This is a genomic window from Tsukamurella asaccharolytica (assembly GCF_007858435.1).
GTDB classification, from domain to species: Bacteria; Actinomycetota; Actinomycetes; order Mycobacteriales; family Mycobacteriaceae; genus Tsukamurella; species Tsukamurella asaccharolytica.
This window is the reverse complement of record NZ_VIGW01000005.1, coordinates 53,295-258,123: the sequence shown is the minus strand read 5'-3', so window position 1 is coordinate 258,123 and position 204,829 is coordinate 53,295. Positions and strand designations below refer to the sequence as shown.

General features: G+C 71.7%; 201 protein-coding genes, 1 pseudogene and 1 riboswitch (1 of these 203 running past the window's edge). Of the genes and pseudogenes, 83 read left to right on the top strand and 119 right to left on the bottom strand.

Features of this window, described 5'->3' with window-relative positions; all coding sequences use genetic code 11:
- Window positions 1–463 (bottom strand): annotated as a pseudogene (locus FK529_RS12465) (hypothetical protein); the annotation flags it as partial.
- On the opposite strand from FK529_RS12465, the gene FK529_RS12460 reads away from it, so the two are divergent.
- From FK529_RS12460 to FK529_RS20035, 3 genes are read left to right on the top strand one after another with little or no spacing between them, the layout of a single operon-like run.
- Window positions 420–1,556 carry an Mrp/NBP35 family ATP-binding protein gene (locus tag FK529_RS12460; RefSeq protein ID WP_146561558.1) on the top strand — a complete coding sequence of 379 codons (1,137 nt, stop codon included), beginning with the start codon at window positions 420–422 and terminating at the stop codon, window positions 1,554–1,556. The pseudogene FK529_RS12465 and the gene FK529_RS12460 overlap by 44 nt on opposite strands.
- A complete protein-coding gene (locus FK529_RS12455) occupies window positions 1,553–1,957 on the top strand; it encodes a GNAT family N-acetyltransferase (RefSeq protein ID WP_146561556.1) in 405 nt (134 codons plus the stop codon). Before FK529_RS12460 ends, FK529_RS12455 begins: the two co-directional genes overlap by 4 nt.
- A complete protein-coding gene (locus FK529_RS20035; protein ID WP_158635111.1) occupies window positions 1,942–2,082 on the top strand; it encodes a hypothetical protein in 141 nt (46 codons plus the stop codon). Before FK529_RS12455 ends, FK529_RS20035 begins: the two co-directional genes overlap by 16 nt.
- Before the next feature lie 241 nt (window positions 2,083–2,323).
- On the opposite strand, the gene tatB is transcribed toward FK529_RS20035, so the two are convergent.
- The 4 genes from tatB to sigE all read right to left on the bottom strand — a co-directional run bounded on the left by tatB (window position 2,324) and on the right by sigE (window position 5,533).
- The gene (tatB, locus tag FK529_RS12450; RefSeq protein ID WP_146561554.1) at window positions 2,324–2,824 is read right to left on the bottom strand and encodes a Sec-independent protein translocase protein TatB; all 501 of its coding nucleotides are present in this window, start codon (window positions 2,822–2,824) and stop codon (window positions 2,324–2,326) included.
- 72 nt (window positions 2,825–2,896) lie between these two features.
- On the bottom strand, window positions 2,897–4,306 hold the full coding sequence (locus FK529_RS12445; protein ID WP_231703055.1) for a S1C family serine protease: 1,410 nt from the start codon (window positions 4,304–4,306) through the stop codon (window positions 2,897–2,899).
- Window positions 4,307–4,379: 73 nt separating this feature from the next.
- On the bottom strand, window positions 4,380–4,760 hold the full coding sequence (locus tag FK529_RS20280; protein WP_193559695.1) for a hypothetical protein: 381 nt from the start codon (window positions 4,758–4,760) through the stop codon (window positions 4,380–4,382).
- Window positions 4,761–4,879: 119 nt separating this feature from the next.
- Complete coding sequence (sigE, locus tag FK529_RS12435) at window positions 4,880–5,533, bottom strand: RNA polymerase sigma factor SigE (protein WP_146561550.1); 654 nt, start codon at window positions 5,531–5,533, stop codon at window positions 4,880–4,882.
- Between the two features lie 242 nt (window positions 5,534–5,775).
- Between sigE and FK529_RS12430 the strand changes: the two genes are divergently transcribed.
- The gene (locus FK529_RS12430; protein WP_146561548.1) at window positions 5,776–6,426 is read left to right on the top strand and encodes an O-methyltransferase; all 651 of its coding nucleotides are present in this window, start codon (window positions 5,776–5,778) and stop codon (window positions 6,424–6,426) included.
- Window positions 6,427–6,635: 209 nt separating this feature from the next.
- On the opposite strand, the gene FK529_RS12425 is transcribed toward FK529_RS12430, so the two are convergent.
- The 6 genes from FK529_RS12425 to rfbD all read right to left on the bottom strand — a co-directional run bounded on the left by FK529_RS12425 (window position 6,636) and on the right by rfbD (window position 13,799).
- A complete protein-coding gene (locus FK529_RS12425) occupies window positions 6,636–6,854 on the bottom strand; it encodes a hypothetical protein (RefSeq protein WP_146561546.1) in 219 nt (72 codons plus the stop codon).
- Window positions 6,855–7,514: 660 nt separating this feature from the next.
- On the bottom strand, window positions 7,515–9,236 hold the full coding sequence (locus FK529_RS12420) for an MFS transporter (protein WP_158635110.1): 1,722 nt from the start codon (window positions 9,234–9,236) through the stop codon (window positions 7,515–7,517).
- Between the two features lie 824 nt (window positions 9,237–10,060).
- The gene (locus tag FK529_RS12415) at window positions 10,061–10,861 is read right to left on the bottom strand and encodes an SGNH/GDSL hydrolase family protein (protein ID WP_146561541.1); all 801 of its coding nucleotides are present in this window, start codon (window positions 10,859–10,861) and stop codon (window positions 10,061–10,063) included.
- Between the two features lie 11 nt (window positions 10,862–10,872).
- Entirely contained in the window at window positions 10,873–11,976 is a 1,104-nt protein-coding gene (manB, locus tag FK529_RS12410) for a mannose-1-phosphate guanylyltransferase (protein WP_146561539.1), read from the bottom strand.
- Window positions 11,973–12,869 (bottom strand): glycosyltransferase family 2 protein, encoded by an 897-nt coding sequence (locus FK529_RS12405; RefSeq protein ID WP_146561537.1) that lies wholly within the window; start codon window positions 12,867–12,869, stop codon window positions 11,973–11,975. Before FK529_RS12405 ends, manB begins: the two co-directional genes overlap by 4 nt.
- 9 nt (window positions 12,870–12,878) lie before the next feature.
- Window positions 12,879–13,799, bottom strand: a complete 921-nt coding sequence (rfbD, locus tag FK529_RS12400) for a dTDP-4-dehydrorhamnose reductase (protein WP_166436410.1) — start codon at window positions 13,797–13,799, stop codon at window positions 12,879–12,881.
- 124 nt (window positions 13,800–13,923) lie between these two features.
- Here rfbD and FK529_RS12395 point away from each other — a divergent pair, with 124 nt between their 5' ends.
- Window positions 13,924–15,723 (top strand): LCP family protein, encoded by a 1,800-nt coding sequence (locus FK529_RS12395; RefSeq protein WP_146561533.1) that lies wholly within the window; start codon window positions 13,924–13,926, stop codon window positions 15,721–15,723.
- Window positions 15,711–16,424 (top strand): TIGR03089 family protein, encoded by a 714-nt coding sequence (locus FK529_RS12390; protein WP_146561531.1) that lies wholly within the window; start codon window positions 15,711–15,713, stop codon window positions 16,422–16,424. The genes FK529_RS12395 and FK529_RS12390 overlap by 13 nt, the downstream gene beginning before the upstream one ends.
- Window positions 16,425–16,472: 48 nt before the next feature.
- On the opposite strand, the gene FK529_RS12385 is transcribed toward FK529_RS12390, so the two are convergent.
- From FK529_RS12385 to FK529_RS12375, 3 genes are all read right to left on the bottom strand, one after another.
- On the bottom strand, window positions 16,473–17,633 hold the full coding sequence (locus tag FK529_RS12385) for an acyl-CoA dehydrogenase (RefSeq protein ID WP_146561529.1): 1,161 nt from the start codon (window positions 17,631–17,633) through the stop codon (window positions 16,473–16,475).
- A gap of 230 nt (window positions 17,634–17,863) precedes the next feature.
- Window positions 17,864–18,376 carry a 5-(carboxyamino)imidazole ribonucleotide mutase gene (gene purE, locus FK529_RS12380; protein WP_146561526.1) on the bottom strand — a complete coding sequence of 171 codons (513 nt, stop codon included), beginning with the start codon at window positions 18,374–18,376 and terminating at the stop codon, window positions 17,864–17,866.
- The gene (locus FK529_RS12375; RefSeq protein WP_438947193.1) at window positions 18,369–19,595 is read right to left on the bottom strand and encodes a 5-(carboxyamino)imidazole ribonucleotide synthase; all 1,227 of its coding nucleotides are present in this window, start codon (window positions 19,593–19,595) and stop codon (window positions 18,369–18,371) included. Before FK529_RS12375 ends, purE begins: the two co-directional genes overlap by 8 nt.
- Window positions 19,596–19,711: 116 nt before the next feature.
- On the opposite strand from FK529_RS12375, the gene FK529_RS12370 reads away from it, so the two are divergent.
- Together FK529_RS12370 and FK529_RS12365 are read left to right on the top strand one after the other, a co-directional pair.
- On the top strand, window positions 19,712–20,254 hold the full coding sequence (locus tag FK529_RS12370) for a GtrA family protein (RefSeq protein ID WP_146561522.1): 543 nt from the start codon (window positions 19,712–19,714) through the stop codon (window positions 20,252–20,254).
- Between the two features lie 11 nt (window positions 20,255–20,265).
- Window positions 20,266–21,570 carry a sensor histidine kinase gene (locus FK529_RS12365; protein ID WP_146561520.1) on the top strand — a complete coding sequence of 435 codons (1,305 nt, stop codon included), beginning with the start codon at window positions 20,266–20,268 and terminating at the stop codon, window positions 21,568–21,570.
- 3 nt (window positions 21,571–21,573) lie between these two features.
- Here FK529_RS12365 and FK529_RS12360 read toward each other — a convergent pair whose 3' ends face one another.
- The 3 genes from FK529_RS12360 to FK529_RS12350 are packed head-to-tail and all read right to left on the bottom strand — an operon-like array spanning window position 21,574 to window position 23,612.
- The gene (locus FK529_RS12360; protein ID WP_146561518.1) at window positions 21,574–22,260 is read right to left on the bottom strand and encodes a response regulator transcription factor; all 687 of its coding nucleotides are present in this window, start codon (window positions 22,258–22,260) and stop codon (window positions 21,574–21,576) included.
- Window positions 22,257–22,802 carry a PH domain-containing protein gene (locus tag FK529_RS12355; RefSeq protein ID WP_146561516.1) on the bottom strand — a complete coding sequence of 182 codons (546 nt, stop codon included), beginning with the start codon at window positions 22,800–22,802 and terminating at the stop codon, window positions 22,257–22,259. The genes FK529_RS12360 and FK529_RS12355 overlap by 4 nt, the downstream gene beginning before the upstream one ends.
- 3 nt (window positions 22,803–22,805) lie before the next feature.
- Complete coding sequence (locus tag FK529_RS12350) at window positions 22,806–23,612, bottom strand: biotin--[acetyl-CoA-carboxylase] ligase (RefSeq protein WP_231703054.1); 807 nt, start codon at window positions 23,610–23,612, stop codon at window positions 22,806–22,808.
- A gap of 61 nt (window positions 23,613–23,673) precedes the next feature.
- Between FK529_RS12350 and FK529_RS12345 the strand changes: the two genes are divergently transcribed.
- The 14 genes from FK529_RS12345 to FK529_RS12280 all read left to right on the top strand — a co-directional run bounded on the left by FK529_RS12345 (window position 23,674) and on the right by FK529_RS12280 (window position 38,762).
- Window positions 23,674–25,326, top strand: a complete 1,653-nt coding sequence (locus tag FK529_RS12345) for an acyl-CoA carboxylase subunit beta (RefSeq protein WP_146561512.1) — start codon at window positions 23,674–23,676, stop codon at window positions 25,324–25,326.
- Window positions 25,323–25,604 (top strand): acyl-CoA carboxylase epsilon subunit, encoded by a 282-nt coding sequence (locus FK529_RS12340; protein WP_146561510.1) that lies wholly within the window; start codon window positions 25,323–25,325, stop codon window positions 25,602–25,604. Before FK529_RS12345 ends, FK529_RS12340 begins: the two co-directional genes overlap by 4 nt.
- Window positions 25,605–25,624: 20 nt before the next feature.
- The gene (locus FK529_RS12335; protein ID WP_205124387.1) at window positions 25,625–26,254 is read left to right on the top strand and encodes a Maf family protein; all 630 of its coding nucleotides are present in this window, start codon (window positions 25,625–25,627) and stop codon (window positions 26,252–26,254) included.
- A 262-nt stretch (window positions 26,255–26,516) separates the two neighbouring features.
- Window positions 26,517–27,758: a phthiocerol/phthiodiolone dimycocerosyl transferase family protein gene (locus FK529_RS12330; protein WP_146561506.1), complete on the top strand. Its 1,242-nt coding sequence runs from the start codon at window positions 26,517–26,519 to the stop codon at window positions 27,756–27,758.
- Window positions 27,759–27,800: 42 nt separating this feature from the next.
- Entirely contained in the window at window positions 27,801–29,087 is a 1,287-nt protein-coding gene (locus FK529_RS12325) for a phthiocerol/phthiodiolone dimycocerosyl transferase family protein (protein ID WP_146561504.1), read from the top strand.
- Entirely contained in the window at window positions 29,084–29,791 is a 708-nt protein-coding gene (locus FK529_RS12320; protein WP_231703053.1) for a VC0807 family protein, read from the top strand. Before FK529_RS12325 ends, FK529_RS12320 begins: the two co-directional genes overlap by 4 nt.
- A gap of 1 nt (window position 29,792) precedes the next feature.
- Window positions 29,793–31,175 carry a glycosyltransferase gene (locus FK529_RS12315; RefSeq protein WP_146561501.1) on the top strand — a complete coding sequence of 461 codons (1,383 nt, stop codon included), beginning with the start codon at window positions 29,793–29,795 and terminating at the stop codon, window positions 31,173–31,175.
- Window position 31,176: 1 nt separating this feature from the next.
- Entirely contained in the window at window positions 31,177–32,424 is a 1,248-nt protein-coding gene (locus FK529_RS12310) for a phthiocerol/phthiodiolone dimycocerosyl transferase family protein (RefSeq protein WP_146561499.1), read from the top strand.
- Complete coding sequence (locus FK529_RS12305) at window positions 32,421–33,710, top strand: hypothetical protein (protein WP_146561497.1); 1,290 nt, start codon at window positions 32,421–32,423, stop codon at window positions 33,708–33,710. Before FK529_RS12310 ends, FK529_RS12305 begins: the two co-directional genes overlap by 4 nt.
- Window positions 33,711–33,779: 69 nt before the next feature.
- Window positions 33,780–34,673 (top strand): sulfurtransferase, encoded by an 894-nt coding sequence (locus FK529_RS12300; RefSeq protein ID WP_146561495.1) that lies wholly within the window; start codon window positions 33,780–33,782, stop codon window positions 34,671–34,673.
- A complete protein-coding gene (locus FK529_RS12295) occupies window positions 34,670–35,089 on the top strand; it encodes a SufE family protein (protein ID WP_146561493.1) in 420 nt (139 codons plus the stop codon). The genes FK529_RS12300 and FK529_RS12295 overlap by 4 nt, the downstream gene beginning before the upstream one ends.
- Window positions 35,090–35,114: 25 nt before the next feature.
- Entirely contained in the window at window positions 35,115–36,575 is a 1,461-nt protein-coding gene (locus tag FK529_RS12290) for a condensation domain-containing protein (protein ID WP_158635109.1), read from the top strand.
- 125 nt (window positions 36,576–36,700) lie between these two features.
- Window positions 36,701–38,518 (top strand): acetyl/propionyl/methylcrotonyl-CoA carboxylase subunit alpha, encoded by a 1,818-nt coding sequence (locus FK529_RS12285; protein ID WP_146561489.1) that lies wholly within the window; start codon window positions 36,701–36,703, stop codon window positions 38,516–38,518.
- 16 nt (window positions 38,519–38,534) lie between these two features.
- Entirely contained in the window at window positions 38,535–38,762 is a 228-nt protein-coding gene (locus FK529_RS12280; protein ID WP_146561487.1) for a hypothetical protein, read from the top strand.
- Here FK529_RS12280 and FK529_RS12275 read toward each other — a convergent pair.
- Window positions 38,759–39,991 carry an HNH endonuclease gene (locus FK529_RS12275; RefSeq protein ID WP_146561485.1) on the bottom strand — a complete coding sequence of 411 codons (1,233 nt, stop codon included), beginning with the start codon at window positions 39,989–39,991 and terminating at the stop codon, window positions 38,759–38,761. The two genes, FK529_RS12280 and FK529_RS12275, sit on opposite strands and share 4 nt — an antisense overlap.
- Before the next feature lie 141 nt (window positions 39,992–40,132).
- Between FK529_RS12275 and FK529_RS12270 the strand changes: the two genes are divergently transcribed.
- Entirely contained in the window at window positions 40,133–40,537 is a 405-nt protein-coding gene (locus tag FK529_RS12270; RefSeq protein ID WP_146561483.1) for a hypothetical protein, read from the top strand.
- Window positions 40,538–40,541: 4 nt separating this feature from the next.
- On the opposite strand, the gene FK529_RS12265 is transcribed toward FK529_RS12270, so the two are convergent.
- Window positions 40,542–41,114, bottom strand: a complete 573-nt coding sequence (locus FK529_RS12265) for a helix-turn-helix domain-containing protein (RefSeq protein ID WP_146561482.1) — start codon at window positions 41,112–41,114, stop codon at window positions 40,542–40,544.
- Window positions 41,115–41,297: 183 nt separating this feature from the next.
- On the opposite strand from FK529_RS12265, the gene FK529_RS12260 reads away from it, so the two are divergent.
- Window positions 41,298–41,858 (top strand): NADPH-dependent FMN reductase, encoded by a 561-nt coding sequence (locus FK529_RS12260; RefSeq protein ID WP_146561479.1) that lies wholly within the window; start codon window positions 41,298–41,300, stop codon window positions 41,856–41,858.
- Between the two features lie 16 nt (window positions 41,859–41,874).
- Here FK529_RS12260 and FK529_RS12255 read toward each other — a convergent pair whose 3' ends face one another.
- Window positions 41,875–42,492 (bottom strand): LGFP repeat-containing protein, encoded by a 618-nt coding sequence (locus FK529_RS12255; protein ID WP_146561477.1) that lies wholly within the window; start codon window positions 42,490–42,492, stop codon window positions 41,875–41,877.
- A 150-nt stretch (window positions 42,493–42,642) separates the two neighbouring features.
- On the opposite strand from FK529_RS12255, the gene FK529_RS12250 reads away from it, so the two are divergent.
- From FK529_RS12250 to FK529_RS12240, 3 genes are read left to right on the top strand one after another with little or no spacing between them, the layout of a single operon-like run.
- On the top strand, window positions 42,643–47,112 hold the full coding sequence (locus FK529_RS12250; protein WP_146561475.1) for an ATP-dependent helicase: 4,470 nt from the start codon (window positions 42,643–42,645) through the stop codon (window positions 47,110–47,112).
- A gap of 24 nt (window positions 47,113–47,136) precedes the next feature.
- A complete protein-coding gene (locus FK529_RS12245; protein ID WP_146561473.1) occupies window positions 47,137–47,523 on the top strand; it encodes a PaaI family thioesterase in 387 nt (128 codons plus the stop codon).
- A 52-nt stretch (window positions 47,524–47,575) separates the two neighbouring features.
- Window positions 47,576–47,791: a dodecin gene (locus FK529_RS12240; protein ID WP_146561471.1), complete on the top strand. Its 216-nt coding sequence runs from the start codon at window positions 47,576–47,578 to the stop codon at window positions 47,789–47,791.
- Between the two features lie 13 nt (window positions 47,792–47,804).
- Here the strand turns inward: FK529_RS12240 and FK529_RS12235 are convergent, their stop codons facing one another.
- Window positions 47,805–48,248 carry an SRPBCC domain-containing protein gene (locus tag FK529_RS12235; protein WP_146561469.1) on the bottom strand — a complete coding sequence of 148 codons (444 nt, stop codon included), beginning with the start codon at window positions 48,246–48,248 and terminating at the stop codon, window positions 47,805–47,807.
- 128 nt (window positions 48,249–48,376) lie between these two features.
- Here FK529_RS12235 and FK529_RS12230 point away from each other — a divergent pair, with 128 nt between their 5' ends.
- Together FK529_RS12230 and FK529_RS12225 are read left to right on the top strand one after the other, a co-directional pair.
- Window positions 48,377–49,936, top strand: a complete 1,560-nt coding sequence (locus FK529_RS12230; RefSeq protein WP_231703052.1) for an MDR family MFS transporter — start codon at window positions 48,377–48,379, stop codon at window positions 49,934–49,936.
- 50 nt (window positions 49,937–49,986) lie between these two features.
- The gene (locus tag FK529_RS12225; protein WP_146561467.1) at window positions 49,987–50,526 is read left to right on the top strand and encodes an META domain-containing protein; all 540 of its coding nucleotides are present in this window, start codon (window positions 49,987–49,989) and stop codon (window positions 50,524–50,526) included.
- A 4-nt stretch (window positions 50,527–50,530) separates the two neighbouring features.
- Here FK529_RS12225 and FK529_RS12220 read toward each other — a convergent pair whose 3' ends face one another.
- From FK529_RS12220 to FK529_RS12210, 3 genes are all read right to left on the bottom strand, one after another.
- The gene (locus FK529_RS12220) at window positions 50,531–51,175 is read right to left on the bottom strand and encodes a response regulator (protein WP_146561465.1); all 645 of its coding nucleotides are present in this window, start codon (window positions 51,173–51,175) and stop codon (window positions 50,531–50,533) included.
- A gap of 1 nt (window position 51,176) precedes the next feature.
- The gene (locus FK529_RS12215) at window positions 51,177–52,319 is read right to left on the bottom strand and encodes a sensor histidine kinase (protein ID WP_158635108.1); all 1,143 of its coding nucleotides are present in this window, start codon (window positions 52,317–52,319) and stop codon (window positions 51,177–51,179) included.
- A 115-nt stretch (window positions 52,320–52,434) separates the two neighbouring features.
- Window positions 52,435–54,249, bottom strand: a complete 1,815-nt coding sequence (locus FK529_RS12210; protein WP_146561461.1) for a glycerol-3-phosphate dehydrogenase/oxidase — start codon at window positions 54,247–54,249, stop codon at window positions 52,435–52,437.
- Window positions 54,250–54,276: 27 nt separating this feature from the next.
- Between FK529_RS12210 and glpK the strand changes: the two genes are divergently transcribed.
- The gene (gene glpK / locus FK529_RS12205) at window positions 54,277–55,836 is read left to right on the top strand and encodes a glycerol kinase GlpK (RefSeq protein ID WP_146561459.1); all 1,560 of its coding nucleotides are present in this window, start codon (window positions 54,277–54,279) and stop codon (window positions 55,834–55,836) included.
- 205 nt (window positions 55,837–56,041) lie between these two features.
- Window positions 56,042–57,214 (top strand): aminotransferase-like domain-containing protein, encoded by a 1,173-nt coding sequence (locus tag FK529_RS12200; RefSeq protein ID WP_146561457.1) that lies wholly within the window; start codon window positions 56,042–56,044, stop codon window positions 57,212–57,214.
- Between the two features lie 35 nt (window positions 57,215–57,249).
- Here the strand turns inward: FK529_RS12200 and gap are convergent, their stop codons facing one another.
- On the bottom strand, window positions 57,250–58,269 hold the full coding sequence (gene gap, locus FK529_RS12195; RefSeq protein ID WP_146561455.1) for a type I glyceraldehyde-3-phosphate dehydrogenase: 1,020 nt from the start codon (window positions 58,267–58,269) through the stop codon (window positions 57,250–57,252).
- 113 nt (window positions 58,270–58,382) lie between these two features.
- A complete protein-coding gene (locus tag FK529_RS12190; protein WP_146561453.1) occupies window positions 58,383–59,345 on the bottom strand; it encodes a sugar-binding transcriptional regulator in 963 nt (320 codons plus the stop codon).
- Window positions 59,346–59,522: 177 nt separating this feature from the next.
- On the opposite strand from FK529_RS12190, the gene FK529_RS12185 reads away from it, so the two are divergent.
- A complete protein-coding gene (locus FK529_RS12185) occupies window positions 59,523–60,554 on the top strand; it encodes an ATP-dependent 6-phosphofructokinase (protein ID WP_146561451.1) in 1,032 nt (343 codons plus the stop codon).
- 48 nt (window positions 60,555–60,602) lie between these two features.
- Here the strand turns inward: FK529_RS12185 and FK529_RS12180 are convergent, their stop codons facing one another.
- Entirely contained in the window at window positions 60,603–62,006 is a 1,404-nt protein-coding gene (locus FK529_RS12180; RefSeq protein ID WP_146561449.1) for an NAD(P)H-quinone dehydrogenase, read from the bottom strand.
- 87 nt (window positions 62,007–62,093) lie between these two features.
- Here FK529_RS12180 and FK529_RS12175 point away from each other — a divergent pair, with 87 nt between their 5' ends.
- From FK529_RS12175 to FK529_RS12165, 3 genes are all read left to right on the top strand, one after another.
- Window positions 62,094–62,588 carry a gamma-glutamylcyclotransferase family protein gene (locus tag FK529_RS12175; protein ID WP_068522379.1) on the top strand — a complete coding sequence of 165 codons (495 nt, stop codon included), beginning with the start codon at window positions 62,094–62,096 and terminating at the stop codon, window positions 62,586–62,588.
- Window positions 62,589–62,884: 296 nt separating this feature from the next.
- The gene (locus FK529_RS12170) at window positions 62,885–63,895 is read left to right on the top strand and encodes an ArsR family transcriptional regulator (protein WP_146561447.1); all 1,011 of its coding nucleotides are present in this window, start codon (window positions 62,885–62,887) and stop codon (window positions 63,893–63,895) included.
- Window positions 63,885–64,664: an SDR family oxidoreductase gene (locus FK529_RS12165; protein WP_146561445.1), complete on the top strand. Its 780-nt coding sequence runs from the start codon at window positions 63,885–63,887 to the stop codon at window positions 64,662–64,664. Before FK529_RS12170 ends, FK529_RS12165 begins: the two co-directional genes overlap by 11 nt.
- 415 nt (window positions 64,665–65,079) lie before the next feature.
- Here FK529_RS12165 and FK529_RS12155 read toward each other — a convergent pair whose 3' ends face one another.
- Genes FK529_RS12155 through FK529_RS12145 form a run of 3 tightly spaced genes read right to left on the bottom strand, consistent with a single transcriptional unit; the run spans window position 65,080 to window position 68,197 of the window.
- Window positions 65,080–66,288 (bottom strand): amidohydrolase, encoded by a 1,209-nt coding sequence (locus tag FK529_RS12155; RefSeq protein ID WP_146561443.1) that lies wholly within the window; start codon window positions 66,286–66,288, stop codon window positions 65,080–65,082.
- Complete coding sequence (locus FK529_RS12150; RefSeq protein WP_438947192.1) at window positions 66,285–67,484, bottom strand: amidohydrolase; 1,200 nt, start codon at window positions 67,482–67,484, stop codon at window positions 66,285–66,287. Before FK529_RS12150 ends, FK529_RS12155 begins: the two co-directional genes overlap by 4 nt.
- Before the next feature lie 2 nt (window positions 67,485–67,486).
- Window positions 67,487–68,197, bottom strand: coding sequence for an enoyl-CoA hydratase/isomerase family protein (locus FK529_RS12145; RefSeq protein WP_146561441.1), 711 nt, complete (start codon window positions 68,195–68,197; stop codon window positions 67,487–67,489).
- A 32-nt stretch (window positions 68,198–68,229) separates the two neighbouring features.
- Between FK529_RS12145 and FK529_RS12140 the strand changes: the two genes are divergently transcribed.
- From FK529_RS12140 to FK529_RS12130, 3 genes are read left to right on the top strand one after another with little or no spacing between them, the layout of a single operon-like run.
- The gene (locus tag FK529_RS12140; protein ID WP_193559694.1) at window positions 68,230–69,066 is read left to right on the top strand and encodes a purine-nucleoside phosphorylase; all 837 of its coding nucleotides are present in this window, start codon (window positions 68,230–68,232) and stop codon (window positions 69,064–69,066) included.
- Window positions 69,063–70,688 (top strand): phospho-sugar mutase, encoded by a 1,626-nt coding sequence (locus FK529_RS12135; RefSeq protein WP_146561439.1) that lies wholly within the window; start codon window positions 69,063–69,065, stop codon window positions 70,686–70,688. The genes FK529_RS12140 and FK529_RS12135 overlap by 4 nt, the downstream gene beginning before the upstream one ends.
- On the top strand, window positions 70,685–71,236 hold the full coding sequence (locus tag FK529_RS12130; protein WP_146561437.1) for a hypothetical protein: 552 nt from the start codon (window positions 70,685–70,687) through the stop codon (window positions 71,234–71,236). The genes FK529_RS12135 and FK529_RS12130 overlap by 4 nt, the downstream gene beginning before the upstream one ends.
- Window positions 71,237–71,258: 22 nt before the next feature.
- Here the strand turns inward: FK529_RS12130 and upp are convergent, their stop codons facing one another.
- Complete coding sequence (gene upp, locus FK529_RS12125) at window positions 71,259–71,888, bottom strand: uracil phosphoribosyltransferase (RefSeq protein ID WP_146561435.1); 630 nt, start codon at window positions 71,886–71,888, stop codon at window positions 71,259–71,261.
- A 63-nt stretch (window positions 71,889–71,951) separates the two neighbouring features.
- On the opposite strand from upp, the gene FK529_RS12120 reads away from it, so the two are divergent.
- The 3 genes from FK529_RS12120 to FK529_RS12110 all read left to right on the top strand — a co-directional run bounded on the left by FK529_RS12120 (window position 71,952) and on the right by FK529_RS12110 (window position 74,836).
- Complete coding sequence (locus FK529_RS12120) at window positions 71,952–72,266, top strand: hypothetical protein (protein WP_146561433.1); 315 nt, start codon at window positions 71,952–71,954, stop codon at window positions 72,264–72,266.
- Window positions 72,263–73,453 (top strand): C40 family peptidase, encoded by a 1,191-nt coding sequence (locus FK529_RS12115; RefSeq protein ID WP_146561431.1) that lies wholly within the window; start codon window positions 72,263–72,265, stop codon window positions 73,451–73,453. The genes FK529_RS12120 and FK529_RS12115 overlap by 4 nt, the downstream gene beginning before the upstream one ends.
- A gap of 63 nt (window positions 73,454–73,516) precedes the next feature.
- Entirely contained in the window at window positions 73,517–74,836 is a 1,320-nt protein-coding gene (locus FK529_RS12110) for a SatS C-terminal domain-containing protein (RefSeq protein WP_146561428.1), read from the top strand.
- Between the two features lie 34 nt (window positions 74,837–74,870).
- Here FK529_RS12110 and FK529_RS12105 read toward each other — a convergent pair whose 3' ends face one another.
- Genes FK529_RS12105 through FK529_RS12095 form a run of 3 tightly spaced genes read right to left on the bottom strand, consistent with a single transcriptional unit; the run spans window position 74,871 to window position 77,958 of the window.
- Window positions 74,871–75,989: an adenosine deaminase gene (locus FK529_RS12105; protein ID WP_146561426.1), complete on the bottom strand. Its 1,119-nt coding sequence runs from the start codon at window positions 75,987–75,989 to the stop codon at window positions 74,871–74,873.
- A 43-nt stretch (window positions 75,990–76,032) separates the two neighbouring features.
- Window positions 76,033–76,659 (bottom strand): response regulator, encoded by a 627-nt coding sequence (locus tag FK529_RS12100; RefSeq protein ID WP_146561424.1) that lies wholly within the window; start codon window positions 76,657–76,659, stop codon window positions 76,033–76,035.
- 39 nt (window positions 76,660–76,698) lie between these two features.
- Window positions 76,699–77,958: a sensor histidine kinase gene (locus FK529_RS12095; RefSeq protein WP_146561422.1), complete on the bottom strand. Its 1,260-nt coding sequence runs from the start codon at window positions 77,956–77,958 to the stop codon at window positions 76,699–76,701.
- A 98-nt stretch (window positions 77,959–78,056) separates the two neighbouring features.
- Between FK529_RS12095 and FK529_RS12090 the strand changes: the two genes are divergently transcribed.
- On the top strand, window positions 78,057–78,983 hold the full coding sequence (locus FK529_RS12090) for a D-2-hydroxyacid dehydrogenase family protein (RefSeq protein WP_146561420.1): 927 nt from the start codon (window positions 78,057–78,059) through the stop codon (window positions 78,981–78,983).
- A 12-nt stretch (window positions 78,984–78,995) separates the two neighbouring features.
- On the opposite strand, the gene FK529_RS12085 is transcribed toward FK529_RS12090, so the two are convergent.
- Both FK529_RS12085 and FK529_RS12080 read right to left on the bottom strand, forming a co-directional pair.
- Window positions 78,996–80,294 carry a thymidine phosphorylase gene (locus FK529_RS12085; RefSeq protein ID WP_146561418.1) on the bottom strand — a complete coding sequence of 433 codons (1,299 nt, stop codon included), beginning with the start codon at window positions 80,292–80,294 and terminating at the stop codon, window positions 78,996–78,998.
- Entirely contained in the window at window positions 80,291–80,692 is a 402-nt protein-coding gene (locus FK529_RS12080) for a cytidine deaminase (RefSeq protein WP_146561416.1), read from the bottom strand. The genes FK529_RS12085 and FK529_RS12080 overlap by 4 nt, the downstream gene beginning before the upstream one ends.
- A 241-nt stretch (window positions 80,693–80,933) precedes the next feature.
- On the opposite strand from FK529_RS12080, the gene sdhC reads away from it, so the two are divergent.
- The 6 genes from sdhC (at window position 80,934) to FK529_RS12050 (ending at window position 85,973) form a co-directional block, all read left to right on the top strand.
- A complete protein-coding gene (sdhC, locus tag FK529_RS12075; RefSeq protein ID WP_146561414.1) occupies window positions 80,934–81,341 on the top strand; it encodes a succinate dehydrogenase, cytochrome b556 subunit in 408 nt (135 codons plus the stop codon).
- A 14-nt stretch (window positions 81,342–81,355) separates the two neighbouring features.
- The gene (locus FK529_RS12070; protein WP_068522412.1) at window positions 81,356–81,823 is read left to right on the top strand and encodes a succinate dehydrogenase hydrophobic membrane anchor subunit; all 468 of its coding nucleotides are present in this window, start codon (window positions 81,356–81,358) and stop codon (window positions 81,821–81,823) included.
- Between the two features lie 25 nt (window positions 81,824–81,848).
- Window positions 81,849–83,600 (top strand): succinate dehydrogenase flavoprotein subunit, encoded by a 1,752-nt coding sequence (sdhA, locus tag FK529_RS12065; RefSeq protein ID WP_146561412.1) that lies wholly within the window; start codon window positions 81,849–81,851, stop codon window positions 83,598–83,600.
- A complete protein-coding gene (locus FK529_RS12060; protein WP_146561410.1) occupies window positions 83,600–84,367 on the top strand; it encodes a succinate dehydrogenase iron-sulfur subunit in 768 nt (255 codons plus the stop codon). Before sdhA ends, FK529_RS12060 begins: the two co-directional genes overlap by 1 nt.
- A gap of 146 nt (window positions 84,368–84,513) precedes the next feature.
- Window positions 84,514–85,026: a toxin-antitoxin system HicB family antitoxin gene (locus tag FK529_RS12055; RefSeq protein WP_146561408.1), complete on the top strand. Its 513-nt coding sequence runs from the start codon at window positions 84,514–84,516 to the stop codon at window positions 85,024–85,026.
- 92 nt (window positions 85,027–85,118) lie between these two features.
- Window positions 85,119–85,973 carry a DUF4097 family beta strand repeat-containing protein gene (locus tag FK529_RS12050; protein WP_146561406.1) on the top strand — a complete coding sequence of 285 codons (855 nt, stop codon included), beginning with the start codon at window positions 85,119–85,121 and terminating at the stop codon, window positions 85,971–85,973.
- A 42-nt stretch (window positions 85,974–86,015) separates the two neighbouring features.
- On the opposite strand, the gene FK529_RS12045 is transcribed toward FK529_RS12050, so the two are convergent.
- From FK529_RS12045 to FK529_RS12030, 4 genes are all read right to left on the bottom strand, one after another.
- On the bottom strand, window positions 86,016–87,533 hold the full coding sequence (locus tag FK529_RS12045) for an MFS transporter (RefSeq protein ID WP_146561404.1): 1,518 nt from the start codon (window positions 87,531–87,533) through the stop codon (window positions 86,016–86,018).
- The gene (locus FK529_RS12040; RefSeq protein WP_146561401.1) at window positions 87,523–88,104 is read right to left on the bottom strand and encodes a PadR family transcriptional regulator; all 582 of its coding nucleotides are present in this window, start codon (window positions 88,102–88,104) and stop codon (window positions 87,523–87,525) included. Before FK529_RS12040 ends, FK529_RS12045 begins: the two co-directional genes overlap by 11 nt.
- Window positions 88,105–88,236: 132 nt before the next feature.
- Window positions 88,237–88,710 carry a nitroreductase/quinone reductase family protein gene (locus FK529_RS12035; RefSeq protein ID WP_146561399.1) on the bottom strand — a complete coding sequence of 158 codons (474 nt, stop codon included), beginning with the start codon at window positions 88,708–88,710 and terminating at the stop codon, window positions 88,237–88,239.
- A 26-nt stretch (window positions 88,711–88,736) separates the two neighbouring features.
- Complete coding sequence (locus tag FK529_RS12030; protein WP_146561397.1) at window positions 88,737–89,594, bottom strand: ferredoxin family protein; 858 nt, start codon at window positions 89,592–89,594, stop codon at window positions 88,737–88,739.
- Between the two features lie 32 nt (window positions 89,595–89,626).
- Here FK529_RS12030 and FK529_RS12025 point away from each other — a divergent pair, with 32 nt between their 5' ends.
- Window positions 89,627–90,919: a D-alanyl-D-alanine carboxypeptidase family protein gene (locus tag FK529_RS12025; protein ID WP_146561394.1), complete on the top strand. Its 1,293-nt coding sequence runs from the start codon at window positions 89,627–89,629 to the stop codon at window positions 90,917–90,919.
- A gap of 1 nt (window position 90,920) precedes the next feature.
- The gene (locus FK529_RS12020; RefSeq protein ID WP_231703051.1) at window positions 90,921–92,417 is read left to right on the top strand and encodes an APC family permease; all 1,497 of its coding nucleotides are present in this window, start codon (window positions 90,921–90,923) and stop codon (window positions 92,415–92,417) included.
- Between the two features lie 3 nt (window positions 92,418–92,420).
- Here the strand turns inward: FK529_RS12020 and FK529_RS12015 are convergent, their stop codons facing one another.
- Both FK529_RS12015 and trpS read right to left on the bottom strand, forming a co-directional pair.
- A complete protein-coding gene (locus FK529_RS12015; protein ID WP_146561392.1) occupies window positions 92,421–93,419 on the bottom strand; it encodes a YhjD/YihY/BrkB family envelope integrity protein in 999 nt (332 codons plus the stop codon).
- Between the two features lie 32 nt (window positions 93,420–93,451).
- Window positions 93,452–94,477, bottom strand: a complete 1,026-nt coding sequence (gene trpS, locus FK529_RS12010) for a tryptophan--tRNA ligase (RefSeq protein WP_146561390.1) — start codon at window positions 94,475–94,477, stop codon at window positions 93,452–93,454.
- Window positions 94,478–94,834: 357 nt separating this feature from the next.
- On the opposite strand from trpS, the gene FK529_RS12005 reads away from it, so the two are divergent.
- The gene (locus FK529_RS12005; protein ID WP_146561389.1) at window positions 94,835–95,638 is read left to right on the top strand and encodes a hypothetical protein; all 804 of its coding nucleotides are present in this window, start codon (window positions 94,835–94,837) and stop codon (window positions 95,636–95,638) included.
- Here FK529_RS12005 and FK529_RS12000 read toward each other — a convergent pair.
- From FK529_RS12000 to FK529_RS11985, 4 genes are read right to left on the bottom strand one after another with little or no spacing between them, the layout of a single operon-like run.
- Window positions 95,616–96,425: an exodeoxyribonuclease III gene (locus FK529_RS12000; protein WP_146561387.1), complete on the bottom strand. Its 810-nt coding sequence runs from the start codon at window positions 96,423–96,425 to the stop codon at window positions 95,616–95,618. The two genes, FK529_RS12005 and FK529_RS12000, sit on opposite strands and share 23 nt — an antisense overlap.
- Window positions 96,422–96,853, bottom strand: coding sequence for a barstar family protein (locus tag FK529_RS11995; RefSeq protein WP_146561385.1), 432 nt, complete (start codon window positions 96,851–96,853; stop codon window positions 96,422–96,424). The genes FK529_RS12000 and FK529_RS11995 overlap by 4 nt, the downstream gene beginning before the upstream one ends.
- Window positions 96,850–97,290: a guanyl-specific ribonuclease gene (locus FK529_RS11990; RefSeq protein WP_146561383.1), complete on the bottom strand. Its 441-nt coding sequence runs from the start codon at window positions 97,288–97,290 to the stop codon at window positions 96,850–96,852. Before FK529_RS11990 ends, FK529_RS11995 begins: the two co-directional genes overlap by 4 nt.
- 11 nt (window positions 97,291–97,301) lie before the next feature.
- Window positions 97,302–98,402 (bottom strand): MFS transporter, encoded by a 1,101-nt coding sequence (locus tag FK529_RS11985; RefSeq protein WP_438947195.1) that lies wholly within the window; start codon window positions 98,400–98,402, stop codon window positions 97,302–97,304.
- Window positions 98,403–98,578: 176 nt separating this feature from the next.
- Window positions 98,579–98,696, top strand: a riboswitch (SAM riboswitch).
- Window positions 98,697–98,704: 8 nt separating this feature from the next.
- Between FK529_RS11985 and metX the strand changes: the two genes are divergently transcribed.
- On the top strand, window positions 98,705–99,850 hold the full coding sequence (gene metX / locus FK529_RS11980; RefSeq protein WP_146561379.1) for a homoserine O-acetyltransferase MetX: 1,146 nt from the start codon (window positions 98,705–98,707) through the stop codon (window positions 99,848–99,850).
- Between the two features lie 21 nt (window positions 99,851–99,871).
- Here metX and FK529_RS11975 read toward each other — a convergent pair whose 3' ends face one another.
- The 3 genes from FK529_RS11975 to FK529_RS11965 all read right to left on the bottom strand — a co-directional run bounded on the left by FK529_RS11975 (window position 99,872) and on the right by FK529_RS11965 (window position 102,606).
- A complete protein-coding gene (locus FK529_RS11975) occupies window positions 99,872–101,320 on the bottom strand; it encodes a ribonuclease E domain-containing protein (RefSeq protein WP_146561377.1) in 1,449 nt (482 codons plus the stop codon).
- Window positions 101,321–101,425: 105 nt separating this feature from the next.
- On the bottom strand, window positions 101,426–101,740 hold the full coding sequence (locus FK529_RS11970) for a DUF3017 domain-containing protein (protein ID WP_231703049.1): 315 nt from the start codon (window positions 101,738–101,740) through the stop codon (window positions 101,426–101,428).
- Window positions 101,740–102,606 (bottom strand): bifunctional methylenetetrahydrofolate dehydrogenase/methenyltetrahydrofolate cyclohydrolase, encoded by an 867-nt coding sequence (locus tag FK529_RS11965; RefSeq protein WP_193559693.1) that lies wholly within the window; start codon window positions 102,604–102,606, stop codon window positions 101,740–101,742. The genes FK529_RS11970 and FK529_RS11965 overlap by 1 nt, the downstream gene beginning before the upstream one ends.
- Before the next feature lie 86 nt (window positions 102,607–102,692).
- Here FK529_RS11965 and FK529_RS11960 point away from each other — a divergent pair, with 86 nt between their 5' ends.
- Window positions 102,693–103,295: an HdeD family acid-resistance protein gene (locus FK529_RS11960; RefSeq protein WP_146561373.1), complete on the top strand. Its 603-nt coding sequence runs from the start codon at window positions 102,693–102,695 to the stop codon at window positions 103,293–103,295.
- Window positions 103,296–103,344: 49 nt separating this feature from the next.
- A complete protein-coding gene (locus FK529_RS11955; protein ID WP_146561371.1) occupies window positions 103,345–103,809 on the top strand; it encodes a tRNA (cytidine(34)-2'-O)-methyltransferase in 465 nt (154 codons plus the stop codon).
- A gap of 33 nt (window positions 103,810–103,842) precedes the next feature.
- Here FK529_RS11955 and FK529_RS11950 read toward each other — a convergent pair whose 3' ends face one another.
- Window positions 103,843–105,579: an alpha/beta hydrolase gene (locus FK529_RS11950; RefSeq protein ID WP_146561369.1), complete on the bottom strand. Its 1,737-nt coding sequence runs from the start codon at window positions 105,577–105,579 to the stop codon at window positions 103,843–103,845.
- A gap of 203 nt (window positions 105,580–105,782) precedes the next feature.
- Here FK529_RS11950 and FK529_RS11945 point away from each other — a divergent pair, with 203 nt between their 5' ends.
- A complete protein-coding gene (locus FK529_RS11945; RefSeq protein ID WP_146561367.1) occupies window positions 105,783–109,169 on the top strand; it encodes a pyruvate carboxylase in 3,387 nt (1,128 codons plus the stop codon).
- A 70-nt stretch (window positions 109,170–109,239) separates the two neighbouring features.
- Here FK529_RS11945 and FK529_RS11940 read toward each other — a convergent pair whose 3' ends face one another.
- Both FK529_RS11940 and FK529_RS11935 read right to left on the bottom strand, forming a co-directional pair.
- Entirely contained in the window at window positions 109,240–109,644 is a 405-nt protein-coding gene (locus tag FK529_RS11940) for a nuclear transport factor 2 family protein (RefSeq protein ID WP_146561365.1), read from the bottom strand.
- A 16-nt stretch (window positions 109,645–109,660) separates the two neighbouring features.
- A complete protein-coding gene (locus FK529_RS11935) occupies window positions 109,661–112,945 on the bottom strand; it encodes an error-prone DNA polymerase (protein WP_146561363.1) in 3,285 nt (1,094 codons plus the stop codon).
- Between the two features lie 78 nt (window positions 112,946–113,023).
- Between FK529_RS11935 and FK529_RS11930 the strand changes: the two genes are divergently transcribed.
- Window positions 113,024–113,848, top strand: coding sequence for a CPBP family intramembrane glutamic endopeptidase (locus FK529_RS11930; RefSeq protein WP_146561361.1), 825 nt, complete (start codon window positions 113,024–113,026; stop codon window positions 113,846–113,848).
- Here FK529_RS11930 and FK529_RS11925 read toward each other — a convergent pair.
- Window positions 113,733–114,296, bottom strand: coding sequence for a TetR/AcrR family transcriptional regulator (locus tag FK529_RS11925; RefSeq protein ID WP_146561359.1), 564 nt, complete (start codon window positions 114,294–114,296; stop codon window positions 113,733–113,735). The genes FK529_RS11930 and FK529_RS11925 overlap by 116 nt on opposite strands.
- Before the next feature lie 45 nt (window positions 114,297–114,341).
- Between FK529_RS11925 and FK529_RS11920 the strand changes: the two genes are divergently transcribed.
- Window positions 114,342–115,385, top strand: a complete 1,044-nt coding sequence (locus FK529_RS11920; RefSeq protein WP_146561357.1) for an FAD-dependent monooxygenase — start codon at window positions 114,342–114,344, stop codon at window positions 115,383–115,385.
- Window positions 115,386–115,405: 20 nt separating this feature from the next.
- On the opposite strand, the gene FK529_RS11915 is transcribed toward FK529_RS11920, so the two are convergent.
- Window positions 115,406–115,867 carry a MarR family winged helix-turn-helix transcriptional regulator gene (locus tag FK529_RS11915; RefSeq protein ID WP_146561355.1) on the bottom strand — a complete coding sequence of 154 codons (462 nt, stop codon included), beginning with the start codon at window positions 115,865–115,867 and terminating at the stop codon, window positions 115,406–115,408.
- A 91-nt stretch (window positions 115,868–115,958) separates the two neighbouring features.
- On the opposite strand from FK529_RS11915, the gene FK529_RS11910 reads away from it, so the two are divergent.
- The 3 genes from FK529_RS11910 (at window position 115,959) to FK529_RS11900 (ending at window position 119,590) form a co-directional block, all read left to right on the top strand.
- The gene (locus FK529_RS11910; RefSeq protein WP_146561353.1) at window positions 115,959–116,867 is read left to right on the top strand and encodes an amidohydrolase family protein; all 909 of its coding nucleotides are present in this window, start codon (window positions 115,959–115,961) and stop codon (window positions 116,865–116,867) included.
- 23 nt (window positions 116,868–116,890) lie between these two features.
- Window positions 116,891–118,162 carry a serpin family protein gene (locus FK529_RS11905; RefSeq protein ID WP_158635107.1) on the top strand — a complete coding sequence of 424 codons (1,272 nt, stop codon included), beginning with the start codon at window positions 116,891–116,893 and terminating at the stop codon, window positions 118,160–118,162.
- A 90-nt stretch (window positions 118,163–118,252) separates the two neighbouring features.
- Window positions 118,253–119,590 carry a hypothetical protein gene (locus FK529_RS11900; protein ID WP_146561348.1) on the top strand — a complete coding sequence of 446 codons (1,338 nt, stop codon included), beginning with the start codon at window positions 118,253–118,255 and terminating at the stop codon, window positions 119,588–119,590.
- A gap of 18 nt (window positions 119,591–119,608) precedes the next feature.
- On the opposite strand, the gene FK529_RS11895 is transcribed toward FK529_RS11900, so the two are convergent.
- The 3 genes from FK529_RS11895 to FK529_RS11885 form a co-directional block, all read right to left on the bottom strand.
- A complete protein-coding gene (locus FK529_RS11895) occupies window positions 119,609–121,201 on the bottom strand; it encodes a DNA polymerase Y family protein (RefSeq protein ID WP_146561346.1) in 1,593 nt (530 codons plus the stop codon).
- Window positions 121,198–121,920 (bottom strand): DnaE2-dependent mutagenesis accessory factor ImuA', encoded by a 723-nt coding sequence (gene imuA' / locus FK529_RS11890; protein WP_146561344.1) that lies wholly within the window; start codon window positions 121,918–121,920, stop codon window positions 121,198–121,200. The genes FK529_RS11895 and imuA' overlap by 4 nt, the downstream gene beginning before the upstream one ends.
- 225 nt (window positions 121,921–122,145) lie before the next feature.
- The gene (locus tag FK529_RS11885) at window positions 122,146–123,651 is read right to left on the bottom strand and encodes an amino acid permease (RefSeq protein WP_146561342.1); all 1,506 of its coding nucleotides are present in this window, start codon (window positions 123,649–123,651) and stop codon (window positions 122,146–122,148) included.
- Between the two features lie 49 nt (window positions 123,652–123,700).
- Here FK529_RS11885 and FK529_RS11880 point away from each other — a divergent pair, with 49 nt between their 5' ends.
- The gene (locus FK529_RS11880) at window positions 123,701–124,249 is read left to right on the top strand and encodes a CGNR zinc finger domain-containing protein (RefSeq protein WP_146561340.1); all 549 of its coding nucleotides are present in this window, start codon (window positions 123,701–123,703) and stop codon (window positions 124,247–124,249) included.
- A gap of 17 nt (window positions 124,250–124,266) precedes the next feature.
- Window positions 124,267–125,451 carry a serine/threonine-protein kinase gene (locus tag FK529_RS11875; RefSeq protein ID WP_146561338.1) on the top strand — a complete coding sequence of 395 codons (1,185 nt, stop codon included), beginning with the start codon at window positions 124,267–124,269 and terminating at the stop codon, window positions 125,449–125,451.
- Window positions 125,452–125,463: 12 nt separating this feature from the next.
- Here the strand turns inward: FK529_RS11875 and FK529_RS11870 are convergent, their stop codons facing one another.
- Both FK529_RS11870 and FK529_RS11865 read right to left on the bottom strand, forming a co-directional pair.
- Window positions 125,464–126,135, bottom strand: a complete 672-nt coding sequence (locus FK529_RS11870; RefSeq protein WP_146561336.1) for a LuxR C-terminal-related transcriptional regulator — start codon at window positions 126,133–126,135, stop codon at window positions 125,464–125,466.
- Window positions 126,132–127,334: an ATP-binding protein gene (locus FK529_RS11865; protein WP_146561571.1), complete on the bottom strand. Its 1,203-nt coding sequence runs from the start codon at window positions 127,332–127,334 to the stop codon at window positions 126,132–126,134. Before FK529_RS11865 ends, FK529_RS11870 begins: the two co-directional genes overlap by 4 nt.
- 355 nt (window positions 127,335–127,689) lie before the next feature.
- On the opposite strand from FK529_RS11865, the gene FK529_RS11860 reads away from it, so the two are divergent.
- Window positions 127,690–129,054, top strand: a complete 1,365-nt coding sequence (locus FK529_RS11860; RefSeq protein WP_146561334.1) for a PspC domain-containing protein — start codon at window positions 127,690–127,692, stop codon at window positions 129,052–129,054.
- On the top strand, window positions 129,044–129,292 hold the full coding sequence (locus FK529_RS11855) for a hypothetical protein (RefSeq protein ID WP_193559692.1): 249 nt from the start codon (window positions 129,044–129,046) through the stop codon (window positions 129,290–129,292). Before FK529_RS11860 ends, FK529_RS11855 begins: the two co-directional genes overlap by 11 nt.
- On the opposite strand, the gene FK529_RS11850 is transcribed toward FK529_RS11855, so the two are convergent.
- The 6 genes from FK529_RS11850 to guaB form a co-directional block, all read right to left on the bottom strand.
- Window positions 129,225–130,043 (bottom strand): SDR family oxidoreductase, encoded by an 819-nt coding sequence (locus tag FK529_RS11850; protein WP_146561332.1) that lies wholly within the window; start codon window positions 130,041–130,043, stop codon window positions 129,225–129,227. The genes FK529_RS11855 and FK529_RS11850 overlap by 68 nt on opposite strands.
- A gap of 40 nt (window positions 130,044–130,083) precedes the next feature.
- Window positions 130,084–131,655 (bottom strand): glutamine-hydrolyzing GMP synthase, encoded by a 1,572-nt coding sequence (gene guaA, locus FK529_RS11845; protein WP_193559691.1) that lies wholly within the window; start codon window positions 131,653–131,655, stop codon window positions 130,084–130,086.
- 39 nt (window positions 131,656–131,694) lie between these two features.
- Window positions 131,695–132,375 (bottom strand): DNA alkylation repair protein, encoded by a 681-nt coding sequence (locus FK529_RS11840; protein WP_146561327.1) that lies wholly within the window; start codon window positions 132,373–132,375, stop codon window positions 131,695–131,697.
- A 104-nt stretch (window positions 132,376–132,479) separates the two neighbouring features.
- A complete protein-coding gene (locus FK529_RS11835; protein WP_146561325.1) occupies window positions 132,480–134,228 on the bottom strand; it encodes a GMC family oxidoreductase in 1,749 nt (582 codons plus the stop codon).
- A gap of 112 nt (window positions 134,229–134,340) precedes the next feature.
- The gene (locus FK529_RS11830) at window positions 134,341–135,519 is read right to left on the bottom strand and encodes a GuaB3 family IMP dehydrogenase-related protein (protein WP_146561323.1); all 1,179 of its coding nucleotides are present in this window, start codon (window positions 135,517–135,519) and stop codon (window positions 134,341–134,343) included.
- Window positions 135,520–135,578: 59 nt separating this feature from the next.
- Window positions 135,579–137,120 carry an IMP dehydrogenase gene (gene guaB, locus FK529_RS11825; RefSeq protein WP_146561321.1) on the bottom strand — a complete coding sequence of 514 codons (1,542 nt, stop codon included), beginning with the start codon at window positions 137,118–137,120 and terminating at the stop codon, window positions 135,579–135,581.
- An 84-nt stretch (window positions 137,121–137,204) separates the two neighbouring features.
- On the opposite strand from guaB, the gene FK529_RS11820 reads away from it, so the two are divergent.
- On the top strand, window positions 137,205–137,594 hold the full coding sequence (locus FK529_RS11820; protein ID WP_146561319.1) for a DUF5319 domain-containing protein: 390 nt from the start codon (window positions 137,205–137,207) through the stop codon (window positions 137,592–137,594).
- A 78-nt stretch (window positions 137,595–137,672) separates the two neighbouring features.
- On the opposite strand, the gene FK529_RS11815 is transcribed toward FK529_RS11820, so the two are convergent.
- The 3 genes from FK529_RS11815 to FK529_RS11805 are packed head-to-tail and all read right to left on the bottom strand — an operon-like array spanning window position 137,673 to window position 140,333.
- On the bottom strand, window positions 137,673–138,860 hold the full coding sequence (locus FK529_RS11815; RefSeq protein ID WP_146561317.1) for an anti-sigma-D factor RsdA: 1,188 nt from the start codon (window positions 138,858–138,860) through the stop codon (window positions 137,673–137,675).
- A 1-nt stretch (window position 138,861) separates the two neighbouring features.
- Window positions 138,862–139,434, bottom strand: coding sequence for a sigma-70 family RNA polymerase sigma factor (locus tag FK529_RS11810; RefSeq protein ID WP_146561315.1), 573 nt, complete (start codon window positions 139,432–139,434; stop codon window positions 138,862–138,864).
- A gap of 20 nt (window positions 139,435–139,454) precedes the next feature.
- Window positions 139,455–140,333 (bottom strand): hypothetical protein, encoded by an 879-nt coding sequence (locus FK529_RS11805; RefSeq protein WP_146561313.1) that lies wholly within the window; start codon window positions 140,331–140,333, stop codon window positions 139,455–139,457.
- Window positions 140,334–140,709: 376 nt separating this feature from the next.
- On the opposite strand from FK529_RS11805, the gene FK529_RS11800 reads away from it, so the two are divergent.
- Complete coding sequence (locus FK529_RS11800) at window positions 140,710–141,012, top strand: WhiB family transcriptional regulator (RefSeq protein WP_146561311.1); 303 nt, start codon at window positions 140,710–140,712, stop codon at window positions 141,010–141,012.
- A 94-nt stretch (window positions 141,013–141,106) separates the two neighbouring features.
- Here FK529_RS11800 and groL read toward each other — a convergent pair whose 3' ends face one another.
- The 4 genes from groL to FK529_RS11780 form a co-directional block, all read right to left on the bottom strand.
- Window positions 141,107–142,714, bottom strand: a complete 1,608-nt coding sequence (gene groL, locus FK529_RS11795) for a chaperonin GroEL (protein WP_146561309.1) — start codon at window positions 142,712–142,714, stop codon at window positions 141,107–141,109.
- Between the two features lie 97 nt (window positions 142,715–142,811).
- A complete protein-coding gene (groES, locus tag FK529_RS11790; protein WP_068522534.1) occupies window positions 142,812–143,111 on the bottom strand; it encodes a co-chaperone GroES in 300 nt (99 codons plus the stop codon).
- Window positions 143,112–143,363: 252 nt separating this feature from the next.
- A complete protein-coding gene (locus FK529_RS11785) occupies window positions 143,364–145,112 on the bottom strand; it encodes a DUF2339 domain-containing protein (RefSeq protein ID WP_146561307.1) in 1,749 nt (582 codons plus the stop codon).
- Between the two features lie 47 nt (window positions 145,113–145,159).
- The gene (locus FK529_RS11780; RefSeq protein ID WP_146561305.1) at window positions 145,160–146,725 is read right to left on the bottom strand and encodes an MFS transporter; all 1,566 of its coding nucleotides are present in this window, start codon (window positions 146,723–146,725) and stop codon (window positions 145,160–145,162) included.
- 61 nt (window positions 146,726–146,786) lie between these two features.
- Here FK529_RS11780 and FK529_RS11775 point away from each other — a divergent pair, with 61 nt between their 5' ends.
- The 4 genes from FK529_RS11775 (at window position 146,787) to FK529_RS20720 (ending at window position 151,808) form a co-directional block, all read left to right on the top strand.
- A complete protein-coding gene (locus tag FK529_RS11775; protein WP_146561303.1) occupies window positions 146,787–147,254 on the top strand; it encodes a MarR family winged helix-turn-helix transcriptional regulator in 468 nt (155 codons plus the stop codon).
- A gap of 195 nt (window positions 147,255–147,449) precedes the next feature.
- The gene (locus tag FK529_RS11770; RefSeq protein ID WP_205124385.1) at window positions 147,450–148,781 is read left to right on the top strand and encodes a type III PLP-dependent enzyme domain-containing protein; all 1,332 of its coding nucleotides are present in this window, start codon (window positions 147,450–147,452) and stop codon (window positions 148,779–148,781) included.
- Window positions 148,778–150,199: an APC family permease gene (locus FK529_RS11765; protein WP_205124384.1), complete on the top strand. Its 1,422-nt coding sequence runs from the start codon at window positions 148,778–148,780 to the stop codon at window positions 150,197–150,199. Before FK529_RS11770 ends, FK529_RS11765 begins: the two co-directional genes overlap by 4 nt.
- A 4-nt stretch (window positions 150,200–150,203) precedes the next feature.
- Window positions 150,204–151,808, top strand: a complete 1,605-nt coding sequence (locus FK529_RS20720) for a PucR family transcriptional regulator (protein ID WP_146561299.1) — start codon at window positions 150,204–150,206, stop codon at window positions 151,806–151,808.
- 128 nt (window positions 151,809–151,936) lie between these two features.
- Here the strand turns inward: FK529_RS20720 and tsaD are convergent, their stop codons facing one another.
- The 4 genes from tsaD to FK529_RS11740 form a co-directional block, all read right to left on the bottom strand.
- A complete protein-coding gene (gene tsaD / locus FK529_RS11755) occupies window positions 151,937–152,971 on the bottom strand; it encodes a tRNA (adenosine(37)-N6)-threonylcarbamoyltransferase complex transferase subunit TsaD (protein WP_146561297.1) in 1,035 nt (344 codons plus the stop codon).
- Window positions 152,968–153,432 (bottom strand): ribosomal protein S18-alanine N-acetyltransferase, encoded by a 465-nt coding sequence (rimI, locus tag FK529_RS11750; RefSeq protein WP_146561295.1) that lies wholly within the window; start codon window positions 153,430–153,432, stop codon window positions 152,968–152,970. The genes tsaD and rimI overlap by 4 nt, the downstream gene beginning before the upstream one ends.
- Window positions 153,425–154,000 carry a tRNA (adenosine(37)-N6)-threonylcarbamoyltransferase complex dimerization subunit type 1 TsaB gene (gene tsaB, locus FK529_RS11745; RefSeq protein WP_146561293.1) on the bottom strand — a complete coding sequence of 192 codons (576 nt, stop codon included), beginning with the start codon at window positions 153,998–154,000 and terminating at the stop codon, window positions 153,425–153,427. Before tsaB ends, rimI begins: the two co-directional genes overlap by 8 nt.
- 63 nt (window positions 154,001–154,063) lie before the next feature.
- Window positions 154,064–156,193, bottom strand: coding sequence for an HNH endonuclease signature motif containing protein (locus tag FK529_RS11740; RefSeq protein WP_158635106.1), 2,130 nt, complete (start codon window positions 156,191–156,193; stop codon window positions 154,064–154,066).
- A 90-nt stretch (window positions 156,194–156,283) separates the two neighbouring features.
- Here FK529_RS11740 and FK529_RS11735 point away from each other — a divergent pair, with 90 nt between their 5' ends.
- Window positions 156,284–156,916, top strand: coding sequence for a 4a-hydroxytetrahydrobiopterin dehydratase (locus FK529_RS11735; RefSeq protein WP_146561289.1), 633 nt, complete (start codon window positions 156,284–156,286; stop codon window positions 156,914–156,916).
- A gap of 9 nt (window positions 156,917–156,925) precedes the next feature.
- Here the strand turns inward: FK529_RS11735 and tsaE are convergent, their stop codons facing one another.
- From tsaE to FK529_RS11715, 4 genes are read right to left on the bottom strand one after another with little or no spacing between them, the layout of a single operon-like run.
- A complete protein-coding gene (gene tsaE / locus FK529_RS11730; protein WP_146561287.1) occupies window positions 156,926–157,366 on the bottom strand; it encodes a tRNA (adenosine(37)-N6)-threonylcarbamoyltransferase complex ATPase subunit type 1 TsaE in 441 nt (146 codons plus the stop codon).
- Complete coding sequence (locus tag FK529_RS11725) at window positions 157,363–158,433, bottom strand: alpha/beta fold hydrolase (RefSeq protein ID WP_146561284.1); 1,071 nt, start codon at window positions 158,431–158,433, stop codon at window positions 157,363–157,365. The genes tsaE and FK529_RS11725 overlap by 4 nt, the downstream gene beginning before the upstream one ends.
- Entirely contained in the window at window positions 158,430–159,569 is a 1,140-nt protein-coding gene (gene alr / locus FK529_RS11720; RefSeq protein WP_146561282.1) for an alanine racemase, read from the bottom strand. Before alr ends, FK529_RS11725 begins: the two co-directional genes overlap by 4 nt.
- Before the next feature lie 13 nt (window positions 159,570–159,582).
- Complete coding sequence (locus tag FK529_RS11715) at window positions 159,583–161,001, bottom strand: NAD(P)H-hydrate dehydratase (protein ID WP_146561280.1); 1,419 nt, start codon at window positions 160,999–161,001, stop codon at window positions 159,583–159,585.
- A gap of 37 nt (window positions 161,002–161,038) precedes the next feature.
- Here FK529_RS11715 and FK529_RS11710 point away from each other — a divergent pair, with 37 nt between their 5' ends.
- On the top strand, window positions 161,039–161,884 hold the full coding sequence (locus FK529_RS11710; RefSeq protein WP_331456327.1) for a dienelactone hydrolase family protein: 846 nt from the start codon (window positions 161,039–161,041) through the stop codon (window positions 161,882–161,884).
- 21 nt (window positions 161,885–161,905) lie between these two features.
- Here the strand turns inward: FK529_RS11710 and FK529_RS11705 are convergent, their stop codons facing one another.
- The 7 genes from FK529_RS11705 to rplM form a co-directional block, all read right to left on the bottom strand.
- Complete coding sequence (locus tag FK529_RS11705; RefSeq protein ID WP_146561276.1) at window positions 161,906–162,088, bottom strand: hypothetical protein; 183 nt, start codon at window positions 162,086–162,088, stop codon at window positions 161,906–161,908.
- A gap of 22 nt (window positions 162,089–162,110) precedes the next feature.
- Window positions 162,111–163,868 carry a hypothetical protein gene (locus tag FK529_RS11700; RefSeq protein ID WP_146561273.1) on the bottom strand — a complete coding sequence of 586 codons (1,758 nt, stop codon included), beginning with the start codon at window positions 163,866–163,868 and terminating at the stop codon, window positions 162,111–162,113.
- Between the two features lie 3 nt (window positions 163,869–163,871).
- Complete coding sequence (locus tag FK529_RS11695; protein WP_146561271.1) at window positions 163,872–164,168, bottom strand: hypothetical protein; 297 nt, start codon at window positions 164,166–164,168, stop codon at window positions 163,872–163,874.
- Between the two features lie 72 nt (window positions 164,169–164,240).
- Window positions 164,241–164,930: an HAD family hydrolase gene (locus FK529_RS11690; RefSeq protein ID WP_146561268.1), complete on the bottom strand. Its 690-nt coding sequence runs from the start codon at window positions 164,928–164,930 to the stop codon at window positions 164,241–164,243.
- Window positions 164,931–164,984: 54 nt separating this feature from the next.
- Complete coding sequence (glmM, locus tag FK529_RS11685) at window positions 164,985–166,319, bottom strand: phosphoglucosamine mutase (protein ID WP_146561266.1); 1,335 nt, start codon at window positions 166,317–166,319, stop codon at window positions 164,985–164,987.
- 95 nt (window positions 166,320–166,414) lie between these two features.
- Window positions 166,415–166,918, bottom strand: a complete 504-nt coding sequence (rpsI, locus tag FK529_RS11680; RefSeq protein ID WP_146561264.1) for a 30S ribosomal protein S9 — start codon at window positions 166,916–166,918, stop codon at window positions 166,415–166,417.
- Window positions 166,915–167,364 carry a 50S ribosomal protein L13 gene (gene rplM / locus FK529_RS11675; protein ID WP_068528568.1) on the bottom strand — a complete coding sequence of 150 codons (450 nt, stop codon included), beginning with the start codon at window positions 167,362–167,364 and terminating at the stop codon, window positions 166,915–166,917. Before rplM ends, rpsI begins: the two co-directional genes overlap by 4 nt.
- 290 nt (window positions 167,365–167,654) lie before the next feature.
- Between rplM and FK529_RS11670 the strand changes: the two genes are divergently transcribed.
- Genes FK529_RS11670 through FK529_RS11660 form a run of 3 tightly spaced genes read left to right on the top strand, consistent with a single transcriptional unit; the run spans window position 167,655 to window position 171,247 of the window.
- Window positions 167,655–168,989 (top strand): hypothetical protein, encoded by a 1,335-nt coding sequence (locus FK529_RS11670; RefSeq protein WP_146561262.1) that lies wholly within the window; start codon window positions 167,655–167,657, stop codon window positions 168,987–168,989.
- 55 nt (window positions 168,990–169,044) lie between these two features.
- A complete protein-coding gene (locus FK529_RS11665) occupies window positions 169,045–170,445 on the top strand; it encodes a hypothetical protein (RefSeq protein WP_231703047.1) in 1,401 nt (466 codons plus the stop codon).
- Between the two features lies 1 nt (window position 170,446).
- Window positions 170,447–171,247 carry an LLM class flavin-dependent oxidoreductase gene (locus tag FK529_RS11660; protein WP_146561261.1) on the top strand — a complete coding sequence of 267 codons (801 nt, stop codon included), beginning with the start codon at window positions 170,447–170,449 and terminating at the stop codon, window positions 171,245–171,247.
- A gap of 38 nt (window positions 171,248–171,285) precedes the next feature.
- Here FK529_RS11660 and eccCa read toward each other — a convergent pair whose 3' ends face one another.
- Window positions 171,286–175,332, bottom strand: coding sequence for a type VII secretion protein EccCa (gene eccCa / locus FK529_RS11655; protein ID WP_146561259.1), 4,047 nt, complete (start codon window positions 175,330–175,332; stop codon window positions 171,286–171,288).
- A gap of 187 nt (window positions 175,333–175,519) precedes the next feature.
- On the opposite strand from eccCa, the gene eccD reads away from it, so the two are divergent.
- Together eccD and mycP are read left to right on the top strand one after the other, a co-directional pair.
- Complete coding sequence (gene eccD, locus FK529_RS11650; protein ID WP_158635105.1) at window positions 175,520–177,022, top strand: type VII secretion integral membrane protein EccD; 1,503 nt, start codon at window positions 175,520–175,522, stop codon at window positions 177,020–177,022.
- The gene (gene mycP / locus FK529_RS11645; RefSeq protein WP_146561254.1) at window positions 177,022–178,275 is read left to right on the top strand and encodes a type VII secretion-associated serine protease mycosin; all 1,254 of its coding nucleotides are present in this window, start codon (window positions 177,022–177,024) and stop codon (window positions 178,273–178,275) included. The genes eccD and mycP overlap by 1 nt, the downstream gene beginning before the upstream one ends.
- A 20-nt stretch (window positions 178,276–178,295) precedes the next feature.
- Here mycP and eccB read toward each other — a convergent pair whose 3' ends face one another.
- Window positions 178,296–179,714: a type VII secretion protein EccB gene (gene eccB, locus FK529_RS11640; protein ID WP_158635104.1), complete on the bottom strand. Its 1,419-nt coding sequence runs from the start codon at window positions 179,712–179,714 to the stop codon at window positions 178,296–178,298.
- A gap of 130 nt (window positions 179,715–179,844) precedes the next feature.
- Here eccB and FK529_RS11635 point away from each other — a divergent pair, with 130 nt between their 5' ends.
- Window positions 179,845–181,296 (top strand): type VII secretion protein EccE, encoded by a 1,452-nt coding sequence (locus FK529_RS11635; RefSeq protein WP_158635103.1) that lies wholly within the window; start codon window positions 179,845–179,847, stop codon window positions 181,294–181,296.
- Window positions 181,297–181,375: 79 nt separating this feature from the next.
- Here the strand turns inward: FK529_RS11635 and FK529_RS11630 are convergent, their stop codons facing one another.
- The 12 genes from FK529_RS11630 to truA form a co-directional block, all read right to left on the bottom strand.
- The gene (locus FK529_RS11630; protein WP_146561248.1) at window positions 181,376–181,669 is read right to left on the bottom strand and encodes a WXG100 family type VII secretion target; all 294 of its coding nucleotides are present in this window, start codon (window positions 181,667–181,669) and stop codon (window positions 181,376–181,378) included.
- 30 nt (window positions 181,670–181,699) lie between these two features.
- Complete coding sequence (locus tag FK529_RS11625) at window positions 181,700–182,002, bottom strand: WXG100 family type VII secretion target (RefSeq protein ID WP_146561246.1); 303 nt, start codon at window positions 182,000–182,002, stop codon at window positions 181,700–181,702.
- Between the two features lie 67 nt (window positions 182,003–182,069).
- Window positions 182,070–182,786 carry an ESX secretion-associated protein EspG gene (locus tag FK529_RS11620; RefSeq protein WP_146561244.1) on the bottom strand — a complete coding sequence of 239 codons (717 nt, stop codon included), beginning with the start codon at window positions 182,784–182,786 and terminating at the stop codon, window positions 182,070–182,072.
- Window positions 182,783–183,757: a PPE domain-containing protein gene (locus FK529_RS11615; RefSeq protein ID WP_146561242.1), complete on the bottom strand. Its 975-nt coding sequence runs from the start codon at window positions 183,755–183,757 to the stop codon at window positions 182,783–182,785. The genes FK529_RS11620 and FK529_RS11615 overlap by 4 nt, the downstream gene beginning before the upstream one ends.
- Before the next feature lie 2 nt (window positions 183,758–183,759).
- Window positions 183,760–184,071 (bottom strand): PE family protein, encoded by a 312-nt coding sequence (locus FK529_RS11610; RefSeq protein WP_146561240.1) that lies wholly within the window; start codon window positions 184,069–184,071, stop codon window positions 183,760–183,762.
- A gap of 67 nt (window positions 184,072–184,138) precedes the next feature.
- Window positions 184,139–185,539, bottom strand: a complete 1,401-nt coding sequence (locus FK529_RS20030) for a hypothetical protein (protein ID WP_158635102.1) — start codon at window positions 185,537–185,539, stop codon at window positions 184,139–184,141.
- 2 nt (window positions 185,540–185,541) lie between these two features.
- Entirely contained in the window at window positions 185,542–185,835 is a 294-nt protein-coding gene (locus FK529_RS11600; RefSeq protein ID WP_331456326.1) for a hypothetical protein, read from the bottom strand.
- Window positions 185,836–185,956: 121 nt separating this feature from the next.
- Entirely contained in the window at window positions 185,957–186,259 is a 303-nt protein-coding gene (locus FK529_RS11595; RefSeq protein ID WP_146561236.1) for a YbaB/EbfC family nucleoid-associated protein, read from the bottom strand.
- The gene (locus FK529_RS11590; RefSeq protein ID WP_146561233.1) at window positions 186,259–186,555 is read right to left on the bottom strand and encodes a hypothetical protein; all 297 of its coding nucleotides are present in this window, start codon (window positions 186,553–186,555) and stop codon (window positions 186,259–186,261) included. Before FK529_RS11590 ends, FK529_RS11595 begins: the two co-directional genes overlap by 1 nt.
- Before the next feature lie 17 nt (window positions 186,556–186,572).
- Window positions 186,573–187,784: a type VII secretion-associated protein gene (locus FK529_RS11585; protein WP_146561231.1), complete on the bottom strand. Its 1,212-nt coding sequence runs from the start codon at window positions 187,782–187,784 to the stop codon at window positions 186,573–186,575.
- Window positions 187,785–187,793: 9 nt separating this feature from the next.
- Window positions 187,794–188,438 (bottom strand): DedA family protein, encoded by a 645-nt coding sequence (locus FK529_RS11580; RefSeq protein ID WP_146561229.1) that lies wholly within the window; start codon window positions 188,436–188,438, stop codon window positions 187,794–187,796.
- Window positions 188,439–188,506: 68 nt separating this feature from the next.
- Window positions 188,507–189,340: a tRNA pseudouridine(38-40) synthase TruA gene (gene truA, locus FK529_RS11575; protein WP_146561226.1), complete on the bottom strand. Its 834-nt coding sequence runs from the start codon at window positions 189,338–189,340 to the stop codon at window positions 188,507–188,509.
- A gap of 42 nt (window positions 189,341–189,382) precedes the next feature.
- Here truA and FK529_RS11570 point away from each other — a divergent pair, with 42 nt between their 5' ends.
- A complete protein-coding gene (locus tag FK529_RS11570) occupies window positions 189,383–189,844 on the top strand; it encodes an SRPBCC domain-containing protein (protein ID WP_146561224.1) in 462 nt (153 codons plus the stop codon).
- A 140-nt stretch (window positions 189,845–189,984) separates the two neighbouring features.
- Here the strand turns inward: FK529_RS11570 and rplQ are convergent, their stop codons facing one another.
- From rplQ to rpmJ, 6 genes are all read right to left on the bottom strand, one after another.
- Entirely contained in the window at window positions 189,985–190,692 is a 708-nt protein-coding gene (gene rplQ / locus FK529_RS11565; protein ID WP_146561222.1) for a 50S ribosomal protein L17, sunset domain variant, read from the bottom strand.
- Window positions 190,693–190,726: 34 nt separating this feature from the next.
- A complete protein-coding gene (locus FK529_RS11560; protein ID WP_146561220.1) occupies window positions 190,727–191,785 on the bottom strand; it encodes a DNA-directed RNA polymerase subunit alpha in 1,059 nt (352 codons plus the stop codon).
- A 79-nt stretch (window positions 191,786–191,864) separates the two neighbouring features.
- Window positions 191,865–192,470, bottom strand: coding sequence for a 30S ribosomal protein S4 (gene rpsD / locus FK529_RS11555; protein WP_146561218.1), 606 nt, complete (start codon window positions 192,468–192,470; stop codon window positions 191,865–191,867).
- 21 nt (window positions 192,471–192,491) lie between these two features.
- Entirely contained in the window at window positions 192,492–192,902 is a 411-nt protein-coding gene (gene rpsK, locus FK529_RS11550) for a 30S ribosomal protein S11 (protein WP_068522638.1), read from the bottom strand.
- Window positions 192,902–193,273: a 30S ribosomal protein S13 gene (rpsM, locus tag FK529_RS11545; RefSeq protein WP_068522639.1), complete on the bottom strand. Its 372-nt coding sequence runs from the start codon at window positions 193,271–193,273 to the stop codon at window positions 192,902–192,904. The genes rpsK and rpsM overlap by 1 nt, the downstream gene beginning before the upstream one ends.
- A gap of 183 nt (window positions 193,274–193,456) precedes the next feature.
- Window positions 193,457–193,570: a 50S ribosomal protein L36 gene (rpmJ, locus tag FK529_RS11540; RefSeq protein ID WP_013127970.1), complete on the bottom strand. Its 114-nt coding sequence runs from the start codon at window positions 193,568–193,570 to the stop codon at window positions 193,457–193,459.
- Between the two features lie 264 nt (window positions 193,571–193,834).
- On the opposite strand from rpmJ, the gene FK529_RS11535 reads away from it, so the two are divergent.
- The gene (locus FK529_RS11535) at window positions 193,835–194,566 is read left to right on the top strand and encodes a chymotrypsin family serine protease (protein WP_146561216.1); all 732 of its coding nucleotides are present in this window, start codon (window positions 193,835–193,837) and stop codon (window positions 194,564–194,566) included.
- Between the two features lie 120 nt (window positions 194,567–194,686).
- Here the strand turns inward: FK529_RS11535 and infA are convergent, their stop codons facing one another.
- Window positions 194,687–194,908 carry a translation initiation factor IF-1 gene (infA, locus tag FK529_RS11530; protein ID WP_005140011.1) on the bottom strand — a complete coding sequence of 74 codons (222 nt, stop codon included), beginning with the start codon at window positions 194,906–194,908 and terminating at the stop codon, window positions 194,687–194,689.
- Window positions 194,909–195,016: 108 nt separating this feature from the next.
- A complete protein-coding gene (locus FK529_RS11525) occupies window positions 195,017–195,547 on the bottom strand; it encodes an NUDIX hydrolase (RefSeq protein ID WP_231703046.1) in 531 nt (176 codons plus the stop codon).
- Window positions 195,548–195,621: 74 nt separating this feature from the next.
- Between FK529_RS11525 and FK529_RS11520 the strand changes: the two genes are divergently transcribed.
- Window positions 195,622–196,923, top strand: a complete 1,302-nt coding sequence (locus FK529_RS11520) for a bifunctional o-acetylhomoserine/o-acetylserine sulfhydrylase (RefSeq protein WP_146561211.1) — start codon at window positions 195,622–195,624, stop codon at window positions 196,921–196,923.
- 190 nt (window positions 196,924–197,113) lie between these two features.
- Entirely contained in the window at window positions 197,114–197,257 is a 144-nt protein-coding gene (locus FK529_RS20380; protein WP_205124383.1) for an AbrB/MazE/SpoVT family DNA-binding domain-containing protein, read from the top strand.
- A 6-nt stretch (window positions 197,258–197,263) separates the two neighbouring features.
- Here the strand turns inward: FK529_RS20380 and FK529_RS11510 are convergent, their stop codons facing one another.
- On the bottom strand, window positions 197,264–197,935 hold the full coding sequence (locus tag FK529_RS11510) for a hypothetical protein (RefSeq protein ID WP_146561209.1): 672 nt from the start codon (window positions 197,933–197,935) through the stop codon (window positions 197,264–197,266).
- A gap of 66 nt (window positions 197,936–198,001) precedes the next feature.
- The gene (locus FK529_RS11505; RefSeq protein ID WP_146561207.1) at window positions 198,002–198,775 is read right to left on the bottom strand and encodes a MerR family transcriptional regulator; all 774 of its coding nucleotides are present in this window, start codon (window positions 198,773–198,775) and stop codon (window positions 198,002–198,004) included.
- A 106-nt stretch (window positions 198,776–198,881) separates the two neighbouring features.
- Between FK529_RS11505 and FK529_RS11500 the strand changes: the two genes are divergently transcribed.
- On the top strand, window positions 198,882–199,829 hold the full coding sequence (locus FK529_RS11500) for a tetratricopeptide repeat protein (RefSeq protein ID WP_146561205.1): 948 nt from the start codon (window positions 198,882–198,884) through the stop codon (window positions 199,827–199,829).
- Here the strand turns inward: FK529_RS11500 and map are convergent.
- The 8 genes from map to rplF all read right to left on the bottom strand — a co-directional run.
- On the bottom strand, window positions 199,813–200,547 hold the full coding sequence (gene map / locus FK529_RS11495) for a type I methionyl aminopeptidase (protein WP_231703057.1): 735 nt from the start codon (window positions 200,545–200,547) through the stop codon (window positions 199,813–199,815). The two genes, FK529_RS11500 and map, sit on opposite strands and share 17 nt — an antisense overlap.
- 56 nt (window positions 200,548–200,603) lie before the next feature.
- Window positions 200,604–201,149 (bottom strand): adenylate kinase, encoded by a 546-nt coding sequence (locus tag FK529_RS11490; RefSeq protein ID WP_146561201.1) that lies wholly within the window; start codon window positions 201,147–201,149, stop codon window positions 200,604–200,606.
- Window positions 201,146–202,459: a preprotein translocase subunit SecY gene (secY, locus tag FK529_RS11485; RefSeq protein WP_146561199.1), complete on the bottom strand. Its 1,314-nt coding sequence runs from the start codon at window positions 202,457–202,459 to the stop codon at window positions 201,146–201,148. The genes FK529_RS11490 and secY overlap by 4 nt, the downstream gene beginning before the upstream one ends.
- Window positions 202,460–202,715: 256 nt before the next feature.
- Entirely contained in the window at window positions 202,716–203,174 is a 459-nt protein-coding gene (gene rplO / locus FK529_RS11480) for a 50S ribosomal protein L15 (RefSeq protein ID WP_146561197.1), read from the bottom strand.
- A gap of 3 nt (window positions 203,175–203,177) precedes the next feature.
- A complete protein-coding gene (gene rpmD / locus FK529_RS11475; protein ID WP_068522648.1) occupies window positions 203,178–203,357 on the bottom strand; it encodes a 50S ribosomal protein L30 in 180 nt (59 codons plus the stop codon).
- Window positions 203,358–203,360: 3 nt separating this feature from the next.
- Window positions 203,361–204,005 carry a 30S ribosomal protein S5 gene (gene rpsE / locus FK529_RS11470; protein ID WP_146561194.1) on the bottom strand — a complete coding sequence of 215 codons (645 nt, stop codon included), beginning with the start codon at window positions 204,003–204,005 and terminating at the stop codon, window positions 203,361–203,363.
- Window positions 204,006–204,048: 43 nt separating this feature from the next.
- A complete protein-coding gene (gene rplR, locus FK529_RS11465) occupies window positions 204,049–204,462 on the bottom strand; it encodes a 50S ribosomal protein L18 (RefSeq protein ID WP_146561192.1) in 414 nt (137 codons plus the stop codon).
- Window positions 204,463–204,465: 3 nt separating this feature from the next.
- Window positions 204,466–204,829, bottom strand: the 3' portion of a protein-coding gene (gene rplF, locus FK529_RS11460; RefSeq protein ID WP_146561190.1) for a 50S ribosomal protein L6. 176 nt of this gene lie beyond the right edge of the window; the window shows 364 of its 540 coding nt (coding positions 177–540); its start codon lies beyond the right edge, outside the window; it ends in the stop codon at window positions 204,466–204,468.

Sequence of the window (204,829 nt, the reverse complement as noted above, 5' to 3'; positions counted from 1 at the left end):
CCGGACAAGCGCAGCCGTCGCCGGCCGGTCCGGCCGCGGGGGCGACGACCTCCCAGCGGCCCGCGGTGGCCCCGTCGGCGGCGAGCGCGGCACGCGGTCCCGGGGGCACGCCGCTGCCCACCACGGTGAGCGACTGCGCGCCCCCGACCAGCGAACCGGGCGCGCCCGGCGCACCGTCGAGCCCGACGCGGCCGGTGCCGCCCGGCCCGGCGCCCGCGGGCGACCCCGGTCCCGGCGGGGCGCTCGCGATCCCGTCGAGCGTGCGCCCGGCCCCGCCGTCCGAAGTCCGGCCCGCGCCACCCTCGGTGCGCCCGGCGCCGTCGAGCAGGCCCGTTCCGTCCTCCTCGCCGACGGTGCCCCGCCCCCCGCGGTAAGGCGGATTCCTCGCTCCCGGGCCTGCCGATACGATGGAGGGCGTTATGAGTGTGGTGACGGAAGACGCGATCCGGTCGGCCCTGGCCACCGTGAACGACCCCGAGATCGGCAAGCCGATCACCGATCTGGGGATGGTGAAGTCGGTCGCGGTGCAGGCCGATTCGTCGATCGACGTCGAGGTGTACCTCACCACCTCCGCGTGCCCCATGCGCACCCAGATCGTGGACCGTGTGCGGGCGGCCGTCGCCGACGTGCCCGGCACCGGCGAGGTGCGCGTCGAGCTGGACGTGATGAACGACGAGCAGCGCGCCGAGCTGCGTAAGACGGTGCGCGGCGACCGGGCCGAGCCCGTGATCCCGTTCGCCCAGCCCGGGTCCCTGACCCGCGTGTACGCGGTCGCGTCGGGCAAGGGCGGCGTCGGCAAGAGCTCCGTCACCGTCAATCTCGCGGCGTCGATGGCCGCGCGCGGCCTCTCCGTGGGCGTGCTCGACGCCGACATCTACGGTCACTCCGTGCCGCGCATGATGGGTACCGACGCCCGTCCCACGCAGGTCGACTCGATGATCATGCCGCCGCAGGCGCACGGCGTGAAGGTCATCTCGGTGGCCATGTTCACCACCGGCAACACCCCCGTCGTGTGGCGCGGGCCGATGCTGCACCGCGCGCTGCAGCAGTTCCTCGCCGACGTCTTCTGGGGCGATCTCGACGTGCTCCTGCTCGACCTGCCGCCCGGCACCGGCGACGTCGCGATCTCCATCGCGCAGCTCATCCCGGGCGCCGAGATCCTCGTGGTCACGACGCCGCAGACCGCGGCCGCCGAGGTCGCCGAGCGGGCCGGCGCCATCGCGCTGCAGACCCGCCAGCGGGTGGCGGGGGTCATCGAGAACATGTCGGGCCTGACGCTGCCCGACGGGACCGTCCTCGACGTCTTCGGCTCCGGCGGCGGCGAGCAGGTCGCGGCGCGGCTCACCCGCGCCGTGGGCGCCGACGTGCCCCTGCTCGGCCAGATCCCGCTGGACCCGCAGCTCCGCGAGGCCGGCGACTCCGGGACCCCGGTGGTGCTCTCCGCCCCCGACTCCCCCACCGGCTCCGCCCTGCGCGCCATCGCCGACAAGCTCGCCGTCCGCAAGCGCGGCCTGGCCGGTATGTCACTGGGCATCGACACCACCCGCCACCTGTGAGTTTCCGCCTCGTCGCCGAGCCCCCGCCGATCGCGGACTACGTGCGCCTGCGTGCGGACTCGGGCCTGGCGCCGAGGACCGAGGCGCAGGCCGCCGGTGCGCTGGCCAACAGCTGGCGGTGGTGCCACGTGGTGGTCGGCGACGAGGTCGTGGCGATGGGGCGCGTGCTCGGCGACGGGGGCTGGTACTTCCACATCGCCGATATGGCCACCCTGCCCGCGCACCAGGGCCGCGGCATCGGGCGGGCGGTCCTGGACTGGCTCATCGCCGAGATCCGGGCCGCCGCACCCGCGGACCCGTACATCACGCTCATGGCCGACGCCCCCGGACGCCCGCTGTACCGCAAGGTCGGCTTCGTGGAGACCGCGCCCCGCAGTCTCGGCATGTGGCTTCCCACCTGACCACGGCACTCCCGGAGCAGGCGGACGAACGTCGCCGGCGGCACTCCTCGCTGATCGCTGATGCGGTGGTGGGCGCACCCGATCTGACCGGCAGAACCGCCCTCACACCCGATCTGCCCGCCTAGGACCTCTGCCACACCCGGATTGCGCCGTCACACCCGTAATACCTGGCACCGCGTGGCTCCACACCCGAAATGTGCTCGCAGGTGCGCCCGCGGCGTGATCTCCCCCCTGCGAGCAGTGAACCGCATCGTCGACCGTCGGCGCCGCCGCAACGGTGCCTTATCCACAGGCCGCGCACCGGAGTCCACAAGTTTTTCGGCGGTCTGCGCCGGCCGCCGGACCAGGCCTTCAGACGGTCGGCGGTTACGTCGCGTCGACGTCGAACGGGGCCCGCTCCTCGGGTGCCAGCGGTGTGTGGATCCGCGGCATCGTGGGCATTGCGCCCGCGGGCGCGTCGGGCGCCGACTTCTCCAGCGACGGCCCCTTCTCCAGCGAGGTGACCGGGGCGACCGGCGCGGCGGCGTCGACGGCCTTGCGGAGGTTCAGCGCGTCGGCGGTGGAGCGCACCTGCTCGCTCATCTCGCGGATCACGGTGTCGTCGCCGTTGAGGAGGTGCTTGGTGACGATGGCGGTGGGCGTCATGCCGCGCAGGTTCTGGATCTGCTGCAGGGGCTCGCGGATGGCGTCGAAATCGCCGCCCATGTCGTCCTTGAGCTGCTGCGTCGCGCCGGTGGCGTAATCGCGCACCTGCCGCAGCGTCGTGAAGAACCAGTTGACCGCGCCCGGGAGCCGTTCCGGCCCCAGGATCACCAGACCCACGACGACCAGCATGAGGATTTCTCCCATGCCGAGATTCGAGAACACCCCGTCATGCTACGGGAGGCTCAGTACCGCGCGCACCTCGCGGCTGCTCAGCGGGCGACTCGGCCCGGAGGCTCAGGTCAGCGGCTCGGGCGTGACCTTGATCGGGACCTGGCGGCCGTCGCGGGCGACCGTCACCGTCGTCTCCTTGCCCACGCCGACGGCGCGGACGGCGACGATCACGTCGGCCGCCTCGGCCACCTCGACGTCGCCGACCTTGGTGATCACGTCGCCCTCGCGGATGCCCGCCTTCTCGGCGGCTCCGCCCCTCTTCACGTTCTCGACGCGCACGCCGGACGCGGCCTCGTTGCTGACCTCGCGGCCGTTGATGCCGAGGTCGGCGTGGACCACCTTCTGACCGCGGATGATCGACTCGGCGATCGGCCACGCGACGTTGGCGGCGATGGCGAAGTTCAGGCCGATCGAGCCGCCGCCGCCGGGCGAGAGCCCGAGGGTGTTGATGCCGATCTGCCGGCCCTGCAGATCCAGCAGCGGGCCGCCGGAATTACCGGGGTTGATCGCGGCGTCGGTCTGCACCGAATCGAAGGTCGCGGGCGGATTCGGGCCGTCCGCGGGGCCCTGGACCGGGCGGTGCGTCGCGGACACGACGCCGGAGGTGACGGTGCGGCGCAGCCCCAGCGGGGAGCCGATCGCCACGACCGGCTGCCCCGCGACGAGCTCGCCGGAGTCGCCGCGGGCGATCTGCTGCAGCCCGTCGACCGAGACCTTCACGACGGCCACGTCGGTGTACGGATCCGTCCCGACGAGCTGCGCCGGGGTGCGGGTGCCGTTGAAGAAGACGACCTCGATCTTGGCGTCCTTGTTCGTGGAGGCGGTCGCGACGACGTGGTTGTTGGTCATGATGTAGCCGCGCCCGGCGTCGATCACGGAGCCGGAGCCGGTCTCGCCGGACGTCTTGGTGCGCACCTCGATCGTGACCACACTCGCACCGACTTTCCCGACCATGGAGGCGACGGCGCCGGCCTCGGCGGGAGTGCCCTCCGCCGCGGGCAGCGACACCCGCGAGTCGGTGAGCTTCTCGATCGTGGTCCCGGTGATCCGTCCGATCGCGCCACCGAGCAGGCCGATGACCAGCGCGAGCACGCCGAGGACGGCGAGGGCGCGCACGGAGACCCGGCGACCGAAGAGGACGTCGCGGACGCCGAGCTGCTCGGGATCCGGTTGCCGCACGGCCCGCGGCGGCGGCTCGATCGCGGGCTCGCCGAGGCCCGCGAGGGATTCGGTGTCCCGCCACGGGTCCTCCGTTTCGGGCTCGGGCTCCGGCTGGAGCGGGCCGGCGTAGGGATCGCGCTGCAGCGCCTCGACGGTGCCGGGAGGTCGCGAGAAGGCCTCGGCGAGTACGGGGTCGGGCGCGGCGGCCTGCGGCTGCGGCCCGCGTCCCGTGGCCTTGCGGACGGACTCGGGAGCAAAGGCACCGTCGACCCCGTCCGGCCTGCCGAAGACGACCTGTTCGCCTTCAGACACCGAGGGACGGTACGTGGGGCGCGGCTCCAAGCGGGGACGCCGGCTGTCGGGATCGGAGGTCACGGGGTCGAATCTACCGAGCGTTCCGCCGCCGGCCGCGCTTGTCACGCTCGTCGCGTCGCGAGGACCCGGGCGTGAAGGTCGGGAAGCCGTCGAACGGCGCCCGGCCGTTGTGGCAGTCCGTGGGGATCTGCGCGAGCTGACCGAGCAGGCGGTGCGGCACGGTGATCTCGCCCGACTCGCGCAGCGCGGTGCGGACCTGGCGCTGCGCTTCGACCTCGGCGGCGCACACGGCGCACTCGGCGATGTGGGTGCCGGCGCGCAGGTGGGCGTTCATCCGCAGCTCACCGTCGACGAAGGCGACGACCGCCTCGTACGCGAGGTGCTCGGTGGACGAGAACTCGCCCGGGCGGCGCGAAAATGCGCGCTTGATGCTGCCACTGAGATGATCCACGCCGCTCCCTCCTCTGCTCGGGCCGATGGGCGTACCGCCGTTACACCGCCACAGTACCTGCACTCGTCAGTACAACGACGGGTGTCGCCCGGGAGTTCCCGACGGTGCCGGGCGCGCGCTCAGTAGGCGAGCGCGGAGCTGCTGGTCAGGCCCTGATTCGCCAGTGCCTCGCGGATGGACTTGCGGCCGCGGTGGATGCGCGAGCGGACGGTGCCCAGCTTCACGCCCAGGGTGGCCGCGACCTCCTCGTACGAGAGGCCCTCGATGTCGGCGAGGACGACGGCGGCGCGGAACTCCGGCGCCAGTGCGTCGAGCGCGTTCTGCAGTTGCGGGCCGAGGTTGGCGTCCGCGTAGATCTGGCCGGGATCCGGGTCGGACGACGGTACGCGCTCGTAATCCTCCGGCAGCGCCTCCATGCGGATGCGGTTGCGGCGGCGGACCATGTCGAGGAACAGGTTGGTGGTGATGCGGTGCAACCAGCCCTCGAACGTGCCGGGTTCGTAGCTCTGCAGGCTGCGGAAGACGCGGATGAAGGTCTCCTGCGTGAGGTCCTCGGCGTCCTGCGCGTTGCCGGACAGGCGGTAGGCGAGGCGGTAGACACGGTCGGCGTGCTCGCGGACGAGCTCGTCCCAGGAGGGCATGTCGGCGCAGTCGCCCGACGCGTCGAAAGCGGCGGTACCTGCGGGTTCAACCGCACGGTCGTCGTCGAACGTCGCGTACGCAGCCTGCGGCTGCGGCTCCTGCCGGGGTCCGGCCTTGCGGGCCAGGGCCATGCGCTCCTCCTCGTGCCACCGCCGGACGGCGGGGCGCTCCTCTACTCAAGAACTCCCGGGCCGCCCGAATTGTTCCCGGAATCGGCAATTCCACGGCGGGGGTCCTTCGCTGACCGATACCTTTCCCTGCCGCGGTGTGGGAGCGCTGATTCCTCCCTGAGGGTTGCCTGTGCATGCATCGTCGTGGCGCGACTTCTCCGTCACGGCGGGGTGGCCGTCGGGCGACGGGCTACCATTGCGGCGTGTCCAACTCCGCCGCATCCTCCCTCGTCACGTACGCCGAGAACGCCATCGTCGAGGACGAGGCGATGTCCTCCGCGCGCGAGCGTGCCGCCGACCTGGGCGTCGACGCGGTCTCGCCGTCGGTGGGCGCCCTGCTGTCGGTGTTCGCCGCCGCGGGCGGCGCGAAATCCGTCGTCGAGGTCGGGACGGGCGCCGGCATCAGCGGCCTGTGGCTGCTCTCCGGCATGCGACCGGACTCGGTGCTCACCACGATCGACTCCGAGCAGGAGTTCCAGGCCGCCGCGAAGATCGGCTTCCAGCAGGCCGGGGTCGCGGCGAACCGGACGCGCCTGATCAACGGCCACGCCCTCGACGTGCTCCCCCGCCTCGCCGACGCGGCCTACGACCTCATCTTCCTCGACGGTGAGCCCGTCGACCACCCGCGCTACGTCATCGACGCGGTGCGCCTGCTCCGCCCCGGCGGGGTCGTGGTCGTGAATCTCGGCGACGCGGGCTATCGGATCCCCGATCCGGAGGCCCATGACGACGAGGCCTTCGCCGCCCGCGAGGCCACCCGCATCATCGCCGCCGACGAGAACCTGCTCCCCGTGATCCTGCCGCTGGGCGGCGGCCTCGTCGCCGCCGCGAAGGCCTTCGTCCCGGAGGCGTAGGTCCGCCCGGTTTCCCATGTCCGACGGTCCGCGGTGGGCGGTCAGGCCGGGCCGCGGAACCAGGCCCGCGCGCCGTCCGGTAGCCACAGCAGGGCCGGAACGACGAGCACCGCGACCAGGCCCGGCAACCAGCACAGCATCAGCATGAGCGCGAGCACCGTCGCGAGGACGCGGGTGCTGTTCTGCCGACTGCGGAGCAGTGCGATGCCCTACACCACCGCCAGCGCGCACACGCCGAGCGTGAAGAACTCGAGCACGTACCAGGGCGACAGCGAGTCCCAGTACATGTAGTCGAGCTGCCGCGATCCGAGGTCCCAGAACGTCTCCTCGTACTCCGGCGCGATCCCCTCGACCGCCGCGATCGCCGAGCCCGCGACGACCGCGCACATCACCGCGATCACGAGCAGCACGACGCCCGCCGCCGTCACGCTCCCCGGCCTCCCCGCCGGGGCCTGCGCGCGGCAGCGGCGCGTACGGCCTCGCGGCCGGCACCGGCTCCAGCCTCGGTGCCGGCCCACGCCCGCGGCGGGGGTCCGCCGGCCTGCGCGGGGCCGATGTCGCCGGCCGTGGCCGGGCCGCGGGCGGCGGTGGGGCGACGCGACGCTGCTCGGTCCGGCGCGCGGGTGGCACCGGGGCGCCGGCCGACGGTGCGCGGCCGGGCGGGTCGGGTCGGGCACGCGGCGCAGGTTGCGCGGGCGACGAGGGCTGCGGGGGCTGCGGGGCCTGCACCGGCGGCCCGGACTTCGCCAGCTGCGGCGGCGTCGGTCGAGGCACGGTAGGCCGGGTCGCCGTCGGACGCGGCGCCGTCGGGGACGCCTGCGCGCGAACCCGCGAAGGCTGCGGCGTTCGCCGAGCCGGTGACGGCGCCGGCGCTGACGGCGATGACGTCGGCTGGGATTGCAGGCGCTCCGTCATCGGCTCCCGCGGCGCTGCGGGCAGCGACAGCGCCTGGGGGTGCGGGGTCGCCGCATCGGGTGCCGGAGCACGATCGGGCACGTACTCCCCGCGCGCCGGATCGAAGCGCATCGTCATCGGCTCGTCATCGCTCACGTCTTATCCTCGTCCCTGCCGTGATCCACTACCTCGGATCACCTGACGCTGCCGATGATCACGAGGAACGTGATCAGTCCCACGATCAGGCCGACCAGCGATACGTATCCGAGTACGAGCCCCGCGATCGCCATCCCGCGACCAGACTCGCCCGTCCTACGTATCTGGCTGAGCGCGATGTGCCCAATCGGGATCGCCCACACCCCGCCGATGATGCCCAGCACCAGCGCGGCGATCGCCATGCCGTTCGTCGCAGAAGATCCAGGACCTGTGATCGGCTCCCCCGATTGGGTGTATCCCACTACCTGCCGACTCGGGACGCGGTTCGCCACCTGGCGCTCTCGATCGTGCGCATCCACGTCGGCAAGATCGATCCCGCGCGTCTCGGGAGCGAGAAGCACTGCGACACCTGACACGGCAAGAGCGAGCACAATGGACGCTGAGAGCAGCCAGAACTGATTCGAATAGGTCCAGGCACCCCAGTCCGGCTCGACCCACTCCATGACGAACGGAACGAGTGATCCCGCGACGACGGGTACGACGTTCACGACCAGCGAGGTCCCCGAGAATCGGGATCTCGACGGGAAATACTCGCCGATGAATGCAGCGGCCGGCCCCCACATCATGGCGTGTCCGAGCGATCCAACGACAATCACCAGCGTAAACGCGGTGAGGCTACCTGACAGCAGCACAGGGAAGGCGACGAGCGCCCAGACGACCGACAGTCCGATTCCTGCCGCCAGAACAGGCCGCCGCCCAATCCTGTCCGAGGCCGCCCCCGCACCGATGATGAACCCGCAGTGCAGCACCGCCGCGAACAGCAGGACCCATCTGGTTTCCGACCATCCAGGACCTGCGAAAACCAAGGCGAAGCCGAGCAGGAAGAACAGGAACACCGATTCACCGAATCGCAGACCCGCTCCGTACAGAACACCACGCCAGCCGGAATCGAAGATGCCCGCGAATCCCGCTCCGAAATCCGCTCGATCGGCAATGCTGCGACGATCTCGGAAGACTGGCGACTCATCAACGATCCTCGGCAGCACGAGTGCGAGAACGACGGAAAGACCAGCGCCGAGCAGTACTACCGCACGCCAGACCCACTCGGCGAAGATGCCCTCCGGGAGGATCACGGTAGGAACCAACACAGCGGCGCTCGCCGCCGCGCTGCCCGCGGCCAGACCAGACTGAGAGAGGGCTGACCACATGCCTCGAAACCGTGCGGGTGCTCGTTCCGCAGCGTTCACCGACGCCCCGACCGAAAGCCCACCTATGGCAGCCATCTGCACCATGCGCAACAGCAGCACGATCACCGGTGCAGCGATTCCAATCGTGGAGTACGAGGGAACCAACGCCATCAGCATCGTGGCGACTGCGAGGATCGCCAATGCCAGCGCGGTCGCATATCGGCGCCCGCGCACGTCACCGATGTGCCCGAAGAACAGCCCGCCGACGGGCCGCACCAGGAACGGCACGAGATAGGTCATCGCCGTGGCGAGCACCAAGTCCTCCGCAAAAGGGAAGAACACGCTGGGGAACACGAGCGCGGTTAGCGTGCCGTACAGGAAGAGGTCGAACCATCCGAACGTGCTCGCCAGGAACTCAGGCCACGGGCCGCCTTCGCGCGGCGCGCGCGCCGATCCGCCGTCCCTTCCCGAGCGCGCGGCACTCGGGGAACCCGCCCCGCCCGCGGATGCCGGCGCGTAGGCGGGCAGTGGGGGACGCGGCGCCGGCAGTCTCTGCACCTGCGGTTGCTGCACGAAGGGACGCCCTACCGGAGGCATCGGACGAGTCCCCCTCGACGGCGCCGGTCCGGTTCTCGGCGGTACTGGCAGACGCTCGGGTGGGGCTGCCCGCACCGGCGGGGACGGCCGCACAGGACGCTGCTGCATCGCCGGTCCCGCCTGAATACGCTGCGTCCGAGGCTCACCGGGCTGAGAGCGAGCCTCGGGCTCTGCCTGCGGATACACACTCCCGTGGGATTGCGCCGGCCCGTTAGGCACGTACGCCCCGGCGGCCGGATCGAACCGCATCAACTTGGGCTCATCACCGCTCACGGGCACTCCCCATCACAGAGGCCATCCACACACACTTCACCGGACCAGCCTCATCGATCCTGCACAACCGAACAATCGTCTGATCGGATGACAGAACGCGGTCTGTAACCACCACCCGCGCACCACGCGCGAAACCCATCGACGAAACTCTGTCGCCGCCGCGCTAGACGACGTCAGCGCCAAGTACTGCAGCAGCAGGCGCCCGGACTATCCGCGCAGGCCAATTTCAGAATTCCAGCCCTCATCCACAACGCGGATACGGAAGGGCACTCGGCCCTCTCCACGGCCTCCCAGCGAGAATCAGTCAGTTAATCAATATTTCATAGCTCCAGCGGAAATGGCCCGCAAAATAACAGCTCCGATGCGACGGCTGCGACGTACAGACAGAGACAAATTCACGTGATCAGTGTTGTTGACTACAACGAATCGATCAACCATCTGAATGGATGACAGGGCGCAACCCTCTGGCATCCGTGTATTGCTTGGCCACGACCAGCAACGACCAGCCCTGACTACTCCGGCGTAGATCAGGACCCGTCGCCTACGGCCTCCGACACGTCCACCCCCGCCGGTCGCATCAGCGTCGGGTACTTCGGCGGCAGGCCGTCGCCGGTGGAGATGCCGCGCAGGCGGCGCGAGACCCACGGGTAGGCGAATTCGCGCCGCCACTTCCTCTTGATCTCGCGATCCTCCGCCGGCGTGATCACCGGCTCGGGCCCGAGATCGTCCGCCACGAGTGAATGCGGAACGCCCAGCACGTCGAGCACCTCGATCGCCATCCGCAGGTGTCCGGGCTGCGACATGTGGATGCGGTCGAACTCCCACATCCGCAGGTCGCGGTACTCCTTGAGCCGCCAGTAGTCGAGTAGCACGAGCCCCCGGTCGGACGCGATCTCGCGGACCAGTTCGTTGTAGATCGCGAAGCGTCCGCGGAGCGCGCCGAAGATCCCGCTGCCGTGCGTGTCGGCGGCCGTCCACACCACGACGGTCGCGCCGGAGTCGACGAGCCGACCCAGCATCGCGTCATAGGCCTCGACCACGGCGTCGACGTCGACCGACGGCCGGATGAGGTCGTTGGCGCCCGCGTACACGGTGACCAGATCCGGGGCCAGCTCCAGGCACGGCTCCACCTGCTCGGCGACGATCTGGTCCATCTTCTTGCCGCGGATCGCCAGGTTCGCGTAGCCGAACTCGGGCGAGCGCGCAGCCAGCACCTCGGCCACGCGGTCGGACCAGCCCCGGTACTCGTGCGTCCCCGTCGGATCGGGATCGCCGACGCCTTCCGTGAAGGAGTCCCCGAGCGCCACGTACCGCAGGAAGTCAGCCACCGCAGAAACTCCTATACGTCCGTCGAGAACCGCACGCCGCCGTCGGGCAGCTCGACGCCGGGCCAGACGCGCGCGCCGTGCAGCAGTTCGCACCGGGCGCCGACGGACGCACCGTCGCCGATGACTGCCTCCCGGATGCGCGCCCGCGGCCCGATGTGCGCGCCGAAGCCGACGATCGAGCGCTCGACGATCGCGCCGGCCTCGATCCGCACCCCGTCGAAGACGACCGCCCCGTCGAGCCGGGCTCCCGCCCCGATCTCCGCGCCCCGCCCCACGACGGACCCGCCGATCACCAGCGCGCCGGGCGCGACGGAGGCGCCGGGGTGGATGAGGCACTCGCCGCGCCCGCCGTCGAGGGCGGCCGACGGGGCGATCCCCCGCACCAGGTCCGAGCTGCCCGCGACGAAGTCGTCGGGCGTGCCCATATCGCGCCAGTAGCCGTAGTCGACGTGGCCGTAGAGGCGTCGGCCGCCGTTGAGGAGCGCCGGGAAGACCTCGCGCTCGACGGACACCGGGCGGCCCACGGGGATCTCCTCGATCACCGAGCGCTTGAAGACGTAGCAGCCGGCGTTGATCTGGTCCGTCGGCGGGTCCTGGGTCTTCTCGAGAAAAGCGGTGACCCGGCCCGAGGCGTCGGTGGGCACGCAGCCGAAGGCACGGGGATCCGGCACGCGCACCAGGTGCATCGTGACGTCGGCGTCCTTCTCCCGGTGCGTGTTCACGACGGCGCGGATGTCCGATCCGCCGAGCACGTCGCCGTTGAAGACCAGCACGGTGTCGGCCGTGAGCGCCGACAGCACGTTGCGGATGCCGCCCCCGGTGCCCAGCGGCTCCGTCTCGACGACGTACGAGAGCTCGAGCCCCAGCTCGGAGCCGTCGCCGAAGTACTCCTCGAAGACCTCGGCCTTGAACGACGTGCCGAGCACCACGCGGCGGATGCCCGCGTCGCGGATCCGCGAGAGCAGGTGGGTGAGGAAGGGCTTGCCCGCCGTGGGCAGCATCGGCTTGGGTACCGACAGGGTGAGCGGGCGCAGGCGCGTGCCCTTGCCGCCCACCAGGATCACGGCCTCCACGTCGCTGAGGTCCACACCGGCGTCCTGATCCACCGAGGTCATCTTTCCCCTTCTCGTCTCCGCGTCGCCGCGAGAACACTGACCCGCGAGCGCGCGGCCAGCCCCACCTTCATCGCCGCACGCAGGGGCGCGGCAGCCGGACCGGGGTGCCGGTCGGCGAAGAACCGGTACGCGGAGTCGTGGTGCGCAGGGAGCATGAGCTCCGGCACCTTCCCGGCCGCGTGCCCCTTGGCGTGCACGATCTCCGCCGTCGGGACGTAGACATTGCTCCAGCCGGCCCGCGCCAGACGGTCGCCGAAGTCGACGTCCTCCATGTACATGAAGTAGCGGTCGTCGAAGCCGCCGATCTCCGCGAACGCCTCGGTCCGCACGAGTAGGCAGGAGCCGCTCAGCCAGCCGGCCGCCCGCTCGGCGACCTCGGCCTGCGACTGCTGGTACGCGCGGGTCCACGGGTTCGACTTCCAGACGGTGCCGAGCAGCGCGTGCCCGATCCCGAAGCGCATGCTGGGCACGTTCCGCGCCGACGGGTAGACGGAGCCGTCGGGGTCGCGGATCAGGGGGCCGAGGGACCCGGCCTCGGGGTGCCGGGCGGCCGCCGCGATGAGGGCGTCGATCGAGCCGGGCCCGAAGACCACGTCGGGGTTGCTGATGAGCAGGAAGTCGAGCGCATCGAGGTCCAGGCGCGTGGTGGCGAAGTTGATCGCGCCGCCGTAGCCGAGGTTGGCGCCGGTGCGCAGCAACTCGACTCCCGGGTGGGCGGCCTCGGCGGCCTCGGGCGCCCCGTCGACGGAGCCGTTGTCGGCCATGAGCACGCGGGGCGCGGGGCCGGAGTAGGCGCCGCCCAGGCTGGTCAGGAAGTTCTCGAGGTGCTCGCCCGGCGAGTAGGTGACGGTGACCACGGCGATCGCGGGGGTCGTTGTGTCGGTTCCGGGCACCCGGCCAGGTTACCGGGCGGGGTGCGACGGTAACGACAGGCCGGTCCCCGGCGGCGCGCCCAGCGCCCGGTCCAGGGCGTCGCGCCAGTCCGGCAGCGGCGCCAGTCCCCAGGCGCTCCAGGCGGCGGCGGAGAGCACCGAGTAGGCGGGCCGCGGCGCGGGCCGCGGGAATTCCGCGGTGGTGCAGGGCGACACCCGCGCGGCGTCCGCGCCGGCGCGCGCGAAGACACGGCGGGCCACGTCGAACCAGGTGGCGGCCCCACCGCCCGCGGCATGCAGCACCGCGCCGGGGCGCTCCGGCTCCCGGGCGAGGAGGAGGGCGAGGTCCAGCAGACCCACCGCGAGATCGGGGGCATAGGTGGGCGAACCGGTCTGGTCGTCGACGACCTTCGGATCGACGCCGCCGTCGGCCAGGCGCCCCATCGTTCCGACGAAGTCCGGTGCCCACGCGCCGTCCGCTCCGCGCCCGGTGTAGACCCACGCGGTCCGCACCACGACGGTCCGCGGGTCGGCGGCGCGGGCGGCCTCCTCGCCGGCCAGTTTGGTGCGCCCGTACACGCTCGACGGTCCCGTCCGGTCGCCCGGCTCCCAGGGGCGCGGCGGCTCCGGGGCGGGACCGAAGACATAGTCCGTCGAGACGTGCACCAGTCGCGCGCCGGCATCGGCGCACCGGGCCGCGAGCAGCCCGGGCGCGACGCCGTTAAGGGCCTGCGCGGCGTCCGGTTCGGACTCCGCCGCGTCGACGGCGGTGTGCGCCGCGCAGTTGATCAGCACCGTCGACGGTCCCAGCGCGAGCTCGGCCACGGACCGTGCCGATGTCACGTCGAGTTCCCCGCGGCCCAGGGCGCGGGCTGCGATTCCCCGCGCCGCGGCGCCCGCTACCAGCGCCGAGCCCACCTGCCCGGCCGCGCCGGTGATCACCAGTTCCACCCCGCGAACGGTACGTGACGGCCGCGTCTGCGGAGCCTTCACATGTCGAGTCGGTACCGTTATGGAGATGTGACTCTGCGGACCGAAGCAGTCGGCCCGCCCTTTCGACGTTGAGGAGTGGTGGGTGTCCGACAGCCCCAGCCGACGCGGCGCGCGCCATTCCCGGAGCGCCGACGCCAAGCGCACGGCCGCCAAGCGCGCCGCCGACGAACGCGCGGCCGACAAACGCGCTGGTGCAGGACGCTCTGGCGCCGATCGCGCGGATGCGCGGGCCGACGGCGACCGCGCGACGACGCGACGCCGGAGCGTCCGCGCCGAGAACGAGGGCGACGGTGCGCAGCCCCCGCGGGCCCGGCCCATCCCCCGCCCCGGCGATCTCTCGGTCGACACCCGCGAACGGCTGCAGCGCAGCGGCAAGGCTCTCATCGCGCTGATCACGGCGATCGTGCTCGTGGTCACCGGCGTCGCCTGGTTCTGGTGGTCCCGCTTCGCCGGCGACATCGCCCGCGGCCCCAGCATCGCGGCCAAGCCCGACGGTGCCACCGACATCCTCCTGGTCGGCACGGACTCGCGCACCGACGCCAAGGGCAATCCGCTGACGAGACAGGAGCTGGCGCGGCTGAACGCGGGCGTCGACGACGGCACCCTGAACACCGACACCATCATCCTCATCCGCATCCCCAACGACGGGAAGTCGGCCACCGCCATCTCGATCCCCCGTGATGCCTATGTGGCGATTCCCGACCAGGGCAAGGGAAAGATCAATTCCGCCTTCGCCGGCGCGGCCAACGTCACTCGGGACAAGGAGCTGGCACAGGGCGTCGACGAGAAGACCGCGGTGCAGAAGGGTAACGAGGAGGGCCGCAAAGCGCTCATCGAGACTGTCGCGGACCTCACCGGTGTGTCGGTCGATCGATACGCGGAGATCGGCCTCTACGGATTCTCGCGCCTCACCGACGCGGTCGGCGGAGTCGACGTCTGCCTGAAGAAGCCGGTGAACGACCCGTTCTCGGGCGCCCGGTTCAGGTCCGGCAAGCAGACCCTCCGGGGACCGCAGGCGCTGAGCTTCGTACGCCAACGCCACGGGCTGCCCCGCGGCGACCTCGACCGGGTCACCCGGCAGCAGGTCTTCATGGCCTCGCTCGCGAGCAAGATCCTCTCCACCGGCACCCTGACCAGCCCCGGCAAGCTCAGCCAGTTGCAGAACGCGATGACCACCTCGGTCACCCTCGACCAGGAGTGGGACGTGATGGGCTTCGCGAAGGAACTGGCGAACCTCTCCGCCGGCAACATCAAGTTCTCGACCATTCCGGTGGTCCGCGACGACGGGTGGAGCGACGACGGGCAGCAGTCCGTGGTCGTCGTCGACCCGAAGCAGGTCCATGCGTACGTGGCCGGTCTGCTCGGCGATTCGAAGCCGGAGAAGCCGAAGGCGACCTCCGCCAGCTCATCACCGGCGGTGCCGTCGGTGAATCGCGCCTCCTACACGGTGGACGTGGTGAACGGGGGCACGACCTCGGGCCTCGCGAGCAGTGTCTCGACGTTCCTCGGCGGCAAGGGCTTCGCGCAGGGGTCCACCGGCAACGCCTCGACGGCCGAGTCGTCGTCCAGCGCGCAGAGCGCGGTCCTGGCGAGCTCGGCGAACGACCAGGGAGCGAAGGCCGTGGCCGCGCTGCTCGGCGGCCTCCCCGTGGTCGCGAGCGGGGCGGTGCAGTCCGGGCGCGTCAAGGTCCTGATCCAGAACGGTTACACCGGGCCCGGATCGTCGAGCGACTCCGGCTCGGGCTCCGCGGCGACGACCACGTCGATCCCGCCGGGCATGACCGAGGCGCTCGACCCCAGCGAGGCGGCGCGCATCAGCTCGCTGCTCAACCGCCCGGGCTTCACCGCCCAGCAGGACGGGGGCGTGCCGTGCGTGGACTGACCGTCACCGACCGGCTGCTCGTGCCGATCGTCCAGGCCGACGGGGCCGCGCCCCGGTTCACCTGGTACGACGATGCCACCCACGCCCGGATGGGCCTCTCGGCGATCACGCTGGGCAACTGGGCCGCCAAGTGCGGCAATCTGCTGCGCGACCAGTACGGCCTCGGACCGGGCGACCCCGTCGGGGTACTGCTGCCGGCGCACTGGCAGACCGCGGGGATCCTGTTCGGCGCCTGGTGGGCGGGCTGCGAGGTCCGCTTCGGCGAGCCCGGCGACGTGACCTTCTGCGCGCCGGACCGGATCGACGAGGCCGGCGACTCCGACGAGATCCTCGCCGTGGGCCTCGACGCCTTCGGACTGGCTGTGCCGGACCTGCCGCCGGGCATCGACGACTACACCACCGAGGTGCGCGTGCACCCCGATGCCTTCACACCGGGCGGCGCAGCCGCGGACGTCCCGGTGCTCGCCGGCGACCCGGCGGAGATCGTGCTGGCCCGCTCGACGGCCCTGGCCGCGTCCGCCGGCTACGCCGCGGGCGACCGCGTGCTCTCCACGCGGGAGTGGCGCACCGTCGACGATCTGTACGACGGCCTGCTCGCGCCCCTCGCCGCCCCGGCCTCGGTCATCCACGTCGCCCACCCGGATCCGGCGACGCTGGCGGACAAGTTCGCGACCGAGAAGGCCACCGCCCGCGTCGCCTGATCCGCGCGACGTGCGCGGATCAGGCGGCGGGCGTGGGTGCGAGCGGTGTCAGCGCAGCAGCTGGCGGCTCATGACGAGGCGCTGCACCTGGTTGGTGCCCTCGTAGATCTGGGTGATCTTGGCGTCGCGCATCATCCGCTCGACCGGGAAGTCGCGGGTGTAGCCGGCGCCGCCGAGGAGCTGCACGGCGTCGGTGGTGACGTCCATCGCGACGTCGGAGGCGAAGCACTTCGACGCGGAGCTGATGAAGCCGAGGTTCTTCTCGCCACGCTCGGCGCGGGCGGCGGCGGTGTAGACCATGAGGCGGGCGGCCTCGAGGCGCATCGCCATGTCGGCGACCATGAACTGGATGCCCTGGAACTCGGAGATGGACTTGCCGAACTGCTTGCGGTCCTTGATGTAGTCGATCGCGACGTCGAGGGCGCCCTGCGCGATGCCGACGGCCTGCGCGCCGATGGTGGGGCGGGTGTGATCGAGGGTCTGCAGCGCGGTCTTGAAGCCGGTGCCCTCCTCGCCGATCATGCGCATCGCGGGGACGCGGCACTCCTCGAAGGCCAGCTCGGCGGTCGGGCTGCCCTTGATGCCGAGCTTGTGCTCGTAGCCGGTGACCGAGAAGCCGGGGTCGTCCTTGTGCACGATGAAGGAGCTGATGCCGTTGGCGCCCTTCTCGGGGTCGGTGACGGCCATGACGGTGTACCAGGTGGACTTGCCGCCGTTGGTGATCCAGCACTTGGAGCCGTTGAGGACCCACTCGTCGCCGTCCTTGCGCGCGCGGGTGCGCATCGACGCCGCGTCGGAGCCGGCCTCGCGCTCGGAGAGGGCGTAGGAGGCCATGGCCTCGCCGTTGGCGAGCGACGGCAGCACGTGCTGCTTGAGCTCCTCGGAGCCGTTGAGGATCAGGCCCATGGTGCCGAGCTTGTTCACGGCGGGGATCAGCGAGGAGCTGCCGCAGGCGCGGGCCACCTCCTCGATGACGATGCAGGTGGCGACCGAGTCGGCGCCCTGGCCCTCGTACTCCTCGGGCACGTGGATGGCGTTGAAGCCGCTGGCGACCAGCGCGTCGAGCGCCTCCTGCGGGAACCGCTCCTTCTCGTCGACGTCCTTGGCGTGCGGCGCGATGTCGCGCTCGGCGAGCGCCCGGATGGCGGCGCGCAGTTCCTCGTGCTCCTCGGGGAGCTGGAACAGGTCGAAGTCGGGGTTGCCAGCCATGGGGGCCTCCATCAGCGTCTACGTGTTTGGTCCGCGCTGATTGTATCCATGCCCCTCCCGCGGTCAGTTAGTCGCACGTAACCAGCATTTCGACGGTCCGCTTGTCCCCGGGGACACCGCGCACCTCCGCCGAGCCCCGCGCCACGCCCGCCGCCGCCTCCCCCCGACTTAACAGCGTTAGCCCAGAACGCTTCCTGGGACTTCGTGTGCATCGCGTGCTACCTACCCCGTCAGCCCTCCAGGAGCTTGCGCCGCAGCGCCTCGTCCTTGTCGAGCACCATCTTCTCCAGGTCGGCCTGGAAGGCCGCCATGCGAGCGCGCAGCGCGGGGTCGGCGGCGCCGAGGATGCGGACGGCCAGGAGCCCGGCGTTGCGGGCACCGCCCACGGACACCGTCGCCACGGGGATGCCCGCGGGCATCTGCACGATCGACAGCAGCGAATCCATGCCGTCGAGGTGCTTGAGCGGAACGGGCACGCCGATCACGGGCAGCGGCGTCGCGGAGGCCACCATGCCGGGCAGGTGCGCGGCGCCGCCGGCGCCCGCGATGATCACCTCGATGCCCCGGTCCGCGGCGCCCTTCGCGTAATCGAGCATCCGCTGCGGCGTGCGGTGCGCCGAGACGACGCCCACCTCGAACCGGATCCCGAACTCGGCGAGCGCCTCGGCGGCGGCCTCCATCGTCGGCCAGTCCGAGTCGCTGCCCATGATCAGGCCCACCCGGGGGCCGGAAGACTCAGCCATGCACGCTCCATCCATCGGTCCACTCCGCGGTCGCCATCCAGTGCGCCGCGCGTTCCGCCCGCTCCCGCAACTCCGCCACGTAGGCGGGGTCGTCCCGGTCACCGTCGGGCGCGCCGACGAGGTTGACGTGCCCCACCTTGCGGTCCGGGCGGCCCTCCTTGCCGTACAGGTGCACGTGCGCCTCGGGCATCCGGGCCATGAGGTGGTGCAGTCGCTCGTCGACGCCCATCGCGGGCTCCGACGGTGCGCCGAGCACGTTCGCCATGACGGTGAGCGGCGCGGTCGCGGCCGTGTCGCCCAGCGGATAGTCGAGCACGGCCCGCAGGTGCTGCTCGAACTGACTGGTCACGCAGCCGTTCATCGACCAGTGACCCGAGTTGTGCGGGCGCATCGCGAGCTCGTTGACCAGCATCTCGCCCGACGGCGTCTGGAACAGCTCGACGGCCATCACGCCGACGACGCCCAGCTCGTTCGCGAGCCGCAGCGCGAGCGACTCGGCGAAGGAGGCCTCCTCGTCGGAGAGGTTCGGGGCGGGCGCGAGCACCACGGCGCACTGCCCGTTCCGCTGCACCGTCTCCACGACGGGCCAGGTGGCGCCCTGCCCGAACGGCGACCGCGCGACCATCGCCGACAGCTCGCGCACCATCTCGACCCGCTGCTCGGCGAGCAGCTGCACCCCACCGGCGAGCTGCTCGTCGGCCACCGCGACCGCCTCGGACAGGGTGTCGGGCAGCCACACGCCGCGCCCGTCGTAGCCGCCCCGCACGGCCTTGAGCACGACGGCACCGTCGAACCGCTCCCAGAAGGCCTCGACATCGGCGGCGCCGGCGATCTCCGCGAAGCCCGGCACGGGCGCGCCGAGTTCGGCCAGACGGTGCCGCATCGCCAGCTTGTCCTGCGCGTACAACAGCGCCTGCGGCGGCGGATTGACCGTGACGCCCTCGGCCTGCAGCTGCAGCAGGTGCTCGGTGGGCACACCCTCGTGGTCGAAGGTCAGCGCGTGCGCCCCGGTCGCAACGCGGCGCAGGTCCTCGATGCGGTCGTGATCGCCGAGGACCACGTCGGCGCACACCTGCGCCGCGGGCTCGTCGGGCGCGGCGGCCAGGACGCGCAGCGACTGGCCCAGCGCGATCGCGGCCTGATGGGTCATACGGGCCAGCTGGCCTCCACCGACCATCGCCACCACGGGCCGCGCCCGGCGCGATTGAACATCACTCACCCCTCCATAATCGCAGGTCCACGACGCTGCGGACGCGCCCGGCACGGGCGAAGCCCCCGGTTCGACCACGTCACACTCGCCGCGGTACTATTCACGGTTCCGTTAGAGTGGCGCACGTGGCTTTCATCGAGGCGATTCTGGATCGCACCCCGGCACCGCTCCGCGGTCTCGTCATGCAGCACCACGAGCTGATCAAGTTCGCCATCGTGGGCAGCACGACCGCGGTGTTCGACCTCGCCATCTTCTACGGCCTGGTCCTCACGGTGCTGGACGAGAAGCCGACGGTCGCGAAGATCTTCTCCGGCGTCTGCGCCGTGATCCTGTCGTACATCCTCAACAGCGAGTGGAGCTTCAAGCACCGCGGCGGCCGGGAGAAGCACCACGAGGCGCTGCTCTTCTTCGCGATCTCGGGCATCGGCGTGCTCATCATGGCCGCCCCCATCTTCATCGCGAACAACTTCTTCCACCTGCGCGACGTCGACTCGAAGACCACGCTGATCATCGTTGACTTCGTGCTCAACTACATCGTGGGCAACCTGCTGCAGATGACCTTCCGGTTCTGGGCGCTGCGCCGCTACGCCTTCCCCGAGGACATGCGCGAGGCGCCGGTCGCGGAGTCGATCCCCGACGACGAGACCAGCGCGTCCGCCGACCGCTGAGTCCCCCGGGCGTGCGGTACCGGATCCTCCGCTCGACCATCGCGGTCGTGGCGGTCACCGGCCTGTTCCTGGGCCTGCCGCTCATGTTCTACACCTGGCGCTGGCTCGACGACACGGCCCGCACCGACCTCCAGCACCGGCTGCAGCAGGCCTCCTCGGAGATCCTCCTCCAGGCGCAGCGCACCGGCGTCGCCGACGAGCCCCCGGTCGAGGCGCTGCGCCTCCTGGTCCCCGCGGACGGCCGCCTCGTGCTCAACTACACCGACCGGACCGGCGCCGCACGGGAGCTGGCCGTCGGCCGGGACCCGCTCGAGCGCGCCATGGTCGAGGGCACCTCACTCGGAGACGCCGGGATGCTGCGGATCGAGCAGGATTACGCCGGGGTCCGCGACGACCAGATCCGGGCGCTGAGCATCGAGCTCATCGTCATGGTGCTGTCGCTCACCGCGGGCGTCGTGGTCGCCGCCGTCACCGCCAGCCGCGTCGCCGACCCCGTGCAGGAGGTCGCCGGCCGCGCGCAGCGCCTCGCAGACGGCGACTTCCGGCCCGATCCGCACCGGCACGGCATCGAGGAGCTCGACCGCGTGCTCGACGTGCTGGACACCGCGACGGTCGAGATCGCCGACCGGCTGCAGCGCGAGCGGCAGATCGTCGGCGACGTCTCGCATCAGCTGCGGAGCCGCCTCACCGCGATCCACATCCGGCTCGACGAGCTGACCCTGCACCCCGATCCCGACGTGGTCTCGGAGGCGCGCGCCGCCCTCGACCAGGTCGACCGGCTCACCTCGTCGGTCAGCGACATGGTGCTGATGTCCCGCGCCGAACGGTCGCCGCAGGGTCCGGTCGACGTCCGGGCCGAGATCACTCCCCTACTGGCCGATCTCGCCCCGTCGTTCGACCGGGCGGGCAGGCGCCTCACGGTGCTTCCGCCCGACGGTCCGCCGCTCCCCGCCCGGGCCACGGCGACGCGGGTGCGGGAGGCGGCGGCCGTGCTGGTCGACAACGCGCTGGAGCACGGCCGCGGGGAGGTGACGGTGCGGCTCGGCTCGGTCGGCAAGCACACCGTGCTGGTCACAGTCACCGACGAGGGCTCCGGCATCTCCGACGGGGACGCGCAGCGCATCTTCCAGCGCGGCTTTTCCGCGGGCGACGGCACCGGGGTCGGCCTGGCACTGGCCCGTGCCTTCATCGAGGGCGATGGCGGCCGCCTGCAGTTGCAGAGCCGCAGGCCGACGACCTTCGCGATGTTCCTGCCCGCGGCCGCGCCCGGGGCCGAGCCGGAGGTGCCGGTCGTGCGCGAACCGGAGCCCCGCTGAGCGCTACTCGGCGTCGAACCGGAAGCCGACCCCGCGGACGGTGACGATCCGCCGGGTGGTTCCGGTGTCGTCGCCGATCTTCCGGCGCAGCCAGGAGATGTGCATGTCGAGGGTCTTGGACCCGCGCAGGTCGGAGTCACCCCAGACCTCGGCGAGGATCTCCTCGCGCGAGAGCAGCCGCCCGGCGTGCTCCATGAGGAAGCGCAGTAGCTCGAACTCCTTGTTGGCCAGGGCCACGTCGGCACCGTCGACGGTCACCCGCCGCGCCGTGGAGTCGAGGCGGATGCCGCCGGCCTCCACGACCTCGGGGGCGTCCGGGGCCGGGTTGCTGCGGCGCAGCAGCGCGCGCGTGCGGGCCATGAGCTCGAACATGCGGAAGGGTTTGCCCACGTAGTCGTCGGCGCCCGCGTCGAGACCCACCACGAAGTCCATCTCGTCAGTCCGGGCGGTCAACATGAGCACCGCCAGCTCGGGCCGCACGGCGCGCACCTCGCGGCACACCTCCAGGCCGTCCAGCTCCGGGAGCCCGAGATCGAGGATGAGCAGCGCGTACTCCTCGTCGATCGCGCGCCGGAGCGCGTCGGTCCCCGTGTCGGCGACGGTCACCTCGTAGCCCTCGCGCGAGAGCGCCCGGGCCAGGGGGGTGGCGATCGCCTCGTCGTCCTCGGCCAGGAGCACCCGCGTCGTCATGACCGCCGAGGATACTCCGCCGAGCGGGCGTCGCGGCTGCGGTAGTCGTCGGCGTCGTCGAGCGCGTCGACGATGAGCGCGTGCGTCGCGGCGATCCGGGGCACGTCGGGGAAGTCGAGCGGGTCCTCGCCGGCCGATTCCACGGTGAGCACGCCGCTGCGCAGGGCCCGGTCGAGGAGCCGCTGGTGGTACTGCACCGAGTTGATCCGGCGCAGCGGGATGTCGATGCCGCGGCGCCGCACGATGCCGGAGCGGAACATGATCCGCAGATCGGTGACCACGAGGTGGGTGGCGCGCCAGATCGCCCACGGCCGCGCCGTCCACCAGCCGACCACCAGGACCCACACCACGACGATCGCGAGCAGCAGCCAGTCCGGGAGCGCGCCGTCGAGCTTGGCGCGGGTGAGCAGGCCGAGCGCGACGCCCGCGGCGGTGCACGCCGCGAACAGTACGAGGACCGGCACGATCATCCGCGTGGCCTGCGGGCGGGTGTGCAGGAGGATCCGCTCGTCGTCGACGAGGGCCTTCGCCGGGAAGCCCACGTCTCAGGCCGGCCGCAGGTGGGTCACGTCGCCGGCGGAGAGCACGTGCCGCGTCCCGGCGGCGTCCCGCACCACGATGCGCCCCTCGGCGTCCACGTCGACGGCGGTCCCGCGCACCACCTCGTCGGCGGGGAGCGTGACCGTGACCTCCTGCCCGACGGTGACGCACGCGGCCAGGTAGTCGGCGCGGACGGCGGCGGGGTCGTCGGTCCAGGCGGTCAGCCCCGCGTCGAGGTGCCGCAGGTAGGCGATGGCCAGCGCGGTGCGGTCGGGGTCCTCGGCGCCCGCGAGCTGCAGCGAGGTGGCCGTGTCCACCGGCACGTCAGCCGCGGCGAGGGTGGTGTTCAGGCCCGTCCCGATCACGGCGACGAGGTTCCCGCCGGGAGCGGTGGCCAGCTCGGAGAGGATGCCGGCCGTCTTGCCGCCCCGCTTGCCCTCCGAGGCCTCGACGAGCACGTCGTTCGGCCACTTGAGGCCCGCGCTCAGGCCCGTCACCTCGCGCACCGCGGCCACGGCGGCGACGCCGGTGACCAGCGAGAGCCAGCCGGCGCGGGGCGTGGCGCCCGGGGGCACGGCCACGGTCACGGAGATGGACAACTGCGTGCCGGACGGCGCCGACCACGAGCGCTGGTGCCGGCCTCGGCCCGCGGTCTGCACGTCCGCGATGAGCACGCGGCCGGGCTCGTCGCCCGCGCGGACGCCGTCGGCGAGGTCGGCGTTGGTCGAGCCGGTAGTGGGCACCACCGACACCTGGTGCCAGCGCGTGCCGCGCACGGCTGCGGCGATCGCCGTCTGATCGGGAAGCACCACGACCTCCTCCTTCGATGGGCTGTGCGGTTCGGAATCGACTCTATTGGTTAGAGTCGGGTTCATGACGAGTGCCTCCACCACCGACGGCGCCTCCGGCGGCAACACCGCTGACGCCGAGCCCAGCATCCACACCACGGCCGGCAAGCTGGCCGCCTTCCGCAAGAAGGACGCCGAGGCGCTGGTCCCGATGGGCCAGGGCGCCATCGACAAGGTGCACGAGAAGGGGCGGCTCACGGCCCGCGAGCGCGTGCTCGCGCTGCTCGACGAGGGCTCGTTCGTGGAGCTGGACAAGCTGGCCCAGCACCGCTCGACGAACTTCGGCATGGCCGCGCGCCGCCCCGTCGGCGACGGCGTGGTGGCCGGCTACGGCACCATCGACGGCCGCGAGGTGTGCGTCTTCAGCCAGGACTCGACCGTCTTCGGCGGCTCGCTCGGCGAGGTCTACGGCGAGAAGATCGTCAAGGTCATGGACCTGGCCACCAAGTCGGGACGCCCGCTGGTCGGCATCATCGACGGCGCCGGCGCCCGCATTCAGGAGGGCGTCGTCTCGCTCGCCCTCTATTCGCAGATCTTCTTCCGCAACACGCAGGCCTCGGGAGTCATCCCGCAGATCTCGGTGGTGATGGGCGCGGCCGCCGGCGGCCACGTCTACTCCCCCGCGCTGACCGACTTCGTGGTCATGGTGGACCACGAGAGCCAGATGTTCATCACCGGCCCCGACGTGATCAAGTCGGTGACCGGCGAGGAGGTCACCAAGGAGGAGCTGGGCGGCGCCCAGACCCACATGACCAAGTCGGGCACGGCGCACTACGTCGCCTCGGGCGAACAGGACGCGCTGGACTACGTCCGCGAGCTGCTGACCTACCTGCCGTCGAACAACCGCGCCGAGGCCCCGCGCTTCGTCCCGACGGACCCGCTCACGGGCTCGATCGAGGAGTCGGTCAACGACGAGGACCGCGAGCTGGACACGCTGATCCCGGACTCCCCGAACCAGCCGTACGACATGCGCGAGGTCATCCGCCGCCTGCTCGACGACGACGACTTCCTCGAGATCCAGCCGCAGCGCGCGATGAACATCCTCGTCGGCTTCGGCCGCATCGACGGCCGCAGCGTCGGCATCGTCGGCAACCAGCCGACGCAGCTGGCCGGCTGCCTCGACATCGACGCCTCGGAGAAGGCCGCCCGCTTCGTGCGCTTCTGCGACGCCTTCAACATCCCCATCGTCACGCTGGTCGACGTGCCCGGCTTCCTGCCCGGCACCGGCCAGGAGTACGACGGCATCATCCGCCGCGGCGCGAAGCTGCTCTACGCCTACGGCGAGGCCACCGTCCCGAAGATCACGGTGGTCACCCGCAAGGCCTACGGCGGCGCGTACTGCGTGATGGGCAGCAAGGACATGGGCGCCGACATCAACCTCGCGTGGCCCACCGCCCAGTTCGCCGTGATGGGCGCGGGCGGCGCTGTCGGCTTCGTCTACCGCAAGGAGCTCGCCGAGGCCGCCGACAAGGGCGAGGACGTCGAGGCACTGCGCCTGAAGCTGCAGGCGGAGTACGAGGACACCCTGGTCAACCCGTACGTGGCGGCCGAGCGGGGCTACGTCGACGCGGTGATCCCGCCGTCGCACACCCGCGGCCAGATCGTCACGGCGCTGAACATGCTCGAGCGCAAGGTGGTCGCCACCCTGCCCAAGAAGCACGGGAACATCCCGCTGTGAGCGCAGCAGGGAAGGACGGAGAGGCCGTGACTCCGAACCCCGCCGACGTCGAGAAGCTCAGGGCGACCATCCGGTTCGAGCGGGGCAACCCGTCGGACACGGACGTCGCCGCCGTCGTCGCGGTGCTCGCCGCGGCCACCGGCTCGGCGCCGCAGACCGGGCCGGAGGGCCCGACGTCGCTGTGGGGCGATGTCCGCGACCGGATGCGTCCGCTGTACTTCAACGGCCCCAACGCCTTCACCAGCCAGACGCCGCTCTTCTGGACCAAGGGGACCTGATTCCCGCTCCCGTGCGGCTCGTGCTCGCGTCGGCGTCGCCGGCGCGGCTCTCGGTGCTGCGCGCCGCGGGCACGTCGCCGCTGGTCTCGGTCTCGCAGGTCGACGAGGACGCGATCCTCGCCGAGCTGGGGCCCGATGTCGCGCATGAGGACGCCGTCGCGGCGCTGGCGCGGGCGAAGGCGCGTGACGTGGTCGAGCGGATCCGCGCGGAGGAGCCGCTGCCGGGCCGGGCCGTGGTGATCGGCTGCGATTCGATGCTGTCCATCGACGGCGAGCTCGTCGGCAAACCGCACACCCCCGAGGTCGCGGCGGCGCGCTGGCGGGCGATGCGCGGCCGCACGGGCCGCCTCCTGACAGGGCACTGCGCGATCCTCCTCGACGACGGTGCCGTGGCCGGCGAGTCCGGCGGCACCGGGTCGACGACGCTGCGCTTCGGCGCACCCTCGGAGGAGGAGATCGACGCCTACGTCGCGACGGGCGAGCCCCTGCAGGTGGCCGGCGCCTTCACTCTCGACGGCCTCGGCGGCTGGTTCGTCGAGGGCATCGACGGCGACCCCAGCTCGGTCATCGGTATCTCCCTCCCGCTGACCCGGCACCTGCTGGGCGAGCTCGGCGTCTCCCCCGTCGCGCTGTGGCCGGATCGGGTCTGACCCCCGTCTCGGACGTGGTGGACCTCACAGGACCGGGGGACGAACTTTCGTAAGCATCGCGTTAAATCCGCGCGATCTGCACGTTTCCCCAGCTGAGAACCGCAATCGAGGCTTTCCTCGCATATGCCGTTCACGCTGCAAGAACATCGGACCATCCGTCCTTCGCGCCCTTCGCCAACCCTGGTCAAGAGTCCGGGAGCGTGACGAGCAACACCGCTCGTTCGTCTCGCGAAGGGAATGCACGCCGTCTTAGCGTCATCCCATGACCACGACGCTCCGCCCCCTCGCCTCCTCCGAGATCGGCTTCGTGGGCCCGTACCCCACCACGTGCGCCTTCGAACTGACCGTGCGCGGCCCGCTGGACACCGATGCCCTGGACGACGCCTTCGCCGCGCTGCGTGCCGAGCACCCCGCGCTCGACGCCGCCGTCGCGTCCACCGGCGACGGCTACGCCTTCGTCGCGCCCGCCGGCGGCGCCACCGTCACCGCCGGTCCGGGGGCACCGCTGGTCGATCCCGCGGCGGCGCTCGCCCGCCTGCAGGTCGTCCCGCTCGGCGACCGGCACCGCGTCGCGCTCGCGGTCAACCACGCGCTCGCCGACGGCACCCACCTGTACGCCCTCCTGCGCCGGCTCTGGTCGCACTACGGCGCACTGGTCGCCACCGGCTCGACGGAGCTCGCGGCGCCGCAGCCCTTTCCCCGCTCGGCGCAGCGGATCCTCGCCGACCTCGACGTCCCCAAGGTCAGCACCGGCCGGGCCCGGCTCGACGGCGCGCGGTGGTACGGCAGCGCGCCCACCTCGGGCCCGCGCGGCGCGGACGCGACGCTTCCCGAGACGACCTCGCTGCGCTTCTCGGCCGACACCACCGCGGGGCTGCTCGCCGCCGCCGAGGGCGTCGGCCTGAACGCCCTGCTCTCCGGGATCCTGCTCACCGCCGAACGAGCCGGCTTCGTCGACGAGGATCCGGCGGCGCCCGTCCGGATCGGCGCGATGACGCTCGTCGACCTGCGGCGCCGGGTGCGCCCGCTGCTCGACCCCACCGAGGTGACCAACTTCGTCGGTGCCTCGTACGCGGCCCCCGAGCTCACCTCCGACTCCGACCCTGCGACCGTCGGCGACGAGCTCGCCCGGACGGTCCGCCGCGACGTCCGGGGCGGTCGAGCGCTCACGGCCCTCGCCGTCGCCGCCGCGCCGGGTGAGGCATCCGAGCCGCCCGTGGTGCTCAGCAACCTCGGACCGCTCGCCGTGGAGCTGCCCGACGGCCTCGTCGCGGAGGACCTGCGGCCCGTGCTGTCCATGGACTCCGTGGGGCTCCACGTGCCCGCCGGGCCGCGGCGCCCCGCTCCGTCGGCCACGATCCACCAGGTCTCGACCTTCCGCGGCCGGCTCGGCATCGAGGCGATCACGCTGGGCGGCACGGCCTCCGCACAGGCCCGCGCCGCCGTCGCCGACCGCATCGACACCCTCGTCCACGCCGCGGCCCGCCGGGCACCCGCGGCCTGACGCCCGCCCGCCGCCGCCACCCGTCCAGAACAGGAGCCGCACATGCAGTACCACCGCGCACTCACCTTCTCCGAGGCCTCGTTCGTGCGGCCGACCTCGCGCGAGGTGATCGGCACGTCGTTCGAGCTGCGGGGCGTCGTCGACGGCACCGCGCTCCGGTCGGCCTTCACCGCCCTGCTGGAGGAGTACCCCGTGCTCGCGGCGCGGATCGTGGAGATCGCCGGCCGCCCCCACTTCGCGCCGGGCGACGCCGCCGTGGCCTCGGCGATCGGCTTCCACGAGAGCACCGCCCCGTGGACCGGGTACGAGCAGGCGCCGCCGTGGTTCGTCGGCTCCGAGCAGTTGGCGGCACTCTCGCTCATCGGGATCGGCGAGCGGCACCGGCTCACCCTGTGGGCCAGTCACGCCGCGACGGACGGCTCCGGCATCGTCGCGATCGCCGCCCGGCTGTTCGAGCTGTACACCGCACTGGCGAGCGGCGCGACTCCGATCATCCGGCGCGCCAAGGATTTCCCGGCCGAGCCGCACCTGGTGATGGCGGCGCGCGGGCACCTCCCGGAGGAGCTCGACTACGAGGAGCGGCTGGCAGGCACCGTCTGGCACGGCGCGGTACCGGCGGAGTTCCCGGACGATCCCGGCCCCGACGTCGACGACGTGCTGCGGGCCCGGTTCACGGCCGGCGAGACCACGGCGCTGGAGGCCGCCGCCCGCGGCCACGACGTCTCCTCGCACGCGCTGGTCAGCGGCCTCATCGCCCGCGCCGAGCTCGCCGAGTGCGCCGAGAACGCGACGGTGGCCCTGCTGACTCCGGTCGACTTCCGCGCCCGGATCACGCCGCCGATCCCGCTGCGATCGGTGACCGCGCTCTGCGGCTTCTCCTACGTCGCCGTCGGCGACGCCCCCACCCCCGAGATCGCCCGGACGGTGGCCGAGAGGATCCGCGCGGACGTGCGCGACGGCACCGTCCTGCGGACCGCCGTGAGCCCGATGCCCGACCCGCGGACCCGCCGCCACGGCCCGCCCGTCCTCATCAGCAACCTCGGCCCCGTCGCGGAGCCCGACGTGCCCGCCGGGCTCGAGGTCCTCGACTTCCACGCGCAGATCATCCGCAGCGCCGGCGGTCTTCGCGAGTACGCCGCCGGCCACACCGGGCCCGGCGCCCCGGCCGCGCCGATCGGCACCTCCTATCTCGTCTCCACCTTCGGCGGGCGCCTCTCGATCGAGCTGCGCGCCCTGCCCGGCACGCTCGATGCGGAGACTCGCCTGCGACTCCTCGACCGCATCACCGACGGTGCGCACGCGCTGCTCGAGATCGGCGCCGCCGCATGACGGTCCCTCTCGCCGATACCGAGTCGCCGCCCGCCCCGCCGGTGGCGCTGCTCGTCGACGTCGGGCTGCAGCTGGGCGTGTACTTCGCGCTGCGCTACCTGTTCGGTGTGGGTCAGCTGATCGCCCTCGTCACCGGTACCACCCTGGTCGCGCTCCGGATCCTGACCCGCTCGCTGGTGCGCCGCGCGGTCGACCCGCTCGAGCTGTTCACCCTCACCCTCCTCGCGTCGTCGATCACCGCGGCCGCGATCACGGGCAGCCCCCGCGTGATCCTCCTGGTGGAGACGGCGATCGGCGCGCTCATGGCCGTCGCCATCGCCGCCGGGCTGGTGCTGCGCCGGCGGGCCGTCGCGACGCTGATGATGCGGCTGACCGTGCGCGGCGACGCCGCGCGGGCCCAGCGGTGGAACCACAGCGTCCGCACCGAACGCCGGTGCGTCCGGGCGATCGGCGTCGTCGATCCCCTCTGGCTCGCCGCCGTCGCCGTCAGCACCGCCGCCTCGCTCACGGCGGCGGTGAGCCTGCCGATCGACTACGCGGTCGTCGCGTGCCAGGTCATCCCCCTGCTGGTCGCCGTCCCGGTGCTGCCGCTCACCCTGCTGCTCCTGCGCCCCGTCCGGGCCGCACTCGCCGGCAGCGCCGACGAGGCGCCCGACCGGGCGTCCCGGACCGAGCTCCTCCCGACCGTCGAAAGGACGAATTGACATGAAGGTCTGCATCCTCGCCATGGGGAGCCGCGGCGATGTCCAGCCGACGATCGCGATCGGGCTGGCGCTCCGCGCCCGTGGGCACGACGTGACCATCGCCGCGATGGGCGATCCGCTGGTGCGCCTCATCCGTTCGGCGGGCCTGGCGGCGCACCGGCTCAACGACTTCGTGCCCGACTACGACGACGACTACCGCGACGTCATCCACCGGCCGGTCGAGCGGATGCGGGCCTACGGTCGCTGGCTGGTGCGCAACATCGCGACCATCTCCCGCGAGACCGAGGTCGCGTGCCGCGACGCCGACGTGGTGCTGACGCACTCGGACGCCGTGGATTTCGCGCTGCCCATCACCCGTCGCAGCGGCGCGACGATCATCAGCTACCGGTTCTTCCCCGGCACCACCAACAGCGTCTACCCGATGACGCAGTACACCCCCGCAGGTCTGACCAGCGATGTCCTGTCCCGGTCGCCGCGGATGGTCAAGCGCGCGACGTGGGCCCTCGGCGATTCCTTCACCTGGACCCACGTGCGGGCGGCGGTGAACTTCCACCGGATGTCGGTCGGCGAGGCGCCGTACCGGTCGCGGCGCGCGAAGAACCGCGACGCCGACGAGATCGTCGACCTGCAGCTCTACGATCCCGCCCTGACCCCGGACCTGGTCCCCGAGTTCAGCCGCACCCGGCCGATGCTCGGCTTCCTCGAGGTGCCCGCGGACGCCTGGCTGCGCCAGGGCGAGCAGAAGCGCACGGACGCCGATCTCATGGCGTGGCTCGCGGACGGCGACGCCCCGATCTACTGGGGCTTCGGCAGCATGCGCATCGCCGACCCGGACGGTATGGCGCGCACGTTCGCCCGGGTCTGCGCGGAGCGGGGACGCCGCGGCCTGATCGTCGCCGGCTGGAGCGATCTGGTGGGAGCCGACCTCGGCGACCACGTCCGGGTCGTCGACGAGGTGGTGCACGCCGAGGTGCTGCCGCACTGCGCCGCCGCCGTCCACCACGGCGGGGCCGGCACCACCGCCGCGTCGCTGCGCGCCGGCCTGCCCACGCTCATCTGCCCCGTGCTCGCGGACCAGCCCTTCTGGGGGGCGCGGGTCACCGACCTCGGGATCGGGGCCTGCCTGCCGATGCGCAGTGTCACGGCCGAGCGCCTGCACACGGCGTTCGACCTACTGCTCGATCCGGCCACCCGCCGCCGCGCGCAGCGCATCGCGTCGCTGATCGACCTCGGCGACATCCCCGCCCGCCGCGCGGCGACGATCATCGAATCGATCGCCGAGGACGACGGCGTGAACGTGCGGACCGTCGCGGCGGTGCGGGCGCCGGACACCGTCGACTTCGACGCCGCCGACGTGGCCTCCCTCGCCGGACTGGAGGTGTGAGATGTCCCGACGCGCCCTGACCCCGCTCGAGATCCCCTACGTGCTCACGGGGACCACCTCGAGCGGCAGCTTCACCGTCCGCGGCCCGATGGACGCGGGCCGCCTGGCCCGCGCGTACGCCGACCTCCGCCGCGAACACCCCGTGCTCGCGGGCCGGATCGAGGCGCACGACCACGGCTTCGACCTGATCGCGCCCGACGCCGGGCCCGACGAGGCCACCGCGCCGATCCAGGTCGAGCTGCGCGCCTTCGCGCCCGGCGACGTGCGGCTCGGCGTCGACGCCGACGCGGCGATCGCGGCGGTGCAGCTCGTCTCCGACGGGGACCTGCACCGCGTCACGCTCGGGGTGAGCCACGCCGTCGCCGACGGGGCCCACGCCCTGTTCCTGAATCTGCGCCTGTGGGAGCTGTACTCCGGCGCGGAGGCCGCCGCGCCGGCCGGGCTCCCCGCCGCCCCGACCGAGCTGGCGGACCGCCTCGCGGCGGGAGCGCCGCCCGCGCCGTCCGTCGTCGACGTCGTTTCCACCGCGACGGTGCCCTCCCCGGCCGACGTCGACGCCGGCGACTTCGCCTTCGACCGGATCCGGCTCGATGCCGGGGCGACCGAGGCGGTGCGCCGGCGCGCCAAGGAGGCGGGCCTGAGCGTGCACGGGCTCCTCGCCGGGATCATCGTCGCCGCCGAGCGCGCCGAGCTCGACCGTCCCGCGGACGAGCCCGTGCCGCTCGCGGTCTTCAGCCCCGTCGACCTGCGGGCCCGCGCCGAGCCCGCCGTCCCGGCGGCCGCGGTCACCAACTTCGCGGGGTCGTCGACGGTGCCGGTCGCCGTGCGCGGCGACACGCCCCCCGAGGACATCGGCCGCGCGGTCCTCGCGGGGCTGCGCGCCGACCTCGCCGACGGCACCGTCGCCGCGGCGCTGGCGGGCGCCGCCCCGGTGACCGTCACCGGCGGGGTCCCCGTGCGGCTGAGCAACATCGGGGCGATCCCGGCCCCGTCGACCCCGGACGGTGTCACGGCGCTCGACTTCCACACGAGCTCCGAGGTCGACATCGAGCGGGTCCGGGCCCTGGTGCGGCACGCGCCGCCCGAGGCGCTGGCGCCGCTGGTCGGCCTGCACCATCACGCGCTCACCTTCGACGGCCGGTTGTCGATCGAGCTGCGGCACGCGCCGGGCACCCTCGCGCCCGACGCCGCCCGCCGCATCCGGGACCGGATCGCCTCCGGCCTCATCGGGGCGGGAGCCGCCGCGTGACGCCCGATCTGCTGGCCTTCGTCGACCAGGGCGCGGCCTCGGGCACCCGCGCGACCGGCCGTAACTCGCTCATCCAGGTGACCTGGATCTACGACGACGGCGTCGCGCTCGCCGGTCTCGACCGCTTCCGCGACGCGCTCACCAGCGGCCTGCTGGGCCGCCGGATCGCCCACTCGCCGCTGCCCTTCGGCCGGGATCGCTGGGTGGCCACCACCGCGGCGCCGCGGGTCGCCGTCGAGGCCGCACCGCGGCCCCGCACGGCGATCGACGACTGGCTCGACGAACGCGCCGCCGCGCCGATCGATCCCTGGTCGGGGCCGGGGTGGCACCTCGGGGTGCTGCCCCTGACCGACGGGGGGTCCGCGGTGACCCTGGTGGTCTCGCACGTCCTCGCCGACGGGGTGGGCACCGCGACCGCCGTCGCGGAGGCCGCGCTGGGCGTTACCCGCGACCTGCCCTATCCGCGCGAGGCGGCGGCCCCCCTCCGCGCCGCCCGTCGCGACGCCGCCCGGGCCGCCCGGGAGCTGCCGGCCGCGGTGCGGGCCGCGGCGACGGCCACCCGCCTCGCGCGGGGACGCCTCGAGCACGACGGCGGCGGGTCGACGGGCCCCGCGCCGGCGCACCCCGTCGGGCCCGACCGCTGGGCCGTCGCGCACCTCGACCGCACGGCGCTCGGGGCGCGGGCGGCCGCGGCCGGCGGCACCGAGTCGACCCTGCTGGTCCAGGCCGCCGCACGGATCGCCGCCGGCCTCGGCTGGGTGCGGCCCGACGGGCGGGCCGTCCTCGGCCTGTCCGTGAACCGGCGCGAGGACGGCGACCTGCGGGGCAATGCGATCGTCGACGCCGAGCTCCCCGTCGATCCGGCGCCGGGCCCCGAGGGCGTGGCGGCCCTGCGCGCGGACGTCAAGGCCGTGCTGGGCGCACTCCCGGACGCCGGGCGCTACGACGCCTTCGGCCCGCTGCTGACCCTGCTGCCGCGCCGTACCCTGGCCGCGCTCATCGACGCGCCGCCGGATCCGGCGCACCCGGTCACCACCTGCGCCGGCGTCGGTGCCCTGCCCGCGCCGGTGCGCGCGCCCGACGGCACCCCCGCGGACCGCACCTGGTTCCGCCTGGCATGGTCCGCGCTGCCCGGCCGGATCGCGCCGCCGCGGCCGCCGTACCTCTACGTCGGGTGGACGGGCACCGAGGCCGAGACCTCGCTGTTCGTCGCGAGCAACCTCGCGTCGGCCGCGGACCTGCGCGGCGTGATCGACCGGTCGGTCCCCGAGCACGCCCACCACTGAGCGCCCGAACCCGCGCCGACCGGGGTCGCCGCGACGCGGCCGGGCGGCGCGGCGGCTAGGCTGGCGGACGTGGCTATCGAGACCGATCCGAGCGCGGAACTGCAGGACTACGCACACCCCGAGCGCCTCGTCACCGCGGACTGGCTGAGCGGGCACCTGGGGGTCCCCGGCCTGAAGGTGATCGAGTCCGACGAGGACGTGCTCCTCTACGACATCGGGCACATCCCGACGGCGCAGAAGGTGGACTGGCACCTGCACCTGAACGATCCGGTGACGCGCGACTACATCACCGGCGAGCAGTTCGCGGAACTGATGCGCGCCAAGGGCATCAGCCGGGACGACACCGTCGTGATCTACGGCGACAAGTCGAACTGGTGGGCCGCCTACGCGCTGTGGGTCTTCACCCTCTTCGGGCACCCGGACGTGCGGCTGCTCGACGGCGGCCGCGACAAGTGGATCAGCGACGCGCGCGACGTCTCCCTGGAACAGCCGGAGTACCCGCGCAGCGACTACCCCGTGGTCGAGCGCGATGACTCGGTGATCCGTGCCTTCGCCGACGAGGTCCGCGCCGACATCGGCACGCGCGCCCTCGTCGACGTGCGGTCGCCGCAGGAGTACACCGGCGAGCGCACCCACATGCCCGACTACCCGGACGAGGGCGCCCTGCGCGGCGGCCACATCCCCACGGCGGTGTCCATCCCGTGGGCGAAGGCGGCCCGGCAGGACGGCCGGTTCCTCCCCCATGCAGACCTCCTCGAGGTGTACGGCGGCCTGGACCCGAAGGCGCCCGTGACGGCGTACTGCCGCATCGGCGAGCGGTCGAGCCACACCTGGTTCGTGCTCACCCACCTTCTCGGCTTCGCGGACGTGCGCAATTACGACGGCTCCTGGACGGAGTGGGGCAACACCGTGCGCGCCCCCATCGTCCGCGGCGAGGAGCCGGGCACGGTTCCGGGCGCATGACGGCCGGCCTTCCCGCGCCGCTCCAGGAGATCGTCGACGACTTCGCCGGGGTCGGTGAGCAGGACCGGCTCGAACTGCTGCTGGAGTTCTCGCGGGAGCTCCCCGCGTTGCCCGATCACCTGACGGCGGCGGCGATGGAGCCGGTGCCGGAGTGCCAATCCCCGCTGTTCCTCGACGTCGATGCCGCCGACCCCGAGGCGGTCCTGCTGTACTTCAGCGCCCCGCCCGAGGCGCCGACCACCCGCGGCTTCGCGTCGATCCTCGCGCAGGGGCTCGACGGGCAGCCGGCCGCGGCGATCCTCGCCGTGCCCGAGGACTTCCACCACGCCCTCGGCCTCGATGCCGTGGTCAGCCCGCTGCGCCTGCGCGGCATGTCGGCGATGCTCGCCCGCATCAAGCGCCGGCTCGCCGCGTAGCCGGGTCCCTTCCAGCGAGCCCGCCGTGCACTTCACCGAACTCGATGCGTACCCGCTGCGCCCGGGTGAACTGCGCAACTGGATCCCGACCACGGGCCCGGCCGCCCGCTGGCACGACGACCCGCGGGACACCTCGCACGTGCACGAGGCGCACCTGCGGGGCGCGCAGGCGGTGCTCCGCCGCCGGCACATCGACGGCGGCCGCGAGTCCTGGCTCGGCCTCGCCGTCGAATTCGACGAGCCGCTGTCCATCCCGGGCCTGCGCAGCGCTCTGCGCGCGTGGATCGACCGGCACGAGGTGCTGCGCACGCACGTCTTCCTCGAGGACGACCGCCCGCGGCGGCGCAGCGCGCAGACCGCCACCGTCGACCTGAGGATCAAGGCGATCGGCACGTACCGGTCCACCGGCCCCCTCGCCGAACAGCTGCTGGGTGAATTCGACCGATCGACGGCCCCGCTGACCTGGCCCGCGTACCTGTTCTCGACGGTCTCGCGGGACGATTCGTTCACCCTGTTCTTCGCCGCGGACCACTCGCTGCTCGACGGCTACTCCCTCATCCTCAGCCCCTACGAGCTGCGCGCCTTCTACCGCGAGGCCGTGCACGGCGAGCCGCCGAAGCTGCTGCCCGCGGGCAGCTACGTCAACTACTCGGACACCGATCGGCAGTCGGCGGACCGGGCCGATGCCAGCCACCCGGCCGCGCGCATGTGGGACGAGTACCTGAGCGAGACCGGCTTCAAGCCCGACCCGTTCCCCCTACCGCTGCTGCCGGTCAGCGCGAAGATGCTCGCCGACGAGACGCGGGCGGCCCTGAGCCCCGACCCCGACGGGGTGCCCCGCCTGGTGCAGGGCGCCCTGAACTTCCACCTGCTCGACGACGACCGGTGCAACAACTTCACCCGCGTGTGCTCGGAATCGGGGGCATCGCTGGTGACGGGCGTGCTCGCGTGCATGGCGAAGATCAACACCGACCTGGGCTTCGGCCCGGTCTTCCGGTGCGCCGTCACCCGACACACCCGCGACGCCGAGCAGTGGATCGCGGCGCTGGGCTGGTTCGTCGGCGTCGCGCCCTTCCGCCTGGACACCACGGGCACCCGCACGTTCGGCGAGCTGGCGCAACGCTCGCAGGCGGCGTGGAAGCACTCGAAGGTCGGCAGCACCCTGCCCTACCTGCGCATCGGCGAGGTGCTCGCCGATGAGCCGGGCCGCTCGCAGGCGCCGCCGCCGCGGTTCGTGGTGTCCTTCATGGACACGCGGTCCGCCCCCGGGTCCGACGTCAACGACGCGGGCGGTGCCGGGGCGCTGCGCTCGCGCGACTACTCGATCGACGACGTCTACCTCTGGATGCTGCGCACGCCGTCCGGATTGCACGTGGCGGCGCGCTTCCCCGGCTTCGACACGGCACGCCGGAGTGTCACTCTGTACCTCGGCGCGCTACGTTCGTTGTTGACCGAAATCGGCGACGCGACGGTTACTCGTGGGTAACCGAACCGGCGAGGGGACTGTCAGCTCCGCCACAAGTGAGTAGGCATACACTCGTCAGGAGTTCGTGCCCGGACGGGACGGTAAGGGCGCCGCCATGCGCGCCGCAACGGAACGAGGAGACTTGAGTGGCAGCCCACGCTGACAAGAAGATCGAGAAGGTACTCATCGCCAACCGCGGCGAGATCGCCGTCCGCGTCATCCGCGCCGCCCGGGACGCCGGCCTGACCAGCGTCGCCGTGTACGCCGAGCCCGACGCCGAGGCGAAGTTCGTCCGCCTCGCCGCCGAGGCCTTCGCCCTCGGCGGCCAGACCTCGGCCGAGTCCTACCTCGTCTTCGACAAGATCCTCGACGCCGCCCGCAAGTCCGGCGCCGATGCGATCCACCCCGGCTACGGCTTCCTGTCCGAGAATGCCGACTTCGCGCAGGCCGTCATCGACGCGGGCCTGACCTGGATCGGCCCGTCCCCCGCATCGATCCGCGACCTGGGCGACAAGGTCACGGCGCGGCACATCGCCGAGCGCGCCGAGGCCCCGATGGCGCCCGGCACCAAGGATCCGGTCAAGGACGCCGACGAGGTCGTCGCGTTCGCGCAGGAGTACGGCGTGCCCGTCGCCATCAAGGCGGCGTTCGGCGGCGGCGGCCGCGGAATGAAGGTCGCGTACACCATCGAGGAGATCCCCGAGCTGTTCGAGTCGGCGACCCGTGAGGCCGTCGCCGCCTTCGGTCGCGGTGAGTGCTTCGTCGAGCGCTACCTGGACAAGGCCCGCCACGTCGAGGCGCAGGTCATCGCCGACCAGCACGGCAACGTCGTGGTCGCCGGCACGCGTGACTGCTCGCTGCAGCGCCGCTTCCAGAAGCTCGTCGAGGAGGCGCCCGCGCCGTTCCTCACCGAGGAGCAGCGCACCGCCATCCACGAGTCCGCCAAGCGCATCTGCCGTGAGGCGGGCTACTACGGCGCCGGCACCGTCGAGTTCCTCGTCGCCGCCGACGGCCTCGTCAGCTTCCTCGAGGTCAACACCCGCCTGCAGGTCGAGCACCCGGTCACCGAGGAGACCGCGGGTATCGACCTCGTGCGCCAGCAGTTCCGCATCGCCGAGGGCAAGAAGCTGACGATCACGGAGGATCCCACTCCCCGTGGCCACAGCTTCGAGTTCCGCATCAACGGCGAGGACGCCGGCCGCGGCTTCCTGCCCGCCCCCGGCCCGATCAGCGTGTACCGCGAGCCCACGGGCCCCGGCGTGCGCGTCGACTCCGGCGTGGACCAGGGTGACGTCATCGGCGGCCAGTTCGACTCGATGCTCGCCAAGCTCATCGTGACCGGCGCGACGCGCCAGGAGGCGCTGGAGCGCTCGCGGCGCGCGCTCGCCGAGTTCGAGGTCGAGGGCCTGGCGACCGTCATCCCGTTCCATCGTCACATCGTCGAGAACCCCGCCTTCGTGGGCGACGAGAACGGCTTCGAGGTCTACACCAAGTGGATCGAGACCGACTGGGAGAACCCGATCGAGCCGTACACCGGTGGCCAGGCCATCGAGGAGGACGATTCGCTGCCGCGCCAGAACGTCGTGGTCGTCGTCGACGGTCGCCGCGTCGAGGTGTCGCTGCCCGGTGAGCTCTCGCTCGGCGGTGGCGGCGGGGCCGGCGCGGCCGGCGGCGCGGGCGTGATCCGCCGCAAGCCGAAGCCGCGCACCCGCGACCGCGGGGCCGGGGTGGCCGCCACGGGCGACTCCGTGACCGCGCCCATGCAGGGCACCGTCGTCAAGGTGGCCGTCGAGGACGGCCAGCAGGTCAGCGCCGGCGACCTCGTCGTCGTGCTCGAGGCCATGAAGATGGAGAACCCGGTCGCCGCGCACAAGGACGGCGTCGTCACCGGCGTGGCCGTCGAGCCCGGCACCGCCGTCACGCAGGGAACCGTGCTGCTCGAGATCAAGTCCGACGAGGCCTGATCGGGGCGAATCCGGAATGGATCCCGTCGGCCTGAATGTCGGGGCGTGGTACCTCACGGAGCTGCGCCCCGACGCCTGGCACGCCGACGAGGCCTACACCTGGGCCGTGCGCGTGAACACCACCGGCGACTCGATCGGCGAGGTGACCCTCCTTCCGTCCGGGGAGATCACCGTCGACGGGCCGGATAGCGAGGGGCTGCGCACCGCGCGTGCCGCTGTCGAGCGGTTCGGCGCGTCTCTCTAGGCCGCCTGTCCCGGAGCTGTGGACCGGTGGACATGCCCGCTCGGGGTTCGGGTGTCGACGGTGTGGCGTCCGCTCGGGTCGTCGATGACTGTGCTGTGCCAGCCGGTGGCTTCCTTGGCGTAGTTGCATGCCGCGCACAGCCCCTGACCGTTCTCGTAGCTGGTGGGGCCGCCCGCCGCGTGCGGAACCACGTGATCGGTGTGCGCGATCGGCGCATCGCAGTACGGGGTGCGGCAGTACCGATCCGGCGCTCGGATCATCTCCGCCAGCCCGTCGGGGAAGAACCGCGCCCGCGAGTCCATCCCGACCACCGCACCCGACTCGGGTGCGAGGTAGAGCCGCTTGACCCAGGCGACGCCTGCGGCGGTGGCTTTGCCGATGAGGTTGCGGGCGATCTCCGCCGGCACCGTCCCGCCACCGTCCAGGTGCGCCGTCCCGGGCCGGTCACCGAGGAGCACCGTCGCGGGCATCGTCAGGTTCACCAGCACCGGCTGGCCCTCGGCGGAGTCGCGGCCGGTGAGGCGGGCGAAGGCGGTGTCGGCCATGACCTGCCCGCGGGTGCGCAGGTCCCCGGCGACCCCGACCACGGTGTCGGCGTGCCTGCGCAGCGCGGCGTAGACGCCGACGCCCTGCGCGACCGGCAGTAGCAGCGACACCCGCGCCATCCCCTCGGGTAGCGGGCGGATGGTGACCGTCCGATCCTTCTCCGCGGAGGCGTCCCGATCGACCGTGGCCCGCCCGTCCAGCGCGTACGCGACTTGCTTCACCCGGGCGGCGAGCTGCTTGAGCCCCATGCCCGCGAGCGTCGCCGGGTCGGAGCACAGCTGCTCGTCGGCCCGACGCCGATCCGACACGTCCAGGTGCGACAGGCCGGCGACGATCACCGGGACAGCCTCCGGAGACAGGTCACCCTCGCGCAGCCGGGCAAGGGTGTGCGGCAGGTTCTTCTCCAACTCCACCGCCCGCGCCAGGAACTTCGCGCCCGTGTGCGGCGACAGGTGCAACGCCAACCCGACCTCCGCGGCGACGCCCTGCTGCCAGCGGTCCTGCGGCAACCCGGCCGCGATCCGCTCGCACACCCGCTCCCGCAGCAACGCCACCGCTAACCGGTACTGTTCGAACACCGTCCGACAGCGTTGCCGTTCCATCGAACGCAACCGCTCGGCCGCGCCGTCGGCGGATCCCGGATCGGGTGGTCGATCGTCGTCTACACCTGCGTCTTCGTCCATACCCTGACGCTACGCCGACCCACCGACAAGTTTTCGAGATGTTATCGTTCATCGAACATTCTCTGCGCGAGCCGGATACCGAGCGGAGCGTACGGCGCGAAAAGCCCACGGCAGGACGCCGTGACGGGCGATGATCGACACATGGCGAAGAAGCCGGAGCCCCCGAAGGCCCCACCCAGCATCAGCGAATCGGTCAACGACCTCGTCGACTCGGTGCGGTCCGCCGCCGGCAAGGCCATGGACAACACCGGCCGCACGGTCACCAGTGTCGGCAAGCTCAGCACGATCCCGCCCGACACCATCGAGCTGATCGCGGAGCTCCCGAAGGTGATGCTCGCGATGGCGGACATGATCGAGCGCGCCAACAACGTCATCGACCGGGTCGAGCGGCTGACGGCCGTCGCCGACCCGGCCCTGAACACGCTGGACGCCGTGCTTCCGCCGTTGGTCGACGTGACCAACAAACTCAGCGACGTGCAGCGCGGCGTGAACAAGCTCCCCGGCGTGAGTCACCTCCGCAAAGCCACCGGCCTGAACAGCGACTGACGCGCTACTCCCCCAGTACGTGGTGGGCACGCTCGCCCTGCGGGCCGTAGATGCCCAGATACTCGACGGGCCGCCCGTCGGCGCTGCCGAACCAGTGCGGGAGCCGGGTGTCGAACTCGATCACCTCGCCCGGCGTGACCACCATCTCCCTCTCGCCCAGGATCAGACGCAACCTCCCGTCGAGGACGTACACCCAGTGATAGCCGGGGTGCGAGACGGGCGTGGGCGCGACACCGTCGCCCGGGCGAGGCCGGATGACCTCCTTGAAGGTGCGCAGCCCGCCGGCTCGCCGGGTGAGCGGCACGATGGTGCGGTCGCCGTGCCGCACCGGCTTGAGCCGCACGCGCGGATCGCCGGTCTCGGGCGCGTCGACGAGCTCGTCGAGCGGCAGCCCGTAGGTGCGCGCGAGCGGCAGCAACAATTCGAGCGTCGGCTTGCGGGTGCCGCCCTCCAACCGCGAGAGCGTGCTCACCGAGATGCCCGTGGCCTCCGCGACCGCGGTCAGGGTGATGTCGCGCTCCTGCCGGATCGCGCGGAGCCGCGGACCGACCTGCTCGAGAACCGGATCGTCTGCCATGGGACCGATTGTGCCCGCCATCAGGCGAACGGGTTCAGGGTCCGGACGTCGAGGCCGTCGAAGTCCCCCATCGCGTCGCCGCGGGGATGTCCAGACCGACCGCACGCCTAGCGGACCGCGGTCCGCTCGACTACGGTGGGGGCCACGCCCGAGCGGGCGCGAACCCACCCCGAAAGGACTCGCATGAAGATCGGCATCATCCTCGGCTCCATCCGCGACGGCCGCAAGGCCGAGCAGGTCGGCCAGTGGGTCGCCGCGGCGGCCGCGGAGCGCGCGGGCGTCGAGGCCAGCGTGATCGACCTCAAGGATTTCGAGGTCCCGCTGCTCACCTCCGCCACCGTGCCGGGCGCGGCGAACCGTCAGTACGACAACGCCGCGGTCACCGCGTGGGGCCAGGCCATCGACGCGCAGGACGGCTTCGTCTTCGTCACCCCCGAGTACAACCACTCGATCCCCGGCGCCTTCAAGAACGCCTTCGACTCGATCGGCCCGGAGTGGGCCGGCAAGACGGTGGGCTTCGTCGCCTACGGTGCCGACGGCGGCGTCCGCGCCGTGGAGCACTGGCGCCAGATCACCGCCAACTTCTCCATGGTCGACGTCCGCGCGCAGGTCAGCCTGGGCCTGTTCACCGACTTCGACGGCGCCGGAGCCTTCGCCCCGATCGACCGCCGCTCCGCCGAGCTGACCGCCCTGCTCGACGAGCTGACCGCGGCCACCGAACGGCACCTCGCGGCCCGTCACTGACGGGCCGCACTGGCCGTCACGGCCAGGTGATCACGCCGCGCTGGAAGGTCTGGGAGAACGTGCTGCCGGTGCGGATCTCGGGCCCGGTGGGATAGCCGTAGCGGCCGGACTCGCGCTTGTCCGCACTCCACTTCACCAGGATCTCGCCCCACACCGGCCAGGCGCCGGACGCGGGCGACCAGTAGATCACGCCGCCCTGGAAGGCGTTCATCGCGCCGGTGACGGCGTTGAACGGGCCGCGCGCCCGCAGCTCGTCGGTGATGGGATAGCCGAGCGGTCCGTTCTCCCAGCGGTTCTCGCCCCACTTCGCGCGGATGGCGCCGCCCACCTGGTGGGCATTGCCGGCGTCGGCACCAGGATGCCAGTAGAAGGACGCCTGGTTCGCGAAGGTCTGGAACTTGCCACCCCGACCGGCGTTGGACTCGGGAATCAAGGGCACGCCCCAGGTGGGAGCCCCGCCGGTCGCGAAGTAGGACACCTCGATCTGCCCCTTGACGAGGAAACGACCCACCTGCTGGTCGGCCTTGGCGACGGCGGTCACGGCGCCGCTGATGCCGACGGCGATGGCCGCCGCGGCGACGACACCTCGGAACCAGGCGCGACGGTGGCTGTTCGACGAGTCGTACGTAGTCATTCCTGCTCCTTAGTCCGTGCCTCCTGAACATCATGAATCACATGAGTCACACAGACAACAACGGAGCGGGGCGTGTCGCCGGTACGTGACCCCGGACGGGCCCGCCGCTCGGTCCCGCGACCTGTCGGACGGCTGCGTCATGATGGACCCATGCCGGACGCCCTCCGGGCGTTCACGCCCGCCACCGCCGAATGGTTCGCCGCGTCCTTCGCCGCCCCCACCGCGGCGCAGACCGGGGCCTGGCGCTCGATCGCACAGGGGAACAACACGCTGGTCGTGGCCCCCACGGGCTCGGGCAAGACCCTCTCGGCGTTCCTCTGGGCCCTGGACCGGCTCGCGGACCGCCCGGCACCGCAGGAGTCCGACGGTCCGCGCGGCACCTCCGTCCTCTACGTCTCCCCGCTCAAGGCGCTCGCGGTGGACGTGGAGCGCAACCTGCGCGCGCCGCTCGCCGGGATCGCCCGGGTCCGCGAACGGCGCGGCGAGCCCGCGCCCGCGGTCACCGTCGGCGTGCGATCCGGGGACACGCCCGCCCAGCAGCGGCGGCAGCTCGTCCGGACGCCGCCGGACATCCTCATCACCACACCCGAGTCGCTGTTCCTCATGCTCACCTCGCAGGCCCGCGAAACACTCGCGCAGGTGAGCACGGTCATCGTCGACGAGGTGCACGCCGTCGCCGGTTCCAAGCGCGGCACGCACCTCGCACTCTCACTCGAGCGGCTCGACGAGCTGCTGGACGAGCCGGCCCAGCGGATAGGGCTGTCCGCCACCGTCGAGCCCGCGCACGAGGTCGCGGCCTTCCTCGGCGGGTCGCGCCCCGCTACGGTGGTGCGCCCGCCCGCGCAGAAGGAGTTCGAGCTCACCGTCACCGTGCCGGTCCCGGACATGACTGAGCTCGACGTGGTCTCGGACGACCCGGACGAGCCGGCACAGCAGGGTTCGCTGTGGCCGCACGTGGAGTCGTCCATCGTGGAGCTCATCGAGCAGCACCGCTCCACGATCGTCTTCGCCAACTCACGCCGCCTCGCGGAGCGGCTGACGGCACGGATCAACGAGCTCGCCGCGGGCTCCCACGGCGGGCCGCCGAACCCTGCCGTCCCCGGCGGCTCTCCCGCGCAGGTGCTGGCCAGCGGCCAGACGCACGGGGCCGAAGCGGTCCTCGCACGGGCGCACCACGGCTCGGTGAGCAAGGAGCAACGCGCGATCATTGAGGACGACCTGAAATCCGGCCGGCTCCGCTGCGTGGTCGCCACGTCCAGCCTGGAGCTCGGGATCGACATGGGCGCGGTCGACCTGGTGATCCAGGTGGAGGCCCCGCCCTCGGTGGCCGCCGGCTTGCAGCGCGTGGGCCGCGCCGGGCACCAGGTGGGCGAGCCCAGCCGCGGCGCTTTCTTCCCCAAGCATCGCACCGACCTGCTGCACAGCACCGTCACCGTGCAGCGCATGCGCGAGGGCGCGATCGAGAAGCTCGTCGTACCCCGCAACCCGCTCGACGTGCTGGCACAGCAGACCGTCGCCGCCGCGGCGATGGACGTACTCGACGTGCACGACTGGCTGTCCCTGGTGCGGCGGGCGCACCCCTATGCCGCGCTCCCGGATTCGGCGTACGAGGCGGTACTCGACCTGATCTCCGGCCGGTATCCCGCGGAGGACTTCGGCGAGCTGCGCCCGCGCGTCGTCTGGGACCGCGACGCCGGAACACTGACCGGTCGCCCCGGCGCCGGGCGACTGGCCGTCACCTCCGGCGGCGCCATCCCGGACCGCGGCCTGTTCGGCGTCTTCATGGTGGGCGAGAAGGCCTCCCGCGTGGGCGAGCTGGATGAGGAGATGGTCTACGAGTCCCGCGTGGGCGATGTCTTCGCGCTCGGCGCCACCAGCTGGCGGATCGAGGAGATCACGCACGACCGCGTGCTGGTCTCCCCCGCCTTCGGCCAGCCCGGCCGGCTGCCCTTCTGGATCGGCGACACCGTCGGCCGCCCCGCCGAGTTGGGTCGCGCCATCGGGAGGTTCACCCGCGAGTTCACCGCGCTGGCCGAGCCCGAGCAGCGCGCGCGGGCGCAGGCAGTGGGCCTCGGCGACTGGGCCACCGACAACCTCATCGCGCTGCTCGACGAGCAGCAGCAGGCCACGGGCGTGCTCCCCACCGACCGCACCCTCGTGGTGGAGCGCTTCCGCGACGAACTCGGCGACTGGCGCGTCGCGCTGCACTCGCCGCTGGGAATGAAGGTGCACGCGCCGTGGGCCCTCGCCGTCGGGTCGCGCCTGAACGCCACCCTGGGGCTCTCCGGCGCGGTGACCGCCACCGACGACGGGATCCTCGTCCGCCTGCCCGACACCGACGACACCCCGCCCGGCGCCGAGCTCTTCCGGTTCGAGCCGGACGACATCGAGGCGCTGGTCACCGACGCCGTCGGCTCCAGCGCGCTGTTCGCGTCCCGGTTCCGCGAGTGCGCCGCCCGCGCCCTCCTGCTTCCTCGCCGCGTTCCCGGTAAGCGGGCCCCGCTGTGGCAGCAGCGCCAGCGCGCGAGCCAGCTGCTCGAGGTGGCTCGCGGCTACCCGCAGTTCCCCATCGTGCTCGAGGCCGTCCGCGAGTGCCTGCAGGACGTCTACGACGTGCCCGAACTCATCGCCGTGCACCGCGCGCTCGAGTCCCGCACCGTCCGGCTGGCGGAGGTGGAGACGGTCGCGCCGTCGCCCTTCGCGGCCTCGCTGCTGTTCAGCTACGTCGGGGCGTTCATGTACGAGGGGGACGCGCCGCTCGCGGAGCGCCGCGCAGCGGTCCTCAGCCTGGACCCGGCGGTGCTCTCCCAGTTGCTGGGCCGGGTCGAGCTCACCGAGTTGCTCGATGCGGAGATCCTGCGGGAGATCGCGGCGCAGCTCCAGCGCACCGCGCCCGGCTACCGCGCACGCACCGTCGAGCAGGTGGCCGACCTGATCCGCGAGCTGGGCCCGCTGACCCGGGCGGAGATCGGCGAGCGGTCGGAGGGCGCGCCGTCCGCCGTCGACGAGTTGCTCGCGGCCGGCCGCGTCTTCGCGTACGGCGACGGGTGGATCGCCGCCGTCGAGGACGCGGCACGGCTGCGCGACGGACTGGGGGTGCCGCTGCAGCCGGGGATCGCGTCGGCCTTCACGGACGCGGTGCCGGACCCCGTGGGCGACCTGGTCGCGCGGTACGCCCGCCGGCACGGCCCGTTCACCGCGGCCGACGTCGCGGCGCGGTACGGCCTGGGTGTCGCGGTGGTGCAGCGCCCGCTCACCGAGTCGGTCTCGGCGCGGCGGGTGATCGAGGGCCGCTTCGTGCCGGACGGCGCGGACGCGGGCGTCGACGGGGTCCCGCAGTTCTGCGATGCCGAGGTGCTGCGACGCATCCGGCAGCGCAGCCTCGCGCGGCTCCGGCAGGACGTGGACCCGGTGCCCGGGCGCGCCTACGCCCACTTCCTCGCCGGCTGGCACCACCTCGCGGCTCCGCTGCGCGGCATCGACGGCGTCGCCGCCGTGATCGATCAGCTCGCGGGGGTGCCGATCCCCGCCTCGGCGTGGGAGTCCGTGGTGCTGCCGCAGCGCGTCGCCGACTACTCGCCCGCCATGCTCGACGAGCTCACCGGCACCGGAGAGGTGGTGTGGACCGGGCACGGCGCGATCGGCGCGCAGGACGGCTGGATCGCCTTCCATCCCGCGGATCTCGCGCCGCTCACCCTGCCGCCGCCCGGCGCGCTCGAGACCGCGGACGCGCACGAAGCGATCGAGGACGCGGTCCGCGGTGGCGGCGCGTTCTTCTACCGCCAACTCACCGGTGCCACCCCGGAGGCGCTGTGGGACCTGGTGTGGGCGGGCCGGCTCACCGGCGACACCTTCGCGCCGGTGCGGGCGCGGCTCGCGGGCGGCCGTCGCGCGACCGCGCACCGCACCCCCCGTCGTGCGCCGCGGGCCCGCTACCGCGTCGCGGCGGACCAGGCCCCGCCGATGGTTGCCGGGCGGTGGTCGCTGCCGCCCGCACCGGCGGAGGCGAGCGCGACGGAGCAGTCCGCCGCGCTCGCCGAACAACTCTTGGAACGGTACGGAGTGGTGACCCGCGGCGCGGTGATGGCCGAGCACATCGAGGGCGGCTTCGCCCGGATCTATCGCACCCTGGCGGCGTTCGAGGAGGCCGGCAAGGCGCGCCGCGGCTACTTCATCGAGCGGCTGGGCGCGGCCCAGTTCGCCCGTGGCGGCACCGTCGACGCGCTGCGCGACGCGGCGTCCGCTCTCGAGCGCACGGAGCAGCGAGGCGAGACCTCCGGCCTGGTTCTGGCCGCCACCGATCCCGCGAATCCGTACGGCGCGGCGCTCCCCTGGCCCGACCGCGGCGACGAGGGCGCGCGCCCGGGCCGCAAGGCGGGCGCCCTGGTGGTGCTGGTCGACGGTGCGCTGGCCCTCTTCGTCGAGCGCGGCGGCCGCACGCTGCTCACCTTCACCGATGCGCCGGACGTCGCTCTCACCGCCCTGGCGAACGCCGCGCCGGGTCTCGGTGGCCTCACCGTCGAGAAGGTCGACGGTGCCCCCGCCCTCACCTCGCCCCTCGCCGGCGCGCTCGCGACCGCCGGTTTCGCGCGGACGCCGAAGGGCCTGCGCGCGCGGTGATACGCGATCGGCGATGATGGAACGATGAGCACCCCGCAGCCCGTGGATCGGTACGCGCAGTTTCTCGGGATCGAGGTGACCGGACACGGCGGCGGCCGCGCGGTATCGACGGCGACGGTCCGCGAGGACCACCTGAACCCGCACGAGACCACCCACGGCGCCTTCGTCTTCGCGCTCGTCGGAACCGCGGTCGCGGCTGCGGCGAACGACGACGAGCACACCGGGGTCGCCAGCGCGATCCACATCGACTACCTGCGCCCCACCCGGCTCGGCGACGCCCTCCGCGCGGAGGCGAGCATCGGCGACCGGCTCCCCAAGGAGGACATCTTCGTCATCCGGGTCACCGACTCCGACGACCAGGTGGTCGCCCGTGCCACGGCGCGGTTCACCCGCCGCGTCCGCGCGCGCTAGCGACCTCGCCGTTCCGCCGCCCCGGGCGCTCGGGAAGCGGAGTATGGAACCTATGACGAACAACGTGTACCGAGTGATCGAAGTCGTCGGCACCTCCCCCGAGGGGTACGACGCAGCCGTCGCGAACGCGGTCGACCGCGCCGCGCAGACGATGCGGAACCTGGAGTGGTTCGAGGTGGTCTCCACCCGCGGCTACATCGAGGACGGCGCAGTCGCGCACACCCAGGTGACGCTGAAGATCGGCTTCCGGATGGACGGCGCCGGCTGACCCGCGCGGCGGCTCAGCCGGCGAGCTTCTCCGCCTGCCGGACGAGCCCGTCGACGTTGCCGTCGAAGCCGCGGCGCAAGTGACCGCCGAGAAGCGCGCCGACGACGGGCGAGAGCGGGCCGTCGAGCTGGAAGTGCGACGTGTAGCGCGATCTGCCGCTCCCGAGGTCGACGATGTCCTGCTCGCGGATGCTGCGCAGCAGCCCCGCGGGTGCGGGCTTCATGGCGTACGCGAACCCGCGGCCCTCGTCGACGGAGACGATGTACTCCTTCTGCGTCATCACCGTCGGCGGGAGCAGGGCCACCCGCATCGTGATCGCGCCGCCGGGCCTCAGGTCACAGGTCGCCTCGACGGCGAAGGGGTTCCACTGCCCGTAGGCGGCGAAGTCGGTGAGCGCCTGCCAGACGAGCGCGGGCGGGGCTGCGATCTCGCGGGTGTGATCGATGGTGAACGCCATACCACCCAATCTAGAACATGTTCCACCTATGCGAGCCGGGTCACAGGACAATCGGGTGGCGGAATATCTTCGCAGAAGTTACAGTTGCACCCTGCACGTTATTGCTTAGATCTTGGAAAGAAGGTCCGATGTCCGAGACCACGGTGGAGACACCACCACAGTCCGCAGCCCCCATGACCCACCGGGAGATCCTCGAGGTCATGGCGGGGCTGCTCGCCGCCCTGTTCACCGCCCTCCTCAGCACCACCGTGGTGTCCACCGCGCTCCCACGGATCATCTCCGACCTCGGCGCCTCCACCACGGTGTTCTCCTGGGTGATCACCACCGCCCTGCTGGCGAACGCCGCCTCCACCCCGATCTGGGGCAAGCTCGCCGACCTGTTCAACAAGAAGGTCCTCGTCCAGTCCGCGATCGTCATCTTCGTGGCCGGCTCCATCCTCGCCGGCGCCACGCCGAACGTCGAGGTCCTGCTCGTCGCCCGGGTGATCCAGGGCATCGGCATGGGCGGCCTCACCGCCCTCGTCGTCGCCATCATCGGCAGCATCGTCCCACCGCGCGAACGCGGCAGGTACTCCGGCTACATGGGTGCCGTCATGGGTGTCTCGATGGCGGGCGGCCCGATCCTGGGCGGTGTCATCACCGACCACATCGGTTGGCGCTGGTGCTTCTACGTCAGCGTCCCCCTCGCCGTCGGCGCACTGATCCTCATCCAGCGCACGCTGCACCTGCCGTCCACCCGCAAGGACGACGTCTCCATCGACTGGCTCGGCGCGATGCTGCTGACCGCGGGCGTGTCCGTGCTGCTCATCTGGGTGTCCTTCGCCGGCAAGAACTACAGCTGGGTCTCCACCTCGTCGGCGGTGTACCTGATCGTCGGCATCGCGCTGCTCGTCGCGACGGTCCTGGTCGAGTTGCGCGCGAAGGATCCGATCATCCCGATCGGCATCATCACCGAACGCACCACGGCGCTCGCGATCATCGCCTCGATCGCCGTCGGCGTCGGCATGTTCGGCGCCATGTCCTTCCTGGGCCTCTACTTCCAGAACTCGCGCGGCTACAGCCCGACGATGGCGGGCGTCCTCACGATTCCGATGGTCGCCGGCATGCTGATCTCCTCCATCGCGTCCGGCCAGCTGATCACCCGGTTCGGCAAGTGGAAGCAGTTCGTCGTCGGCGGCGCGATCATCATGGTCGGCGGCTTCGCCCTGCTCAGCACGATCGATCACCTCACGCCGATCTGGCAGGTGCAGGTGTACATCGCGATCATGGGCTTCGGCCTCGGCGCGCTGATGCAGAACCTGGTGCTCGCCGTGCAGAACACCGTCAGCGTGCAGAACATCGGTGCGGCGTCGAGCTCGGTCGCCTTCTTCCGCACCTTCGGCGGCGCGATCGGCGTCTCCGCGCTCGGCGCGATCCTCACCGCGCGCGTCACCGAGTTGGTGAAGGCCGGGGCGATCGAGCACCGCGTGCTGCCCGACCCGCACAACCCGCTGTTCGTGGAGATCACCAATGCCGCGTTCGGCGATGCGACCGGCCGGATCTTCCTGGTGGCGACGGCCTGCGCGATCATCACGCTGATCGCGGTCGCCCTGCTGCCGAACAAGCCGCTGCGCACCACGCTCGACCTGGGATCCGACGCCGCGGACGGGGCCACTGAGGGCACGGTCAGCCTCACCAAGACCAACTGAGGTGTAACTGAAGGTGCGCAAGGGGCGGGTGAGGCGGCATAATCGCGTACATGACGCGTAACGCCGCCTCTCTCGCCCTTCCGCTGCTCGCGGGTGCCGCGCTCCTCACGGCCGGGTGCGCCGCCTCCGCCGGGGCGAATCCCGCCACCTCCGCGAGCGGCGCCCCGTCCGCTTCGTCGGCGTCGGCGAAGCCCGCCCTCGTGGGCTCGCAGTGGCGCCTGAAGTCGGATCCGAAGGCCTGGTTCTGGGTGCAGGGCTCGAACATCTCGGGCAACGACTCCTGCAACTCGCTCACCGGCAGCGCCACCGCGCTGAACACCGCCGACCGGGTCGACTTCGGTGCCGGCCTCGCGGCCACCCAGCGCTACTGCCCGGACCCCAAGGGCACGCAGACCGCGATCAGCGAGGCGCTCAAGGGCGAGCGCATCTGGTCGCGCAACGGCACCGAGCTGGTGCTCACCGACCCCGACAACAACCGTGCGTGGACCTTCGTCCTCACACCCGCGGGCAGCTCGTCGAGTGCCGCACCCACCCCGATCGCGCCCCGCTCTGCGAGCGCCGCGCCGTCCGGCGCGCCGACCGCCCGCTGAGCCTTCAGTCCATCTCTCCCGCGGCCCACATCGCCGCGGCGACCTCGACCCGGTTGCGCGCCCCCAATCGGCGGGTGATCGCCCCGAGGTGCGTCTTGACCGTGCCCAGGCTGATCACCAGTTCGTCGGCGATCTCGGCGTTCGTGCGTCCGCGGGCCACGCACTGCGCCACCTCCCGCTCGCGTGCCGTCAACTCCGCGAGAGCCACCGCGGCCGCGGCGTCGCGGCGTCCGGACGCCCGGCTCCGCGCCAGCAGGTCGACGGTCAGTTCCGGGCTGATCAGGGCGTCCCCCGTCGCGGCGGCGCGGACCGCGGCGATCAGCAGGTCCGGGCCGGCGTCCTTGAGCAGGAAGCCCGAGGCGCCCGCCCCGAGCGCCGCGTCGACGTAGTCGGGCTCGCCGAACGTCGTGACGATCACGATCCGCGTCGGCGAGTCGATGACGCGCCGGCACACTTCGATGCCATCGAGCAGCGGCATCCGGATGTCGAGCAGAGCCACGTCGGGGCGGGTCTCGGCGATCACCGAGACCGCCTCCACACCGTCGGACGCCTGTCCCACCACCGCCATGTCGGGCGCCGCGCCGAGGATCATCGCGAACCCGATCCGGACCATCTCCTGATCGTCCGCGAGCACCACCCTGATCGTCACCTCAGCGCACCCCGTGCATCGGCAGGGTCGCGGTGAGACGCCAGCCGTTCCCGTCGGGTCCGTACGCGACCTCGCCCCCGACGGTGGCCGCGCGCTCCGTCAGGCCCACCAGACCCGTGCCTCCCCCCGGCCCGGGGCCCGGCACGCCTCCGTCGGCCGGGCCGTCGTCGGCCACGTCGACCCGGATGTCCCGCGCGCTCCGCCCGACGGTGATCCGCAGGCTCCCGCCCGGCGCGTGCCGGCGGGCGTTGGTCACGCCCTCGCTGACCACGCGGTGCGCGACCAGGCGGACGAGGTCGGGGACGTCCTCGCCGTCGGCCGCAGGATCGACCGTCACCGTGATCCGCTCCCCGGGGCCGTTCCGGGCGAGCTCCGCCAGTGCGGCCCGCAAGCCGAAGGAGGCGGACGCCGACGGGGCGAGCGGCGCCGGAGCGTCCGTCGGCTCCCGCAGGGTCCCGACCATGGCGCGGATGTCCGCGAGGGCACGGGCGCCACTGCGCTCGATCCGCGCGAGCGTGCCGCTGGAATCCGCGCCCGCGGCGATCCCCGCCTGGGCCAGCACCACGATCCCCGTCACCTCGTGCGCGATCACGTCGTGCAGTTCGCGCGCCATCGCCCTGCGCTCCGTCAGCTGGACCTCCAAGCGGGTCTCCTCGAGTCGTCGTTCCGCCGTCCGGTGCCGGTGCCCGAACATGATGGCCGCGTTCACGGCTCCGGTCAGGAGGAACGCCAGCACCAGCAGCCTGGGATCGTCGATCGCCAGCGGGATGATGGGGAGCACCGCGAGCGCGCCCGCCGCCAGTTCCAGGACCCCGTCGAGCGCGGTGTCCGCGTACGAGGCGGTGATCCCCGCGACGATCACGAAGATCCAGCTCGCCCCGGCGAGCCAGAGCGGGGTTCCCCAGGGACCTGCGGCCGCCGCCGTGAACGCCACGGCGGCGACCGCTGCCCCACCCCATGACCATGCCGCGTTCGCTCCGCGGATCTCCGCCCACACGGTGACGGCGCCCCCCAGGGACGCCACCGCGTTCAGGACCAGGGACGGCAGGGACGAATCGACGATGAGGGAGATCGTCGTTCCGATCGCCCACCCTCCAGCGAGGACCAGGGCGAGCATGACCCGATCCGCGCGCGTCATGATCATGACGCGACTCTGCCGCACGCCGGGCGCCACCGGATCCGCCGAAGGGCCGAAACGCTGCGCGACGGCTGAGCCGTTTGGCCGAGGCGGGACGGACGGACGGACGGACGGCCCACGGCTAACGCCGGAACGCCCCGTGCTCGACGCCCGGCACCGGCACGGGTTCGAGGATCTCGCCCCGCGCCTCGGGTGCCGCGGCGCGCAGCGCATCGGCCGTCTCGTCGTCGGGCATGTTCTGCGATTCGATCTCCGCGGCCACGCGGGCGCCGTAGTTCTCGAGTTCCCGCGCGATGTCGGCGGCCGACCAGCCGAGCACGGGCGCGATGAGGTCCGCGACCTCGGCGGCCGCCTCGAGCCCGCGGTCCGGGTACTCGATGGCGATGCGGGTGCGGCGGGCCAGCACGTCCTCGAGATGCAGCGCACCCTCGGCCGCCGCGGCGTACAACGCCTCCACCCGCAGGTACTGCGGGGCGCCGGCCAGCGGCTCCAGCAGGCCGCGGTCGGTCCCGGCGAGCGCGAGCACGTCGCCGATGAGCGAGCCGTACCGGTCGAGCAGGTGGGTCACGCGGTGCGGGTGGACGTCGTGCTCGCGCGCGATCGACGTGGTCTGGTTGGCCAGCGCGTAGTACCCGTCGGCGCCGAGCAGCGGAACCTTCTCGGTGCAGGACGCCGGGATCTTGTGCGGCAGGTACGCCTCCGCGGCGTCGACGGCGTCCGACCCCATCACCCGGTAGGTGGTGTACTTGCCGCCCGCGATCGTCACCAGTCCGGGCGCGATCGCCGCCACGGCGTGCTCGCGCGACAGCTTGGACGTCTCGTCCGACTCGCCCGCCAGCAGGGGGCGCAGGCCCGCGTAGACGCCGGTGATGTCTTCGCGCGTCAGCTCGGTGATGAGCACCTTGTTGACGTGGTCGAGGATGTAGTCGATGTCCGTCGCCGTCGCCGCGGGGTGCGCCAGGTCCAGGTTCCAGTCGGTATCGGTGGTGCCGATGATCCAGTGGGTTCCCCACGGGATCACGAACAGGACGCTCTTCTCCGTCCGCAGGATCAGCGCCACGTCGCTGACGATGCGGTCGCGCGGCACGAGGATGTGCACGCCCTTGCTCGCGCGCACCCGGAAGCGGCCCTTCTGGTGCGAGAGGGCCTGCAGTTCGTCGGTCCACACGCCGGTGGCGTTGATGACCACCGTGGAGCGGACCTCGGTGGTGGCACCGGTCTCGCTGTCGCGGATCACGACGCCGCAAACCCGGTCGGCCTCCCGCAGGAAGTCGACGACCTGCGTCGACGTGCGGACGACGGCGCCGTAGTGCGCGGCGGTCCGGGCCACCGTCATGGTGTGCCGGGCGTCGTCGACGACGGTGTCGAAGTAGCGGATACCGCCGACCAGCGCGCTGCGCTTGAGGCCCGGCGCGAGGCGCAGCGCCCCGGCACGGGTGAGGTGCTTCTGCGCGGGGACCGACTTGGCACCGCCCATGGTGTCGTAGAGGAACATTCCGGCCGCCATGTACGGCCGCTCGAAGACGCGCTTGGTGAGCGGCGCGAGGAAGGGCAGCGGCTTGACCAGGTGCGGAGCCAGCGTCGAGAGCGAGAGCTCGCGCTCGTGCAGTGCCTCGCGGACCAGGCCGAACTCCAGCTGCTCCAGGTAGCGGAGGCCGCCGTGGAACATCTTCGAGCTGCGCGAGCTGGTGCCCGAGGCGAAATCGCGGGCCTCGACCAGCGCCACCTTCAGGCCGCGGGTGGCCGCGTCGAGGGCCGAGCCCACGCCGACGACGCCACCACCGATCACGACGACGTCGAACTCCTCCGCGCCGAGGCGGTCCCAGGCCTGCGACCGGTACTCCGGCGAGAGCAGTGATGCGGCGGTCGCGACACCTGCGGACGCCGCCCCGGAAGTCCCCGGAGTCGTGGCGGTTTCAGGGTTGGCAGCGTTCATCAGTGATCACCATGTCAGTATTCGGTCGTGGCTCTTTCCTCGCGCGACCCGCAGTTCGTCGCCGCAATCGATCAGGGCACCAGCTCCACGCGGTGCATCATCTTCGATCGGCACGGGACCATCGTGGCCTCCGAACAACGGGAACACGACCAGATCTTCCCACGCGGCGGCTGGGTGGAGCACGACGCCACGCAGATATGGCTGAACACGCGCCTGGTGTGCGCGGAGGCGCTCGCGGCCTCCGACCTCACCGCGACCGACATCGCGGCCGTCGGCATCACGAACCAGCGCGAGACCGTCGTGGTGTGGGACCGCGCCACGGGCGAGCCGATCCACAACGCGATCGTCTGGCAGGACACGCGCACCGACGCGCTGTGCCAGGAGCTCGCCGCCGTGGGCCTGGACGAGCCGGACCGCGACCGCTTCCGCGCCTCGTGCGGCCTGCCGCTGTCCACCTACTTCTCGGGGCCCAAGATCGCGTGGATCCTCGACCACGTCGACGGTGCCCGCGAGCGCGCCGAGCGCGGCGATCTGTGCGCCGGCACGATCGACTCGTGGCTGGTGTGGAACCTGACCACGGACGACGACTTCGGCGCCGCCTCCGCCCGCAGCGACACCGGCCGCCCGCTGCACGTCACCGACATCACCAACGCTTCGCGGACGATGCTGATGAACCTGGCGGACGGCGCCTGGGACCCCGCGACCTGCGCGGCGATGGGGATCCCCATGGCGATGCTGCCCGAGATCCGTTCCAGCGCCGAGGTCTACGGCACGGTTCGCGAGCGCGGCGTCTTCGGCGGCGTGCCGATCGCCGGGATCCTGGGCGATCAGCAGGCCGCGATGTTCGGCCAGGCCGCGCTCGACGAGGGCTCGGCCAAGAACACCTACGGCACGGGCAATTTCCTGCTGCTGAACACCGGCGAGCGGCCGATCGTCAGCGAGCACGGCCTCCTCACGACGGTCTGCTACAAGCTCGGCGACGAGGCCACGGTGTACGCACTGGAGGGCTCCGTCGCCGTGAGCGGCTCTCTCGTGCAGTGGCTCCGCGACAATCTCGGCATCATCTCCACGGCGCCCGAGGTCGAGGAACTCGCTTCCGGCGTCCCCGACAACGGCGGGGTCTACGTGGTGCCCGCCTTCTCCGGCCTGTTCGCGCCGCGCTGGCGGCCGGATGCCCGCGGCGTGATCGTGGGTCTGACCCGCTTCTCGGACAAGCGGCACATCGCGCGGGCGGCCCTGGAGGCCACCGCGTACCAGTCGCGCGAGGTGATCGAGGCGATGAACGGCGACAGCGGGATCCCGCTCACGGAGCTGCGGGTCGACGGGGGCATGGTCGTCAACGACACACTGATGCAGTTCCAGGCCGACGTGCTGAACGTCCCCGTGATCCGGCCGCGCGTCATCGAGACGACCGCGCTCGGCGCGGCCTACGCCGCCGGATACGCCACCGGCGTCTGGACGCTGGACGAGATCCGCACCAACTGGGCCGAGGACGCGCGCTGGCTACCGACCATGCCGGAGGAGGAGCGCGAGCACCTGTACGCCGAGTGGAATCGCGCGGTGGAGCGGACACTCAACTGGGCCTGACCACCCTCACCCGCCCCACCCCCGCCACCCCCTGGTCGCTCCCTATCGGGGCGGCCACCTCCCTACGTCCATGGACGTAGGGAGTGAACGACACGCGGAGGCGCAGCTCATCCCGCTAGGGAGTGCGCTCGCGACAGCGGGTCGAATCTCAACTAATGAGACAATACTCTCGACAAATGAGATGCGGCGCTGAGAGAGTGCTCCCATGTCCGAGGAAAACGGTTCCCTGTCCGTCCGGGCCGTGCGCGGCTCGGCGATCCGCGACCTGCTCGCCGTGACCGAGCGGCCCGGCGTCCTCTCGCTCGCTGGCGGCCTCCCCGCGCCGGAGCTCCTCCCCACGGAACGCGTGGCCCGCGCGGCGGAGGCGGCGCTGCGGTCGCCGTCGTCCCTGCAGTACGGCGTGACCACCGGAGCGCCGGCGCTGCGGGACGTGGTGCACGCGCGGGAGTCGACGGCCCTCGGCCGCGACGCGGGCGCCATCGTGGTGACGCACGGCTCGCAGCAAGCGCTCTCGCTGCTGGCCCAGGCGCTCCTCGACCCCGGCGACGTGGCTATCGTCGAGGACCCCGGGTACATCGGCGCACTGCAGGCCTTCGACACGACGCGCGCCCGCGTGATCGGCGTGCCGATGGACAACGACGGCCTGCGCGTCGACGAGCTGCGCCCGCTCCTCGAGCGCGAACCGGTCCGGGTCGTGCACACCGTCTCGAATTTCCACAATCCGGGCGGCGCCACCCTGGCCGAGGAACGGCGGCGCGAACTCGCCCGCCTGGCCGACGAATTCGGCTTCTGGATCATCGAAGACGATCCGTACGGCGCACTGCGCTTCGCGGGTTCGACGGTGCCGCCCGTCGCCGCGTTCTCCGACCGGGTGCTCCGCCTGTCGAGCGCGTCGAAGATCCTCGCGCCGTCGCTGCGCGTGGGCTGGATGCACGGCGACGCCGCCGTGCTCGGGCTGGTGGAACGACTCAAGCAGGGCGCCGACCTGTGCGGTTCGAGTCTCACCCAGGCCATCGCCGCCGAGTTGCTCGCAGACACCGCATGGCTCGACGGCCACGTCGCCGGGATCCGCGCGGCCTACGCCGAGCGGGCCCTCGCCCTGCACGCCGCGCTCGTCGACGCCTTCGGCGACCGGCTACGGCTCACCAGCCCCGAGGGTGGCATGTTCCTTTGGGGCGAATTCACCGACGGCACAACGACGTCCGCGAAGCTCGGCGAGGCGGTCGAGGCCGGGGTCGCCTACGTTCCCGGCTCCGCGTTCGCCGTGCGACGCGACCTCGGACACGCGCTGCGACTGTGCTTCACGACCGGATCGCCGGACGGCCTCCGCGAGGCCGTCCGGCGACTGTCGACGGTGTTGCTACCGATGGGCCGGTGAGTCGAAGCGACGGCGAGCGATGGCGCCGACGAACGTCACAGGGACTTCGCCACGAGGCCGGTGAGATCCACGAGGCGGTTGCTGTAGCCCCATTCGTTGTCGTACCAGGACACGACCTTCGCCTGGTCGCCGATGACCTTGGTGAGGCCGGCATCGAAGAGCGAGCTGTGCGCGTCGGTCACGATGTCGGAGGAGACGATCGGGGCGTCGTAGTACCTGAGGATGCCCTTGAGACTCCCCTCGGCGGCGGCCTTCATGGCGTCGTTGATCTCCTCGACGGTCGCCTTCTTCTCCAGCCGCACAGTGAGATCTGTGACGGAGCCGGTGGGGATCGGCACGCGCAGTGCGTAACCGTCGAGCTTGCCCTTGAGCTCGGGCAGAACGAGGCCGATCGCCTTCGCCGCACCGGTGGAGGTGGGAACCACGTTGATCGCGGCGGCCCGGGCGCGCCGCGGATCCTTGTGCGGGCCGTCCTGCAGGTTCTGATCCTGCGTGTACGCGTGAACGGTGGTCATCAGGCCGCTGACGATGCCGAACTCGTCGTTGACGACCTTGGCCAGCGGGCCGAGGCAGTTCGTCGTGCACGAGGCGTTCGAGATGATGTTCTGGCTGCCGTCGTACTCGTCGTCGTTGACGCCCATCACGATGGTGATGTCCTCGCCCGACGCGGGCGCGGAGATGATGACCTTCCTGGCGCCGGAATCCAGGTGCCCCTGGGCCTTGTCCCGGGCGGTGAAGATGCCGGTCGACTCGATCACGACGTCGACGCCGAGGTCGCCCCAGGGCAGCGCCGACGGCCCCTCGCGCACCTCGAGCGCGGTGATGACCTGGTCACCCACGCGGATGGAGTCACCATCGGCGACCACGTCCACGTCCAGGCGGCCGAGGATGGAGTCGAACGTGAGCAGGTGCGCCAACATGGCGTTGTCGGTCAGGTCGTTGACCGCGACGATCTCGATATCGGTGGCGCCGCCCACCGCCTGCTGAGCGGCGAGTGCCCGGAAGAAGTTGCGGCCGATCCGGCCGAATCCGTTGATGCCTACGCGAACCGTCATGGAGTTCCTTTCGGATGTGTCGTCTTAGCCGATCCGGTGCACCTGGATCACGTTTGTCGAGCCGAACGTATGCACCCCGGATCGGGGTGACAACCATCACGCCCATATGGGCATCAGGCGCGATCCGTGGATTCGTCCGGCGCGACGCGCAGCAGCGAGACGGCGGTCTCCCGGTCGGTGACCAACGATGTGACGACGTCACTGATCAGGCTCGCGCGGATGGCCTCCACCTTCTGGTGACCGCCGGCGATGGCGATGACCTCGTCGACGGCGCTCAGCTCCTGGTAGGAGATGGCCAGTGTGCGACCGCTGTAGTTCGTGCGCACCGGGCGCCCGGCGGCGTCGAACTGGATGGCGCAGAGCTCTGCGGCGACGTGGAGCGAATCCAGTTCCGCCCGGCCCTGATCCGACAACATGGCGTACACCTGCGAGCCCGTCAGATCCAGGCTGCCGACGGCCACCACGGCGACCGTGATCCGCTTCCAGAGTTCCATCGCGGTGGCGACCCCGGGCTGCCGCGCGAGCGCCGCCTTCATCCGCTGGTCCGACATGATCAGCGGCGCGTAGATCGGGTACTGGGGCCCACGCGAGACGGAGGTCAGCTGGCGCACCAGGTCGACCGAGCTGGCCTGGACGTCACCCACCACCCCGGACATCTGGACGATCGTGCACGGCGGCAGGTCCCGCACGTGCTGCGCCATCGCGTCCAGGGTGCGCCCCCAGCCCACGCCGAGCACGTCCGATTCGGTGACCACCTCGCTGAGCAGGTCCGCCGCGACCCGGCCGAGCCCGTGGCGCAGTCCGTCGAAGTCGGTGAAGGAGCCGGTGGCGACGAGCGCGCGCCGCAGGCCGTAGGCGCGGCGCAGCCGCTCCGAGAGGTCCGCGTCGATCGCCGCATCGGTGTTGATCTCTATCCGGACCAGCCCCGACTCGAGGCAGGCGTCCAGAATCCTGGCCACCTTGTACCGGGAGAGCCCGTACTCCGCCCCGATCTCCATCTTCGACTTCCCGTCGAAGTAGAACCGCCGCGCGATGGCGGCGGCCCGGACCACCTCGGCCGGCCCCATGGACCCCATCGGAACCTCCTGGAGGACGCCGCGGTCGGGACGATCCCGCCGGCTTCAGCGTAGATCCTCCGGAGGTCGATGCGCGCCCATATGGGCGCGACCGTTGTCGAAACGTTCCGATCGGCGTCTGATGGGTCTCGAACGACGACGGCCGAACGGCCTCGTTCCTACGACGAAGGGACAGACGTGCGCATCGGAGTGCTCACCGGCGGCGGCGACTGCCCCGGCCTGAACGCGGTGATCCGCGCCGTGGTCCGCACCAGCGGTTCCCGGTACGGATCCGCCGTCGTCGGGTTCCAGGACGGCTGGCGCGGGCTTCTCGAAGACCGCCGGATCCAGCTGTCCGACGACGACCGCAACGACCGGCTCCTCACCAAGGGCGGCACCATGCTCGGCACCGCCCGCACTCACCCCGACATCCTCAAAGCGGGCCTGGACCGCATCACGCGGACCCTCGACGACAACGGCATCGACGTCCTCATCCCGATCGGGGGCGAAGGCACCCTCACCGCCGCGTCCTGGCTGGCCGACGAGGGCGTCCCCGTCATCGGCGTGCCCAAGACCATCGACAACGACATCGACTGCACCGACGTCACCTTCGGCTTCGACACCGCCCTGACGATCGCCACCGATGCCATCGACCGGCTGCACTCGACCGCCGAATCACACCAACGCGTCATGCTCGTCGAGGTCATGGGTCGCCACGCCGGTTGGATCGCGCTGAACTCCGGCCTCGCGTCCGGCGCCCACGCCGTCCTCATCCCCGAGGTGCCCTTCGACGTCGAAGAACTCTGCGGCCTGATCAAACGCCGCTTCCAACGCGGCCACTCCAGCTTCATCGTCGTCGTCGCCGAGGGCGCCAAACCCGCCGACGGCACCATGGAACTCCGTCTCGGCGGCACCGACGAATTCGGCCACGAACGCTTCACCGGCGTCGCCCACCAGCTCGGCGTCGAGATCGAGAAGCGCATCAACAAGGAGGTCCGTACCACCGTCCTCGGCCACGTCCAGCGCGGCGGCACCCCCACCCCCTCCGACCGCGTCCTGGCCACCCGCTTCGGTGTCCGCGCCGCCGACGCCGCCCACGCCGGCACCACCGGGCAGATGGTCTCCCTGCGCGGCACCCAGATCGGCCTCGTCCCCCTCGCCGATGCCGTGAAACAGCTCAAACGCGTTCCGCGCGATCGCTACGACGACGCCGTCGAATTCTTCGGCTGACGCGGACCGGCGAGCGGCCTCGTCGGGCTCAGCGGAGGGCCGTCACCGTCAGGCCAGATCGTCCTGGCGCATCAGCTGCCGGGCGGCCTCGGTGACCGAGCCCGACAGCGAGGGGTACACGGAGAAGGTCTGCGCCACGTCGTCGACCGTGAGGCCGTTCTGCACCGCGACGGTGAGCGGCAGGATCAGCTCGGAGGCATTGGGCGCCACCACGACGCCGCCGATGACCAGCCCGGTGTTGGGGCGGCAGAAGATCTTGACGAAGCCGCGGCGCAGGCCCGACATCTTCGCGCGCGGGTTGGTCGCGAGCGGCAGCATGACGGTGCGCGCCTGATAGGTACCGTCGTCGATCGCGGCCTGCGAGACGCCGACGGTGGCGATCTCGGGGCGGGTGAAGATCGCCGACGACACAGTCTTGAGCTTGACGGGCGAGACGCCCTCGCCCAGCGCGTGGTACATCGCGACCCGGCCCTGCATCGCGGCGACGGAGGCCAGGGGCAGCAGGCCGGTGCAATCGCCGGCGGCGTAGATCCCGGGCACCTTGGTCCGGGAGACGCGATCGACCGGGATGTAGCCGCCCTTGTCCACCTCGATGCCCACGTCCTCGAGGCCGATGCCCGCGGTGTTCGGGATGGAGCCGACCGTCATGAGGCAGTGCGAGCCCTCGACGGTGCGGCCGTCGGTCAGGCGCACGACGACGCCGTCGTCGGTGCGCTCCACCTTGTCGGCGTAGGCGCGCTTGACGAGCGAGACGCCGCGGTCGAGCAGCGCGTCCTCCAGCACCAGGGCGGCGTCCTCGTCCTCGTGCGGCAGGACGCGGTCACGGGAGCTGACGAGGGTGACCTTGATGCCGAGCTCAGTGTAGGCGTGCACGAACTCCGCGCCCGTGACGCCCGAACCGACGACCACGAGGTGGCTCGGGAGCTCCTCGAGGTCGTAGAGCTGCCGCCAGGTCAGGATCTTCTCGCCGTCCGGCTTCGCGGACTCGAGCACCCGGGGCGACGCGCCGGTGGCGACGAGCACCACGTCGGCCTCGAAGGACTGCTCGCCACCGGACGGGGTCACGACGTTCACCTCGTGATGGGCCATGCCCGACGGCGTGGGCGCGAAGGTCGCGCGACCCCGGATGATCCGCACGCCCTCGCCCGCGAGCCGGGCGCGGATATCGGCCGACTGCGCCGTCGCGAGGTCCTTGACGCGCGAGTTGATCCGCTCGACGTCGATCTCGACCCGGTCGAAATGCAGCTCGATCCCCAGATCGACGGCGCGCCGGGTCTCGGTGCGGATGCCGGTCGAGGCGATGAACGTCTTCGACGGGACGCAGTCGTAGAGGACGCAGGCGCCGCCGATCCCGTCGGACTCGACCACCGTGACGTCGCCGCCGTGCGCCACCGCCACCAGTGCTGCCTCGTATCCCGCCGGACCGCCGCCGATGATCACGATGTTCGTCATGGCTGCAACGCTATCGTCCGCCGGGCCGCCGCGTGCGGCCACCGCCGGGGAGGGCCGTCCGGGCGGACGGCGCGGTAAAGTCGCTCTGTGCCGATCTACGCCGCCTACGGCTCCAACATGCACCCCGACCAGATGGCCGAGCGCGCCCCGCACTCGCCCATGGCAGGTACGGGGTGGTTGCACGGGTGGCGCCTGACCTTCTCGGGCGAGGACATCGGTTGGGAAGGCGCGCTCGCGACGGTCACCGAGGACCCGTCCGATCCCGACGCCAAGGTCTTCGTGGTGCTCTACGACGTGACCCCGGACGACGAGGTCTCCCTGGATCGCTGGGAGGGCTCCGAGCTGGGCATCCACGTCAAGCTCAAGGTGCGCGTCGACCTCATCGACGGCGGTTCCACCCTGGCCTGGCTGTACGTCGTCGACGCCTTCGAAGGCGGCCTGCCCTCCGCCCGCTACCTCGGCGTGATGGCCGACGCCGCGTACATCGCCGGCGCCCCCGAGGAGTACGTCCTCGACATCCGCACGCGCGAGTCCCGCAACGTCGGCCCGGGCCCGGGCGCCTCCGCCGACGGCCCGGAGTAGCGCCTCAGGCCGCGTCGGGACCGCACGTCGCCGGTGCAGGCTCGACGGCCGCCGCCAGTCGGCGCAGTGCGCGAGCCAGTCGGGGACGCAGACCCCGCCGCCGGGGTGCGACGGCGCGCCCCACCCGGTTCCGCCGCTCCCGGTCCAGCTCCGAACGGTCGTACACGTCCGCCATGCGGGCGTAGACTGCTGCTGTCGGAGGATCAGTCGCCAGGTTCCAATGCTCTCGGTATTCGCTCATATCCCGAGCACACACGAACCTCGTCGCAGGTTCCAATGAATTAGGTGGCGCCTACATGTTGACCTACCTGTTGGACGTCGGCGATCTGGCCGACGCCCGCTTCGTGGTGTCCCCGCTCAACGAGACAGCGCTCAGCATCTTCCACCTCAATCACATTCACCGCACGTCGCATCACCTGACCGCGTGGCGCGCAGCGGCAGACGAGCTCCGCACCACGTACGACCGGGACCTCATCGACGCCCTGGCGGCGCCCTCCGGTCGCCGGATCCCCGACTTCCTCACCCCGATCACGGCGCCGGGCTCGGGCCGCCCGTCGTTCGACGATCACCTCGCCGCAGTCGCAGCGACCGATCCGGCGACCGCACACACCGAACTCGCCGGGCTCATCGAGGACGGGCCGCCGTCCCCCGCCCTGGCGCGGTTGCTCTCGCTCGACGACCCCGCACCGGTCGTCGCAGAAGCGCTCGCCGACTACCACCAGGCGGCGATCGCGCCGGTCTGGCCGACGATCTCGCGGATCCTCGAGTCCGATGTCACCCACCGGGGCGGCGTCCTGGCGACCGGCGGACCGACACGCCTGTTCGAATCACTCAGTCCCCGTGTGGAATGGACTCGGACGGGCGAACTCAGCGTCGACCTCGCTTGCACCGTCGGCTCCGGCCGCTTCTCCTCGGGCGGCCGCGGGCTGACCCTGATGCCCAGTGTCTTCATCGGCAAGATCACGGTCGCACACGACCCCCGCCGCACTGCGCCGCACATCGGCTATCCGGCCCGCGGATCGGCGACGCTCGCGGAAACCGTTCGCCCGGTGGCGGACGACGCACTGCGCAGACTCATCGGGGCGGCGAAGGCCGATCTGCTCGCGGCACTCGCCGAACCCGCCGCGGTCGTGGACCTGGCTGCCGCGCTGCGGATCTCCCCGTCGGCAGTGTCGCAGAGCCTGAAGATCCTGGGCGCCAACGGCATCGTCGAGAGCTCCCGCTACGGCCACCGAGTCCTCTACCGCCGCACCGCCCTCGGTGACGCCCTCATCGACCGCGGAAAGGGAGCCCCGCATGGATCTTGACCTGCGCGAACGCTCGTTCGTGGTATCCGGCGCGAGCAGCGGCATCGGCCTCGCCACGGCGCAGCGGCTCCTGCGCGAGGGCGCCCGGGTCTGCTGTTTCGCCCGCGACCTCGATCGCCTCACCGCCGCCTTCGCGGGCACGGGAGCCCCGGCCGATCAACTGCTCCTATCGTCGGGCGACGCCCGGCGGCCCGAGGACGTCGCGGCGATCGTCGACTCCGCGTGGCGAACCTTCGGCGGCGTCCACGGCGTCGTGGCCAACGCGGGAATCGGCGGGACGGCCCGCGTCGACGCAGATCCCGAGGTGTGGACCGAGCAGTTCGCGATCAAGGTCGGCGCGGCCGTGGCACTCGTGCGCGCCGCCCGTCCCCACCTCGTCGCCACCCGGGGCGCGATCGTGCTGGTGAACGGCGTCAGCGCACACCATCCGAGTCCCGAGCTGGCCCCTGTGGGCGCGGCGCGGGCCGCCCTCGCGAACTACGCGGCGACTCTCAGCGCCGACTTCGCGCCCGACGGCGTCCGCGTCGTGGCGGTCAACGTCGGCGTCATCGAGACCGCGCGACAGCGGCAGAAGTACGAGCGGTCCGGTGCGGCGACCGACTACGCCGACTGGTGCCGGGACGAGGCACGCCGGCGCGCGATCCCGCTGCGGCGCATGGGCCGTCCGGACGAGGTGGGCGACACCATCGCGTTCCTGCTGTCCGACCGGTCCTCGTACACGACCGGCACCTCGATCGATATCTCGGGCGGCCTGGACGGGCGGACCTGAAAGACACCGGCCGAATCGCGGAAGTCATACCGCCAGCATTTGACTGGTTCGAGAAGTGACGCCGTGCAGTCCCGTATGGAACTCCTGCCTCGTCCTCCACCGCGCGCATCGACCAGTTCTTGAGCCCGACTCGACCGAGCAGATCCAGACCTGCCCTCAAAAGTGGCGGTGATCTTCCTCGACGTGCTGTTCGGCCTCTGCGTGGTCGCGACTTTCTGGTTCGCCGTCTACGTCGTCTATCGAATACTCAACGACGACTCGCCAGGAAGATGAGCACCGTCACATCGACGACTCTCGGATTCTGTCCGCTCCGGACACGCTGGCCGAAGCGGACAGAATCCGAGAGCCCGTTCGCCGCGCTCCGTCGTGACCGCAGACCTGCGCCAGCGGGGGGGATGACCGGAACGGCCGGCGGTCAGCGCTCGGAGGCGAAGACCACGTTCGTGAAGACCTTCACGCCCATCTCCAGCGCGCGCTCGTCGAGGACGAAGTCGGGCTGGTGCAGGTCGTACTGGCGACCCTCGCCGGACCACACGCCGAGCCGCGCCATGGCGCCCGGCGATTCCTCCAGGTACCAGGAGAAGTCCTCGCCGCCGCCGGACTGCGGGGTGTCGACCGCCCCGTCCGGCGAGACGGCCCGAGCCGCGTCGGCGAGGCGGGTGGCCGCCAGGTGGTCGTTGATCACCGGCGGGACGCCGCGGGTGTAGTTGACCTCGTGCTTGATCCGCAGGGGCGCGAGGAGCTCGCCGATGATCTCCCGCGTGAGTGGCTCCAGCGACTCCCAGATCTGGTGCACGCCGGTCCGGACGGTGCCGTGCAGCGCGCCGATCTGCGGGATCGCATTCGGCGCGGAGCCGGCGTTCGCCGCGCCCCAGACCATGATCGTGCCGGAGCGGGGGTCCACGCGGCGCGACAGCACGCCCGGCAGCCCGGTGATGACGGTGCCCATGGCGTAGACCAGGTCGCCCGTCAGGTGGGGCCGCGACGTGTGCCCGCCCGGCGAGTGCAGGATGACCTCGAGGTGGTCGGCGGCGGAGGTGATGGCACCGGATCGGACGCCGATCTTTCCGGCCTCGACGCGCGGATCGCAGTGCAGCGCGTAGATGCGCGAGACCCCCTGCATCACCTGGTCGCGCACGGCGGACAGCGCACCGCCCGGCATGACCTCCTCGGCGGGCTGGAAGACCAACCGCACGCCGACCGGCAGCCGACCGGCGCGGTCCAGTTCGGCCAGCACGAGTCCGGTGCCCAGCAGGATCGAGGTGTGCGCATCGTGGCCGCAGGCGTGGGAGACGCCCGGGGTCGTGGACTGGAACTCGAGGCCGGTCGCCTCGTGGATCGGCAGCGCGTCCATGTCGGCGCGCAGGGCGACGCGCTCGCCGGAGGTCGGCCCGAGGTCGCAGATCAGCCCCGTCGTCGACAGCTTCTGCGGGTGCAGCCCCGCGGCTTTCAGCGCCTCGAAGACGGCGAGAGTGGTGCGCTGCTCACGCCAGGAGAGTTCGGGGTGCGCGTGCAAGTCGCGGCGGAATTCGCGGAGCCAGTCGCCTTTGCGCTGCAGCCACTTCTCGACGTACGCGGCCCTCGAAAGGCCCTCGCCCGCAGTCCCGCTCGCCGTGCCCGTCACCGTCCGCCTCCCTCTCGCCCGCGCCCCGCCCCGGCCAGCAGCCGCGCGCGCTCGTCCTCGTCCTCCGCGACCGCGGCGAACGCCGCGGCCAGGGCCAGCGCGCCGTCGCGCACGGCCCGATCGGCGGACGGACCACCGGCGGCTGCCGTGAACTCCGGCTGATGGGTCACGGCCCCGTCGGTCTCCAGGCCGATCAGCGGATGGATCGACGGTACAGCGTGGCTCACATTGCCCATGTCGGTACTCCCCAGCGGCACCGCCCTCTCGAACTCCGGCGCCACCGGCTCGCGGCCGATCGCGACCGCCGCGGCGCGGTACGCGGCGGCGAGCCCGTCGTCGCTGCGCAGCTCGGTGTACGCCGGCGCGAGCTCCGTGACCTCGTGGCTGCAGCCGGCCGCCACCGCGCCCGCGGCGAAGCAGTCGCCGGCGCGGCCGGTGAGCCGCTCCAGCGACTCGGCGTCGTCGGCGCGCAGGTAGTACAGCAGTTCCGCGGCGGCCGGAACGACGTTGGGCGCAGCCCCACCCTCGCTGACGATGCCGTGGAGTTGCTGCCCCGGCTCGAGGTGCTGCCGGAGCAGGCCGAGCGCGACCTGCGCGACCGTCGCGGCGTCGCCCGCGTTCCGGCCGGCCCACGGGGCGGCGGAGGCGTGCGCTTCCCGACCGGTGTACCGGATCGCGAGGTCGGCGAGGGCCAGGGTGCGGGTGCGCACCACGTCGAACGGGGCCGGGTGCACCATGCCCGCGCACGCGACACCGTCGAACGCGCCGCGCTGCAGCATGAGCACCTTGCCGCCCCCGGATTCCTCGGCGGGGGTGCCGTAGACCTCGACGGTCAGCCCCAGCTCGTCCGCGACGGCTGCGAGCGCGATGCCCGCGCCGAAGCCCGCCGCGGCGATGATGTTGTGCCCGCAGGCGTGCCCGATTCCGGGCAGGGCGTCGTACTCGGCGAAGACTGCGACGCGCAGCGGGCCCGAGCCCGCCCGGCCGACGAACGCGGTCTCGAGGCCGGCGATGCCCCGCTCGACCGCGAAACCGTGCCCCGCGAGCGCGTCCGCGACCAGGCCCGAGGCGAACCGCTCCTCGAAGGCCAGCTCGGGACGGGCGTGGATGTCGTGGCTGACCGCGACCAGGTCGTCCCGCGCGCGGTCGACGGTGCCGGTGAGCGCCCCCAGGACGGACGTGACGCGGCCGGTCACCGTCAGCCGAACTTGACTTCGGTGGTCGGGACGGCGAGGTCCGCGATGAGCGGCGCGTGGAGGTCGTTCTTGATCTTGTTCAGCGTCGGGCCGTCCGCGGCGGCATTGCCCGCGGCCAGCGCGGTCGCGGTGCGCAGCACCTCGGCCTCGGCGACGGCGGACTGGACGATGCCCGCGGCCACCGCATCGGCGCCGCCGTAGCGGCGTCCGGTGGTCATCGCCTCCACGGCGGTCTGGTATGGCAGGCGCGAGCGCAGCAGGGTGGCCATGCCCACGGTGAAACCCATCTTGAGGCTGACCTCGGGGAGGCAGAAGAAGCCGCGGTCCTCACGCATCACCGCGAAATCGCACGAGAGCGCCAACATGGCGCCGGCGCCGAAGGCGTGACCGTTGACCGCGGCGACCGTGGCCATCGGGAAGGTCAGCAGCCGGCTGTAGACCGTGTGCACGCGGTCCAGGTACGACGGCAGCTCGCCGACGTTCGCCAGGATGTACATCACGTCGAGGCCGTTGGAGAAGAACTTGCCGGTGGCGGTGATCACCAGGGCGGCGGGCGATCCGGCCGCCTGCGCCTCGATCTCGTCGAGCCGGGCGTGCACCGCGTCGACCCACCCCGGGGAGAAGCGGTTCTCCGGGTTGGACTCCGAGAGCTCGACCCCCTCGTCTCCCAGGAACAGGGTGAAGACGTCGTCGGTGCGCGTGACGTAAGGCATGGCGATCACGATAGCCGCTAGCATCGGAGCCCATGGCGCAGACTGCACCCGACACCGGCATCGACGATCCCACCGCGGCGGCCCGGGAGGCGGCCGATGCGCTCATCGCGGCGACCGGGGGTGAGCGCTTCGACGTCGCGGTCGTCCTCGGCTCCGGCTGGGCGCCCGCGGCCGACGCGCTGACCGCGCGCGGCACCGCCGTCGGCTCCGTCCCGATGGCCGAATTGCCGCACTTCGCCCCGCCCAGCGCGGCGGGGCACAAGGGCACCGCCTCGGCGGTCATCGTCGGCGGCAAGCGGGTGCTGGTGCTGCTGGGCCGCACCCACGCCTACGAGGGCCACGACCTCTCCCGCGTCGTCCACCCGGTGCGCACCGCGTGCGCGGCGGGCGCGGCGGCGGTGATCCTCACCAATGCCGCGGGCGGCCTGCGCGAGGGCATGTTCGTCGGCGAGCCGGTGCTGATCTCCGACCACCTGAACCTGACCGCCCGCTCCCCGCTGGTGGGCGCCCAGTTCGTCAATCTCGTCGACGCGTACTCCCCGGCGCTGCGGGCGCTGGCGCGGACGGTCGACCCGTCGCTGAAGGAGGGGGTCTACGCCGGCCTGCCCGGGCCGCACTACGAGACCCCGGCGGAGATCCGGATGTTGCGCACGCTGGGCGCCGACCTCGTGGGCATGTCGACGGTGCACGAGACGATCGCCGCCCGCGCGGAGGACGCCGCCGTGCTGGGGATCTCCCTGGTCACCAACCTGGCCGCGGGCATCACCGGGAAGCCGCTCAACCACGAGGAGGTCCTCGAGGCGGGGCGCGAGGCGGCCGCGCGGATGGGCGGCCTGCTCGCCGACGTGATCGAGGCGATGCGGGGATGAGCGCCGAGCTCGCCGCCGAGGCCCTCGCCTGGATCGAGGCCGACCCCGATCCCGCGACGCGCGCGGAGCTCGAGGCGCTCAGCGGCGACGAGCTGGCCGAGCGCTTCGCGGCGCCGCTGTCCTTCGGCACCGCGGGGCTGCGGGGCCCGGTGCGCGGCGGACCGTCGGGCATGAACGTGGCGGTCGTGACGCGCACGACGTGGGCACTCGGCCAATGGCTCCAGGCACGATGCCTGGGGGGCGGCACCGTCGTCGTGGGCCGCGACGCGCGGCGCGGCTCCGAGGCGTTCTTCGCCGCCGCGACCGAGGTACTCACCGCGCAGGGCTTCGCCGTGGTGGCACTGCCCGAGCTGGGTCCCACGCCGTGGGTGGCGTTCGCGACGAGGGCGCTCGGCGCCGTCGCCGGCGTGCAGATCACCGCCTCGCACAATCCGCCCGCCGACAACGGCTACAAGGTCTACCTCGACGGCGGCGCCCAGCTGGTCTCCCCCGCCGACGCCGAGATCGAGACCCTCATCGCCGCGGCCCCGGCGGCGAAGGAGATCGCCCGAGTGCCGGTGCCCACCGACCCGCGGGCGGCGGAGGTCGTCGCGGCCTACCTGGACCGGGTGTCCTCGCTGCGCCCCGCCCCCGCCGTCCCGCTGCGGATCGCGCTCACGCCGATGCACGGAGTCGGCGGGCAAGTGGCGGTGGACGCGCTGCGCCGCAGCGGTTTCGACGACGTCCACGTCGTGGAGCAGCAGTTCGCGCCGGACGGGGAGTTCCCGACGGTGGCCTTCCCCAATCCGGAGGAGCCGGGCGCCTCCGACCTGCTGCTCGCCCTCGCCGAGAGCGTCGACGCCGATCTCGCGATCGCCCTCGACCCCGACGCCGACCGGTGCGCCCTCGGCGCCCGCTTCCCCGGCGGCTGGCGGATGCTCACGGGCGACGAGTCCGGCTCACTGCTGGGCGCGCACCTGCTCGACGCGCCCCTGGACGGCGCACCGTCGGATCCGCTCGTCGCGACCACCATCGTCAGCTCCGAGCTCCTCGGCGCGATCGCCGAGAGCCACGGCGCGCGGTACGCGCGCACCCTGACCGGCTTCAAGAACCTCGTCCGGGCGGGCGAGGGCCTCGTCTTCGCATACGAGGAGGCCCTCGGCCTCTGCGTCGACCCGTCGACGGTGCGCGACAAGGACGGCATCTCCGCCGCCGTCGTCGCGGCGGGGTACGCGGCGGCGCTGAAGGCACGGGGCAGCGGCCTGCCGGATGCGCTCGACGCCCTGTATCGACGGCACGGCGTGTATCTGTCGGGCCAGTACGCGCTGCGCGTGGACGACGTCGCGCGGATCGCCGCGATCATGGCCGCCCTCCGCACGGACCCGCCCGTCGAGGTTGCACACACCCCCGTCGGCTGTGAAGATCTTCTGGCGGCACGTCCCGCGACGGACGCGCTGGTGTTCCGCGGCGACGGCGTCCGGGTCACGGTGCGGCCCTCCGGAACCGAGCCGAAGGCGAAGTTCTACCTGGAGGTGATCGAGCCCGTGACGACCGGCAGCGAGACGAACGACGCCGAGGCGCGCGCACGGCAGCGGCTCACCGCGGTGACCGACACCGTGCGTCGGTGGGCGGCTTTCGAGTGAGCCGGCCCTCCCGCCCGGCCCACCCCGCACGCGGCCGGGTGATCGCCCTGTCCGTGCTGGTGGGAGTTCTCATCGTGGTGGCCGCCGTAGCGGCCGCCACCGCTCACGTGAGAAACGAACGCCCCGCCGAGCTGGCCGCAGTGGCGCCGCCCGCGCCGTCGAGCTCCGACGCCGCCGCCTCCTCCCCGGCATCGACGCCCGCGCCCGCCGCCCCGGCTCCCGCGCCGCCACCGTCGATCCCCGGCACGGACCCGCTGGGCTTCGTGGGCACCCCGGCGCGCTGCGCCGACGGCGACGCCGCGCGGATGATGGTCCTCACCGCGACGTCGCAGGCCGTGGTCTGCAACCGCGCCGGCGCGCTGTACTACGCGGGCTGGCGCACCGACACCCGCTCGGGCACGCGGATCGAGGGCGTGCTGCCCGCGGGCCCCGGCTGGGTGGCGCGCGCGCCTGACGCCACCATCAACATCACCCCCACCGGCCTGGTCATCAGCACTCCGGCGGGCGACTTCACCGAGCCCGCGACAGGCTTCTGGGCCGGGCCGTAGCCGCCGGCTCGGGGTCAGCGGATCAGGTCCAGCGCGGTCCGAACTGGCGGTCGCCGGCGTCGCCGAGTCCGGGCACGATGTAGGCGTTCTCGTTGAGCCCCCGGTCGATGGTGGCCGTGACCAGTCGGACGGGGTGCCCGCTCTCGGCGAGCGCCTGCACGCCCTCCGGCGCCGCCACGACGCACACCGCCGTCACGTCGGTGGCGCCGCGCTGTGCGAGCAGGCCGAGCGTCTCCACCATCGAGCCGCCGGTCGCGAGCATCGGGTCGAGCACGAAGACGGGGCGGCCCGCGAGATCGGCGGGCAGCGACTGGAAGTAGGGCTCGGGGACGTGGGTCTCCTCGTTGCGCCCCATGCCGACGAACCCGACCTGGGACTCGGGCAGCATCGCATGCGCCTGGTCGACCATGCCGAGGCCGGCGCGGAGCACGGGCACCAGCAGCGGCGGTGCGGCGAGTGCGGCACCGTCGGTGTCCTCGAGCGGGGTGGTCACCGTGACGGGTGCGACCGCGGCCTCGCGCATGGCCTCGTAGACCAGCATCTGGGTGAGCTCCTTGAGCGCCGCGCGGAACGAGGCGTTGTCGGAGGCCTCGGCGCGCAGCGCAGTGAGGCGGACGGCGGCCAGGGGGTGGTCGACCACGGTGATCTGCATGCGGTCAGCGTATCGGGAACCGCGCGGGACTCTGAGGCGTCCAATCAATGAGGGGGTATTGCGATGGAACCGTTTCAGATGACCACGGGCGCGGTGACGGCGGCGGGGAGCGAACTGGGTTCGCTGGCCGCCGCGGTGGCGGGGGCGGCCGGGGCGGGCGCCGTCTCGGCGGCGGCGCTGACGCCGGTCTTCGGGCTGGTCGGCGGCGACTACCTGACCGAGCTGCTGGGCGCCGTCACCGCCGCCGACGCCGAGATGGCGCGCCTCGCCGCGTTCTACACCTCGGCCTCCGTCGGGGCGGCGCGGACGGTGGCCTCCGCGGTCGCCGCCGACGCGGGCGGCGCGGGGGCGCTGCTCGGGCTGCTGGGTGCGTCGTGAACGGCGTCGTCGCTGCGCTCGCGGCGCCGCTGCGCGCCCTACTCGAGACCTTCGGCAGCGGCGACCTGACGACCGCCGGGGTCGACGCGGCGATCCGGGCCGTGCAGGCCGAGCTCGCGCGGGTCGGCGCGCAGACCGAAACGACCAGGGTCACCGTCGGGACCGCGTGGACGGGCGAGGACGCGACGACCGCGCAGCGCACGATCGGCGAGGGCGGCACCGCCGCGGGCGCCCTGTCCCAGCACACCGGCGCGATCCGGGACTCGGTCACGACCGCCGCCGCGGCCGTGAGCCGGGGCCGCACCCGGTTACAGGCGATCCTCGACTCCTTCGTCGGCAAGGCCGAAGCCGCGAATCCGACGCTCCTCAACCCGACCGGACTGATCGCGGTGCTCGAGCTCGCCGCCGAGCACCTGCAGCAGGCGCTCGACGTGCTCCGGTCCGTCCGCGACGAGCTCGCCGGCGAGACCGGCGCCGTCTCCGGGCTCGCGGAGTCCACGCCGACCGCGCCCGGCACCGTCGACGGGGGTGCGGCGACCACTCCGGCCTCGACCACGGCGGCCACGACCCCGTCGACCGCGTCCCCGGCCGGCGGCGGCACGGGGTCCGGCGGGGGCTCGGGCGGCGGTACGGGCGGCGGTACGGGCGGCGGAGGCTCTCCGGTCAGCGGCCTCGCCTCCGCGCTCACCGGCGCGAAGCGGGGCGGGTCGGGCGTGGGGCGCGGCGGCGGGGCGAAGACGGTGCCGGCGTCGCGCCGGTCGGGCGGCGCGACGGTCACCGCCGACGGCAAGGGCGGCTACGCCGTGCGGCTTCCCGACGGCACGGTGGTGAAGGCGCCGAACGCGAAGGCCGCGGCCGCGGTGCAGGCCGCGCTGACGCAGTTGGGCGTGCCCTACGCGTGGGGCGGGACGACGCCGGGCGTCGGGCTCGACTGCAGCGGGTTCACGCAGTGGGCGTACCGGCAGGCCGGGATCGAGCTGCCGCGGCTCGCGAACGAGCAGGGCGTCGGCGCGGCGGTGAGCGCCGGGCAGGTGCAGCCGGGTGATCTGGCCGTCTGGGAGGGCCACGTCGCGATGGTCATCGGGGACGGGCGCATGGTGGAGGCGGGCGATCCCGTGCAGATCTCGGCGATCCGCACGGACAACATCGGCCAGCAGTTCTACGGCTTCTTCCGCCCGACCGGCTGAGCCCGCAACATTCCGGATCCTCTGGCCGACGCCGAACCGGGCCGGTGCACTACGCTGGGCGCCATGGCGTCTGACATCGTCCCGATCGAACTCGGCCTCACCGACGGCCCGGTGTACACCCTGTGGGCACCGCGGTGGCGTGACGGGGAGGACGAATGGGAGGCCTTCCTGGGGCTCGACGAGGATCTGTACGGCTTCTCGTCGGTCGCCGAGCTGGTGGCGTTCGCCCGCAGCGGCAAGCCGAACGACCTGGACGATCACCCGGCGTGGGAGGCGCTGACCACCCTGCCGGCGGAGGCCTTCGTCCCGCGCGACGATCGCAGCTTCGACGTGATCTCGGTGCCCGAGCTGGCCGCCGAGGAGCCCACCCCCGAGGTGATCGCCGAGCTCGAGGACACCCTCGAGATCGTCGGGCTGATCGGCGAGGTGTGCGAGCTGGTCGACGTCACCAAGTTCTTCAACGGCAACCCCGTGCTCGGCACCGTCCGCATCGGTACCCGCAACTTCGAGGGCCGTGAAGGCGCCGAGATGTGGCACAAGGTGGGCCAGATCATCAGCCGCAAGTGGGACGACGTGATCGACGCGATCGAGGGCGTCGTCAGCACCCCGAAGGTCGCCGCCGGGGCCACCGCGACCGCGGAGGAGGAGCTCACCGCCGCCGCGGAGCGGGCCGCCGCCCTCGCAGTGGACGACGACGACCTCGATACCGACCTGGACGATCTCGACGACGACCTCGATGCGGACGCCGAGGCCGGGGACGCCGAGGACGTCGACAGCGCTGGCGCGGTGGCGGACGGCGTGGCCGACGACGACGAGGACGAGTATGAGGAGGACGACTCCTTCTGGGGTCAGGTCGGCATCGACCCGATCAAGATCATCACCTCCACCGGCGAGTACTACACGCTGCGCTGCTACCTCGACGACAACCCGGTCTTCCTGGGACGGAAGGGCAAGATCTTCGTCTTCGACTCCGAGGGCGCGCTGGCCCGCTACCTCGCGGACGACGACGACACCGACCTCTCCGCGGTCTCCACCTACGACGAGGTGCGGGTCGCCGCCACCGACGGATCGCTGGAGATCGAGGTCTACGACGACAACGTCTACGTGCTCCCCGGCATCGGCGAGGACATCGCCGACGGCCCGCGCCGCATCGACCGCGATCAGCTGGACCTCGCCGTGGAGCTGCTGCTCGACTCGGCCGACTTCGCCGACGACGCCACGGTGCGCGACGCGCTGCGCCCCACCACCCCGCTGGGCTTCTTCGTCTCCTACGCACTCGACCCGCAGCCGCGCCGCCTCGCGCCGTCGGGCCCGTTCGACAACGAGGCCGAGGCGTGGCGGGCGCTCGAGCACGACTTCGAGGACCGGCTCACCACCAAGTGAGCCGGCGCTCGCGGCGCAGCCGCCGCGGGCACGGTCAGCCGATCAGCACCGCGAAGCCGGGCTTGATCACGTCGTCGATGATGGCGAGCCGCTCGTCGAAGGGCAGGAACGCCGACTTCATCGCGTTGATGGTGAAGCGCTGCAGGTCCGCCCAGCCGTAGCCGAAGGTCTCCACGAGTTTGAGCATCTCCAGGCTCATGGTGGTGTCGCTCATGAGCCGATTGTCGGTGTTCACGGTGACGCGGAAACGCAACTGCGCCAGCAGGTTGAACGGGTGCTCCTCCAGCGCCCGGACCGCACCCGTCTGGACGTTGGAGCTGGGGCACAGCTCCAGCGGGATGCGCGCGTCCCGGACGCGCGCCGCGACCCGGCCGAGGACCGCGCCGGAGAAGTCGGTGGCGCCCGGCTCGACGCCGCTGATGTCATCGACGATCCGCACGCCGTGCCCCAGCCGGTCGCAGCCGCAGAACGCCACGGCCTCGTGGATCGACGGGAGGCCGAACGCCTCGCCGGCGTGAATGGTGAAGGGCGCGGAGTGATCCCGCATGTACTCGAAAGCGTCGAGGTGACGGCTGGGCGGGTAGCCCGCCTCCGCGCCGGCGATGTCGAAGCCCACCGCGCCGCGGTCGCGCCAGCGCACCGCGAGCTCCGCGATCTCCCGCGAGCGCGCGGCGTGCCGCATGGCGGTCACCAGGCAGCGCACCACGATCGGACGGCCCGCGGTCCGCGCCGCGGACTCCCCCGACGCGAAGCCGGCGAGCACCGCCTCCATCACCTCGTCGAGCGACAGCCCGCCCTCCAGGTGCTGCTCGGGCGCGAACCGCACCTCGGCGTAGACCACGCCGTCGGCGGCCAGGTCCTCGGCGCACTCGCGCGCCACCCGCGCCAGCGCCTCGGGCGTCTGCATCACGCCGACGGTGTGCTCGAAGGTCTCCAGGTACTTCTCCAGCGAGCCCGAATCGGCGGCGTCGCGGAACCAGGCGGCGAGCTCCGGCTCGGTCGAGGCCGGCAACGCCTCGTACCCGGTCTCGGCGGCGAGCTCGAGGACCGTGGACGGCCGTAGCCCGCCGTCGAGGTGGTCGTGGAGCAGCACCTTGGGCGCGCGGCGCAGTGCCTGCAGATCGATGGGTGTCGGGCCAACGGGATTCGCCATAGGGTCAACGTACCGGCTACCGGCGCGTAACAACGTCGGCGCGCTACCGTTGCGTCAGATACGTGAGGATCGCGCGCACGCGGCGGTTCCCCTCCTCCGGCGGCAGGTCCAGCTTGGCGAAGATGTTGGCCACGTGCTTGGCCACCGCGGCGTCCGAGACTACCAGTGCCGCAGCGATATCGGCGTTGCTTCGCCCCTCCGCCATCAGCGCGAGCACCTCGCCCTCGCGGGGAGTGAGACGGTCGAGCACCGTCGGGGTGAACATCCTGGAGACGACCTCGGGATCGACGACCACGCCCCCGCTGGCGACGGTGTCGAGCGCGCGGAGGAAATCGTCGACCCGCCCGACCCGCTCCTTGAGCAGGTACCCCACGCCGCCGCCGGAGTCCAGCAGTCGCCGCGCGTAGGCGGCGGCGACGTACTGCGAGAGCACCAGGACCGGCAGCCCCGCACGGTCGGCGCGCAGGTCGAGCGCGGCCCGCAGACCGTCGTCCCCGTGCCCGGGCGGCATCCGCACGTCCGTCACCACCAGGTCGACGGTGCCCGGATCGATCGCCCGGAGCGCGTCCGCGTCACCGAGCAGGCCGACCACCTCGTGGCCGGCCCGCTCGACGATGCGCTGCAGCCCCTCGGCCAGCAGCACTGAGTCCTCGGCGATCACGAGCCGCACTAGCCCTCCTCCGCACACACGATCCGCATGGATCGCAGGCTACGACACCGCCTTGGCCCAGTAGAGGGTGGTGGGACCGCCGGGCGGGCTGAGCACGGTCAGCGTCGCGCCGATCGCCTCGGCCCGCTCGATCAGTCCGGCGAGGCCGGTACCGCCCGCGGGGTCGGCGCCGCCGACGCCGTCGTCCATCACGGTCATCGACACCCCGAGCACGCCCGCGGCGAAGGTGATGTGCACCCTGCTCGCGCCGCCGTGCTTGATCGCGTTGGTGACCGCCTCGCTGGCGGTGTAGCACATGGCCTGCTCGATATCGGCGGGCAGGCGGCGTCCCGGCGTCCAGCCCTCGCCCGCGGTCACGTCCACCCGGATCGCGCCCCCGAGCTCGGCGCACGCGGCCTCGACCCCCGCGTCGTCGAGTACCGGAGGGTGCACTCCGCGGACGGTGTCCCGCAACCCCGCCATGGCGCGCTCGAGCCGCAGCTGCGCCTCGGCGACCTGTCCGTGCAGGGACTCGTCAGCGGTCTCCGGCAGGCTCTGCTGCAGTTCGCCGAGCTGCAGCGACAGGCTCGCCAGGTCCTGCTGCGGCCCGTCGTGCAGGTTGCGCTCGATGCGGCGGCGCTCGCCCTCGAAGGAGTTCACCAGGACACCGCGGGAGGCCTCGAGCGACGTGACGCGGCGGCGCAGCTCCTCCTCGGTGGGGCCGAGCAGCAGTCGCGCGGTAGCGGCCTGCGCCACGGACGCGGCGTAGGTGATGTACAGCGCCGCAGCGCAGATCACCGCGCCGATCGCGCCCCAGACCGCGCGGCCGACGACCCCGTCGACCGCCGTGCCCAGCACGTTGACGTCGTCCGAGAAGATCGGAGCGAGCATGAGCCCGCCGCCGACGGCCCAGACGATCACCGCACCCAGGAAGACGATGAGGGTCAACACCGCGAGCAGCAGCGAGTAGGCGACCTCGCGCCACGTGGCCCGCTCGCCGAGCCGCGCCCCCGCGCGAGCGGTGAGGCTCCCGGTGACGGGTGGGTGCGGGTCGCCGATGGCCGGATCCCCGAGCCAGGTGACCCGCAGTCGTTCGAGTTTCGCCAGCGCGAACGACCACGCCGGCGCGAAGGGCAGCAGCACCACCACGACGTAGAGGACGAAGAGCACCCACCCGACGATCATCGATCCGGCGAAGTAGGCCAGGCCGCGCCACGGCGCGGAAGTGGCGAAGAAGCGCATCGGGTCGCGCAGGGGCGCGGCGAGTGCGCCGCGTTCGGGCTCGCGCTGCGCCGGGGACGGGGTCACGTGATTGATCATGCCGTAGACGCTAGGTGCGGCGCGGGTGCCGGTCCCTGGCCCCAGCGGGAGAATCGGGGGTGGTGCCAGCACTACCCCGGGCGGCTAGCGTGGGCGGTATGCGCATCGCGATCCTCGACGATTTCCAGGACGTCGCCCGCGAGTTCGGGGACTTCTCCGGCCTCGACGTCACCGTCTTCACCGCGCCCCTCGACGACGTGACCGCGCAGCTGGCGGAGTTCGACGGGGTGGTCGCCATGCGCGAGCGCACCCGCTTCCCCGCGGAGGTGCTGCGGTCGCTGCCCCGGCTGCGACTGCTCGTGTCGACGGGCCGCCGCAACGCGGCGATCGACCTCGAGGCGGCGACGGAGCTGGGGATCACCGTGTGCCACACCGGATACCGGCCCGCCGCGGCCGCCGAGCACACCTGGGCTCTGATCCTCGCGGCGCTGCGCCACGTTCCCGCCGAGGACGCGAACATCCGCGCCGGACGCTGGCAGAGCACGGTCGGGAAGGAGCTCTCCGAGAGCACGATCGGCATCGTCGGCCTCGGCGGACTGGGGCGACGCGTCGCGCGGGTGGCGACGGCCTTCGGGGCGGAGGTGATCGCGTGGTCGAGCAACCTCGACGCCGCGCGGGCGGCCGAGGCGGGCGCGACCGCGGTGACGAAGCAGGAGCTGTTCGAGCGGTCCGACGTGGTCACCATCCACTACGTCCTGTCCGACCGCTCGCGCGGCATCGTCGGCGCCGCCGACATCGCCCGGATGAGGCCCGGCGCGCTTCTGGTGAACACCTCCCGGGCGGGCGTACTGGACACCCCCGCCGCCGCGGACGCGGCCCGGCGCGGCGACATCCGGCTCGCGCTCGACGTCTTCGACGTCGAGCCGCTGCCCGCGGGTGACCCGATCCGGGACCTGCCGAACTCGGTCCTCACGGGGCACGTCGGCTACGTCACCGAGCAGCAGTACCGGCTCTTCTACGCCGACGCGGCCGAGGACGTCCGCGCCTACCTCGCGGGGGACCCCATCCGCGTCATGAACCCCTGACCGGCCGCCCAGTCAGACGGTCACCCGATCCAGGACCAGCGAGCCCCGCGGCGCGGCGGACTCCCCGATGACGGCCGCGCCGTCGAGGGCGGCGACGGCACCGTCGAACTTCTCGGGGGTGTCGGTGTGCAGCGTGAACAGCGGCTCCCCCGCCGTAACGGCGTCGCCCACGGTCGCGTGCCAGGTGACGCCGGCCCCCGCCTGCACCGGCTCGCCCTGCCGCTCGCGGCCCGCGCCGAGCCGCCAGGCGGCGATGCCGACGCCCATGGCGTCGAGTGCGGTGAGGACGCCGGTGGCGGGCGCGGCGACGGTGCGGGTGTGCTGCGCGACGGGCAGCGGCGCCTCGGGGTCGCCGCCCTGCGCGGCGATCATCGCCTTCCAGCTGTCCATGGCCCGGCCGTTGGCGAGGTGCTCGGCGGGATCGGCGTCGACGCCGGCGAGGGCGAGCATCTCCCGCGCGAGCGCGAGCGTCAGCTCCACCACGTCCGACGGTCCGCCGCCGGCGAGAACCTCGAGCGACTCGGCCACCTCGAGGCCGTTGCCGGCGGTGCGGCCGAGCGGGGTGGACATGTCCGTCAGCAGCGCGACGGTGTTCACCCCCGAGTCGTGGCCCAGCGCGACCATGGTCTCCGCCAGCTCGCGCGCCTGGGCCTCGGTCTTCATGAAGGCGCCCTTGCCGACCTTGACGTCGAGCACCAGCGAGGCCGTACCCTCGGCGATCTTCTTGCTCATGATCGAGCTCGCGATCAGCGGGATCGCCTCGACGGTGCCGGTGACATCGCGCAGCGCGTACAGCTTCTTGTCTGCCGGCGCCAGGCCCGAGCCGGCGGCACAGATCACCCCGCCGACCCGCTCCAACTGGTCGAACATCTGCTCGTTGGTCAGGTCGGCGCGCCACCCGGGGATGGCCTCGAGCTTGTCGAGGGTGCCGCCGGTGTGCCCGAGGCCCCGGCCCGAGAGCTGCGGCACGGCGACGCCGTAGGACGCGACGAGCGGGGTGAGCGGGAGGGTGATCTTGTCGCCCACGCCGCCGGTCGAGTGCTTATCGGTCGTGGCGAGCGGGCGGCCGTCGCGGCGGAGCCCCGAGAAGTCCATGCGCTCGCCGCTGGCGATCATCGCCGCGGTCCACCGCGCGATCTCCCGGCGATCCATCCCGTTGAGGAAGATGGCCATCGCCAGCGCGGACATCTGGTAGTCGGCCACCTCGCCGGTCGTGAACTTGTCGATCACCCAGTCGATCTGGCCGTCGGTGAGGGGCTTCCCGTCGCGCTTGGCGGCGATGATGGAGACGGCGTCGAACACTTCAGTCATCGGATTACCTCATTCAGGTCGTCGGGCCCGAAGGCGTCGGGCAGCAGTCGGCTCAGGGGCACCGGGCCGGCGCGGTGGTCGATCAGCAGGTCGGGCCCGCCGTGTTCGTACAGCAGCTGCCTGCACCGTCCGCATGGCAGCAGGACATCCCCGTTCGCGTTGGTGCACGTGAACGCGCGCAGGCGCCCGCCACCCGAGGAGTGGAGCGCACTCACGAGCCCGCATTCCGCGCAGAGGGTCAGCCCGTATGAGACATTCTCCACATTGCAGCCGACCACGACGCGGCCGTCGTCGGTCAGGGCGGCCGCGCCGACGGGGTACGTCGAATAGGGCGCGTAGGCCCGCTCCATGGCGTCGATGGCGATGCGCCGCAAGGCCTCCCAGTCGATGTCGGGCACAGCCGATCACTCCTTTCCGGAGGCTTGTTGATTCCGTATCAATTTCGGTCAGGCAATCCTAAGTAAATCTGTTCGGCCGCAATGGATCGGGACCGTGGTTTCGATTCCACATTCCGGTGGGTTTAAGGTCAAGGCGTGGGTTCAGGTATACGTCGCGATCGACGCCGACGCGAGGGCTCAAGGGCCCTCCGCCGACCGACGTCCGGCCGTATCCAAGAAACGATGTCGAAGGCAGGACTCGATGAGCACTAGTACCGAGGTGGCGGCCGCCGAGGAGCCGCGCCGCGTCTCCCTCTACAAGGGCGATCCGGGCATGTTGAACTGGGTGCTGCACCGCATCAGCGGCGTCACCATCTTCTTCTTCCTGTTCGTCCACGTCCTCGACACCGCGGTCATCCGCATCGATCCCGAGGCGTACGACGAGATCATCAAGATGTACAAGACGCCGCTCATCAGCCTCCTCGAGATCGGCCTCGTCATGGCCATCCTGTTCCACGGACTCAACGGCGTCCGCGTCATCCTCGTGGACTTCTGGAGCAAGGGCGTGCGGTACCAGAAGGCGATGTCCATCGCGGTCTGGGTGGTCTTCCTCATCACCGGCGCCGGGATGGCCGCGCGTCTCCTCTACATCATGATTTCGCACGCCTAGGGGGACGAAGAGACATGACTACCGCGAACGAACCCAAGCTCGCCAAGACGCTGCTCAAGCAGTACGACCGCCCCGCGTCGCTCGACAACCCGCGCTCGCCGCACCGTCCGGCGTCCGGCAACTTCGAGAAGTACGCCTGGCTGTTCATGCGTTTCTCGGGCATCGCCCTGCTCGTGCTGGTCTTCGGGCACGTCTTCATCATGCTCGCCCTGGACAGCCAGGGCGTGCACCGGATCAGCGCCGCCTTCGTCGCGCAGCGCTGGGCCAGCCCCTTCTGGCAGATCTGGGACATCACGATGCTGTGGCTCGCTCAGTTGCACGGCGGCAACGGCCTGCGCGTGATCATCGACGATTACGCCCGCAAGGACCGCACGCGGTTCTGGCTCAAGACCCTGCTCGTGCTGTCGATGATCCTCGTGGTCGGCCTCGGCTCGTACGCGCTCCTCTCGTTCGAACCGGCCTCCGTGCCCACCGCCCAGTAACGGCCAGGAAGGACACACCCGCATCATGCAGGAACATCGTTACGACGTGGTGATCATCGGCGCCGGCGGCGCCGGTATGCGCGCGGCGATCGAGGCCGGGCCGCGCGCCCGCACCGCGGTGCTCACCAAGCTCTACCCGACTCGCTCCCACACCGGCGCGGCGCAGGGCGGCATGTGCGCCTCCCTCGCCAACGTCGAGGAGGACAACTGGGAGTGGCACACCTTCGACACGGTCAAGGGCGGCGACTACATCGTCGACCAGGACGCTGCGGAGATCATGGCCAAGGAGGCCATCGACGCGGTGCTCGACCTGGAGAAGATGGGCCTGCCCTTCAACCGCACCCCCGAGGGCAAGATCGACCAGCGCCGCTTCGGCGGCCACACCCGCGACCACGGCAAGGCCCCCGTTCGCCGCGCCTGTTACGCCGCGGACCGCACCGGCCACATGATCCTGCAGACGCTCTACCAGAACTGCGTCAAGCACGACGTGGAGTTCTTCAACGAGTTCTACGTGCTCGACATCGCGCTGACGGAGACCGAGGACGGTCCCGTCGCGACCGGTGCCGTGGCGTACGAGCTGGCCACCGGCGAGATCCACGTCTTCCATGCGAAGGCGATCATCTTCGCCACCGGCGGCTCGGGCCGCATGTACAAGACCACCTCCAACGCCCACACCCTCACCGGTGACGGCATGGGCATCGTCTTCCGCAAGGGACTGCCGCTGGAGGACATGGAGTTCCACCAGTTCCATCCGACGGGCCTCGCAGGCCTGGGCATCCTCATCACCGAGGGCGTCCGCGGCGAGGGCGGCATCCTCCGCAACGTCGACGGCGAGCGGTTCATGGAACGCTACGCCCCGACGATCAAGGACCTCGCGCCGCGCGACATCGTCGCCCGGTCGATGGTGCTCGAGGTGCTCGAGGGCCGCGGCGCCGGCCCGAACAAGGACTACGTCCTCCTGGATGTCACGCACATCCCGGAGGAGACCCTGATGGCCAAGCTGCCGGACATCATGGAGTTCTCGCGCACCTACCTCGGCGTCGATCCCGTCACCGAGCTGGTGCCCGTGTACCCCACCTGCCACTACGTGATGGGCGGCATCCCCACCAACATCCACGGTGAGGTCCTGCGCGACAACGATCACGTGGTCCCCGGCCTGTACGCCGCCGGCGAGTGCGCCTGCGTCTCGGTGCACGGCGCCAACCGCCTCGGCACCAACTCGCTGCTCGACATCAACGTCTTCGGCCGCCGCTCCGGCATCGCCGCCGCGGAGTACGCCGCGTCGCACGACTTCGTGCCGCTGCCCGAGAACCCGGCCGAGATGGTCGAGAACTGGGTCGCCGCGATGCTCAGCGACCACGGCAACGAGAACGTCATGGCGATCCGCACCGAGCTGCAGCAGACGATGGACAACAACGCCGCCGTCTTCCGCACCGAGAAGACCCTGACGCAGGCCCTCGAGGACGTCCGGGCCCTGAAGAAGCGGTACGAGCACGTCACCGTCACCGACAAGGGCACGCGCTTCAACAGCGACCTGCTCGAGGCCATCGAGCTGGGCTTCCTGCTCGAACTGGCCGAGGTCACCGTCGTCGGCGCCCTCAACCGCAAGGAGACCCGCGGCGGCCACGCCCGCGAGGATTACCCGAACCGCGACGACGAGAACTACATGGTGCACACCATGGCGTACAAGGAGGGCGAGGGCCTGGAGGCCGGGATCCGTCTCGACACCAAGCCCGTCGTGCAGACCCGCTACGAGCCGATGGAGCGTAAGTACTGATGACCGCCGCAGTTGATACCCCCGCGTCCGTGCAGCCGCCCGTCCCGCCCGGCTCCACCATGGTCACGATCAAGGTCTACCGGTTCAACCCGGAGGACCCCGACGCGGCCGGCTGGCAGAGCTACCGGGTCCCCGCGCTCCCCTCGGACCGGTTCCTGAACCTGCTCCTGTACATCAAGGGCTACCTCGACGGCACGCTGACCTTCCGCCGCTCCTGCGCCCACGGCGTGTGCGGCTCCGACGCCATGCGCATCAACGGCGTCAACCGCCTCGCCTGCAAGATGCTGATGAAGGACTTCCTGCACGGCGACAAGGACATCACCATCACGGTCGAGCCGATCCGCGGCCTGCCGGTGGAGAAGGACCTCGTCGTCGACATGGAGCCCTTCTTCGACGCCTTCCGCGCCGTGAAGCCCTTCCTGATGACCTCGGGCAACGAGCCGACCCGCGAGCGGATCCAGTCCCCGACGGACCGCGAGCGCTTCGACGACACCACCAAGTGCATCCTCTGCGCCTGCTGCACCACCAGCTGCCCCGTGTACTGGATGGACGGCTCGTACTTCGGACCCGCGGCCATCGTGAACGCGCACCGCTTCATCTTCGACAGCCGCGACGAGGGTGCCGCCGAGCGCCTCGAGATCCTCAACGGCGTCGACGGGGTGTGGCGCTGCCGCACCACCTTCAACTGCACCGATGCGTGCCCCCGTGGCATCCAGGTGACGCAGGCGATCCAGGAGGTCAAGCGCGCCCTCCTGTTCAGCCGCTAAAGCTTTACTGCAGCCCGGAGCCGCCCCGGACCTCACCGAGGTCCGGGGCGGTTCTGCATCCTGACACCACTTCTCACCTCGCATTATTCCTCGATCTCGAGTCACGGTATTGACCATGACACCACTATGGTGTCATTATTGACGCCATGGACATCACGCCCTTCGTCAGCGACCTCCAGCGCCAGCTCATCGCCGCCGCCGAGCGCGACTTCACCGACGCCGGGGACAACGGCGTCGACGACGCCCGGGCCTCCGCGGAACGCCTCGCCTCCGGCCTCGACGCCGCCACCCGGCTGGTCCTGCTCGACGCGTTGTCCGCGGCCGCCGGCGAGATCACGCGCGACCTGGTGCCCGGCTCCGTGGACCTGCGACTGCGCGGCCGCGACGTCGAGTTCGTCGTCGCCGCGCCGCGCGCGGAGGCGGAGGAGGAGACCTCGTCCGGCCCCGGCGTCGACTTCGACGACACCAGCACCTCGCGCACCACGCTCCGCCTGCCCGACGCGCTCAAGTCGCAGGTCGACGAGGCCGCGGCCGCGGAGGGCGTCTCCGTGAACACCTGGCTCGTGCGGGCCGTCGCCGCCGCACTCGCCCCCCGCAAGCGACGAAGCGCGCAGCGGGCACTCCGCACCGGTGACGACTTCGCCGGCTGGGCCCGCTGATCCGCCTCCCCTGAACACCCCACAACCGCACAGCCCGACGAGAACCCCGCACCCGCGGGGTCGGCCGAGCGCACCCTTCGAAAGGTCCCACCATGCCCGTCTTCCCCACCCCCGAGCCCATCGACCTCGCCATCAACCTGCAGGCCGGCGACATCGACGTGATCGCGACCGACCGCACGGACACCGTGGTGACCGTGACCCCGAGCTCCCCGAACAAGGCGGCGGACCGGCGCGGCGCGGACGCCACCCGCGTCGAGTTCGACGGTGGCCGGCTCACCGTCGTCGGCCCCAAGCCCACGCTCGGCCTCCTCAGCTTCCTCGGCGCGACCGAATCCGTCGACGTGACCGTCGAGCTGCCCGCGGGCTCCCGGTTCACCGCGGAGAGCGCCGTCGGCAGCGTCCGCACCGAGGGCCGCCTCGCCGCCACGCGGATCAAGGCGACCACCGGCACCGTCGAGCTGGAATCGACCGGCGACCTGTGGCTGCGCGCCGGCCACGGGAACGCCACCGCCGGCACCGTGGACGGCGCGGCCGAGATCACCGCCGACCACGGCCGGATCCGCATCGACTCGATCGCCGGCGATGCCGTGCTCAAGGCCTCCCACGGCAGCATCCGCATCGGCGAGACGGGCGGCGGCGTCGAGGCGAACCTGTCCTACGGCGATCTCGACATCGACCGCGCGAACTCGTCGGTCGGCGCCAAGACCGCGTACGGCGCCATCACGCTGAACGAGGTCTCGGGCGGCGTCATCGACCTCGAGAGCAGTTACGGCAAGCTCACCGTCGGTGTGGCGGAGGGCGTTCCGGCCTGGCTCGACCTGTCCTCCAAGGAGGGCCGCGTCCGCAACCACCTCGACGAGCACGTCCCCGACTCCCTCACCGGCGACCACGTCGCCGTCCGCGCCCGGGCCAAGTTCGGCGACATCGACATCCGGCGCGCCCGCTGACCGCGCTCCCGTGGACGGTGCCACTGAGACCGGTGCGGGCCGTCAGGCGTCGACGGCCGCGGGAGCCTTCTGATGCGTGGGCGTCGCGAAGAACTGCACCACCACGAAGGCGACGACGAGCGCCGCCGCGGGCAGCAGGATCGTCGCGCCCATGGCATCGGCGAAGGGCCCGCGCAGGAACTGCGGCAGCGCTCCGGTCGCCATCGCGCCGCCGCTCTGCGCGTGCCCGGTCGCGGCGGCGATCTTGGCCTCGATCTCGTGCTGCATGAGCACGCCGACCGCGGCACTGCCGAGCACCGCGCCCACCTGCCGGGTCATGTTGTAGACGCCCGAGCCCGCGCCGGCGAGCGTCAGCGGCAGGTTCCGGTTCGCGGTCGCGGCGAGCGGACCCCAGATGAAGGCGTTGCCCACGCCCATGAGCGCGATCGGGGCGAGGATCCCGATCACCGGGGTGGTGTCGTGCGCGACGAAGGCCAGCCAGAACAACGCCGCCGCGTTCGCCGCGAAGCCGAACCCGGTGAGGTACTTGGGATGCACCCTGTCGGCGAGCTTGCCCGACGGCGCGGCCAGGACCCCGGAGAGCACTGCGAGCGGGATCAGCAGCAGCGCCGACCGGGTGGGCGTGAGCCCCATGGACTTCTGCGCGAAGAGCATGAGCGGGATCGACATGCCGGTCACGGAGAAGCCCATGCAGGCGATCGCCGCCGTGGCGAGCGAGAAATTCCGGTCCTTGAACAGCGTCAGCGACATGAGCGGTTCGGGCGCCTTGGACTGCCACCACACGAAGACGACCAGCAGCGCGATGCCGCCGCCGATCATCGCCCAGATCGCCGCGGACCAGTTCTCCTGCTGCCCCTCCTGCAGACCGAAGACCAGCAGGAACAGTCCGAGCGCGCTGAGCACGATGCCGGGGATGTCGAGCTTGTGCTTGTGCGTGGGCAGGTTCGGCACCAGGATCACGGCGGCGATGAACGCGGCGATGCCCACCGGGACGTTGACGAAGAAGATCCACTCCCAGCCGAGTCGGTCCACCAGCACACCGCCGGCCAGCGGCCCGACGAGGATCGCGACGCCGGCGACGGAGCCCCACAGGGCCATCGCGGTGCCCCGCTTGTTCTGCGGAAAGGTGCGGGTGATGACGGCCATCGTCTGCGGGGTCATGAGGGCGGCGCCCAGGCCCTGCAGCACGCGGGCGGCGATGAGCATCCCGATCGAGCCGGAGAGTCCGCACCACGCGGATGCGAGCGTGAAGATCACGAGGCCCGCAAGGTACAGCCGCTTGGGCCCGTACATGTCGCCCAGACGCCCGGCGACCAACAGCGGCACGACATACGCCAGCAGGTAGCCGCTGGTCACCCAGATCACGCCGTTGAGATCGGTGCCGTTCGTGAGGTCGATCCAGATCGCGTCCGTCGCGACGGAGACGATCGTCGAGTCCACGAGGATCATGAAGAAGCCCACGACCAGCGCCCACAGCGCGGGCCAGGGCCGGTATCCGGACGGCAGGCCGGGCAGCGCGCCGGGGTCGTACTGCTTGGCCGTGGTGGCGTCATTCGTCATGACAGGTCGCCTTCCATTCCAGGGTCTCGTCGTCGATTCGTTCGACGGTGCGCCGCAGCCAGTCGGCCTCGGCGGTGCGCATGGCGATCAGGTAGTCCAGGTCGAGCAGGTGCACCTCGGCGGTGTGCCCGAGCGCACGGGCGTGCCCCGCGCGCATCGCCGCCACGTCGGCGTCGAGGCGCCGGAGCCGGGCGGCGAACAGCTCGCGGACCCGGTCGCGGTCCAGGTTGTGCGCCTCGGAGACGGCGAGCGGGAAGCTCGGGTACTCCTCGGCGGGCTCGGCGAGCAGGTCCGCGACAGTGTCCTGCAGCCGTTCCCGGCCCGTCGCCGTGATCGCGTAGGTGGTGCGCTCGGGGCGGTTCCCGTCGCGGTCGGTGCCCCGCTCGGCGACCAGTCCGTCATCGGCCAGCCGCTTGACCGTGTGGTACAGCGAGCCGGCGCGAAGCTTGACGATGAGGTCCTCGCGGCGCTCGGTCATCGTCGTGAACATCTCGTAGGGGTGCATGTCCCGCTCGGTGAGCAGGGCCAGCGCCGCGATCGCCAGCGGGGTCAGTGTCCGTTCCCCGGCCATGCCCACCTCCGATCGTTCGCGCCCGGCGGTCACGCTACCCCGCAAATACTCCAGATGGAATATTCTGATCGGAGGAATACGCCCGAACCGGGAGGAACCCGTCCGTGACACCCCTCACATCAGGGCAGGGGATCAGGGCAGGGTGAGGGTCACCAGCGGGATCGGGCGGTCGATGGTCGCCTGAAAGGCGGCGAGGTCGGGGTTGTCCGCGAGCGCCCACGCGGCGAACTCGGCGTACTCCTCACCCTCGAGCACGCGGGCCGTCGCGGGCACGGAACGCGCGCCGATCTCGACGGTGACCGCCGGCGTCTTCCGCGCGTTGTGCCACCACGCGGGGTACCCCTTCTCGATGAACGAGCTGACGTACAGCTGCTCGCCGCGGCGGAGCACGCCCAGCGGCACCGTGTGCAGCCGCCCTGAGCGCGCGCCGGTCGTCGTGAGCAGGATCATCGTGCTCCCCTCGTAGGCGCCACCGACCTTCCCGCCGTTCGCCCGGAACTCGGCGATCACGTCCCGGTTCCAGTCGCCGATGGTCTCCTCGGTCAGCGTGTTCCAGGGCATCTCCGGGTCGTCGTAGGAGCCCGGTTCCGGTGTCTTCTCAGTCATACCCACCACTCTCGCGGGTATTGGTGTCAGTTTCCGTCCGTTATGAGACCGGAGATCCGCCAGGCCCGTGCCGACGAGGGCTTCTTCCCGCACGACATCATCCGCGGCGGCAGATCCTCACTGGTCACGGTCATCGTCCACGCGCGACCGTCCTCGTGCCGCACCGTGACGGAGCCGGCATCGTCGGACGCGGTGCGCAGGACGTCGGGACCCACGGGACCGAGGAGCTCGCGGACCGCGACCTCGGCGGCCTGCTCGGCGGGCGGGATCGACGACCGACCACGGAGCCCGGCGGTCGCGACGACGCCGGCGCGCGCGGCGTCGAGGGCATCCTCGGCCTGCGCCTCGGTCACCCGCCCGTAGGTGTGGCCGGCGGGCAGCACGATGAGCACGGGCGCGAAGCGGTGCCCGCCGGTGTGCGAGCACTCCCACACGACCGGGTCGGCATAACGGTCCGCGAGCGCCGCCGCGACGGGCCGCCCCAGCACGGCACAGCAGACGTCGCGCTTGCCGTTGGTGCACACCAGGGCGATGGGCCCCGCAGGCTCACCCGCGGCGGGGTCGTCGAGGGGCAGCCCCGGGATCTCCGCGTAGTCGGCGACGGTGAACCTCCGCAACAGGGTCTCCCCCGGCACCGAGTTCGCGACGAACACCCGGATCGGCCCGCGCACGCCCGCACGGCCGGGCCGGTGGATCAGCAGCACGCGCAGAGCGTGTTCGTCGGCGAACCGTTCGATGGCCGCCCCCACCTCGGGAGCGAAGGTTCCGCCGGAGAACGGATCGCGGCCCCAGCCGGATTCGTTCTCGATGCACAGCCAGCCCGTCTCCGTCGTCGCGGTGCCGGGGAGCGGCTCGTCCGTGAAACTCGAACAACGCTCCGTCATGCCGCCACCGTAGCGGACTACGATGAGCCGCGATGATCGCGCGCGCCCTGAGAACCGCAACCGTCGTCGGCCTTCTCGGCGCGCTCGCCGCCGCTCCGGTCGGCGCGACGCCCGCTCCCGCACCGTCGCCGACCCCTGTCCCGGCGGCGAAGACCCTGGTGACCGACGCCTGCCCGCACAAGCAGGTTCCTCCGCCCGCCGTCGACGAGTCCGAGGTTCCGAAACCCGGGCAGCCGAGCCCCACACCGCTCCCGGTGCCGGACCCGCCCGTCGGGGGCGCGAAGCTGGGAGGGTGCGGTGTCGTCGTTCCCGACGGTGCGCCGCCCGTCCCGCCCGGTATCGACTCGGCCGGCTGGCTCATCGCGGACGTCACCGACGGCACCGTCATCGCGGCGAAGGACCCGCACGGGCGGTACCGGCCCGCGAGCACCATCAAGGTGCTGCTCGCGCAGGTCGCGCTGCGCGATCTCGACCTCACGACGGTGGTCGAGGGCACTGCGGAGGACGCGGCACAGGAGGGCAACGGCGCGGGCGTGAACGTCGGGGGCCGGTACACCGTCGAGCAGCTGCTCGAGGGGCTCCTCCTCGCCTCCGGCAACGACGCCGCGCACGCGCTCGCCCGGCAGCTCGGCGGGGTCGACGCCACAGTGACGAAGATGAACGCGCTGGCGGCGTCGCTCGGGGCGCGCGATACGCGGACCGCATCACCGTCCGGCCTCGACGGCCCCGGCATGAGCTCGAGCCCGTACGACATGGCGCTCATCCTGCGCGCCGCCCTGCGCGACGACCGGTTCGTGCGCATCGCGGCGACACCCCGGGTCGTCTTCCCCGGCCACCCGCCGGTGCCGACCACCGCACCGTCGACCCCGCCCCCACCCGGGCAGAGCCCGCCGCCCGCCCCCACCTCCGTGGCGCCGTACCCGATCGTCAACGAGAACCGGCTGCTCACCGACTTCCCGGGCGCGGTCGCCGGCAAGAACGGCTACACCGACGACGCGAAGCGGACCTTCGTCGGCGCGGTCGACCGGGACGGCCACCGGTACGTGATCGTGCAGATGTTCGGGCTCTCGCAGACCGGGAACACCTACTGGGACCAGTACCGGCGGCTCCTCGACTACGGCGTCGCGCTGCGCGGGAAGTCCGTCGGGACCCTCGTCGCGCCGGAGGGCTCGACCGACCGGCCCGAGCGCGCTCCCCAGGACGCGGTGGCCGCGAGCGGACCGTCGGGGATGGGCGACGGCACCCGGCTGCTGATCGCCCTCGGCGGCCTCGGCCTCATCGCAGTCCTCGTCGGCGCCGCCATGCGCACGAGCCGGGGCCGCTGAGGTGGTCGCCGCGCCCGCCGGCGCCGCCTCGGTCCCGGACAAGGGGCTCCGGTCGAATTCGCTGGGCCTGCTGAGCAACATGGCGATCGGCCTGTCGTCGACCGCGCCGGCGTACAGCCTCGCGGCCACGCTGGGCGGCGTGGTCGGCCACGTCCAGGGCAAGGCCCCGGCGATGTTCGTGGTGGCCTTCCTGCCCATGCTCATGGTGGCCGTCGCGTACAAGGAGCTGGCCGCGGACACCCCCGACGCCGGGACCACCTTCACCTGGGGCAGTAGGGCGTTCGGGCCGTGGATCGGCTGGATGGGCGGGTGGGGCCTCGCGGTCTCGGCGATCATCTGTCTCGCGAACGTCGCGGAGATCTCGGCGAGCTACCTGCTGCGCTTCGCCGGACTGAACTCGCTCGCCGACGACCGCGCGACCGTGGTCGGTTTCGGGTGCCTGCTCATCGTCGCGATGACCTGGGTGTCGTACCGCGGGATCGTCGTCTCGGAGCGCATGCAGAACGTGCTCATGTCGATCCAGTTCGCCGTCCTCGGTGTCGCCGCAGTGGCCGCGCTGTGGGCGGTGTACCGCGGCACCGCCGGGCCGCAGGCCGTGCGGCCGAGCTGGGACTGGCTGGACCCCACCGGCCTGAGCGCCTCGCAGGTCGCGGCGGCGGTGATCCTGTGCATCTTCCTGTACTGGGGATGGGACGCCTGTCTCGCGGTCGGCGAGGAGACCAAGGACTCGTCGTCGACGCCCGGCCGGGCAGCGGTGCTCGCGACGGTCGTTCTCCTGGGTACCTACGTGCTGGTCGCCATTGCGGTGCAGGCGTATTCGGGGTTCGGCGACACGGGTCTCGGGCTGGGGAACACCGATAACCACGACGACGTGCTCACGGTGCTGGGGCGCCCCGTCGGGGGCGCGGTCCTCGCGGGCCTGCTGGTGCTCACGGTGGCGCTGTCGGCCCTGTCGTCGACGCAGTCGACGGTGCTGCCCACCGCGCGCGGCACGCTCGCCATGGCGATCTACAAGGCCGTGCCGGAGCGCTTCGCGCGGGTGCAGCCGAAGTACCTCACGCCGTCGTTCGGCACCGTCGTGATGGGCGCCTCGGCCCTCGCCTTCTACCTCACACTCGCGCTGGTCAGCCGCAACACCCTCGAGGATTCGATCAGTTCGCTGGGGCTGGCCGTCGCCTTCTACTACGCGATCACCGCCTTCGCCTGCGCGTGGTACTTCCGGCGGACCCTGCGCCGGTCGGCGCGGAACCTGGTGCTGCGACTCGTCTTCCCGGTGCTCGGCGGGATCGCAATGATCTGGGCGTTCGTGCAGAGCGCGGTCGACATGGTCGCTCCCGACTACGGGCAGACAGTGATCGGCGGCATCGGCGGTGTCTTCGTGATCGGCATCGGCATGCTGGTCCTCGGCGTGCCGCTGATGATCGCCTGCGCCGTGACGCGGCCCGCCTTCTTCCGCGGACGGACCCTGCCGCGGTCCACCGCCCGGGAAGACGCCTGAGCGTCAGCGCTTGCGGCGCAACAGCGACCCGAGACCGAGGCCCGCGACGAGACCGGCCGCGCCCGCGAGCGCGGTGCGGCCCGCATCGGGTTCGGAGCGGACGACGGGCGAGATCACCACGGGTTCCGGGGCCGCCGGGATCACGTAGCGCTGGTTGCGGGGATCCGTGGCCGCCCACGCGGTCGCGAACAGCACGATCCGCGCCGTGAAGTAGATGAACAGCATGATGCCGAGGATCGGGCCGAAGGTGGCGCCCGCAGGACTGCGCATCGTCGCGCCGAGGAGGACGGTGGCGAGCTGGACGAGGATCATGAACGCGATCGCGGTCATCAGGCCCGCGCGGGCCGCGTTGCGCCACGGGAACTGCACGCGGGGCAGGCGAGCGATGACGAAGGTCCACAGCACCCACATGGCCAGGAGCGTGACCACCAGCGTCGCGCACGTGATCACGAAGTGCAGGCCGGGCGCATGGCCCAACCCGGCGGCGTCGAGCAGCTTCCCGGTGAGTGGGCTGCTGCCCGCAGCCATCAGCGCGGTGCAGGCGACGATCGCGACGAACAGGCCCGCCAGCGCGCCGAGGTCGGCGACCTTGGTCATGACGAAGTTCTGCTCCGGGACCTCGCTGTCCCACATCTCGGTCAGGCCGGCGCGGACGTTGGCCATCCAGCCGAGTCCCGCCCAGAGGCCGCCGGCGAGACCCACGATGCCGACGGTGCCGCGGGACGCGATGGCCTGATCGACCAGGTCGCTGACCGACTTGCGCAGGCTATCGTCACTGATCACGGAGTTGATCTGGTCCTTGATCTCCGCGAGCAGGTCGGCGTCGTTGATGAGGACGTAGCCGCCGATGGCGAAGGCGACCATCATCAGCGGGAACAGGGCGAAGACGCTGAAGTACGTGATCCCGGCACCGAAGTAGTCGCCCTTCTTGTCCTGGTACCGCAGCGCCGCGGACACGATGTGGTCGAACCAGGGCCATTTGTCGCGGTACCTCTGAAGCATGGGGGAACGTCCTCCTGCAACTGCACAATCGGCTAGGGCGCCAGGAACCCTACTCGCTCGTAGACGTCGGCGAGGGTACGAGCTGCGATCTCCCGCGCCCGATCGCGGCCGGCGGTGAGGACCTTGTCCAACTCGGCGCGATCGTCGAGGTACTTCTGTACTCGGCCCCGCAGGGGTGTCGCGAAGTCGACGAGCACGTCGGCGACCTGAGCCTTCAGATCACCGTAACCCTTGCCCTCGTAGGCGAGCTCCAGGTCCGGTATCGGGGTTCCGGTGAGCGCCGACTCGATGGTGAGCAGGTTGGAGACGCCGGGCTTGTTCTCGCGGTCGAAGCGGATCTCCCGCTCGGTGTCGGTGACTGCCGACTTGACCCGTTTCGCGATCGTCGCGGGATCGTCGAGGATGCTGATCAGCCCCGCATCGGACTCCGCGGACTTGCTCATCTTGGCGGTGGGATTCTGCAGGTCGTAGATCTTGGCGGTGTCGGAGACGATGTACGCCTCGGGGACCACGAAGGTCTTCTTGAACCGCGTGTTGAAGCGCTGCGCCAGATTCCTGGTGAGTTCCAGGTGCTGCCGCTGGTCCTCACCCACGGGCACGAGCTGCGGACGGTAGAGCAGGATGTCGGCGGCCATGAGGATCGGATACGTGAACAAGCCCACCGACGAGCTCTCGGTGCCGTTCTTCGCCGACTTGTCCTTGAACTGGGTCATCCGCCCCGCCTCGCCGAAGCCGGTGATGCAGCTGAGCACCCAGGTCAGTTCGGCGTGCTCGGGGATCTGCGACTGCACGAACACCGTCGAGCGGGCCGGGTCCACCCCGAGCGCCAGCAGCTGCGCCGCGGCGAAGACGGTGCGCTCGCGTAGCGCCTTGGGGTCGTGCGGCGTCGTGATCCCGTGCATGTTCGGGATGAAGTAGAAGGTCTCGAATTCGTCCTGCAACTGCACCCACTGCCGCACCGCGCCCAGGTAGTTGCCGAGGTGGAACGAGTCCGAGGTCGGCTGGATGCCCGACAGCGCACGCTGCCGCTTCGCGGGGGTGGGGGCGGTTTCCGTCACGGGGGACGAGTCTATCGATCGCCGCCCTGCGGGTCTCCCCGGTATTCGATCCGACGGTGCCGGGCCCCGACTTCGGCGGGCGGGCGGACGCGCCCACTGCGATCGGCTGCTATGACATCGTGACCGCCAGTGACAAACCGGACGCCTGAGGACTGCGTGAGCCCGTCGCCTCCGAGCGAGACTCGTGCCCGGCGCGGCGTCTGGCCCACTCCACTCGTATCGGATCTGTCACTGGCGGTCACGATGTCATAGCGCCCGTTCCGTTCCCTCCTCGCTTCGGACTCCCGAAACCGAGCATGGATGGGGGCGCCGCAGCGGTAGTCTGGCGCGCACTCAACAGGTCGATCGGGGGACGGCATGGATGGGGATTCGAGGACGCCTGGGCGGGCGCAGTACGACGCGGAGGACCGGCGCGATCGGTACTGGGCGGGGCCGGTGATGCCGGCGCGGCAGAGGGCCTTCAACCGCCGAGCCTCCGAGGCCTGCCTGCGCCTCATGGCAGCGCGCCGCACCGCGAACATCTCGTTCACCGACCTGGCGGAAGCGACGGGCGACATCAGTTCGCGAACCCTCCGCCGGCACTTTCCCACGGTCGCCGCCGCGGCGTACTGGACCGCGTGGTGGTTGCCCGGGGCGGCTCATTCGGTCCGGTGGGTCCTCGCCCCACGCGAGCGGGTCGGCCCGTGTTGGCCGACGGAGGTCGACGATCCGGTCGTCGCCGCCGTCAGCGCGATCGACCCCGACGACGACCACTTCGACTGGCCGCCGGCCGAGTTCTTCGAGTCCCGCGGCATCCCCGACCCGCTGAACCCGGGCGCGGTCTCGCCGCATCCGATCACGTTGACCGACTTCTTCGTGGACCTGCGGATCCTCGATCGGTCGTGGGGCCGACGCACCGGCTACGCCGCGATCGCCGAACCCCTCGCCGCACTCCGTGGCGAGTTCCCTGAGCTCGATGCCTGGTATCAGCGAGCGATGCACCGCCGCGGTGAGTCCCTCGGCCCGCTGCTGAGCAGAGCCTTCGGCATGGCGGAGGCGCGGGCTCGCGCAGCCGGATACGCGTATTCCGGCTTGGAATGGCGCTCGGATCGATCCGCCTTCCGGTGCGGGCCCCGGCCTCGCGCAACCGGCCGGTCGGTCAGTCCTGGTACTCGACGGTGACCGGCGCGTGATCCGACCAGCGCAGGTTGTACGCCGCCGGCCGCTCGACGTGCGCGGACACCGCCCGCTTGGCCAGCGCGTTGTTGGCGATCTGCAGGTCGATCCGCCAGCCGGAGTCGTTGTCGAAGGCCTTGCCGCGCCACGACCACCAGGCGTAGGGCCCGGGGACACCCGGGTGCAGCTCGCGCACCACGTCCTTGAACGCGCGGCCCTCCCCGATGTACTCGCTCATCCAGGCCCGCTCCTCGGGCAGGAAACCCGAGTTCTTGACGTTGCCCTTCCAGTTCTTGATGTCCAGCTCGGTGTGACCGATGTTCCAGTCGCCGCACACCAGGACCTCGCGACGCCTCCTGCCCAGCTTCGCCAGGTGCGCGCCGAACGCGGCGCGGAAGCGGTCCTTCTCGTCCTGCCGCTCGGTTCCCACGTCGCCCGACGGGAGGTACAGCGAGCCGACGGTGAGCCCGTCGAAATCGGCCTCGAGGTACCGGCCGGTGTCGTCGAACTCCTCGCTGCCGAAGCCCACGCGCACCGCGTCCGCCGGGCGCCGCGACAGCACCGCGACCCCGTTGCGGCCCGCGATCGAGGACTCCGCCGCCGCGAGGTGCCACCCCTCCTCGAGGGCGGGCGCGAGCGCCGCGAGCGTCTGCTTGTGGGTGGCGCGGACCTCTTGGAGCAGCACCACCTCCGCCTTCGTCCCCCGCAGCCACGGCAGCATGCCGAGGTTCTCCTCGGATCGCTGCTTCACCGCCGCGCGGATGCCGTTGACGTTGATCGACGTGATGATCACGCTAGTGCCTCCACGGTCAGGCCGGCGGCGGCCCACGCGGAGCGCACCCCGGGCACCTCGGCGTCGTCGGACACCGACAGCAGCACCTGCACCTCCCGGTCGGCGAGCACGGCGACGAAGGTCGCGAGGGAACCGGCCTCGTCGGCGAGCACCTGCTCGGCCTGCGCGATGCCGAGCACCACGAGCGCGGGGCCGCCGAGCCACTCGAGGTCGCCCAGGCTGTCCGCCAGCGCGTCCCAGTTGGCGCCGAAGTCGAGCGGGAACTGCAGCGCGGCAGAGACCTCGTCGAGCAGCGCGGACTTGGTGCGCATGCGGCTACCGCGGGCGACGAGGACCCGCGGGCGCTCGCGGCGCTTGAGCGCGTCCAGATCGGTACCGGTCAGCGCGGCGCCGGCGCCGGAGGTGAGGAACTGCGGGAGGGTGCTCATCGGATCCTCGTGAAGGTCTCGTAGTGGTCCAGGGTGTACCAGGCACCGCCGTCGGCCCCGGTGATGATGCGCTCGGCGTCCCGGCCGCGGCCGGACTTCTTCACGTTGACGTCCCACTCGGTGTACTTCGCGCGCTTGCCCTGTTTGTCGGTCTGCGGCAGGCGCCCCTCGAAGTTCCCGAAGTTGCGGCCGCCCTGCGTGCCCGAGCCGTCCTTCGGGGGCCAGGTGCCGGCGTCGATCCGGGCGAGCGTCGCGAGGACACGCTCCGGGGCGGCGGTGTCCGACGGTGCCGAGGCGCGCCCGGAACCCGGGGTACCGGGCGCGGACGTCGCGGAGGCCTTCGCCGTCGCGGACGGCTCGGCGGTCGATTTGCCGCACGCCACGAGCCCGAAGACCGTGAGCAGCGCGATCGCGCACAGCGCGAGAATCCTTCGCATAGCCCCAGACCCTACCGAGGGGCACCGACAGGTTCCGCGGTCCGTCGGGAGACCAGCATCCCGACCCCGAAGACCACCAGCCCCGCCAGGGCCAGGGCGCTCCCCGCCAGCGCGGGCGCGGTGTACCCGCCGCCCGAGGCGATGACGGCGCCGCCGAGCAGCGCGCCGAGCGCGTTCGCGATGTTGAGCGCCGAGTGGTTGAGCGTGGCGGCCAGGGTCTGCGCCTCGCCCGCGACGTCCATGAGGCGGGTCTGCAGCGCGGGGACGAGGGCCGAGGCCGTGAGGCCGATGAGGAAGAAGAACGTGACCGCGAGGAAGGGCTGCGGCGCGAACACCGAGAACAGGGCCTGCAGCACCACCAGCGCTGCCAGGGCCACCGTGATCGACCGGGTGACCGAGCCGTCCGCGGCGCGCCCGCCCACGGCGTTGCCGATCACCATGCCGACGCCGTAGGCGGCCAGAACCGCCGGCACCGAGGCGGCGCTGAGCCCCGACACCGAGGTCAGCGTGGTGGCGATGTACGTGTAGACGGCGAACATGCCGCCGAAGCCGACGACCCCGGTGAGCAGCGCGAACCACACCTGCGGCCGCGCGAGCGCACCGAGCTCGGTGAGGGGGTTGGTCACGGGGATCGTCACCGCCGGCAGGAAGACCAACAGGGCGGCCACGGTGACGACGCCGATCACGACCACGACCCCCATCGCGTACCGCCAACTCAGGGCGGTCCCGAGCCACGTCACCAGCGGCACCCCGACAACATTGGCGACCGAGAGCCCCATCAGGACCTGACCCACCGCACGGCCCCGCTCCGCGGGACCGACGAGGTGCGCCGCGACGAGCGCTGCCACCCCGAAGAAGGCTCCGTGCGGCAGCCCCGCGACGAATCGTGCGGCCATGAGGGTGCCGTACGTCGGCGCGAACACCGACAGGGCGTTGCCGACGGTGAAGGCGATCATCAGCGCGATGAGGAGCGCCCGGCGCGGCACACGTGCGAAGGCGGCCGCGATGAGCGGCGCGCCGACCACGACGCCCAGCGCGTACGCCGAGATGACGTGACCGGCGACCGGCTCGGTGACCTCGAGGTCGGCGGCGATGTCGGGCAGCAGCCCCATCGCGGCGAACTCGGTGGTGCCGATGCCGAAGCCGCCGAGCGCCAGGGCGCCGACAGCCAGCCTGGTCCGGGTGGAAGAACGCACGGAACGGTCCAACGCCCCGCCTCCTTCCCCGCTTCCCGGTCACGCTGTGACCTCGTTCACGGCACACCCGGTCGGATATGCTGCGGGGAAACGGTCATGAGCGTCAGCGCGCAGCCCCGGCTTGCTGACCGGCAACCCTCCGCCGCGGTGGGGTGCCCCGGGTGATGACCTGGTTCCCCGGCGGTCCCCGCCGGGTGGCAAGCGCGAGGAGAGGTTCGGTGACCATCAGCACCCGCACAGGACGGTCCCTCGACAGCCCCCCGGACTGGGCCCGGGTTCCCGACGGTGCGCTGCAGACGGTGGCGCTCGGCCCCCTGGTCCTCGAATCGGGCGACGTCCTCGAAGACGTGACGATGGCGTTCCAGCGATGGGGCACCCCCACGGCGACCCACGACAACGTCGTCCTGACGCTGCACGCCCTCACCGGCGATTCGCACGTCACCGGCCCGGCGGACGCCGAGCACCGGGCGGCGGGGTGGTGGGACGGACTGATCGGCCCCGGCGCCGCGGTCGACACCGGCGAGTGGTGCGTGATCTCGGCGAACGTCCTGGGCGGCTGCTCCGGGTCGACGGGGCCGGCGTCGATCGCGCCGGACGGTCGGCCCTACGGCTCCCGCTTCCCGGTGATCACCGTCCGCGACCAGGTCGAGGCGGAAGCGGCACTCCTGCGCGCGCTCGACGTGCACGACATCGCCGCCGTCGTCGGCGGCTCGATGGGCGGTGCGCGGGCGCTCGAGTGGGCGCTCATGTACGGCGACTTCCTCCGCTCTGCGCTGGTCCTCGCCGTGGGCGCCCGCGCCACCGCCGACCAGATCGGCACGCAGACCACCCAGATCGCGGCGATCACGGCCGATCCCCTGTGGCAGGGCGGCGACTACCACGCCACCGGCGTCCACCCGGACGCCGGCCTCGGCATCGCGCGCCGGATCGCGCATCTGACCTATCGCACCGAGCTCGAGCTGGACAGCAGGTTCGAGAACGCGCCGCAGGGCGACGAGGAACCGCGGGCGGGCGGACGGTACGCCGTGACCTCGTACCTCGAGCACCAGGCCGACAAACTGGTGAACCGGTTCGACGCCGGTAGCTACGTGGTCCTCACCGACGTGCTCAACCATCACGACGTGGGCCGCGGCCGCGGCGGGGTCGAGGCCGCTCTGCGCTCCTGCCGGGTCCCGGTGGTGGTGGGTGGCATCGATTCCGACCGCCTCTACCCGCTGCGCCTTCAGCAGGAGCTCGCGGATCTGCTGCCCGGGAGCGACGGCGTGGTAGTCGTGCACTCCCGCGACGGGCACGACGGCTTCCTCACCGAGATGGACGCCGTGGCGGACCTGCTGCGTCGGACCCTGGAGTACGCGCGCCGCTGACCGCCCCCGCGGCGGAATCGGTCAGCGCGCCGGCGCGGTCACGATCGGCGCCGCGGCGGAATCCGCGGGCACCTGCGGCGCCACCTCCACCACGGTCGGATTCGACTGCGCCGGACCGAGGTTCAGGCGGCTCGCGCTCGAGGAGCCCGTGCCCTGGGCTCCGCCGGCCGCTCCGGGGGCGACGAGCCCGTTGCCCGGCGTCGCCAGCTCGGGGGTGATCAGGGCGTTGCCCGGACCGGGCGGCGACGATTCCGGGCTGGGCGTGCCGCTGCCCGCACTCTCCGTGGGCGTGCCGGGCGCGCTGGTCCCGGACGGCGTCCCCGTCGGGAGACCGGTCGGAATGGTCGGCAGGATCGTGGTCGGCAGGGTGCTCTGCGAGGTCGGCGGGGCCGGCGTGGTCGTCGGCACCGGTTGCCGGGTCGTGGTGGGGACGACCGGCGGAGGCGCGAAGGTGGTCATCGTGGGTGTGACGACGTTGCCGAGATCCGGTTCCCGCGGCACCGTCGTGGGGACGACCGGACGCTCCGACGGCAGCGAGGAGGCGACCGAGGAGATCGTCACCTCCGTGGTCGGCACGACGTCGGAGGTCACGGTGTCGGAGGAGGTGGGAACCATCTCTTCCGAACTGCGCGCGGCCGGACCGATGATGCCCGTCGCGTACCCCGTGGCGAGAACCGCGCCGGTGAGCGCGGCGACCACGAGAAGTGGCAGGATCGCCGCGGTGAGCCGGACGCTGTGTCCCCCCAGGACGCCGATCCCGCTGTCCACCTGCGACGACGGTGTCGTCCCCGCGGTCCGGCGATCGGCGGCGATGAGCGCGGCGCCGGACGCCGCGATGGTCTCGGGTTCCTCGATGCGCACCGGCTCGATACCCGCATCCCGTGCGACCGCGGAGACCGCCTCCCGCACCACGGGGTTGAGCGCCCCCGCGCCGACGAGGGCGAGCGCCTCCGGCACGGTCGGCGCTTCGGCGACCGCCGAGCGCACGAGCGCGGCGACGTGGTCGGCCGGGGCAGCGCCGGCACCGTCGGGAACGACGGCGCTGGTGCGACGCTCGGCGACGACGGCACCGTCGCGCACCGTGTACAGACGGGCACCGTCGGCGCCGAGGTCGGCGACGAGGGCCGTGTCGTAGCGCGCGATGGCGCCCCGCTCCTCGAGGCCCCGAAGGACGGCGTCCGCGTCGCGGACGATCCCCGCGGCGCGCACGCCTCCCCGCGCACCCAGGCGGACGGAGAGCAGGTCGCGCCGCGAGCGGACGGCCACGGCGGAGGCGTCGACGTCGCGCTCCGAGTGACTGGCGAGCAGGTCGAAACCCGACGAGAGCAGGTTGCCACGACCCCCGAGCCGGTAGGGGCCGGGGTCGATGGTGCGCGCCTGACGGTCGACGACGTGCCCGTCCTCGATCTCGAGGAGGACGCAGTGCACGGGACCGGAGCCCACAGAAGCGCCGAAGGACGAAATCCGCATGGCACCTCCGATCGGATCGCTCACCGAGCCGTTATCTATCCACATCGTACCCGATGCCGAAACGTTACATACAAGAATGAGAATTTGCAGTTTCGAGTATGTGGGTTACTTGGTGTCGAGCGGGTTGATCCCCCACGAGACGATCAGGATGGCGGCGGCGGCCACGGCGAGCACCGAGACGTCGAACCATCGGCTGCGCACCCGCAGGAGCCCCTGCCGTCGCTCGGGTAGGAACGCGCGCAGGAGCGCGCCGAGACCCGTGCCCGCGCCGATGACGAACAGGCCCCGGCGCCAGTACTCCAGCCCGACCAGCACCATGCCCGCGGCGAGCACTCCGACGACGGCGACGTAGCCCGCGTTCGCGATCACCGCGCGCACCAGCCGGGCGCGGCGGTACTGCTCGGCCGCGGGCTCGGCCACTACACCGAATCCGAACGCGCGAGGTCGCGCTCCGCGGCGTCGATCACGTTGCCCAACAGGAAGGCCCGGGTGAGCGGGCCGACGCCGCCGGGGTTCGGCGACAGGTGCCCGGCGACCTCGGCGACGTCCGCGGCGACGTCGCCGCGCAGGCCGTCGGCGGTGCGGCTCACGCCGACGTCGAGCACGGCCGCGCCGGGCTTGACCATGTCGGCGGTGATGAGCCCTGGCACGCCGGCGGCGGCGATCACGATGTCGGCGCGACGCACCTCGGCACCCAGGTCCCGGGTGCCGGTGTGACACAGGGTGACCGTCGCGTTCTCGGAGCGCCGGGTCAGCAGCAGGCCGATCGGGCGCCCGACCGTGACGCCGCGGCCGACGACCACGACGTGCGCCCCGTCGAGCGGGACGTCGTACCGGCGCAGCAGATGGACGATGCCGTGCGGGGTGCAGGGCAGCGGACCGTCGGCGCCGAGCACCAGGCGGCCCAGATTGGTGGGGTGCAGGCCGTCCGCGTCCTTCGCCGGGTCGATCCGCTCGAGGATCGCATTCTCGTCGATGTGCTGGGGGAGCGGGAGCTGCACGATGTAGCCCGTGCACCCGGGGTCCGCGTTGAGCTCGTCGATCACGGCCTCGAGCTCGGCCTGCGTGATCTCCGCAGGCAGATCGCGGCGGATCGACTCGATACCGACTTTCGCGCAGTCGGCGTGCTTGCCCTTGACGTAGGAGTGCGATCCCGGATCGTCGCCGACCAGCACGGTGCCGAGCCCGGGAACGAGCCCCCGGTCCCGTAGTGCGGCTACACGCGCTCGGAAACTCTCGAAGAGTTCGTCGCGAGTCTTCTTACCGTCCAGTACGAGCGCCGTCACGGCCCACATCCTATCGCCCTGGGATCAGCGCGAGGTTTTCCGCCGTTCGAGTCGCTTTCTTTCGCTATTCAACAGATACTGTGAGCATGACTCATCAGAATCCCCTTCGGCAGGACCTCCAGCAGGACCTCGAGCAAGGTGTCAAGTCCACGTGGCAGGCCATCTTGGCCCTGGGCGTGCTGTCCATCGTCCTCGGCGTCATCATCGCGGTCTGGCCCGGCCCGACCACGCTGGTCGTCGGAATTCTGTTCGGCATCTTCCTGCTCCTGAGCGGCGTTTTCCAGGTGATCGCCGGCTTGCTCGGCGAGACGCAGCACCGCGTGCTCACCGTGATCAGCGGCGCCCTCGCGCTCGTCCTGGGCGTCTCGTGCTTCCGCGACGACGTCATCAACTCGGTGGCGATCCTCGGCATCTGGATCGGCGTGAGCTGGATCTTCTCGGGCGTCACGTCGGTCGTGATCGGCGCCTCCGACAAGCAGCTCCCCAGCCGGGTGTGGGTCGTCATCCTGGGCATCCTCAGCGTCGCGGGCGGCGCGGTGCTCATCGCGTACCCGTTCTCGGTCGAGGTCCTCGTGCTGTTCGCCGGCATCTGGGCGGTCGCCCTCGGCGTCGTACAGGTCATCTCGGCCATTCAGCTGCGCAGCAGCGCCAAGCAGCTGCAGCAGCGCGTCTCCGACCTGGTCGACTGACGCCCCCTCGTCCCTCGAATGCGGGACACGGGTGACAGGATCGTCACCCGTGTTCCGCATTCTGTTCTTCGAGCCCCGGATCGCGCCCAACACGGGCAACGCGATCCGCATCGCCGCCGTCACCGGATGCGAGCTGCACCTGGTCGAGCCGCTGGGCTTCGATCTCTCCGAGCCGAAGCTCCGGCGCGCCGGCCTGGACTACCACGACTTGGCGCACGTGCGCGTGCACGCCGACCTGGACGCCGCCTGGGCGGCGCTCGACCCCGGCACGGTCTACGCCTACACGGCGCACGCGGCGCGGCACCATCACGAGGTCGCCTACGCCGCCGGCGACGTCCTCCTCTTCGGCCCCGAGCCCACGGGGCTCCCGCCGGAGGTCCTCGCCGACCCGCGGATCACCGAGGCGCTCCGCATCCCCATGCTCGCCGGCCGACGCTCCCTCAACCTCGCCAACAGCGCGGCGATCGTCGCCTACGAGGCCTGGCGGCAGAACGGCTTCGACGGAGCGCTCTGACGGCGCCGGGGGTCACGTGCGCCGCGCCGGCGGCTACCCCTCCGGCGGGTTGTAGCCGGTCTGGCTGTTGAGGATCGGTCGCAGTTTCGCGGTCTTCTCCGGGGTCCAGCCGGGCGGCTCCAGGATCGCGGCCCAGGAGTCCGCCGCCGCCTTGACGTAGCTGTGTCCGTGGCCGTCCGGCACGTTCACGGCCACCGCCATGTCGGCCGTGACCTGCAAGAAGGTCACGATCGGCACCCACGACACCGACGAGAGCACGTCGGTCCCCCGCTTCTCCCGCAACCAGTCGGGCTGACTGAAGGCGAGGTCGGGGGTCCACCGGCCGATCGGGTCCGAGGCGTGCTGCAGGTAGACCACCCGCGGGGTGTTCCACGGCGCGGAGGGCTTGGCGAGATCCTCGGCGCGGGCGGCGAACCGGACGCTGGCGCCCTCCTGATAGACGGGGAGCCATTCCGGTGAGCCAGGGTCGCGCTGCGCGGTCAGCCGCACCCACATCTCGTTGTTGAACGTGGGCCCGGAGAACAGCGCACCGTCGGTGCGGGCGAGCAGGTTGTTCAGCGAGAGGAACGGGGCCTCGCCGCCGAACGAACCGAGGCTCTCGCCGAAGACCACCAGCTTGGGCCGCTGCCCCTCGGGCAGGGCCTTGACCCGCTTGTCGACGGCCTCGAAGAGAGCCTGTCCGGCGTCCAGGGCGTTCTGCCTGTCGACGAGGAAGGAGAGCCAGCTCGGCAGGTACGAGTACTGCATGCTGACGATCGCCGTGTCACCGTTGTACATGTACTCGAGCGCCCCGGCCTCCGCCTCGTTCACCCAGCCGGTGCCGGTGGTCATCGCCACCGCCACCACCTTGCGACGCAGCCCGCCGGTGCGCTCCAGCTCCCGCGCGGTCTGCTCGGCGATCGCCTGGTAGCGGTTCGGAGCGTCGGAGTCCACCGACCCGAGGCCCGCGTACGTACGGATCGGCTCCATCGCGGGGACACCGTTGAACGCGGTGAGATGCTCGACGGTCTGCGCATTGGAGACGAAGACGCGCCCCTGCTTACCCAGCGACGACCACTCGACGAGGGAGCCCGGGCCGCCCGAGCGGAACGCGCTCGTGGGCGCCGGACGGTCGATCTCGCCCTCCTGGTTGACGTTCGAGAAGGTGTTGTTCATCGCGTCCATCGCGACGCGCACCACGACGCCGTTGATGACACCGATCGACAGCAGCAGGACGAGACCGACGGCGACGACCGCGGCGACGCGCGGCGGGCAGACGCCGTTGAGCTTCCCCGCGAGCCAGCGCACCAGGGTTCGGACGCCCTTGCCGATCTCGACGAAGACGTACAGCAGCACGATCGACAGCACCCCGATCTCCAGGTAGTCGATGAAGCGCAGGTATTCGACCTCCATCAGGTCGCGCAGCCTCCGCTGCCAGGCGTCGAAGAAGAGGACCATGCCGAACGTGCCGACGACGCCGACGCCGAGGAGCGCCCACCACGCCGTGCGGGGCGCCGGCGGCGTGGAGTCCTGAGACCGCATGAACCGCACGAGCCAGACCGCGAAGACACCGAACATGTAGCCGAGGGCGCCCGATCCGCCGCTGACCAGGCTCTGGAAGAGCGGGCCGCGCGGCAGCAGCGACGGCGTCAGGGACAGCCACACGAAGACGAGACCGACCGCGGTGCCGGTGAAGGTGTACCTGTGCGACCACCACGCGCGGACGCGCTCGAGCACGCTCGCCGGCTCCGCGGCCACGGTCCGGTCCGCGCCCTCGACTGTCTCACTCATCCACGCCTCCACCTACCGTCAAGCAGCTGACGGCTCATCATGCCCCGTTCCCCCGGATCGCGCGCGGAAGGCGGGGCCCGGATCGGGGCGATGCGCCGCGCCCGCGGGCGTGCACCCATATCATCGACAGCGCGGTGCTCCAGCGCTTCGGGGCGAGGCCGCGCGCACGACGTCTGTCCCACGAAGACCGGTGGTGAACCAACATGTTCGACAAAGTCCTCGTCGCCAACCGCGGCGAGATCGCGATCCGCGGCTTCCGCGCTGCAGTCGAGACCGGCGCCCGCACGGTGGCCGTCTTCCCGTACGAGGACCGGAATTCGCCACATCGGCAGAAGGCGGACGAGGCGTACCAGATCGGGGTGGAGGGCCATCCGGTCCGCGCCTACCTCAGTGTCGACGAGATCCTTCGGATCGCGAAGCAGTCGGGTGCCGACGCGGTGTACCCCGGCTACGGCTTCCTCTCCGAGAATCCCGACCTGGCCGCGGCGTGCGCGGCCGCGGAGATCACCTTCGTGGGCCCGCCCACCGCGGTGCTCGAACTGACCGGCAACAAGGCCCGGGCCATCGCCGCAGCCCGCGACGCCGGCCTGCCGGTACTCACCTCGACGGCACCGTCGTCGGATGTCGACGCGCTCCTCGCCGCGGCGCAGGACATGCACTTCCCGGTCTTCGTCAAGGCCGTCGCCGGCGGCGGGGGCCGCGGCATGCGACGGGTGGCCGATATCGCCGATCTGCGGGAGGCGATCGAGATCGCTTCGCGGGAGGCGGAATCGGCGTTCGGAGATCCGACGGTCTTCCTCGAGGAGGCCGTGATCGACCCGCGGCACATCGAAGTGCAGATCCTCGCGGACACCGCGGGCAACGTGATCCACCTGTACGAGCGGGACTGCTCCCTGCAGCGGCGGCACCAGAAGGTGATCGAGATGGCGCCCGCGCCGAACATCTCCGACGAGCTTCGCGAGCGGCTGTGCACCGACGCGGTGAACTTCGCGAAGGCGATCGGCTACAGCTGCGCCGGCACCGTCGAGTTCCTCGTCGACCCTCATGGGCGGCACGTCTTCATCGAGATGAATCCGCGAATCCAGGTGGAGCACACGGTGACCGAGGAGGTCACCGACGTCGACCTGGTGGCCGCACAACTCAAGGTCGCCGCCGGCGCCACCCTGCCCGAGCTGGGGCTCACGCAGGACGCGATCCGCCTCAACGGCGCGGCGCTGCAGTGCCGCATCACCACCGAGGACCCGACCGACGGCTTCCGCCCGGACACCGGGCGCGTGAGCGCTTATCGCACGCCAGGCGGCGCGGGCATCCGCCTCGACGGCGGCACCTCCGTCGGCGCCGAGATCAGTCCGCACTTCGACTCGATGTTGGTCAAGCTCACCACCCGCGGGCGCGATCGGGAGACCGCGATCGTCCGCGCGCGACGCGCCCTGGCGGAGTTCCGGATCCGCGGCGTCGCGACCAACATCCCGTACCTGCAGGCGGTCCTGGCCGATCCCGACTTCGTCGCCGGGAGGGTCACCACCTCGTTCATCGAGCAGCGCCCCGAACTGCTCACCGCGCGGGGCTCCTCGGACACCGCATCGAAGATCCTGCGCTACCTCGCGGACGTCACCGTCAACAAGCCCCACGGCACCCGCCCCACCAAGGTGTACGCGAACGACAAACTGCCCGCGATCGACCTGAACACGCCCGCGCCCGAGGGCTCGCAGCAGCGGCTGGAGCGCCTGGGGCCGGCGGGCTTCGCGGCGGACCTGCGGGCGCAGACGGCGCTGGCGGTCACCGACACGACGTTCCGCGACGCGCACCAGTCGCTGCTCGCGACGCGCGTGCGCACGTCCGCCCTCGCGACGATCGCGCCCTACGAGGCGCGCCTGACGCCGCAGCTGCTGTCGGTCGAGGCGTGGGGCGGCGCGACCTACGACGTGGCACTGCGGTTCCTGCACGAGGACCCGTGGGAGCGGCTGGCGACCCTGCACGAGGCGATGCCGAACATCTGCCTGCAAATGCTGCTGCGCGGCCGGAACACGGTCGGCTACACGCCCTATCCGCAGCAGGTGACGGACTCGTTCGTCGCCGAGGCCGCCGCCACGGGCGTCGGGATCTTCCGGATCTTCGACGCGCTCAACGACGTCGAGCAGATGCGGCCGGCGATCGAGGCCGTGCTCGCGACGAACACCGCGATCGCCGAGGGCGCACTCTCCTACACCGGCGACCTCGCGAACCCCGCCGAGAGACTGTACACCCTCGACTACTACCTCGGCGTCGCGGAGCGGATCGTCAAGGCGGGTGCGCACATCCTGGCCATCAAGGACATGGCGGGGCTGCTCCGTCCCGCCGCCGCGACGACGCTGGTGACCGCCCTGCGCAAGGAGTTCGACCTGCCGGTGCACGTGCACACGCACGACACCCCCGGCGGACAGCTCGCGACCTACCTCGCCGCCTGGACTGCGGGCGCGGACGCCGTGGACGGTGCCGCCGCTCCGCTCTCCGGCACGACCAGCCAGCCCTCCCTGTCGTCGATCGTCGCCGCCACCGCGCACACTGAGCGCGATACCGGGATCGACCTCGACGCGGTGTGCTCGCTCGAGCCCTACTGGGAGGCCGTGCGCGGCGCCTACGCCCCCTTCGAGTCGGGTCTGCGGGCCCCGACGGGGCGGGTCTACCACCACGAGATCCCGGGCGGACAGCTGTCGAACCTGCGCCAGCAGGCCGGGGCGCTGGGCCTGGCCGAGCGATTCGAGGACATCGAGAACGCCTACGCCGCAGCCGATCGCATGCTCGGCCGACTGGTGAAGGTCACGCCCTCGTCGAAGGTCGTGGGCGACCTCGCCCTCGCCCTGGTCGGTACGGGTGTCTCACCCGACGACTTCGCCGCCGATCCCGGCCGCTACGACATCCCCGACTCGGTGATCGGTTTCCTCCGCGGCGAACTCGGCACTCCGCCGGGCGGATGGCCGGAGCCGCTGCGCACCCGCGCGCTCGAGGGGCGCGCCGAGGCCGCACCGGTCAGCGACGTGCCGGCCGACGAGGCCGCCGAGCTCGCGGGAACCTCGGAGCAGCGGCGGGCGTCGCTGAGCCGCCTGCTGTTCCCGGGGCCGATGCGCGAGTTCACCGAACACCTGGCGGAATTCGGCGATGTCTCCAAGCTGTCGACCAACCAGTTCCTCTACGGCCTGCGGCAGGGCGAGGAGCACCGCGTCCGGCTCGCTACCGGCGTCGAGCTGCTGATCAAGCTGGAGGGCGTCGGCGAGCCCGATGAGCACGGCAACCGCACGCTCGTCTGCACGCTCAACGGGCAGCTTCGCACCGTCTCCGTGCGGGACCGGGCCGTACAGGCCGAGGTCCCCGCCGCCGAGCGCGCCGACCGGACGAACCCGGGGCACGTCGCCGCACCCTTCGCGGGTGTCGTCACGCCGACGGTGCACGCGGGCTCGACGGTCGCCGTCGGCGATCAGATCGCCACCATCGAGGCGATGAAGATGGAGGCGGCGATCACGGCGCCCGTCGCCGGCACCGTCACCCGGGTCACCCTCGCCGGGGCCACGCAGGTGGACGGAGGCGACCTGGTCGCCGTCATCGAGAGCTGAGGCCACAGCCGCCCGACGGACCCGGCCGTCCGGGCGGTCACGGTCGTCGTCCTGGAACCCGAGCGGCGGGTCAGTCCGTGACGACGGTGCCCTGGTGGAACATCACGCTCCATCGGTTCTCGCGGCGACGCCATACGGTGAGCCTTCGAGTGACCCGCTCGCGCTGCGCCAGCGTGTAGGTGAGCAGATAGACGGAAGCGCCCATCGCGCGGACCTGGAACTCGCTGGTCCCCCAGTCCGATTCGTCCTGCGGCGATGCCAGCCGCCGCTCCATCACCGCGCGGACGTGCTCGCGGCTGTACCTTCGACCCGACGCGCCGACCTCCCAGAAGTCGGGGGCGACCGCGTCGTCGAATGCCGCCAGCGAGCACCAGGAGGGGCCGTGGAAGACGGGTTCGCGGCGGCGGAGCTCCTCGAGCACCGCGCGCAGCTCCGGCGCGGTGGTCCGGTCCGGTTCGTCCGCCTCCTCGATCACTCGCCTGAGGCTACGCTCAATGCCAGTCGCGGGACCGGATGGGCACCGACAGGTCCATGCGCTGCAGCCTGTCGGCGACGACGGTGACAGCCCCCTCGGCGTTCTGCAGCTTCCCGCGCACGAGTAGCGCCGGGGCCGACTGCGCCAACCGTCGGTACCGCGCCCACAGTCCCTGGCTGCACACCACATTCACCATGCCGGTCTCGTCTTCGAGGTTGATGAAGGTGACGCCGCCCGCAGTGGCGGGCCGCTGCCGGTGCGTGACCGCTCCGCCGACCAGGACCCGGTCACCGTCGGGCAGGGAGAGCAGGCGGTCGGCCGGGACGACGCCGAGGCGGTCGAGAGTGGGTCGCAGGAACTCCGTGGGGTACTTGCCGACGGTGACCGACGTGGCCCACGCGTCCGCCGCCGCGAGCTCCGTCTCACTCATGCCGGGCAGGGCGGGCGGCGCACCCGCGGTGGCCGTGCCCGGCAGCCGGTCCGGGCGCTCCCGCGCGGCGGCGCCCGCCTCCCACAGCGCCTGCCGCCGGTCCCGGCCGAAGCAGTCCAGCGCGCCGGAGGTGGCGAGGGCCTCGGACTGCGCGACCGTGAGCTCGACGCGGGCCGTGAGGTCGGTGAGGTCCGCGAATGCGCCGTGCGCGTCCCGCTCGTCGACGATGCGCTCGGCGAGGTCGTCGCCGATGGTGCGGATCGCGGCGAGCCCCAGCCGGACCTCCGCCCCCTCGTTCTCCAGGTCCGCCCACGGCTGGCTGCGGTTCACGCAGGGCCCGTGCACGACGACGCCGTGCCGCCGCGCGTCGGCGACGAGGGACTGCGGCGAGTAGAAGCCCATCGGCTGGGCCCGCAGCAGTGCCGCGCAGAACGCGGCCGGGTGGTAGAGCTTGAACCACGAGGAGTAGAAGACCAGCGACGCGAACGACTGCGAATGACTCTCGGGGAAACCGAAGTTGGCGAAGGCAGCGAGCTTCTCGAAGATCCGGTCGGCCACCTCCCCCTCGATACCGTGCAGCCGGCGCGCGCCGTCGTAGAACCGCTGCCGCAGCTGCTCCATCTTCTCGGTGGAGCGCTTCGATCCCATGGCGCGGCGCAGCTGGTCGGCCTCCGACGGGGAGAAGCCCGCCACGTCGGTGGCGAGCTGCATGAGCTGTTCCTGGAAGAGCGGCACGCCCAGGGTGCGCTCGAGGGACTTCCACATCGACGGGTGCTCGACCACCGGCTTCTCCAACCCGTTGCGGCGGCGGATGTACGGATGCACCGAGCCGCCCTGGATAGGGCCCGGCCGGATGAGGGCGACCTCCACCACCAGGTCGTAGAAGGTCCGCGGCTTCAGGCGCGGCAGCGTGGCCATCTGCGCGCGGGACTCCACCTGGAAGACGCCCACGGAGTCGGCGCGGCACAGCATCCCGTACACCTTCTCGTCCTCGAGATCGAGCTGCGCGAAGTCCACGTCGATGCCCTTGTGGTCGGCGAGGAGGTCCTTCGCGTAGTGCAGCGCGCTGAGCATGCCGAGGCCCAGCAGGTCGAACTTCACCAGCCCCGCGGCGGCGCAGTCGTCCTTGTCCCATTGCAGCACGCTGCGGTCCTCCATGCGGGCCCACTCGGTGGGGCAGACGTCGGCGATCGGGCGGTCGCAGATCACCATGCCACCGGAGTGGATGCCCAGGTGCCGCGGCAGGTCGGCGATCTGCGTGGCCAGCTCGACCACGCGCTCCGGGATCCCTTCCGGCACCGGATCGTTCCGCCACCCCCAGCTGGAGATCTGCTTGCTCCACGCGTCCTGCTGCCCCTGCGAGTAGCCGAGCGCCCGCGCGGTGTCACGCACTGCGGACCGCCCGCGGTAGGTGATGACGTTGGCGACCTGCGCTGCGTACTCACGGCCGTACGTGCGGTAGACGAACTGGATCGCCTCCTCGCGGCGATCGGATTCGATGTCGACGTCGATGTCGGGCGGGCCGTCGCGCTCGGGGGCGAGGAAGCGCTCGAACAGCAACCGGTTGCGTACCGGGTCCACCGCCGTGATGCCCAGAGCGAAGCAGACGGCCGAGTTGGCGGCGCTGCCCCGGCCCTGGCACAGGATGTCGTTCTCGCGGCAGAAGGTCACGATGCTGTGCACGATGAGGAAGTAGCCGGGGAAGGTGAGCGTCTCGATCACGTTCAGCTCGTGCTCGATCTGCCGGTACGCCTGCGGGTTCCGCTCCGGCGGGCCGTACCGTTCCAGCGCCCCGCGCCGGGTCAGCTCGCGCAGCCAGGTGGCCTCCGTGTGGCCCGACGGGACGTCGAAGGGCGGCAGGTTCGGCGCGATCAACGTGAGGCTGAAAGCGCACTCGGCGCCGAGCTCTGCAGCCGCGGCGATGGCGCCGGGATGCTCGGGGAGCAGCAGCGCCATCTCGTCGCCCGAACGCAGGTGCGCCCCGCCCGCGGCGGGGAGCCAGCCGTCGAGTTCATCGAGGCTGCGGCGAGCGCGGATCGCCGCGAGCGTCGACGCCAGGCGCCGCTGGCCGGGCCGGGCGAAGTGCGCGCCCGTGGTGGCGACGGTGCCCACCCCCATCCGTGCGGCCACGCCGGCCAGGAGGTGGTTGCGTTCGTCGTCCTCGGGCACGCCGTGGACGGTGAGCTCCATGCTCACCCGATCCTCACCGAACCGGTCGATGAGCCGCGCGAGCGCGGCGGCGGCACCGTCGGGCCCCGTGGCGGCGAGGCCGCGCCGGACCGCACCCTTGCGGCAGCCGGTGAGGATGTGCCAGTGGCCGCCGGACCACTCGGCGAGGCGGTCCGGGTGGAAGCGCAGGAGTCCCTTCTCCCCCGCCTCCATGTGTGCCTCGGCAATGGCGCGGGAGAGGCGGCGATAACCCTCCTGACCGCGGGCGAGCACGAGCAGGTGCTCGCCCGACGGATCCTCGGCACCGGTGCGCATCGCGTCGTGCTCCAGGGACAGCTCGGCCCCGAAGACCGTGGGCACGCCCAGTTCCAGCGCGGCCTCGGCGAACCGGACCACCCCGTAGAAGCCGTTGTGATCGGTGACCGCGAGGGCCTTCAGGCCGAGCGCATGGGCCTGTTCGACCATCTCCTCCGGCAGCGCGGCGCCGTCGAGGAAGCTGAACGCGGTGTGCGCGTGCAGCTCGGCGTAGGGCACCTGCGAAGCCCCCGGGCCACCATCGGGCGGAACGTAGGGCTCCCGCTTGCGGGACCAGGCCGGGGAATCGCCACCGTCGCCCGGCGGCTCCTCCGCCCGGCGCACCGGCGCCCGCCCGGAGAGCACCCGCTCCATCTCCGACCAGCTCGGCCCGTGACTCCAACCCACACCGCTAGTGTACGCTCATACGTTCGGTGTATTCAATTGAGTCGAACGAATCGCGCCGCCTCCAGCTAGGGTGGCATCGTGACGGAGTCGCCCCCACCGATCGAGCGCTCCGCAGGGACGATCTCCCTTCGTCGCTTCTGGGCGACGCTGGCGATCACCAGCCTTCCCTTCTACCTCTGGGGCGCCCTCTCCGACGCGTCCGTCGGCCCGACCGGCCTGCCGATGAGTGCGCTGATGTTCCTCTGCCCGGCCGTCGCCGCCGTGGTAGCTGCGGGCGGGGTGCGGGCGCCGGTAGCAGCCCTGGTCCGGCGACCGAGGGGCGCCACAACAGTCGTGGGGGCGCTCACGATTCCACCGGTGGCGATCGGCATCGCGTCGGGCGGGCTACCGGTCGAATCCTCCCTCGCGACATCGGCGGCGCTCTATCTGATGGCCGCGGCGTTCGAAGAGCTCGGCTGGAGCGCCGTCCTCGCACCGGCGCTCCTACGACGCCACCGTCCGGTCGCGACAGGCCTGCTGATCGGTGCGGCCTGGGCGCTCTGGCACGTGATCCCGTACCTGCAAGCGGGGTATTCGATCGCCGATCTCCTCGCGCAGTGCTGGTTCACCGTGGCGCTGCGGGTGGTGTTGGTACTGCTCGTGGTTGCGGCGGGCACGGCGCCGATCGTCGCCGTCGTCGGCCACGCCGCATCGAACGTCGCATGGACCGCCGCAGCGGGCGGCGGCGCCTACTCGCCCGCGCTGAGCGCGGCGAGCATGTCGATCGCCGCGATCGCTCTGGCGATCGTCATGACGAGGGGCAGCGCAGGGCGGCGAGCAGCGTCGACAGAGCCGGGAGCGGATCGAACTCCGGGTCCGGCAGGGCCAGCTGGCGAGCGATCAGGGCGTCGGAGACGTCCATGAACAGGGCCGACTCGGCGGACCCCAGGCCGATCGCCGCGCCGATGGCCGCGCCCATTCGCTCGACCGCCGCGCGGCCGCGGCGCAACGGCTCCTGCAACTCGGGCTCGACGGCCGCGGCGGCGAACAGATTGAGTCGCGCGACGCTACGCACCCGCCCGTCCTCCACCGACCACCGCACATAGGCCGCTGCTCGCGGCAGGACATCGACGGCCTGAGCACCGGGGGCCGCTGGACCGACACCGTCGAATCCGGCCCAGAAGGCGAGGTCCTGCTCGACCATCCGCTCGACAACCCCTTTGACCAGCGCGGACCGGGATCGGAAGTGGTTCGAGGCGGTTCCCGACGGGACAGCGGCGACCTCATCGACGGCGCGGTGCGTGAGCCCGCGGAGGCCGCGGGTGCCGAGCACCTCGATCGCCGCATCCAGCACCTCTTGCCGTCGTCCCATGACGCCGAAGAGTACTCGGCACTACACTTGTAGTAGCGTGGAAGCATGGCGACGACAGCGATCATCGGCGGCGGCATCGGAGGACTGGCCACGGCAGCCCTCCTCACTCAGCAGGGCTGGGCAGTGGACGTCTTCGAGCGGGCTCCGTCGCTCCCCGCCACGGGCACCGCCCTCGGGATGTGGCCCGAGGCGATGGCGGTGCTCGAGCGAGTGGGCGCGGCGAAGGCGGTGCGCGCGATCGGGATCGATCAGCGGAGGGCGGAGATCCGCAGCGCTGGCGGGCATCGACTCGGCCCCGAGGTGCGGGCGAAGGGCGCCACCGTCATCATCTCCCGGCCGCGACTCCTCGAGTCCCTCGCCGCGTGCGCGCCAGCAGTCCGCTTCGGCGACCGCCGGCCCGGCATCAGCGGGCTGGAGCACGACGTGATCGTGGGCGCCGACGGCATCGGCAGCGTCGTCCGAGCGCACGTCGTGGGGCGCGAGGTGAAGCCGCGGCCGCTGGGCGTCGACGTGCTCATCGGCCGCTGTCCCGGCAGCACAGACACGTTCACCGAATACTGGGGCCCGGGAAGGCTGTTCGGAGTGACGCCGCGCGACGGCGGCTACATCAATTGGTACTCGGAGTTCGATCCGCGCGCGGTGCCCGGGGGCACGCCGAACCCCGACGAGGATCCGCGTGGCTTCCTCCGCGCGATGTACCGCGGGTGGGACCCGCGCGTGGCCGAGACCATCGAGGGGATCGAGACGGAGACGGCGCTGCACTACCGCTCACGCGACGTACCGCGGCTGCCGCGGATCGTGCGCGGCAACATCGCCCTCCTCGGTGACGCCGCCCACGCGATGGCCCCCAATCTGGGCCGCGGCGCGTGCGAGACCCTGCTCGATGCGGCCGCGCTGGCCGACGCCCTCGGCGCAGCAGCGGATTTCGACGGAGACGCGGCGCCGGCGCTGCGCGTCTACGAATCGGCGCGACGTCGCGCGGGACAGCGGACGATGCTGCTCTCCCGAGCGATGCGGCACGTCGCCCTCACCTCGCGACTGCGCACACCGCGAGACCTGCTGTTGCGCGCGGCGGCAGCCTTGGTCTGACGAGGACTGACGCCTCGTTCTCAGACCTCGCCGGCGAGGCCAGGGGTGACCTTGGAGAGCGCAGCTTGCAGCGCCGCGACGTCGCACGCGCTGAGGTGGTCGAAGACCAGCCGGCGCACCTCCTCGACATGCCCGCGGGCGGCGCCGTCGAGCGCCGCGAAACCCTCGTCGGTGAGCTCGGCGTAGGCGGAGCGGCCCTCCGCGCGCCGCACCAGCCAACCGCGCTCGCCGAGCTTGCGCAGCACGTGCGACAGCCGCGAGGGCGAGGAGTTGGCGGCCTCGGCGAGAGCCGACAGCCCGAGCGTCCGGTCGGGCGCCTGCGAGAGCTGCGAGAGCACGACGAACTCGTAGTGGGTGATGCCGGATTCGGTGCGCAACTGCGTGTCCAACCTGGCCGGCAAGCGCATAGCCACATGGATGAGGGACAGCCACGCCGCCATCTCCTCGTCGGACAACCACTGCGTGCTTCCCGCGTCCGCCATCACACACCCCCGAACATCACGTCGAAGGTCGAGTTTACCGGCTCCGCATTTCCGTGAACGGCGGATTACCAGCCTGGGTACATTGACCGGTATGAGCAGTCCGAGCACCACGCCGGGCCCCACCTCGGACGCGGAGATCCCCGCCTACCTGGAGTCCCTCGGCATCCCCGGCCTCGCCGACATTCATGTGCACTTCCTGCCCGAGCCGATGCTGGTCAAGGTGTGGGACTTCTTCGACCGCGCGACTTCCGAGTACGGGCGGGAATGGCCGATCCGGTACCGGTTCGACGAGGAGACCCGGCTGGAACTGATCCGCGGCATGGGCGTAACGGCGATCCCCGCGCTCACCTACCCGCACAAGCCCGGGATGGCGGTGTGGCTCAACGAGTGGTGCGCCGAGTTCGCGCGCCGCGTGCCCGACGGCATCCACTGCGCCACGCTCTACCCCGAGCCCGGCGTGGGCGAGTACGTCGCGCGCGCCGTGGCCGACGGTGCGCGGTTGTTCAAGATGCACGTCCAGGTGGGCGTCTTCGCGCCCGACGATCCCCTCCTGGACCCCGCGTGGGAGGTCCTCTCGGCGGCGAAGGTCCCGGTGGTGATCCACGCCGGCTCCGGCCCCGTCGAAGGGCCGTTCACGGGGCCCGGCCGCGTCGGCGAGGTTCTGCGCCGGCACCCCGAGCTGACGCTGGTCATCGCGCACCTCGGCATGCCCGAGTACGACCGGTTCGCCGACCTCGCCGAACGCTTCCCGAACGTGTACCTCGACACGACCATGGCCGCGACCGACTTCACCGAGCGCTCCGCGCCGATGCCGCCCGGTTACGTCGAGCGGCTCGGCGGGCTCGCCGACAAAGTGGTGCTGGGCAGCGACTTCCCCAACATCCCCTACCAGTACGCGCACCAGCTGTTCGGGCTCGCGCGTCTCGGCCTCGGCGACGAGTGGATGCGCAAGGTGCTGTGGCACAACGGGCGCGCGCTACTGGAGCGCTCGGGCGCCTGAGCGCGGGCCGTACGATGGCCCTCATGCAGATCCGGCGCGCCGCGATGGCGCTGTTCGCCGCGGGGACCCTCGCGGCGTGCGGCGGCGCACCGTCGGCGCCCCAGACCCTCTCTCTCGAGCGGTCCAAGACCGCCTTCGAACAGGTGGGCATCGACGAGACCCGCGACGACGTGACCGCTCTCACCGCCACCGCCACGCGCCTCGGCGCGCGACTCGCGGCCGGCGATCCCCGCGCCGCGAGCACGGCCGTCTCCCCGTGGTCGATCCTGAGCCTGCTGGGGATGCTCCGAGCGGGGGCGCAGGGCGAGACCGCCGCGCAGCTCGACGGTGCCGGACTCGGCGCAGCGAAGAACCTGCCCCGGGCGATGGCAGCCCTCACCGGCCAGGCCGCGCAGTGGGCGGGCGACCCCGGCGCGGTGCCGACGGGCACGCCGCCCGCGACGCCGCTGTTCCAGTCGCAGGTCGCGCTCCTGACGGCGACGCAGCCCGAGGACCGGCGCGTGCGATCCGAATACCTGGATGCCCTCGCCGAGACCTACGACACCGGCGTCTACCCCGTCGACTTCGGCCTGGGCGTGGGCGAGCCGCTCGGCCAGTGGGTGGCCGTGAACACCGGCAGCAGGCTCACCTCCGCGCCGCTGCGCACCGACGCCGGCACCCGCCTCGCCGCCGCGACCACCGCCTACCTCGCGGCCGCGTGGCGCTTCCCGTTCGACGCCGCCCGCACCCGGCCCGCACCGTTCACCGCCGCCGACGGCGCGGTGCTCGACCCGCCGACCATGCGGGGCACGGTGCCCGCGCGGGTCGCCGCGGGCGAGGGCTTCACGGCGCTGCAGCTCGACTACGGCACCACGCTCGCCCTGCAGATCGTGGTGCCCGCCCCCGGAACCCCGCTCTCCGAGGCGGCGAGCGAGGGCCGGTTCACCGCGGCGAGGATCGCACTGGCCGGGGCACCCTTGGCCGCGCACGAAGTGAGCCTGCCGAAGTGGCGCACCTCCACCTGGACCGGGCTCGCGGACCCGCTCCGGGACGCCGGCCTGACGGCGCTCTTCGCCGGCCCGGGCCTCGACGGGGTGGCACCGGGTTCGCCGTCGCTGACCGACGCCCGCGCCGCCGCCGTACTCACCGTGGGCGAGAAGGGCACCGCCACCGACACCGCGACCGCGGCGCCGACCCCCGAGCCCGCGCCGGGCCCCGCCCCGTTCGTCGTGGACCGGGCCTTCGCGTACTCCGTGGTCGATACGGCGATCGGACTGCCCCTGATGATGGGGACGGTCAACCGTCCGGGCGCCTAGCTCTCGCGCCACCCGGCCGCACTGCGGTCCCACATCTCATCCGCCGGAAATCTTTTCGCCAAAGCCTCGACTTCACGTTAAGGTTGAGACATGACCTCGACGTTGACCCGCCCGCTCCGCGCGGCGGCCCGTTCGGCGTGGGCCCTCACGGGCACCGCGCTGATCGCCGTGCTGATCGCGCTCGTCGCGGGCGGCGCCACCTTCCTCATCGCTGCGGGGACTACTCCGCCCGCACCGGCCCAGGAACGGGAGAACGCCGAGAACACGCGTGTCGCCCTCAAGGCCGCGGACGAGTCGCGCGCGCTCTTCGGGCTGCTGTCCAACGCCGTGGTCTCGGCCGGCAACGGGCTGAACACCTCGGCGAGCTCGGTGCCGCAGATCTTCGACAGCGTCGACACCGCCAAGACCGGCGCCGAGCAGCTGGTCTCGGGCCTCGACGAGGCCTCCTCGCTCTCGGCCGCACTCAACCAGGTGAACCGGGCCACCGCCACGCTCGGCGGCGCACTCGAGCGCACGCAGGGCCTGCAACAGGTCGCCGCCGGCACCCGCGCGGCGCTCGTCGCCCTACGCGGGCGGCTGATCGAGCACCCCTCGCCCGGCTCGGCCGAGGCCGTCACACAGCTCGACCGCGCGCTCGCCGGCTCGAAGGGCGTGGGTGCGCTCGACGACGTGGCCGGCCTGCGCAGCACCCTCTCGACCATGACGAGCAGCCTGAGCAGCGCCTCCGCCAATGCCGACGCCTCGCTCACCTCCGCGCGCAGCGCCGCCCGGCAGCTGCGCGACGGGCTGACCAAGCTGGCCTCGGCCCGCAAGGACGTGAACGCCTCCGTCGCCAACCTGACCACCGGCGTGGGGCAGCTGAAGACGGCGCTCGGCGCCATCGACGGTCAGCTCGCCCTCACCCAGACCCGGCTGCGTTCCGTGACCAGCGCGCCCGCCCCCGCGCCGGATCCCGGCATCGCGCGCCCGCTCGCCTGGGCGCTCGTCGTGGGCGGCGCGGCGGGCACCGTCACCTACCTCGTGGCGCTCGCCGTCGCCCATCGCCTGCGTCGGCGGGAGGCGATCGCCACGGAGACGCCGGCGGCCGCCGGATCCGCGGCCCTCGCCCCGGCGGAGGAGCCCGGTGGGGATACCGTCACCGAGGCCGCTCCCGCCGAGGGGCACCGCCGTGTGCTGCCGCCCGCCGCAGTGACGGAACCGGTCGCAGAGCCGGTCGAGGACACGGCTGAGGAGCCGGTCGAGGAGACGGCTGAGGAGCCGGTCGAGGAGGGCGCGGATCCCGAACCGGACGCCGAGGGTGCCGACCCCGAAGGCGCCGCGCGCACGCCCGAGAAGCGGGCGAGGCACCGTCGTAACCGGTTCCGTCCGGCGCCGGCGCCGGACACCAACCCGTACCTCTCGGTCGCCTTCTCGGGCAGCGCGGGCTGACGCCGCCAGCGATCCCGGCTACTCGTACACGCCTTCCACCTCCCAGCTTCCCGCGTACTGCAGCAGCAGGGCCCGACCGTCGTCGCGGCCCGGCGCAGGCTCGAGGAGCACCTGAGCCCGAGCCCGCGGCTCGGCGGCACCGTCGCAGGCCCACCAGCGCTCGTCGATCAGCCACGGCCCCGCCCACCAGCGCAGCGACCAGTCGCGCGAGCCCCACGCCAGGTGCGTGGGCTCGCCGGTGAAGGTGCCGCGCTCGGTGACCCGCACGGCCGCGCCGGCGGCGTCCGTCATCGTGACCGCGGCACCCGTGACCAGCACCGCCGGTGCCGGTTCCGGCATCCGCCCCGGCCAGGGTGCGGCGGGATCGCGGTCCGGGAGCACCTCGTCACCCAGCGGTACCCAGGTGACCCGCTCGGCCGGGCCGCGGCCGCCGCTGCGGACGCCCATCCGCACCGCCTCGCCGCCGAGCAGGCCCTGCACCCGGACCAGGGCGCGACGGAACCGGGCGGCACCGTCGGCCTCGTCGCCCCACATGCCCGCCTGCAATGCGCCGGCGTCGACCACCTCGACGGGCTCGAGCCGCAGCAGGGAGATCGGGGCGCCCGGGCCGCTCTCCCCGCCCCGCTTGGCGGACCGGCCGCCGGTGAGCCAGCCGTCGATCTGCCAGCGCACCCGGTCCGCGGTGCCGTCCGGGGTGAGCGGCTCGGCGCAGCGCCAGATGCGGCTGTGCCGCTCGCCGTTCTCCGCGATCGCGGAGACCTCCAGCCGCAGGCACGCGACGCCCGCCGCGGACAGCTTGCCGTGCAGCTCCGACGCCAGGGCACGACCGGCGAAGGCCGCCGCGTCGACCCGGTCGATCGGCGGGTCGGGCCGCAGCTCCACCTCCAGACCGGGCGGCAGGGCCGCGGTGGACGGCGGCCGGTCTCCGGCCGCGCGGGCCTGCCGATGCGCGGCGATCGCGTCCGTGCCGAAACGGGTGGCCACGTCGGTCGCGGAGAGCGCCGCGAAGGCGCCGACGGTGCGCAGCCCCAGCCGGCGCAGCAGGTCGAGGAGCTCGGTGCGGTCGCCGCCTGCCAGCGCGGGCTCGGCCCCCAGCTGGGCGATGGGCAGCGGGGCGAGGAAGGCCGCCGACTCCCCCGGCGGCACGACGGTGCCGCGGCGGGCCGCCAGGGCAGCGGTGAAGACCTCGTCGGCGATGCCGGCGAGCGACTCCGCGCCCACGGAGGAGGCCGCGTCCACCAACCGCTCGGCGGCCTGCTCCTCACCGCCGAAGAAGCGCGCCGCCCCGCGCGCCGGGATCATCACGAGCCCCGGGCGCAACACCTCGATGAGCGGGATCAGCGCGGCCACGGCGCCGGCTACGGGCTCGAAGAATCGCACGTCGCGCCCCTCATCGGCCTGGGCCACATGCAGCCCCGGGCAGCGTGCCTGCGATTCGCGGCGCTTCATGCCGCGGCGCACCCCGTCGGCCCGGGCGGGGGCGTTGCAGGCGACGACCCGGTTGCCGTGCAGGACCGCGACGGGACGGTCGGGCGGCAGGTCCGCATCCGCCGCCGCGGCCGCCGCCGGCCAGTCCGGGCACCACAGGGCGAGGATGCGCTGCGCGGTCACTGCGCCGCCGCCAAGCCCGACGGTGTGCCCTGCGCCGCGCCCCGCTGCGGGTTGACGCAGCCGCGGCCGCGGGCGGAGAAGACCAGGTCGATCCCGCGGATCCGGCCGCGGCCGGGGCGGGCGCCGAGGCCGGTGTAGCCCTGCACGCGCGCGCCGAGGTGCAGCGCGGCGCCCTCCCAGCGGCCACCGGTGACGAGCAGCACCGACCCCCGGGAGCGGGCCCGGGCGGCGATGGCCCGGCCGCGGCTCGGCGGCACCGCGATGCCGCCGAGCTCGCACAGCACCACGTCGGCACCGTCGAGCAGGATCGAGGCGACGGCCACCGGGTCCGCGAGCGGGCCGGCGATGAGCGCGATGCGCTCCGGATCGGCCCCCTGTTCCAGTGCGGCGGCCATGCCGAAGCCGGAGACGCCGCACAGCGCGACCCTCGACCCCGCACGCGAGACGCCGGCCACCAGCGAGACCGCCAGCGATCCGGCGCCCTCGACCTCCGCGACCGTGCCGCGGGGCAGGCCGCCGCCCGGCAGCAGCCGGGCCAGCTCCTCGTGCACGGGGAGCACACCCATGCCGATCTGCGATGATGCATCCTGCAACGGCGCGTCCACGGGCGCCTGCGCCTTCGCCGGACGATGCCGCTCCGGTAGCGCCGCGAGCCGCTTGCGCAGCTCCGCGAGCGTCTCCTCGCGACTTCCTGCCCATGCCTGTACACGTGCGGCCATGTGTCACACCCCTCCCCTACCTTCGGATCCCGCGTCACCGATCAGTGCGGAAGCCGAGCCACGGGGAAGACATGACTAGAACTTCTGTTCGATCTGATCTCAGCGTAGATCCGCGATCCGAACGGCGTCAAGTGCCGAGGTAGGAGAGGTTCCACAGGGGGCGATGCGGCCAGGCATCACACGATCACCGCAGGTCAGAGCGCCGACCGAGCCCCACCCTCGATATCAGCCCCTGCGATCCGGATCGTGGTGCGCGGAGGCGGAGGCGACGGGCGAGAGGTCCGCGGTCTTCGGATCGACGGTCGGCGACTTCGTGATCAGCTTGTGCCCCCACCACAGCCCGAGGAACAGGATCAGCGCGGCGTACGTGGTGAGCAGCAGGCCCAGGCCGCCGCTCTCGCCGCCGCGGACGGCGACGTAGTACTGGCCGGCGATCACCGAAACGGACATGATCAGTGCCACGATCGGGCCCGCGGGGTACAGCCACGCCTTGTAGGGCAGCTCGTCGAGCGAGCGCCCCTGCGCGTTCCACGCCTTACGGAAACGGTAGTGCGCCCAGGCGATCCCGATCCAGGTCACGAAACCGGCCACGGACGAGGCCGCGACCAGCACCGTATAGGCGGCACCGTCGCCGACGAAGCTGGTCAGGAAGCACAGGGCGCCGATGGCGACCGTCGCCGCCGTGGCCACGTAGGGCACGCCCGACGACTTCGACACCTTGGCGAAGATCCTCGGGGCGTTGCCCTCGACCCCCAGGCCGTAGAGCGCGCGGGTGGCGGCGAAGAGGCTGGCGTTGCCGGCCGAGAGGATGGCGATCAGGATGACCGCGTTCATGATCGAGGCCGCGGCGTCGATGCCCGCGAGCTTGAACACCAGCGTGAACGGCGCCACCGCGACGTTCTCGTCCGAGGCGTCCAGCAGCTCGGGGCTGGTGTACGGGATGAGGAAGGCGATGATCGTCAGCGTGCCGATGTAGAACACCAGGATCCGGAAGAAGACGGTGCGCACCGCGCGCGGGATGGCGCTCTTGGGCTCGATCGCCTCACCTGCCGCGACGGCGATCATCTCGGTGCCCTGGAAGGCGAACCCGGCGATGAGGAAGACCGAGAGCATGCCCAGCGGCCAGTCCACGAAGGGCGCGTCCCCGATGGTCCAGTTCGAGAAGCCGGGGGCCGGGCCGTCGCCGACCACGCCCAGCACCATGAGCACGCCGACGATGAGGAAGATCACCACGGCGATCACCTTGATCGATGCGAACCAGAACTCGGTCTCGCCGAAGGCCTTCACCGCGAACAGGTTCAGCGCCAGCAGGCCTGCGAGGAAGATCAGCGACCATATCCAGGTGGGCACGTCGGGCAGCCAGAACTTCATGATCAGGCCGGCCGCCACCACCTCCGCGGCCAGCGTGATCGACCAGTTGAACCAGTAGTTCCAGCCGGCGGCGAAGCCGAAGGATTTGCTGACGAATCGGGTGCCGTACTCCTCGAACGGGTTGCTGCACGGGATGTACGCCGACATCTCGCCGAGGCTCTGCATGAGGAAGAAGACCATGACGCCCATGAGCGCGTAGGCCAGGAGTGCGCCACCGGGGCCGGCCTTGCTGATCGTGGCGCCGGACGCCACGAACAGGCCGGTGCCGATCGCGCCGCCGAGCGCGAGCATGCTGATGTGGCGGCTCTGCAGGCCTTGGCGGAGGGAGTCGTCTGGGGTGATTCCAAGCGGGCTGGACACCCGATGAGAGTAGCGACCCCGACACCGCTCCGGTTAGCATTCGCGGCGTATGTTCTCCTACGACACCCGATCCGCCCTTGCGAGCGCCGCCGACCTGGTGAACACCGCTCCCGACGCTCGCACGGAGCGCCCCGAGCGCCTGCCCGACGTCGCCGCGCTCCGCGCCTTCGTGGAGCGCTGGGGCTGGACCGGCCCCATCCCGCTGCGCGAGGACGAACTGGATCGCGTGCACGCCGTTCGCCGCGTCCTGCGCGGCCTGTGGGACCTCGCGGGCGACGAGGCCGGCACCGTCGACCTGGTGAACCGGATGCTGAAAGACGCGGCGGTCCTGCCCCAGCTGGTGCGGCACGACGACTGGCCGTACCACCTGCACGGCTGGAACGATGCGACACCGATCGCGGAACGCTTCCTCGCCGAGCCCGCGATGGGCATGGTCGACGTGGTCCGCGCCGGCGCACTGGACCGCCTCCGCAGGTGCGCCGCGCCCGACTGCGCCGGGGTACTCGTGGACTTCAGCCGCAACAGCTCCCGCCGCTTCTGCGACGACGGCTGCAACAACCGCTTGAACGTGGCCGCGTACCGCGCCCGCCGGGCGTGACCCTTAGGATCGACGACGTGGCGGAGACGACGGGTGCGGGCGGAACGAACAGGGGCGTTCCCGGGCCCGATCACCTGGTCGCCGGACGCTACCGCCTGACCTCCAAGATCGGCGGCGGCGGCATGGGCGCCGTGTGGCTCGCCCGCGACGAACGCCTGGACCGCGACGTGGCCGCCAAGCAGGTCATCTCCACCGAGGGGCTCACCGAGGAGGAGGCCGACGAGCTGCGCCGGCGCGCCCTGCACGAGGGCCGGCTCGCCGCCCGCCTGCAGCACCGCAACGCCGTCTCCATGTACGACGTGGCCCTCGACCGCGGCGAGCCCTGGCTGGTGATGGAGTACCTGCCGTCGCGCTCGCTGGCGCAGGTGCTGCACATGACCGGGACGATGCCCGAGCGGCAGGTCGCGCAGATCGGCGCGCAGATGGCCGACGCCCTCGTCGAGGCCCACGAATCGGGGATCATCCACCGCGACATCAAGCCCGGCAACATCCTCATCGCGAACCGGGGCCGCGCGTCGGGCACCGTCAAACTCTCGGACTTCGGCATCGCACGCGCCAAGGACGACGGGCAATCGAGCCCCGCCGGGATCATCACCGGCACGCCCGCGTACTTCGCGCCCGAGGTCGCCCGCGGCACCGAGCCCTCCGAGGCCTCCGACCTGTACTCGCTGGGCGCCACGCTGTACACCGCGCTCGAGGGCGCCCCGCCCTTCGGTACCGACGAGGACTCCATCGCGCTGCTGCACAAAGTCGCTCTGGGGCAGATCAATCCGCCGAAGCACGACGGTCCGCTGATCCACGTCATCCTCGACATGCTGCAGCCGAGCCCCAAGCGGCGCCCGTCGCTGACCGAGGCACGGGACCGGCTCGCCGCCGTCGCGGCCGCCGGCGGCAATCCCGCCGCGATCCTGGCCGCCCCGCTGCACGCCTCCGAGGGCGCGCCCGCGGTCTGGCTGCGCCGCACCGCCGGGGAACGCGCGTCGAGCCCCGCCGGGGATCGTACGTCGACGGCGCGCACGGCATCGTCGGGCCCGGTCGACCGCACGCGGCCGATCCCGCCCGCGCCGCGGCCCAGCACCTACGTCCCGCCGCCGGTGGCGCCGCCGTCCGGGATGTCGAACACCGTGCTCGCGGCGTGGATCATCGGCGGCTTCATCGTGCTCGCCGCGATCATCGCGGGCATCATCCTCGCACTGGGCTGACGTGCGCCGGGGTCAGTCCGCGAGGTGGCGGGTGTGCGCCCAGCGGGTCAGGGCGTTGCGGTTGCTCTGCTGCGTCTTGCGCAGCACGTTCGAGGCGTGGGTCTCGACGGTCTTCACCGAGATGAACAGGTCCTCGGCGATCTCCCGGTAGGTGTAGCCGCGCGCCAGTAGGCGCAGCACCTCCAGTTCGCGCGGGGTGAGCGAGTCCAGCTCCGGGTCCAGCGCGGGCTCGGGCGCGGGCGAGCGGCCGGTGAAGGAGTCCAGCACGAAGCCCGCGAGCCGCGGCGAGAAGACCGCGTCGCCCTCCGCGACGCGGCGCACCGCGTCGGCGAGCTCCTCCCCCGAGATCGTCTTGGTGACGTAGCCCCTGGCGCCGGCGCGGATCGTGGCGATCACGTCCTCCGCGGCGTCGGAGACGCTGAGCGCGAGGAAGACCGGGGCCTTCTCCAGCTTCGCCCGGGGAGCGCCGTCGGTCACGCCGCGCAGCACCGCGACGCCGCCGCCGTCGGGCATGTGCACGTCGAGGAGCACGACGTCGGGGGCGGCGGCGAGGATCCCCGCCACGGCCTCGCGGACGGTGCCCGCCTCGCCCACCACCTCGATGGAATCCTCACGGGCCAGCTCGGCGCGCACGCCGGACCGGAACACACCGTGGTCATCGACCAGGAACACCCGGTAGCTCACGCACTCTCCTCCGCTGACTCCGGCGCGACCGTCTCGTCGCCCTCCGCGAGCCTCGCCATCGACAGCCGCACCTCGGTGCCCCGGCCCGGAGCGGTGCGGATCGCCACGCTGCCGCCGCGGCGCTCCATCCGGGACCGGATCGACTTGGCCAGGCCCTGCCGGTCCGACGGTACCCCGTCCGGGTCGAATCCGACGCCGCGGTCGCGCACGTAGACCGCCACCGTGGCGTCGTCGACCTCCGCATAGGTGTCGATGCTCTCGCAGCCGGAGTGCTTGGCGGCGTTCACCATCGCCTCCTTGGCGGCCCCGAGCAGGGCGGTGAACCGATCGTCGACACCCAGTTCCGCACCCTCGACGTCACCGACGGTGATCACGTCGACCGCCACGGAGTGCGCGTCCTCGACGTCGGCCGCGGCGGCCTTGAGCGCCGCGGCGAGGGACTGCGCGGGCGCCTCGGAGCCGCCGAACAGCCACTCCCGGAGCTCGCGCTCCTGACTGCGGGCCAGCAGCTTGACAGCGGCACCGTCGGCGGACTGCTTCTGGATGAGGGCGAGCGTCTGGAGCACGGAATCGTGCAGGTGCGAGGCGATCTCCTCGCGCTCGATGGTGCGGACCCGGGCGGCGCGCTCGGCGCCGAGATCGCGCCACATGCGCACCCAGATGGGCACGGTGAGCAGCGCGACGCCCACCAGGGTGAGCACAACGGCGGCGAGCGCGGTCGGGATCGCCGCCACGTCGACCCGGCCCAGGAAGACCACGGCCAGGCCGACGATCACCAGCGTGACGCCGCCCAGCATGCGCAACCAGGTGATGAGGCGCGAACCACTGCTGAGCGCGGACGACGGCGCCCGCGTGGCGGAATCCGCCTCCCGCCAGACCAGGGCGGCGCCGATCCCGATGACCAGCACGGGCACCACGTAGCCGGCGCCGGTGTTGCTCGCGACGGACGCGAGCGTCGCGGCGCCGACCACGCCGAGGACCGCCAGCGCGAGACCCTGCCGACGCTCGGCCGGATCGGGGTGCTCGGTGTCGGTACCCGGCCGGCACATGAACCATAGCAGCGCGTACATCACTACGCCCGCGCCGAGCAGCGCGAGCAGGGTGAAGGCGATGCGGACCCTGGTGACGTCGACGCCGAGGTGGTCGGCGATGCCGCCGCACACGCCGCCGATCACCGCGCCGCCGTTGCGGCGCTCCATCCGGGGGTAGGACGGTGCCGGGGCCGGCTGCTCCGGGAGCGGGAGAACGGCGGGACGGGCGGTGGCGGGCGACGGAGCGGGTGCGCGGAAACCGGCGGCCCGCGCCTGTTCCGCGCCCTGCTGCCACCCGTGCTGCCAGTTCTGCCAGCCCTGCTGCCACGCCTGCTGGCGAGCCTGCTGCCGCGCCCACCGACGCTCTGCTCGTCTGCTCATGATCCCTCGATGGTGGCACGGATCGCCGGTCTCGGGTATCGGGGAAGCCCCTGAAAGATCGCCCGCACCCTGAGGCTCGGTGCCGCGATTTCAGGGTAGATCCCGATGGACCGGGGCCGCCGCGCGCCGCAGGATCGACGGCATGGATACGACAACCCTCTCCAGCCAGCTCCGGCAGATGTGGGAGACCAGGCCGCTCCGGGCCCGCAACGCGCCGATCGCCGGCGTGTGCACGGGCTTCGCGCGCCGCTACCAGGTGGACGTCGCGCTGGTGCGCGCGGCGTTCATCGGGGCGACGGTGCTCGGTGGACTCGGTTTCGTCGCCTACATCGTCGGCATCTTCGTCCTCCCCAAGGAGTCCGAGTACGCGTACGGCACGCCCGTGCAGCGCTCGGGCCCGCCCACCTTCGTCCTCATCGTCGCGGCGGGACTCGCGGTGACCCTGGGCGGCGGCATGAGCGCCTCCTGGCCCGGCGCCTGGTTCATCAGCCTCGCCCTGCTGCTCGCCGGCTGGTACGCGCTGCACCAGCGCCTGCCCGTGCCGCCGCCCGGCACCGCCGTGTCCTCCCGGCTCGCGCCGGCGGCCCCCGTCGGGGCGTGGCAGCCGCCCGCGGCGCAGTTCCCGTGGCAGCCCGTGTGGACGCCGCCGGCGGGCACGGATCCGATGACGCCCGGCCACGACGCGCCGAAGGCCGCCGCTCCGGCTCCGGAGCAGGCGCCCGGGGCGGGCCCCGCCGCCGAGCCCGCCGCGGCACCGTCGGAGCCGCTGAACCTGCGGAAGGCGCCGTCGCCCGAACCTCCGCGCGTGGAGACCCAGGCGACCGAGCAGATCCACCCGCCCCGCTGGGATCCGTTGGGCGCCGCGCCCTTCGCGTGGGACCTGCCCGAGCCGGCAGCGGCCCACGCCCCCGTCCCGGCCGGACCCCGGCGCCGCACGCGGATCACCCCCGTCACGCTCGGTATCGCGCTGCTCACCGCCGCGGCGATCGCCACCGTCAACCTGGTTCTCGGCATGCAGATCTCGCCCGTGGTCGCAGCCGCCGTCGTACTCGGGGTGGTCGGCGCGGGCCTCGTGGCGGGCGCCTTCCGGCGCAGCGGCTACGGCCTGCTCGCCGTCGCGATCCCCCTGGCGGGCTTCGTGGTGGTGGGCACGATGGCGCAGAACGTGATGACCGGCTTCGCCGATGCGCCGCGTGGCGACATGAAGTACACGGTGCCCACGCCCGCAGACCTCCAGGCGCAGTACGACCTGCAGGTGGGCTCGCTGCAGCTCGACCTGCGGCAGCTCACCCTCGACCACGACCGCACCGTGACCACCCGGGTGGGCGTGGGCGACACGCAGATCCAGATCCCCGCCGCGATGAACGTGAAGGTGCGGTGCCAGGTGTCGGTCGGTGACTCCGATTGCCCCGCGGCACTGAACACCGTCGTCACCCCCGGCGCCCCTACCCTGACCATCGACGCCCAGGGCAACGTGGGCGATGTGGAGGTGAACCGTGTCCGCTGAGACCGAATCCGTACGCACGCGCGGCGTCTCGCCCGCGCTCCTCGTCGCCGGGATCGCCGCCCTGGCGATCGCCGCCTGGGGCATCGTCGGAGGCCCCCGCCTCATCGACGCCGGCACCCTGCTCGGCATCCTCGCGATCGGCGCCGTCGTCGTGGCGGGGGTGACCCTGATCAGGCCGCGAAGAGGCTCCGATTCCGCGCCGCCCACTGCGCCAGGCTCATCGCCGGACGGCCACTGAGTTCCTCGACCAGCGAGTTCGCCTCCTGCCGGTACCGGCGGGAGGCGTCTTGCAGGTCCAGGTACCAGCCGGCCATATCGCCCATGTGGGGACGCAGGGCCTCCTCCGCCTCCTCCCGGCTGATCTGCTCGAAGCCCACCTCGCGACCGATGCCCTCGCCGATCTGCGCGGCCATCTCGACCCGAGTCAGGAAGCTCGGTCCGGTGAGCTCGTAGACCTTGCCGACGTGCGCGCTGTGGTCCTCGGCCGCGAGCAGCGCCGCCGCGACCGCGGCGATGTCGTCCATCGAGATCGGCGCGCTCCCCGCGTCCGGGTAGGGTTCGCGCACCACGCCCGTCGCGACCTGCCCCGCCCAGCCCGCGAAGTTCTCCATGAACTCGCCCGGGCCGAGGACGGTCACCGCGAGGCCACTCGCGAGAATGGTGTCGGTGAGCGCCTGCCAGTGCGCGCTGCCCGAGGTGGCGACCACGTACTCGACGCCCGCGTCCTTCGCGCGCCGCAGCACCTCGGCCGCCGTGGGCTCGTAGGGCGCGAGGTACATCGCCGTCACGCCGTCGAAGGCGTGGCCGTGCGCACCGTCGAGCGTCTCGGGCTTGCCGATGAAACCGGAGAACGCCTCCACCCCGCTCGGCAGCGCCGCCTTCGCTGGGTTCGTGGTGAGCGCCCGGATGTCGCCGACCCCCCTCGCCACCAGCTCGTCGACCACTTTCCGCCCGATGTTGCCCGTCGCACCCGTCACCAGAATCGTCATGGCGTCGACGGTACCGGCGGCACAGGCCAGTCCGTGACCGCTATTCCCACTCGATGGTCCCCGGCGGCTTGCTCGTCACGTCGAGCACCACGCGGTTGACTTCTTCGACCTCGTTGGTGATGCGGGTCGAGATGATCTCGAGGGTCTCGTACGGCACGCGAGTCCAGTCCGCGGTCATCGCGTCCTCGGAGCTGACGGGGCGCAGCACGATCGGATGACCGTAGGTTCGGCCGTCGCCCTGCACGCCCACGCTGCGGACGTCGGCGAGCAGCACGACGGGGCACTGCCAGATGGTGCCGTCGAGGCCCGCGGCCGTGAGCTCCTCGCGGGCGATCGCGTCGGCCTTGCGCAGCAGGTCGAGCCGGTCCTTGGTGACCTCTCCCACGATGCGGATCGCCAGGCCCGGCCCCGGGAAGGGCTGGCGGCCGACGATCTCCTCCGGCAGGCCCAGCTCGCGGCCCACCGCGCGGACCTCGTCCTTGAACAGCAGCCGCAGCGGCTCGACGAGCGTGAACTCGAGGTCCTCCGGCAGGCCGCCCACGTTGTGGTGGCTCTTGATGTTCGCCGTGCCCGCGCCGCCGCCCGACTCCACCACGTCGGGGTACAGCGTGCCCTGCACGAGGAAATCGATGGTGTGCCCCTCGGCCGCCCGCGCGCCCAGCGCCTCGGAGACGACGTCCTCGAACGACCGGATGAACTCGCGGCCGATGATCTTGCGCTTCTCCTCGGGATCTGAGATGCCCTTGAGGTGCCCGAGGAAGACCTCCTCGGCGTCGACGGTGATCAGGCGCGCGCCCGTCGCCTCCACGAAGTCCTGCTGCACCTGCTCGCGCTCCCCCTGCCGCAGCAGGCCGTGATCGACGAAGACACAGGTCAGGCGGTCACCGATGGCCTTCTGCACCAGCGCGGCCGCGACCGCGGAGTCGACGCCGCCCGACAGCGCGCACAGCGCGAGCCCGTCGCCGACCTGCGCGCGCACGTCCTCGATGAGCTGCTCGGCGATGTTCGCGGCGGTCCAGGTGGGCGTGAGCCCGGCGATCTGGTACAGGAAGCGCGTGAGCACCTCCTGCCCGTGCGGGCTGTGCAGGACCTCGGGGTGGTACTGGACGCCGGCCATCTTCGCGGCGACGTTCTCGAACGCGGCCACGGGGGCGCCCGGCGTCGACGCCACCGTCGCAAAGCCCTCGGGGGCCACCTGCACCGCGTCGTTGTGGCTCATCCACACCGGCTGCTCCGCAGGGAGCCCGCCGTGCAGCACACCGTCGCCCTGGGGAGTCAGGGTCGTGCGACCGAACTCGCGGCCACCCGTGTTGGCGACCGTGCCGCCGAGGGCGCGGGCCATCATCTGGAAGCCGTAGCAGATCCCGAACACCGGGACGTCGAGGTCGAAGACCGCCGGGTCGAGGCTCGGGGCGTCCTCCGCGTACACCGACGCGGGGCCGCCCGACAGCACGATGGCGGCGGGGCTCTTGGCGCGCACCTCCTCGGCGGTGATGGTGTGCGGCACCACCTCCGAGTAGATCCGTGCCTCGCGGACGCGGCGCGCGATCAGCTGGGCGTACTGCGCGCCGAAGTCGACGACCAGAACGGGATTGGGTGAGGAGTCCGTCACCCGGGTCAGTCTAGTCGCGGGCGAGGGCGTGCTCCGACATCAGGGCGCGTCCGCGAGGGCGGCCCCGTCCTCGCGGCGCCGGACGATCTCCGCGATCCAGGCCGGAGCGTAGGGCGAGGTGCAGCCCTTCGAAACGGGGTAGTCCGCGAGCACCTGCAGCTCCTCGCCGATCGCGACGGCGCGGGCACGCCGCCCCTCGTCCTCGATGCCGATCGTCGCGAGGGTCTCGTTCATCGCCCACTGCAGCTTCGGCTCCGCCTCCCGCATCTCACGCGCGATGGTGTCGAGCAGCGCATCGCGGTCGAGGTCCGCGGTCGTGACCGCGTGCGTCGTGAGCGTCCAGCCGGCCGCCCGGACCCGCGGGTCGGCGTCGTCGAACCACCGCGACCGCAGCGCGGCGGCGTGCGGCGACTTCTTGACCAGGTAGTTCAGCAGCCAGTCGTGCGCCTTCTCACTGCGGGTGGTGCGCAGCATCGCGTCCACATCGTCCTCGGTGAACGCCTTCGGCCTGCTGATGAGCAGCGCGACCAGCTGCGCCGCGACGTCGCCCGACTCCCACAGCTCGCCGGCCAGCTCGCGGTCGGTGCCGAGCGACTTCGCCACCGCGCGCAGCTTCGTCAGATTCACCCCGTGCGGGTCGCCGTGCCGCTCGTTCACCGCGCGAGCCCTAGGATCCTCCAGCGCCGCCAGTTCCGTGATCACATCCTCAGCACGCGACATGGGCTTCAGATTAGTCGACTCGGAGCGCGGGCCTCAGGGACCGTGTTCCGCGGCCGACGGCAGCCACCGCCACCGTCGACGCGCGGAGGAGCAGAGGCGGACCGTCAGACTTGGGAGTTCTGCTCGGTGTTTCGGACCTGCGGCAGGGGCAGCAGCAACTGACCGGGCGCGCCCGCGGGAACGGCCGGCGCCTTCGGCGCGGTCGGCGCGATGCGCTGGTAGCCGGCGCCCTGCGCGGGCCGCAGATCCTGCTCGCCCTTGTTTGGCCAGAGCGCCGCGGCCCGCTCGGCCTGCGCCGCGATCGACAGCGACGGGTTGACGCCGAGGTTCGCGGAGATGGCGGCACCGTCGACCACGAATAGCGACGGGTAGTTGTGGATGCGGTGGTACGGGTCGATCACGCCCGTCTCGGGGGTTTCCGAGATCGCCGCGCCGCCGAGGAAGTGGGCGGTCATCGGGACGTTGAAGACGTCGCCCCAGGTGCCGCCGGCCACGCCGTTCAGCTTCTCCGCGCCGATCCGGGCGGCCTCGTTGCCCAACGGGATCCAGGTGGGGTTCGGGGCGCCGTGGCCCTGCTTGGAGACCATGCGGCGCTTCCTCGAGCCGGGGATCTTCTTGGTGTAGGTGGTGATCGAGTTGTCCAGGCTCTGCATCACGAGCAGGATCAGCACCCGCTGGCCCCAGTCCTTCTGCGTGAGCAGCAGCTGGAGGTCCTTCGGCTTCTTCGCCAACCCCGTGAGGAAGCCGCCGAGCCGGGTGCGCTTCTCCCCACCGTCGACGAGCAGCGTCTGCAACAGGCCCATGGCATTGCGGCCGGGGCCGTAGCGGACGGGCTCGATATGAGTGTCGGGCGCCGGGTAGAAGGAGCTGGTGATCGCGACGCCGCGCGAGAGGTCCTGCTCCGGATCCGCATGCACGCGAGCCGACCCCAGGATCGACTCCGAGTTGGTGCGGGTGAGCACGCCGAGGCGGTCCGAGAGCTTCGGCAGTGCGCCGGTGTCCTTGAGCGAGTGCAGCAATGTCTGCGTACCCCAGGTGCCGGCCGCGAAGACCACGTTGTCGGCCGTGTAGACGGTCCGGTTCTTGCGCGCGACGGCACCGGTCCGCACCGTCGACACCTCCCAGACGCCCTTGCGACCCTCGCGCAGCCCGGTCACTGTGGTCATCGGGATGAACCGCGCCCCGCCCGCCTCGGCGAGGTGGATGTAGTTCTTCATCAGCGTGTTCTTCGCACCCACCCGGCAACCCGACATGCACTGGCCGCACTCCGTGCACCCGGTGCGGGCGGGGCCGGCGCCGCCGAAGAACGGATCCGCATCGGTGCGGCCCGGCTGGTTGAAGTACACGCCCACGGGCGTCTCGGTGAACGTGTCCGCGACGCCCATCTCCTCCGCGATCTGCTTGATCACGCGGTCCGACGGGGTCTCGTGCGGGTTCTTCACCACGCCCAGCATGCGGCGCGCCTGGTCGTAGTACGGCGTGAGCTCGTCGTCCCAGTCGGTGATGTGCTTCCACTGCGGGTCGTTGAAGAACGGCGCCGGCGGCTTGTACAGCGTGTTCGCGTAGTTCAGCGAGCCACCACCCACACCGGCCCCGGCGAGCACGACTGCGTCGTTGAGCACGTGGATCCGCTGGATGCCGTAGCAGCCGAGCTTCGGGGCCCACACGAACTTCTTGAGGTTCCAGGTGCTCTCGGCGAAGTCCTCGTCCTCGAACCGCTGCCCGGCCTCGAGCACGCCGACCCGGTACCCCTTCTCCGTCAGGCGCAGCGCCGTGACGCTGCCGCCGAATCCGGAGCCGATCACGAGCACGTCGTAATGGTCGCCCGACTTCTGCTTGACTGCCTTGGCCATCTGGAACCCCTCACCCGTCCGCGGTGGACCTGTGTCACCGGGCCACGGCTGAAGCGGCCCTGCTGCCGGGTAACGGTACTACTAAACGCCACTCAATAACAGCGTTTCGCGCTCAGTACGCGACGTTGAGGCCCACCTTCTGGAACTCCTTGAGCTCGCTGTAGCCCGCCTTCGCCATCGACCGTCGCAGGCCGCCGACCAGGTTCAACTGGCCGTTCGGCTCCGTCGACGGGCCCGTGAGAATGGTGGCGAGCGAGGGCGCGGTGCCCGCCGTTTCGCCCTCGCCTGCGTCGAGCCCGCCGAGTTGCGCGGGCGCCACGGCGCCGCGCGGCATCGACGGGTGCGCCGCCACCGACGGCCAGTACCAGCCCTTGCCCGGCGCCTCGGCCGCGATCGCCAGCGGAGCACCCAGCATCGTGGCGTCGGCGCCGCACGCGATCGCGCGGGCCACGTCACCGGAGCTGTAGATGTCGCCGTCGGCGATGACGTGCACGTACCGGCCACCGGTCTCGTCGAGGTAGTCGCGGCGGGCCGCCGCGGCGTCCGCGATCGCGGTGGCCATCGGCACGCCGATGCCCAGCACCTCGCGGGTGGTGGTGGCGCCCTCGGCTGAGCCGTAGCCCACAATGACGCCCGCGGCGCCCGTGCGCATGAGGTGCAGTGCGGTGCGGTGATCGCTCACGCCGCCCGCGACGACCGGCACGTCGAGATCGCCGATGAAGGTCTTGAGGTTGAGCGGCTCCCCCGCCGAGTCCTCGGCCGAGACGTGCTCGGCGGAGATGATCGTGCCATGGATGACCAGCAGGTCGATGCCCGCCTTGACCAGGACCGGGGTCAGCTCGCGAGCGCGCTGCGGCGAGACGCGCACGGCCACCGTCACCCCCGCGTCCCGCACCCGGCCGATCGACGCGGCCAGCAACTCGGGGTCGAGCGGCGCCGCGTGCAACTCCTGCAGGCGGCGGATCGCCGCGATGCCGGTGATGTCGGACGCGGCCAGGGCGACGACCTGCTCCAGCTGAGCCTCCGCATCGCGGTGACGCGCGAACAGCCCCTCCGCGTTGAGCACGCCCAGGCCGCCGAGCTTGCCGAGCTCGATCGCGAAGTCCGGCGAGCCGATCGCGTCCGTCGGGTGCGACAGGATCGGGGTGTCGAAACGGTACGCGTCGAGCTGCCAGGCGGTGGACACCTCCTTCGACGAGCGGGTGCGCCGCGAGGGGACGATGTTCACGTCCTGCAGCTCGTAGGTGCGCCGGGCCGTGCGGCCCATGCCGATCTCAACCATGTCGCGCAACGCGCTCAGTCCTTCCGGTTCCGGAGCGGCCGCTCCGAATGTACCTGGTCAGCAGGGGTCTAGCGCGTGGTGTAGTTCGGCGCCTCGACCGTCATCGTGATGTCGTGCGGGTGCGATTCTTTCAGACCCGCAGCGGTGATCTGCACGAACTGGGCACGGTTGAGATCGGCGATGGTCTGGCTGCCGGTGTAGCCCATGGCCGCGCGCAGGCCACCGGTGAGCTGGTGGATCACCGAGCCGAGCGGCCCGCGGAACGGCACCCGGCCCTCGATGCCCTCGGGGACCAGCTTGTCCTCGGAGAGCACGTCGTCCTGGAAGTAGCGGTCCTTGGAGTAGGACTTGGCCTGGCCGCGGCCCTGCATGGCGCCGAGGCTGCCCATGCCGCGGTAGCTCTTGAACTGCTTGCCGCCGATGAGGATGAGTTCGCCCGGCGACTCCGCGGTGCCCGCGAGCAGCGAGCCGAGCATCGCCGTCGACGCGCCGGCCGCGAGGGCCTTCGCCACATCGCCCGAGAACTGCAGGCCCCCGTCGGCGATGACGGGAACGCCCGCCGGCGCGCACGCCGCGGTGGCCTCCAGGATGGCCGTGATCTGGGGGGCGCCGACACCGGCGACCACGCGGGTGGTGCAGATCGAGCCGGGGCCCACACCGACCTTCACGCCGTCGACGCCCGCCGCGACCAGCGCCGCCGCGCCCTCGCGGGTGGCGACGTTGCCGCCGACCAGCTGCACGTCGTCGCCGATCTCGTGCTTGAGCTTCTCGATCATGTTCAGCACGCCGCTCGAGTGGCCGTGCGCCGAATCGACCACCAGCACGTCGACGCCCGCGTCGCGCAGCGCCATCGCGCGCTCCCAGGCCTCGTCGCCGGCGCCCACCGCGGCGCCGACCAGCAGGCGACCGTCGGAATCCTTCGTGGCGTTCGGGTGCTGCTCGGTCTTGACGAAGTCCTTTACCGTGATCAGGCCGGTCAGCTTGCCGCTGCCGTCGACGATGGGCAGCTTCTCGATCTTGTGCCGGCGCAGCAGGCCCAGCGCGGCCTCGGCCGTGACGCCCTCCTGCGCGGTGATCAGCGGCGCCTTCGTCATCACCTCGGCGACGGGGCGGTCGAAGTCGACCTCGAAGCGCATGTCGCGGTTGGTGATGATGCCGACCAGGGTGCCCGCGTCGTCCGTGACGGGCAGGCCGGAGATGCGGAACCGGGCGCACATCTCGTCGACCTCGCGAAGCGTGTTCGACGGGCTGCAGGTGACCGGATCGGTGACCATGCCGGCCTCGGAGCGCTTGACCGTCTCGACCTGCTGCGCCTGCGCCTCGATGGAGAGGTTGCGGTGCAGCACGCCCATGCCGCCGTTGCGGGCCATCGCGATCGCCATGCGGGCCTCGGTCACGGTGTCCATGGCGGAGCTGATGAGCGGGACCTTGAGCGAGATCTCACGGGTCAGTTTGCTGGAGATGTCCACCCCCGAGGGGATCACGTCGGAGGCGGCGGGAACGAGGAGGACGTCGTCGAAGGTGAGACCGAGCATCGCGACCTTGGCGGGGTCGTCGCCCCCGATGAAAACGTTGCCGGATGCGGGCGCGGAAGAGGCGGAGCGCGTCATGTATCCATGGTACGCGGCGAATTCCCACGCTCGTACAGCGCGTATGACTGGCCTTCCCCGGCCGTTTCTGCGTACCGTGGGGACGTGCGCAACAATCTTCCCCCCGGCCTTCCGCCGGATCCGTTCGCCGACGACCCGAGCGATCCGACGGCCGCGCTGGACTCGCTCGACCCAGGTCAGCCCCTCGATCCCGCCGAACGACTCGCGGTCGAGGAGGACCTGGCGGATCTCTCCGTCTACGAGGCGCTGCTCGCGCACCGCGGCGTTCGCGGACTGGTGATCTGCTGCGACGACTGTCAGGAGGATCACTACCACGACTGGGACATGCTGCGTGCGAACCTGCTGCAGCTCCTCGTCGACGGCACCGTCCAGCCCCACGAGCCGGCCTACGATCCGGCCCCCGATGCCTACGTCACGTGGGACTACTGCCGTGGCTACGCCGACGCGGCGATGAACCTCGCGAACGAGGAGTGACCCGGCCGCGTACCTCGGCCCGATGAAGGCCCCCACCGCATCGGTGGGGGCCTTCGCCGTAGGTTCGGTTCTGCCGGGCTAGCGCGGGCCCTCGACCGGCTCGACGCGCTGGACCGTCGAGCTCGAGGCGACCGTGGTGGTCGTGGCCGTCGGTCCGGACCGGGTCGTCGGGGCCGCCGAATCCGTGCTGGCCGTCGGGGTCGTGGTCGTGGTCGGCGTCGTCGTGGTCGGCGTCGTCGGGGTCGTGGTCGTCGTCGGCACGGTCGGGGTCGTGGTCGGCACGGTCGAGGTCCTGGTCGGCCCGGTCGGCGTCGGGCGGGTCGGCTCGATCGGCACCGTGACCGTCGGCACCGTCGGCGACGTGTCCGGCCCCGCCGGCGGGACCGGAGTCGGGCGCACCGAGATGGGCAGATCGGTGGAACCGACCGGTATCCCGGCGCGCGCCTCCGCGGCGCGGATCCGCTCCTCGAGTGCGGCGCGGTCCTTCTCGTTCTTCACCTTCGCCACCTGCTGGCGCGCGCTGACCAGCGCGGCCCGGGCCTCGGCCGGGTTGCTGGAGTCGATCGCCTTGTCGGCGCTCTCCAACTGGGCCTTCGCCTCCGAGGTGGCGATGGTCTGCGACGCTGCGTCGGAGAAGACGACCTCCTTGACGCTCCACAGCGCGCCGTCGCCCGGGCTCGCGGAGTTCACGAGCACCCCTCCGCCGCCGAGGATCGCCACGGCTGCGGCGGCCGCGCCGGCCACCAGGCCGAAGCGCCGGCCGCGGCGCGACGGGGCATCGCCGATGGGCGTGACGTCGCCACCCTCGCCCGACGGTGCGGCGCCTGCCGCGGGGGCCGGGGGCGGGGTCACCGGCCGGGCCGGACGCGACGGACGGGAGCCGCGGGTGCGACGCCCCGCCTCGGTGGCGGCGAGCAGCTGGTCGACCGACGGGCCGGCCGGGACCGGCGTGGTGACGATCTCGTCGCGCCAGTCCGCGAGCAGCGAGGCGAGCGCGAACTCGCTCGGATCCGCGGTGGTGACGGCGCCGCCGGCGGCGAGCGCCTCGATCAGTTCGTCGTCACGGCGGACCGAGGCCACGTCGACGGGCGCGCCGTCGTCGGTGACCCGGTCGACGAAGCCGGTGTCGTCGGCGCCGAACTCGCGGGGTGCACCGGGGCGCATCGGCCGGATCGGCGGACCAAGACGGTGAGCGGCCGTGCGCTCGGGGTCATGATGCGGATCGAAACGCCCGTTCGCGCCCCGCTCGTCCTTGTCGTCGGCCATGTCAGTTCTCACCTTCTTTCGCGATCTGGTTCTTCAGCTTGGTCAGCGCGCGGTGCTGTGCCACGCGGACGGCGCCCGCGGTGCCGCCCACGGCCTCTGCGGTCTCCTCGGCCGACAGGCCGACGACCACGCGGAGGATCAGGATCTCGCGCTGCTTCTCGGGGAGCGTGCTGAGCAGCCGGGCCATGTCACGGCTCGCCTCGGTGGCGAGCGCGTGGCTCTCGGGCCCGCCTTCCAGCGACGCTCTCTCTGGAATCTCGCCGACGGGGTCGGATTTGTTACGCGAGACGTTCCGGAAGCCGTCCGCGACCTTGTGCGCGGCGATGCCGTACACGAAAGCCATGAACGGGCGCCCCTGGTCTTCGTAACGGGGCAGAGCCGTCATCACAGCCATGCACACCTCCTGCGCGATATCCTCAGCCGACAGCGAGTGCCGCTCGCCGCCCCCGACCCGCGCGCGGCAGTACCGCACGACGAGAGGTCGGATGGTGTCGAGGACATCTGCGAGCGCCGACCTGTCCCCGCGCGCTGCTGCGCGCACGGCCCGGTCGAGCTCCTCACCTGTCAGATTCATCGCCAGCCTGCATTCCGCCGTTACACCCCTGCCAGATCCGCGCCATCACGAACCCATTCCTCCTCCAGATCGGCGGCGATCCGCGCCGCCGCCGTCCCCCGTTCCTCTCCCGACGTGCCGCTCATCAGTTTCGCACCGGCCCACCTTAGAGGATTCAACGCCGACTCGGTGGCGACGCGGTAGGCCTGTTCAACGAGGTCCCCGGCCCGGCCCGACTGCCCCGAGGCCACCGCCGCAGCGCCCGCGATGAGGAGCGTCTTCGCGTGATGCCGCGGTCGTTCCGGTCCCGGATCGGCTGTGAGCAGGGTCTCGACTGCGCTCGCCGCACCCGCCCCGTCCCCGGAGTACACCGCGAGCTCGGCCGCGACCCAGTCCCGGCGCAGGCGCGCCCGGGGCACGGTCCACCACGGGATCGGCGTCGACGGTCCGCCCTCGATACCGGTACCCGCGTCCGTCGCAGCGTCGTGCAGCGCGAGGTGATCGTCCGCGCGCACGAGCAGCCGCTCGCTCAGCGCGAGCCGTCCGGTCCCCAGCGCATCCGCCGCCAGCCCGACGGTCGCATCGACTGTGAGGGCCGCGGAAAGACCGAACCCCAGTTGTTCGGATATTCCGGACGCAAGCGCGAGCGCGGCACCGTCGGGTCCGGTGGCGGCGCGGTGCCGGCCGGATTGCCGCAGCATCGACGCCTCGAGGCATCGCGCCGCGGAGGCGAACGGACCGTCGGAGACCTGGGCGGTCAGCGTCCGCGCGGCGGCGAACCGACCCGCCCCCGCGAGCGCCACTGCACGCAGCCAGACTCGACCCCGCGGCCCGTCGAGCGGCCCGACAGGACCGCACTCCGCTCCGAAGGCCGCCGTGAGGAGGATCTCCGCGGAGGGCCCTGCGTGTTCTGTTTCCAAAGATTTAACCTGCCAGAATTTGCAGCCACGACAATGGATCGCCGAGGCCGTGTCCGGGCTCCGAGTTTACCGTCGCGTAAAGCGATTCCCGCCTCGTATCGGATATCGACCGCGCCTGCACTGCCTGACCGGTCGCCCTGAAACCATTGATCACCTGCGCGAACACCTCGTCAGCGAGACTGTTCGCTGCGGCGATTCCGCGGTCCCACACCGAGGTCACGAATGAACACGACGTTAATTCTCACAGTGATCGAATCACCCCCCGGATACCACAGTGTGGGTTGACCTTCGTCTAGCGAACTGCCTACGGTGAGAGCGCGAGAGGAACAACGACGTTTCCACGCCCGCGAGAACGCCGAGTGTCTGGAGAATGCGCATGCCTCAACCCAACGAACTCCCCGGTCCCAACTCGGACTTCTGGGACTGGCAGATGCATGGCGTGTGCCGCGGGGTCGACAGCTCAGTGTTCTTCCATCCGGACGGCGAGCGCGGCCGCGCCCGCGCCCAGCGCGAACGGCGCGCCAAGGAGTTGTGCCGCACCTGCCCCGTCCTCACGCAGTGCCGTGCGCACGCGATCACCGTCGCCGAGCCCTACGGCATCTGGGGCGGGTTGTCGGAGTCGGAGCGGGCTGCCCTCGCCTCCAAGACGCGGGTCAAGACCGGCCGCATCGCGGGCTGACCGCACTCCCCAAGAACACCCCCAGGAACGCCGAAGCGCCCCCGACCTCGCGGTCGGGGGCGCTCCTGGCTCGAGCGGCGCTCGGTGCTGCTCGCTAGTGCGAGTGCCCCGCGTGCGCGTCCTCGGGCTCCTCGGCCGGCTTGTCGACGACGGTGGCCTCGGTGGTGAGGATCATCCGCGCCACGGACGCGGCGTTGACCACGGCGCTACGGGTGACCTTGACCGGGTCGATGACACCGTCGGCGATCAGGTCGCCGAAGGCCAGCGTGGCAGCGTTGAAGCCCTTGCCGGTCTCGACCACCTGGTTGACGACGACCGCGCCGTCCTCGCCCGCGTTGGTGGCGATCCAGAACAGCGGGGCGGTCAGCGCGCGACGGAAGGCCCGCACACCCAGCTTGACATCGCCCTCGGCGCCGTCCTCGAGATCTGCGAGCTGTGCGCCGACCTTGACCAGGGCGGTGCCGCCGCCGGAGACGATGCCCTCCTCGACCGCGGCGCGCGCGGCGGAGACGGCGTCCTCGACGCGGTGCTTGCGCTCCTTGAGCTCGGTCTCGGTGTGCGCACCCACGCGGATCACGGCGACGCCGCCGGCGAGCTTCGCGAGACGCTCGGAGAGCTTCTCCCGATCCCAGTCGGAGTCGCTGTTCTCGATCTCGGCCTTGATCTGCGCCGCGCGCTGCTTGACGTCCTCCGAGGAGCCCGCACCGTCGACGATGGTGGTGGCGTCCTTGGTCACCTCGACGCGCCGGGCGCTGCCCAGCAGGTCGATCCCGGCCGTGGCCAGGCTCAGCCCCAGGTCGGTGTTGATGACGGTGCCGCCGGTGACGATGGCGAGGTCCTCGAGGAAGGCCTTGCGGCGATCACCGAAGAACGGCGCCTTCACGGCGACGGCGCGGATCGTCTTGCGCAGCGTGTTGAGGACCAGCGTCGACAGGGGCTCGCCCTCGACGTCCTCGGCCACGATGAGCACAGGCTTGCCGGTCTCGACGATCTTCTCCAGAAGCGGCAGGAAGTCGGGCAGCGACGAGATCTTGTCGCGGACCAGCAGCACGAGGGCGTCGTCGAAGACGACCTTGCGCTCCTCGAGGTCGGTGACGAAGTTCGGGGAGATGTAGCCCTTGTCGAACTGCACCCCCTCGGTCACGACGACGTCGGTCTCGACGCCCGAGCTCTCCTCGACGGTGACGACGCCGTCGGCGCCGACCTTGCCCATCGCGGCGCCGATCATCTCGCCGAGCTCGGCGTCGCGCGAGCTGACGGTCGCGACCTGCGCGATCGCCTTCTCGCCGTCCACCGGGGTGGCCTGCGAGACCAGGATCTCGGCGGCCTTGTCCGCGGCGGCGGCGATGCCCTTGCCGAACTCCATCGGGTTGGCGCCGGCCGCGACGTTGCGCAACCCCTCCTTGACGATCGCCTGCGCGAGCACGGTGGCGGTCGTCGTGCCGTCGCCGGCGATGTCGTTGGTCTTCGTGGCGACCGACTTCACCAGCTGGGCGCCCAGATTCTCGACCGGGTCGTCCAGCTCGATCTCCTTGGCGATGGTCACGCCGTCGTTGGTGACGACGGGGCCGCCGAAGGCCTTGGCGAGCACCACGTGGCGGCCACGGGGACCGAGGGTGACCTTGACGGCGTCGGCGAGCTGGTCGACACCGGCCTCCAGGCTGCGGCGCGCCGACTCGTCGAATGCGATTTGCTTAGCCATATTTCAAAGCTCCTCAAGCTCTGCGGAAACGGCCGGACCGCCCGGCCCCGGCGGTTTCCCAGGGGCCGGGCGGTCCGGAATTCGCACGAATGCGCCGTTACTTGCCGATGACGGCCAGGACGTCGCGCGCGGAGAGCACGAGGTACTCCTCGCCGTTGTAGTTGAACTCGGTGCCGCCGTACTTGCTGAACAGCACGGTGTCACCCTCGTTGATGCCGGTGGGAACCCGGTTGCCCTGCTCGGTCACGCGGCCCTCGCCCACGGCGACCACGGTGCCGGTCTGCGGCTTCTCCTTGGCGGTGTCCGGGATGACCAGGCCCGACGCGGTGGTGGTCTCGGCCTCGGTGGCCTTCACCAGGATCTTGTCGTCAAGCGGCTTGATGTTCACGCTTGCCACAGTTCGCCTCCATGTGTGGGAAATCGGTGTCATGTTGTCTGGCCCGAAAGTCACAGCCGTCGTCGCGGGTGCCGGCGTCACCTTGTGCGTGCGGGATGCCCCGCTCGCACGAACCACTTAGCACTCTACCGATGGGAGTGCTAGCACTCAAGGGCGGTCTTCCGACAACTCAGCGGGCAAGGCGATCCGCGGGGCGAACCCGCAGTTCACCGACGAGGAGGCCGAGGGTCGCGCCGCGATCCTGCGGTCCCGTCAGGCGACGCGGCGCCCCCGCTCCGACCGCGCGGCGTAGGCGGCGCCGACCCCGAGCAGGGTGATGCCGACCAGGAGGAAGGCGATCACGCGCACCGCACCGTCGAGGGCGGCGAGGTCGAAGAGGAAGAGCTTCGCGACCGCCCCGCCGATCAGCGCGAGCCCGGCGACGCTGCCGGCCGCGCCCCAGTCGTGGCGACGCTGCAGCAGCAGGTACGCGCCGGTGGCGATCCAGGCGAGGGTGGCGGCGCCGTGACCCCACCGCGCCCCGTCCGCGCCGCCGAGCGCCCAGCCGAGGTTCGCGAACAGTGCGGTGGCCGCGCCGAGGACCGCGACGCCGCAGACCACGCCGGCGAGGTTCCGTGAGTCCGCGGGCAACTGCGGCAGCAGGCGCCACGCGGCGAGCACGGCGAAGGCCAGGGCGAGGACCGCGGTCGCGAGTGCGGGGGCCGTCCCCGCACCGCGCCGCACGGCGTCGTCGAGCAGGGTCACGGTGGGGCCGTACTGCTCGAGGGCCGCCGCGAGGCCGAGGCCGCCGAGGACCACTCCCGCCCAGCAGGCCGACGGTTCGCGGCCGGCCGCCAGGAGCGCGCCGACGCCGAGCGCGAGGATCACGGCGGGAAGCGACGCGGAGGGCGTGGCGAGAAGGGCGCCGATGAGTGCGGCGAAGGCGGCGACGCCGAACCAGACGCCGCGGACCGCGGGTGCGGTACCGGGCATCAGGCCGAGCGCGATCGTCGCGGCGGCAAGGGCGACGGCGGCGAAGGCCGCAGCCCAGTCCGGCGCTCCGATCATCGCGAGCAGCACGGGCGCCGACGAGACGATTCCGGCGGCGATCAGCGCCCACGACCGTCCGGCGCGGGCTTCCGGGTCGGCGGCGGCCACCAGGCCGACGACGGCGCCGAGCACCGTCGCGCCGAGGATCGGCAGGGCGTCGGACGGGCCGGCGGCCAGCGCCAGCACCCCGAGGGTGAGCGAGGTGCCGGTGGCGCGGACGAGGTGCAGGGCCGGCCAGGCGGCCGGCCGGGAGACACCGATCGACGCGATCGCAAGGATGAGGGTGAAACCGGCGAGCAGGTAGGCGTTGTCGGCGAGCGGCGGCGCCAAGAGGTACACCGGCGCGTACAGCGCGATGCCGAACCACTGACTGCGCCAGCGCATGGCGAGGGCGAGGCCGCCGAGCGCGATGAGGCCGGAGACAGTGAGGCCGACGATCGGGGGCACCCATTCGTAGATTCCCGTGACGGCGACGGTGTCGAGATAGGCCGCGGCCACGCCGGTGGCGGCGAGGGCAGTGGACCCGAGGCGGCCGTCGGGGCGTCGGTGGAGCCAGAGCGCCGCGCCCAGGAGGCCCGCGGAGAGCGCGGCGCCGAGGCCGACGCGGACCGCGGGGCCGAGCAGCCCCGCGTGCGCGGCGAGGACGAGGAGCAGCGCGACGCCGATGAGCGTGACGAGGACACCCGCGCCGGCGAGCACTCGCGCGACCGTGAACACGGGCGGCCGGACGCGGCTCGGCCGCGGCGGAGCGGGAGCCGGGAAGGGCATCGGCGACGGCGGCACCGGCTGGTGTGGGGTTACGGGCCGGGCCGCGGGCGTCGGCCCGGCCCCCTGGGCGATGAGCACCGGGGCGGCGACGGATCGCACGCCCGCGAGCTCAGCCTGCATCCACTGCAGGCGCCGGACGGTGATGTCGAGTTCGGTCGCGAGCCGGGCGATCCGAGGATCTGTCTGCGGGGCGTTCTGAGGCATGCCCTTACGCTGCCGCGCCGGGGCGCGGCGCGGCAGCGTAGGACTACCTAGTCGGCGGCGGTACTTCCCACCTCCGCCTTCGCCCCGGCGGCCGGCTCGGGAACGGCGACGGCGGCACCGTCGGACCGCCCGGGCCGGGCGAGCGCGAGCACCGAGATCGTGCCGGCGAGGCCGACGAGGGTGAGCCCTACGACGACGGCGATGGCGGTGGTCATGCCCGGCAGGAGCTGGCCGGGCAGTGCCTCGCTCCCGGCGCTGGTGGTGATCGCGGTGACGACGGCCATCATGACGGCGCCGCCCACCTGGATGAAGGTGTTGAGCAGCCCGGAGGCGAGGCCCTGCTCGTCGTCGTCGACGCCCTCGGTGGCCTGCGAGTTCACGGCCGGGAAGGTGAGGGCGAAGCCCACGCCGAGCAGCAGGATCGTCGGGAACAGGAACAGCCAGTAGCTGGCGCCCGCCTCCGCGCGGAGGAACCAGACGTACGCGCCGAGGAAGGCGGTGAGGCCGATCGCCACGAGGACGGTGCTGTTCACACGGTCGAGGACGGCGTCGATCTTGGTGGCCGAGGCCACCACGAGCAGGCCCGCGGGGAGGAAGGCCAGGGACATGGCGACGGGGCTCCAGCCCAGCGAGTCCTGCACGTACAGCGTGACCAGGAACTGGAACGCCGCGTAGCCGCCGAACATGACGAAGCCGGCGAGGTTGGCGTGGACCAGCCGGACGGAACGCAGGATGCCCAGCCGGACCAGGGGGTGCCGGTGCTTGGCCTCGATGACCACGAAGGCCACCGCGAGCAGCGCGGACACGGCGAACAGGGTCAGCACCGTCGGCGACGCCCACCCGAGGTGCGGCGCCTGGACCACCGTGTAGACGAGGATCAGCAGGGCGCCGGTCGAGGTGACGGCGCCGGCCACGTCGAAGCGCTTGAGCGCGAAGGTCTCCGACGGTGCGGTGCGCGGGATGACTTTCCAGCCCAGCACGACGAGGGCGAGGGCGATGGGGCCGGGGAAGAGCAGGGTCAGCCGGTAGGAGACCTCGGTGAGCAGTCCTCCGAAGACCAGGCCCATGGAGAAGCCGGAGGCTCCGGCGACGGTGTAGATGGAGAAGGCCTTGTTGCGGGCCGGCCCCTCGGCGAAGGTCGTGGTGATGATCGACAGGCCCGCCGGAACGGTGAAGGCCGCGGCGACGCCCTTGACGAAGCGCAACGCGATGAGTGCGGCGGGCAGGTCGACGAAGGCGGTGGCGACCGAGGCCACGCCGAAGACGAGGACGGCGCCGAGGAAGACGGGCCGCCGGCCGATCAGGTCGGCGGCGCGGCCACCGAGGAGCAGCAGGCCGCCGTAGCCGAGGACGTAGCCGGAGACGATCCACTGCAGGGACGACGGGTCCATGCCGAGGGCGGCCTTGATGGAGGGCAGTGCCACGCCGACCATCGAGATGTCGAGCGCGTCGAGGAACAGCGCGCCGCAGAGGACGAGGAGAAGCAGCCAGGTGCGGGAGGTCCACCCGGAGGCGGTGGTGACGTGGAGTTCTTCCCTCCCGGGGTTCGGGTTCGACGGTGCTGTCGGGGGTTCGTGTGTCGTGGTCACTCCGGAGACTCTATGCGCACGCATTAAATGTGTCTACATTTATTGCGGAGGAATATTTTGCGTCGGTCAGGTGTAAGATGCGGACATGAGCGTCAAAGGCGAGGTCGGTCCGGTCGAGGTGAGCACGTGCACCCCCGCGGACGACGCACTGGCCGAGCAGTGGCATCGGCTGATGCGCGACTACTCCCGCATGACCTGCGCACTCGACCGCGCCCTCGCGGAGCACGAGCTGACCTCGTCCGAGTTCGAGGTACTCGAGCAGCTCGAACGCGCCCGGACGGGCGCCCTGGAGGGCGGCGAGAAGGTGCGGATGGCCGACCTCTCCGAGCACGTGCACCTCTCGCAGTCCGCCCTCTCGCGCCTGGTTGCACGATTGGAGAAGGACGGGCTCGCGTCCCGCACCATGTGCCAGAGCGACCGTAGGTCCGTATTCACCTCGATCACCGACCGCGGACGCGCGCGCTACGAGGCGGCGCGGCCGACGCAGCGCGCGGTGCTGCGCGCCGAGTCGGCCGAGTGCGAGATGCGGGAGTACCTCTGCGGCGAGGAGTGACCCGGCGATTGCTGCTGCTCGGCCTGAATGGCGTTGGAGGATCCGACGAGTAGACGCCTCGATCTTCGGTGTTACTTCCGATGGCAGCGGCAACCTGCGTTGATAGCGTTTGCAGATCCCAGAGCATCTGACCATAGGACGGCAATGACATCCTTGGATCCTGCGCGTCGACGCGAACACATTCTGCGCACGGCAGTGTCACAGGGCCTCCTTGCGCGGGATGCGGACCCCCTCGCGGCGTTCGTCGATATGGACGCGCTCGAGCACAACGTCACGGTCCTTCATCGAACCTTTGAGAGGGCCGTGCCCGCAGAGGGCGGCGTGCTCCACGCGTTCGCCGCAAAGGCGAACTGTCTCGTGCCAGTCCTGAAGTTCCTTCGAACCCTCGGTATGGGGTGTGAGGTGGCGAGCGAGGGGGAACTCGCCCAAGCAGTCGCCGCCGGGTTCGAGCCGGAATCGATCGTCTTCGATTCGCCCGCAAAGACGATGCCGGAGCTGCGGCAAGCACTCGCCCTCGGTGTCGCGCTCAATGCGGATAATTTCCAGGAGCTCGAGCGGATCCGGACCCTCCGGGAGCAGTTGCGCTCGACGTCCAGGATCGGCGTCCGCATCAACCCGCAAGTCGGTCTCGGCGGCATCGAGGCGATGAGCACAGCCGGGCGGACCTCGAAGTTCGGCATCGCCCTCGACGACCCCGGGAACCGCGAGCGCCTACTCGCGTGGTTCTCCGACCACCCTTGGTTGACCATGGTGCACGCTCATGTGGGTTCTCAAGGATGTCGTTTGCCCTTGATCGCTGATGGGCTCCGCGCAGCGGTCGACTTCGCCGAGGAGGTCAACCGCCTCGTCGGTCGGAGGCAGATCTCGACGGTCGACATTGGCGGCGGTCTGCCCGTCGACTTCGAGACGGACGCCGCGGTCGAGTCGCCTTTCGCCGAGTACGTCGGCGTGCTCCGTGACCGAGTCCCGGAGCTGTTCGATGGCCGCTACTCGCTGATCACAGAGTTCGGCAGAACAATCGCGGCGAAGTACGGTTTCATCGCGGCGTTCGTCGAGTACACGAAGACGGCTGGCGGCTCGCGCATCGCGATCACGCACGCAGGTGCCCAGACTGCGACTCGCACGGTCTTCATGCCGGAAGCTTGGCCGATCAGAGTCACGGCCCACACCCCCGACGGCGGGTTCAAGCGTGGCGACCGCGCGCCGCAGACCATCGCCGGCCCTTGCTGTTTCGCGGGAGATCTCACTGCGACGAACCGCGAGCTGCCGATACTGGAGCCCGGCGACATCGTCAGCTTGCTGGATACGGGCGCGTACTACTTCTCCACCCCGTTCTCCTACAACTCGCTGCTCGAGCCGGGCGTCTACGGTGCTCGGATCGACGACGGCGGGAGCGTTCGTTTCGTCGTGCTCCGCGAACCGCAGACGATGAGTCAGCTTCTGCAGCGAACGGGAGCATCGCTGCTGAACGGCGACGCCGGCGTCGTCTCGCCCAGACCGGAAGAAATCCAGAGGACCCGCCGATGACCAGTTCCTTTCCCGCTGTCTCCGACGGCCCGCCCCAGCCCCACGCGCTCAAGCGCGTCATGGGTCCGAAACTGCTCTTGCTCTTCATCGTCGGCGATATCCTCGGAACAGGCGTCTACGCCCTGACGGGCACAGTCGCAGCCGAAGTCGGTGGAGCCGCATGGGTGCCGTTCGTCGTGGCCTTTGTGGTTGCGCTACTCACCGCATTCTCGTACCTCGAACTTGTCACGAAGTACCCTCTCGCGGCGGGCGCGGCTTTGTACACGCACAAGGCCTTCGGCATCCACTTCGTCACCTTCATGGTCGCGTTCGCGGTCATGAGCTCGGGACTAACGTCGGCAGCGACCGCGTCGCGGGCTTTTGCTTTGAACCTGTCCGCAGCCTTCGGCCTGGACCCGTCAGTCGCGCTCGTCACGGTCGTGGCAGTGGCCTTCATGCTGTTGCTGGCCGCCGTCAACCTTCGGGGTGTTGGCGAGAGCGTCCGCCTCAACGTCGTGCTCACGATGATCGAACTGTCCGGGCTCTTGCTCGTGATCGTCGTCGGGCTGTACGCCATCCTCGGTGGTCGTGCCGACCATCTCGAGCAAGTGGTCATGTTTGAAACCGCGGACGGGAAGAACGCCTTCCTTGCCGTGTCCGCTGCAACGTCCTTGGCCTTCTTCGCCATGGTCGGTTTCGAGGACTCGGTGAACATGGCGGAAGAAACGAAGGATCCGGCACGGACCTTCCCTCGTGTCATGCTGATCGGCCTGAGCATCACGGGAGCGATCTACGTGCTCGTCGCGTTCTGCGCGGTTGCACTGGTGCCTGTCGGAAGCCTCGCCGACGGTGACACGCCGCCCCTCGTGCAGGTCGTCGCTGCCGCAGCCCCCGATCTCCCTTTCGCGCAGCTCCTGCCCTGGATTTCGATGTTCGCCGTGGCCAACTCCGCACTGATCAACCTTCTGATGGCGAGCAGACTGGTCTATGGCATGTCCCGGCAGGGTGTGCTGCCCTCTTTCCTGAGCCGAGTCTCGGCTCGGCGCCGCTCGCCCTACACAGCGATCGCGCTCACCACCGGAATCGGCGTCGCTCTGACTACGGTCGTCGGCCTGATGGACGCCAACGCGATCGCAACCCTGGGCGGCACGACGGCGCTCCTTCTGCTCGCCGTCTTCTGCATCGTGAACATCGCGGTCCTCGTGTTGCGCCGCGACCACGTGCCCGGTAAGCACTTCGTCTCGCCGTCGTGGGTTTCGATCACGGGAGCCGTGCTCTGCGCTTGGTTCGTGCTTCCGTTCTCCGGTCGCGCGCCCGAGCAATACGCTGTGGCAGGCGTACTGCTGGGTGTCGGAGCGCTCCTCTGGGGCATGACCTGGCTCACGAACAGGTACGTCCAGCGCCGCGCGACGAGCAAGGCTTCCATCGACACGAGATAGCACTATGGATCAATCGCCCCCAGCGCTCGACGACGAGCTCGCTGCACCGACGCTCGACACCGTGATGGAGGTTGCCACCGGGGGTCTACTCCGACCCCTGGGTCCGTTCGCGGCAAACGCGGTACCGGTGCGCAGACTCAACATCCTCGATGACGACGAGCCGCACCTCAGGCCAGGCGACATCGTCCTCGCCGTCGGCCTTCCCGCGGCCAACGTGCCGCGCATGCTTGCCGACGCTCGCGAGGCCGGCGTCGCCGCCGTCATCATCAGCGGACCAGCTGCGACTGCACTGCCCCAGCACCTTGCGGAGAGTGGCATCGCGGTCTTCAGTCGGTCGTTCTGGGACTCGTGGGAGGACGCTGCCGTTGCGCTCCGCTTGGCGCTCGCAGGCGCATACCAACGAGTGCAAGCACCAGCTCCCGGCGTCGAGCTGGACGACCTCGACGGACTCGCTGACTTCATCGCCGAGCAGGTCGGCGGCTCGGTCACGATCGAAGACCTGCGCTCAAACGTGCTCGCGTACTCGTCGAGCGACGACGAGGTGGACTCGTGGAGGCGCAACGCCATTCTGCGGCGCCAGGTGCCCCAGGAACGCGTCGCCGCGATGGCCGACACGGGCTTTCTCGCGGCGGTTCTCGCGTCGCACGACGTGGTGCACCGCCCAGCCGACGATGGCCACCCTGAACGGCTCGTCGTCGCGATTCGCGCCGCAGAGGAGGTGCTGGGGTCGATCTGGGTCGCGGATCTGCGCGTTGATGTCGCTCAGGCCACGGCCGCACTGCAGCGGATCGCACCGCTGGTTGCCGCCCATCTTCTGCACGCCGCCGCGGCGAAGGCGGGCCGCCAGCGCAGTGCGACAGCCGAGATCGAGGAACTGCTCTACAGCACCACAACGACGCTGTCGGCCGCGGCGACACACACCGATCTCTACACCGACGGTCCCGCGATCGTCCTGCATCTCGTGTGCTCTCCAGACGCCGAGATTCGCGCGAACCAACCCCGCGTCTCGACCCTCTCCCGCGTCGTCGCGGCCGATTGCGGCTGTCGGGTTGCACCCCTCTGGAAGGACTCCGAGCTTCGTCTTCTGTTGACAGATTTCGCCTCCGTCGCCAGCGCTGAGCGGGGCGGATGGAAAGTTGCGCAAGCCCTTGCGGAACGCCCCGAACTGGGTGCGAGGACACCTCGTATCGGTGTCGGTGATGCAGTACCGACCCTCCGTGAAGCGCCGGCATCGCGAGCATCGGCAGAACTCGCATCCGACGCTCTTCGATTCGCGGGACGGAGCGGAGCTGCCCGACTCATCGATGTCGCGGAAAGCGCTGCGTTGCAAGCGATCGACCACCAACTCCGGGGGATGGAGTTGCCGACATCGACCCCCGTCGATCACCTGCGATGTCACGACCAGGAACACGGCACGGACCTCGCGCGGACGCTGCGGGTCTATCTCGACGAGTTCGGCAGCGTGTCGGCGACGGCAGCCGCCCTGGGCTACCACCCCAACACCCTGCGGTACCGTCTGGGAAGAATCCAGGAGATCTGCGGCATCGATCTCGGCGATCGCGACGCTCGGCTGCTCGCCCAGATTCAGCTGTCACTCCTGCACCCATGACGAGTCGCGCCTGCACCGACGGCGCCAGGAGGGAGCTCCGACCGCGACGCGGCGGGCTCGAGCTGGAGCAGTCCACTGATCGCGTTCCGCGCCACCGCGCCAGGTGGTCCTGAGCGCCCCGTCGCCCGTCAGAGCTTCGTCCGGGTGACGGACAGCCCCGGGTCGGTGGCGGCGCCGAGGTCCGTCGGGGTCGGGTCCGCGTCGATGACGTGCGCGCCGAGTGCGGCGATCATCACCCCGTTGTCCGTGCACAGACGCGGCTTCGGCACGCGCAGCTCGATCCCGGCGGCGTCGCAGCGCTCCTGCGCGAGCGAGCGAATGCGGGAATTCGCGGTGGCGCCACCGCCCAGCACCATCGTTTCGACGCCGACGTCCTGCGCGGCGCGGATCGCCTTGAAGGTCAACACGTCCGCGACGGCCTCCTGGAAGGAGGCGGCGATGTCCGGCACGTTCAGCGGCCGGCCGGCGGCGTTCTCGGCCTCGACGTGCCGCGCGACCGCCGTCTTGAGCCCACTGAAGGAGAAGTCGTGCCGCGCGTCCTGCTGCCGGGTCATGGCGCGCGGGAAGCGGATCGCCTGTGGATCGCCTTCGCTCGCCAGCTCGTCGATGACGGGGCCGCCCGGGTAGCCAAGGCCGAGGAGGCGGGCCACCTTGTCGAAGGCCTCCCCCGCAGCGTCGTCGACGGTGGTGCCGAGCTCGGTGATCGGGGCGCCCAGGTCGGTCACGTGCAGCAGATGCGTGTGCCCACCGGAGACGAGCAGCGCGACGCAGGGCGGCATCGGGCCGTGCTCCAGAGTGTCGACGGCGACGTGCCCGCCGAGGTGGTTGAGGCCGTAGAAGGGCACGTCCCACGCCGCCGCATAGGCTTTCGCGGCCGCGACGCCCACGAGCAGGGCGCCGGCGAGGCCGGGGCCGATGGTGACGGCGAGCGCATCGGGCCGGTCGACGCCGGCCGTGGCGAGGGCGCGGCGCATCGTCGGCACGATCGCCTCGAGGTGGGCGCGCGAGGCGACCTCGGGGACCACGCCGCCGTAGCGGGCGTGCTCGTCCTGCGACGAGGCGACCTCGTCGGCGAGCAGCCGCGCCGTCCTCGACTCCGGGTCCCAGTCGACGATGCCGACGCCGGTCTCGTCGCACGAGCTCTCGATACCCATGACGATCACTGCCGGGCCTCCCTTTTCATGGTGAAGGCGTCGGCCCCGGAGGGCCGGTAGTAGTTCTTCCGCACCCCGACGGTGGCGAATCCGTTGCGCTCGTACAGGGTCCGCGCGGTGTCGTTATCGGTGCGCACCTCGAGGAAGACGGCCCCGCCGTGCCGATCAGCCTCGTCGAGCAGGGTGCGCAGGAGCGCGTACCCCACTCCCCTGCCCTGGTACGCGGGGTCGACGCCGATGGTGAGGACCTCGGACTCGGGGAAGAAGGTGTTGCCCAGCAGCCCGATTCCGGCGTAGCCGACGAGCCTGCCGTCCGCGCCGTCGTCGCGGGCGGCGAAGAAGCGGGTGTGCCGCTCGGGCGTGAACGCCGAGGCGGGCCAGGGACTGTCTCCGGCGAACAGGACGGTCTCCAGTTCAGCGCAGCGCTCGGCCTCGTCGGGACGCAACGGTCCGATCGGGATATCAGACACGCGCGGCCGTTTCGACGGCGTCGGGGCGGCGCAGGTAGAGCGGCACGAGCGGCTGCGGATCGGTGCCCAGCAGGTCTCGTCCGACCGCGACGAGGCTCGCCGGTGTGGGCGAGCCTTCGACCACGCGCGCACCCGCGACGTCGAGTTCGGCGGGCTTGATCACGCCCGGTCCGGCCGTGCGGACCCCGTCGACGTACCGGGCCCAGTAGACCTCCTTGCGACGAGCGTCGGTCACCACCACGACGTCCCCCGCCTCCCCGTGCGCAATGGCGTCGAGGCTGCACACACCGTGTACCGGGATGCCGAGCGCGTCGCCGAACGCCGCGCCGGTAGCCATGCCGACCCGCAGTCCCGTGAAGGGACCAGGCCCGCACCCCACGACGACCGCACCCAGATCGGCGCGGTCCAGCCCGGCCTCCGCGAGGCATTCGAGGAGGTAGGGCACGAGCACCTCGGCGTGGCCGCGGGCGTGGGTGCGGTCTCGGCGGGCGAGCACGGCGCCGGTCTCGGAGTCGACGATGCCCACCGTGAGCGCCGGCGTGGCGGTATCCAGGGCGAGCACGTGCATACTTGCAGGTTACCGCCTCGTCGTCGCGCACCCCGAATCCGCTCGGGCGTCAGTGCGCCTTCGTCAGAAGGGCGGCGGGCCGTCCGGCGGCGGGTGATGCGCGGGGTTGCGCCCGGCGAGGACGGCGGCGAGGTGCTGTTCCACGGCGCTGACGTTCTCGCCTTCCGCGCGCTCCCGGGCGAGAGCGTCGAGATGCGCGGCGCGGAGGCGCTCGCGTCGGGCGTGTTCCTTCTGGAGTCGGGTCGGTCCGCCGGGTGGCGGGGCCTTGCTTCCACCGGGCCTGCCCGAGACGGGCGGGGTGGTCCACGCAATACGTGTCAGGTCGGGGAACAGGCCGAGGGTCGTGCGGGTGGGATCGACGATGACACGTTGGCCGGTGGGGCCGAGCCAGAGGATACGGCCGTCGGGCAGGCGGGCGTCGGTCCACAGGCCGGCGGTCTTGAGCTGGTGGTGCGGCACGCACAGCGGCTGGCCGTTGCCCGCCGTGGTGGCGCCGCCGCGGGTGGGGTCGCGATGGTCGTACTCGCGGGCGTGGTCGAGCTGGCAGCGTGAGGCGGACCGAGTGCACAGCGGGAAGACGCAGCGCGGGTAGAGCAGCGTGAGGTAGCGGGTGAGGTCTGCGGAGAACCGGTACCCACTGCTTCCCTGCGCGATCACCAGCGCCCGCGGGCCCGCGGGCGCTGGTGGCCCGTTCGGCGCCGGCACCCCGGACAGCGCGTCCGAGGCCGTCGGACCGGAGGCGGCGACTGCGGGCACAGTGCTCCCCCGCGACCCGGCGGAGGCTTCCCGAGCCTGCCCGGCCGAATCACTCTCCCCGGGTTCGGCTTCCTCGATCGGGACGGGCATCGGATCCGGCGCGCCGCCCTCCGCTAAGTCATCGGCGGCGCCGGCGGGATCGGCGATCACAGCGAGGTCCGCGTGACAGCATCGGGCGGCCAGCAGCACACTCGCCGGTGCTCGGCGCGCGATGTCGATGCCCGCCGCACGGAACCGCGCCGACCTAGGCGACCGAGGCGACGGCCGCTGCGCGGGAGCCGACGCGTCGTCCGGGCCGCGGTCCGCGTCTACGGCAGCTGCCCCGGTGGCCGATGCCTCGTCGGACGCGATCGCAGTGGTGTCGACTGCGCTCGAATCGGCGAGTTCCTCGCCGAAGGGACGCAGCACCGCGTCATCGCGGGCTGCGAGATCGCGTGCGTACTGCGCGGTGATGGGGCCGTGCCCGATCAGGAAGCCCGCGCCGGTGTTCTCCGGGTCGGAGAGGGTCTTCTCGTTGACCACCACGTGGATCAGCGTGCGGTACCGGGTCACCACCCGGACGCCCTCATCCTCGTCCCCGTCGTCGCCGACCGGGCGGGCCTCCCGCAGCGGGCATCCCGGCACCTCGCACCAACAGCCCAGCGTCGCGAAGCCGCGGACGAGCATCATCAACCCGTCGGCCCTTCGCTGCGGCACCGTGCGCGGATCGGAATCGCACACCGTGCTGGCGATCTCATCCACCCGCACTCCCAGCTCGAGGCCCTCGTGCGCGGTCAACAGCGCGTAGGCCGCGGCCATCCCATCCTCCGCCGGCCGGAACGTGACCCGGCGATCCTCCTCCGCCATCCGCCGTCGACGCTCCGCCGCCGCCGGATCGATGTCGTGCACCAGGCGATCCGCAGCCTCCCGCAAGGCGGGCACCGACATCAACGCCAGCGGATCCGCCGTCAGCAGCTCGGCGAGGCGCTCGTCGAACTCGATCGCCTGCCCACCCGTCAACGCTCGCGCGCGACTGAGAGCCTCCATTCCGCCACGCGGGGAGATCACGCCGCGACCGATCAGCGCGAACACCCGCGGCAGGCGTTCGACGAAACCCACCGCCTGTTCGATCACCGTCTCCGTCGCAGTCGACCCTATCCGCAGGGCCACCGAGACCTCGGCCTTCACCGCTTCGTACGCCAGCGAGAGTTCCCGCCGCACCGCATAGAAGTCCGAACCCCCGATCGGATCCGAGGCCAAGAACGCCGACTCCCGCTCGCCGTAACGGTCTCGGAACAGGGCGTACACCGCCGATACCGTCCGGCAGAAGGCGACGTTCTCGCACCGTCGCTGATCCACCAGCACGGCCCCGAGCTCCCCCGACCCCACCGCACCGGCGACGAAGGCCGGGGGCACCAAGACCTCCGGAAGGTTCGCCAACGCGCCGGTTACATCCATACCCTCATCGTACTCTTGTTCGATTTGAACGCAAGAGCCGAACGTACTGGTTTTCGCGAACTTGTCGGTGCCGGGGCGCATCATGGTCCCATGAGCGAGAACACCGATCCCCTCCCTGACTGGGCGCCGCTCGTCCACGGCCTGCGCACCCGGTTCCGCACCCGAGACTTCACCGCCGGCCTCGAGCTGGTCACCGCCTTCGCCGCCGCAGCCGAAGCCGCGAACCACCACCCCGACCTCACCCTGCGCTACGGCACCGTGGACGTGCTGCTCTACAGCCACGACGCGGGAGGCGTCACGGACAGGGACCGACGGCTCGCCGCCCGGTTCTCGGAGCTCGCCCGCGAACGGGAGGTCACCGCGAGTCCCGGGGAGTCGTCCGTGATCGAGCTCGGCCTCGACACGGCGGACGCAGCGGGGATCGCACCCTTCTGGTCGGCCGTACTGGGGGCCGAGATCCAGAACGACGACGGCTACCTCGAGGTCCGCACGCACGGGGCCGACGCGATCCTGTGGTTCCAGCGGACCGGCGCGCACGAGACGCCGCGGCAGCGTTTCCACCTCGACGTCTGGGTCGATCCGCGCGAAGCACGAGGTCGTATCGATGCGGCCCTCGCTGCGGGCGGGACCCTGGTCTCCGATGATCAGGCACCCTCGTTCTGGGTACTCGCTGACGCGGAGGGCAACAACGCCTGCATCTGCACCGCCGCCGGCCGGGCCTGATCGCGGATATCAGGCCCCGCCGACCCACCCCCACGTGGCGGTGCGGACGTCGCTGCCTTCGGCACGCCGCAGGCGAATCATGAGGTGCCGGTCGGCGAGGCGTTCCGCCACCCCTTCGCCCCACTCGACGACGACGACGCAATCCTCGAGGTCGGTGTCCAGGTCGAGCGCGTCCAATTCGTCCAAGCCGCCGAGGCGGTACGCGTCGACGTGGACCATCCCCGGCCCACCGGATTCGCCCGGGCGGTGCTCGCGCGCGATGATGAACGTGGGCGACGAGACACGCCCGGAGACGCCCAGCCCCGCGGCGATCCCGCGGGTCAGCGCGGTCTTACCGGCTCCGAGTGGACCGTCGAGGATGACGAGGTCGCCCGCGGCGAGCTGCCCGGCGAGTTCGCGCCCCAGGGCCTCGGTGTCCTCGACCTCGGGCAGCACCCGCTCGTCGGTCATTCCTGCTCCACGCGCGCAACGAGGTCGGCGATCGCGCGGGCCACCCGCGGCGCGGCCTCGAGGATGAGCATGTGTCCCGTGTCGGCGAGCACGATCAGCTCGGAGTCCAGCGCCTCGGCAAGGGCCCTGGACTTGCGCAGTGGCGTCATCCAGTCGTGGTCGCCGCACACCACCGACGTTGCGATCCGGCGCAGCACCGGCAGCGCTGCCTCCTCGTCGTAGCTCTCGAGCGCCGGCATGAAGCCCGCGTAGGTGCCGAGCGGCGCCGAGAGACTCATCGTCGAGGAGAAGTCCGTCAGAGTGGCGCTGCGGTTACCGGGCGCGTAGGCGCCCGCCGTGACGAAGGGCGTCGCGATCGGCTTGATCACCTCACGGCCCCGGCCGACGACCGAGGGCAGGAAGCGGATCGCGGCGCGCACCACGTCCAGCACCGGATTGCGCAGCGCGGCAGCCAGGCCCCCGTCGGTGAGGGCGTGCGAGGCCGTCCCCAGCAGGGACGCCGCCACGACGCGGGGACCGATGAGCTCCGGGTGGCCCTTCGCCAGAGCGCAGATCGCCATACCGCCCATGGAGTGCCCGACGAGGACGACCGGCCCCTCGGGCACCAGGGTCCGCAGGACGGTGGCGATGTCGTCGCCCAGCAGCGCGACGGTGCTCTGCTCGGGCGTGCAGCCGCCCGAGTCGCCGTGGCCGCGGCAGTCGGGAAAGACCATGCGCACCTCGTCGCCCCAGCGGGCCTGCAGCTCGTTCCGCACCAGCACCCAGGACGCGGCGCGCAGCGTGAAGCCGTGCACGAACAGCACGGTCACCGGGGCGGTCCGCGGCCCGACCTCGCGGACGTGCAGCGGCACCCCGTCGGAGCTCATGACGATCGTCTCGCGGTCGGCCCGGAACACCAGGTCGTCGGGGGCGACGGGGTCGTCGCCCGCGCCGCGCACGCCGAGAACCCGTGCGGCGGCGGCGATGCCCGTCAGCGCGGCGACGGCGAGGCCGGTGCCGAGCCCGGCCAGCAGAGCCGGCCCGGGCAGACGTTCGGGAATGTGGATGCGGCCGCGGTCGTCGTTCACTGTTCCCCCGTGTAGGTGCGAACGGCGCGCCCGCGCACGCCGGTGAAGATCTCGTAGTCGATGGTGCCGACCTTCTCCGCCCAGTCGGCGGCGACGTCGGCGCCCGGTGCGTCGCCGAAGAGGACGGCGGTGTCGCCCTCGGACACGCCGCCGCCGTCCGGCCCGAGGTCGATCACGCTCTGGTCCATGCAGACCCGACCGACCTGCGGGAACCGGCGGCCGCCGATGGCCACCTCGATGCGGCCGCTCAGCGGGCGCCAGACGCCGTCGGCGTACCCCGCCGGGAGGAGCCCGACGACGGTGTCCCGGGGGGCGATCCAGCTGTGCCCGTAGCTCACCCCGTCGCCCGCGCGGATCCGCTTGATCAGGATCACGGGGGCAGCGAAGGTCATCGCCGGCCGCAGCCCGAAGTCCCTGCCGGGCACCGGCACTCCTCCGTAAAGAGCGATGCCGGGGCGCACCAGGTCGAAGTGCAGGTCGGGGCGCGTCAGCGCGGCCGCCGAGTTCGCGGCGTGTACCTGCACGGGCGTCAGGCCGTGCGCGCGGGCGTCGGCGACGGTGGCGGCGAGCGCGTCGCGCTGCACGTCGAGGAAGGGGTGCTCCGGCTCGTCGCCGTGCGCGAGGTGGGTGAAGACGCCCTGCAGCTCGACGGTGCCCGCCCGCTCGGCCTCGACGAGCGCATCGCGCGTGGCCGCCCACTCCGCGGCGGCGACGCCGTTGCGGCTGAGCCCGGTGTCGACCTTGACGTGGACGCTCGCGGGCCGCCCCACGGTCTTCGCCGCCGCCACGACGGCGGCGACCTGCCGCGGCGAACTCACGCCGATCCGTACGTCGGCGTCGATGGCCCGCTCGAATCCGCTGGTGCTGAGCCAACTGAGCATCGGGGCGGTGACGCCGTCCTCGCGCAGTGCCACGGCCTCGTCGACCGTGGTCACCCCGATCTCGGAGGCGCCGCCTGCGAGCACGGCCCGCGCGACGGGGAGGGCGCCGTGACCGTAGGCGTCGGCCTTGAGCACGGCCATCACCGCGACCCCCGGCGCGTGGTCGGCGACGATCCGCGTGTTGTGCGCGACCGCGCCCAGGTCGATCTGGGCGGTCAGTCGCTCCAGCCCGGTCGCGGGAATCGATGTCTTCATGGCGCTGCTCAGCCTAGTCCGGCAGCACGGTGCGCACGACGGACGGCACTGCGGCGCTGATCGCGGCGGCGTGCGTCGGCGCACCGTCGGCGGCACGGGCGGCGGCGAGGCCGTGCACCCGCGCGCCGCAGGCGGCCGCGTCGAGCGGGGCGAGCCCGGACGCGAGGAGCTTGCCGACAAGACCGGTCAGCACGTCGCCCGACCCGGGCGTCGCGGCCCAGGACGAGCCCGCGGTGTCGGCCACGACGGTGCCGTCGGGGGCCGCGATGACGGTGACGTGCCCCTTGAGCAGCACTGTCGCGTCGAGCTCGCGGGCCGCGTCGCGGGCGGCCGCCACCCGATCGTTGCCGGCGGGCCCGACGAGCCGCGCGAACTCCCCCGCGTGCGGGGTGAGCACCGTCGGCGCGGTGCGGCCCGCGAGCAGGCCGGGGTGCTCCGCGAGCAGCGTGAGCGCGTCCGCGTCGAGCACCGTCGGGAGGTCCTGATCGAGGACGCGGGCCAGACGGTCGGCGGCGGCAGCGTCGACCCCCATGCCCGGGCCGGCGGCCCACGCCTGGACCCGCCCGGCGTCCGCCACATCGTCGCTCGCGACCGTCTCGGGCCACGCGGCGAGGACCGCCGCGCGAGCCGTGCCGGCGTACCGGACCATGCCCGACGTCGCGCGGATCGCCGCGCCCGTGGCCAGCACCGCGGCGCCCGGATACGTGGCGCCGCCGGCGACGACGCCGAGCACCCCGAGGCTGTACTTGTCGTCGGCGGGGCCGGGGACGGGCCACAGGGCGGCCAGATCGGCGTCGTCGTAGGCGCGCAACTCGCGCGCGCTCCGATCGGGCGGGAGGGCGAGGCCGATGTCGATGAGCTCGACCCGGCCGCAGCGGGCGGGGGCGAGTGCGTGCACGGGCTTGAGCGCCCCGAACGCGACGGTGACGGCGGCGGTCACGGCCGGGCCGTGCACGACGCCCGTCTCCACGTCGACGCCCGACGGGGTGTCCGCCGCGACGATCGGCGCGGCGATCCCGTCGACCAGCTCCGCCGCCTCGGGGCGGAGCGCGCCGCGCCCGCTGATCCCCACGATGCCGTCGACCACGAGATCTGGGCGCGACGGTGCGGTCACGACGCGCCCACCCGCCCGCGTGAGGGCGCGGAGTCCGGCGGCGTGCGCACGATCGGGGGCGAGCAGCACCGCCTCCACGGCGACGCCGCGGCGGCGGAGGAAGGCGCCGGCGAAGAGCGCGTCGCCGCCGTTGTCGCCGGAGCCGACGAGCAGCGTCACCCGGCGGCCCGAGGTGCCACCCGTGCGGTCGGCCAGTTCCCGCGCGCAGACGCCCGCGAGGCCGTACGCAGCGCGCCGCATGAGGGCCCCGTCGGGCAGGGCTGCGATGAGGGGCGACTCCGCCGCACGCACGGAGTCGGGGTGGTGATAGTGCCGCACGCCGCCACGGTACGGCAGATCGGCTAACGTGAGCGGCGTGACGGATGCGAACAAGCTGGTGAAGCAGTTGCAGCGCCGCGGCCCGCACCGCGTGCTCAAGGGCGACCTGGGCGTCGCGGGCCTGCCCGGCGTGATCTACACGCCCGAGAAGGGCTCGAACCTGCCCGCGGTGGCGTTCGCGCACGACTGGGTGACCCCGGCGAAGCGCTACACCAAGACGCTGCAGCACCTGGCCTCGTGGGGCCTGGTCGTGGCGGCGCCGGACACCGAGCGTGGCGTCCTGGCCTCCGACGGGCGCCTCGCGATCGACCTGGGCACCGCGCTCGATGTGATCACCGAGGTCCGCCTCGGCGACGGCGCCATCACCGTGAACAAGGCCAAGCGCGCCGTCGTCGGGCACGGCTGGGGCACCGGTGCGGCGCTCATCGCCGCCGCGGCCGACTCCCGTATCGAGTGGCTGTCGGCGCTGTTCCCCGCGCCCACCTCGCCGCAGGCCGAGAAGGCCGCGACCGGCACGCGCGCGAACGCTCAGATCCTCGGTGCCCCGGGCAACGAGCATTCGATGGCCTCGAACGCCGGCGTCCTCTCGCTGCGCTACGCCGGCCCGACGGAGCTGCGGATCGTTCCCGGCGCCGAGCCCGGCGGCCTCGCGGAGGGGATCTCGCTGCGCGGCGCCCTCGGCGCGGGCGGCTCCGACACGTCGACCCAGAAGATGGTCCGCGCCCTCCTCACCGGCTACCTGCTCGGCGGGCTCGCCGACGACAAGGAGTACGCGGCGTTCGCCGAGGTCGGCGCCGACCTGGGCGGCAGCTCCTACGTCTGGGACCCGAACGCCGAGCCCGAGCAGCCCAGCGCGCTGCAGCGCCTGCGCAGCCTGGCCTGAGGTACTGCCCGAGATCCTGGGTCAGCCCGCGCTGAGCCAGGACTCCGGTTGCCCCGCGCGCGGGACCACCGGGATGGGTCGCGTGATCTCCGCCGGTTCAGGCGCGACGCCCGCGATCCGCAGCAGTTCGTCGAACAGGAACTGCCGTTCCGCGATCCGGATCGCGCGGGCGTGATCCTCGGGGCTGGGATCTGTGCTGCTCATCGCTCCTCCTCGGCGCTGCTGATCACGTCCCGCTGACCGCGAATTCGGCGCCGGTGCCCTGTTGCGCCGATTCCCCGGGCGGGCACGCCTCCTGTGCGGGCGCAGGGTTCTGCTGGCCGGAGTTCGACGGTTTCGCCGGGACGGATTGGACGGACGGTGCTGGCGGTGCCGACGGTGCAATCGGCACGGTGGGGCTCGGGCTCGGCGTGGGGCTGGGGCTCGGGCTCGGGCTGGGGCTCGTGCTCGGGTCGGCCGACGGGATCGCGCCCGATCCGCCGCCGGCGCCGGAGCCGGCCGAGGCAGGCTTCGCACCGCCCGGGTTGCCGGCGCCGTTCTTGCCAGCACCGTCCTTGCCGGCACCGTCGTCCTTGCCGACAGCGTCCTTACCGGCACCGTCCTTACCGGCACCGTCCTTACCGGCTCCCTCCTTGCCGGCACCGTCCTTGCCGTCGGTGGCGGTGAGCTTGCCGTCCTCGCCCACCTTCAGGGTGACCTTCTCCGCGGTGCCGTCCGGCTTCGCGGCGGTGACCTCGATGGTCTTGCCGTCGGGACTCAGCGTCGCGGTGATGGTGCGGCCGAGGGCGTCGACGCCCAACACCTTCGCGCCGCCGGCGCCCTTGCCACCGGTCTTGTCGTCGCCCTTGTCGCCGAGCTTGTCCGTGGCCTTTTCCCCGCTCTTGCCGGTGCCCTTGTCTCCCAGCCCCAGCTGTTCGGCGATCTTGGGGAGGAGTTGCGAGAGCCACGACGGCGTGCCGCTCCCCGTGCCGGCGCCGGCACCCGTGCTGGGCGTCGCGTTCGACGGAGTGGTGCTCGCGCCGGTCGTCGGCGCCGGCGTGCCGGTCGTCGCGGGACTGCTCGTCGCCGGGGTCGCGGCCGCCGGGCTCGCGGTCGTCGGTGACGCGGCCGCCGGACTCGCGGTGGCCGGACTCGCGGTGGCCGGACTCGTGGACGTCGGGGACGCGGCGCGTGAGCCGCCGCCTCCGCCACCGCTGGTGGCCGGGGACGCCGTCGTCGGGGTCACCGTGGCCGGCGACACAGAAGCCGGGGACGCCGTGGCCGGGCTGGTCGTGGGCTGCGTGGTGGTCGCCGTGATCGTGCCGAACGACGGCGCCGGGAACGCAGAGGCGTCGATCCCCTTCGCCGCCGCGGGCACGGTCGCGTAGGCGGCCTCGATGGCGGAGCTCGCCGTCGTGCAGGCGCTCCGGAAGGCGACGAGATCGGCGAGCAGCTGCTTCTCGAATCGAATTCTGAGCTCGTCGATCTCAGCCACCGTCGCCGTGCCCATGGTCACCGCACCCAGGGCCGTCATTTTCAGGTGACTGCCCCAGCCGATCGTGAACTCCTTCGTGGCGAACTCACTGAGCGCGGCGACCTTGGCGGCGACCGCGGCCACGACGGCGTCGGGCACGGCTGCCGCAGCGCTGGCGGCGCCTTCCAGCGCGGTCGCCACCGGCCCGCTCCGCTTGTGGTGCGCGTCGAGGGTGGCGACCGCCGCGCGTCCGGCGTTGTCAGGCCAGGCGGTCTGCACGCTCGTACGCGCGGCGGACTGGTCCGTGACGGCCTCCCGCGCCGCCGTGGCCTGCTGCTGCAGCATGATCGCATCCCCGCGCACGGCCGCGAGATCGATGCCGCGCTCGTTGTCGTAGTTCCGGCAGATGTCATCGCGCCAGTCCGGCCACCCCCGCGGCGAGAGCCACTTCGCGATGTCGAGCATCATCTCGAAGTACTGCAGGCAACCCGAGCCGCTGTCGAGTATCTGGTCGACGGTCCGCTCCGTCACGGATCAGGCCCCGGTGACGGCGGCGGCGCCGCTGTCGTCGGTGATCCTGTGCGCCGACGCGGAGGTGGTCAGACCGGTTCCGCAGGCGCGCGCGCCGACCTGCCACGCGTCGACGCCCTTCGCGAGGCTCTCCAGCGCGACGGCATAGGCGGCACCGTCGGACTCGTACTTCCGCCCGAAGTCAGCGGATTCCGCGGTGAAGCCCCGGATCCGACCCGCGACGGTGCCGAGGTGCTCGGCCACCGTCGAATAGTCGCCCCCGGCCTTCGCCACCGCTGCCGGGTCGATCTTCGTGCCCATGCGATCCCCCTCGCTCCCACGTCCCCTTACACATTGGACGCACCAGCGGACGGATCGGTTCCCGCGGAACCCTCAGATCGCGCCGGCAGCCCGCACCGCATCGAGCAGGCCGGACGGGCGCCGGTCCACCGGCAGCGGCTCGACCTGCGCGAAGCCGCAGCCGATGGCGCGCGAGGCACCGTCGGCCTCCGCGCTGTCGCCGACCATGAGCACGCGCTCCGGCGGCAGCCCCAGGGCGGCGGTGGCGGCGCGGAAGACCGCGAGGTCGGGTTTGGCGTGCCCCACCTCGAAGGAGAGCACGAACTCGTCGACGAGGCCGGCGATGCCCTCGCGCTCGAAAGCCGGGCGGATGTCGTAGCCGATGTTCGAGAGCACGCCCACCCTCAGGCCGGCGCCGCGGACGGCGCGGAGCACGGCGGCGGTGTCCGGGTAGATCGTCCAGTTCAGCGGGTTCGAGAACTCGCCGTAGAGCCGCTCCCGCTCGCCCGCGTCGGCGACGCCGGAGTGCTCGAGGACGTGCAGGTAGGCGCCCCGGTGATCGTCGCCGGAGAGGTCGCGGGCGTGCCAGGTGCGCAGCGCCTCGCCCTCCATCGGGACGGGCGGCCCGACGGGCACCGTCATCCGGTGCAGCAGTTCGCGCTGGGCGGCATCGTCGAGATCGCGGCCGTCCGCGTCGGTGAGTCCCGCGAACCACGCCGGGTCCGGCTCGAGCCGGAACAGCGTCCCCGAGAAGTCGAACAGGACGCCCTCGTAACCGGTCATAGCCACACCGTACCGTTCATGAAAACGTTTCGACAAGGCGTTCGCGAGGACCTGTCAGGAGATGAGACCCGCGAGCCGCTCCGCGGTGCCGCGCGCGACCTCCTCGGTCGGCGCCTCCACCATGACCCGCACCAACGGCTCCGTGCCCGACGGGCGCAGCAGGATCCGGCCCGCCTCGCCCAGCGCAGCCTCCTCGGCGGCCAGCGCCGCGACCAGGTCCGACGAGGCCATCGCCGCCGCCTTGTCGATCACGCGCACGTTCACGAGCACCTGTGGCAGCACCGTCAGCACGGACGCCAGCTCCGCCAGCGACGAGCCCGTCTGCGCCATCCGCTCCATGAGCTTGAGCCCCGTGAGCACCCCGTCGCCCGTGGTGCCGAGCGCGGGCAGCACGATGTGGCCGGACTGCTCGCCGCCGAGGGCGTAGCCGCCGCTGCGCAGTTCCTCGAGGACGTACCGATCGCCCACCGCCGCCGTCCGCAGCGTGATCCCCGCGGTCTTCATCGCGAGGTGCAGGCCGAGGTTGCTCATCACGGTCGCCACCAGCGTGTGGTCCGTGAGCTCACCCGCCTCGTCCATCGCGATGGCGAGGATCGCCATGATGGCGTCGCCGTCGACGGTGTGTCCGGCCGCGTCGATGGCCAGGCAGCGATCCGCGTCGCCGTCGTGGCCGAGACCGAGGTCGGCCTCGTGCGCGAGCACCGCCGCGCGCAGGCCCTCGAGGTGGGTCGAGCCGCAGTCGCGGTTGATGTTGAGGCCGTCGGGATCGTCGTGGATCGCGATCACCTCGGCGCCGGCGTCGCGGTAGGCCTTGGCGGCCACCGTCGAGGCCGCGCCGTTGGCGGCGTCGACGACCACCTTCAGGCCCGCGAGGGAGACGTGGACCGCCGACTCGAGGTGCGCGACGTACCGGTCGACGGCGTCGAAGGCGCGCTTGACGCGGCCGATCGCGGCGCCCGTCGGACGGGGCGGGGCGGGATCGTCGAGGGCCGCCTCGATGGCGTCCTCCTGCGCGTCCTCCAGCTTGTGGCCGCCCCGGGCGAAGAACTTGATGCCGTTGTCCGGCATGGGATTGTGCGAGGCGGAGATCATCACGCCGAGCGCGGCGTCGTACTCGGCCACCAGGTGCGCGACGGCCGGCGTGGGCAGCACGCCGACGAGCAGCACGTCGACGCCGGCGCTGGTCAGACCCGCGGAGACCGCCGCGGAGAGCATCTCCGACGACGCCCTCGGGTCCCAGCCGACGACGGCGAACGGCCGGTCGCGGCCTTCCAGGTCGTGCGCGCCGAGCACCGCGGCCGCCGCCGCGGACAGGCGCAGCGCCAGGTCGGCGGTCAGATCCTTGTTGGCCAGACCGCGCACACCGTCGGTCCCGAACAGACGCCCCATGGGTCATACCTCGCAGGTCAGAAGAGAAGGGTGGAAACGAGACCAGGGCAGGCGCCCGCACGGATGCGGGTGCCTGCCCTGGTGAGAGCCTGCAATCAGCGCTTGCTGTACTGCGAAGCCTTACGGGCCTTCTTCAGGCCGTACTTCTTGCGCTCGACGGCGCGCGGGTCACGCGTGAGGAAGCCGGCGCGCTTGAGCGCGGGGCGATCCTCGGGCGAGACCTCGATCAGCGCGCGGGCGATGGCGAGGCGCAGCGCGCCCGCCTGGCCCGACGGGCCGCCGCCGGTGAGGTTGGCGGCGATGTCGAAGGACTCGAGCCGCTCGACGGTGTTCAGCGGGTCCTTCACCAGCTGCTGGTGCAGCTTGTTGGGGAAGTAGTCCTCGATGGTGCGGCCGTTGAGCACGAAGTTGCCGGTGCCGGCGGTCAGGCGCACGCGGACCACGGCCTCCTTGCGGCGGCCGACGGTCTGGACGGGGCGCTCGACGACCACGGGGCCGCGGGGGGCACGGGTCTCGGCAGCGGCCTCAGGGGTCTCGGAGGTGTACTCGTTGGGAACGACCTCGGCGTCGCCCTCGAAGTTCTCGATCGTGTCGCTCACTGCTGCGCCACCTGCTTGATCTCGTAGGGAACCGGCTGCTGCGCGGTGTGGGGGTGGTTCGGGCCAGCGTAGACCTTCAGCTTGCCGCCGATGGCGCTGCCCAGCTTGTTCTTCGGGATCATGCCCAGAACAGCCTTCTGCACCACGCGCTCCGGGTTCTTGGAGCCGAGCACCTCACCGACCGAGCGCGAGCTCAGGCCACCCGGGAAACCCGAGTGACGGTAGTGCCGCTTATCGGTGAGCTTGGCGCCCGAGAGGGCGACCTTCTCAGCGTTGATGATGATGACGTAGTCGCCGCTGTCCACGTTGGGGGCGTAGGTCGGCTTGTGCTTGCCGCGCAGCAGGTTGGCAGCTGCAACGGCGAGGCGGCCGAGCACCACGTCGGATGCGTCGATGACGTGCCACTGGTGGGTCACGTCACCCGCCTTCGGGGTGTAAGTAGGCACAGGAGATCCTCTGCTCGATGGTTCGGTGCCGGTCCTATGCGTGACGAGAGCACTCCCGGCGACCAACGTAGACCCGGGACTCGACTCCGCCTCGCCCTCGATCGTCCGACCGGAGGGCAGCGCGGCGCCACACACCAGCGGACCAGAGTACGCGGATGCCCACCTGCAGGTCAAAACGGCGTGGTCCGGCGGCCCACCCCGGTCACGGGCCCGATGGAGCCGCACATCAGGGTCCGATGGGGGGCTTTCCCGGATGTGACCCGGCACCGTCGCGAAATAGCTTCGACGACATGACCACCCCGACCGTGGAGGCGCCCGCCGCGCCCGCGACCGACGCCCCGCCCCCGCGCTGGACCACCGCCCAGCTCATCGGCTTCCGCCTGCTCTTCACCCTGGGCGGCGGCCTACTGCTGCTCTCCGTGTGGGGCAGCCTGCTCCTGTCGTCTGTCATGGCACCGGTGCAGACCGTGTTCGGCAGGCTCGGTGCGCTGTTGACCGGTTCGACGTACGAGGTCATCGGCAGCTACGCCACCGGCGACACCGTCTCGATCTGGCAGTACCACTTCGGCTGGGCGGTGACCGCGCTCGCGATCACCGCCGTGTGGACCGTCCTGGACCGGCGGCGCGGCGACTACCGCTCGCTCGGCGGCCTGCTCTGGCAGGCGGGGCGGATCGCCCTCGCGGTGGGGATGATCTACTACGGCCTCGGCAAGGCCATCCCTTCACAGTTCGTGTTCATGCAGTTGCCCACGTACGCGCTGCAGCCCGTCGGCGACATCAGTCGGATGAACATGCTCTGGGGCTTCATGGGGGCCTCCGACGGCTACAGCGTGGTCACCGGGCTCATCGAACTGATCTCCGGGCTGCTGCTGCTCTCGCGCCGCACCTGGATCGTGGGCGCGCTCGGCGCCATCGTCTCGATGACGCAGGTCGTGCTGATGGACACCTTCTACAACGTCCCGGTGAAGTTCCTCGCCTTCGAGTTCCTCGTGATCGCGATCGCGATGCTGGCCCCGCAATGGATCAACCTGGTGCGGGTCGTGCTCGGTCGCGCGGCGGGACCGGCACCGTCGATCTGGCGGGCCGCCGGCGCGGATCGGACGTGGGTGCGGCGAGCCGCCGTCACCGTCTCCGCACTCGCCGTCCTCGCCGTCACCGCGCTCGGCACGTTCATGGGTGTCGGTTCGCAGTTCACCCTGAAGGAGGCGCGCACCTCGCTCGACGGGACCTGGCACGCCACCTCCTTCCGCGTGGACGGCCGCGAGGCGACGCTCGCCGACCGGCCCTGGACCAACGTCGCGATCACCTACCGGGGAACCGGATTCTGGGAACGGATCGGCGACGGCTTCACCACCTTCGTCTCCCAGGAGCCCGACTCGAGCATCAAGCCCTGGCTCCTCGAGGTCGACGGCGCCTCCCTCACGCTCCGCGAGCGCAAGGACGGCCCGGAGACGGTGCTCTCCTACTCCCAGCCCGATCCCGACCGGCTCATCCTCGTCGGCAGCGTCGGCGGACGGGAGATCACCGGTAACTACGAGCGGCGGCCGATGAAACGAGCCGCGGAGGATGTGCGGTTCACCCACCCGCAGCCCGATACGAACGCGCCCGTGCTCGACTTCCCCTGACCACCTGTTACATCTGTCACTAGGAGTGATCGTGAGTCAGTCTTACGATGACGGCATGAGCGCACCCGAGGGCCCTCTGGGCCGATCCGGACCGTCGAGCATCCCTGGGCCGGAGGTGCTGCCTCCGCCGCCCCCCGCGCCGCCGGCGCCAGAACCGGTGTGGTCGACGGCGCGGAAGGTGGCCTTCCGGCTGCTGTTCGTGCTCGGCGGCGGCATCCTGCTGCTCTCCGTGTACGGCAACGTCGGCGTCGGCGCGGTCTGGTACTACAGCGGGATCTGGTGGCTGCTCGCGCAGATCGGCAGCTACGTCGCGCGCGGCGAGGGCGTGGAGGTGTACCTCAGCAGCAACGGCGACCTGTTGTGGAACTGGTGCTGGCACCTCGGCTGGATCGTCGTGAGCCTCGTGATCGTCGCGGTCTGGACTCTGCTCGACCGCTCTCGACCGAACTACCGCTCACTGCTGGGGATGCTCCGGTCGTTCGCGTTCCTCGGCCTCGCGCTGTCGATGATCTACTACGGGTTGGTCAAGGTCTTCCCCATGCAGATGGGTTTCATGAAGCAGCCCGCACACCAACTCGAACTGGTCGGCGACGCCAGCATCTTCAACGTCCTGTGGGGCTTCATGGGCGCCTCCACGCCCTACTCGATCGCTACTGGCGCGGTGGAACTCGCCGCGGGTCTGCTGCTGTTGTTCCGCCGCACCCAGGTGCTGGGCCTGTTGCTCGCGCTGGTGGCGACCACGCAGGTGTTCCTGATGAATCTGTTCTACGACGTCCCGGTGAAGCTCGTCTCGGGCGAACTCGTCGTCGTCACCGTCGCGCTGCTGGTGCCGTACCTGCCGAATCTGTTGCGCGTCGGCCTGAACCGACCCGCGGCCGAGCCCGTGCCACCCCTGCCCGTCCCCGGCCCGCGATGGCTGTCGATCACCGGCACGGTGTTCAAGTACGTCGCCGCCGGCCTCATCGTGCTCACCGGAGTCGCGCAGGGCGCCGTGATGACCTACGTGATCAACACTCCCCGATCCCCGCTCGACGGGGTGTGGACCGCGACGTCCGTCAGCATCGACGGGGCGCCCGCCGGCCTCCTCCAGCGCGATCCGGCACCGTGGTCGAACGTCGCGATCACGCTGCGTGGCAGCTCGACCATCACCGCGCTCGACGAGATCGGAAAGGGCTACGACAGTGTGGTGACCCAGACCTCCTCGGGTTACACCACCACGTGGAAGTTGGTACAGAGCGGCGACGTCCTGGAACTGCGCGAACGCGAGGGCTCCGCTCCTCTGCGGGTGACCGCGCGCCTCGACGGCGACCGGCTTCGCCTGAGCGCGGACATCGACGGCAAGCGCGTCGAAGGCCTCTACGAGCGTCGGTACATGGAGCGTGAGCGATCCCACTTCCGCTTGGTCCAACCCGACTGGGCGAGCGAGGGCTCCCGTCCCGAACAAGGAGGTTCCTGAGATGACCAGACCGTTCCGCTTCGCGGTGACGGCGCTGCCGGTGCCGCAGCTCGGCGACTGGGCGGACTACGCCCGATCGGTGGAGTCCGACGGCTTCGACGTGCTCGCGCTCCCCGAGAACTACCCGCTGCCCGACGGTGTCACTTCCGCGGCGGTCGCGCTGGGCGCGACGTCCACGCTGGAGGTGGCGAACTACGTCGTCGCCTCTCCGCTGCACGACCCGAAGCACGCGGCGTGGCAGGCGCATTCGCTCGCGACGATCAGCGGCGGCCGCTACCGGTTCGGCATCGGCACGGGCCGGCCCGACGTGGCCCGCGACGCCGCCGCGCTCGGCGTTCCCTTCGGCACGGGACCGGAGCGCCTGGCCCGGGTCGTGGACACCCTCGATGCGCTCGCCGCGCTCGACGGTGCCGGGCACACCCCGGTGCTCATGGCTGCGGGCGGACCCAAAGCCCTTGCGGTGGCGCGGGAGCGGGCGGACACCGTCGCCGTGGCGGCGGCGCCCACCACCCCGGCCGCGACGCTCGCCGAACAGACGGCTCCGCTGCGGGACCGGGTGGAGCTGGCCTGCTCGATCTTCGCGGTGAACGGCGTCGCCCCCGACTACGTGAGCGCCTTCATCGGCACGGACCTCGACGCCCTGCGCGCCGTGGACTCCCCCGCGCTGGTGGACGGCTCCGTGGACGAGATCTGCGACACCCTGATCCGTCGCCGCGAGCAGTACGGCTTCTCGCTGATCGCGCTCGGCGGGCACACCCTGGATGCGATGCGTCCGGTGGTCGTGCGCCTGGCCGGGAGATGACCCACGGCGGTAGCCTCGCTCACCGTGCAGGCGCACGGTCACGGCGACCCGCGACCGCCGGCGCACTCCGGTTCGGCGACCATCGCGACCTGTACCAGCTCGACCCCGCGAGCGCGGGAGACCCAGGTACCGCGGCCGGGCGGCTGCGGCGACATCTTGACGGTGCCGAGCACGGTGCCCTCCTCCCGCGAGCCGCTCATCACCAGGCCGTCGGCGGCCAGGTCGCGCAGACGCGCGAGGAAGCTCTCGTACAGGCCGCGCGCGAGGCCGCCGCTGCGGCGGGCGACGACCACCTTGAGGCCGATGTCCCGCGCCTGCGGCAGCAGCTCGAGCAGCGGGGCGAGGGGGTTACCGGCGGCACTCGCGACGAGGTCGTAGTCGTCGACGATCAGATAGATGTCCGGGCCGGTCCACCACGACCGTTCCTTGAGCTGCTGCGGGGTCACGTCGGTGCCCGGGCAGCGCTCGCGCAGCACCCGGACGAGGTGGTCCACCATCGGCGTCAGTGCGTCCGACGACGAGGCATAGCCGGCGAGGTGTTCGCCCTCGATCGCGCCGAGCAGCGTCCGGCGGTAATCGACGAGAACGATCTTCGTCTGCTGCGGGGTGCCGCCCGCGACGAGGCCGGTGATGACCGTCCGCAGGGTCTCGGTCTTGCCGCACTCGCTGTCGCCCAGCACGAGGAAGAACGGCTGCGACTCGAACTGCAGCGTCGCGGCCGCGAGCTCGGACTCGCCGACGCCGAAGATCGCGTGCGTGGGCGGCGCGTCCCGCCGCGCCGGGATCCGGTCACGGAGCACCAGGTCGGGCAGCATCCGCACCTCGGGCGCGCGCTCCGCGTACCGCTCGCCGATCTCGGCGACCAGCGCCTCCTGCGCGGCCGGCAGGTCGTCGGACTCCGCACCGGTGGGCAACGCGATCAGCATGTGCAGTTGTTCGGAGGTGATACCGCGCCCCGGCCGGCCGACGGGCACCGAGCCCGCCACCCGACGGCCCATCTCCGAATCCATCGGATCTCCCAGGCGCAGCTCGATCCGCGTGCCCAGCTGGTCCTTCACGGCGGGACGTACCTCGCCCCAGCGCGAGGCGGCGATCACCAGGTGCACGCCGTACGACAGGCCCTGCGCCGCGATGGCGTTGACCTGCGGCTCCAGCGGTTCGAACTCGCTCCGCAGCACCTGCCAGCCGTCGATGACGAGGAAGACGTCGCCGAACGGGTCGGCCGCGGCCGCCGGATGCGCACGGTACTGATCCATCGAGGCGACCCCGTGCTCGCGGAAGGCCGCCTCGCGGCGGCGGATCACGCCGGTCACCTCGGCGACGGTGCGCCGCACGCGGTCCGGGTCGAGGCGGCCCGCCACGGAACCGACGTGCGGCACGCCGGCGATGCTCGCAAGAGAACCACCGCCGAAGTCGAGCACGTAGAACTGCGCCTGCCGCGGCGAGTGCGCGAGCGCCGCCGAGGCGATGAGCGTGCGCAGCGCCGTCGACTTGCCCGACTGCGGTCCACCCACGACCGCGACATTGCCCTGCGCCCCAGTGAGATCCACCACCAGGAGGTCGCGCCGCTGATCGTAGGGACGATCGACGACGCCGATCGCGACGCGCAGTGCCGTCGAATCGATGCGGCGCAGGTGGTGCGCCAGCTCACCCACGGGTGCGGAGGCGTCGAGCGGGGGCAGCCAGACCTCGTGCGCGGGAAGGCCGTGGCCGGCCAGGCGCGCGACCATCGTCTGCAGGAGCGACGGTGCGCCCACCCCCGGCGCCGCCGGGCGGGACGAGTCCCCGGCGGGTACCGGATCACCCGGTTGCGCCGGGATCCGCCGCAGTCCCTCGGGCAGGCCGCAGGACCGGCGGGCGATCGGCGCCGGCGCGTTGAGGTACTCCCGGACGGACGCGCCGCCGACCGTGCCCCGGCGCACCGTCGACGCGGCGGAGCTGGGCGGCTCGTACTCGCCGGAGACGTAACACGCGTGGAAGCGGCGCGGCGGGTCGGCGTCGAACTTGAGGTAGCCCGCGCCGGGCGTCGACGGCAGGTGGTAGGCATCGGGGACGCCGAGGACGGCGCGAGACTCGCTGGCGGAGAAGGTCTTCAGCCCGATCCGATAGGACAGGTGCGAGTCCAGTCCCCGTAGCTTCCCCTCCTCCAGTCGCTGCGAGGCCAACAGGAGGTGGATGTGCAGCGACCTGCCGAGTCGGCCGATCGCGACGAAGAGCTCCGCGAAATCCGGCTTCTGCGCGAGCAGTTCGGAGAACTCGTCGACGATGACGACGAGCGCCGGCATCGGCTCGAGCGGCGCGCCCGCGCGGCGGGCCTTCTCGTACTCACCGACGTTGGCGAAGTTCCCGGCGCGGCGCAGGACCTCCTGCCGGCGGTTCATTTCGCCGGAGAGTGCATCGCGCATGCGGTCGACCATCGCGATCTCCTCCTCGAGGTTAGTGATGACCGCAGCGACGTGATGGAGGGATTCGAGGCCGAGGAACGTGGCGCCACCCTTGAAGTCGACGAGTACGAGATTCAGCGCCTCCGGCGGGTGGGTGGCGACCATCGATAGCACCAGGGTGCGCAGGAATTCGCTCTTGCCGGAACCAGTGGCGCCGATACAGAGGCCGTGCGGGCCCATGCCGCTCTCCGCGGCCTCCTTGAGGTCGAGTTCCACGGGCTCGCCCCGCGGCCCCACCCCGATCGGCACCCGCAAGCGCTCGCGGGCGGTGCGCTCCCGCCACACGGTCTCGGGCGTGATCGCGGCGGCGTCGGTGATTCCGATGAGCGCGGGCAGCCCCGGGTCGGTCGTGCCCGCATCGCCGTCGAAGTCGAGGAGCTCCGCCATCGAAGCCGGGCGGAAGCGTCCGATTCGGCGGGCGGTGACCTGCGCCGCGCCGGCGGTGACCGCGTCCGGCTGCGCGAAGTACTCGACACCGGCCGCGCTGCGCGCGCCGAGCCGGCGGGCGTCGTCGATGACGAGTTGCAGTCCGCTGCGGGCTGCGAGCGCGTCCGGCTCGGGCGAGAGGTCGAGCACCGTGACACCGTCGATCCCGACGGCGGCGTCGAGCGCACCGCCGGGCGTCACCGCGACGCCGCGGTCCAGCAGGATCACGTAGTGCGGGCGGGTGGGATCGACGGGCGCGGACCGGGCGAAGGGCCCGCGGTCGGCGAGCTCGGTCGCGATCGCGTCCTCGAGCTCCGCGGCGGAGCCGTACACGGCGCGCACCGGACCGAGGCTGTCGCACTCCGTCGGGTGCGCTACGTGCGGAAGCCATTTCAGCCAGCCCCACTCGACGGAGTCCACATCGGGCGTCGCGGCCACGATCCGTACGTGGTCGGGACCGTGCAGGGCGGCGAGGGCGAGCAGCATCGCACGCGCGGCATCGAAGACCTCGGCGCGTGGGCCGCTGAGACCGACGGCCGGGAAGCCCCGCAGGGCCACCGCGACCGGCAGCCCGGGCACCGAGGCACCGTGCCGGACGAACCGGCGCAGCGCCACCGTCGACACCGGTTCGAGGTCCTCGAGCGGCCCGGTCTCCGGTGGGACGAGGCGGGTGGCGAGGCGCTGGCTGCCGACGCCGACGCGCACGTGAAGGTAGTCCGGGTCCGCGGGACGACGCTCCCACATCCGACGGGTGCCGACACAGCCGGGCAGCGCCGCCGGATCAGGATGGATCCACTCCAGGGCGGCGCGCTGCTCGGTGCGGGTGCGATCCACCTGGGATCGGATCTGCCCCAGGTAGCGCAGGTAGTCCTTGCGGTCCTCGTTGAGCTCGGCCGCGGACGTGCCGTTGCCGCGATTGTTCATGCCGTACATGCCGAACATGGACATGAGCATCATGATCGGGAACATCATCATGAACGGGCTCTGCATCATGGCGCTGCCCGAGGTGAACATCAGGGCGATCATGCCGATCACGGCGACCACCATGACCACCGGCAGTAGCTTGCCGAGGAGCCCACCCGGAACGGCACGCGGGATCTCGGGCGGCGCCTGCAGCGCCACCTCACCGCCGGGCGTGCGCGGCGGCGCGAGCCGTTGCTTGCGCGCGAAACCCTCTGTGACCGGCTCGAAAACAACGTCGGTCGTGTCAGCCACGCTTGCCCTCCCCTGGACCGCGGCGCGCCCCCACGCGCCGTCGTCGCACCACTGTGCACGGTCGGGCCGACGGACGGGAGGCTTTCGACGAACTTCTCGCGGAAGGGAACCGATCGCCGCGCTGGTGCGTCCAATGAGTACCGGGCCCTGATTTCGGCGGGCGCCGAACGGCATGCGAGGGGGCGCGATGACCGACGTGATGGAGGAGACCACCGCCGAGGTGGCGCGGCTGAGCCGCGTCTCGGTGTTGTGCGGCGGGACGCAGGTGGATGTCTCCCTGCCGCTGCTGACTCCGACCGAGGTGCTGATCCCGGAACTCGTGCGGCTCTTCGGCGACCGGATCGGCGGCTCCGCGGAGTCGGCGTGGTCGCGGCCCTGGCGACTCGCGCCGGTCGGCGGGGAGCCGCTCCCGGGCCCGCAGACCCCGGCCGACGCCGGCATTTCCGACGGAGCGCTCCTGGTCCTGTTCGTGGCGACCGCCCCGACCCCGCCGCCGGTCTTCGACGACGTCTTCGACTGCACCGCGGCCGATCTCGTGGCGGGCCGCCGGTGGGACGAGCGGGCGGCCATGATCGTCGGACTGGTGGTGCTCGGCCTGGCGACCCTCGCGACGGGGGCGGTCGCGCTGCGGCTGGGTCTCGCGCCGCGGAGCGCCGACGGGGCGCGGCCGGCGGCGGACCACGTCTTCGCGCAACTGTGGTGCGGCGCGGCCGCGCTCGCACTGCTCACCGGCGCAGTGCTGTCCGCGCGGCGGATGGCCGTCCCGGGGCCGGTGCCGACGGCTCTCGCCGTGTGCGCCAGCATCCTCGCCGGGGTGACCGGCGCGCTGATCGTCCCGCTCGGTGCGGACAGCCGCTACGGACCTCCGCACGCACTCCTGGCCGCCGCGGCGGCCGCCGTGTCCGCACTGGTGGCGCTGAGATTCACGGGCCGCGGGATCGCGGTCCACACCGCGCTGCTCGCCGCGACCGCTCTCGTCGGGCCGGCGATGTTCGCCGCGCTGTGGCTACCGGGACACCGCGCCGCGCTCGGCGCCAGCACCGCGATCGTCGCGTACCTCGTGCTGGTCTTCGCCGCTCGGATCGCCGCCATCGCAGCGCGCCTGCCGCTGCCGCACGTACCGGCGGCGGGCGAGCGGATCGATCCCATCGATGACGATCCGCCGCCGACGGTCGTCGGCGTCGGCGCGGTCGCGGCCGGCCTCGATGACGAGCACGGCGAGCGCGACGTGCCGCCGCGCTCCGACCTCGCGCAGCGCGTCTGCACCGGCATCACCGTGGGCGCCGCCGCCACCGGTGCGGTCGCCGCCCTCGCCGTCGGCGCCGCCTCCCGCGAACTGCCGGGGCATCACCTCGCCTTCGCACTGGTCATGGCGATCGCCTTCTGCTTGCGCGGGCGTACGCACGCGGAGCCGGTGCAGGCGGGTGCGGGCGTCCTCGCCGGCGCGGTCATCGCCATCGGCACCGCCACCGGCCTCGCGTGGGGCTACGGCTCGTGGCCGGTCGTCGGTCTGGTGGGCCTCGCGCTGATCGGCGTCGTGGCACTCGCCTGCGGCGTTCTCGCCCCGCGCATCGCCTTCAGCCCGGTGCAGCGGCGCCTGGCCGAACTCGGCGAGTACCTCACGATCGCCGCGGCGGGCCCGCTGCTGGGCTGGGTCTGGGACGTGTACTCGACCGTACGGAACCTGTGATGCGTCGGGGGATCCGGGCCGCGACCGCGGCGGCGGTGTTCACGCTCGCTGTCCCCGTGAGCGGGCCGGCGTCCGCCGATCCGCCCCCCGACGGTGCGCCGCGCGGTCCCGTCGCTCCGCTCGCGCCCACGGTCCAACGCTCCCAGTGCAACACGCTCCGCACGCAACCCGGAACCGACTACGCGCGTCCGGATCACTCGGCCCGGTCCCTCCGATTCGATCAGGCCTGGCGGTTCACCCGCGGCGAGGGGCAGAAGGTCGCGGTCATCGACACCGGTGTCACGCCGCACCCGCGGCTCGGCGAGGTGATCGCGGGCGGGGACTACGTCTCGTCCGGGGACGGCCGCGACGACTGCGACGCGCACGGCACCGCCGTCGCGGGAATCATCGCCGGCCGGCCCGCCCCGGGCGACGCCTTCACCGGGGTCGCCCCCGCGGCGTCCATCATCGCCATCCGCCAGGCCAGCGCGGCTTTCGAGCCGCAGCAGCGCGGCGTCAACAGCCACGGCAACGTGACCACCATGGCCTACGCCGTGGTGCGCGCGGTCGACCTGGGCGCCACCGTCATCAACATCTCCGAGGTGGCCTGCGCGGGATCGGCGGCCGCGCTCGGCGACGACGCGCTCGGACGTGCCGTGCGGTACGCCGCGGAGCGGAACGTCGTGGTGGTCGCCTCGGCGGGCAACGTCTCGTCGGGCACCGCCTGCGCCGACCAGAACGCGAATCCCGCAGCGCCGACGACCTTCGCCTCGCCCGCGCGGTTCGCCGAGCAGGTGCTCACCGTGGGTGCTACCGAGCCCGACGGACGGCCCGCCGCGTTCTCCCTGGCGGGACCGTGGGTGACGGTCGCCGCGCCCGGCACCGACGTGACGACGCTCGAGCCGCGCGGCGCGGGGCTGGCCAACGCCCAGGTGACCCGCGAGGGCACGACTCCGCTCGCCGGGACGAGCTACGCCGCGCCGTACGTGGCCGGCGTAGCCGCCCTGGTCCGTGCGCGGTACCCGCAGCTCAGCGCGGCACAGGTACGCAACCGGATACTGACGACCGCGCGCCGGTCCGCGGGGATGGGTGGGGCGGGCATCGTCGATCCCGTCGCTGCGGTGTCTGCGGCACTCCCCGACGAGATGTCCGCGCTGGGCCGGCTCGACGTGGCCTCCGCGCCGGCGCCCGACACCCGGCCGCGGGCGTACGCCCTCGCCGGGCTCGCGCTGCTCGCCGTCGCCGGGGTCGCCGCCTGCCTGGCCCGCCGCTGAGCCGCGTTCGCCGCTAACGCTCAGCGGTCGAGAGTGATCGGAGAGCCGTCGCGGGTCACAGAGGCGGCGGCCCGCGTGAGGTCGGGCCCCGCCGGGATCGCCGCCAGCACGGACCAGGCCACGGGGCGAGGCTTGTGCTGCAGGCCGAGGATCTGCGCCGTCTCCTCGTTCGGAATGCCGTACCGCACTCCCGAGTCCGAGACGTAGAACAGGCCGTCGCGACGCTCGCCCCCGGGCTCGGCCGCCACCACGTACTCGCCCGAGCCGGACGGGACGGACGCGAAGTCGAGGGCGTCGCCGGCACCGTCGGCACCCGCCAGCGCGACCGGTGCCGCCGGGCCCGGCGGGGTACGGAAGGTGCGCAGTTCCACCGTGCCGCCGCCCGCGCCGTCGGTGGACGCGGCCGCGCACACGACGGGCGCGTCGCGCACCGACCGCAGAGACGGACGATGGTCGGGCAGGTCGCCGACGGGCACGGTGCGGCGGGTGGCGGCAGCGGCGACGGCGGGCGCCGACGCCGTTCCGATCGCGGTTCCCGCAGGATCGCCGGCCCGGATGAGGTCGGCCGCCCAGGTTCCCACGGGTTGGACGCCGTCCGCGAGAACCACGTACAACCGTTCGTGATCGGTGTCCGAGACGCGTACCACGTCACCCACGCGGGCGCCGCTCAGTGCGTTCGACGGCTGGCCCCGCCCCGGGATCTGTGGGACAGCGATGGCATCGATCGGCTCGAAGGCGTTGAGCAGGGGCGCGCTGATCGCGCGGGCGGAAGCTCCGTCGATCCCGGCGAGACTGCGCACCAACGGATCCGACGGGTCCACCGGCGCTCGCACACCTCCGAACAACAGGAAGTGCGCGTCGCCGCGACGGACGAGGACCGCGCCGTCGTCCGTGGTGCCGTCGTCGACCGACGAGACCATCGTGTCGAGCGCGTCCCGCGCGGTGGGCTTGTCCGACGGGGCCGGCCGCGTCCGGTCGCACAGGAGCCACGGCGAGGCGCCCTCGGACCACGCCGAGACTGGGCCAAGGATCTGGGCGGGCGCGCCGACGATGCCCACCTCGGGTCCGCGGCGGAAGCCGCTGAGCCGCTTGTCCTTCACCGACGCGGGCTGTGCGGCTTCCCCGACCACCAGGCGGGCGGACGCGAGGCCGTTCACCGGATGCAGCACGTCCTCGACCCGGACGTAGAGGGCGCCGGATTCCTTGGCGAGCACGATCTTCGCGTCGCCCACGGCGCCCTGCGGCCGCAGCAGCGCCAACACCCCGCAGCCACCGGTGATGACGAGCGCCAGCACCAGGCCTGCGATGAGTGAGCGTGACTGGGACGCCATCGGATCCGAGATCATGCGCGGATCCCGGCGCAGCAGCGCATGATCCATCCGCCGCAAGATGAACCGGTACCCGCTCACCTGCGCACGCGTGGTCAACTGCTTCCTCATGACGCCCTCCCCCAAGGTGCGTTGCGTCCGCTTCCCCCGAAGCGGACGTCCGGACGCCCAGAGTACGGTACTTTCGCGCACGGCAGCACGTTTCGGGGGAGACGGGCCCACCATCGACGGGGGAGCGCACATGGAACAGACATCTGGAACGACCGGGCTCGTCGCGCCCGGACGCTGGCACCGCGCGGCGTGGCCCGCCGGGGGCGCCGTACTCCTGGCGGAGGCAGCAGCGGCCGCAGCGGGACTCGGCACGGGCGCACTCGGCGGGCCGCACTGGGCGGCCGCCACCGCGGCCCTGGCCGTGGGGGCGGGGGCACTCACGCGGGTACGCGGCACCTCCGGCGCGGAGTACGCGGCGGACCGGCTCCGCCTGCGGGCGGCGGCCGGCGCGGTCGTCGAGGCGGCGGTGAGCCCCGATGGCGGCGAGATCGGGGTGCGCCGCGCCGGCCGTCAACTGACCGTCTTCGTGCGGCCGGCGCCGCCGGCGCCACACCTGGTCGCGATGATGCTCCGCGAGGACGCCGCCGTTCCGCTGCGACTGCTCGCGGATCTGCTCCGGCACAGGGACACTCCTGCCGCCCGGATCGACCTGCTGTTGGCGGGCGGGCGGATTCCGGGCGAGCCGCCCGCGCCGCGGATGCGCTACCAACAGTTGCTCGGCCCCCTGCAGCGCTGGGCCACGACGGACGTGCTGATCGCCGTGACGATCGACCCCGCGGACTGCGCGGCCGCCTGCGCGCGGCGCGGCGGCGGGCCGTCTGCCGAGCTCCGGGTCGCGGCGCTCGCGGCGCAGCGGGCCGTCGACGCGCTCCGCGCCCAGGGCGTCGCGGCAGTACCGCTGCGCCCCGTCGACGTCGCCGGTATCGATCCGACCCCGCCGGCCGGCTCCGTTCCCTGCGCCCCCGAATCGCTCACCCGGGGCGACCTCCGGCCCCTGTTCTCGGGTGACGCCCCGGGGCGCGCGGGGATCTCGGTCCGTCCCGCCGAGAGCGGCGGAATCCGCGTGGGCGCGTGGCGCACCGCCGACGGCACGGAGCCGCCCGGGCGGCGCGGCGATCACGAGGCGACCGGACCGATCGGATCCCTGACGGCACTGCACGTTCCCCTCGCCGGCTGCGGGCAGGTGCTCGGCTCGGACGCTACCGGTGGGCCTGTAGCCGCGCGGCTGCACGGCCGCGGTGTGCGCTCGGTGTGGGCCGCTGTCGCCGACGACCCGGCGCGCCAGCTCGTGGAGCGGGCCGTCGCCACCGGGGCCCGGGTCCTCATGGTGACGGGCCGGCCGGCGATGTGGGAACCGCTGGTGACCTGGGTGGGATCGCCTCGCCACCTGTGGATCTCCGGTTGGCACTATCCACGTCATATCGCGGCGCCGAGCCCCGCCGACTACACGGTGACGGTGCTCGACGGCACCGCCGCGGGGCTGGCTCCGGGAACGGTGGAGCCCACGGGGACGGTGTGGCGGATCGAGCAGGCGGGGATCTCGCCCGTGACGGAGGCCGACGTGGTGCTCAGCCAGCCACTGCCGGGCATGCTCACGGTGCGCACCGACGGAGGCGCGGCCACCTTGCGGCTCGTCGCCTAGTCACCGGAGCCCGCGGAACGGGTCGGGCCCGGTAGCCGTGGCGGCTACCGGGCCCGAGGTGTTCAGTGCGGCAGAGCGCCTAGGCCCAGCCGGCTGCTGCCTGGTTGTTGGTCTGCTGCATCGACGCCACCGCGTTCTCCGCAGCCGTCCGCACGCGCCCCAGCAGGTCGTTGATGTCCTCGAAGCTGGTGTTCCACCGGGTCTGCACCGCCTGGTAAGCGGTCGCGGAGTCCGGATCCTCCCAGGCGTCCGCGAACTTGTTCTGCTCGACGCGGATCGCATCGGCCTGCTGGATCAGCACCGTGGTGCGCTGCGCGATGTCGTCGAGCGCGCCCCGGATCGTGGCGTAATCGTAGCGGATCATGTCGCTCATGCTTGTTCCCCTTCGTCTTTCGGATGCGGACTACAGGCTCAACGCCGTGATATCGGAGGTGTTCTGCTCCTCCTGGGTGCGGTAGCTCGTGGTGTTGCCCGAGAGCATGGTGCTGATGTCGACGAGCGCGGTGTTCACCTTCGCGGCGCTCTCGTCCCACCGCGCCATCACGCCGAGGAAGGCCACCTGGGCCGCGCCGGCCCACACCCCCTGCGTCGCCTCGACGTCGCTCCGCAGCTGGTTCAGGGTCGTCTTCATCTGAGCCCCCAGATCGTCCAGCGTGTCGGCGCCGGTCTTCATCGCCGCGAGTTCGGCCCTGGTTCCGGTTGCCATCGTGTACTCCTCCCCGCCGGACGTGCCGGCTCCGTCGGCCCGCGCCGGACGGCGCGCGCCGTTCCGGTCACGGCGTCCAGCCGCCCCCCGGAAGTTCCTCGCAGGCGCGCCGCAGCGCCCTGCCGATGCGGTGCGCGCTGCCCTCGGCGACGGAGATCCAGGCCCCCGCACCCGGCTCGCTCGCCGTCCGCACCACGACCCGCCCACTCGGCGAGTCGATCACCGCGACCACCGCCGGGCAGCGGTGGTCCGCCGCATGCACCGTGAACTCGACGCTGCGCTGCGAGCGGGCGAAGACCCGCCCGATCAGCCGCGCCGCATCCGCATCCACCCCGATCGCGCGCAGCGCCGCACCGATCTCGCCCGCGTCTCCCGCGCGCAACGCCGCCCGCCCCGCGTCGCCCGGGAAGGACGCAGCGACCGCGGGATCCGCGGGCGGCATTGTCCCCAGCACGGGTGCGACGAGCGCCGCCAGCCGCTCCGCGGAGCCGTCGCAGTGCGGGAGGTCGACGGTCGCGGTTCCCGCGACACGCACCACCCGCGCGGTGAGGTGTCCCGAACGCGCCAGCGACAGCCGGGTGTCCAGCGGCCCCGTCGCCCGGGCCTCGAGCCGCACCTGCGGCGCGGCGAGCACGTCCAGGGCTGCGGCTTCGTCGGCGTCGAGCTCGGCCCGCGCCTCCAGTGCGGGCTCGACGGTCCGCCGCGGGTCGGGAGGCGTCCACAGCACGGCCGGCACCTCGGTGCCGAACCGCGCGCTGAGCGCCGCCACCGGGTGCGCCGTCACGCCTGCTCCGCCAGGGACTCGCCATGGGCGCCCAGTACCGCGGGCGCAGCGTGGACCACGAAGGCGTCGGGCTCGTCGTCCGGCTCGGACGGCACCGCACCCGTCGGCTGCACCGCGTGCCTCGCGGCCGCGGCGGCGCCGGCGGCGCCCAGCATCCCGGCGGGCATCATCGGGACACCCCGGCCCGCGGACGAAGCGGAGGTCGACGCCGGAGGCGCGGGCTTGCCGGCCCCGTCGTGATCGCGCTGCACCGCGCTCGCCGGGAAGACCCCGAGCGGCGCGGCCGGGACCCCGACTCCGGCAGCACCGCCGGCCCCGCCGACACCGCCACCACCCCGGCCGGCGCCGGACCCGCTGCCCGAGCGCTTGTCCTTCGTCGTCCTGGTCCGCGCGTCCGGCAGCTTCGGCGGCGCGGCGAACTCCCACGGCGCGCGGAGCGGTTCCGACGCCCGTTCGAAACCGGTCATCACCGCAGCGGCGGTGCCGTGCGCCTGCTGCTCGACTCGCTCGGAATCCGCAGCGGCCCCAGCCAGGGCGGCGACCGCGGGTTCGGCCCCGCCCGCCGCCGCAGCGGCCTGGGCGTTCTCGCGGTCCGTACGGATCCGGGCGGCGTCGGCAACCGTGGGCATCGCCCTCGCGGCGGTCTCGTACGCCGCCGCCTGACCGGCGACCTTCGTCGCGTACTCCGCGAGATCCGCCGCATGCCGGGCCAGCCACCGCGCGTACTCCGGCAACGGGCCGGTGCGCCGCACGCCGGACTCCTCGCGCCCCAGGTCCACCGCGCCGTCGAGCCGTACCACGAGCCGGTCGAGCTGCACGGCCGCCGCGCCGTAGGCGGAGGCGAGCCGCGCGGTCTCCTGCGCCGCGGTGCTGAGCGGCTGCGCGCCCGCCCCGCCGAGGAGATCGCCCGCGAGCCTCTCGGTGGTGCGGGTAGACCAGTCGACACCGGTGAACCCCGGATCGCGGAGCACGGTCAGACCACCAGTCCGAGGGTGGCGCCGAGCTCGGAGTCCCCACGCTGCACCGCGGTGACGTGGCCGGAGACGGCCTCGCCGAGGCGGCGCAGGTCGGCGACAGCGACCTCCGCCGCGCGGACCTGGTTCTCCCCCATACGCTGCGCTGTGCGGGCCACGGTCACCGAGACCTCGTCCCTCCCCGTGGCGGCGGGCGTGGCATGCGGCTGGAACCGCTTCTGCGCGCCGCGCAGATCCTCGACGATCCGCTCGATGCCGCGGGCGATCTCCCGCGCCTCCTGCGGATCCATGCTCAGCTTGCTACCGGCCACGATGTGCACTCCCCCCGAAGTTGTTCCTATCCATTAGACGCACCGGCACCCGGTACGGTTCCGCCTCTCACAGGCGAAGTTCCACGTCCGGTTGGTCGTACCCCTGCGCCGGCAGCGCGTCCCCCACGACCTGCGGTCCGACCAGCGGCAGGTCGCCGAGCACGCTCTCACCGTTGTCACTGGTGACGAGGTAGTCGGGCACCGCATGATCGGCCGCCGACGCACCGCGGGCGCCTGCGGCTCCAGCGGCACCCATCGGCATCATCGGCGCCGCCATGCCCCCGCGCGAGACGACCTCGGACGACGCCGGCACCGTCCGGGCACCGCCCTCCACGACCGGGGCGCGCGCCGCGGGCGCTGTGGACTGCGGCTGAGACAGGGTCGCGGCGGCGCCGACCCCTGAGCCGATGCCGCCGATCCCGCCGATGCCACCGCCGCCCGCCCCCGATCCGGCCCCGGAGCCGACCCCGCCCGCTCCGCCCCCGGTGAGGGTCGCGGCGGCCGGGAAGTCGCCCGTGGCAGCCGTTTCCGTTGTCGTTCTCGTCGCGGCGTCCTTGTCGGTGCTAGCCGCGGACTCCGCCAGCCCGCTCAGGGCCTCCCCCGCCGACGTCGCGACGCCGACCGCGGTCTTCACCGCCCCCGACACCGTCTCGGTGGCGAGCTTGCCGACGGCGGTGACGGCCCCCATCGCCGCGGACACTACACCGGGAATCACCGAGGCCGCGGCCTGCGCCGCGGCGGAGGCGGACGTCGTCGGCGGCGAGGCGACGGGCACCTTGCGACCGGCCGCACCCACCTGCGCGCTGAGCCCCGACAGTTGACTCTTCGTGCGCGCCACCACCTCCGTGGCCTGCGTGAGGTGCTCCTGCGCCGCAGCGACAGCCGCGGCCTGACCGGGCGGGAGCCACAGGGACGGGCCGAGCGCCGCGATCACCGCCATGAAGGAGTCGATGATCGCCTGTAGTTCGGCCTCCCCGGTGCCGACCACCGTCGCCGCCTCGCCGACCGCGGTCGACAACTCCGCGCCCTGCTCCGCGGCCAGGCCCGTGCCGGTCGCGGCCTCGAGTCCCTTGCCGGTCGCCGCGGTGGCGGCCGGCCCCTGCCACACCGAGGAGAGCTGGCTGATCGCCTGCATCCCCATCGAGACGCCCTGTTCCAGCGCCTTCGACGCGCCGGACAGCGCGGCCGAGGGGTCGAGCCCCTCGAAGCTGCCCGAGCCGAAGGTCGAGAGCAGGTCGGTCATCGGTTTGACCAGCCCGGCGACGTCGAAGCCGGGCACCTGCGGGGCATCCGGGACGCCCTTCGGCGCCGCCGGGAGTTCCTGCTGCGGAGGCTTTTCCGGCGCCGTCGGCACCGGCGGCAGACCGAGCGCCGCGAGCACCTCGTTGACGGGCCGGTCCAGCAGGGCCCGGATCGCAGGATCGAGCGCGGCGTCCGGCGCCGCCGGGACCGCGACGGGATCGGTCACCGTCAGATCCCTACGGAGCCCAGTCCCGCGACGTTGCCCGCCTCGGTCAGGCCGTACGCGGCGACCGTCCCCGCCGAGGAGGCCGCGATCCCGCCGTACAACACCGCCAGCTCCGCGACGGACTCCACGTGCACCGCCTGCGCGGCGGTGAACGCCGCGAGGAAGTCCTGCCCGATCAGGCCCAGCGCCGGATTCAGCGCCGCGACGTTGGCCGCCGCGTCCACCGTGCCCGCCGTCGCGACCGCCGCTCCGATCCCGGCGTTGGCGGCCCCGAAGGCCGAGATCGCCGAATTCACCGCTATGAACATTGCTCTCCCCCATCGTGTGCAACGGGGCCCGGTGCGAAGGCCCTCATCAATTGGACGCACCAGCTCGGGATTCGGATCCCGATTCGCTCCCCCCACGCGACGGACCGCGTCAGCCCACGGCGAAGTCGGCGTGGAAACGCTCCATCACCGCGGCGCGGCGGGCCTGCACCTCGCGGGCCGCGACGGCGCAGACGTCGACGATGCGCCGACCGAGGTCGGCACCGTCGGACCTGCAGGCCGCCGGGGTCAGGGTGAGCCCGACCAGCGCGCACACCCCGTCGAGCTCGACGCGGATCGCGCCGTCCGGGCTGGACACCGCGACACGGACGTCGTCGAGTTCCGCGCTGGTGCGGCGCATGACGCGCAGCTGTTCGTGCGCGCGGGCCTCGATCCGATCCATCTCGGCGCTCATCAGACCCTCCGCAGCCAGGTGCCAACAGCCTCGTCTCGTGCGGGCGGCGGCGCGGCGACGGGTTCGGGAAGGCGCAGGGCGCGCAGCACCTCCGGTCCCACGCCCGCGCGCTCGAGTTCCGCGCGGCGACGCAGGCCGGCGGCGGTCGCGGCCTCCCGGCAGAGCCGGACGATGGAGTCTGCCAGGTCCTGCGGCGCGCGGCGCAGCTCCGTCCGCTCGATGGCGATGTGCAGCGGGGTGCCCTGATCGTTGGCGCGCACCCGGAGCCCTCCGTTGGTGGATGTGGCGATGGTCATTTCTCCCCCTTCATGTTTCATTCCTCCCGTACCGTCCCGACGGCGCGCTCGCAGGCGCCGGCCAGCGGCGCCGCGGTGCGCCCCGCCTCGCAGCCGACGCTCAACTGCGCCGCACCCGTCACCACGACGTACCAGTCCACGTACCGCTCCGCGTCGATCCGCTCGCGGTAGCCGATCACCTCGCGGCCCGCGACGAGGGTGCTGCGGTTCAGATCGGTGATGCGGTGGTCCGACCGCCGCGCGAGGGCGGCTTCCAGATCCGCCGCGACGGCCGCGATGTCCGCCGGTGCCCGCAGCCGGGTGCGGACCACGGTGACGCGGCGACCGTCGTCCGCCTGCGCCAGCCTCCGGTCCGGACCCGGCTCAGTGACCGCCCAGCCTCGTGGGAGGTCGACGGAGGTGCCGTCGAAGGCGACGCGAACGAAGCCGTCCGCCGGCGGCGCGGGCCGTTTCGGGGCGGGCGGCGGCGCGCCGGGCAGGCACGCGACCGCAACCGCGGCCACCACCACCCCACTGGCCCCGGCGCCGGCCGCGACGAGCGACCGGCGCCGCAACCTTCGATGTCCGGTCGTCCGTTCCGGCGTTTCCTCGGACGAGTGACCGGACGACGCGGGCTCCGGCTCCGAATCCGGATGGACCGCGAGCACGGCCTGCGGATCCGTGTGCACGACGCGCCAGAGGTGCACCGTCGCCAGCGCCCGGCGTATCCGGTGGTAGACCTCGGGCGGGCCGTCGACCAGGGCCTGGTCGATGTCGTCGTCGACGATCTTCCGGGCAGCGCGAACCGGATCCGGATGGGACGCGGAGGCGACGGGGCGCCAGGCCCCGTCGGTGAGCGCGAGGACGTGCGCCTGCGTCACCGGGCCGCGGCATTCCAGGACGAGAGCGCGCCGGCAGTAGAGCACGCCCTCGGTACGCACCAACGCCTCCGCGCGCGGGATCACTTCGGCGTCCACCCCGAGCGAGCCGGCGGCCGCGGCGATCAGGCTGCGCCGTGGAGCACCGAAGACGCTGGGCGCCAGCACCGTCCAGGTGCGCGACGGTGCGCTGCCGCTCGCCGCATCGGACAACCACTGCGCCCACCGCCGGGTCGCCGTCGCGGGCGCGAGGAACTCGTCGACGTCCGCCGGAGCGGCCGTCGACCGCACGGCGCCGTCGGGCCCGCGTACGTACCATTCATCCCCCGCGCAATCGATGACGATGCGCTCCGGGTCCCCCAACCCGATCATGCGGGGAGATTAGCGCGTGGCGGGCTCCGCCGTCGCGGCTTCCGCGGATTCGCGCTTGCGGGCGCGCCGACGGGTGATCACGGTGATCACGATGGGGATGATGATCGTCAGCGCGGAGCCGATGAACAGCACCTCGAGGTGGTCGCGCAGCAGCGGGATGCCGCCGAGGTAGTAGCCGAGCAGCACGATGCCGTCGCACCACAGGATCGAACCGAGCACCGAGAACAGCGTGAAGGTGCGGTGGTTCATCCGCGAGAAGCCCGCGAGCACGGGCACCAGCGTGCGGACGATACCGATGAACCGCGCGAACATCACCGTGAACGGGCCGTACTTGTCGAAGAAGGCGTACGTCTTGTCGACAGGGCCCTGCCCGATGAAGTTCATGACTCTGCCGCGCATCACCTTCGGGCCCGCGTACCGGCCGAGGGCGTAGCCGCACTGGTCGCCGAGGATCGCCGCGATCGGGAGGAACACCAGCAGTTGCCACAGCTCCGCGAAGGGCTGGGGCTGCGCCGCGAAGATGCCCGCGGTGAACAGGATCGAATCCCCAGGGAAGATGAAGCCCACCAGCAGGCCGGTCTCGATGAAGATCAGCAGGATCAGGCCGATGAGGCCCGCGGAGCCGAGGAAGCCCGTGATGTCGAAGGGGTTCACATCACCCGAGTATTCACGCGACGGGCGTCGCTGCCGTGAACTCCGGGCGAACGGCGCCCCAAGCTCCGTCAGTCGCCGCAGCAGCCGCCGCTCGCGCCCGGCCCCGGGCCGTCGACCTCGCGCTTCTCGCGGGTGATCAGGTTGCGCGCGGCGAGCTCGTCGTCGGCGGGGTAGTCGACGCGGACCAGCGTGAGCCCGCACGCCGCGGCCACGTTGATGGCGCTGGAGCGCTCGCGCTCGTCGAGCAGCCCGGCGGCCCAGTCGGCGGACCGTCGGCCCTCCCCGACCGCGGCGACCGCCCCGACGAGGGACCGCACCATCGACCAGCAGAAGGCGTCGGCGGAGACCTCCGCGGTGCACACCCCGTCGGCGTCGCGGCGCCAGGCGAAGCGCTGCAGCTCGCGGACCGTCGTGGCGCCCTCGCGGCGGCGGCAGAAGGCGGCGAAGTCGTGCAGGCCGAGCAACCGGTCGCTCGCCTCCTGCATCCGGTCCACGTCGACGGGCCGCCGCCACGGCGCGGTGTCGCGGGCGCGCAGCGGGTTCGCGCCGAAGGGGGCATCGGTGAGGCGGTACTCGTAGTGGCGGCGCAGGGCGGAGAAGCGGGCGTCGAACTCGGGCGGGGCGGTGCTGATCGTGGTGACGCGGACGTCCTGCGGGAGCATCCGTGCGAGGCGGCGGACCGGGCCGTCGGGCAGGGCGACGTCGGTGTCGAGATGGGCGACCTGCCCCGTGGCGTGGACGCCCGCGTCGGTGCGGCCGGCCACGGTGAGCTGCACGTCCGTCCGCAGGATCGTGCCGATCACCTCTTCCAGCACGCCGCAGACGGTGCGCCGCTCGGGCTGGCGGGCCCACCCGCTGAAGTCGGTGCCGTCGTAGGCGATGTCGAGGCGGTAGCGAGTCATATCGCCGGAAATTCTACCGGTGAGCGGCGTAGCGTCGGCCTCATGACCGACACCGCACAGACTGTGACCGTCACCGCCGACGTCCCGCCCGAGGTGCTGTTCGACGCCCTCACCCGCCCTGCAGTGCACGCGGCGGCCGACGGCTCCGGCATGCTCCGCGGCGTCTCCGCCGGCAGTCCCGAGGTGATCACCGCCGTCGGCGACGTCTTCGGCATGGAGATGACCGCAGAGGACGGGCGAGAGTACTCGGTGGACAACCACGTGACCGCGTTCGATCCGGGCACGCGGCTCGCGTGGCTGCCCGCCAGGCGGGGGAAGCCGCCGGTCGGCGTCGAGTGGTCGTGGACGTTCACCCCGGAGGGAAACGGGACGCTCATCGCCGTCACCTGCGACTGGTCGCGCGTGACCGACGAGGCGTATCTCGCGCGCTTCACGCTGCCGCGGGTGTCGGCGGAGAAGGTGCGGGCCACCGTCGACGCCGTGATCGCGGCGACGCACGGCTGACCGTCGAGTAAGTAGCAGTGCTCGCAGAAGAAGTCCCTGGTGGGCATCTGGGCTAACGCTGTTAAGTCAGGAGACGACGGCAGGGAGACGACGAAGCCCGCCACCTGCGATGCAGATGGCGGGCTTGCGTGCGTGGGTGACTACTCCGAGTCGGAGGCGTCCTCCTGCTGTGACTTCGGCAGCGAGTAGCCCGCGGCCTCGGCCGAAGCCTCGTCGGCGAACCAGATCTCGGCGACCGTCGAGTCGAAGAAGCGGGTACCGGGGCGGTGGTACAGCTTCGAATCGGCGTTGCCCTTGATCGGGAAGCCCTCGGGGGCCTCGTTGACGTCCTCGAGCGGCGCGTGCGCGCCGGCTGGGAGGTCCGAGCCCTCGGCCGCGTCCTCGGCCGGAGCCTCGGTCTCGGTGATCTCCGCAGCCTCGACGGCGGCGGACTTGGCCGCGGCCTGCGAGGCGGCGACGCGGGTGGCGCGCGAGGCCTCGGTGGCGGCGAGCTGCTCGGTCACGATCTCGATGACCGCCATCGGGGCGTTGTCGCCCTTCCGGTTCTCGGTCTTGATGATCCGGGTGTAGCCGCCCTGACGGTCGGCGACGGCCGGAGCGATCTCCGCGAACAGCACGTGCACGACGTCCTTGTTGCGGATCTCCTTCATGACCTCGCGGCGGTTGGCCAGCTTGCCGTGCTTGGCATGGCTGATCAGCTTCTCCGCGTAGGGGCGCAGGCGCTTGGCGCGGGACTCGGTGGTCTCGATGCGGCCGTGCTCGAAGAGCGCGGTCGCGAGGTTCGCCAGAATGTGCTTCTGGTGCGAGGCCGAGCCGCCCATCCGGGCGCCCTTAGTGGGCCTAGGCATTGTTTCTCCTGTGGGGTTTTACGAGCTGGTTAGCTCAGAGCTGCTCGGTCTCGGCGTAATCCTGGTCGCCATCGGCGTCGCCCGAGAACGACGGCTCGTCGCTCCAGGTACCGGTGGCCGGGTCGTACCCGTCGACCTGCGACGGATCGAACGACGCGGGGCTGTCCTTGAGGGCCAGACCCAGCGCGTGCAGCTTGACCTTGACCTCGTCGATCGACTTCTGACCGAAGTTACGGATGTCGAGAAGATCGGACTCGGTGCGGGCCACGAGCTCGCCCACGGTATGCACACCCTCGCGCTTGAGGCAGTTGTACGAGCGCACCGTCAGGTCGAGGTCCTCGATCGGCAGCGAGAACGCCGCGATGTGGTCGGCCTCGGCCGGCGACGGGCCGATCTCGATGCCCTCGGCCTCGACGTTGAGCTCGCGCGCCAGGCCGAAGAGCTCGACCAGGGTCTTACCCGCCGACGCCAGGGCGTCGCGCGCGGTCATCGAGTTCTTGGTCTCGACGTCCAGGATCAGACGATCGAAGTCGGTGCGCTGCTCGACACGGGTGGCCTCGACCTTGTAGGTCACCTTCAGCACGGGCGAGTAGATCGAGTCGACCGGGATCCGGCCGATCTCGGCGCCCGACGCCTTGTTCTGCACGGCCGGCACGTAGCCGCGGCCCCGCTCGACGACGAGCTCGATCTCGAGCTTGCCCTTGTCGTTCAGGGTGGCGATGTGCAGGTCGGGGTTGTGAACGGTGACCGACGCCGGGGGAACGATGTCGCCCGCGGTGACGGCGCCCGGACCCTGCTTGCGCACGTACATGGTGACCGGCTCGTCGTCCTCCGACGAGACGACCAGGCCCTTGAGGTTCAGGATGATGTCGGTGACATCCTCCTTGACGCCCGGAACCGTGGTGAACTCGTGCAGCACGCCGTCGATGCGGATGCTGGTCACGGCCGCGCCCGGGATGGACGACAGCAGCGTGCGGCGGAGCGAGTTGCCCAGCGTGTAACCGAAGCCCGGCTCCAGCGGCTCGATGATGAACTTCGAGCGCGCGTCGGAGATGACCTCTTCGCTGAGGGTGGGTCGCTGCGAGATGAGCATTGAGTATTCCTTCTCTCTGGGCGTCCGCTATTTGACGCCCGTAGAGGGCCGCCGGCGATCTACCGGCGGCCCGTACTACTTACTTCGAGTAGTACTCGACGATGAGCTGCTCCTGGAAGGGCACGACGATCTGCTCACGCTCGGGCACGCGGTGCACGAGGATGCGCAGGTTCGACGGAACCACCTGGAGCCACGCCGGAGGGGTGCGCTCGCCGAGGGTCTCACGCGCGATCTGGAACGGCGTGGTACCGAGCGACTTCGGGCGGACGTCGATGATGTCGTACTGCGAGACGCGGTACGAGGGAACGTCGACGCGCACGCCGTTCACCGTGAAGTGACCGTGGGTCACGAGCTGGCGGGCCTGGCGGCGGGTCCGCGTCAGGCCGGCGCGGTAGACGACGTTGTCCAGGCGGGTCTCAAGGATCTGCAGCAGGGCGTCACCGGTCTTACCGGTGGCGGCCTTCGCCTCCTTGTAGTAGCGGGAGAACTGCTTCTCCATCACGCCGTACAGGAAGCGCGCCTTCTGCTTCTCCTTGAGCTGCAGGAGGTACTCGGACTCCTTGATCCGCGCGCGGCCGTGCTGGCCGGGCGGGTACGGACGACGCTCGAACGCCTCGGAGCCGCCGACGAGGTCGACGCCCAGACGACGGGACTTACGGGTGACAGGGCCGGTATAACGAGCCATGGTTTCTCTCTCCTACCTTCCCTAGACCCGACGCCGCTTGGGCGGACGGCAGCCGTTGTGCGGCTGCGGCGTCACGTCGGAAATGGTGCCCACCTCGAGGCCGGCGGCCTGCAGCGAGCGGATTGCGGTCTCGCGGCCCGAGCCCGGGCCCTTGACGAAGACATCGACCTTCTTGACGCCGTTCTCCTGCGCCTTGCGGGCAGCGTTCTCGGCGGCGAGCTGCGCGGCGAACGGGGTGCTCTTGCGCGAGCCCTTGAAGCCGACGTGGCCCGAGGAGGCCCAGCTGATCACGTTGCCGCTGGGGTCCGTGATCGAGACGATCGTGTTGTTGAACGTGCTCTTGATGTGAGCGTGGCCGTGCGGGACGTTCTTCTTTTCGCGACGACGCGAAACGCCCTTCTTCGCGCCCGTGGCGCGCGACTTCGGAGGCATTACTTCTTCTTTCCGGCGATGGTCTTCTTCGGACCCTTACGGGTGCGAGCGTTGGTCTTGGTGCGCTGGCCACGCACGGGCAGGCCACGACGGTGGCGGATGCCCTGGTAGCACTGGATCTCGATCTTGCGACGGATATCGGCCTGCACCTCACGGCGCAGGTCGCCCTCGACCTTGTAATCCGTGCCCTCGATGAAGTCACGGAGCTTGGTCAGGTCCTCGTCGCTGAGATCCTTGCTGCGCAGATCCGGGCTCACACCGGTCTCGGCGAGAATCTCAGTCGCGCGGGTACGGCCGATGCCGTAGATGTAGGTCAGTGCGATCTCCATGCGCTTCTCGCGCGGGAGATCGACACCCATGAGACGTGCCATTCTTGGCGGTTTCCTTCTTCTAAGTCGGAGGTCTGCTCCCCGTCCGTCCCCGGTGGTTCCGGCGCTTTCACGCCGGCCGAGGCCCCGGCCTCCGAGCCGGGGGTGCACAGGGGCTCGTCTGCCCCTGCTGGTGCGGAGAGGTCATCGTGTGTTCAAGCGGCGAACCGCTCGAAGCGCACTGATCTAGCCCTGACGCTGCTTGTGGCGCAGGTTGTCGCAGATCACCATGACCCGGCCGTTACGGCGGATCACCTTGCACTTCTCGCAGATCGGCTTGACGCTGGGGTTGACCTTCACGTCAGTCCTATCCAGTTGTTCTCAGTGTTTTCAGGCGCCGCCACCGGTAGCCGGAAGGGCGCCACGGAGCGCACGACGAAGCCGCGCACGCACGCGATGATCCAGTGTACGCTTCACACCCGCGCGCCCCAAATCAGCCGACAGCGAGGCCGCGCCCACGCGAGAGCGGGCTCTCATGCTAACCTCAGGAATAACCGGTGATGCACTATTCACCACCGAAGATTCCGTGATTTGATCCCCCGATCCCGACAGGTAGGACCCGCGATGCGTCTGTCCCTCTCCCGCCGCCTCGGCGTCGCCGCGACCGTCGCCCTCGCGACCGCCGGCGTCGTCTCCGCCGCGCCCGCGTCCGCCGCGCCGCGCATCGTCGTGGGCCCCGGCTCCGAGATCGACGTGGTGCAGAACGAGACCGCGCAGGGCATCGAGGTCAGCGCCTGCACCGTCGGCGTGCTCGCCACCACCCCGGACGGCCGGCGCGTCGGCGTCACGGCCGGGCACTGCGGCAAGGCCGGCCAGGAGGTCACCGTGCCCGCGCCCGGCCAAGCCCGCGCGCTCATCTCCGTCGGCAAGATCGAGAAGTCCTCGAATCCGCCCACCGCGATGGTCGACGGCCACGAGGTCTCGACCAACGTCGCGCACCCCGACTGGGGCACCGTCTCCTTCAAGGAGGGCGTGCCGCTGGTGAACCGCCTGGGTAAGGCCGCGCCGCGCTCGCTCGGCAAGGCCCGGATCGGCGACAAGGTGTGCAGCCAGGGCCGCACCAGCGGCTGGGTCTGCGGCAGCGTCACCGACGTGACCGACAACCGCTTCCGCACCGATCTCAAGCTCCGCTCCGGCGACAGCGGCGCCTCGCTGATCCGCCTGTCGGACGGTGCCGCGCTCGGCATTCACGCCACCGGCTCGGTGGAGCCGGGCCGCGACGGCTCCGAGGTGTCCGACTACTGGGACCTGGGCTTCATCCTCGCCCAGGCCGGAGGCCTGCGCCTGGCGGTATAGCCCGGAGGCCTGCGTCTGGCGGTATAGCCCGGAGGGCTGCGCCTGGCGGTCCAGCCCGAACACGAGAAAGACCCACCCCGCGGGGTGGGTCTTTCTCGTATCCGCCTGCGCGCTACGCGGTCACTTGTACCGGTAGACGATGCGCCCGCGCGTCAGGTCGTACGGAGAGAGCTCCACGACGACCCGGTCCTCGGGCAGAATACGAATGTAGTGCTGCCGCATCTTGCCGCTGATGTGGGCGAGCACCTTGTGCCCGTTCTCCAGCTCGATGCGGAACATTGCGTTGGGGAGCGGCTCGACGACGCGGCCCTCCACCTCGATGGCTCCGTCCTTCTTGGCCATACCCTCCACGATCCTGTTGTCTTCAGCGGACGCCGTGTGCGACCTGTGCCCCTCCGTCGGAGGACGGGCATGCGGCCGAACGCCGCGCTACCCACCTATTCTACGCGCTCAGGACTCCTCCGACGAATCCTGCCCGGAACCGCACCCACCGCTGACGAGGTGCAACGCGAGTTCGACCGAGTCGGGGACGAAGTCGGCGGGGTCCGCGGCGACCGCCGCGAGCAGGTCGGCCGGCGCCATCCACGCGCCACTCTCGACCTCCTCCGGCTGGTGGACGACGGCACCGTCGTAGGTGCAGACGTACTGGAAGCAGACGAATCGGGTGAGGGCGTCGGCGTAGGCGCGCACCCCGGCGGGCCGCAGCGGGACCCCGTGCACGCCGAGCTCCTCGAAGGCCTCGCGTGCGGCGCCGTCGTCGGGCTCCTCCCCCGCCAGGAGCACCCCGCCCGCGCAGAAGTCGCGTAGCCCCGGGTAGACGTCCTTGATCGGGGTGCGGCGGTGCACGTAGATCCGTCCCGCGGAGTCGAAGACGAGGATGCCTGTGGTGCCGTGCCGCAGGTTCTCGGCGCGGACGCGGGACCGCGGCGCGGCGCCCGTCGGACGCCCGGCCTCGTCGTACAGCGCGACGATCTCGTCCACGGGCACCCCTCCCTTTCTCCACAGTATGAGTCAAACCCTGGACACTGCGGCACCGGTGCACTTGTATCGGGGCCATGACCAACCCGGACAGCCCGAACTGGCACTTCGAGACCACGCAGATCCACGCCGGGCAGACGCCCGACGGCGCGACCAACGCGCGTGCACTGCCGATCTACCAGACCACGTCGTACACGTTCAACAACACCGATCACGCCGCGGCGCTGTTCGGGCTGGCCGAGCCCGGCAACATCTACACCCGCATCATGAATCCGACGCAGGACGCCGTCGAGCAGCGGATCGCCGCGCTCGAGGGCGGCGTCGCCGCGCTGCTCGTGGCCTCGGGCCAGGCGGCCGAGACCCTCGCGATCCTCAACGTGGCGGAGTCCGGCGACCACATCGTCAGCTCCCCGTACCTGTACGGCGGCACCTACAACCTGCTGCACTACACCCTCGCCAAGCTGGGCATCGAGGTCAGCTTCGTCGAGAACCCGGATGACTTGGAGCAGTGGCGCGCGGCCGTCCGCCCCAACACCCGCGCCTTCTTCGCGGAGACCATCGCGAACCCGCGCGGCCACGTGCTCGACGTCGCGGGCGTCGCCGGCGTCGCGCACGAGAACGGGGTGCCGCTCATCGTCGACAACACCGTCGCGACCCCGTACCTGCTGCGCCCCCTCGAGCACGGGGCCGACATCGTCGTGCACTCGGCCACCAAGTACCTCGGCGGCCACGGCTCGGCGATCGGCGGCGTCATCGTCGACGGCGGGAAGTTCGATTGGACGCAGGGCCGGCACCCGAACTTCACCACCCCGGACCCGTCGTACCACGGCGTCGTCTTCGCCGACCTCGGCGAGCCCGCCTTCGCGCTGAAGGCGCGGGTGCAGCTGCTGCGCGACCTCGGTCCCGCGATCTCGCCGTTCAACGCCTTCCTGATCTCGCAGGGCATCGAGACGCTGAGCCTGCGCGTGGAGCGGCACATCGAGAACACGCAGAAGGTCGCCGAGTACCTCTCGGGCCAGGACGGCGTCACCGAGGTGATCTACGCCGGGCTGCCCTCCTCGCCGTATCACGAGCGTGCGAAGGAGCTGCTGCCCAGGGGCGCCGGCGCGATCGTCGCCTTCGAGCTGGCCGGCGGCGTGCCCGCGGGCAAGGCCTTCGTCGACGCGCTGCAGCTGCACAGCCACGTCGCGAACATCGGCGACGTGCGCTCGCTGGTGATCCACCCCGCGTCGACCACGCACAGCCAGCTCACCGAGCAGGAGCAGCTCGAGGCCGGCGTCACGCCGGGCCTGGTGCGCCTGGCCGTCGGCATCGAGCACATCGACGACATCCTCGCCGACCTGCAGCTGGGCCTCGCAGCCGCGGCGAACGCGTCCTAGGGAGCCTCGGGATGCGCGCGCTGCGGTGGTTGCGACATCAGGTCCGTTCCGTCCTCCAGGACGACGGTGCCTGGACCGCGGCCGTGCAGCGCGGCTGTACGTAGACGTGTGCACGACGAAGCGCCCCCGAGTCGACGACTCGGGGGCGCTTCGTCGTGCACCGAGGATGGAGTGGGATTTTATTGGTGACGTGATCCCTATGGAGGCGACGGTCGATTCGGCGGGGCGCATCCTGGTCCCCAAGCAGTTGCGCGATGCGCTCGGCATCACGCCCGGTTCCGCGCACGGGGTACCTACACGAATCGGCGTCGCCACGACCCTGATCTGGCCGTAGCCCCGGCTACCGTTCCAGAGCCGCGCGGACCTGGTTCTCCAGCGCGACGGTGGCGGATCGCGGCAGATCGATGAGGCCGTCCAGCTCGGCGCGGGCGCGCTGGTAGGCCTGCTGGCGCTCCGGGCCGGTGGCGGAACCGTCGAGCGCGACGGCCAGCAGGCGCTGCGCCTTCGCGAGGCGCTCCTGCTCCAGCGGCGAGAAGTCGCCGCGGCGCCGCCGCTTGGCCTCCTGCTCGGCGACGTCGAAGGCCGCGGCGTAGGCGTGCACCGCGTCGCGGTACTGCTCGACGTCCGCGGCGGTGGCACCGTCGGGCCCCTCCGGGCGGAGCAGGTCGGCCCGGCGTTTGGCCTTGTGGAAGTCGACGGTCAGCGGCTCCCGCATGTCGACCATCATCGGGTGATCGAGGATGGTCGCGAGGTCGGTCTCGTAGCCGAACCAGCGGGTGTCGACGGCGTCGTGTTCGGCGGCCGCGCGCTCGAGCTCCCGCTGCACCTGCGCCGCGTCCACCCGGCCCATGCCCTGCGCGGTGGCCAGCGCGACCTTCGTCTCCTGTTTGATGCGGAACTTCTCCAGGCGCCGGTTCGCGCGCCGTTCGTTCCACGCCGACGCCCCCTTGACCGCAGCGCTGATCGAGCCGCCGAACACGAAGATGAGCCACCAGTAGTTCAACCAGTCCACAGGACCAGGCTAGCGCGACGGTTCGGACCGCTCAGGGGTTCGCGAGCGCCCCCGAGCGGCCCGGGATCACCGGTGCTGCTCCGCGTTGGCGACGATGACGTCGTGCACGTACTGGGCCAGGCCCGGCGCGACATCCTCGTAGTGCTTCGTGAAGCGCTCGTCGGCGAGGTACATCTGCGCGAGGCAGACCTGCATCGGGTAGTCGCAGTCGTAGAACTTCTCGATGCTCGCCCGGTGCCGCTCGGCGAGGGCGTTGCCCTCCTCGGAGCCGGGGGCCACGCCCCGCGCCAGGCCGTCCGCCAGGGCCGCCTCGAGGGCGTCCGTGTCGGCCTTGATCGCCTTCCAGTCGTCCTTGGTGAAGGCGGCCTCGCGCTGTTTGCTCTGCTTCCAGGCGTCGGTGTCTCCCCAGCGCTGCTCGGCCTCCTCGGCGTACTCCTCGCCCGGCCAATCGTCCCCGAAGATCTCCGTCTGCTCCTCGGCGGTCAGCTGGATGCCCTGCTTCTTGCTGTTCATCATGTCCTCCACAGCCGCGACCATCCGGTGCAAACGGTCGATCCGCTCGGACAGCAGCTTGTGCTGCTGCTCCAGATGCGCCACGGCATCGGCGGACGGATCGTCGAGCAGGGTCGCTATCTGCTCGAGCGGAAAGCCCAGCTCGCGGTACGTGAGCACCTGATGCAGGCGCTCGACGTCGGCGTCGTCGTAGACGCGGTAGCCGGCCGACGTGCGCCCCGACGGGACGACGAGACCGATCTCGTCGTAGTGGTGCAGGGTGCGCACGCTGACGCCGGTCATCCGCGCGATCGTGCCGACGGTGTGGAAGGACTTCCGTTCGTTCACATCCACCACCTTGTTCCCTCACGCGGCGTGAGGGTCAAGCCATTCTCGTAGAACAACGCACCACCACGCTTCGGCTCCACAATCTTCAGGCCAGTAACCTATATCCATGTTCACTAGCTATGCCAACTTGCTTTCGCTTCTCAGCGCACCGGACACCGATCCGACTTCGCTTCTCAACGCCGCAATGGAGTTCTCGGCAGAATCGGCGGAAGTTCCGGAGCTGGCCTCCGCCATCGGACCGGACGCTGGCAAGAAGCTGATCGAGGCTCTCGAAATCTCCGGAGCGCACGGCATGTCCGATGCCTTCATCGAACTGGGCACGCTCTATCGGGCTGGCGGGACCTGGAGGTCGAGACTGATAGAGAGGCACATCGACAACGCCCTGGACGCTTTCCGTCGGGCCGACACTCTCGGCCACCGGGATGGATCCATCATGGTTGTCGAGACGATCTACCATTCGGGTCGGACAGATCTCGCCAGTGAGGCATGGGCCCGTCTAAGGAGCATCACCGACCAGGATCCGGGCCAGACAGGTGCACTCTTCATGCAGGGGCTACTGACGCAGGAAGGATTCGGCGTCTCGCGCAACCTCGAGGCGGCGATGGAGTACTTCCGCGAGGCGGCCGATCGCAACGATGCGGACGCCGCATTCCAGCTGGCGCTGCACTTCCTGACCGGGGAGTGCGGCGTGGTGCGCAACGACGATCTTGGAATCCGATGGTTACAGCGTGCCGCCGAGCTCGGCAGTGTTCGCGCAATGCACAATTTCGGAGCGTTCTACGGCCTGGGGGACCGCGGCTTGCCCAGGGATCCGGAGCAGTCGCTCAACTGGTACCTCAAGGCAGCATCGTCGACTCCCGTTCCACACGGTGAGGCATCCTTCTCCGCGGGCGTCATGCTACTCCGTGGCGACGTTGGCCACCCCCAGCCCCTTGCGGCGAACGCGCACCTCTGGGCGGCTGTTCGCGTATTAGGCGAGGACGTCGTCCAGGATCGGCTCGATCGGATGGACTTGATCTGGATCCCGTTGCGCCCCTCTACGGCCGTGGAGTAAGGATGCGGGGGCCGTCGGCGGTGACGGCGACGGTGTGCTCCCAGTGGGCGGCGCGGGCACCGTCGTCCGTGACGACGGTCCAGTCGTCCTCGAGGACGGAGGTATCGGGGGTGCCGAGGGTGAGCATCGGCTCGATCGCGAGGGTCGACCCGATGACGAGCAGTGGGCCCTTGCCCGGGTCGCCCTCGTTGGCGAGGAAGGGTTCCATGTGCATCTCGCGGCCGATGCCGTGGCCGCCGTAGCCGTCGACGATCGCGAGGTCGCGGCCCAGGCGCGCGGCCTGTGCGTACGTGGCGGTCTCGATGGCGTGCGAGACGTCGGTGAGGCGGTTGCCGTCGAGCATGGCGGCGATACCGGCCTCCATCGCGAGGCGCGTGGCCTCCGAGAGGTCCTGGTCCGCGGCGGACAGCTCGCCCACGCCGAACGTCCACGCCGAGTCGCCGTGCCAGCCGTCGAGGATCGCGCCGCAGTCGATCGAGACCAGGTCGCCCTCCGCCAGCACCGTCGCGCGGTCCGGGATGCCGTGGACGACGACCTCGTTGACGGAGGAGCAGATCGAGCCCGGGAAGCCGTGGTAGCCCTTGAACGACGGGACGGCGCCCGCCTCGCGGATCACCGTCTCGGCCACCTCGTCGAGTTCGAAGGTCGAAACGCCGACGCGGGCGGCGTCGCGGACCGCGACGAGCGCGCGGCCCACGACGGCGCCCGCGGCGGCCATCGCGTCGAGCTCCCCCGCGGAGCGGAAGGGCACGGTCTTCTTACGGCGGAAACGACTCACTTGTCGAGCTGAGCGATGACGCGGCCGAAGACCTCGTCGACGGTGCCGGCGGCGTCGATGTGCGTGACGAAGTCGCCGTAGTACGCCAGCAGCGGCGCGGTCTGGTTCTCGTACACGTGCAGCCGGTTGCGGATGACCTCTTCGGTGTCGTCCGCGCGGCCGCGGGCGAGCATCCGCTCGACGACGGTGTCCTCGGGGACGTCGAAGGAGACGACGGCGTCGAGCTTCTGCCCGTGCTCGGCCAGGATCTCGGCGAGCGCATCCGCCTGCTCCGTGGCGCGCGGGAAACCGTCGAGGATGAAGCCGTTCGTCGCGTCCGGCTCCGCCAGGCGCGAGCGCACCATGTCGACGGTGACCTTCGACGGGACGAGCTCGCCCGCGTCCATGTACCTCTTGGCCTCGACGCCCAGCGAGGTGCCCTCGCTGATATTCGCGCGGAACAGGTCACCCGTCGAGATGTGCGGAATCCCGTACTTCTCGGACAGCCGTTCGGCCTGCGTACCCTTGCCCGCCCCGGGAGGGCCGAGAATAACCAGTCTCACTTGAGGAATCCTTCGTAGTTACGTTGCATCAACTGACTCTCGATCTGCTTCGTCGTATCGAGCGCCACGACCACGATGATGAGGACCATCGTGCCGCCGAACGGCAGGTTACTCATGGTCGAGCCGCTACCGGTGAGTTCGATGAACAGGTTCGGGAGGATCGCGATGATGCCGAGGTAGAGCGAACCGGGCAGGGTGATCCGCTGCAGCACGTAGTTCAGGTAGTCGGCGGTCGGCTTGCCGGGACGGATGCCCGGGATGAAGCCGCCGAACTTCTTCATCTCGTCGGCGCGCTCCTCCGGATTGAAGGTGATCGCGACGTAGAAGTAGGTGAAGAAGATGATCAGGGCGAAGTAGAGGACGATGTGCCAGGTGCTGCCCGGGTTCACCAGGTTCGTCTGGATCCACTGCACCCAGCCGGCCGTCGAACCGCTGGCGACGAGCTGGATCACCAGCTGCGGGAGGTACAGCAGCGACGAGGCGAAGATGACCGGGATGACGCCGGCGGTGTTCACCTTGAGCGGCAGGTAGGTCGACGAGCCGCCGTACATCTTGCGGCCGACCATGCGCTTGGCGTACTGCACCGGGATGCGGCGCTGGCCCTGCTCGACGAAGACGACGGCCACGAGGATCAGGAGGACCGCGAAGCAGACGAGGCCGAAGGTGAGGCCGCCCTGGCTCTGCAGGATCTGCTGGCCGTCGGCGGGCAGGCGCGAGGCGATGCTGGCGAAGATGAGCAGCGACATGCCGTTGCCGATGCCGCGCTCGGTGATCAGCTCACCGAACCACATCACGAGGATGGCGCCGGCGGTCATGGTGACGACGATGACGGACAGCGAGAAGATGCCGTTGTCGGCGAGGATGCCGGGGCAGTCGGGCAGCAGGTTGCCGCGCGAGGCCATCGCGACGATCGCGGTGGCCTGCAGCAGCGCCAGTGCCACCGTGAGGTAGCGCGTGTACTGCGTGATCTTCGCCTGGCCGGCCTGACCCTCCTTACGCAGGGTCTCGAAGCGCGGGATGACCACCATCAGCAGCTGGACGATGATCGACGCGGTGATGTACGGCATGATGCCGATCGCGAACACCGACAGCTGCAGCAGCGCGCCGCCGGAGAACATGTTGATCAGCGAGTACACCTGGCCGCTGTCGCCGCTGGTGGCCTTGTCGACACACTCGGTGATCGTCCCGAAGTTCACACCGGGCGACGGCAGCGTCGCGCCGAACCGGTAGAGCACGAGGATGCCCAGGACGATCAGGATCTTCCGCCGCAACTCCGGGGTCCGGAAGATCGGGACTAGGGCCGAAAGCACACATCCTCCTGGCAGCCGGGCGGCCCGGACGGGCCGCCCCACGCTCGTGGGCGTCTGCTCCGCGCGCGGCGGAGCAGGACGCCCTCATGGGTAATCCTGCAAACGTATGAACTCTAACAGCCCTACTCATCAAGGCTGTTCACGGCAGGTACCGGCCGGCAGGAGGCAGACGGCACCGTCGTGGAGCGAAACGAGAGCCGCGGTAGGCACCGGTGACCGGCGCCTACCGCGGCGTCCACGTTGCGCAGCGCGAGGACTAGGCCTCGGCCTTGGCGGCGAGCTCGGTGGTCGAACCACCGGCGGCCTCGATCTTCGCCTTGGCGGCGCCGGTGACCTTGGTCGCCGTCACGTCCACCTTGACGCTGATCTCGCCGTCGCCCAGCACCTTGACGACACGGTTCTTGCGAACCGCACCGGCGGCGACGAGCTCGTCGATGCCGATGGTGCCGCCCTGCGGGAACAGGCGCGCGATGTCGCCCACGTTCACCACCTGGTACTCGACGCGGTTGCGGTTCTTGAAGCCCTTGAGCTTCGGCAGCCGCATGTGCAGCGGCATCTGGCCGCCCTCGAACGCCACGGGGACGTTCTTGCGCGCCTTGGTGCCCTTGGTGCCGCGACCGGCGGTCTTACCCTTCGAGCCCTCACCGCGACCCACGCGGGTCTTCGCGGTCTTCGCGCCCTTGGCGGGACGAAGATCGTGCAGCTTGATAGCCATTGCTTACACCTCCTCCACTTCCACGAGATGCGAAACGACCTGGATCAGGCCGCGATTGACGGGGGTGTCCTCACGGACGACCGACTTGCGGATGCCCTTGAGGCCCAGGGTGCGCAGGCTGTCGCGCTGGTTCTGCTTGAGCCCGACGAGGCCCCGCACCTGGGTGATCTTCAGCTCTGCCATGACTTACGCTCCCTGACCTGCACGGGCGCGGAGCATGCCGGCCGGGGCCACGTCCTCGATGGGCAGGCCGCGACGAGCCGCGACCTCCTCCGGACGCTGCAGCTCCTTGAGAGCGGCCACGGTGGCGTGCACCACGTTGATGGCGTTGTCCGAGCCGAGGCTCTTGGCGATGACGTCGTGGACGCCGGCCGCCTCGAGCACGGGACGCACGGCGCCACCGGCGATGACACCGGTACCCGGGCTGGCGGGGCGCAGCAGCACGACGCCGGCCGCGGCCTCACCCTGGACCGGGTGCACGATGGTGTTGCCGATCATGGGGACGCGGAAGAAGTTCTTCCGGGCCTCCTCGACACCCTTCTGGATGGCCGCAGGAACTTCCTTGGCCTTGCCGTAACCGACGCCGACCATGCCCTGGCCGTCGCCGACGATCACGAGGGCGGTGAAGCTGAAGCGACGACCACCCTTCACGACCTTCGAGACACGGTTGATGGTGACAACCTTCTCGATGAAGTTGCTCTTCTCGGCCTCGTTGCGGCCACCGCGCTGATCGCGGTCGCGGCCACCACGACCGCCGCGGCGGTCGTTCGAGTTCTCGTTGTTTCCGGCGGGGCCGTTGTTGCCGCCGTCACGACGCTGACGTCCGGGCATCAGGCTGCCTCTCCTTCGATGGAAAACATGGTGGTGTAGGTCATCAGAACGTCAACCCGCCTTCGCGAGCGGCGTCCGCGAGCGCGGCGATCCGGCCGTGGTACTTGTTGCCACCACGGTCGAAGACGACGGCCTCCACACCGGCAGCCTTGGCACGGGCGGCGATGAGCTCGCCGACCTTCTTGGCCTGGGCGGACTTGTCGCCGCCCGCGGCCTTGACGTCCGCATCCAGGGTCGACGCCGCGGCCAGCGTGTGGCCCTTGAGGTCGTCGATCAGCTGGACGTGGATGTGCCGGCTCGAACGCTTGACCGCGAGCCGCGGACGGACCGCGGTGCCCTCGATCTTCTTGCGCAGGCGGAAGTGACGACGGGCCTTGCTCGTCCGACGACGAGTCGAGACGTCCTTGCCCGCCGGGATGCGCTTGGGGTTGTCGGTCTTCGTTGCTGTGTTTGCCATGAGTTACTTACCCGTCTTTCCGACCTTGCGACGGATCTGCTCACCCTCGTACCGCACGCCCTTGCCCTTGTAGGGATCGGGGCGACGGAGCTTGCGGATGACCGCCGAGACCTGGCCGACCTGCTGCTTGTCGATGCCGGACACGGAGAACTTGGTGGGGCTCTCCACCACGAAGGTGATGCCCTCGGGCGCCTCGATCGGGACCGGGTGGCTGTAGCCCAGGGAGAACTCGAGGTCCTTGCCCTTGAGCGCCACGCGGTAACCGACGCCGTAGATCTCCATCTTCTTGGTGTAACCCTCAGTCACACCCGTCACCATGTTGGCGACCAGAGTCCGCGACAGACCGTGCAGCGCCTTGTTGCGCCGC

Excerpts from the sequence above, each read along its gene's own strand:
- FK529_RS11585 (WP_146561231.1), bottom strand. The coding sequence starts at position 187,784 with ATGATCGGGTTGGGGGACCCGGAGCGCATCGTCATCGATTGCGCGGGG.
- FK529_RS11975 (WP_146561377.1), bottom strand. The coding sequence starts at position 101,320 with ATGCGGATTTCGTCCTTCGGCGCTTCTGTGGGCTCCGGTCCCGTGCAC.
- FK529_RS12230 (WP_231703052.1), top strand. The coding sequence starts at position 48,377 with ATGTCCGAGACCACGGTGGAGACACCACCACAGTCCGCAGCCCCCATG.
- rpsM (WP_068522639.1), bottom strand. The coding sequence starts at position 193,273 with ATGGCACGTCTCATGGGTGTCGATCTCCCGCGCGAGAAGCGCATGGAG.
- FK529_RS12090 (WP_146561420.1), top strand. The coding sequence starts at position 78,057 with ATGCGCATCGCGATCCTCGACGATTTCCAGGACGTCGCCCGCGAGTTC.
- FK529_RS11665 (WP_231703047.1), top strand. The coding sequence starts at position 169,045 with ATGAGCGCACCCGAGGGCCCTCTGGGCCGATCCGGACCGTCGAGCATC.
- FK529_RS12240 (WP_146561471.1), top strand. The coding sequence starts at position 47,576 with ATGACGAACAACGTGTACCGAGTGATCGAAGTCGTCGGCACCTCCCCC.
- FK529_RS12245 (WP_146561473.1), top strand. The coding sequence starts at position 47,137 with ATGAGCACCCCGCAGCCCGTGGATCGGTACGCGCAGTTTCTCGGGATC.
- truA (WP_146561226.1), bottom strand. The coding sequence starts at position 189,340 with ATGACTCGCTACCGCCTCGACATCGCCTACGACGGCACCGACTTCAGC.
- mycP (WP_146561254.1), top strand. The coding sequence starts at position 177,022 with ATGCGTCGGGGGATCCGGGCCGCGACCGCGGCGGCGGTGTTCACGCTC.
- FK529_RS11910 (WP_146561353.1), top strand. The coding sequence starts at position 115,959 with ATGAGCAGTCCGAGCACCACGCCGGGCCCCACCTCGGACGCGGAGATC.
- FK529_RS11810 (WP_146561315.1), bottom strand. The coding sequence starts at position 139,434 with ATGAATCTGACAGGTGAGGAGCTCGACCGGGCCGTGCGCGCAGCAGCG.
- FK529_RS12015 (WP_146561392.1), bottom strand. The coding sequence starts at position 93,419 with ATGCTTCAGAGGTACCGCGACAAATGGCCCTGGTTCGACCACATCGTG.
- FK529_RS11590 (WP_146561233.1), bottom strand. The coding sequence starts at position 186,555 with ATGACCATCGCCACATCCACCAACGGAGGGCTCCGGGTGCGCGCCAAC.
- sdhC (WP_146561414.1), top strand. The coding sequence starts at position 80,934 with ATGAGCACTAGTACCGAGGTGGCGGCCGCCGAGGAGCCGCGCCGCGTC.
- glmM (WP_146561266.1), bottom strand. The coding sequence starts at position 166,319 with ATGGGGCGTCTGTTCGGGACCGACGGTGTGCGCGGTCTGGCCAACAAG.
- FK529_RS12165 (WP_146561445.1), top strand. The coding sequence starts at position 63,885 with ATGGATCTTGACCTGCGCGAACGCTCGTTCGTGGTATCCGGCGCGAGC.
- map (WP_231703057.1), bottom strand. The coding sequence starts at position 200,547 with ATGGCCGCCGCGGGCGCCGTCGTGGGCCGCGCGCTCGTCGCGGTCCGC.
- FK529_RS11985 (WP_438947195.1), bottom strand. The coding sequence starts at position 98,402 with ATGGGGCTGCTGCCCGACATCGCCGCCGACCTCGAGGTCACCGAGCCG.
- FK529_RS12085 (WP_146561418.1), bottom strand. The coding sequence starts at position 80,294 with ATGACTGAAGTGTTCGACGCCGTCTCCATCATCGCCGCCAAGCGCGAC.
- FK529_RS12105 (WP_146561426.1), bottom strand. The coding sequence starts at position 75,989 with ATGGCGAATCCCGTTGGCCCGACACCCATCGATCTGCAGGCACTGCGC.
- rplO (WP_146561197.1), bottom strand. The coding sequence starts at position 203,174 with ATGGCTATCAAGCTGCACGATCTTCGTCCCGCCAAGGGCGCGAAGACC.
- FK529_RS11990 (WP_146561383.1), bottom strand. The coding sequence starts at position 97,290 with ATGCGAAGGATTCTCGCGCTGTGCGCGATCGCGCTGCTCACGGTCTTC.
- FK529_RS12035 (WP_146561399.1), bottom strand. The coding sequence starts at position 88,710 with ATGACTGAGAAGACACCGGAACCGGGCTCCTACGACGACCCGGAGATG.
- purE (WP_146561526.1), bottom strand. The coding sequence starts at position 18,376 with ATGGCTGAGTCTTCCGGCCCCCGGGTGGGCCTGATCATGGGCAGCGAC.
- FK529_RS12295 (WP_146561493.1), top strand. The coding sequence starts at position 34,670 with ATGACGGCCGGCCTTCCCGCGCCGCTCCAGGAGATCGTCGACGACTTC.
- FK529_RS11915 (WP_146561355.1), bottom strand. The coding sequence starts at position 115,867 with ATGGCGGACGCGGGAAGCACGCAGTGGTTGTCCGACGAGGAGATGGCG.
- FK529_RS11880 (WP_146561340.1), top strand. The coding sequence starts at position 123,701 with ATGTTCTCCTACGACACCCGATCCGCCCTTGCGAGCGCCGCCGACCTG.
- FK529_RS11570 (WP_146561224.1), top strand. The coding sequence starts at position 189,383 with ATGACCGACACCGCACAGACTGTGACCGTCACCGCCGACGTCCCGCCC.
- FK529_RS11850 (WP_146561332.1), bottom strand. The coding sequence starts at position 130,043 with ATGACGATTCTGGTGACGGGTGCGACGGGCAACATCGGGCGGAAAGTG.
- FK529_RS12270 (WP_146561483.1), top strand. The coding sequence starts at position 40,133 with ATGGCGAAGAAGCCGGAGCCCCCGAAGGCCCCACCCAGCATCAGCGAA.
- FK529_RS11635 (WP_158635103.1), top strand. The coding sequence starts at position 179,845 with ATGGAACAGACATCTGGAACGACCGGGCTCGTCGCGCCCGGACGCTGG.
- FK529_RS12180 (WP_146561449.1), bottom strand. The coding sequence starts at position 62,006 with ATGACGAACATCGTGATCATCGGCGGCGGTCCGGCGGGATACGAGGCA.
- FK529_RS12070 (WP_068522412.1), top strand. The coding sequence starts at position 81,356 with ATGACTACCGCGAACGAACCCAAGCTCGCCAAGACGCTGCTCAAGCAG.
- manB (WP_146561539.1), bottom strand. The coding sequence starts at position 11,976 with ATGACCTCGGTGGATCAGGACGCCGGTGTGGACCTCAGCGACGTGGAG.
- FK529_RS12250 (WP_146561475.1), top strand. The coding sequence starts at position 42,643 with ATGCCGGACGCCCTCCGGGCGTTCACGCCCGCCACCGCCGAATGGTTC.
- sigE (WP_146561550.1), bottom strand. The coding sequence starts at position 5,533 with ATGGCCCTGGCCCGCAAGGCCGGACCCCGGCAGGAGCCGCAGCCGCAG.
- FK529_RS11925 (WP_146561359.1), bottom strand. The coding sequence starts at position 114,296 with ATGGGACGACGGCAAGAGGTGCTGGATGCGGCGATCGAGGTGCTCGGC.
- FK529_RS12310 (WP_146561499.1), top strand. The coding sequence starts at position 31,177 with ATGTCCCGACGCGCCCTGACCCCGCTCGAGATCCCCTACGTGCTCACG.
- FK529_RS11625 (WP_146561246.1), bottom strand. The coding sequence starts at position 182,002 with ATGGCAACCGGAACCAGGGCCGAACTCGCGGCGATGAAGACCGGCGCC.
- FK529_RS12235 (WP_146561469.1), bottom strand. The coding sequence starts at position 48,248 with ATGGCGTTCACCATCGATCACACCCGCGAGATCGCAGCCCCGCCCGCG.
- rpsE (WP_146561194.1), bottom strand. The coding sequence starts at position 204,005 with ATGCCCGGACGTCAGCGTCGTGACGGCGGCAACAACGGCCCCGCCGGA.
- FK529_RS12315 (WP_146561501.1), top strand. The coding sequence starts at position 29,793 with ATGAAGGTCTGCATCCTCGCCATGGGGAGCCGCGGCGATGTCCAGCCG.
- FK529_RS12360 (WP_146561518.1), bottom strand. The coding sequence starts at position 22,260 with ATGACGACGCGGGTGCTCCTGGCCGAGGACGACGAGGCGATCGCCACC.
- FK529_RS11740 (WP_158635106.1), bottom strand. The coding sequence starts at position 156,193 with ATGGATGTAACCGGCGCGTTGGCGAACCTTCCGGAGGTCTTGGTGCCC.
- alr (WP_146561282.1), bottom strand. The coding sequence starts at position 159,569 with ATGAAGACATCGATTCCCGCGACCGGGCTGGAGCGACTGACCGCCCAG.
- FK529_RS12030 (WP_146561397.1), bottom strand. The coding sequence starts at position 89,594 with ATGACGGAGCGTTGTTCGAGTTTCACGGACGAGCCGCTCCCCGGCACC.
- FK529_RS11780 (WP_146561305.1), bottom strand. The coding sequence starts at position 146,725 with ATGCGTGCGCATAGAGTCTCCGGAGTGACCACGACACACGAACCCCCG.
- FK529_RS11960 (WP_146561373.1), top strand. The coding sequence starts at position 102,693 with ATGACTCATCAGAATCCCCTTCGGCAGGACCTCCAGCAGGACCTCGAG.
- FK529_RS12345 (WP_146561512.1), top strand. The coding sequence starts at position 23,674 with ATGACGAGTGCCTCCACCACCGACGGCGCCTCCGGCGGCAACACCGCT.
- FK529_RS11500 (WP_146561205.1), top strand. The coding sequence starts at position 198,882 with ATGTTCACTAGCTATGCCAACTTGCTTTCGCTTCTCAGCGCACCGGAC.
- guaB (WP_146561321.1), bottom strand. The coding sequence starts at position 137,120 with ATGACGCGCTCCGCCTCTTCCGCGCCCGCATCCGGCAACGTTTTCATC.
- FK529_RS12060 (WP_146561410.1), top strand. The coding sequence starts at position 83,600 with ATGACCGCCGCAGTTGATACCCCCGCGTCCGTGCAGCCGCCCGTCCCG.
- FK529_RS12280 (WP_146561487.1), top strand. The coding sequence starts at position 38,535 with ATGGATCCCGTCGGCCTGAATGTCGGGGCGTGGTACCTCACGGAGCTG.
- FK529_RS11950 (WP_146561369.1), bottom strand. The coding sequence starts at position 105,579 with ATGAGTGAGACAGTCGAGGGCGCGGACCGGACCGTGGCCGCGGAGCCG.
- FK529_RS12170 (WP_146561447.1), top strand. The coding sequence starts at position 62,885 with ATGTTGACCTACCTGTTGGACGTCGGCGATCTGGCCGACGCCCGCTTC.
- FK529_RS12095 (WP_146561422.1), bottom strand. The coding sequence starts at position 77,958 with ATGATCAATCACGTGACCCCGTCCCCGGCGCAGCGCGAGCCCGAACGC.
- FK529_RS11690 (WP_146561268.1), bottom strand. The coding sequence starts at position 164,930 with ATGACCGGTTACGAGGGCGTCCTGTTCGACTTCTCGGGGACGCTGTTC.
- FK529_RS11815 (WP_146561317.1), bottom strand. The coding sequence starts at position 138,860 with ATGGCCGACGACAAGGACGAGCGGGGCGCGAACGGGCGTTTCGATCCG.
- rplR (WP_146561192.1), bottom strand. The coding sequence starts at position 204,462 with ATGGCAAACACAGCAACGAAGACCGACAACCCCAAGCGCATCCCGGCG.
- FK529_RS11865 (WP_146561571.1), bottom strand. The coding sequence starts at position 127,334 with ATGGAGCGCCGCAACGGCGGCGCGGTGATCGGCGGCGTGTGCGGCGGC.
- FK529_RS11905 (WP_158635107.1), top strand. The coding sequence starts at position 116,891 with ATGCAGATCCGGCGCGCCGCGATGGCGCTGTTCGCCGCGGGGACCCTC.
- rpmD (WP_068522648.1), bottom strand. The coding sequence starts at position 203,357 with ATGGCAGAGCTGAAGATCACCCAGGTGCGGGGCCTCGTCGGGCTCAAG.
- tsaE (WP_146561287.1), bottom strand. The coding sequence starts at position 157,366 with ATGACCGACGAGCGGGTGCTGCCCGAGGTCGAGGACACCGAGGCCCTG.
- FK529_RS12120 (WP_146561433.1), top strand. The coding sequence starts at position 71,952 with ATGGAACCGTTTCAGATGACCACGGGCGCGGTGACGGCGGCGGGGAGC.
- rplQ (WP_146561222.1), bottom strand. The coding sequence starts at position 190,692 with ATGCCTAGGCCCACTAAGGGCGCCCGGATGGGCGGCTCGGCCTCGCAC.
- eccD (WP_158635105.1), top strand. The coding sequence starts at position 175,520 with ATGACCGACGTGATGGAGGAGACCACCGCCGAGGTGGCGCGGCTGAGC.
- FK529_RS11900 (WP_146561348.1), top strand. The coding sequence starts at position 118,253 with ATGACCTCGACGTTGACCCGCCCGCTCCGCGCGGCGGCCCGTTCGGCG.
- FK529_RS12225 (WP_146561467.1), top strand. The coding sequence starts at position 49,987 with ATGACGCGTAACGCCGCCTCTCTCGCCCTTCCGCTGCTCGCGGGTGCC.
- FK529_RS12110 (WP_146561428.1), top strand. The coding sequence starts at position 73,517 with ATGGCGTCTGACATCGTCCCGATCGAACTCGGCCTCACCGACGGCCCG.
- gap (WP_146561455.1), bottom strand. The coding sequence starts at position 58,269 with ATGACGGTTCGCGTAGGCATCAACGGATTCGGCCGGATCGGCCGCAAC.
- FK529_RS12045 (WP_146561404.1), bottom strand. The coding sequence starts at position 87,533 with ATGACGAATGACGCCACCACGGCCAAGCAGTACGACCCCGGCGCGCTG.
- FK529_RS11800 (WP_146561311.1), top strand. The coding sequence starts at position 140,710 with ATGCCTCAACCCAACGAACTCCCCGGTCCCAACTCGGACTTCTGGGAC.
- FK529_RS12260 (WP_146561479.1), top strand. The coding sequence starts at position 41,298 with ATGAAGATCGGCATCATCCTCGGCTCCATCCGCGACGGCCGCAAGGCC.
- FK529_RS12330 (WP_146561506.1), top strand. The coding sequence starts at position 26,517 with ATGACCACGACGCTCCGCCCCCTCGCCTCCTCCGAGATCGGCTTCGTG.
- imuA' (WP_146561344.1), bottom strand. The coding sequence starts at position 121,920 with ATGGCCGCACGTGTACAGGCATGGGCAGGAAGTCGCGAGGAGACGCTC.
- FK529_RS11595 (WP_146561236.1), bottom strand. The coding sequence starts at position 186,259 with ATGAGCGCCGAGATGGATCGGATCGAGGCCCGCGCGCACGAACAGCTG.
- FK529_RS12135 (WP_146561439.1), top strand. The coding sequence starts at position 69,063 with ATGAGCGCCGAGCTCGCCGCCGAGGCCCTCGCCTGGATCGAGGCCGAC.
- FK529_RS11535 (WP_146561216.1), top strand. The coding sequence starts at position 193,835 with ATGCGTCTGTCCCTCTCCCGCCGCCTCGGCGTCGCCGCGACCGTCGCC.
- FK529_RS11860 (WP_146561334.1), top strand. The coding sequence starts at position 127,690 with ATGGATACGACAACCCTCTCCAGCCAGCTCCGGCAGATGTGGGAGACC.
- tsaB (WP_146561293.1), bottom strand. The coding sequence starts at position 154,000 with ATGCACGTGCTCGCCCTGGATACCGCCACGCCGGCGCTCACGGTGGGC.
- FK529_RS11765 (WP_205124384.1), top strand. The coding sequence starts at position 148,778 with ATGACCAGTTCCTTTCCCGCTGTCTCCGACGGCCCGCCCCAGCCCCAC.
- FK529_RS11775 (WP_146561303.1), top strand. The coding sequence starts at position 146,787 with ATGAGCGTCAAAGGCGAGGTCGGTCCGGTCGAGGTGAGCACGTGCACC.
- FK529_RS11920 (WP_146561357.1), top strand. The coding sequence starts at position 114,342 with ATGGCGACGACAGCGATCATCGGCGGCGGCATCGGAGGACTGGCCACG.
- FK529_RS11840 (WP_146561327.1), bottom strand. The coding sequence starts at position 132,375 with ATGTCGCGTGCTGAGGATGTGATCACGGAACTGGCGGCGCTGGAGGAT.
- FK529_RS20720 (WP_146561299.1), top strand. The coding sequence starts at position 150,204 with ATGGATCAATCGCCCCCAGCGCTCGACGACGAGCTCGCTGCACCGACG.
- FK529_RS11705 (WP_146561276.1), bottom strand. The coding sequence starts at position 162,088 with ATGAGCAGCACAGATCCCAGCCCCGAGGATCACGCCCGCGCGATCCGG.
- FK529_RS11520 (WP_146561211.1), top strand. The coding sequence starts at position 195,622 with ATGACCAACCCGGACAGCCCGAACTGGCACTTCGAGACCACGCAGATC.
- FK529_RS11995 (WP_146561385.1), bottom strand. The coding sequence starts at position 96,853 with ATGAGCACCCTCCCGCAGTTCCTCACCTCCGGCGCCGGCGCCGCGCTG.
- FK529_RS12040 (WP_146561401.1), bottom strand. The coding sequence starts at position 88,104 with ATGGCCGGGGAACGGACACTGACCCCGCTGGCGATCGCGGCGCTGGCC.
- FK529_RS12190 (WP_146561453.1), bottom strand. The coding sequence starts at position 59,345 with ATGGGGTCCATGGGGCCGGCCGAGGTGGTCCGGGCCGCCGCCATCGCG.
- FK529_RS11735 (WP_146561289.1), top strand. The coding sequence starts at position 156,284 with ATGAGCGAGAACACCGATCCCCTCCCTGACTGGGCGCCGCTCGTCCAC.
- FK529_RS11560 (WP_146561220.1), bottom strand. The coding sequence starts at position 191,785 with ATGCTCATCTCGCAGCGACCCACCCTCAGCGAAGAGGTCATCTCCGAC.
- FK529_RS11630 (WP_146561248.1), bottom strand. The coding sequence starts at position 181,669 with ATGAGCGACATGATCCGCTACGATTACGCCACGATCCGGGGCGCGCTC.
- FK529_RS11670 (WP_146561262.1), top strand. The coding sequence starts at position 167,655 with ATGACCACCCCGACCGTGGAGGCGCCCGCCGCGCCCGCGACCGACGCC.
- FK529_RS12255 (WP_146561477.1), bottom strand. The coding sequence starts at position 42,492 with ATGACTACGTACGACTCGTCGAACAGCCACCGTCGCGCCTGGTTCCGA.
- FK529_RS11660 (WP_146561261.1), top strand. The coding sequence starts at position 170,447 with ATGACCAGACCGTTCCGCTTCGCGGTGACGGCGCTGCCGGTGCCGCAG.
- FK529_RS12005 (WP_146561389.1), top strand. The coding sequence starts at position 94,835 with ATGGATGGGGATTCGAGGACGCCTGGGCGGGCGCAGTACGACGCGGAG.
- FK529_RS12025 (WP_146561394.1), top strand. The coding sequence starts at position 89,627 with ATGATCGCGCGCGCCCTGAGAACCGCAACCGTCGTCGGCCTTCTCGGC.
- FK529_RS11695 (WP_146561271.1), bottom strand. The coding sequence starts at position 164,168 with ATGGGCACGAAGATCGACCCGGCAGCGGTGGCGAAGGCCGGGGGCGAC.
- FK529_RS11835 (WP_146561325.1), bottom strand. The coding sequence starts at position 134,228 with ATGGCCAAGGCAGTCAAGCAGAAGTCGGGCGACCATTACGACGTGCTC.
- FK529_RS12275 (WP_146561485.1), bottom strand. The coding sequence starts at position 39,991 with ATGGACGAAGACGCAGGTGTAGACGACGATCGACCACCCGATCCGGGA.
- groL (WP_146561309.1), bottom strand. The coding sequence starts at position 142,714 with ATGGCTAAGCAAATCGCATTCGACGAGTCGGCGCGCCGCAGCCTGGAG.
- FK529_RS12050 (WP_146561406.1), top strand. The coding sequence starts at position 85,119 with ATGCCCGTCTTCCCCACCCCCGAGCCCATCGACCTCGCCATCAACCTG.
- FK529_RS12210 (WP_146561461.1), bottom strand. The coding sequence starts at position 54,249 with ATGAACGCTGCCAACCCTGAAACCGCCACGACTCCGGGGACTTCCGGG.
- FK529_RS11945 (WP_146561367.1), top strand. The coding sequence starts at position 105,783 with ATGTTCGACAAAGTCCTCGTCGCCAACCGCGGCGAGATCGCGATCCGC.
- FK529_RS12140 (WP_193559694.1), top strand. The coding sequence starts at position 68,230 with ATGGCGCAGACTGCACCCGACACCGGCATCGACGATCCCACCGCGGCG.
- FK529_RS12385 (WP_146561529.1), bottom strand. The coding sequence starts at position 17,633 with ATGGCTGGCAACCCCGACTTCGACCTGTTCCAGCTCCCCGAGGAGCAC.
- FK529_RS12215 (WP_158635108.1), bottom strand. The coding sequence starts at position 52,319 with ATGATCATGACGCGCGCGGATCGGGTCATGCTCGCCCTGGTCCTCGCT.
- infA (WP_005140011.1), bottom strand. The coding sequence starts at position 194,908 with ATGGCCAAGAAGGACGGAGCCATCGAGGTGGAGGGCCGCGTCGTCGAG.
- eccB (WP_158635104.1), bottom strand. The coding sequence starts at position 179,714 with ATGAGGAAGCAGTTGACCACGCGTGCGCAGGTGAGCGGGTACCGGTTC.
- FK529_RS12460 (WP_146561558.1), top strand. The coding sequence starts at position 420 with ATGAGTGTGGTGACGGAAGACGCGATCCGGTCGGCCCTGGCCACCGTG.
- FK529_RS12325 (WP_146561504.1), top strand. The coding sequence starts at position 27,801 with ATGCAGTACCACCGCGCACTCACCTTCTCCGAGGCCTCGTTCGTGCGG.
- FK529_RS12200 (WP_146561457.1), top strand. The coding sequence starts at position 56,042 with ATGTCCGAGGAAAACGGTTCCCTGTCCGTCCGGGCCGTGCGCGGCTCG.
- FK529_RS12055 (WP_146561408.1), top strand. The coding sequence starts at position 84,514 with ATGGACATCACGCCCTTCGTCAGCGACCTCCAGCGCCAGCTCATCGCC.
- FK529_RS11785 (WP_146561307.1), bottom strand. The coding sequence starts at position 145,112 with ATGCCTCAGAACGCCCCGCAGACAGATCCTCGGATCGCCCGGCTCGCG.
- sdhA (WP_146561412.1), top strand. The coding sequence starts at position 81,849 with ATGCAGGAACATCGTTACGACGTGGTGATCATCGGCGCCGGCGGCGCC.
- FK529_RS12320 (WP_231703053.1), top strand. The coding sequence starts at position 29,084 with ATGACGGTCCCTCTCGCCGATACCGAGTCGCCGCCCGCCCCGCCGGTG.
- upp (WP_146561435.1), bottom strand. The coding sequence starts at position 71,888 with ATGCAGATCACCGTGGTCGACCACCCCCTGGCCGCCGTCCGCCTCACT.
- rpsD (WP_146561218.1), bottom strand. The coding sequence starts at position 192,470 with ATGGCTCGTTATACCGGCCCTGTCACCCGTAAGTCCCGTCGTCTGGGC.
- FK529_RS12265 (WP_146561482.1), bottom strand. The coding sequence starts at position 41,114 with ATGGCAGACGATCCGGTTCTCGAGCAGGTCGGTCCGCGGCTCCGCGCG.
- FK529_RS12145 (WP_146561441.1), bottom strand. The coding sequence starts at position 68,197 with ATGCCTTACGTCACGCGCACCGACGACGTCTTCACCCTGTTCCTGGGA.
- rpsK (WP_068522638.1), bottom strand. The coding sequence starts at position 192,902 with ATGCCTCCGAAGTCGCGCGCCACGGGCGCGAAGAAGGGCGTTTCGCGT.